This is a genomic window from Psychrobacter sp. 2Y5, assembly GCF_051847375.1.
In the GTDB taxonomy this organism is placed as follows: Bacteria; Pseudomonadota; Gammaproteobacteria; order Pseudomonadales; family Moraxellaceae; genus Psychrobacter.
Genome location: NZ_JBPYDA010000004.1, coordinates 1 through 230,686, shown reverse-complemented (window position 1 = coordinate 230,686; position 230,686 = coordinate 1). Strand labels below are relative to the sequence as shown.

189 protein-coding genes, 3 tRNA genes, 1 pseudogene and 1 riboswitch (1 of these 194 cut by a window edge) are annotated in these 230,686 nt (G+C 44.5%); of the genes and pseudogenes, 98 read left to right on the top strand and 95 right to left on the bottom strand.

Annotation, left to right across the window (positions count from 1 at the left end; translation table 11 throughout):
* The 12 genes from ACS8E3_RS06100 to sdhC all read right to left on the bottom strand — a co-directional run.
* Window positions 1–3,180 carry the 5' portion of a glycosyltransferase family protein gene (locus ACS8E3_RS06100; RefSeq protein ID WP_439242288.1) on the bottom strand. It extends 594 nt beyond the left edge of the window, so the window shows 3,180 of its 3,774 coding nt (coding positions 1–3,180); it begins with the start codon at window positions 3,178–3,180; its stop codon lies beyond the left edge, outside the window.
* Between the two features lie 106 nt (window positions 3,181–3,286).
* Entirely contained in the window at window positions 3,287–4,528 is a 1,242-nt protein-coding gene (gene wecC / locus ACS8E3_RS06095) for a UDP-N-acetyl-D-mannosamine dehydrogenase (RefSeq protein ID WP_439242286.1), read from the bottom strand.
* A 30-nt stretch (window positions 4,529–4,558) separates the two neighbouring features.
* Window positions 4,559–5,710 carry a non-hydrolyzing UDP-N-acetylglucosamine 2-epimerase gene (gene wecB / locus ACS8E3_RS06090; protein WP_439242284.1) on the bottom strand — a complete coding sequence of 384 codons (1,152 nt, stop codon included), beginning with the start codon at window positions 5,708–5,710 and terminating at the stop codon, window positions 4,559–4,561.
* Window positions 5,711–6,070: 360 nt separating this feature from the next.
* The gene (gene sucD, locus ACS8E3_RS06085; protein WP_439242282.1) at window positions 6,071–6,946 is read right to left on the bottom strand and encodes a succinate--CoA ligase subunit alpha; all 876 of its coding nucleotides are present in this window, start codon (window positions 6,944–6,946) and stop codon (window positions 6,071–6,073) included.
* Between the two features lie 148 nt (window positions 6,947–7,094).
* Window positions 7,095–8,261: an ADP-forming succinate--CoA ligase subunit beta gene (sucC, locus tag ACS8E3_RS06080; RefSeq protein ID WP_439242280.1), complete on the bottom strand. Its 1,167-nt coding sequence runs from the start codon at window positions 8,259–8,261 to the stop codon at window positions 7,095–7,097.
* Window positions 8,262–8,512: 251 nt separating this feature from the next.
* Window positions 8,513–9,964, bottom strand: a complete 1,452-nt coding sequence (lpdA, locus tag ACS8E3_RS06075) for a dihydrolipoyl dehydrogenase (RefSeq protein ID WP_439242278.1) — start codon at window positions 9,962–9,964, stop codon at window positions 8,513–8,515.
* A 273-nt stretch (window positions 9,965–10,237) separates the two neighbouring features.
* On the bottom strand, window positions 10,238–11,509 hold the full coding sequence (odhB, locus tag ACS8E3_RS06070; RefSeq protein WP_439242276.1) for a 2-oxoglutarate dehydrogenase complex dihydrolipoyllysine-residue succinyltransferase: 1,272 nt from the start codon (window positions 11,507–11,509) through the stop codon (window positions 10,238–10,240).
* Between the two features lie 179 nt (window positions 11,510–11,688).
* Window positions 11,689–14,574, bottom strand: a complete 2,886-nt coding sequence (locus ACS8E3_RS06065; RefSeq protein ID WP_439242274.1) for a 2-oxoglutarate dehydrogenase E1 component — start codon at window positions 14,572–14,574, stop codon at window positions 11,689–11,691.
* A 674-nt stretch (window positions 14,575–15,248) separates the two neighbouring features.
* On the bottom strand, window positions 15,249–15,959 hold the full coding sequence (locus ACS8E3_RS06060) for a succinate dehydrogenase iron-sulfur subunit (RefSeq protein WP_439242272.1): 711 nt from the start codon (window positions 15,957–15,959) through the stop codon (window positions 15,249–15,251).
* 176 nt (window positions 15,960–16,135) lie between these two features.
* Entirely contained in the window at window positions 16,136–17,986 is a 1,851-nt protein-coding gene (gene sdhA, locus ACS8E3_RS06055) for a succinate dehydrogenase flavoprotein subunit (protein WP_439242270.1), read from the bottom strand.
* Between the two features lie 254 nt (window positions 17,987–18,240).
* Window positions 18,241–18,624, bottom strand: coding sequence for a succinate dehydrogenase, hydrophobic membrane anchor protein (gene sdhD, locus ACS8E3_RS06050; protein WP_439242414.1), 384 nt, complete (start codon window positions 18,622–18,624; stop codon window positions 18,241–18,243).
* Window positions 18,625–18,626: 2 nt separating this feature from the next.
* Entirely contained in the window at window positions 18,627–19,016 is a 390-nt protein-coding gene (gene sdhC / locus ACS8E3_RS06045; RefSeq protein WP_439242268.1) for a succinate dehydrogenase, cytochrome b556 subunit, read from the bottom strand.
* A 1,012-nt stretch (window positions 19,017–20,028) separates the two neighbouring features.
* Between sdhC and gltA the strand changes: the two genes are divergently transcribed.
* Complete coding sequence (gltA, locus tag ACS8E3_RS06040) at window positions 20,029–21,324, top strand: citrate synthase (protein WP_439242266.1); 1,296 nt, start codon at window positions 20,029–20,031, stop codon at window positions 21,322–21,324.
* Between the two features lie 115 nt (window positions 21,325–21,439).
* Here gltA and ACS8E3_RS06035 read toward each other — a convergent pair whose 3' ends face one another.
* Window positions 21,440–22,417 carry a hypothetical protein gene (locus tag ACS8E3_RS06035; protein ID WP_439242264.1) on the bottom strand — a complete coding sequence of 326 codons (978 nt, stop codon included), beginning with the start codon at window positions 22,415–22,417 and terminating at the stop codon, window positions 21,440–21,442.
* 153 nt (window positions 22,418–22,570) lie between these two features.
* Window positions 22,571–23,107 (bottom strand): type IV secretion protein Rhs, encoded by a 537-nt coding sequence (locus ACS8E3_RS06030; RefSeq protein ID WP_439242412.1) that lies wholly within the window; start codon window positions 23,105–23,107, stop codon window positions 22,571–22,573.
* 235 nt (window positions 23,108–23,342) lie between these two features.
* Here ACS8E3_RS06030 and ACS8E3_RS06025 point away from each other — a divergent pair, with 235 nt between their 5' ends.
* A complete protein-coding gene (locus tag ACS8E3_RS06025) occupies window positions 23,343–24,632 on the top strand; it encodes a replication-associated recombination protein A (protein WP_439242262.1) in 1,290 nt (429 codons plus the stop codon).
* Window positions 24,633–24,764: 132 nt separating this feature from the next.
* On the top strand, window positions 24,765–25,877 hold the full coding sequence (gene ribBA, locus ACS8E3_RS06020; protein WP_439242260.1) for a bifunctional 3,4-dihydroxy-2-butanone-4-phosphate synthase/GTP cyclohydrolase II: 1,113 nt from the start codon (window positions 24,765–24,767) through the stop codon (window positions 25,875–25,877).
* A 130-nt stretch (window positions 25,878–26,007) separates the two neighbouring features.
* Here ribBA and ACS8E3_RS06015 read toward each other — a convergent pair whose 3' ends face one another.
* The 6 genes from ACS8E3_RS06015 to ACS8E3_RS05990 all read right to left on the bottom strand — a co-directional run bounded on the left by ACS8E3_RS06015 (window position 26,008) and on the right by ACS8E3_RS05990 (window position 31,836).
* Window positions 26,008–26,514 (bottom strand): acyl-CoA thioesterase, encoded by a 507-nt coding sequence (locus ACS8E3_RS06015; RefSeq protein WP_439242258.1) that lies wholly within the window; start codon window positions 26,512–26,514, stop codon window positions 26,008–26,010.
* A 20-nt stretch (window positions 26,515–26,534) separates the two neighbouring features.
* Entirely contained in the window at window positions 26,535–27,521 is a 987-nt protein-coding gene (locus ACS8E3_RS06010) for a hypothetical protein (RefSeq protein WP_439242256.1), read from the bottom strand.
* Window positions 27,522–27,553: 32 nt separating this feature from the next.
* The gene (locus tag ACS8E3_RS06005; RefSeq protein WP_439242254.1) at window positions 27,554–28,414 is read right to left on the bottom strand and encodes a uroporphyrinogen-III synthase; all 861 of its coding nucleotides are present in this window, start codon (window positions 28,412–28,414) and stop codon (window positions 27,554–27,556) included.
* Window positions 28,415–28,565: 151 nt separating this feature from the next.
* The gene (gene hemC, locus ACS8E3_RS06000) at window positions 28,566–29,582 is read right to left on the bottom strand and encodes a hydroxymethylbilane synthase (protein WP_439242252.1); all 1,017 of its coding nucleotides are present in this window, start codon (window positions 29,580–29,582) and stop codon (window positions 28,566–28,568) included.
* A 119-nt stretch (window positions 29,583–29,701) separates the two neighbouring features.
* Window positions 29,702–30,439 carry a LytR/AlgR family response regulator transcription factor gene (locus tag ACS8E3_RS05995; RefSeq protein WP_439242250.1) on the bottom strand — a complete coding sequence of 246 codons (738 nt, stop codon included), beginning with the start codon at window positions 30,437–30,439 and terminating at the stop codon, window positions 29,702–29,704.
* 323 nt (window positions 30,440–30,762) lie between these two features.
* Window positions 30,763–31,836, bottom strand: a complete 1,074-nt coding sequence (locus ACS8E3_RS05990; protein WP_439242248.1) for a histidine kinase — start codon at window positions 31,834–31,836, stop codon at window positions 30,763–30,765.
* A gap of 176 nt (window positions 31,837–32,012) precedes the next feature.
* On the opposite strand from ACS8E3_RS05990, the gene argH reads away from it, so the two are divergent.
* The 3 genes from argH (at window position 32,013) to thiC (ending at window position 36,358) form a co-directional block, all read left to right on the top strand.
* On the top strand, window positions 32,013–33,386 hold the full coding sequence (gene argH / locus ACS8E3_RS05985) for an argininosuccinate lyase (protein WP_439242410.1): 1,374 nt from the start codon (window positions 32,013–32,015) through the stop codon (window positions 33,384–33,386).
* Between the two features lie 206 nt (window positions 33,387–33,592).
* Window positions 33,593–33,883 carry an oxidative damage protection protein gene (locus tag ACS8E3_RS05980; RefSeq protein WP_439242246.1) on the top strand — a complete coding sequence of 97 codons (291 nt, stop codon included), beginning with the start codon at window positions 33,593–33,595 and terminating at the stop codon, window positions 33,881–33,883.
* 110 nt (window positions 33,884–33,993) lie between these two features.
* Window positions 33,994–34,111: riboswitch (TPP riboswitch) on the top strand.
* A 252-nt stretch (window positions 34,112–34,363) separates the two neighbouring features.
* Window positions 34,364–36,358 (top strand): phosphomethylpyrimidine synthase ThiC, encoded by a 1,995-nt coding sequence (gene thiC / locus ACS8E3_RS05975; RefSeq protein ID WP_439242408.1) that lies wholly within the window; start codon window positions 34,364–34,366, stop codon window positions 36,356–36,358.
* A gap of 87 nt (window positions 36,359–36,445) precedes the next feature.
* Here thiC and ACS8E3_RS05970 read toward each other — a convergent pair whose 3' ends face one another.
* Together ACS8E3_RS05970 and ACS8E3_RS05965 are read right to left on the bottom strand one after the other, a co-directional pair.
* On the bottom strand, window positions 36,446–37,336 hold the full coding sequence (locus ACS8E3_RS05970) for a fructose bisphosphate aldolase (protein ID WP_439242244.1): 891 nt from the start codon (window positions 37,334–37,336) through the stop codon (window positions 36,446–36,448).
* Window positions 37,337–37,543: 207 nt separating this feature from the next.
* Entirely contained in the window at window positions 37,544–38,467 is a 924-nt protein-coding gene (locus ACS8E3_RS05965) for an EamA/RhaT family transporter (RefSeq protein WP_439242242.1), read from the bottom strand.
* A 283-nt stretch (window positions 38,468–38,750) separates the two neighbouring features.
* Here ACS8E3_RS05965 and ACS8E3_RS05960 point away from each other — a divergent pair, with 283 nt between their 5' ends.
* Genes ACS8E3_RS05960 through ACS8E3_RS05950 form a run of 3 tightly spaced genes read left to right on the top strand, consistent with a single transcriptional unit; the run spans window position 38,751 to window position 42,265 of the window.
* Window positions 38,751–40,667 carry an ABC transporter ATP-binding protein gene (locus tag ACS8E3_RS05960; protein WP_439242240.1) on the top strand — a complete coding sequence of 639 codons (1,917 nt, stop codon included), beginning with the start codon at window positions 38,751–38,753 and terminating at the stop codon, window positions 40,665–40,667.
* Window positions 40,668–40,723: 56 nt separating this feature from the next.
* Entirely contained in the window at window positions 40,724–41,611 is an 888-nt protein-coding gene (locus ACS8E3_RS05955) for an alpha/beta fold hydrolase (protein WP_439242238.1), read from the top strand.
* A 12-nt stretch (window positions 41,612–41,623) separates the two neighbouring features.
* Window positions 41,624–42,265, top strand: a complete 642-nt coding sequence (locus ACS8E3_RS05950; RefSeq protein WP_439242236.1) for an alpha-ketoglutarate-dependent dioxygenase AlkB family protein — start codon at window positions 41,624–41,626, stop codon at window positions 42,263–42,265.
* 57 nt (window positions 42,266–42,322) lie between these two features.
* On the opposite strand, the gene ACS8E3_RS05945 is transcribed toward ACS8E3_RS05950, so the two are convergent.
* The 4 genes from ACS8E3_RS05945 to ACS8E3_RS05930 form a co-directional block, all read right to left on the bottom strand.
* A complete protein-coding gene (locus tag ACS8E3_RS05945; protein ID WP_439242234.1) occupies window positions 42,323–43,180 on the bottom strand; it encodes an EcsC family protein in 858 nt (285 codons plus the stop codon).
* 218 nt (window positions 43,181–43,398) lie between these two features.
* Window positions 43,399–44,388 carry an NADP-dependent oxidoreductase gene (locus ACS8E3_RS05940; RefSeq protein WP_439242232.1) on the bottom strand — a complete coding sequence of 330 codons (990 nt, stop codon included), beginning with the start codon at window positions 44,386–44,388 and terminating at the stop codon, window positions 43,399–43,401.
* Window positions 44,389–44,462: 74 nt separating this feature from the next.
* Window positions 44,463–45,218, bottom strand: coding sequence for an endonuclease/exonuclease/phosphatase family protein (locus ACS8E3_RS05935; RefSeq protein WP_439242230.1), 756 nt, complete (start codon window positions 45,216–45,218; stop codon window positions 44,463–44,465).
* Between the two features lie 180 nt (window positions 45,219–45,398).
* Entirely contained in the window at window positions 45,399–46,511 is a 1,113-nt protein-coding gene (locus tag ACS8E3_RS05930) for an AOC03_06830 family ribosome hibernation factor (RefSeq protein WP_439242228.1), read from the bottom strand.
* A 425-nt stretch (window positions 46,512–46,936) separates the two neighbouring features.
* Here ACS8E3_RS05930 and ACS8E3_RS05925 point away from each other — a divergent pair, with 425 nt between their 5' ends.
* The 5 genes from ACS8E3_RS05925 to ACS8E3_RS05905 all read left to right on the top strand — a co-directional run bounded on the left by ACS8E3_RS05925 (window position 46,937) and on the right by ACS8E3_RS05905 (window position 51,857).
* Complete coding sequence (locus ACS8E3_RS05925) at window positions 46,937–49,117, top strand: M3 family metallopeptidase (protein WP_439242226.1); 2,181 nt, start codon at window positions 46,937–46,939, stop codon at window positions 49,115–49,117.
* Window positions 49,117–49,374 (top strand): YheV family putative metal-binding protein, encoded by a 258-nt coding sequence (locus ACS8E3_RS05920; RefSeq protein WP_439242224.1) that lies wholly within the window; start codon window positions 49,117–49,119, stop codon window positions 49,372–49,374. The genes ACS8E3_RS05925 and ACS8E3_RS05920 overlap by 1 nt, the downstream gene beginning before the upstream one ends.
* Window positions 49,375–49,507: 133 nt before the next feature.
* Window positions 49,508–50,074, top strand: coding sequence for a hypothetical protein (locus ACS8E3_RS05915; RefSeq protein WP_439242222.1), 567 nt, complete (start codon window positions 49,508–49,510; stop codon window positions 50,072–50,074).
* Window positions 50,075–50,129: 55 nt separating this feature from the next.
* Window positions 50,130–50,705: a macro domain-containing protein gene (locus tag ACS8E3_RS05910; protein ID WP_439242220.1), complete on the top strand. Its 576-nt coding sequence runs from the start codon at window positions 50,130–50,132 to the stop codon at window positions 50,703–50,705.
* Window positions 50,706–50,948: 243 nt separating this feature from the next.
* A complete protein-coding gene (locus ACS8E3_RS05905; protein ID WP_439242218.1) occupies window positions 50,949–51,857 on the top strand; it encodes a haloalkane dehalogenase in 909 nt (302 codons plus the stop codon).
* A gap of 61 nt (window positions 51,858–51,918) precedes the next feature.
* Here ACS8E3_RS05905 and ACS8E3_RS05900 read toward each other — a convergent pair whose 3' ends face one another.
* From ACS8E3_RS05900 to tpiA, 16 genes are all read right to left on the bottom strand, one after another.
* Complete coding sequence (locus ACS8E3_RS05900; RefSeq protein ID WP_439242216.1) at window positions 51,919–52,842, bottom strand: glutaminase; 924 nt, start codon at window positions 52,840–52,842, stop codon at window positions 51,919–51,921.
* A 243-nt stretch (window positions 52,843–53,085) separates the two neighbouring features.
* A complete protein-coding gene (locus ACS8E3_RS05895; RefSeq protein WP_439242214.1) occupies window positions 53,086–53,370 on the bottom strand; it encodes a type II toxin-antitoxin system RelB/DinJ family antitoxin in 285 nt (94 codons plus the stop codon).
* 225 nt (window positions 53,371–53,595) lie between these two features.
* Window positions 53,596–55,704, bottom strand: coding sequence for a polyribonucleotide nucleotidyltransferase (pnp, locus tag ACS8E3_RS05890; RefSeq protein ID WP_439242406.1), 2,109 nt, complete (start codon window positions 55,702–55,704; stop codon window positions 53,596–53,598).
* A gap of 534 nt (window positions 55,705–56,238) precedes the next feature.
* Window positions 56,239–56,505, bottom strand: a complete 267-nt coding sequence (gene rpsO / locus ACS8E3_RS05885; protein ID WP_439242212.1) for a 30S ribosomal protein S15 — start codon at window positions 56,503–56,505, stop codon at window positions 56,239–56,241.
* Between the two features lie 354 nt (window positions 56,506–56,859).
* Complete coding sequence (locus ACS8E3_RS05880) at window positions 56,860–57,036, bottom strand: hypothetical protein (protein WP_439242210.1); 177 nt, start codon at window positions 57,034–57,036, stop codon at window positions 56,860–56,862.
* 60 nt (window positions 57,037–57,096) lie between these two features.
* Window positions 57,097–57,258: a hypothetical protein gene (locus ACS8E3_RS05875; RefSeq protein ID WP_439242208.1), complete on the bottom strand. Its 162-nt coding sequence runs from the start codon at window positions 57,256–57,258 to the stop codon at window positions 57,097–57,099.
* Between the two features lie 95 nt (window positions 57,259–57,353).
* Window positions 57,354–57,881: a type 1 glutamine amidotransferase domain-containing protein gene (locus ACS8E3_RS05870; RefSeq protein ID WP_439242206.1), complete on the bottom strand. Its 528-nt coding sequence runs from the start codon at window positions 57,879–57,881 to the stop codon at window positions 57,354–57,356.
* A 414-nt stretch (window positions 57,882–58,295) separates the two neighbouring features.
* A complete protein-coding gene (gene truB / locus ACS8E3_RS05865) occupies window positions 58,296–59,327 on the bottom strand; it encodes a tRNA pseudouridine(55) synthase TruB (RefSeq protein WP_439242204.1) in 1,032 nt (343 codons plus the stop codon).
* Window positions 59,328–59,332: 5 nt separating this feature from the next.
* Window positions 59,333–59,743, bottom strand: a complete 411-nt coding sequence (locus tag ACS8E3_RS05860) for a ribosome-binding factor A (protein WP_439242202.1) — start codon at window positions 59,741–59,743, stop codon at window positions 59,333–59,335.
* Between the two features lie 189 nt (window positions 59,744–59,932).
* Window positions 59,933–62,653, bottom strand: a complete 2,721-nt coding sequence (gene infB / locus ACS8E3_RS05855) for a translation initiation factor IF-2 (RefSeq protein ID WP_439242200.1) — start codon at window positions 62,651–62,653, stop codon at window positions 59,933–59,935.
* Window positions 62,654–62,806: 153 nt separating this feature from the next.
* On the bottom strand, window positions 62,807–64,291 hold the full coding sequence (gene nusA, locus ACS8E3_RS05850; protein WP_439242198.1) for a transcription termination factor NusA: 1,485 nt from the start codon (window positions 64,289–64,291) through the stop codon (window positions 62,807–62,809).
* Between the two features lie 65 nt (window positions 64,292–64,356).
* Window positions 64,357–64,857 carry a ribosome maturation factor RimP gene (gene rimP, locus ACS8E3_RS05845; protein WP_439242196.1) on the bottom strand — a complete coding sequence of 167 codons (501 nt, stop codon included), beginning with the start codon at window positions 64,855–64,857 and terminating at the stop codon, window positions 64,357–64,359.
* 439 nt (window positions 64,858–65,296) lie between these two features.
* Window positions 65,297–65,373 (bottom strand) — tRNA-Met (locus tag ACS8E3_RS05840).
* A 129-nt stretch (window positions 65,374–65,502) separates the two neighbouring features.
* A tRNA-Leu gene (locus tag ACS8E3_RS05835) sits at window positions 65,503–65,587 on the bottom strand.
* Window positions 65,588–65,765: 178 nt separating this feature from the next.
* The gene (gene secG, locus ACS8E3_RS05830; RefSeq protein WP_025645453.1) at window positions 65,766–66,077 is read right to left on the bottom strand and encodes a preprotein translocase subunit SecG; all 312 of its coding nucleotides are present in this window, start codon (window positions 66,075–66,077) and stop codon (window positions 65,766–65,768) included.
* A gap of 220 nt (window positions 66,078–66,297) precedes the next feature.
* Complete coding sequence (gene tpiA / locus ACS8E3_RS05825; RefSeq protein ID WP_439242194.1) at window positions 66,298–67,095, bottom strand: triose-phosphate isomerase; 798 nt, start codon at window positions 67,093–67,095, stop codon at window positions 66,298–66,300.
* Window positions 67,096–67,498: 403 nt separating this feature from the next.
* Here tpiA and pilB point away from each other — a divergent pair, with 403 nt between their 5' ends.
* From pilB to coaE, 4 genes are all read left to right on the top strand, one after another.
* On the top strand, window positions 67,499–69,211 hold the full coding sequence (gene pilB, locus ACS8E3_RS05820) for a type IV-A pilus assembly ATPase PilB (protein ID WP_439242192.1): 1,713 nt from the start codon (window positions 67,499–67,501) through the stop codon (window positions 69,209–69,211).
* A 235-nt stretch (window positions 69,212–69,446) separates the two neighbouring features.
* On the top strand, window positions 69,447–70,670 hold the full coding sequence (locus ACS8E3_RS05815; RefSeq protein ID WP_439242190.1) for a type II secretion system F family protein: 1,224 nt from the start codon (window positions 69,447–69,449) through the stop codon (window positions 70,668–70,670).
* A 40-nt stretch (window positions 70,671–70,710) separates the two neighbouring features.
* Window positions 70,711–71,610 carry a prepilin peptidase gene (locus ACS8E3_RS05810; RefSeq protein ID WP_439242188.1) on the top strand — a complete coding sequence of 300 codons (900 nt, stop codon included), beginning with the start codon at window positions 70,711–70,713 and terminating at the stop codon, window positions 71,608–71,610.
* A gap of 153 nt (window positions 71,611–71,763) precedes the next feature.
* A complete protein-coding gene (coaE, locus tag ACS8E3_RS05805; protein ID WP_439242404.1) occupies window positions 71,764–72,456 on the top strand; it encodes a dephospho-CoA kinase in 693 nt (230 codons plus the stop codon).
* On the opposite strand, the gene rlmB is transcribed toward coaE, so the two are convergent.
* Both rlmB and ppnP read right to left on the bottom strand, forming a co-directional pair.
* Window positions 72,449–73,204 carry a 23S rRNA (guanosine(2251)-2'-O)-methyltransferase RlmB gene (gene rlmB / locus ACS8E3_RS05800; protein ID WP_439242186.1) on the bottom strand — a complete coding sequence of 252 codons (756 nt, stop codon included), beginning with the start codon at window positions 73,202–73,204 and terminating at the stop codon, window positions 72,449–72,451. The two genes, coaE and rlmB, sit on opposite strands and share 8 nt — an antisense overlap.
* A gap of 273 nt (window positions 73,205–73,477) precedes the next feature.
* Entirely contained in the window at window positions 73,478–73,813 is a 336-nt protein-coding gene (ppnP, locus tag ACS8E3_RS05795) for a pyrimidine/purine nucleoside phosphorylase (protein WP_025645440.1), read from the bottom strand.
* Between the two features lie 670 nt (window positions 73,814–74,483).
* On the opposite strand from ppnP, the gene recN reads away from it, so the two are divergent.
* The 10 genes from recN (at window position 74,484) to ACS8E3_RS05745 (ending at window position 82,643) form a co-directional block, all read left to right on the top strand.
* Window positions 74,484–76,163 (top strand): DNA repair protein RecN, encoded by a 1,680-nt coding sequence (gene recN / locus ACS8E3_RS05790; protein WP_439242183.1) that lies wholly within the window; start codon window positions 74,484–74,486, stop codon window positions 76,161–76,163.
* A 101-nt stretch (window positions 76,164–76,264) separates the two neighbouring features.
* Complete coding sequence (locus ACS8E3_RS05785; RefSeq protein WP_439242181.1) at window positions 76,265–76,828, top strand: YqgE/AlgH family protein; 564 nt, start codon at window positions 76,265–76,267, stop codon at window positions 76,826–76,828.
* 69 nt (window positions 76,829–76,897) lie between these two features.
* Complete coding sequence (ruvX, locus tag ACS8E3_RS05780; RefSeq protein WP_439242179.1) at window positions 76,898–77,458, top strand: Holliday junction resolvase RuvX; 561 nt, start codon at window positions 76,898–76,900, stop codon at window positions 77,456–77,458.
* A gap of 39 nt (window positions 77,459–77,497) precedes the next feature.
* Window positions 77,498–77,965, top strand: coding sequence for a hypothetical protein (locus tag ACS8E3_RS05775; protein ID WP_439242177.1), 468 nt, complete (start codon window positions 77,498–77,500; stop codon window positions 77,963–77,965).
* 84 nt (window positions 77,966–78,049) lie between these two features.
* On the top strand, window positions 78,050–78,382 hold the full coding sequence (gene tusA / locus ACS8E3_RS05770; protein WP_439242174.1) for a sulfurtransferase TusA: 333 nt from the start codon (window positions 78,050–78,052) through the stop codon (window positions 78,380–78,382).
* A 96-nt stretch (window positions 78,383–78,478) separates the two neighbouring features.
* A complete protein-coding gene (locus ACS8E3_RS05765; protein WP_439242172.1) occupies window positions 78,479–79,702 on the top strand; it encodes a methyltransferase in 1,224 nt (407 codons plus the stop codon).
* A gap of 24 nt (window positions 79,703–79,726) precedes the next feature.
* Window positions 79,727–80,665, top strand: coding sequence for a site-specific tyrosine recombinase XerD (xerD, locus tag ACS8E3_RS05760; RefSeq protein ID WP_439242170.1), 939 nt, complete (start codon window positions 79,727–79,729; stop codon window positions 80,663–80,665).
* Between the two features lie 175 nt (window positions 80,666–80,840).
* Complete coding sequence (locus tag ACS8E3_RS05755) at window positions 80,841–81,179, top strand: DUF3817 domain-containing protein (protein ID WP_439242168.1); 339 nt, start codon at window positions 80,841–80,843, stop codon at window positions 81,177–81,179.
* A 286-nt stretch (window positions 81,180–81,465) separates the two neighbouring features.
* Window positions 81,466–81,900: an MgtC/SapB family protein gene (locus tag ACS8E3_RS05750; protein ID WP_439242166.1), complete on the top strand. Its 435-nt coding sequence runs from the start codon at window positions 81,466–81,468 to the stop codon at window positions 81,898–81,900.
* Between the two features lie 134 nt (window positions 81,901–82,034).
* Window positions 82,035–82,643: a class I SAM-dependent methyltransferase gene (locus tag ACS8E3_RS05745; protein ID WP_439242164.1), complete on the top strand. Its 609-nt coding sequence runs from the start codon at window positions 82,035–82,037 to the stop codon at window positions 82,641–82,643.
* 93 nt (window positions 82,644–82,736) lie between these two features.
* Here ACS8E3_RS05745 and lptG read toward each other — a convergent pair whose 3' ends face one another.
* Both lptG and ACS8E3_RS05735 read right to left on the bottom strand, forming a co-directional pair.
* On the bottom strand, window positions 82,737–83,960 hold the full coding sequence (gene lptG, locus ACS8E3_RS05740; RefSeq protein WP_439242162.1) for an LPS export ABC transporter permease LptG: 1,224 nt from the start codon (window positions 83,958–83,960) through the stop codon (window positions 82,737–82,739).
* Window positions 83,960–85,243 carry an LPS export ABC transporter permease LptF gene (locus tag ACS8E3_RS05735; RefSeq protein ID WP_439242160.1) on the bottom strand — a complete coding sequence of 428 codons (1,284 nt, stop codon included), beginning with the start codon at window positions 85,241–85,243 and terminating at the stop codon, window positions 83,960–83,962. Before ACS8E3_RS05735 ends, lptG begins: the two co-directional genes overlap by 1 nt.
* A 546-nt stretch (window positions 85,244–85,789) precedes the next feature.
* Between ACS8E3_RS05735 and ACS8E3_RS05730 the strand changes: the two genes are divergently transcribed.
* From ACS8E3_RS05730 to sstT, 4 genes are all read left to right on the top strand, one after another.
* Window positions 85,790–86,401, top strand: coding sequence for a cysteine hydrolase family protein (locus ACS8E3_RS05730; protein ID WP_439242158.1), 612 nt, complete (start codon window positions 85,790–85,792; stop codon window positions 86,399–86,401).
* A 220-nt stretch (window positions 86,402–86,621) separates the two neighbouring features.
* Complete coding sequence (locus tag ACS8E3_RS05725) at window positions 86,622–88,250, top strand: leucyl aminopeptidase (protein WP_439242156.1); 1,629 nt, start codon at window positions 86,622–86,624, stop codon at window positions 88,248–88,250.
* Window positions 88,251–88,295: 45 nt separating this feature from the next.
* The gene (locus tag ACS8E3_RS05720; protein ID WP_439242154.1) at window positions 88,296–88,772 is read left to right on the top strand and encodes a DNA polymerase III subunit chi; all 477 of its coding nucleotides are present in this window, start codon (window positions 88,296–88,298) and stop codon (window positions 88,770–88,772) included.
* A gap of 235 nt (window positions 88,773–89,007) precedes the next feature.
* A complete protein-coding gene (sstT, locus tag ACS8E3_RS05715; RefSeq protein ID WP_439242152.1) occupies window positions 89,008–90,210 on the top strand; it encodes a serine/threonine transporter SstT in 1,203 nt (400 codons plus the stop codon).
* Window positions 90,211–90,324: 114 nt separating this feature from the next.
* On the opposite strand, the gene ACS8E3_RS05710 is transcribed toward sstT, so the two are convergent.
* Both ACS8E3_RS05710 and ACS8E3_RS05705 read right to left on the bottom strand, forming a co-directional pair.
* Window positions 90,325–90,648, bottom strand: a complete 324-nt coding sequence (locus ACS8E3_RS05710) for a chaperone modulator CbpM (RefSeq protein WP_439242150.1) — start codon at window positions 90,646–90,648, stop codon at window positions 90,325–90,327.
* A 73-nt stretch (window positions 90,649–90,721) separates the two neighbouring features.
* Window positions 90,722–91,741, bottom strand: a complete 1,020-nt coding sequence (locus ACS8E3_RS05705; RefSeq protein ID WP_439242148.1) for a DnaJ C-terminal domain-containing protein — start codon at window positions 91,739–91,741, stop codon at window positions 90,722–90,724.
* A 394-nt stretch (window positions 91,742–92,135) separates the two neighbouring features.
* Between ACS8E3_RS05705 and ACS8E3_RS05700 the strand changes: the two genes are divergently transcribed.
* Window positions 92,136–92,498 (top strand): septal ring lytic transglycosylase RlpA family protein, encoded by a 363-nt coding sequence (locus ACS8E3_RS05700; protein ID WP_439242146.1) that lies wholly within the window; start codon window positions 92,136–92,138, stop codon window positions 92,496–92,498.
* Between the two features lie 104 nt (window positions 92,499–92,602).
* On the opposite strand, the gene ACS8E3_RS05695 is transcribed toward ACS8E3_RS05700, so the two are convergent.
* On the bottom strand, window positions 92,603–94,666 hold the full coding sequence (locus ACS8E3_RS05695; protein WP_439242144.1) for an ATP-binding cassette domain-containing protein: 2,064 nt from the start codon (window positions 94,664–94,666) through the stop codon (window positions 92,603–92,605).
* Between the two features lie 376 nt (window positions 94,667–95,042).
* Between ACS8E3_RS05695 and erpA the strand changes: the two genes are divergently transcribed.
* The 8 genes from erpA (at window position 95,043) to ACS8E3_RS05655 (ending at window position 103,244) form a co-directional block, all read left to right on the top strand.
* Window positions 95,043–95,423 (top strand): iron-sulfur cluster insertion protein ErpA, encoded by a 381-nt coding sequence (gene erpA / locus ACS8E3_RS05690; RefSeq protein WP_439242142.1) that lies wholly within the window; start codon window positions 95,043–95,045, stop codon window positions 95,421–95,423.
* Window positions 95,424–95,716: 293 nt separating this feature from the next.
* Entirely contained in the window at window positions 95,717–97,291 is a 1,575-nt protein-coding gene (gene gshA / locus ACS8E3_RS05685; protein ID WP_439242140.1) for a glutamate--cysteine ligase, read from the top strand.
* A gap of 84 nt (window positions 97,292–97,375) precedes the next feature.
* Window positions 97,376–97,903 (top strand): disulfide bond formation protein B, encoded by a 528-nt coding sequence (locus ACS8E3_RS05680; RefSeq protein WP_439242138.1) that lies wholly within the window; start codon window positions 97,376–97,378, stop codon window positions 97,901–97,903.
* Between the two features lie 529 nt (window positions 97,904–98,432).
* Window positions 98,433–99,059, top strand: coding sequence for a copper resistance protein NlpE N-terminal domain-containing protein (locus ACS8E3_RS05675; RefSeq protein WP_439242136.1), 627 nt, complete (start codon window positions 98,433–98,435; stop codon window positions 99,057–99,059).
* 162 nt (window positions 99,060–99,221) lie between these two features.
* Complete coding sequence (mpl, locus tag ACS8E3_RS05670) at window positions 99,222–100,730, top strand: UDP-N-acetylmuramate:L-alanyl-gamma-D-glutamyl-meso-diaminopimelate ligase (RefSeq protein WP_439242134.1); 1,509 nt, start codon at window positions 99,222–99,224, stop codon at window positions 100,728–100,730.
* 215 nt (window positions 100,731–100,945) lie between these two features.
* Complete coding sequence (locus ACS8E3_RS05665; RefSeq protein ID WP_025645387.1) at window positions 100,946–101,200, top strand: GlsB/YeaQ/YmgE family stress response membrane protein; 255 nt, start codon at window positions 100,946–100,948, stop codon at window positions 101,198–101,200.
* A gap of 195 nt (window positions 101,201–101,395) precedes the next feature.
* Window positions 101,396–101,947, top strand: a complete 552-nt coding sequence (def, locus tag ACS8E3_RS05660) for a peptide deformylase (RefSeq protein WP_439242132.1) — start codon at window positions 101,396–101,398, stop codon at window positions 101,945–101,947.
* Window positions 101,948–102,068: 121 nt separating this feature from the next.
* The gene (locus ACS8E3_RS05655; protein WP_439242402.1) at window positions 102,069–103,244 is read left to right on the top strand and encodes a type III PLP-dependent enzyme; all 1,176 of its coding nucleotides are present in this window, start codon (window positions 102,069–102,071) and stop codon (window positions 103,242–103,244) included.
* Window positions 103,245–103,379: 135 nt separating this feature from the next.
* Here ACS8E3_RS05655 and ACS8E3_RS05650 read toward each other — a convergent pair whose 3' ends face one another.
* The 3 genes from ACS8E3_RS05650 to dnaJ all read right to left on the bottom strand — a co-directional run bounded on the left by ACS8E3_RS05650 (window position 103,380) and on the right by dnaJ (window position 106,427).
* Complete coding sequence (locus ACS8E3_RS05650) at window positions 103,380–104,252, bottom strand: hypothetical protein (protein WP_439242130.1); 873 nt, start codon at window positions 104,250–104,252, stop codon at window positions 103,380–103,382.
* 36 nt (window positions 104,253–104,288) lie between these two features.
* On the bottom strand, window positions 104,289–105,131 hold the full coding sequence (gene dapB / locus ACS8E3_RS05645) for a 4-hydroxy-tetrahydrodipicolinate reductase (RefSeq protein WP_439242128.1): 843 nt from the start codon (window positions 105,129–105,131) through the stop codon (window positions 104,289–104,291).
* Window positions 105,132–105,299: 168 nt separating this feature from the next.
* Window positions 105,300–106,427 carry a molecular chaperone DnaJ gene (dnaJ, locus tag ACS8E3_RS05640; RefSeq protein WP_439242126.1) on the bottom strand — a complete coding sequence of 376 codons (1,128 nt, stop codon included), beginning with the start codon at window positions 106,425–106,427 and terminating at the stop codon, window positions 105,300–105,302.
* A gap of 393 nt (window positions 106,428–106,820) precedes the next feature.
* Here dnaJ and ACS8E3_RS05635 point away from each other — a divergent pair, with 393 nt between their 5' ends.
* Entirely contained in the window at window positions 106,821–107,480 is a 660-nt protein-coding gene (locus ACS8E3_RS05635) for a DUF2939 domain-containing protein (RefSeq protein ID WP_439242124.1), read from the top strand.
* A 144-nt stretch (window positions 107,481–107,624) separates the two neighbouring features.
* Here ACS8E3_RS05635 and ACS8E3_RS05630 read toward each other — a convergent pair whose 3' ends face one another.
* Complete coding sequence (locus tag ACS8E3_RS05630; protein ID WP_439242122.1) at window positions 107,625–108,677, bottom strand: thioredoxin fold domain-containing protein; 1,053 nt, start codon at window positions 108,675–108,677, stop codon at window positions 107,625–107,627.
* Between the two features lie 288 nt (window positions 108,678–108,965).
* Window positions 108,966–109,670, bottom strand: a complete 705-nt coding sequence (locus ACS8E3_RS05625; protein WP_439242120.1) for a pseudouridine synthase — start codon at window positions 109,668–109,670, stop codon at window positions 108,966–108,968.
* 91 nt (window positions 109,671–109,761) lie between these two features.
* Between ACS8E3_RS05625 and ACS8E3_RS05620 the strand changes: the two genes are divergently transcribed.
* The 5 genes from ACS8E3_RS05620 (at window position 109,762) to ACS8E3_RS05600 (ending at window position 114,257) form a co-directional block, all read left to right on the top strand.
* Window positions 109,762–110,361, top strand: coding sequence for a YigZ family protein (locus ACS8E3_RS05620; protein WP_439242400.1), 600 nt, complete (start codon window positions 109,762–109,764; stop codon window positions 110,359–110,361).
* Window positions 110,362–110,745: 384 nt separating this feature from the next.
* Window positions 110,746–111,783, top strand: coding sequence for a YheT family hydrolase (locus tag ACS8E3_RS05615; protein WP_439242118.1), 1,038 nt, complete (start codon window positions 110,746–110,748; stop codon window positions 111,781–111,783).
* A 40-nt stretch (window positions 111,784–111,823) separates the two neighbouring features.
* Window positions 111,824–112,366, top strand: a complete 543-nt coding sequence (locus ACS8E3_RS05610; protein WP_439242116.1) for an acyl-CoA thioesterase — start codon at window positions 111,824–111,826, stop codon at window positions 112,364–112,366.
* Window positions 112,367–112,590: 224 nt separating this feature from the next.
* The gene (locus ACS8E3_RS05605) at window positions 112,591–112,980 is read left to right on the top strand and encodes a DsrE family protein (protein ID WP_439242114.1); all 390 of its coding nucleotides are present in this window, start codon (window positions 112,591–112,593) and stop codon (window positions 112,978–112,980) included.
* Window positions 112,981–113,213: 233 nt separating this feature from the next.
* The gene (locus ACS8E3_RS05600) at window positions 113,214–114,257 is read left to right on the top strand and encodes an NAD(P)H-dependent flavin oxidoreductase (RefSeq protein WP_439242112.1); all 1,044 of its coding nucleotides are present in this window, start codon (window positions 113,214–113,216) and stop codon (window positions 114,255–114,257) included.
* 88 nt (window positions 114,258–114,345) lie between these two features.
* Here the strand turns inward: ACS8E3_RS05600 and ACS8E3_RS05595 are convergent, their stop codons facing one another.
* Window positions 114,346–115,293, bottom strand: a complete 948-nt coding sequence (locus tag ACS8E3_RS05595; protein WP_439242109.1) for an alpha/beta hydrolase — start codon at window positions 115,291–115,293, stop codon at window positions 114,346–114,348.
* 239 nt (window positions 115,294–115,532) lie between these two features.
* On the opposite strand from ACS8E3_RS05595, the gene ACS8E3_RS05590 reads away from it, so the two are divergent.
* Window positions 115,533–117,065: an MATE family efflux transporter gene (locus ACS8E3_RS05590; protein ID WP_439242107.1), complete on the top strand. Its 1,533-nt coding sequence runs from the start codon at window positions 115,533–115,535 to the stop codon at window positions 117,063–117,065.
* A gap of 53 nt (window positions 117,066–117,118) precedes the next feature.
* On the opposite strand, the gene ACS8E3_RS05585 is transcribed toward ACS8E3_RS05590, so the two are convergent.
* Window positions 117,119–117,874 (bottom strand): aspartate/glutamate racemase family protein, encoded by a 756-nt coding sequence (locus ACS8E3_RS05585; RefSeq protein WP_439242105.1) that lies wholly within the window; start codon window positions 117,872–117,874, stop codon window positions 117,119–117,121.
* Window positions 117,875–118,064: 190 nt separating this feature from the next.
* On the opposite strand from ACS8E3_RS05585, the gene ACS8E3_RS05580 reads away from it, so the two are divergent.
* The 7 genes from ACS8E3_RS05580 to ACS8E3_RS05550 all read left to right on the top strand — a co-directional run bounded on the left by ACS8E3_RS05580 (window position 118,065) and on the right by ACS8E3_RS05550 (window position 124,193).
* Complete coding sequence (locus tag ACS8E3_RS05580) at window positions 118,065–118,319, top strand: DUF2798 domain-containing protein (protein WP_439242103.1); 255 nt, start codon at window positions 118,065–118,067, stop codon at window positions 118,317–118,319.
* A 119-nt stretch (window positions 118,320–118,438) separates the two neighbouring features.
* Window positions 118,439–119,380 carry an NADP-dependent oxidoreductase gene (locus ACS8E3_RS05575; protein WP_439242101.1) on the top strand — a complete coding sequence of 314 codons (942 nt, stop codon included), beginning with the start codon at window positions 118,439–118,441 and terminating at the stop codon, window positions 119,378–119,380.
* 160 nt (window positions 119,381–119,540) lie between these two features.
* Window positions 119,541–120,518, top strand: coding sequence for a zinc-binding dehydrogenase (locus ACS8E3_RS05570; RefSeq protein ID WP_439242099.1), 978 nt, complete (start codon window positions 119,541–119,543; stop codon window positions 120,516–120,518).
* A gap of 316 nt (window positions 120,519–120,834) precedes the next feature.
* Window positions 120,835–121,815: a zinc-binding dehydrogenase gene (locus tag ACS8E3_RS05565; RefSeq protein ID WP_439242097.1), complete on the top strand. Its 981-nt coding sequence runs from the start codon at window positions 120,835–120,837 to the stop codon at window positions 121,813–121,815.
* 48 nt (window positions 121,816–121,863) lie between these two features.
* Entirely contained in the window at window positions 121,864–122,865 is a 1,002-nt protein-coding gene (locus ACS8E3_RS05560; protein ID WP_439242095.1) for a YhdH/YhfP family quinone oxidoreductase, read from the top strand.
* Window positions 122,866–123,000: 135 nt separating this feature from the next.
* Complete coding sequence (locus ACS8E3_RS05555) at window positions 123,001–123,948, top strand: DUF5996 family protein (RefSeq protein ID WP_439242093.1); 948 nt, start codon at window positions 123,001–123,003, stop codon at window positions 123,946–123,948.
* Window positions 123,949–124,070: 122 nt separating this feature from the next.
* Complete coding sequence (locus ACS8E3_RS05550) at window positions 124,071–124,193, top strand: hypothetical protein (protein ID WP_439242091.1); 123 nt, start codon at window positions 124,071–124,073, stop codon at window positions 124,191–124,193.
* 69 nt (window positions 124,194–124,262) lie between these two features.
* On the opposite strand, the gene ACS8E3_RS05545 is transcribed toward ACS8E3_RS05550, so the two are convergent.
* Window positions 124,263–126,236: a DUF2075 domain-containing protein gene (locus ACS8E3_RS05545; protein WP_439242089.1), complete on the bottom strand. Its 1,974-nt coding sequence runs from the start codon at window positions 126,234–126,236 to the stop codon at window positions 124,263–124,265.
* A 108-nt stretch (window positions 126,237–126,344) separates the two neighbouring features.
* Complete coding sequence (gene guaA / locus ACS8E3_RS05540) at window positions 126,345–127,937, bottom strand: glutamine-hydrolyzing GMP synthase (protein ID WP_439242398.1); 1,593 nt, start codon at window positions 127,935–127,937, stop codon at window positions 126,345–126,347.
* Window positions 127,938–128,220: 283 nt separating this feature from the next.
* Here guaA and ACS8E3_RS05535 point away from each other — a divergent pair, with 283 nt between their 5' ends.
* From ACS8E3_RS05535 to ACS8E3_RS05520, 4 genes are all read left to right on the top strand, one after another.
* On the top strand, window positions 128,221–130,068 hold the full coding sequence (locus ACS8E3_RS05535) for a BCCT family transporter (RefSeq protein ID WP_439242087.1): 1,848 nt from the start codon (window positions 128,221–128,223) through the stop codon (window positions 130,066–130,068).
* A 239-nt stretch (window positions 130,069–130,307) separates the two neighbouring features.
* Window positions 130,308–132,056 (top strand): FAD-binding oxidoreductase, encoded by a 1,749-nt coding sequence (locus tag ACS8E3_RS05530; protein ID WP_439242085.1) that lies wholly within the window; start codon window positions 130,308–130,310, stop codon window positions 132,054–132,056.
* Between the two features lie 232 nt (window positions 132,057–132,288).
* Window positions 132,289–133,947, top strand: coding sequence for a glycerol-3-phosphate dehydrogenase/oxidase (locus tag ACS8E3_RS05525; RefSeq protein WP_439242083.1), 1,659 nt, complete (start codon window positions 132,289–132,291; stop codon window positions 133,945–133,947).
* Window positions 133,948–134,121: 174 nt separating this feature from the next.
* On the top strand, window positions 134,122–135,690 hold the full coding sequence (locus ACS8E3_RS05520; RefSeq protein WP_439242081.1) for an FGGY-family carbohydrate kinase: 1,569 nt from the start codon (window positions 134,122–134,124) through the stop codon (window positions 135,688–135,690).
* 242 nt (window positions 135,691–135,932) lie between these two features.
* Here ACS8E3_RS05520 and ACS8E3_RS05515 read toward each other — a convergent pair whose 3' ends face one another.
* From ACS8E3_RS05515 to ACS8E3_RS05500, 4 genes are all read right to left on the bottom strand, one after another.
* Window positions 135,933–137,006 carry a serine/threonine-protein kinase gene (locus ACS8E3_RS05515; protein ID WP_439242079.1) on the bottom strand — a complete coding sequence of 358 codons (1,074 nt, stop codon included), beginning with the start codon at window positions 137,004–137,006 and terminating at the stop codon, window positions 135,933–135,935.
* Window positions 137,003–138,082 carry a serine/threonine-protein kinase gene (locus ACS8E3_RS05510; RefSeq protein WP_439242077.1) on the bottom strand — a complete coding sequence of 360 codons (1,080 nt, stop codon included), beginning with the start codon at window positions 138,080–138,082 and terminating at the stop codon, window positions 137,003–137,005. Before ACS8E3_RS05510 ends, ACS8E3_RS05515 begins: the two co-directional genes overlap by 4 nt.
* Window positions 138,075–139,151, bottom strand: a complete 1,077-nt coding sequence (locus tag ACS8E3_RS05505; RefSeq protein ID WP_439242075.1) for a PP2C family protein-serine/threonine phosphatase — start codon at window positions 139,149–139,151, stop codon at window positions 138,075–138,077. The genes ACS8E3_RS05510 and ACS8E3_RS05505 overlap by 8 nt, the downstream gene beginning before the upstream one ends.
* 110 nt (window positions 139,152–139,261) lie before the next feature.
* The gene (locus ACS8E3_RS05500; RefSeq protein WP_439242072.1) at window positions 139,262–140,425 is read right to left on the bottom strand and encodes a MalY/PatB family protein; all 1,164 of its coding nucleotides are present in this window, start codon (window positions 140,423–140,425) and stop codon (window positions 139,262–139,264) included.
* Between the two features lie 264 nt (window positions 140,426–140,689).
* Between ACS8E3_RS05500 and ACS8E3_RS05495 the strand changes: the two genes are divergently transcribed.
* Together ACS8E3_RS05495 and ACS8E3_RS05490 are read left to right on the top strand one after the other, a co-directional pair.
* On the top strand, window positions 140,690–141,514 hold the full coding sequence (locus ACS8E3_RS05495) for a hypothetical protein (RefSeq protein ID WP_439242070.1): 825 nt from the start codon (window positions 140,690–140,692) through the stop codon (window positions 141,512–141,514).
* 721 nt (window positions 141,515–142,235) lie between these two features.
* Window positions 142,236–144,635, top strand: coding sequence for a hypothetical protein (locus tag ACS8E3_RS05490; RefSeq protein WP_439242068.1), 2,400 nt, complete (start codon window positions 142,236–142,238; stop codon window positions 144,633–144,635).
* A gap of 328 nt (window positions 144,636–144,963) precedes the next feature.
* Here the strand turns inward: ACS8E3_RS05490 and ACS8E3_RS05485 are convergent, their stop codons facing one another.
* Window positions 144,964–145,770: a crotonase/enoyl-CoA hydratase family protein gene (locus ACS8E3_RS05485; RefSeq protein WP_439242066.1), complete on the bottom strand. Its 807-nt coding sequence runs from the start codon at window positions 145,768–145,770 to the stop codon at window positions 144,964–144,966.
* Between the two features lie 196 nt (window positions 145,771–145,966).
* Here ACS8E3_RS05485 and ACS8E3_RS05480 point away from each other — a divergent pair, with 196 nt between their 5' ends.
* Both ACS8E3_RS05480 and rlmF read left to right on the top strand, forming a co-directional pair.
* Complete coding sequence (locus tag ACS8E3_RS05480; RefSeq protein WP_439242064.1) at window positions 145,967–146,632, top strand: LysE family translocator; 666 nt, start codon at window positions 145,967–145,969, stop codon at window positions 146,630–146,632.
* Window positions 146,633–146,694: 62 nt separating this feature from the next.
* Window positions 146,695–147,729, top strand: coding sequence for a 23S rRNA (adenine(1618)-N(6))-methyltransferase RlmF (gene rlmF / locus ACS8E3_RS05475; protein WP_439242062.1), 1,035 nt, complete (start codon window positions 146,695–146,697; stop codon window positions 147,727–147,729).
* A gap of 152 nt (window positions 147,730–147,881) precedes the next feature.
* Here the strand turns inward: rlmF and ACS8E3_RS05470 are convergent, their stop codons facing one another.
* The 5 genes from ACS8E3_RS05470 to dnaA form a co-directional block, all read right to left on the bottom strand.
* Window positions 147,882–148,499 (bottom strand): manganese efflux pump MntP, encoded by a 618-nt coding sequence (locus ACS8E3_RS05470; RefSeq protein WP_439242060.1) that lies wholly within the window; start codon window positions 148,497–148,499, stop codon window positions 147,882–147,884.
* A 107-nt stretch (window positions 148,500–148,606) separates the two neighbouring features.
* Entirely contained in the window at window positions 148,607–151,252 is a 2,646-nt protein-coding gene (gene gyrB / locus ACS8E3_RS05465) for a DNA topoisomerase (ATP-hydrolyzing) subunit B (protein ID WP_439242058.1), read from the bottom strand.
* 445 nt (window positions 151,253–151,697) lie between these two features.
* A complete protein-coding gene (recF, locus tag ACS8E3_RS05460) occupies window positions 151,698–152,945 on the bottom strand; it encodes a DNA replication/repair protein RecF (protein ID WP_439242056.1) in 1,248 nt (415 codons plus the stop codon).
* A 25-nt stretch (window positions 152,946–152,970) separates the two neighbouring features.
* On the bottom strand, window positions 152,971–154,146 hold the full coding sequence (gene dnaN / locus ACS8E3_RS05455) for a DNA polymerase III subunit beta (protein ID WP_439242054.1): 1,176 nt from the start codon (window positions 154,144–154,146) through the stop codon (window positions 152,971–152,973).
* Window positions 154,147–154,326: 180 nt separating this feature from the next.
* Window positions 154,327–155,826, bottom strand: coding sequence for a chromosomal replication initiator protein DnaA (gene dnaA, locus ACS8E3_RS05450; protein WP_439242052.1), 1,500 nt, complete (start codon window positions 155,824–155,826; stop codon window positions 154,327–154,329).
* 685 nt (window positions 155,827–156,511) lie between these two features.
* Between dnaA and rpmH the strand changes: the two genes are divergently transcribed.
* The 8 genes from rpmH (at window position 156,512) to ACS8E3_RS05410 (ending at window position 163,950) form a co-directional block, all read left to right on the top strand.
* A complete protein-coding gene (gene rpmH, locus ACS8E3_RS05445; protein ID WP_007394757.1) occupies window positions 156,512–156,646 on the top strand; it encodes a 50S ribosomal protein L34 in 135 nt (44 codons plus the stop codon).
* A gap of 162 nt (window positions 156,647–156,808) precedes the next feature.
* Window positions 156,809–157,195 (top strand): ribonuclease P protein component, encoded by a 387-nt coding sequence (rnpA, locus tag ACS8E3_RS05440; protein ID WP_439242049.1) that lies wholly within the window; start codon window positions 156,809–156,811, stop codon window positions 157,193–157,195.
* Window positions 157,182–157,580 carry a membrane protein insertion efficiency factor YidD gene (yidD, locus tag ACS8E3_RS05435; protein WP_439242047.1) on the top strand — a complete coding sequence of 133 codons (399 nt, stop codon included), beginning with the start codon at window positions 157,182–157,184 and terminating at the stop codon, window positions 157,578–157,580. The genes rnpA and yidD overlap by 14 nt, the downstream gene beginning before the upstream one ends.
* 234 nt (window positions 157,581–157,814) lie before the next feature.
* Window positions 157,815–159,497: a membrane protein insertase YidC gene (gene yidC, locus ACS8E3_RS05430; protein ID WP_439242045.1), complete on the top strand. Its 1,683-nt coding sequence runs from the start codon at window positions 157,815–157,817 to the stop codon at window positions 159,495–159,497.
* A 189-nt stretch (window positions 159,498–159,686) separates the two neighbouring features.
* Window positions 159,687–161,108 (top strand): tRNA uridine-5-carboxymethylaminomethyl(34) synthesis GTPase MnmE, encoded by a 1,422-nt coding sequence (gene mnmE / locus ACS8E3_RS05425; RefSeq protein ID WP_439242396.1) that lies wholly within the window; start codon window positions 159,687–159,689, stop codon window positions 161,106–161,108.
* A gap of 116 nt (window positions 161,109–161,224) precedes the next feature.
* The gene (nrdR, locus tag ACS8E3_RS05420; RefSeq protein WP_439242043.1) at window positions 161,225–161,689 is read left to right on the top strand and encodes a transcriptional regulator NrdR; all 465 of its coding nucleotides are present in this window, start codon (window positions 161,225–161,227) and stop codon (window positions 161,687–161,689) included.
* Window positions 161,690–161,851: 162 nt separating this feature from the next.
* Window positions 161,852–162,907: a bifunctional diaminohydroxyphosphoribosylaminopyrimidine deaminase/5-amino-6-(5-phosphoribosylamino)uracil reductase RibD gene (gene ribD / locus ACS8E3_RS05415; protein WP_439242041.1), complete on the top strand. Its 1,056-nt coding sequence runs from the start codon at window positions 161,852–161,854 to the stop codon at window positions 162,905–162,907.
* Window positions 162,908–163,275: 368 nt separating this feature from the next.
* The gene (locus tag ACS8E3_RS05410; RefSeq protein ID WP_439242039.1) at window positions 163,276–163,950 is read left to right on the top strand and encodes a riboflavin synthase; all 675 of its coding nucleotides are present in this window, start codon (window positions 163,276–163,278) and stop codon (window positions 163,948–163,950) included.
* On the opposite strand, the gene ACS8E3_RS05405 is transcribed toward ACS8E3_RS05410, so the two are convergent.
* Window positions 163,940–166,885: a response regulator gene (locus ACS8E3_RS05405; RefSeq protein ID WP_439242037.1), complete on the bottom strand. Its 2,946-nt coding sequence runs from the start codon at window positions 166,883–166,885 to the stop codon at window positions 163,940–163,942. The genes ACS8E3_RS05410 and ACS8E3_RS05405 overlap by 11 nt on opposite strands.
* A gap of 340 nt (window positions 166,886–167,225) precedes the next feature.
* Here ACS8E3_RS05405 and fmt point away from each other — a divergent pair, with 340 nt between their 5' ends.
* The 10 genes from fmt to ACS8E3_RS05355 all read left to right on the top strand — a co-directional run bounded on the left by fmt (window position 167,226) and on the right by ACS8E3_RS05355 (window position 178,936).
* Window positions 167,226–168,293, top strand: a complete 1,068-nt coding sequence (fmt, locus tag ACS8E3_RS05400; protein ID WP_439242035.1) for a methionyl-tRNA formyltransferase — start codon at window positions 167,226–167,228, stop codon at window positions 168,291–168,293.
* Between the two features lie 60 nt (window positions 168,294–168,353).
* The gene (locus tag ACS8E3_RS05395; protein WP_439242033.1) at window positions 168,354–169,928 is read left to right on the top strand and encodes a transcription antitermination factor NusB; all 1,575 of its coding nucleotides are present in this window, start codon (window positions 168,354–168,356) and stop codon (window positions 169,926–169,928) included.
* A 162-nt stretch (window positions 169,929–170,090) separates the two neighbouring features.
* Window positions 170,091–171,509, top strand: coding sequence for a threonine synthase (gene thrC, locus ACS8E3_RS05390; RefSeq protein ID WP_439242031.1), 1,419 nt, complete (start codon window positions 170,091–170,093; stop codon window positions 171,507–171,509).
* A gap of 214 nt (window positions 171,510–171,723) precedes the next feature.
* Entirely contained in the window at window positions 171,724–172,818 is a 1,095-nt protein-coding gene (locus ACS8E3_RS05385) for a LysM peptidoglycan-binding domain-containing protein (RefSeq protein ID WP_439242029.1), read from the top strand.
* A 93-nt stretch (window positions 172,819–172,911) separates the two neighbouring features.
* A complete protein-coding gene (gene dprA, locus ACS8E3_RS05380) occupies window positions 172,912–174,135 on the top strand; it encodes a DNA-processing protein DprA (RefSeq protein WP_439242027.1) in 1,224 nt (407 codons plus the stop codon).
* Between the two features lie 150 nt (window positions 174,136–174,285).
* Window positions 174,286–174,945, top strand: a complete 660-nt coding sequence (locus tag ACS8E3_RS05375) for an L-threonylcarbamoyladenylate synthase (protein WP_439242025.1) — start codon at window positions 174,286–174,288, stop codon at window positions 174,943–174,945.
* Window positions 174,946–175,160: 215 nt separating this feature from the next.
* On the top strand, window positions 175,161–175,679 hold the full coding sequence (locus ACS8E3_RS05370) for a GbsR/MarR family transcriptional regulator (protein ID WP_439242023.1): 519 nt from the start codon (window positions 175,161–175,163) through the stop codon (window positions 175,677–175,679).
* A gap of 49 nt (window positions 175,680–175,728) precedes the next feature.
* Entirely contained in the window at window positions 175,729–176,694 is a 966-nt protein-coding gene (locus tag ACS8E3_RS05365; RefSeq protein WP_439242021.1) for a TIGR01777 family oxidoreductase, read from the top strand.
* Between the two features lie 458 nt (window positions 176,695–177,152).
* The gene (locus ACS8E3_RS05360) at window positions 177,153–177,629 is read left to right on the top strand and encodes a thiol-disulfide oxidoreductase DCC family protein (protein WP_439242019.1); all 477 of its coding nucleotides are present in this window, start codon (window positions 177,153–177,155) and stop codon (window positions 177,627–177,629) included.
* A gap of 134 nt (window positions 177,630–177,763) precedes the next feature.
* Window positions 177,764–178,936 (top strand): metallophosphoesterase, encoded by a 1,173-nt coding sequence (locus ACS8E3_RS05355; RefSeq protein ID WP_439242017.1) that lies wholly within the window; start codon window positions 177,764–177,766, stop codon window positions 178,934–178,936.
* Here ACS8E3_RS05355 and ACS8E3_RS05350 read toward each other — a convergent pair.
* The gene (locus tag ACS8E3_RS05350; protein WP_439242015.1) at window positions 178,908–180,326 is read right to left on the bottom strand and encodes an alpha/beta hydrolase; all 1,419 of its coding nucleotides are present in this window, start codon (window positions 180,324–180,326) and stop codon (window positions 178,908–178,910) included. The genes ACS8E3_RS05355 and ACS8E3_RS05350 overlap by 29 nt on opposite strands.
* Window positions 180,327–180,740: 414 nt before the next feature.
* Between ACS8E3_RS05350 and grpE the strand changes: the two genes are divergently transcribed.
* The 5 genes and pseudogenes from grpE (at window position 180,741) to ACS8E3_RS05325 (ending at window position 186,356) form a co-directional block, all read left to right on the top strand.
* Window positions 180,741–181,346 carry a nucleotide exchange factor GrpE gene (gene grpE / locus ACS8E3_RS05345; RefSeq protein WP_439242013.1) on the top strand — a complete coding sequence of 202 codons (606 nt, stop codon included), beginning with the start codon at window positions 180,741–180,743 and terminating at the stop codon, window positions 181,344–181,346.
* Window positions 181,347–181,632: 286 nt separating this feature from the next.
* On the top strand, window positions 181,633–183,573 hold the full coding sequence (dnaK, locus tag ACS8E3_RS05340; protein WP_439242011.1) for a molecular chaperone DnaK: 1,941 nt from the start codon (window positions 181,633–181,635) through the stop codon (window positions 183,571–183,573).
* 367 nt (window positions 183,574–183,940) lie between these two features.
* Entirely contained in the window at window positions 183,941–184,486 is a 546-nt protein-coding gene (locus ACS8E3_RS05335; protein WP_439242009.1) for a porin family protein, read from the top strand.
* A 241-nt stretch (window positions 184,487–184,727) separates the two neighbouring features.
* Window positions 184,728–185,183 (top strand): annotated as a pseudogene (locus ACS8E3_RS05330) (NfeD family protein); the annotation flags it as partial.
* Window positions 185,184–185,474: 291 nt separating this feature from the next.
* Complete coding sequence (locus ACS8E3_RS05325; protein WP_439242007.1) at window positions 185,475–186,356, top strand: SPFH domain-containing protein; 882 nt, start codon at window positions 185,475–185,477, stop codon at window positions 186,354–186,356.
* An 87-nt stretch (window positions 186,357–186,443) separates the two neighbouring features.
* Here the strand turns inward: ACS8E3_RS05325 and hemN are convergent, their stop codons facing one another.
* Both hemN and ACS8E3_RS05315 read right to left on the bottom strand, forming a co-directional pair.
* Window positions 186,444–187,994 (bottom strand): oxygen-independent coproporphyrinogen III oxidase, encoded by a 1,551-nt coding sequence (gene hemN, locus ACS8E3_RS05320; protein ID WP_439242005.1) that lies wholly within the window; start codon window positions 187,992–187,994, stop codon window positions 186,444–186,446.
* Between the two features lie 294 nt (window positions 187,995–188,288).
* Window positions 188,289–190,820 carry a penicillin acylase family protein gene (locus ACS8E3_RS05315; protein ID WP_439242003.1) on the bottom strand — a complete coding sequence of 844 codons (2,532 nt, stop codon included), beginning with the start codon at window positions 190,818–190,820 and terminating at the stop codon, window positions 188,289–188,291.
* Between the two features lie 284 nt (window positions 190,821–191,104).
* On the opposite strand from ACS8E3_RS05315, the gene ACS8E3_RS05310 reads away from it, so the two are divergent.
* Window positions 191,105–192,676: a YifB family Mg chelatase-like AAA ATPase gene (locus ACS8E3_RS05310; protein WP_439242001.1), complete on the top strand. Its 1,572-nt coding sequence runs from the start codon at window positions 191,105–191,107 to the stop codon at window positions 192,674–192,676.
* A 158-nt stretch (window positions 192,677–192,834) separates the two neighbouring features.
* Here ACS8E3_RS05310 and ACS8E3_RS05305 read toward each other — a convergent pair whose 3' ends face one another.
* The 3 genes from ACS8E3_RS05305 to ACS8E3_RS05295 all read right to left on the bottom strand — a co-directional run bounded on the left by ACS8E3_RS05305 (window position 192,835) and on the right by ACS8E3_RS05295 (window position 195,851).
* Window positions 192,835–194,544 (bottom strand): formate--tetrahydrofolate ligase, encoded by a 1,710-nt coding sequence (locus ACS8E3_RS05305; RefSeq protein ID WP_439241999.1) that lies wholly within the window; start codon window positions 194,542–194,544, stop codon window positions 192,835–192,837.
* A 1-nt stretch (window position 194,545) separates the two neighbouring features.
* On the bottom strand, window positions 194,546–195,235 hold the full coding sequence (locus ACS8E3_RS05300; RefSeq protein ID WP_439241997.1) for a phosphoglycolate phosphatase: 690 nt from the start codon (window positions 195,233–195,235) through the stop codon (window positions 194,546–194,548).
* Between the two features lie 115 nt (window positions 195,236–195,350).
* Window positions 195,351–195,851: a DUF4385 domain-containing protein gene (locus ACS8E3_RS05295; protein ID WP_439241995.1), complete on the bottom strand. Its 501-nt coding sequence runs from the start codon at window positions 195,849–195,851 to the stop codon at window positions 195,351–195,353.
* A gap of 176 nt (window positions 195,852–196,027) precedes the next feature.
* On the opposite strand from ACS8E3_RS05295, the gene ACS8E3_RS05290 reads away from it, so the two are divergent.
* Window positions 196,028–196,360 (top strand): hypothetical protein, encoded by a 333-nt coding sequence (locus tag ACS8E3_RS05290; protein ID WP_439241993.1) that lies wholly within the window; start codon window positions 196,028–196,030, stop codon window positions 196,358–196,360.
* Window positions 196,361–196,485: 125 nt separating this feature from the next.
* Here the strand turns inward: ACS8E3_RS05290 and ACS8E3_RS05285 are convergent.
* Window positions 196,486–196,561, bottom strand: a tRNA-Phe gene (locus ACS8E3_RS05285).
* Window positions 196,562–196,655: 94 nt separating this feature from the next.
* Window positions 196,656–197,078, bottom strand: coding sequence for a hypothetical protein (locus ACS8E3_RS05280; RefSeq protein WP_439241991.1), 423 nt, complete (start codon window positions 197,076–197,078; stop codon window positions 196,656–196,658).
* Between the two features lie 226 nt (window positions 197,079–197,304).
* Here ACS8E3_RS05280 and hisB point away from each other — a divergent pair, with 226 nt between their 5' ends.
* From hisB to ACS8E3_RS05255, 5 genes are all read left to right on the top strand, one after another.
* The gene (gene hisB / locus ACS8E3_RS05275; protein ID WP_439241989.1) at window positions 197,305–197,943 is read left to right on the top strand and encodes an imidazoleglycerol-phosphate dehydratase HisB; all 639 of its coding nucleotides are present in this window, start codon (window positions 197,305–197,307) and stop codon (window positions 197,941–197,943) included.
* Window positions 197,943–198,578, top strand: coding sequence for an imidazole glycerol phosphate synthase subunit HisH (gene hisH, locus ACS8E3_RS05270; RefSeq protein WP_439241987.1), 636 nt, complete (start codon window positions 197,943–197,945; stop codon window positions 198,576–198,578). The genes hisB and hisH overlap by 1 nt, the downstream gene beginning before the upstream one ends.
* 115 nt (window positions 198,579–198,693) lie before the next feature.
* Window positions 198,694–199,077 (top strand): hypothetical protein, encoded by a 384-nt coding sequence (locus tag ACS8E3_RS05265; protein WP_439241985.1) that lies wholly within the window; start codon window positions 198,694–198,696, stop codon window positions 199,075–199,077.
* A 67-nt stretch (window positions 199,078–199,144) separates the two neighbouring features.
* Entirely contained in the window at window positions 199,145–199,987 is an 843-nt protein-coding gene (locus ACS8E3_RS05260) for a hypothetical protein (protein WP_439241983.1), read from the top strand.
* A 207-nt stretch (window positions 199,988–200,194) separates the two neighbouring features.
* Entirely contained in the window at window positions 200,195–201,106 is a 912-nt protein-coding gene (locus tag ACS8E3_RS05255) for a DJ-1/PfpI family protein (RefSeq protein WP_439241981.1), read from the top strand.
* A gap of 232 nt (window positions 201,107–201,338) precedes the next feature.
* Here the strand turns inward: ACS8E3_RS05255 and ACS8E3_RS05250 are convergent, their stop codons facing one another.
* On the bottom strand, window positions 201,339–202,670 hold the full coding sequence (locus tag ACS8E3_RS05250) for a valine--pyruvate transaminase (RefSeq protein WP_439241979.1): 1,332 nt from the start codon (window positions 202,668–202,670) through the stop codon (window positions 201,339–201,341).
* A gap of 539 nt (window positions 202,671–203,209) precedes the next feature.
* On the opposite strand from ACS8E3_RS05250, the gene ACS8E3_RS05245 reads away from it, so the two are divergent.
* Window positions 203,210–204,040, top strand: a complete 831-nt coding sequence (locus ACS8E3_RS05245; protein ID WP_439241977.1) for a DUF4062 domain-containing protein — start codon at window positions 203,210–203,212, stop codon at window positions 204,038–204,040.
* A gap of 108 nt (window positions 204,041–204,148) precedes the next feature.
* Window positions 204,149–204,937 (top strand): hypothetical protein, encoded by a 789-nt coding sequence (locus tag ACS8E3_RS05240; RefSeq protein ID WP_439241975.1) that lies wholly within the window; start codon window positions 204,149–204,151, stop codon window positions 204,935–204,937.
* Window positions 204,938–205,267: 330 nt separating this feature from the next.
* Here ACS8E3_RS05240 and ACS8E3_RS05235 read toward each other — a convergent pair whose 3' ends face one another.
* The 13 genes from ACS8E3_RS05235 to ACS8E3_RS05175 all read right to left on the bottom strand — a co-directional run bounded on the left by ACS8E3_RS05235 (window position 205,268) and on the right by ACS8E3_RS05175 (window position 219,888).
* Window positions 205,268–207,907, bottom strand: a complete 2,640-nt coding sequence (locus ACS8E3_RS05235) for an ABC transporter permease (RefSeq protein WP_439241973.1) — start codon at window positions 207,905–207,907, stop codon at window positions 205,268–205,270.
* On the bottom strand, window positions 207,900–208,622 hold the full coding sequence (locus ACS8E3_RS05230) for an ABC transporter ATP-binding protein (protein WP_439241971.1): 723 nt from the start codon (window positions 208,620–208,622) through the stop codon (window positions 207,900–207,902). Before ACS8E3_RS05230 ends, ACS8E3_RS05235 begins: the two co-directional genes overlap by 8 nt.
* The gene (locus tag ACS8E3_RS05225; protein WP_439241969.1) at window positions 208,619–209,443 is read right to left on the bottom strand and encodes an arylesterase; all 825 of its coding nucleotides are present in this window, start codon (window positions 209,441–209,443) and stop codon (window positions 208,619–208,621) included. The genes ACS8E3_RS05230 and ACS8E3_RS05225 overlap by 4 nt, the downstream gene beginning before the upstream one ends.
* 94 nt (window positions 209,444–209,537) lie before the next feature.
* Window positions 209,538–210,788: an MFS transporter gene (locus tag ACS8E3_RS05220; protein WP_439241967.1), complete on the bottom strand. Its 1,251-nt coding sequence runs from the start codon at window positions 210,786–210,788 to the stop codon at window positions 209,538–209,540.
* 343 nt (window positions 210,789–211,131) lie between these two features.
* Window positions 211,132–211,377: a (Na+)-NQR maturation NqrM gene (gene nqrM, locus ACS8E3_RS05215; protein ID WP_439241965.1), complete on the bottom strand. Its 246-nt coding sequence runs from the start codon at window positions 211,375–211,377 to the stop codon at window positions 211,132–211,134.
* 113 nt (window positions 211,378–211,490) lie between these two features.
* Complete coding sequence (locus ACS8E3_RS05210; protein WP_439242394.1) at window positions 211,491–212,591, bottom strand: FAD:protein FMN transferase; 1,101 nt, start codon at window positions 212,589–212,591, stop codon at window positions 211,491–211,493.
* Window positions 212,592–212,756: 165 nt separating this feature from the next.
* Window positions 212,757–213,557, bottom strand: a complete 801-nt coding sequence (locus ACS8E3_RS05205) for an SDR family NAD(P)-dependent oxidoreductase (protein ID WP_439241963.1) — start codon at window positions 213,555–213,557, stop codon at window positions 212,757–212,759.
* Between the two features lie 194 nt (window positions 213,558–213,751).
* Window positions 213,752–214,987 (bottom strand): NADH:ubiquinone reductase (Na(+)-transporting) subunit F, encoded by a 1,236-nt coding sequence (gene nqrF / locus ACS8E3_RS05200; RefSeq protein WP_439241961.1) that lies wholly within the window; start codon window positions 214,985–214,987, stop codon window positions 213,752–213,754.
* Window positions 214,988–215,130: 143 nt separating this feature from the next.
* Window positions 215,131–215,739, bottom strand: a complete 609-nt coding sequence (gene nqrE, locus ACS8E3_RS05195; protein ID WP_025645220.1) for an NADH:ubiquinone reductase (Na(+)-transporting) subunit E — start codon at window positions 215,737–215,739, stop codon at window positions 215,131–215,133.
* Window positions 215,739–216,410, bottom strand: a complete 672-nt coding sequence (locus ACS8E3_RS05190) for an NADH:ubiquinone reductase (Na(+)-transporting) subunit D (protein ID WP_439241959.1) — start codon at window positions 216,408–216,410, stop codon at window positions 215,739–215,741. The genes nqrE and ACS8E3_RS05190 overlap by 1 nt, the downstream gene beginning before the upstream one ends.
* A gap of 1 nt (window position 216,411) precedes the next feature.
* The gene (locus ACS8E3_RS05185) at window positions 216,412–217,317 is read right to left on the bottom strand and encodes a Na(+)-translocating NADH-quinone reductase subunit C (RefSeq protein WP_439241957.1); all 906 of its coding nucleotides are present in this window, start codon (window positions 217,315–217,317) and stop codon (window positions 216,412–216,414) included.
* A complete protein-coding gene (locus ACS8E3_RS05180) occupies window positions 217,298–218,533 on the bottom strand; it encodes an NADH:ubiquinone reductase (Na(+)-transporting) subunit B (RefSeq protein ID WP_439241955.1) in 1,236 nt (411 codons plus the stop codon). The genes ACS8E3_RS05185 and ACS8E3_RS05180 overlap by 20 nt, the downstream gene beginning before the upstream one ends.
* Window positions 218,534–218,538: 5 nt before the next feature.
* Window positions 218,539–219,888: a Na(+)-translocating NADH-quinone reductase subunit A gene (locus ACS8E3_RS05175; RefSeq protein WP_439241953.1), complete on the bottom strand. Its 1,350-nt coding sequence runs from the start codon at window positions 219,886–219,888 to the stop codon at window positions 218,539–218,541.
* Window positions 219,889–220,609: 721 nt separating this feature from the next.
* Between ACS8E3_RS05175 and hisA the strand changes: the two genes are divergently transcribed.
* From hisA to ACS8E3_RS05160, 3 genes are all read left to right on the top strand, one after another.
* On the top strand, window positions 220,610–221,347 hold the full coding sequence (hisA, locus tag ACS8E3_RS05170; protein ID WP_439241951.1) for a 1-(5-phosphoribosyl)-5-[(5-phosphoribosylamino)methylideneamino]imidazole-4-carboxamide isomerase: 738 nt from the start codon (window positions 220,610–220,612) through the stop codon (window positions 221,345–221,347).
* A gap of 52 nt (window positions 221,348–221,399) precedes the next feature.
* Window positions 221,400–223,022, top strand: coding sequence for a mechanosensitive ion channel domain-containing protein (locus ACS8E3_RS05165; RefSeq protein WP_439241949.1), 1,623 nt, complete (start codon window positions 221,400–221,402; stop codon window positions 223,020–223,022).
* A 72-nt stretch (window positions 223,023–223,094) separates the two neighbouring features.
* Window positions 223,095–223,418: a hypothetical protein gene (locus ACS8E3_RS05160; protein WP_439241948.1), complete on the top strand. Its 324-nt coding sequence runs from the start codon at window positions 223,095–223,097 to the stop codon at window positions 223,416–223,418.
* Between the two features lie 125 nt (window positions 223,419–223,543).
* Here ACS8E3_RS05160 and rnr read toward each other — a convergent pair whose 3' ends face one another.
* The 4 genes from rnr to thrS all read right to left on the bottom strand — a co-directional run bounded on the left by rnr (window position 223,544) and on the right by thrS (window position 229,926).
* Window positions 223,544–225,820 carry a ribonuclease R gene (gene rnr, locus ACS8E3_RS05155; RefSeq protein WP_439241946.1) on the bottom strand — a complete coding sequence of 759 codons (2,277 nt, stop codon included), beginning with the start codon at window positions 225,818–225,820 and terminating at the stop codon, window positions 223,544–223,546.
* Between the two features lie 179 nt (window positions 225,821–225,999).
* A complete protein-coding gene (locus ACS8E3_RS05150; protein ID WP_439241944.1) occupies window positions 226,000–227,235 on the bottom strand; it encodes a toxic anion resistance protein in 1,236 nt (411 codons plus the stop codon).
* Between the two features lie 229 nt (window positions 227,236–227,464).
* Entirely contained in the window at window positions 227,465–227,986 is a 522-nt protein-coding gene (gene infC, locus ACS8E3_RS05145) for a translation initiation factor IF-3 (RefSeq protein WP_439242392.1), read from the bottom strand.
* A 5-nt stretch (window positions 227,987–227,991) separates the two neighbouring features.
* Entirely contained in the window at window positions 227,992–229,926 is a 1,935-nt protein-coding gene (gene thrS, locus ACS8E3_RS05140; RefSeq protein ID WP_439241942.1) for a threonine--tRNA ligase, read from the bottom strand.
* Window positions 229,927–230,686: the final 760 nt, after the last annotated feature.

Genomic DNA, 230,686 nt, shown 5'->3' with positions numbered 1-230,686 from the left:
ATTATGTATTACCAATTTATTGTCACTAGGTATAGTCAGTTCTAAGTCTTCTTCCACTTCGCGAAGAAAAGTATTAGAAACAAAAACTAAAGTGATATTACTATTTAGCTCTTCGTTAATCAGCTTTTTCCAGAACTTTAATCTATTGTCAGATAGCTTTTCTTTTCGTTCTATCTCGGATGTTCTCAGACCTACAAGATCAAACTCTCGGCGCTTCCAGCTTTGAACTTCAGCTCCATGCAACCATATGGTAATTTTTATTTTATCTCGATAGTCTTTAACTATATCCCACATCTTATTGTCCATAAGATGTATAAATATGTGCTTAATCTGACCTGATTCAAGAACATTTTTTAGACTATGATTGTGTCCACTAAACACATCAATAGACTCAAACTCTCTAAAACCTATATCAGTATTGCTGTCAGTAATTTTAAACACATCTACTATACGATCGTGTTTCTTATATGCTCTTACTCGGCTATGTAAGAAGCCATACTTATACAGATCATCATATGAAGGGTACTGCTTGGCTAGCACTAAAGTATCACTTTTGGCAATCAGGTCGTTCACTACTTCTCTCTTCTCACCAATTTTTATAGACTTTATCAGAGACTGACCGCTACCAGTAAGTTTAAAACCAACTTGTATATATTCGCAATCTACAGGTATAGGCATAGTATGATTGTGAGCAACTGGTGCAATATGATGTGAAATTTTATTCTTGTTCTCATCCAAGAATATGAATACTGAACGTATATCCATATTTGTAGTTGCATTAGCTATAAACTGACTATTCAGCTTCAAGTTAACATCAGTCCTACTATATATAGTCTTGAAGTAGACATAAGCGAACTTATCATCAGGAAGTGTCGATGTGATCTCCACACTTTCACCTTCTCTTTTGATAATTATCTGTTTACTTTGTGGTCTAATGAGCTGTGTGTCGATGTCATTGGCTGAAAAGATGAAAGTATCTACATCTTCATATATTGCCAAATCATCTACTTCGTCGTAATTAACACTAATTGCTTCTGAGACTGGTAATAATCTGTTTTCAAAATCGACTCCCTCATCCAAAATCAGTTGATTATGTGCTTCATAAGTCTCTTCTACATCTAGGCTAGCTCCATTTGCAATATAACTAAAGCAATCAATAGCAAAAGACTTGGCTTCCACCTCCAGATTGTTTATCATTGCAAAGCGATCATTGTCTAAAACTTCTTTTATAAACGTATCTACGGTTACTATACTTCTAGAGAATTTAAATTTGCTTACTTGTTGATACTCACTGTTTTGTACTAGCGAAGTTTTTCCATTTACATTTTCAAAATAACTATCTTTGGTAATCGCTACTATAGGCTGGGCAGCGTCTTGTTCAAGGTAGACTTGACTCTGTACTAAATCCGTCAAATAGTAACTTCCGTAACTATCGATAGAGTTAAATACCGCTACATAAGTATTTTTTTCGAGCTGTTTAAGAGTTTGAGCCAATACTGATGTATCCGTACAGATAGTGATGTTATCGTCAGCAAAGTCACTCAAACCCTCTATAGCGCTATGTACTAATAGTTCTTTCTCTGCGTACTCTTGATTATTAAAAGACTCTATTACTCTTTTTAACTCGTCTTGATCATGAATACTAGCCACAATCACAACATGACCATTCGTCATGTTTAAAGTCGTCTCAAAAGCTTTTTCTAAAACGTATTTTAAACGATTTTGATAAGTATGGTGTTTTAGGACCTTTCTCAAACCTTGAAGTCTATATTTTTTCTGCGTTATAACGTTTTCAGTAAATTTTTCTAATTGTCTAGTAAGCTCCGCCGCTTCATCTGAACATATGACTAGATCACCGAATAGTAATCTGACTCCGCGCGAATAGTTACTAATGACTATGGTATTCGAAGCCAACATCTCAAATACACGTCTAGCGAACATAGTTTGTGACTGTTTTATAGTGTTTATGTTGATACCGTAAATATAGCCTTTATAGGCTTTATCAATTTCTGAAGGGCTTAGAGTACCTAGTATCATCGGCTGATAGCTTTCAGGAAACTCATAATGAGGATGAGGTTTATTGAAATTGCGATCATATATGTCCAGTCCCCTGTAATTCTGAGCCACTTCGGCTAACACAGAGAAGTCTTTTTGTCTTTTGGGATATTTCAAATAGTAAGATCCAGCGAAACTAAATCTCTCTTGTCTATCATAAACCTCTATAGGGTTATGTATTTTTGGCTGGGCAGCAAAGTATAACAAATAGACTCTGTCATGACCGAGAAGCTCTTTATACTTTTGAATACAGTCAATGTCTGTAGTAAATACAACATCGACTAACTCTGCTACTCCCAAAAAGGTTCCAAAGTGTACAGGATCCTCTTTACTCCAAAAGATGGTTCTAATATTTTTATCTTCACAAAATTTTATTACATCTACTAATTCTACTGCTTGCTGGCTAACTTTCGTATTCCATAGACCATTTTTGCCTTGCCATGCTGATTCGATAAATAGTATATCCGGCTCAAACTCTAATATTTCATCCCGCCAATTCGATGGTGTAATATGGTATATATCTGCCTCAGGTTCGAAACATAATGAGGTAAACTCATCCATAATGGCAGCAATTTTTATACCTTTATCCAAAAATGAATTCTGTAAGACAGCCTTATCTACAGAAGTATTATCTAAATATTTCTTCCTTGGCGTGACTATAGCTCTTTTCTTCTTAACTACTTTAGGTTCGGACAAAGCTTTACTAGCCACTAATTTGCTTGGCTCGATATTTTTAATTGCTTTTAATTCGTTGATCTCATTCTTATTCTGTTCATGGAGCAGGATTATTATTTTATGTAATAATTTGGTATTTCTTAAGTCACTGTTCTTTCTACTTAGCGCATCTCCATAAATAGCAAATAGCTCTTTACTAAAAACTTTTATAGTAGTTTTTCTTTTAGCAGCATCAATTAATGATTTACCCAGTTGATAAGATATAGTATTTTTTTCTACAGCTTTGTTAATGCGGTTTCTTTCATTCTCTAATTCAATAGCACGAATATACTGTTTTAGCTCATCTATAGAACCACCGTATTGCTCAACCAATTGGTTAAGTGATTTTAGTTCATCTGAACTGAGCTCGTTATTATGTTTAGATAAAATTTTACGTATTTTGTTTTTCATAGATCCTCATAATAACTAAAGTGGATATCGTAAGATGGAGAGTAGGCACTAAACAATCTGACAAAAAGCTATTTAATGCCTTTTTAGCTATGTAGTAATAGTAAATTTAACTATTGGATACAAAGTTCATTACACTCTTATTAGTAGCGTTTAACTGATCAAAATCATCATGACCAACTAAAACCGCAATGACATCTGCTTGCTCTAAAGCTGAATCCAACTCAACTAAGTTTCCGACTGTCAAACTCTTAGGCAATTCAGTAATATTCGGCTCCACCAGTAGAACTTCTGCTGAATCAATATCTAACATTTCTCTGGCAATATGTACGGCTGGACTCTCACGTAAATCATCGATATTAGGTTTAAAAGCCAAACCTAGTAACGCAACTGTAGGCTTCTCAACACCTTGCTCTTTTAACTTATCAACCTCAGCATTGATTTTTTCAATCACCCATTTTGGCTTATTGTCATTGATCTCACGGGCCGCACGGATGATCTTTGCCTCATCTGGGTTCTGATTCACGATAAACCAAGGATCGACAGCGATGCAGTGCCCACCGACACCAGCACCAGGCTGCAAGATATTGACGCGCGGATGGTGATTGGCCAGCTCAATCAGCTCCCAGACATTGATATCGAGCTTATCAGAAATGACAGACAACTCATTGGCAAAGGCAATACTCACATCACGAGAGGCGTTTTCAGTCAGTTTTGCCATCTCAGCCGTACGCGAGTTGGTTGCTAGTAGCTCCCCTTCGACAAAGACACGATAGACTTCTTGTGCTTTTTTGGTCGATTCTTTGGTCATACCACCAATGATACGGTCATTGGAGATAAGCTCTTCGACTACCTTGCCCGGTAACACGCGCTCGGGGCAATAAGCGACATAGATATCGGCTTCATTATCTGGCTCATGATACTTAGGAAAAGTTAAATCAGGGCGCGCAGCGGAAAGCCAAGCCACCATTTTTTCGGTAGCCCCTACTGGCGAGGTTGATTCTAGGATCACTACATCACCTTTTTCTAACAGCGGTGCTAAAGCTTCACTAACGGCCTGAATATAAGATAAGTCAGGCGTATGGTCATCACCTTTAAATGGGGTTGGTACCGCAATGAGATAAGCGTCCGAATGCTCAGGAGTGAGACTAGCTTTCAGTTTGCCGTTATCTACTGCTTGTTTGACGATCGCTTCAAGGCCAGGCTCAACGATATGAATTTTGCCTTGATTGATGGTATCAACCGCGTGCTGATTGACATCGACGCCAACGACGTTAGCACCATGATGGGCAAACATCGCTGCTGTTGGTAAACCAATATAACCTAGGCCGAACACACAAATATTTTTCATTTTTATCTCAATTACTCTATATATAGTTGGTTAAATTGTCTCTGAAGCTTTTTTCTGTTCGAAAAAATTAACAATAGTCTCTGTTATGCGTTGTGAAGCTTGACCATCACCGTATGGGTTATGTGCCTCACTCATTTTTGCATAAATAGCTTCATTTTCAATTAGATTACTAACTTCAGCCACGATAGTAGCGTGATGTGTGCCCACTAGTTTGACAGTCCCTGCTTCAACAGCTTCTTGACGCTCAGTCGTACTACGCATAACAAGTACAGGAATACCGAGCGATGGTGCTTCTTCTTGGATACCGCCTGAGTCAGTTAGAATAATATGACTGGTACTCATTAAATAAACAAAGGGTAAGTAATCCTGTGGTTCGATAAGCTTGACGTTATCCAAACCGTGTAATAAACGTTCTACCGGTTCTTTGACATTAGGGTTGAGGTGTACAGGATAAACAAACTCATAATCAGGGTATTTTTTTGCAAGATCTTGAATGGCTTGGCAAATCGACTCAAAGCCATTACCAAAGTTTTCTCGGCGATGACCTGTAATGAGTACACGACGCTTAGTAAAGTCTAATTCAGAAAACTGCTGCTGCAGCTCACTTCGTAATTGCTCGTTATTTTCTAGCTTATTTTTCACATTTAACAGTGCATCGACAACGGTGTTGCCAGTGACATAGATAAATTCAGGATTGTTATGCTCATCATATAAGTTCTGAGCCGCTCTTTTAGTCGGTGAAAAGTGCAGCTTAGTGATAATACTGGTTAGCTGTCTATTAGCCTCTTCTGGCCAAGGAGAGTAGATATCATAAGTACGGAGTCCTGACTCTACATGGCCAATAGGAATCTGCTGATAAAATGCCGCTTGCGCTCCGCAGAGCGTGGTCGAAGTATCGCCATGTACTAGCACTAAATCTGGCTGAGATTCTGCAAGAATAGGCTCAAGAGCCATTAGCATTCTTGAGCTGGCTTGAGTCAAACTCTGACCTGATTTCATAATATCTAAATCATAATCAGGGTTAATCTCGAACAGGGATAGTACTTGATCAAGCATTTCACGGTGCTGGGCGGTGGCGCAAACTAATGACTTAATATTAGGATTAGCTTCTAACGCTTTGACGACTGGCGCCATTTTGATGGCTTCTGGACGAGTGCCAAATATACTTAGTACTTTTATCATAGAGATCTCTTGTTGATGTAAACCTTGTTCTTTAAAAGTGAATTATAGTGCGACTTGATAACCCTAAAGATTACTGCTTTGCCAATCATAAATATTCTGGCATATATTAGTTTTAAGAATATTCCCGTGTTATACGATTATCAGCGAAAATGACTTATCAAAAAATTGATGCTTTAGAAGCTTTTTAGTACTGCAAATTGAAAAGCCTTATACGTATCTCAACCAATGACCAGCACCTCGTTTCTCATAGCAATTTTTTAACATAAAAAAACACCCCATTATAGGGGTGTCTCTCTAATTTCTCAACATGTCTTTAGTAGTTGATTCTTAAACCTTTATTTACTTTTGGGAATACCTCGACTACCAACCCGTCACTTCCTTCAGCTTATCGCCGATTTTTGACGGATCGCGAGTATAGGCGATGCCCGCATCTTCAAAGGCTTTGAACTTCTCCTCAGCCGTACCTTGACCACCTGAGATGATCGCACCCGCGTGACCCATACGCTTACCGGCAGGAGCGGTGACACCAGCGATATAACCAACGACAGGTTTGGTGACATTGTCTTTAATATAAGCGGCTGCTTCTTCCTCAGCGGTACCACCGATCTCACCGATCAAGACAATCGCTTCGGTTTGTGGATCGTCTTGGAATAGTTTTAGCGCATCGATCTGATTCATCCCTGGAATTGGATCGCCGCCGATACCGATACACGTTGACTGACCGAAGCCAAGCTTCGTCGTTTGCGCGACCGCTTCATAGGTGAGCGTACCAGAGCGCGAGATGATGCCCACTTTGCCTGGTAGATGGATGTGACCTGGCATGATACCGATCTTGCACTCGCCTGGGGTGATGACCCCTGGGCAGTTCGGACCGACCATACGTACATCGCCGGCTTCTTCGATATAGCGCTTGGCTTTTAGCATATCGATAGTCGGTACGCCTTCAGTGATAACGATGATCAGCTTGACGCCTGCATCGACTGCCTCGACGATAGAATCTAGTACGAATGGCGCAGGTACATAGATGACCGAAGCATCAGCTTGCGTAGCTTCCATCGCCTCTGCCATAGTGTTAAACACTGGCAAGCCTAAATGCGTTTGTCCGCCTTTACCTGGCGTCACACCGCCGACGACTTTGGTGCCGTATTCGATCGCTTGCTCAGAGTGGAAGGTACCGTTTTTTCCGGTGAAACCCTGTACCAATACTTTGGTATCTTTATCAATTAATACACTCATTATTTTATCCTTGTATTCGGTTGTCTAATAGCGGGTTGTAATAGCGGCGGGCTGACTTAAATAAGTAAGCTAGCGGCAGCTATTACGGGTGAACGCTACTGTATATAGCCTGTAATTAACGCCTAATGATTTAATCTTAGCTTAAGGTTTAGGCTTTGACCGCATCGACGATTTTTTGCGCAGCGCCTGCAAGGCCTTGAGCGGAGATGATTTTGACATCAGATTGCTCTAGAAGCTCGATACCTTTCTCAGCGTTGTTACCCTCTAGGCGTACGACAACAGGTACTTGTACATCGACTTCTTTGACCGCGGCGATAATTGCTTCGGCGATCATGTCACAGCGCACGATACCGCCGAAGATATTGATTAGTACACCCTCAACGCTGCTGTCTTCTAGAATGATTTTGAACGCTTCAACCACGCGATCTTTGGTCGCGCCGCCGCCCACGTCTAAGAAGTTAGCAGGCTTGCCGCCATAGAGCTTGATGATATCCATCGTCGCCATCGCAAGACCGGCACCGTTGACCATACAACCGATGTTACCTTCTAGGGCGACATAGTTGAGATCGAACTCAGCGGCTTTTAGCTCACGCTCGTTCTCTTGCGTTTTGTCTTGTAGTGCGGCGATCTTTGGCAGGCGGAACAGCGCGTTTGAATCAATACCGATTTTGCCATCGACGCAGACGATCTCGCCGTTTTCGCGAACCGCTAATGGGTTCACTTCTAATAGCGCAAAGTCATTATCAACAAAAGCATGATAAGCGCCAGTCATAATCTTCACAAACTGATTGATCTGTTTGCCTTCTAGACCTAGCTGAAACGCTACTTCACGCGCTTGATACGGCATTAAACCAACTAACGGATCAACAGTGACTTTGAATATTTTCTCAGGAGTCTCATTAGCCACTTCTTCGATATCCACGCCGCCTTCGGTTGAAGCCATAAAGGTCACGCGGCGAGTAGAGCGATCGACGACTGCGCCTAGATAGAGCTCCGTTTGTACCGGGTACATGTCTTCGGCGACTAGTACGAAGTTGACCGGTTGGCCATCGGCGTCAGTCTGAAACGTCACTAAGTTGGTGCCGATAAGCTCTTCAGCCACTTGCTTGGCTTCTTCACGTGTCTTAACGAGTTTTACCCCGCCAGCTTTACCACGGCCGCCGGCATGAACCTGCGCTTTGATAACCGCAATATCGGTTGGGGTTTTATCAAAGGCCGCCGCGGCTTCGTCACCGCTATGAGCGACGATACCTTCTTGGATCGGTAGGCCGTAACTTTTTAGAAGTTCTTTGGCTTGATACTCATGTAAATTCATTGATTGTATCCTTTATTTTTTTCAATTGAAAAAGTGATAATAAATAGTCAAACAAACGCGCTAAATGTAGCTAGGACGTTTAACATTAGCGATAGTGATAGATACCACTATCGCCAAAAATAGTGAATTATACGCTTAGGATTGTCCGCGTAACAGCGCATTAGCCTGACAGTTTGGCAGCTATTGGCGCTTTAGTTGCCATCTTCTCTAGCATTAAGTGATGACCAACTAAAGACAAAGCTGCACTGACACTATTTACGTTTTTTGCGCTGAATGGCGTGAATAGCACGGCCGTCAGCAGATAAGGCAGCTTCATGTACCGCTTCTGAGATAGTCGGATGCGCAAAGGTCATCAGCTGCAAGTCCTCGATACTAGAGACAAACTCCATCGCGATCATGCCTTGATGGACGATGTCGCCAGCGCCAGCAGAGATAGCATGCATACCGAGTAAACGGTCAGTCTTGGCATCGGCAACCACTTTGATCGAGCCTTGCGCTTCGCTTTGCGCAAGAGCACGGCCGTTAGCGGCTAGATTGAATGAGCCAGTTTTGACCTCGTAGCCTGCCTCAGTAGCTTCTTGTTCAGTCATACCGACCCAAGCAATTTCTGGATGGGTATAGATGACATTGATGATAGTGTCATAATTGACTTGCGCTTTTTCGCCATGGATACGCTCAACCGCCATCATGCCCTCTTCCATCGCCTTATGCGCCAGCATAGGGCCACGGACTAGATCGCCGATAGCGTAGACGCCATCGAGATTGGTTTTGCACTGATCATCGACATCGATAAGACCGCGCTCGGTCAATTGCACACCGCTGTCATCGCCAAGTAGCTTCTCAGCATAAGCGCGGCGACCAACACACACGATTAATTTATCGAAGCTTTCATCTGAGGCTTCGCCTTTGTTTTCGCTAGTGACGACGACTTGACCATCTTTGACTTCAGCATTAGTGACTTTAGTATCGACGCGGATATCTAAGCCTTGTTTTTTAAACATCTTACGCGCTTCTTTGGCGATATCTTTATCAGCAGCCGCCAAAAATTCAGGCAGCGCTTCATAGACCACAACTTCTGCGCCAAGACGACGCCATACTGAACCCAGCTCAAGACCGATAACGCCTGCGCCAATGACACCCAAACGCTTCGGCGTTTCAGTGAAATCAAGTGCGCCAGTCGAGTCAACGATATGCTCATGATCTACTTTAGCAACAGGGATATCGATAGGGACAGAACCTGAGGCCAAGATGACGTTCTTCGCGGTAATGGTGCTTTCCGCTTCATCTTCTAAGGCAACGAATTTAACTTGCTTGTCAGCGCCTTTACCGTCGACTAGCGTGCCCCAGCCTTGTAGCCAGTCGACACCATTGCCTTTGAGTAGTGCTGCAACACCGCCGGTTAATTGCTTGACGATACCTTCTTTACGCTCAATCATCTTCTCGACATTGATGCCGATATCGCCGGTGCTGATACCATGCTCGTCAAGGTCATGCTTAGTGGCTTCATAACGGTGTGAGGTATCGAGCAGAGCTTTTGAAGGGATACAGCCGACGTTTAAGCAAGTACCGCCGAGCGCCGGCTCGCCTTTATAGACGCGCTTTTCGATACAAGCCACGCTCATACCCAATTGTCCGGCACGAATAGCCGCTTCGTAACCACCAGGTCCGCCGCCGATAACGACTAGATCATAATTATCTTTCATAGTAGTTTCCTAATATTCTTATCATAAAATTTAGTTTGGCTCTATGCTGTTGACGCTATTCTCGCTTGCAGCGCTACTTATTTTAATGGATTCATAATGCATCAAACTCAAGATATATCGTTAATACACTATCTTGGCAGGATGGTTCATCTAAAATGAATAGCGAGAGTTTTAAGGTGAAGTTTATTGTTTTAAACAGTAGACAAGACAGAACGCTTATTGGCATAAAGGTAAAAAGCTTGTATTAGCGATTGCCAATACAAGCTTAGAAGCTTATAGGTCTAATAACAGCATGGTTGGGTCTTCGACGAGATCCTTGAGCGTAACCAAGAACTGTACCGCTTCTTTACCATCGATCATGCGGTGATCATAAGATAGCGCTAAGTACATCATCGGTAAAATCTCAACTTTACCATCAACAGCCATAGGGCGATCGTTGATCGCATGCATTCCTAAGATAGCGGTTTGTGGTGGGTTCAAAATAGGCGTTGACATCAGCGAGCCAAAGACACCACCGTTAGAGATAGTGAAAGTACCGCCTGTCATTTCATCAAGACCGAGTTTACCGTCTTGCGCTTTACCGCCGAGCTCACGGATTTTACTCTCGACATCCGCCATGCTCATCTGATCGGTATCACGTAGTACTGGTACCACTAAGCCGCGATCTGACGATACGGCAACACCGATATCATAAAAACCATGATAAACGATATCATCGCCATCAAGTGAGGCGTTAACCGCTGGAAAGCGTTTCAATGCTTCAGTCGCTGCTTTAACGAATAACGACATAAAGCCTAGACGCACACCATGACGCTTCTCAAATTGATCTTTGTACTTTGTACGCATATCCATCAGCGGCTTCATGTTGACTTCGTTAAACGTGGTCAGCATTGCTGTTTCTTGCGTTGCAGAGAGTAGACGTTCAGCGACACGCTTACGCAGACGCGTCATCGGCACGCGTTTTTCGCTACGCTCACCAGTAGATTCAGCGACTGGCGTGCCTTTATCGTTTTTGATGCTGCTGTCGGCTTTGAGTTTAGGACTAGCCATATCAGATTTGGTAACGCGACCATCACGACCACTGCCTTCAACATTCTTCGGATCAACGCCAGACTCTTTAGCCGCTTTACGCACCGCTGGGCTTTGATCTTTATGATCGTCTTCTTTCTTATCCGTCGCTTGTACTGGCTCACCGCCATCGGCTGCTTGTTTTTTCTGTACGGGGGCAGCAGGTTGGTTTGGATCGACGGCTGGAGCTTCCGCATCCTGATTGCCGCTATCATCACTACCACTATCGGTACTGCCGCTAGCGCCAGCTTCAAACTCAGCGATCAGATCGTCTGACTCAACCGTATCATCAACTTGCTTAATGATTTTGGTGACGACGCCATCATCAGGGGCAACCACTTCTAATACGACTTTGTCCGTTTCGATCTCCGCTAAAATATCATCACGGTTGACTTGTTGACCTTCAGTAACGTGCCACTCAACGATTGTGCCATCAGCTACCGATTCTGGAAACACAGGGGCTTTAATCTCAGCCATCGATATACTCCTTAGATTGGGATAAATACTATTTATTATGAAATTGCGGTAAGCAGCCAAGTGATTTGATTAGCATTATTTATTTAAGTACTTTGTTTCAATACTTCTCTTAAATTCATAATACACTGACTGCTACCACCTGCTTATTCGATCTTTTTCAAGCTAATGCTTTTACAAAACTATTTTGTAAGTTGTGAGACTTCTACACCTAAGCCACCTGCGATTAAGTCTTGCTGCTGGCTGGCATGCAATTTTGGCGATCCAGTAGCTGGTGCTGCACTTGGCGGACGCGCAACAGGCTCCATCACTTTCGCTTTGGTTGGATGCGGTACCACAATGCGGAACATATGCGGCGCTAGGTAATACCAAGCCCCTTGGTTCAAAGGCTCTTCTTGCGTCCAAACGATCTCTTTTAGATTGCTGTATTTCTCAAATTCAGCGATTAAGCGCTCTTCTGGTAGCGGGTACAGCTGCTCAATACGCACGATAGCCACATGATCTAAGCCCAGCTCGCGGCGCTGCTCAAGTAAGTCATAATAGACCTTACCGCCACAGAGTACTAAGCGAGTAATCTTATCCGCGTCTTGCTTATCGATCTCAGGGAGCACCGTCTCAAACTTATGACCACTAGATAGATCTTCTAGCTCTGAGGTAGCAAGCTTATGACGTAGTAAGCTCTTCGGCGACATAACGATCAAAGGCTTACGAATCGGACGTACCGCTTGACGACGTAACGCGTGGAATATCTGCGCTGGCGTGGTTGGAGTAATCACTTGCATATTATCTTCAGCGCAGAGCTGCAAGAAGCGCTCAAGACGGGCTGATGAATGCTCAGGACCCTGACCTTCATAGCCATGTGGTAACAACATGGTCAAGCCGCAAACGCGCTGCCACTTCGTCTCACCACTAGCGATAAACTGGTCGATGACCATTTGCGCGCCATTAACAAAGTCGCCAAACTGTGCTTCCCAAACCACCAATGCATTTGGCACGGTAGTCGCATAACCATATTCAAAGGCTAGCACCGCTTCTTCCGAGAGTAACGAGTTATAAGTCGCAAATCGCGCTTGATCTTTACTCATATGCGCTAGTGGCACGTACATACTGCCATCAGTCATATTGTATATCTCGCTATGACGATGCGAGAAAGTACCACGGCCGACATCTTCCCCAGTGATACGCACTAAGGTTTTATCGTGCTCAACTAAACTGGCATAAGCGAGTGTTTCAGCCGCGCCCCAGTTCAGTGGCTCTTCGCCAGTTTGCATCGCTAAGCGCTGCTCGACTACTTTTTGTACTTGACGCTGTAGCTTGTAGCCTTCAGGCATCACCGCCATGCGCTTACCATAGTCTTTTAGTAGCTCGATATCGACGCCAGTCTCCCAGTCATCCTCTAGCTCATGACCTAAGTACGGTGTCCAATCGACAAACAATGCTTCATCAGGCTCGCTCACTAGCGAGTTAGCCACATACTCGCCGCGATCTAGTGATTCGCGGTATTCATCTTCATATTTAGCCGCTTCGTCTTTACTAATGACACCCGCTTCAATAAGCTTATTGGTATAAATAGTACGTGTCGTAGGTAGTTTTTTGATCACTGAATACATCAGCGGCTGCGTAGCTGAAGGTTCATCCGCTTCGTTGTGACCATTACGGCGATAGCAGAAGAGATCGATAACGATGTCTTTATCAAACTCATGGCGATAATCTAGCGCCAATTGCGCGGCAAAAACTACCGATTCAGGATCGTCGCCATTGACATGGAGAATAGGCGCATGCACCATTTTTGCAATATCGGTACAGTACTCTGTCGAGCGTGCATCTTCTTGACGGCTAGTAGTAAAGCCAACTTGGTTATTAATAACGATATGTACAGTACCGCCAGTGGTATAAGCGCGGGTTTGTGACATCTGGAAGGTCTCTTGTACGACGCCCTGCGCAGCAAAAGCGGCATCGCCATGCACGACAATCGGTAATACCGAGTTGCCATCTTTACCATGGTCTTTTGGCTGGTCGTTACGGCGGACTTGCCGTGCGCGTACTGAGCCTTGTAGTACGGGCGCCACAATCTCAAGATGTGAGGGGTTAAAGGCTAAGGCCAAATGCGCCTCTCCACCAGGCGTCATCACGTTTGAGGAGTAGCCATTGTGATATTTAACGTCGCCTGAGCCTTTTTCTGGCTGCACTTTACCATCGAACTCATCGAATAAATCCGCTGGGTTTTTACCTAAGATATTGACCAGTAAGTTTAGACGTCCACGGTGAGCCATGCCGATAACCATCTCTTTGGTACCATAGCCACCAGCACGTTGGATAATTTCGTTAACGGCAGGAATAAAGCTCTCACCGCCTTCTAAGCCGAAGCGTTTTACCCCAGTATATTTACGCGCTAAGTATTTCTCCAACCCTTCGGCAGCGGTTAAGCGCTCAAGGATAGATAAGCGTTTTTCTTTATCGAATTCTATATGGCCAAGATTGCTTTCCATATACTGCTCCATCCAGCGTTTCTCAACGCTAGTGGTCACATGCATATATTCGATACCGATATAGCGGCAATAGACGCGCTCCATGATCTCAATAATCTCACGCAGCGACGCTTCAGGCTTGCCAATTTTTAGATCGTTGGTTGGAAAGATGGTATCTAAATCGGCTTCTGATAGATTGTGATAGGCCAGCGTCAAGTCTTCGACTTTATCGCGTGGGTGCAAATCTAAAGGATCCAGCTGCGCGCGGCGATGACCACGGCGACGATAAGCGGAGATGAGCTGCTGCACGCCCATTTGCTTAGGGTCAGCACAATGAGCGGTGCTGCTATCACTGCTAGCAGCCGAGGCTCCCGCTTTATTTGCCGTCTGATTGCGTGCCAGTAGCAAGAATTGGTCTTGAATGGCGTTATGCTTCGCATCATTTGGCGATTGATATTGTTTGAAGTACTGCTGCCAATCTTCATCGACGCTGTTAGGGTCGGTTAAGAACTGCTCATAAAGAGCTTCGATATAATGAGCATTATCAGCAGCAAGTTCTGTGTATCCTACATCGGCTTTTCTTTGAGTTGTACTATTCATAATAATCGTCTATTTCATAGATAAATGAATGGGAATTGCGGGTTGTACTTATAATTATTAGTAAATATTAGAGTATTTCGGGCTAAATCGACTATTTGTGAACGCTCAGTCTTATTATCTTAGTCGTTTGATAATAATAATTTATATATACTAGCTCTAGCCATAACTATGCCTATAGCTCAATTTTTGCTTTAAGAGACTCACTATGACCGTCATAAATCAGTAATAGGCTCATTACCCTATTATTCAAGAGTAATTGTGGATAATTTAATAATAGCGACTTATTATTAATAACCATTTTGTTAATAATAACTATTTATAGAGTCTACTAATTATTAGTATCCTTTCGCTTTCGCTATACAATGCTCCCTAGGGTAGCACGACCTACCAACTAACCATAGTTTGTTTGTTCAATACTAGGTATTTAAGTAATGAATATTCACTATCATAGCAGACGCTAACAATAGCTATCTTACTATCGAGAAACATAAGATTTAGCTGAGAATCAATAAAATTCGTCAATTAAGCTAATGCTGCTAATGATAACATTTTCGCTCGTAAGTTTTTATGGCTAGTTTGTGATTATCGTTGCACTTAACACAAAACATTAACAAAAGAAAAACACCGCCTTAGGACGGTGTTTTTTTGTACCTGATAAACAGTGTGTCGTTATATTAACCGGCTTGATCGATCAGCAAATTACGCAGATGACCAATAGCTTTGGTTGGGTTCAGGCCTTTTGGACAGACTGAAACGCAGTTCATAATACCGCGGCAACGGAACAAACTGAACGGATCATCTAAGCGCGCTAGGCGAGCTTGCGCATCGCTATCACGACTATCGGCTACGAAGCGATAAGCATGTAGTAATGCTGATGGTCCCAAGAACTTATCCGGATTCCACCAAAATGAAGGGCAAGCGGTTGAGCAGCAAGCACAAAGAATACACTCATAAAGACCATTCAACTGTTCACGCTGCTCAGGAGACTGCAAACGTTCCGTCGGCGGTGCTGGCTGATCGTTGATCAAGTAAGGATGCACTTTTTCATACTGCTCGTAGAACTGGTTCATATCTACGACTAAGTCACGAACGACTGGCAGTCCAGGTAGTGGTCTAATAGTAATTTTTTCAGGTAGCGTATTCATGTTAATGAGACATGCTAAGCCATTTTTACCATTGATGTTCATACCGTCAGAACCACAAATACCTTCACGGCACGAGCGGCGGAAAGTGATGGTTTCATCTTCTTTCTTTAGGCGTAATAATAAATCAAGCAACATACGATCTGACTCTAATAACTCAATCGTATAGGTTTGCATGCGCGGCGCTGCGTCCACATCAGGATCGTAGCGATAAATTTCGATGGTGCGAGTACCTCGGCTCATATTGCTAAACTCCACACTTAGTAATGGCTGGCATACAAGGGTTCTATTCTCTTAGCGTAAGTGCTGTTGAGTAACTTGTAGCTGGCAGTAAGCTGCATAAAATAAAATATCTTAATATGTTATTGGTACTAGCGCATCAGTATGCGCTAGCTCCGAACAATCCAAATAACGATTAATTAATAAACGCGAACTTTTGGTTCAATATAATCGACTGTTAATGGAATCTTGCGCACAGGCTTATAAATGATACGGTTATCATCAGAGTACCAGATAGTGTGCTTCATCCAGTCGTGATCGTTACGACCATTTGGCGCGTAATCATCATCTTCAGGACGGTCATAATCAGCGACACTGTGTGCGCCGCGGCTCTCATGACGGCTAGCCGCTGAGATCATCGTCGCTTTGGCTACTTCGTATAAGTTAATCACTTCGAAAGCTTCGATACGAGCGGTGTTAAATACTTGTGACTTATCCGCTAAGTGAATATGATCGATCTTTTCTCCTAGAGCCAACAGCTTCTCTACGCCTTCATCCATTAGCGCTTGAGTACGGAATACACTAGCATGCTTTTGCATAATAGCGCGAATCTCATCGGCGACATCTTGTGCATTGTAGCCTTCGGTTGACTGCTGTAGCTTATTTAAGCGGCCTACAGTGAAGTCTAACACATGAGTATCAAGTGGCTTGTAGTTATGATCATTGTGATGATATTCATCAACGATATGCTTGCCCGCTGCACGACCAAAGACGACTAAATCAAGCAGTGAGTTGGTGCCTAAACGGTTAGCGCCGTGGACACTGACGCAGGCGCATTCGCCAATAGCGTATAGACCTTTGACAATCGTGCCTTCGGTATATAGACCTTCATCATCGGTGCCGGCTTCTAGATTCGGAGTGATCACCTGACCATGAATAGTGGTTGGAATACCACCCATCATATAATGGATCGTTGGAATCACTGGAATAGGCTCTTTGGTGATATCGACGTTAGCAAAGTTTTTACCAATCTCAAACACCGATGGCAAGCGCTTCATAATGGTATCAACACCTAAATGGGTCATATCCATCACGATATAATCAGCATTCGGTCCACAGCCGCGGCCTTCTTTGATTTCTTGGTCCATAGAGCGCGATACAAGATCGCGCGGTGCTAAATCTTTAACCGTTGGCGCGTAACGCTCCATAAAGGCTTCGCCATCTTTGTTACGTAAGATAGCACCTTCACCGCGGCACCCTTCTGTCAATAGCACACCGGCTCCAGCCACACCCGTTGGGTGAAACTGCCAAAACTCCATGTCTTGTAGAGGCACACCAGCGCGAACCGCCATGCCGATACCGTCGCCGGTATTAATATAAGCGTTAGTAGAGGCGGCAAAAATACGACCGGCACCACCTGTCGCTAAGACGGTAATTGGCGATTGGAATACTGCCACTGTGCCCGTCTCTTGTTCCAGAGCGATGACACCGTTGATGTTGCCGTCTTCGTCCTTGATCAAATCAAGGGCAATCCACTCGATAAAAAACTGCGTGCCTTGTTCAAGATTTTTCTGATACAAGGTATGCAAGAGCGCGTGACCGGTTCTATCAGCTGCCGCGCAAGCACGTTGTACCGCTTTTTCGCCGTAGTTTGAGGTATGACCACCAAACGGACGCTGATAAATCGTACCATCTTCGTTGCGGTCAAAAGGCATACCCATGTGCTCAAGCTCGTAAACCACTTTCGGGGCTTCGCGGCACATATATTCGATAGCGTCTTGATCGCCTAACCAATCTGAGCCTTTGACGGTGTCATAAAAGTGAAAATGCCAGTTGTCATTGCTCATATTACCAAGGCTTGCACCGATACCACCTTGAGCGGCTACGGTGTGTGAACGCGTTGGAAATACTTTAGTAATGACCGCGACATTCATACCCGATTCGGCCAATTGCAGCGAGGCACGCATACCTGAGCCACCACCGCCGACGATGACTGCATCGTAATTAAGGGTTTTAATGTTGCTAATAGTATTATCTTGTCTTGTTGCCATTGTGATTTTCCTAATGCCTGTTTGTGCTGGCACCTATTTTATTGATACAGGGTGCTAGCGAAGTAACTACAAGGGCTATCTACTATCTAGATCTGTGCTTTACGCTTATAAAGGGTGAGTGTTTGGCTGGTTATAACCATTACTATCGTTATTCAGTGATATAGCGACTAATCGGCAAGCTTTAAAACGCTCATTGCGATTCAAAGGTTTTAACCCAATTACCTAATCCTCTATCAAAGCGCTGCGCTCAAAAGTTATACAGCGATAACGCCAAAGCCATTGCCCCAAAAGATCATGATGCCCCAAAATACGTAAACCAAAATAGCGGCAACCATCAAAGCTTGTAACAGTAAACGCAGACCGCTCGATTTAACATAATCGGTCAACACCGTCCAAATCCCAACCCAAGCATGTCCTGCTAGCGCGATGATAGCGACTAAACTAAATAAACGCATAGGCAAGCTAGTAATAAAGGCGCTCCACTCAACGAAGCCTACACCGCTATGCGTTAAAAAGTAACCTAATAAGACAAGGCTATATATTGCTAGCACTAGCGCACCGAAGCGCTGCACTACCCAATCGCGTGAGCCTGAACCGGTAAGACCAGTGGCACTTTTGACACCTGAATTATTTTTTATCATTAGAACATCACCCATACAAATGACGCGACAATCAATATCGCTGCAATCACAAAGCTAACCACTGCCGCAGTGCGACCTGATTTTAGCTCTTCGTTCATCCCTATATCAGCAAGTAGATGCTTGACGCCCATCACAAAATGGTATGAGATAGCCGCGACAAATATCCAAGCGACAAAACGCACTAGCACATTGTCGAACACAGTCGCAAAGCTCTCAGGCGAAGCCAAAGAAGTTTGTAGTAACCACAACATGACAGGAATAAGTAAAAATAGAATAATGCCAGAGATACGATGCATGATCGAGGCAATCGCAATCGGTGATTTGGCGTTTATGGTAATCACTTGGCTTAAGGGCAGATCAATAGGTCGGTTGCTTTTCACAGCGGGCATCCTTTTAGCGGTTATACTCGAGTTCTACTTATGGTCTGGCAATCATCTACCAAACGCACTGAGCAACATACGAGATGAATAAAATAAGGAAGAGCTAGCTGACTTTGCTAAATGCACGTTACGCCATCATGGTGATATGACATATTTACTGAGCGATGACTGAATTATTCCCACTAGTGTCTGTTAACCACCATAAACACAAAAAAAAGATAACGCCATCGGCTCATCTTTATTAAGAATAACTACATGATCATCATTCTAAAAATAGAATAAATAACAATAACATTCAAGTCTTAAACGCTTTTTAATCCCTAGAATACCCTATCAATCGTAACAAGATATTAGAAAAAACCTTATTAGCCGTTAACTTTTGATAGGTTTGCATCAAATTGACAAAGCGTATGCCAGTTAAATTAACGCAATTATAAAATGACTGGCGCCTAATTACAAATTTATCCCTGAAATAGTCACTTTTGTCGTTATTTTTACAAAAACTTAAGTTTCGGTAATGGTTGGTTCAACTTTTTGAATGTGACTCTACTTATCAGCTCATATCCTTTATAAATGCATATCACAGCTGCATCTTTTCTTACATTGAGTGGTCTGTCAGCATAGTTTTGCTACTTTGTACCTTTTGTTCACGGCTTTAGCATTTATATAGGCCTAAAATATATCACTCTCAGCTTATCTTTATCAGTAGCGTTTAACTTATAAAAGTGTTAAAAACAGACGAAATTAACGCTAAATTACAGATTAGACATATTTTGATACAACTTATCACCCTTTTAGCTGCCTTTAAAGCCTATGAATCTGGTGTTTGCTAAGAAAAGTCTTTTCACCTCTTCCTGAATTACTGCTAATATAGCTTGCATATGAAGTGAGCGGCGTGCAAAGTGACCGCTCCTCAGTAATGACTTAACCAGTAACGAGACCAACCGTTACGATTACACAGTATGACGCACTAGCAAGCGTCGCTTTTACATTCATACGCTAAAACAATGGAGAGGAAATTATGGCTGACAACATTAAGTCAAATAATGAAGCCAAACTAACCGCAGAGGGTAAGGAATACCAACTTCCTATTATTCAAGGTACTTTAGGTCGTCCGGTTATCGATATCGCTGCCTTGCAAGATTCAGGCTTTTGGTCTTATGATCCTGGCTTTAAAGTGACAGCTCCTGTTGAATCAAAGATTACTTTTATTGATGGCGGTAAAGGTGAGCTGTTATACCGCGGCTACCCTATCGATCAGTTAGCAAACCACGCTGAATACTTAGAAGTTGCTTATGCTTTAATTCATGGCGATCTACCAAACGCAGAACAAAAAGACGACTTCTTTGAGAAGATTCGTCAGCATACCGGCGTCCATGATCAGTTGCGTAAGTTCTTTGAAGGCTTCCGCCGTGACGCGCATCCTATGGCGATTATGGTCGGTGTTGTTGGTGCTTTATCGGCGTTTTATCACGATAAGCTAGATATCAGCGACGAAGATCATCGCGAAATCACCGCCATCCGTCTGATCGCAAAAATGCCGACCCTAGCGGCTATGAGCTATAAATACTCGCAGGGCGAGCCGTTCATGTATCCGCGTAATGACTTTAGCTACGCAGAGAACTTCTTGTACATGATGTTTGCAACTCCTGCTGATGTTAACTATAAAGTCAATCCTATCCTCGTCGATGCTATGGATAAAATCTTTACCTTGCATGCCGATCATGAGCAAAACGCTTCGACGTCTACCGTACGCCTAGCCGGCTCTACGGGCGCGAACCCTTATGCTTGTATCGCTGCGGGCATCGCCGCTTTATGGGGTCCATCACATGGCGGCGCTAACGAAGCTGTCCTTGAGATGTTAGATGAGATCGGTAGCGTTGAAAACGTGCCAGAATTCATGGAAAAAGTGAAGAGCCGTGAAGTGAAACTGATGGGCTTTGGTCACCGTGTCTACAAAAACTTCGACCCACGCGCGCAAGTACTCAAAAAAGCTTGTGATGAAGTATTAGAAGCTCTAGGTATCGATGATCCTAAGCTCGAGCTGGCTATGGAACTAGAAAAAATCGCTTTAGAAGATCCGTTCTTCATTGAGCGTAATCTGTATCCAAACGTTGACTTCTATTCTGGTATTATTCTAAAAGCTATCGGTATCCCAACGTCTATGTTTACGGTTATTTTCTCATTAGCGCGTACCTCAGGTTGGATCAGTCATTGGATTGAGATGCATAGCGCACCGTTCAAAATTGGTCGTCCGCGTCAGCTCTATACCGGTCAGACGCATCGTGATCTTGTCAAGGTTGAAGACCGCAAATAAGGGTTAACGATTTGTTGTATTAACATATCTACCAACATAAAAAATCCCGCCGATGAGCGGGATTTTTTATGGTTAATTTTTTATGCTCAGTTTTATAATCAATTTTTATAAGCAGTTACTGAAACTCTTTTAAGGTCTGCTCATATTTTGCAATTTGTTCATCATAGTCTTTGATGGTCTCATTAAATTTGGTCATCAGCGCTTCAAACTCTTGCTGCTGAGCGACTTTCATCTCTTGCATATAGCTGGCTTGCCGAGCTTCTATCTGCTCCCAAATCTGATGCTGGACAATGAGGCGCGCTAATGCTGGACTTTTGGCATTGAGCCTGTCGGCAAGCTCAGTATGCTCAAACAGCTGCGGTATTAGGGCGGCAATATTGATTAAGGTATTTACCTCGGCGCTACTCAGAGGCTGTGATATCGGCTGATAAAGCGCATCGATGGTTTGCTGATAGCTGTCGATGATTTGTTTTTCAGTCAATATTGTCGTTTCTCGCGGCTCAGCGCTAATACGTCTTAATACGGTTAGATCGCGCTCACCGACCTCAGTGCTGCTGTTTGGTTCCAGATCAGTGCTGATATCAGTATTGGTATCGGTCTCAGTCACGGCGTCAGAGTCACCCGCTGCGAGTTCGGCATCAGTAGTGCTATTGTTGTTTGCTGCAGCCGAGTTTGACCCAGCAGCGGTATCCACCGTCGCTTCATTGTCATCATTAGTCGCATTATTTAGTAATAGATCATCGTCACTGGTAGTCATATCCGCCGCCTGCAAAGACTCATACTCTGCTTGCAACCGGCGTTGTAAGCTTTGCATTTGCGCAACATATACTGGCTGCAACTGCTTAATATAAGCGGCGGCTGAATCACTTTGGGGTACAGGTTTCATCTGGTCAGCAGCAGTTTGCTCTCCAGTATTAACCGTGCTGTCATCGACCGTTGACTGCGGCTGACATCCCGCTAATAGCGATGCTGCTAATACCATAGTCATAAGCATCCGAGGCGACTGACGGCAAGCAGACTCAGCAAATCGTTTATGACGATTTTGTTGGTCGCCAGCATCAGTATCAGGTCTAAAAAGCGGAAAATTACGCATCAGAAAACATATCCTTTGTTAAGAGCGCCGCTATAAAAGCTAGATTAAAGTATAAGTTGCTACCTTCTGCTCACTTGCTCCTAGGGCGGGGTTATTTTTTATAAAAAAAGCGAGTAACTTCAATCATAGCGATTATGGCTGACAATCTGAAGGTTAAATAGTGAACGAGCTGTCGCTATCAGTATTCCTGCTAGATTTTGTTTGCTCAGTCGACACTGTCAAAAAAGGGATACACTCCTCTAAGTCTCTGCAGTCTTGCTTAAGCTGTTGACGGATAAAATAGTCTTGCACCATGCGCGCTTGCTGCTCAATACCATATCTAAAAAACGATTTGCCAGCTTTTAGCTCATAAGCATAACGTCGATTGATCAGTGCGCCGCGTACTACTTTTAGGCCTTGTTGCCATTGCCAAACGTGAGTGAGCTCATGAATCAGCCAACTTTGTTTACTAAGCGAAGCCTTGCTAAAGTCAGCTAGCCAATTGTCGGGATGAAAGTAGATATGGCCATTAGGACTGACCGCATAATTTCTTAGCACCCACCAAGCGGTCTGCAGTCGGACGCCCTGCAACTCAATGCTAGCACCAAACACCGAACGCGCTAGCTCTTTTTCACCCGCCGTTAAGGCTCGCGACTGCTGCTCAAAAAGTGGTAAAGAGCGCTTTAATTTGGATAACGACTTAGATATCATTTTTTGAGGATAGCGAGACATGAGTATAAAAAGGCCTTAATCAAGTTTAGAGATGTTGGCTTGCTGAGTTATATTAACTACTTTACTAGCTTAGCTTTCATATTAGGACAGAAAAATTAAAATCAATCCACTTGTGAATGGTTAATATGCCCTAATATCTAATACAACAACCACTATTTGACTCATCATTTCTGATTTTTATGATTCAATACCATAAGTAAGCGTTAGGAGTTTTATGCCCTCTGCTTTTCACGCTGATACACCTTTAGCCCAGCGTATGCGCCCTACCACTCTAGGTGATATCATTGGCCAAGAGCATCTATTAGCCGATGATGCGCCACTGCGGCGTTTGGTCGAACAAAACCATCTGTCCTCTATGATTTTGCATGGGGAGGCAGGCATTGGTAAAACCACTATCGCGATGCTATTAGCAGAAGCAGTAGGTCGACCGTTTCATGCCTTATCGGCTTTAAATACTGGCGTTAAGCAACTGCGTGAAGTGTTAGATAACAAGGATTCACTGAGCTTTGAGTCGCCGGTGGTGTTTATCGATGAGATTCATCGTTTTAATAAAGCGCAGCAAGATGCCTTACTTGGCGCAGTAGAAGCGGGCGATATTACCTTGATCGGCGCGACCACCGAAAATCCTTCTTTTAGTGTCAATAATGCTTTGTTGTCTCGTTGCCAAGTCTACCGCTTAGAGCCGCTCGATAGCGAGCAAATCGCTGCCGTATTGCAACGAGCCATCAGTCAAGACCAAATACTGAAAACGCTGGATATCGAGCTACAAGCACAAGGCTTTATTAGTGAGCTGGCACATGGTGATGCTAGAAAGGCGCTGAATTTACTAGAGCTTGCGGTACAGACTGCTAATCCTAAGCACTCCCCTATTATCGTCGATGATGAGATCGTCGGGCGCGTGGCACAGACAGCATTGGTGCGTTATGACAGAGATGGCGAACAGCATTACGATATCGTCTCAGCGCTGATCAAATCGGTACGCGGCTCGGATCCAGATGCGGCGCTGTATTGGATGGCCAGAATGCTAGTCGGCGGTGAGCCTGCTGATTTTATCGCGCGGCGTTTGGTCATTTTGGCGAGTGAAGATATCGGTAATGCCAATCCAAATGCGCTACTGCTCGCGGATGCAGCCTTGCGTAGCGTCCAGTCTATCGGTATGCCCGAAGCGCGAATTATCTTAGGACAAGTGGTTGTCTATTTAGCCACTAGCGCGAAGAGTAACAGCACTTATAAAGCGATCAATGCGGCAATGAGCTTAGCACAAAAGGATGCCTCCCCTGTACCGCTGCACCTGCGTAATGGTGTGACTAAGCTGATGCGAAATGAAGGCTACGGCGTCGGCTATACTTATCCGCATAATTATCCCAACCATTACTACGCGCAAAGCTACTTGCCTGATACTCTAATCGGCACGAGCTTCTATGAATATGCCGATAACCAGCGCGAGCAGCATAGTAAGCAGTTTATGGATTGGCTAAAGAGCCAAGCTGCTAGTAATGATTAAACCTTGATCTTTAAAGATTATTCTAAATTATCAATTCTGCTTACTAGTCAGTACAGACCCTTTTGCTATCTACTGTTACAATGACGCACAGTATTTTTGATCCCTAATCCAATAAAAAATATAGAGAGTCTTATGAGTTTAAATACCGTTCCTGAAATAATTGAAGATATTCGCGCCGGTAAAATGGTCATCTTGATGGATGATGAAGATCGCGAAAATGAAGGCGATATCATTATGGCCGCTACCCATGTGCGCCCTGAAGATATCAACTTTATGATCACTCATGCTCGCGGCCTAGTCTGTCTTACCCTATCACAAGCGCGCTGCCAACAGTTGGCACTACCATTGATGTCAGATCGTAATGAGGCTAAGTTCAGTACTAACTTTACCGTCTCTATCGAAGCGGCTGAAGGAGTAACTACAGGTATTTCTGCAGCTGACCGGGCGCGTACGATTCAAGCTGCTGTATCTTCGGCAGCCAAACCAGAAGATATCGTCCAACCTGGGCACATCTTCCCCATCATGGCGCAAAATGGCGGGGTGCTCCATCGCGCCGGCCATACCGAAGCGGGTTGTGACTTAGCACGCCTAGCAGGGCTTGAACCTGCTGCCGTGATTGTCGAGATTATCAATGCTGATGGGACAATGGCACGCCGTGATGATTTAGAAATATTTGCCAAAGAGCATGGCATCAAGATGGGAACGATAGCTGATCTTATTAACTATCGTATCGCTAATGAGCAAACGGTAGAAGAAATAGAGTCGCATCCATTTGAGACGGAGCACGGTAGCTTTACCTTGCACCGCTTTCGCGAGTTTGGCGCTGACGAGACGCATTTAGCTTTAGTCAAAGGCGATGTCAGTGCCGGCGTCAGTACCGTACGAGTGCACGGCTTTCATCCGCTGCGAGATTTATTCGCCGCCAAAAACGATACTACGGGCCGGAGCGGCTGGAGCATACAATCGGCATTAGAGGAAATCAGCGCCTCAGAGCGCGGGGTTATGGTCTGGATTGGTAGTCACCAGCCTATCGATCTTGGCGATGCGTTGGATAAAGCGGCAAGTAATGAGTCCTTGTCAACGATCACTCAGCAGCCGTATCGTAGCATCGGCGTTGGCGCTCAAATCTTGCGCCATCTTGGCGTACGTGATATGCGTTTGTTATCATCGCCGATGAAGTTCTACGCACTATCAGGCTTTGATCTAAATGTAGTTGATTTTGTTCATGCGCCAAGCAAAGACTAAAAGCGCTATGCGCAAATGATTTTACCTTTCATACTTTAAGCAAAAACAAGGCACGCTAATTAAATTAGCGTGCCTTGTTTTTAAGGATAAAAGAATAAGGACACAGCAGCATTAATAGTCTTTAGGACCTTTAATGCTTTGGAATATGATCAAATTGCGCTTCTAAAGCCAATAGACGTGCGCGTTCTTCCGCTGTCCAAGGGAGTTTTTGCTCACTATGACTATCCAAACGCACGATGACCGCTTCTGCCTCTGCGACAATCCGTTGCTGCTGCTGGCTATAATAGCGATATTCTATAATCAGGCTGGTATTACCTAAATGCTGACAACGTAGACCTATGAGCAGCGTATCAGGATAAGTCACTGGCCGCAGATACTGACAGCTAGAATGGGCTAGCAAGATAGCACTGCCCTCAAACAAATCTAAAGCCTGCAAATAATGAATGCGTGCCGACTCAGCATAACGATAATACACGACATTATTGAGATGATTTAACGCATCCATCTCGCCCCATTGCACTACCTGAGAATAAATGACAGGATAATGCTGTAAAGCAGTGGGCGTTTCATAGTGTCTGTTGCTATGCAGCTGATTCGGCTGATTGATTTTAGTATGCTCTGGACTAATAGGGCTCATAGAGTATCCATTGTTCTGTGTTATTTATTATTTTTAGGTTGATTTAGCACTTGGGTTGTCAACAGTGGCAGAGACTCGGGAGTGTCGGCTATTAGTTCATCCAACCAGGCAATCACCTCGCTGATATTATTAGGAGCTTTACTAGAGCCAGCACCGCTTAGATTGGCCGTTTTACTTTCTATTGATGACTCACTCTTTGAGACGCTATTGTCTTTAGTAGACTGAGTTGAAGCGACTAAGGGCTGTAGCTGCGTGCGCGCTTGGCTCAAGTAGCGGGTTAATTGGTCAGGCTCACGCATATTACTCGCTTGTATGGCTAAATTAAGCGTCATAAGTACTTCGTGAATAGTCAGCTGGCGTCTAGTAAGAGTGGTGGTTTTGTGCGCTAGAGTGTTATTTATATTAGTAGGCTGCTCACCGCTTCTCGTTACCGAGCTGCCATCAACCAACCTCTCATAGCGATGCAAAAAGGTTTGGATATCTTGGATAGCTATGTTCTGCAACTGCCACTGACTGGGCTGGGCACTGCGCGCTTGCAAGCGCTCGATGTCGTCACTGAGGCTTTGCTTAATGACGATATTTAGCGCCGGAGCGATCTCATTATTTGCTTGTGAGAGTTGCCACTGTAATCCAGTCAATAAGTCAATCGCCGCGCTATAGTTATTATCTGCTAGCAACCTGTCCGCCGCTTGCATCTGAATGCGTAACAAGTCTAACTGATTCTGCGCTTGACTGGTGAGCGGAGCTCTAGGAGTTGGCGCCGTCTGCTGACTAATGGCGAACAGACGATCGTCCATTTCATTAAGGCGAGTCACGACTTGTTCGTTATTATGAAGGCGCTCTTTAATTTGGCTCTCAAAACGCTGCTGACTGACGTAAAGCCAAACGAGCGCTAGTGCTAAAAGTACGATAAACAACCACTGCAAGCGCAGTAATAACATATTCGCTTGCCGGCGCTGCTGAACGACTAAAGGCGACTCAGATGACGGCTTGGGTTCAGTTGACATAACAAGCACCATTCTTCAAAAGGGAATAATTATTAGGGCGTATTGATTGCCGTCGAAATCGTTTCAGGAGATAAATCTTCTACCTGAATATGCGCTAGCTGCTGTGCGGCTACCATCTCCGCCAAACGCACGCCGAGCACCACATAGCAAAAGTCGTCTAACCTAAGAGCGCCTTTATTACCCGCTTGCTGCACGACGCTGACCCAATGCTCAAACGCGGTGCCACTGCTGATTATCACAATCGGCTTAGGTTGCGATGTGCTAGCCTGCTCTTGTTGGTTAAGATAGCTTGCTAACCATGCTGCATAATCACTAGCTGCGGAGTCTGGCATCATACGCTCATACCAAGCAATGCTCTCGATCTCAACGCCGCGCGCCTGTAACGTGTCGACTAAAAGTCTGCGTCCACCAAGCCCCCGCCATACCAGCAGCTTATCACCCGCTTGCAACCGCGCAATCTCTGCCATCGCTAGCATGCCTTCATTATTAGCAATTAACGGTTGTAATACGGGTTTAGTAGCCGCTTGCAAGACGTCAGCAGTCGCGTCGCCAACGGCAATGATAGAGCTTGGAGGATCATAATGGACGCTTTTTACTTCCATTTGCTCTGTTGACTGAGCTTGCTCCTGCGCTACTAAGGCTTGCCAGATGGCTAGTCCGGACTGCGCGGCGGTAGGACTGACCACTACTAACGCTTGATATTGACCTGCGAGCCAGCGCCGCATGATATCAATATCAGCATCTACTACCGCTCGCGTCTGCAACGTTAGCATAGGCATATCGACCACTGCAAAGCCGATATCTTGCAAATGCTCTGTCAAAGGAGCGGCGCGTTCTATGGGACGGGTATTAATCACTACTGGTGAGAGGTTACGAGACATTGAGGTGGGCACCGAGTTAAACCTTGAATGATATATTAAGTGACACAGACAAATGCTGCGATGGTCAATCGCCAATATAATAGCGGCATCATTGTTAAAGCACGAGTGTTATGATGCGCAGTTGGCATTGCCTATACTTATCATTGCGACTTAAATTATATGCTTAAGGGTTATAAATAGCGTCTAAAATAGCGCCAGCACCTTTTGCTAGTAGTTGCTCAGCAACGTCAATACCTAGCTGATTGGCTTGCTGCTCTTTTTGCGCTTGCGTGCCACTTAGCGTTATGCGCTTTTCCGCTTTTAACAGTTTACTACCGTCTTCCTCACCGACACGCCCGCGCAGCCATAAGGTGTCGCCATTGTCATCATTAAGATTACTACTGATATCGGCAGCATCTGCCATGTGTAATATCGCATAGGCGGCAATCGGTACCTGACAACCGCCTTGCAGGTGGCGATTCAGCGCCCGCTCAGCGATTAAGCGGATACGAGCCATATCATCATTGAGTGGTGCTAGCAGTGCCATTACCTCTTGATCATCTTCACGGCATTCGATCGCTAAGGCGCCTTGACCCACTGCAGGCAAGCAAGTATCGATATCCAGCTCGCTGCGGATACGCTCGTCCAATTCAATACGCTGCAGACCACTAGTGGCAAGGATAATCGCATCATAGTCCCCGGCGTCGAGCTTACCCAACCGCGTTCCTACATTGCCGCGCAAAGTTTTGATCTGTAAGTCTGGACGGTAAGCTTTAATTTGGCACTGGCGGCGTAGACTTGCCGTGCCCACCACAGCACCTTGTGGTAGCTCATCGATAGTATTATAAGTATTAGACACAAAGGCATCGGTCGGTGAGGCGCGCTTACAATATACCCCAAGCGTTAGACCTTCAGGGAGCTGCATCGGTACGTCTTTGAGCGAATGTACGGCAATATCTGCCTGCTTCTCATAAAGCGCCTGCTCAAGCTCTTTGACAAATAAGCCTTTACCGCCGATTTTTGCTAAAGGGGTGTCCAAAATTTTGTCACCCTTAGTGACAATTTTGAGCAGGTTGATGGTCAAATCAGGATATAGGGCCGATAACCGATCGCGAATATGCTCAGCTTGCCATAAGGCCAAAGGGCTTTGACGAGTTGCGATGTTCAAAGTAGACAAAGGAGATGACTGAGTATTGCTCATAGATAGCCTCGGAATGATAAATATAAAGAGATATATCAGGATAAAGTGACTTTAGCGCAAAAAAATACCCCTATTTAAGCATAAATAGAGGTTTGATGATATGGTCGGTTTATTAGTGACTACATACTCTGGATTTTTTCACGTAACGCGGGCAGATGACGGCGACTCACGGCTAGAGTTTCATCCGTTCCTTTAAAGCGCACCTGATAACGACCGCTATCTACCGTTTCTAAGAAGTCTAAAAAATCTAAATTGATAATGGCATTACGATGCACGCGAAATAAGCGCTCGTCGAACTCTTCTTCTAGCTCTTTTAAAGTTTCATCAATCAGTACTATCCCATCAATGTGACGAACTTTGACATACTTTTGATCTGCCGTAAAATAGTAGATATCACTAATCTTAATCAGCTCAACTCCTCGGTGGGTGCGAGCCGCGATGTGCTCACGTACCGGACGCGACATCGGGTCTTCAAGCTTACGAATCCCATCAAGCTGCGCGGCGTTTAAATTGCTGGCCTTACCTAATGCGTCAATCAGCTCATCTTTATTGGCAGGTTTTAATAAGTAGCCAATAGCATTGGCCTTAAAAGCAGCAATAGCATAATGATCGTAAGCGGTGACAAAGATAATCGCTGGCGGATGCTCAAGCTCATCGAGTATTTGCGCGCAGCGCACGCCATCCATCTCAGGCATACGTATATCGAGTAGTATAAGCTCAGGCTGATGGACTTTTACGGCATCAACCGCTTCAGCTCCAGTGCCCACTTGCGCCACGACTTCATGGCCTGATTCTTTAACAATTCTCACCAAACGCTCGCGTGCGAGTGGCTCATCGTCACAAACTACTATCCGCATAAAATACCTCTTCTGCTCTTTACTCAGTCGGTTGGTTCAAAATCGTCATTTTGGCTATCGCCTGCTGTTTTTTGTACTATAAGCGCTATTTTATACTTTTTATGTCTATAGCTGCTCATTCCACAGAGGTTGCTTATACAATCATTCTAAAACAGTCGCTACATCGATAGTTTAGGCCTATGACAATTTTTTCCTTATGTTATATCTCTCTCTTCTGCAATAAACATTATGCAATAAATATGCCATGTCACAGATATTGCTTGTATTTTTGTGAAAGTTAGGGATAAGTAAGACAGTAAAGGAAAGGGATAAACAATTTTGCGTTACATGCCTGCATCTTGCAAAGGGTAATCAATAATCGTCATAATCTGGGTATTAGTGACCGTACTGTTAATGGTTGAGCTAGGACCAAAATAGATCTGCAAGCGCTCAGCCTGCACATGAAAATCAACATGCTGACGTAAATCATGCACGATCATCAAGGTTTTACTCGGGAGCTGTACGCTAACAGTAATAGTGACGCGGTGATCTTGCCAGACGACAGCTATGTCTATGTAGATCGTTTCCGTGGTCATCTCAACCACATTGATGAGCATTTTTTCGATAATGCTTTGCAACGTGAGCGCGGTGATAACCATATCGCCCATAACCTCATCATCAGGCAGCTGCCAATTGACGACTAGCTTATCTGCAAGGCGATAAGATTCAATCGCTACGTAGTGCTCACAAAGTGCTACTTCCTCTTCAAAGCTAATCTCACGCGCGCCGTTGAAGCTAGCCCGAAATAGAGCTGAGACATGCTCAAGTAGCCTAGCCGCATGTGGCGGGTTAGACTCTATAAGCGACAGCAAACTATTAATCGTATTAAAAAAGAAATGCGGAGCCAAACGAGCCTTTATTAAGTCGTTTTGGGCGCTAAGCTTGTGCTCAAAGGACTGTTTCAGCGCTATCAGCTCACGATGACGACGCATGAAATAAAGCAAGAAAACTAAGGTAAAGCCACCGGCAAACACCATGTTGAACAGTAGCTCTAGCGCCAGCCCCTGACGATCGTATGCTAGCCAGCCGGCATTAATTAATACTAGAACGACTAACAGCATAGATAAAGTAGAAGCAAGCATGAACATCAGAACGATATAGAGGCTCACTCTAATAGGATTGCTCCGTTTGAACATAGGGCGCAAATAATCTACTAGATATAAAGTTGGTATAATAGCTAAAATATAATGAATACATTTAGTCAGATAAGCCACTAAAAACTCCGTCCCTGTCGTCAGCTCATACCGACCAACGATAGTAACGAACAACGCCCAGACCAAGATATACTGTAGCCATTGCCAAAGCGTCATCATCTCCATAACTTTAGGCACGAAAAACTCTAAGCGCTCAGCTAGCAAGGCGACCTCATCCTTTGCTATACTTGAGCCCTTATTCTTATGAGTTGTCTTATACCGATATGAACGCCAATTCTTCAAACCCTAGTAATCCTATGCAAAGCAACACTACTCCTGCCTCCGATTTTAGCACAAATGCACCCGATCAGAGTGCTCCTTCAAAAGCACAAGCTCAGCAGATGTGGGGTGGGCGCTTTAGTGAAGCGACAGACAGCTTCGTCGCTGCTTTTACCGCTTCTGTCGGCTTTGATCAACGTTTCGCTCGGCATGATATCGAAGGTTCTATCGCTCATGCCACTATGCTAGGTCAGTGCAACATTTTGACTGATGAAGAAGTGGCAACTATCATTGAAGGCCTCCAGCAAGTCTTACGCGAGATTGAAGCGGGAGACTTCAACTGGTCGATTGCGCTTGAAGATGTGCATATGAACGTCGAATCGCGCCTGACCGATGTCATCGGTGCGGTGGGTAAAAAGCTGCATACGGGGCGTAGCCGTAACGATCAGGTCGCCACTGACATTCGCCTGTGGTTACGAGAAGAAACCGATAATATTATTGAGCTGTTAGTACGCCTACAAAGCGGCTTACTGAACTTAGCTGAGCAGCATACCGATACTATTATGCCAGGCTTTACTCATTTGCAGACCGCTCAGCCGGTAAGCTTCGGTCACCATGTGATGGCTTGGTTTGAGATGCTCTATCGCGATACTGAGCGCCTAGTCGATGCGCGCCGCCGTATCAATCAGCTGCCTCTTGGTAGCGCCGCGCTTGCTGGCACCACCTTCCCTATTGATCGTACAATTACTGCCGAGCTGCTTGGCTTTGAAGGTATTTGCCAAAACTCACTCGATGCGGTCTCTGATCGAGACTTTGCTATTGAGTTTACCTCAGCCGCTTCTATTTTGATGATGCATATGTCACGCATGAGCGAAGAGATTATCTTATGGATGTCAGCGCAGTTTAACTTTGTGCAGATACCCGATCGCTTCTGTACCGGCTCCTCCATCATGCCACAGAAGAAAAACCCTGACGTGCCAGAGCTGGTGCGCGGTAAAGCGGCGCGGGTCTTTGGTCAGTTGATGACGCTACTAAGCTTAATGAAAAGTCAGCCCCTAGCGTACAATAAAGACAACCAAGAAGACAAAGAGCCTTTGTTTGACTGCGTCGATACTTTAACCGGCTCCCTACTCGCCTTTGCCGATATGCTGCCCAATATCACTCCTAATATTGAAGCTATGCGTGAAGCAACAATGAAAGGCTATGCTACTGCTACGGACTTAGCGGATTATCTAGTGCGTAATGGTGTGGCGTTCCGTGATGCTCATGAGGTAGTCGGCAATGCCGTCGCGCTAGGCATCAAAGAAGGCGTTGATTTGAGCGATTTATCTTTAGCGCAATTGCAGCAATTTAGTGACGCTATCGGTACAGACGTCTTTGATTATCTAACGCTTGAGGGCTCACTGGCTGCCCGTGATCATTTAGGAGGTACCGCACCGAATCAGGTCAAGCAAGCAGTGATCAACGGTCGCGCGCGTCTAAAGGCCTTTGCGTAATTATTAGCTTTTAATTTTACGCCTCACACCTATTTATCTGAGAACACCCGCCATTGTTGCGGGTGTTTTTTTTGATCTGATGGATTCACCTTATTGTTACCTTCCATACACCTGATACCCTTGGCTAAAGCGTCTAAGACCGTTATCATAGGTTAATATTATTATTCCATTCACTAACTCAATAAACCAATAATAAGGATAACAAGATGACTGAGACTTTTAATCCGCAAGCCAATACGGTATTTTGCCGTAAGTACCAGCAAGATCTGCCAAAAATGCCACATCCGCCTTTTCCTAACAAAAAAGGCCAAGAGCTACAAGACACGGTCTCTGAGAAAGCTTGGCAGGAGTGGCTTGAGCAGCAAACGATGCTGATTAACGAAAATCATCTGAGTATGATGGACCCTGAAGCGAAGAAATTCTTAACTGAACAGCGTGAGAAGTTCTTAGATAACGAAGATTACGAGCGCGCGCAAGGCTGGACGCCTGAGAAATAAACGTAAACCTTTACTGTAAGCAAATTAAGTAAATGGCTATTTATCATAAGCCAAATTTGTTAACATAAAAACTGCTAGTATAAAGCTTACTAGTATAAAAAATGACAACACTGACAGACTCGGGGTGCGTTGTACAATGAGCTAAACAGCTTTTGTGCATTCGCTGAGAGATCACCCGCCGAACCTGATGCGGTTAGTACCGACGCAGGGAAGTCTTCAGCATTTTATTATTTATGGCAAAGGACGGGCAGAAATGCCTTTTTTATCCCTATTACTTTTAGCCTTAATGTATGCACGGCTAAGTAATAAAGATGGATATCAAGTATCGTCCGCCGCTTGATGACAATTATCCGCGATTATATGACTTGATTATTTAGTCGTTGGCTACTGCTCATAAGCTAAACTTGCTAGATGATAAATGCTACCCCCGCAGCGACTGGCGGTGTTGATTTTATTCAAAACAACACGCTAGGACAGCATATGACGACTTCAACCGTAACACCAAAAACCCAGCAGAACGCCTCTGTCAAAAAAGCGGACGCGCTAAAAACCCCTGCGCATCGTAGTGCCAAGGACACCCGCTTTGAAGAAGATGCGCGCGACCTGCACCGTATCTTACCCGCCTCCCGTAAAGTCTATATCCAAGGCTCTAGAGCAGACATACAAGTGCCCATGCGCGAGATCACCCTTGATCCTACCCCTATCCAAGGCGTTGATGAGTCCGACTGGGAGCAAAACCCACCCTTTTATGTTTATGACACCTCAGGCGTCTATACCGATCCCGATGCCCATATTGATTTGACCCGAGGCCTACCAAAGCTGCGCGAGGGCTGGATAGCGGAGCGAGGTGATACCGAACAGCTAAGCGGTCTATCTAGCTCATACGGACAAGCGCGAGCGCGCGACATCACTACTGCTAATCTAAGATTTGCCCATATCGATAAACCACGCCGCGCCAAAACAATTAATGGTCAAGCGGGCCATGTGGGAAATGTCACCCAAATGTACTACGCGCGCCGCGGTATCATCACCCCTGAGATGGAATACATCGCCATTCGCGAGACGCAAAAGCAGCATGAGCTCACCGACATGCGTCAGCACGATGGCGAGAGCTTTGGTGCCAATACTCCTAAGACTATCACCCCTGAGTTTGTGCGTTCTGAGGTCGCCGCGGGTCGCGCTATTATCCCCAATAATATTAACCATCCTGAATCTGAGCCGATGATCATCGGACGCAACTTTTTGGTCAAAATTAACGCCAATATCGGCAACTCAGCACTCGGCTCCTCCATCGATGAAGAAGTGTCGAAGATGACATGGGCGACACGTTGGGGCGCCGATACCATTATGGATCTGTCAACGGGCAACCATATCCATGAGACGCGTGAATGGCTGATTCGTAACTCGCCTGTCCCTATCGGTACCGTGCCCATTTACCAAGCGCTAGAGAAAGTCGATGGCGTCGCTGAAGACCTCACTTGGGAGATATTCCGTGATACGCTGATTGAGCAAGCCGAACAAGGCGTCGATTACTTCACTATACATGCCGGCGTGCTCCTGCGTTATGTGCCACTGACTGCTAAGCGCTTAACGGGTATCGTCTCACGCGGTGGTTCGATCATGGCGCAGTGGTGCCTTGCCCATCATAAAGAGAGCTTCTTATACACGCATTTTGAAGAGATTTGCGAGATTATGAAACAGTACGATGTGGCGTTTAGCTTAGGCGATGGTCTGCGCCCCGGCTGCTTACAAGATGCCAATGACGAAGCGCAGTTTGGCGAGCTGCGTACCCTAGGCGAGCTCACCCAAGTCGCTTGGCAGCATGATGTACAGGTGATGATCGAAGGTCCTGGGCACGTGGCGATGAACCGTATTAAAGAAAATATGGACTTACAGCTTGAGCTGTGCGCGGATGCGCCTTTCTATACTTTAGGACCGCTGACCACTGATATCGCACCCGGTTATGATCATATTACTAGCGCCATTGGTGCGGCAATGATCGGCTGGTTTGGTACGGCGATGCTCTGTTACGTAACACCAAAAGAGCATTTAGGACTGCCGAATAAAAAGGACGTCAAAGACGGTATCATCACTTATAAAATCGCCGCGCATGCCGCTGATCTGGCCAAAGGTCATCCGGGCGCGCAAGCCCGTGACAATGCTTTGTCCAAAGCCCGTTTTGAGTTCCGCTGGGACGATCAGTTCAACCTAGCTCTCGATCCTGATACCGCGCGTGAATATCATGATGAAACACTGCCCAAAGACGCGCACAAATCAGCGCATTTTTGCTCGATGTGTGGCCCGAAGTTTTGCTCTATGAAAATTACCCAAAATGTCCGCGAGTACGCCAAAGGCTTGGACGCTAAGGAAAATCTAGCCGCAGACGCTATGAGCGCAGCTGAAATTGAACAAGGTATGGCGGAGATGACTGAAAAATATCATAGCGAGGGTCGTCAGCTTTATAAAGAGGTGTGATAGCCAGAATTAACTTTTGTCCCATAAAAAAGCGCTACTAATCAGTAGCGCTTTTTTTGATGTTTAATTTCTTATCATAAGACTCGATTACACCTGCGACGCCTCATAAATCTCTTCAATCGAGGTATTAATCGTATCAGCAAACTCTTTATCGCTCTGCTGCTTACTAAGCCCTTCAGTGAAGGCGCGCGAGAAGCTAGCAATCATGCCCGGGTTTTGCTTAAGTTTATCGCAAGCAGCGCTACGACTATAGCCGCCAGATAATGCCACGACTTTAAGCACTTTGGGATGATCGATCAGCTCTTGATAAAACCCGCCTTCTTCTGGCAGGGTCAGCTTAAGCATTACTTGATGATCGTCATTTAGACGATCAAGGTTACGCAAGATGTCCGCTTTTAATAACAATTCGCACTCATGCTTTTCAGCGCTATCGATGTTGACTTCCGGTTCAACGATAGGCATCAAACCTTTAGAGATAATTTGCTTAGCGACATCAAACTGCTGCTGCACTACTTTTTCGATACCATCGACGTTGGGCTCATAGATGACCGAACGCATCTTGGTACCGAAGATCGGATATTTTTTTGCTTTATCAAGCAGCAAATCTAAGTTTGGCATTGGGCGCATGACCTGTACGCCGCTCATCTGCTCCGCTAAACCCTTATCTACTTTTAAAAACGGCACGATATTTTTATCTTCCCACAGATAGTTTGCCGTTGGTTTGCCATTGACCTCACGCTCCATAGTGTCCTCGAACAAGATCGCGCCTAATACGCGCTTATCATCGAAGCAGTCACAAGTCATAATCCGTGCGCGCATCTCGTGTACGAGATCGAACATGGCTTCATCATTGCTATAATCAGCGCTTGTAACGCCATAGTTTTCTAGCGCTTTTGGCGTACTACCGCCGCTTTGATCAAGAGCGGCAATAAAGCCTGTGCCGTTTTTTATTTTTTCTAGTTGTTTTTGATAGTCCATTGCAAATGTATCCTATGGTTGTGAATAAAGATCAAAAAAGATAAAGGTTAAGCAATCGTACATGCCACTATAAACGGCTATAAGTATCAGATAATAAGCCAAATAGTCTACAAATAACCTTACCATAGCACAAGCGACGTGCCTATTATTGCAATGTAAAACGAGCGCAAGAAAACATCAGAATATTTGGACTATGTTCAAAATATTTTATGCCAAAAATAATACCGCCACACAGCTGATTGCTAATACGATACCTAGCATATTAATACGATTCAGCTGCTCTTTAAACACGCTGACCCCTATCAAGGTGGCGACGGTGATGACCCCGACATTCATCCCAGTAAAGACAATACTAGGCGACTCAGACAGTACCTGATGGGCACGCACATAAGCATAGATATTACCCATATTCAATGCGCCAAGCAGCAGCCCTGCTAGCAAAGCACTACCCTGCCAGCGCACGCGAGTGATCAGTAAATAAATAAACAACAATAACCCTGCCAAGCCAAAGCTAACAAATAATGTCAATGGAAAAGCCGCTCCTTGCTTCGCCACTTGTTTAAATAAGATATCAATAACACCGTAACCCGCCCAGACGCCAAATAACCATAAAGGGGTTTTGGATAAAGTATTCTGACGATTATTATTCGCAGCTAGAGTGGCAGTAGAGTCATGCTCAGTTTTCATAGTGGTGCTTATATCAGTGTTCACACTAGACTTTTGCGGCGGGCGATAAACCAACGCGCCTAAGGCCAAAAACCCAAGCGCTAAGCCAAAAATACGTGTATTCGTCAACACCTCACCAAATAATAAAAAGGCGGCGATAATAGGAATAATCAAAGACAAACGCTGAGCGGCATCGGTTGCTACCATACCGATAGCCGCGATAGCACGGCCTAATATGACAAACACCAAGGGTAATAATATGCCTAGTGCGATGATAATACCCCAAGCCGACCCTAAGGTTTCGATAGCACTAAGCTCAGGTTTTAGCAGGACTAACGTCAATAAAAAAGCCACAGGGTAACCGGCGACGATAGTCTGGCGGATATCGATATCTTTTTGACGAAGTACTTTTAGCAGTACAGAAACAGCGACGCTACACAGCACCGCTACCATTAAATAGATCATTAATCTTACCCTTTAGTTTTTGTTATTCAGCGATAGAATTATGCAGTCTTTTATGACAAAGGGTTAAATGTAACTATATATTTCTAAACTAGCAATGGCTAATTTTGACTCCATCTATTTCTTGGCCGTATCGCCAACAACTATCAGGGTCAAATTACAATTAGGCAGCAGGAGGGAGTGCTAAGTTTTGTTAAAATAGAGGCCAATTTAGTCATCCCATCTACCGTGTAAATTTAGGCTTCCCTTTCCTTTACTACACTGCTCTTATGTATTGTTATTACTTATGAACGCACTATTTCGCTTTTTTGAAAACCGGCTATCCGCCTTTCCTGATACCCCTATGCCGCTGCCCTCACCTCGTGATGGGCTGTTAAAGTTTTTGTGGGCGTGTAGTAAGGGTCTGCGCGGCTGGCTATTGCTGTTTATGTTTTTGTCAGCGGGTATCGGCGTTTATGAGGCGATGCTGTTTGCTTGGATTGGTAATATCGTTGATTGGCTCGGTATCTACACCCCGCAAACATTATGGAGCGAAAAAGGCGATGTGCTGCTACTGATGCTGGTGGTGCTAATTATTAGCCCCTTCTGGATTGCATTATCCTCATTTATCCACTTTCAAACGCTGCAAGGGGTGTTTCCGATGCAGATGCGCTGGCGTTTTCATCAGCGGATGCTGGGTCAGTCCATGCAGTTTTATCAAGATGAATTCTCAGGACGTGTCTCTGCCAAGGTGATGCAAACTGCGCTGGCGGTACGCGATACTATCTTGACCGTCACTGATATGTTCACTTATGTGGCAGTGTATTTTTTGACCACCGGTATTATTTTATTTAATTTAGATAGCTTGCTGCTGATTCCTTTTGCTATTTGGTTAGTGCTAGTGGCTGTGACTATTCGCTATTTTATTCCGCGGCTCAAACGTACCGCTGTCGTGCAAGCCGACGCTCGCGCTTTGATGGTTGGGCGTATCACTGATGCCTATGCCAATATTATGACCGTCAAATTATTTAGCCACTCTCGCCGCGAGCTAGGCTACGCCAAAAACGCTATGGGGCAATTTTTGGGAACCGTGCATGCGCAGATGCGCTGGGTCAGCTATCTTGAAGTTTCTACTCATTTAATCAGTGTGATTTTAGTCAGCAGTACCGCAGGTATTGGCTTGTATCTCTGGCAGCAAGGCGCGGTTGGGGTTGGCGCTATTGCCGCTGCGACTGCTATGGCGCTGCGTCTAAATGGTCTGACGCGCTGGATTATGTGGCAAACGGCTAGTCTGTTCGAGAGTATCGGCACGGTACAAGACGGCATGCGCACCTTATCAGCGCCGCAAACTATCGTTGATGTGCCAAACGCCCCGGAACTAAAGGTCACTGACGGCCATATCGTTTTTGATCATGTCGACTTTAGCTATGAAGGTGAAGAGGAAGAAGATATCGAAGGCGAGCGCATTGATGAGGTCAACACGGCAGCCACGGCTTTGACTAAGACTGAGATAAAACTGCTAGATAATTTTTATCTAGATATAAAAGCTGGCGAAAAGATCGGTTTAGTCGGCCGCTCAGGCGCAGGCAAATCGACGCTAGTTAATTTACTCCTACGCTTTTTTGATGTCGATAAAGGTCAAATCTGTATCGATGGGCAAGCGATTGATCAAGTCACGCAAGAATCCTTGCGTCAGCAGATCGGCATGGTCACCCAAGATACTTCACTGCTTCATCGTACGGTACGCGAAAATATCGCTTATGGTCGCCCTGACGCTTCTGACGAAGAGATTATTTTTGCTACCAAACAAGCTCAAGCTTGGGAATTTATCAAAGATCTATATGATGATAAAGGCAATACTGGCCTCGACACCCAAGTCGGTGAGCGCGGAGTTAAGCTATCTGGCGGGCAACGTCAACGTATCGCTATCTCGCGCGTCATGCTCAAAAATGCGCCTATACTCTTGTTAGATGAAGCCACTAGTGCGCTCGACTCTGAGATTGAATTTGCCATTACCGAGAGTCTCAACGACATCATGACAGGTAAAACCGTTATCGCCATTGCCCATCGCCTCTCAACCATCGCTGCGCTAGATAGGCTGGTAGTGATGGATCAAGGCCATATCATCGAACAAGGCAGTCATGAGGAGCTACTAGAATTAGAAGGCGTGTATGCAGGTCTCTGGCAGCGTCAAAGCGGCGGCTTTTTGGGTGAAGAGAGTTAAAGCCAAATCTTACAGTCAGTTTAAAACAATTAAAAGTATAAGGAAGTCTGATCGTCATGGAAGAATTTGCCAAAAGTATTACCCTTGATAATAAGCAAGCGCGCTATTATGACTTGAGCAAGCTTAACGAGTCTGCTGATAATCAAGCTAAGCCCCCAGCCCATTTTTATGGCGGTAACGGCTTTACGGTAGGAAATTACAAGCCATTATTAACTGAGCTTGCTGCAAGTTTTGATCTCAGCTCGCTCGCCATGCGCGGCTATTGGTATGATAAGCCAAAAGCAAAAGTGTTAACCCGTGAGCAAGATGCTGAATTATTAATAAAATTTTTGGAGCAAACTCAAGACGGTCCCGTTATCGGTATTGGGCACTCACAGGGCGCTACCGCTACGGCTATGGCTGCAGCTAAACGTCCTGATTTGTTCTCTGAGCTGTACCTTATAGAGCCTGTCACTTTTACCAAATCGCAAGCGTTGCTTTATAAGCTGATACCTCGCAGGGTCAAGCTAAAGCGTCAGCCCTTTACAAGTGCGTTAACCAAAAAGGCAACTTGGGCAAGTATCGACGAGTACTATGATAATCTGCGTGAGAAAAATGCTTATCGACGTATCTCTGATGAGCACCTTTATTTATTTGCCAAAGAGAGCTTAATTCAGCAAGAGGATAGTCGTTATACTTTTATCTTCAGTCCCAAACAAGAAATAGCCAACTATTTCGGCATTCCTTATATTGATAGTGCGCTTAAGAAACTCGCAAAAAAAGAAGTCTACTACCAGCTTATTATCGGCAAACCGACTATCTTTATCAATGATAAAGTCCGCAGCACTTGGAGAAATTTCGTTCCTGCTAATCAGCTCCATATCATGCCCGAGAACGGGCATCTATTACCTATAGAAGCTCCGAAGCAATGTGCCAAGGTCATTGTGCAACAGTTTAATCGTTAAAATTTTTAGCTTATGACTGATCTCTTCGCGCCCAACCCTACTGATAATTTATTGCCTTACGAGGGTAAGGTTAATGACTTAGGTATGGCGGTCAAAGATAGCGATAAGCTATATCAGACCTTGTTGCACCAACTGCCTTGGCAAGCCGATATCGTCACTTTATTTGGTAAGACGCATATCACCAAGCGGCAAATCGTTTGGATGGGTGATGTGGGCTTGAGCTATCAATATTCTGGGCATACGCGGCAAGCTTTGCCTTGGACAGAGTCTGTGTTTCACGTGAAACAGCTTGTTGAACAACAGCTGGCTGGTATTGGTATTGAAGTAGATTTTAACTCTTGCTTGCTAAATTACTATCCAACAGGTAGCGAGGGCATGGGCTACCACGCCGATGATGAAAAAGAGTTAGGTCAGCAGCCTATCATCGCGGCATTATCGCTTGGTGCTACCCGTAAGTTTGTCTTTAAACATAAAACCATCAAACACAAAGACAAGCCCGTAAAAGTCGAGCTTTATCTGGAGTCCGGGCAGCTTATCGTTATGCATGGTGAGACGCAAAGCCACTGGAAGCATACTATCACTAAGACGAAAACAGTAAGTGAGGGTCGAATCAGTCTGACTTTCCGGCGTATGATCCTTAACAATAAAAGCTAACAGACTAAAACAGCTATTATTCATTAGTTAAAAACATGACTTTCGATAGCGACAATCTTAACCCTGTTGACGATCTAAAAAACGCTGACGATAGCACTGATAAGCGGCCTCACATATGCTTGAAGTATAATTAGCATTGACGCCGCCAGCGACCACTGCTCCTACTGCAGGGATAATTTGCGCCGCTTTGGTTTTGACCAAATTACTAGCAACTTTAGTAGCAGTCTGCCTTAACACGCGCGACATCAGCTCTTCATTCACTTGATTAAAAGCCATCGTTTCAGGATCTTTAACCAGCGCAAACGTCTCTGCTACTGCCGATTGACGCTCATTGCTTGAGGTAGAGGTGGCAATACCTAGCAGCGACATTGCAAATAGCTGCTCGCCCTTATCATTCATATCAAAACCATAATAACTGCCGTACTCGCTAATAGCGCGTAGATTCGCAGTGAGTAGCCCGACAATATCAGCGGGAATACCTGCCCAGCCTGCTAGACCTGTGGCAACCCCTTGAGCGCTCGTCAAGGCGATATATTTGCTTTTGAATAATTTGACTTGCTTATCAACGGCCGCGAGCGGCAGCTCTTTGATATCCTCAAGTTTCTTCACCGATGCTTCTACTTCGTTTGCATCATTTCGATAGGCTTCGATAACGTCTTGAGTATCTAAGCTCCAGTTAGCGGCATCGCTCAAAGTGGTTAGCGTTTTTTCAGTCGCTTGCTTTAGAGTATCACCGAATTGCGGCGCATTCATCAAGGCATCACCTGCTCTATCGATTGGTACTGTAAGCGTCGCTAATGTCTTATTCAATAAATTACTATCCGGATTTTTCCAGTCTTCAATTTCTTTACGCGCTTGAGCTGCATAAGTCGCATCGTCTACTGAGTTCTCGTCAGTGTTGTTATTAATATCCATATTTATCTCTCCTGTAGCCCATGAGCAAAATAGTCGCTGCTATATTTGGGACGATTATCACTATAGCAGCTTGTGAAAAAGCTCTTTGTAAGTAAATTCGATAGTAGGTAGGGCTTTAGTAAGGATATGACAGAAGCCAACCAAAAAAGGCTAGATAAAGGCTCCCTCTATCTAGCTTTTTGATACTTATACAGACTACTGTAGTGATTGATTTAATCTTAGACTTTTAAGACAATTTTGCCAAAAGTATCGCCTTTTTGGAGCTCAGTATGAGCCGCTACCACCTCTGACAAAGGATAGCTCTGTTGAATGTTTAGCTTCAATGCGCCTTCAGCAACTTGCTGCAAAACTTGCGCCATATCTTCACCATTAGGTTTGACAGCATAACCTTCAATAGTGAGTGCCTGACTGCCAGCGGCTTTGAGTTTATCGACCCAGATAGTCGGCAGGACAAACACGCGAGCATCAGATTTTAGGGTGCTCAGAGCTTTTATCCCAGCTTCATCGCCGACTAAATCGAGTAATACATCAGCTTGTAGCTCAGGAAACGCTTCTTGGTTGGTGTAGTCAATCCAGCCGGCTAGCTTGCTTTTATCAATCAAACTACCGAGTTTGTCATACTTATCAGGCGAGCAAATCACAGTGAGCTTGATATTATCTTGCGCCACTTTTTTCATTAGTAGCTGAACGACTAGCTGACCAACACCGCCGGCTGGCGCATTCATAACCACTTGCTCACCCGCCTTTATATCAGCAAACTGCACAAACTGTAGTGCGGTTTGACCGACACAAGGCAGAGCGCCTGCTTGCTCCAAGCTGATATTGCCTGGCACTTTAGCTAGTAGCTTGGCATCGACGGCTACGTACTCAGCATAACAGCTGCCATCGAAGCTCAGCGCCGCAACTTTATCGCCTACGGCAAATTCAGCGCTATTACTTTTGATCACCTCTCCTGCCACATCAAACCCTAAAATAGCGGGCTGGTTATGATCGAATTTATTTTTTTGGATTTTATCAGCACCCCAACCTTTGCCTTGGCGGGTTTTATAATCTACTGGATTGATACCGGCATAAGCCACTTTGACAAGCACTTGTTCAGCGCTTGGCTCAGGCACTTCTACTCCGCTCTGGTATTTCATGACCTCAGGTTCGCCGAATTCATGGATGACAGCAGCGTGTTGGCTAGTGGGTAAAGATTGTTCGGACATTTTTATACTCCCTGTATTTTTTTAGTTAGAGCTTGTCCTCAATTAAATCATAAGAACATTCCCTAGGACGAGCGCTACAATTCCGTAAACTCAGCGCTAATCGGTAGGTGGTCAGATAAGGTAGACCAAGGCTTGCCAGTATGCACCCAAGCGTCTTTGACTTTTAGGTTACGTACATAGATCCGGTCCAGACTCAGTACTGGCAGTTTGGCAGGAAAAGTCGGTGATAGCTTACCATGACAGCGTCTAAACGCTTCTACCATACCTAAATCAGAAGCCAATCTATCGCAAGACATCCGCTTCCAATCATTGAAGTCGCCCGCCAAAATAAGCGGCTGATCATCCGCAATCTCGTTACGCATATATTGACTAATAGCTTCGTATTGCTTGACTCTATCACGCTCAAACAGATTCAAATGCGCACACAAGATAACTACCGGCTTATCCCATCCTAAGGGCTGTACCTCGCAATGCAAAACCCCGCGTTGCTCTAGTTTATTCACCGTGATATTGACATTGTGCTTAGGGTCTAATGGAAACCGGCTTAATACTGCATTACCGTGATGACCGTTTTCGTACTCTGAGTTTTTGCCATAGCTGTTTTGTAGTTGCAGATATTCGCCAAACCACTCATGCTGCGACTGATCAGGATACTCATTGTACTGCATATTGCGTTTGAGATTCTGCCCTTGGACTTCTTGCAAGCACAAGACATCAGAGCCGATGGACTCTAGTGCTTGGGCAATACCTTGCATTTTGACCTGCCGATTCAGTGGCGACATGCCTTTATGAATGTTATAACTGGTTAAAATAAAAGATTGTGTAGTCATAGAGTTGATATTCTTGATCTAAGAAAAAGTTTTAGTTTCGTAAAGTGATAGTAAAATCATCATTTAACCATACAGTTAAGATAAAAAAGCATTGATCCGTAGCGAACCAATGCCCTGTTAAGATCTCTTTATGCTTTACAGTCATAATCTAATAACAAATCGTGACTTAATAACCGCTCATTAGTAGCGAGTAACCAGAGCAATCGGCTGATCTTCACCCATAATCTCTTCCGGTAAAAAGATAACATCGCCGCCATTATGCATAACGTGTTCGATAATAACGCCAATTGCATCATCTGTAACACCTTCTGCAGAAGCGTCTTCAGCGATGGTTAAAGATTGCGCTTTTTCGTCAATCTTAGCCGGTTGAATATACCAACGACGCACATATAATGTCTCGCCAGCTCCTTGGAATGCGCCGCGATACACTTCTTGTAAGTCGGTGCGTAACATCTCTGCGCCGCGCGCTTTGTCAATCTCGCCCATAGCTTCTTGATGTAAAGAGCTACGATATTCTTCAACCGCTTCTTGGACGCTATCGACAATGTGCTGAGCGCTACCATCATCTAGATGCGTCACATTAGACACTGTGGCGATGATATTGTCAGGACGATCACAGACTTCTTTATAATATCCAATGTTTTTTGCATCGCCGACGATCACTAGCGGCATTTTATGCTCGCCCCATAGCTCTTGTACGCTTTTATCAACTTGATTAAAAAACTCTTTGAGATAGCTACTCTCGTTATTTGATGAGCGATCAGAACCGCCATCACCAGTGGTATACAGGCCATTATTCTCTATTGGAAAAGGAATGTTTTCCATGTTATTTTGCTTATCATCATCGGGATGAAATTCTGCTACTACTCGATCATTAGACGCTTCAATCAAACGCGCCATATCACGAGTAATAACCACTGTATAGAAATGTACCGCGCTTGCCATATCACGGACTAAATCGCGCGTGGCAAAGCTATCGGAGATGACCACACGCTCTGTCGTGTCAAGAGGCATACGCATAACCTGCACATCATCAGTACTTGCAAAAATAGCTAAAGTATCTAGATTATAGTTATGGTTTAGCTCATTGGTTTTGGCATAAATACCTTCTAAAATCGTTGTCGCAGTCTGTTTATCATATTCTTTATTGAGACGATCTTCGGCGACTTTTAGCTGATTTTTTAGGGCAATAGGATCTTGTTCATTTGCAGGATGCTCACGGTGCGTTTTGACAAAAATGCTTACCGCTGGGTTAGCTTTGGTTTCGCGTAAACTCTTAAGCGTCGCTTTCATAAATCATGCTCCTTATTTTATTATCGTTGGTCTTTTAATAGTTCTATTTTCTAGTAATTGTGGTGGTAACATTGAAAACTCATAACTCGTTAATCCTCCTAATTATTCCATTTATTGCTACTAGTCATTACAAGATAGTTACTTATAAAGTGACTGGTATTAGGAATTCTCATTAGGAATACTATGATGCTAGCAATTTCACTCTATAAGCTATATGGTTGCTTTGCAAGCAAATGATAAGGCTTTGTAATCAAGCGATGGCCAATGCGAACCCTAAGCTCTCTGTCATCACTGCAATAGTGCAATAAGTAAAAAAAGACTAGCTCTCATTTCTCATAGCTATAAAAGATTGCGGCTTGCATTCTAAGTCAAACATACCCATCTTTTATCTTATACATTCTTTAATCTTTACTTTGGATATTCCTATGACTGCCCTAGCTCCTCATTTGCGCCTTGTTGATTTTCCTTCGGCGACGCCTAATCACTTGCAACAAAAAGTCACAGCAGCTATCGATGCAGCCAATGCGTTTTTGGATCAGCTTAGCGCCTTTCAAGATAAGGATTTTACGCCGATAAGTGCTGAACAGGCGCTTAGCGACGTCATGCAGTTCGATCACATTAACCTAGCATTAGATCGTAGTTGGGGTGTGTTGTCGCATCTAAATAGCGTGATGAGTGATGACGACATTCGCCATGTGCATCATGGGTTGCTACCGCTGCTATCGGCTTATGGTACTCGTGTCGGACAACACAAGCCGCTTTTTGAACGCTACCAAGCTATCATTAATGATGCAGAGCTCTACTCTCAGCTTGAGCCTGCTCGCACGCGGGCGATTGCTTTGGCGCTACAAAGATTTGAGCTTTCAGGAGTGGCGCTGCCTAAAGCGCAGCAGGAGCAGTTTGCCGCTATTCAAAGCAAGCTATCGACTTTGTCCGCGACTTTCTCCGATCACATTTTGGATGCGACCCAAGCTTACGCTTTGCCTTTGCAATCTGAGCAATTGGCGGGCTTGACGGATAGCGGCCTAGATCTACTAGCTGATGCAGGCGAGCAGTATAAAGCTCGCGAACTGGCCAGCGATAAGCTGACGCAAGCTGAGATCGATGCTTTGCCAACGCCTTATTATGTGGCGACGCTCAATATTCCTGTCTATTTAGCCGTGATGACACACGCTGATGATCGTCAGCTACGCGAGACGCTTTATCACGCTTACGTCACGCGCGCCTCAGAGTTTGATACTCATACCAATGCGAAAGGCGAGTCGCTAAACAACGCCGATATCATGAGCGAGATCCTACAGCTGCGGGAACAAAAAGCGGCTCTGCTTGGCTTTGATAACTATGCCGAAGTGTCCTTATCTACTAAGATGGCGGATAACGTACTCGAGGTCGAGACGTTTTTACGAAACTTAGCCGCTAAGGCTACGCCGGTTGCACAGCAAGATTTAGCACAGTTACAAGCATGCGCTAAAGATTATGGTATTACGGACTTGCAGCCCTGGGATAACGCCTATATCGCCGAAAAAGTAAGGCAAAATAAATTTAATCTATCGCAAGAAGCCATACGCCCTTATTTTCCTTTACCAAGAGTCATTGAGGGATTATTTGCGATAGTTAAGCGGCTTTATGGCATCAGGGTTATTGAGCAAAATCAGGCCAATAATAAAACTACTGAGTCCGCTTCGCTTTGGCACAATGACGTGCGCTTCTATCAGCTGTTCGATAGCGATGACAGCTTGATTGGTGGGTTTTACTTTGATTTATTTGCGCGTAGTGGTAAGCGCGGCGGCGCTTGGATGAGCGGTTTCCAAGCGCGCTATCGCTATAATGATGAGAGTTATGAGCAGCTTCCCGTTTGCTTTATGGTCGGTAACTTTACTCCAGCTCTCGCCGGCAAACCTAGCTTACTCACTCATGACGAAGTATTGACTCTGTTTCATGAGTTCGGTCATGGTCTGCACCATCTACTGACACAAGTGAGCGTCGGCGATGTGGCCGGCGTCAACGGCGTGGAATGGGACGCCGTCGAGCTACCGAGCCAGTTTATGGAGAACTGGGCTTGGGATTCTGAGGGTATAGCACTTATCAGCAGTCACGTCGAGACTGGCGAGCCTTTACCGCAAGATAAACTCGATGCCCTACTCGCAGCCAAAAACTTCCAAAGCGGTATGCAAACGTTGCGTCAAGTCGAGTTTGCCTTGTTTGACTTGCTCATTCACGCGCAGACGCCTGCTCCCGATTATGAAGGTATTTTAGCCACGTTAAATGCGGTACGCGCCGATATCGCTATTATGGATACGCCTGATTATAACCGTTTTGCCAATGGCTTTAGCCATATCTTCGCAGGCGGCTATGCGGCGGGTTATTATTCCTATAAATGGGCCGAGCTCTTATCCGCCGATGCCTTTAGTAAATTTGAAGAAGAAGGCATTTTCAACCCCAATACTGGCAAGGCGTTTCGCGATACCGTACTATCAGTAGGAGGAAGCTTGCCTGCTAAGACCAATTTTGAGAACTTCCGTGGTCGCAGCGCTAGTATCGATGCCCTACTGCGCCATAGCGGTTTTGACAATATGGATACGCCGATCACAAACGAGGCCAGCTAATGCGTTATCAGTCTGAACGCCCTAAACGTCGATTTTTAGCAGGTGTGCGCTGTCCTAAATGCCAGGCATTAGATGCTATCGTACAAGTCAACATCTTCGTACCTGAGGCGGATGAATATATTGAGTGTACCCAGTGCGATCATAGCGAGCGTCGCCCTGATTCTGATGAAATAAGTGCCAAAAATCATCTTGAAGATCAGCTAGCACGCGATGCTATGCCGACAGGGACTAGCGGTACGGTCAAGTTTAAACCTTGAGCAAAGAGACAAGTGTTTTTATAGTTCTGTCTTTACTCTTAAAGCCTATCAATAGATAGGCTTTTTACTTTCAGTTTGCTATATTTTTGTTATAGTATAGCCAACTGACTTATTAGTAGCCACCGACAAGCGTATGACCTCCAAAAAACCGCGTTCTACCTTTAGCAAGGTTAAAAAATCCCAGTCTGCAAAACCGCGTCATAAAAAATGGCTAGTGGCAATATTACTTTTGCCTATACTCATAATTGGCTATCTATTTTGGTCACAACCTTCTTCTGATACTACCGTCACTCCTATGGTAGCGCCGCCTACAGTAGCCCAGCAAAAAGATGCTGCTCGGTCTGCTGAGCCTAGTACAGAAGATACTATTATCGAGTCGGATACTAGCGGTGATAATGCTATTGAGGGCTCTATTGATGGAAATTTGAGCGCTGATAGAGCTTCTACCACTGATAAGAAATCAAAGGTAGCAATACCGAGTTCGAAAGCTATTATTAATGCGCCTATACCAAAGACTGATACGCTAGCGAAAGAAGAGATTGATCGCTTAGCGGATGAGCGTCAGCGCCTAAAAGAGCAAGAAGATATAGACACTGAGCAAGTAGAAATGACTAAAAGTTTAACGCAGATGAAAGCGCAGCAAATCGAATTACTCGAACAACAAATCGCTGAGTTAGAAGCCGAGCAAGCGGCTCAGTAATGATCTAGTCAGTGAGCGTTTACTTGCCAAAGCTATTAGGAATAAGAAGATCGTCATGGCTACTATCGAGCAAACCCATACGCCTATTCTGAACGGTAACGCGCAAGTCCTTATTTTGCCAGTCAACAGCGCTGGCATTCTTTTAGATCCCATCTTAACGCGCTGCAAAACCCTTTATCCTGATAACTATCAGCGCTATCATCGTGCGTGCCGTGATGGCAGCCTAATGGTTGGCAGCTGCTTACTGCACAAACGCCAACGTGAGCTCGCCGGTCTTAGCGCCTCGCACAATAGTAATCAGCCGAGTTACATTGTCAATTTAGTCATCTCTAATCACCCTTATCATCCTGCTCGCACCCGCTGGCTCACGTCAGCCCTTATAGACCTGCAACAGCAGCTAAGGCCACTGATTCGCTATCAAGGCGTGCGTAAAGCGGCTTTATTGGCACGTCCTTTCTTCTCTCATAATTCTGCTAATATGAATGAAAACAATAGTGCTAGCTTGTCAACAGAAAAGACACTGATTCCTTTGGACTGGCACTCAGTGGTCCTGCCCTTAATTACTCAGCACCTAGAGCCGCTCCCTAAGTTACGTATTGCAGTGCATGTTCCAAAGAGTGTTGCGCTGTAATACATGCTTTTCATAAAACAGCTTCTTTTGCAGCGTCATCTAATCACTTGCGTTTATAGCGTATTTTGTAAAATACCTTGTAAAGAAAAATCAAAATGTGCTAAAAAATAGTGTTTACTGCTTAAGGACTAAAGCGACGAGCGAGACTTTTGCTAAGCTGCGACGAGTGTCACGACTTAAAGCATCTTGATTTAAAGCGTCGTAATTTACAGTATTGTGATTCAACTGACAAAAGGACTGTCTATGAAAACCCTCAGAACGCCCGATTCACATTTTGATAATTTACCCGACTTTGACTTTGCGCAAAATTATCTGATGGTTGATGATGGCGACAGAGGCGAGCTGCGCGTGCATTATTTAGATGAAGGCAATAAAGACGCTGACCCTATATTACTGTTGCATGGTGAGCCATCATGGTGCTATCTGTATCGTAAGATGATACCGACTCTGACCGCAGCCGGGCACCGTGTTATCGCGCCAGACTTGCCGGGGTTTGGGCGCTCAGACAAGCCTGCCTCACGTACAGACTACACTTATCAGCGCCATGTCGGCTGGATGCAATCGCTACTGGATCAGCTAGAGTTGCAGAATATAACTCTGTTTTGTCAAGATTGGGGCGGTCTAATCGGACTACGTTTGGTCGCAGATAACCCTGAGCGCTTTGCCCGGGTTGCGGCTGGCAATACCATGCTCCCTACCGGCGATCATGACCCTGGTGAGAGCTTTCGTCAGTGGCAGCAGTTCTCGCAAGACACACCTGAGTTTCATATCGGCGGTATCATCAAAAGCGGTACAACTACTGAGCTACCCCAGTCGGTCATTGAGGCCTACAATGCGCCCTTCCCTGATGAGACCTATAAAGAAGGCGCTCGGCAGTTCCCTGTACTAGTGCCAACCACACCTGATGATCCTGCTGCTGAGGATAACCGCGCAGCTTGGACGACACTGAGCCAATGGACTAAACCTTTTATTACCCTATTCAGCGACTCTGACCCCATTACCGCAGGCGGCGATCGAGTGATGCAAAAACTTATCCCGGGTACTAAAGATCAAAATCACACCACAATTGCTAATGCCGGTCATTTTTTACAAGAGGATCAAGGTGAGAGTATAGCTGAGCTAATAGTCAAATTTATCGCTGATAATCCTTAAGAGTTTATAGCCTGATTACATTCACTTAAAAACTCACTTAAAAATCGTTAAGCCATTACTGCTATTTTGAAAAAACAGACCAGCCGGTCTTCTCTACCAGTAGCTCTAATGCTTTTGTCCCAAGTTTCGAGTTACCTACCGGATTTAGACCGGGCGACCATACTGCGATTGCGCCTTTACCCGGCGCTATCGTTAAAATACCACCGCCGACGCCGCTTTTGCCTGGCAGACCCACCTGATAGGCAAACTCTCCAGAGCCATCATAGTGACCACACATCATCATTAGTGAATTGATCCGCTTGGATTGCTGCGGACTAATCACCTTTGCCCCTGTGGGTTGATTAATACCATTAGATACCAAAAACAGACCAGCACGGGCTAATTGCTCACAGCTCATGGCAATCGAGCATTGATGAAAGTAAGTATTGAGAATTTTATCGACATCGTGCTGTAAGTGACCAAAAGATTTCATAAAATGCGCTAATGCGGCATTTCTATCTTCGTGGTCGATCTCAGACGTCGCTACTTTATAATCAAAATAGATCGATTCATCGCCTGCTATAAAATGTACAAACTGCAGTATCTCATCTAAGATCTCCTCGGGCTCGCGTCCCATCGTTATAGCATCCACCACGGCAATGGCGCCTGCATTAATAAAAGGATTGCGTGGCCGACCCGATTCATATTCGAGTATGGTAATAGAATTAAAAGGGTCACCAGAAGGCTCACGACCCACGTGATTCCAAAGCGCACTCCCCAACTTGCTAAGGGCTAAGGTCAAAGTAAAGACTTTAGAGATACTTTGAATCGAAAATAGCGTATCAGCATCTCCTGCAGAATAGATTTGCCCATCAGGCGTCGCGACAGCAATACCAAACTGATTGGGATCGACATACGCGAGCTGCGGAATATAATCTGCCACTTTTCCGCGCTCAGTTTCTAACGCCATTTGGGCGGCAATGTCATCTAAAATCTGTTGCATCATAAAAGGGTAGCCGTATTTTTATTGGGTTATTAAGTGGGGGAGAGTTTAACTAAATAGAGGATAAGAAGTCGGAGAAATCATGATTTAATTCGGGCATGCAAAATTGAACAGCGAACAACAGCCGATCTCAAAAAATTTTAGGACATTATGACAATATATTAACGATAACAAGTAAATCGTAAATACTATTAAAAAAGACAGTGAGTCATTTTTTTGATGTGCTTCGATTTTCTGTTCATTCAGTTATATATGCTTTTGCGCCATTCTTATAGCCAGCTTCAATAAATCGTCGGATGTCATATCCTTTAGAGGCTCTATTTTTTCTATCTCCTCTTTTTTCATAATCTGTTGCATCGTGTTTTGCTCGCTTGCCAAGTTCAGTCTTTTAGGATTGTCAATATACTCCTGCATCAGCTCGCGTAAAACTAACGATTTTGTGTAGCCATTCTGTTCAACGGCTTGCTTAAACTCGTTTGCTAGTTTTTCATCACAACGAATATGAATAGATGCCTGCTGATCTTTACTCATTGATATCTAAACTCCTGTGTGCAGAATGAAAGACTTTGTCAACGTTATTCATGTCAAGAATACAACTCTCTAGACCTACTGTAGCATTTGTAGCCCATTTTGCAACACACAGCTGATTTGATTATTTTATGTCGTAAATAAGCAGCATAAAAAAAACCGCCTTAAGTGCTATTAACAACTCAAAGCGGCTCTTATATTGGTACTCAGTTAAATCACTAAAATGACTTATTCAGCAGCAGCATCCTGCTCAACGCCTTTCATAGTCAACTTGATGCGACCACGGTTATCGACGTCTTGCACTAGCACTTTAACCGTTTGACCCTCGGATAGATAATCAGAGACATTCTCAACGCGCTCTTCTGCGATTTGTGAGATATGTACTAGGCCATCGGTGTTTGGCAGAACGTTTACAAAGGCACCGAAGTCTACGATACGAGCAACCGTACCTTCATAAGTTTTACCGACTTCAACTTCAGCCGTTAGCGCTTCGATTTTACTGATAGCGGCTTTAGTCGCCGCTTTGTTCTCACCAAAGATACGAATTGTACCCGCATCATCGATATCGATGACTGCACCTGTCTCTTCAGTAAGCTGACGAATCATCGCGCCACCTTTACCGATGACATCACGGATTTTGTCAGGATTGATCTCGATGACCGCATAGTTAGGCGCATGAGCATTGATTTCAGTACGGCTCTCTGGCAATACTTTATTCATCGCGTCTAAGATATGGATACGACCAGCATGAGCTTGTTTTAGCGCTTGCTCCATGATGTCCGGGGTAATCCCTTCGATTTTGATATCCATCTGTAGCGCAGTGATACCGTCTTTTGAGCCTGCGACTTTAAAGTCCATATCGCCAAGATGATCTTCATCACCTAAGATGTCAGATAAGACGGCAAAGCGCTCGCCTTCTTTGACCAGACCCATAGCGATACCAGCAACCGGTGCTTTGATCGGTACGCCGGCATCCATTAACGCTAAGCTTGCACCGCAAACAGAAGCCATAGAAGAAGAGCCGTTCGATTCAGTAATCTCTGATACCACGCGGATGACGTACGGGAAGCGTTCACTGTCCGGTAGCATCGCTTGTACACCGCGGCGCGCTAGGCGACCATGGCCGATCTCACGGCGTTTTGGAATACCTTCGCGGCCCGTCTCACCCACTGAAAAATGCGGGAAGTTATAATGCAGCATGAAATGGTCACGGATCGTACCGGCTAATGAGTCAATCATGTTGACATCACGGCTGTTACCCAAAGTTGTGGTAACCAAAGCTTGCGTCTCGCCGCGAGTAAATAGCGCTGAACCATGTGTATAAGGAAGCACACCAACTTGCACATCTAGGGCACGAACTGTCTCAAGATCACGACCATCGATACGCGGCTTACCGGATAAGATATTATCGCGAACAGTGCGATATTTAAGGTCGTTATAGATGTCTTTTAGCTCAGCAACTTTACTACTGTAGTCTTCAGCTTCGGTGTCACCGGCCAGCACTTCGATGGCAGCGTCTTTGATTTCGTCAAGTTTGGTGTAGCGATCTTGTTTATCTTTGATGCTGTAAGCGTCCGCTACTTGCGCGCCAAACTGCTCTTTCATACCTTTTTCTAAGGCTTCGTCATGTTTTGGCGCTTCATACTGCTGCTTGGCTGTACCGACTTCTTCAGCTAGCGAGATGATGTTATCGATAACAATTTGCTGCTGTTCATGACCGTAGAGTACTGCACCTAACATCTGATCTTCTGATAGCTCAGCGGCCTCAGACTCAACCATCAATACCGCAGACTTAGTACCAGCAACGACTAGATCAAGATCACTTTCTTTGAGCTGCTCAAGCGTTGGGTTTAGGACATATTCGCCATTCATAAAGCCAACACGCGCCGCTGCAACTGGGCCATTAAATGGCGCATCAGAGATAGCTAACGCCGCTGAAGCGCCAATAAGGGCAGCGATATCGGCAGACTGAGTCTTGTCTGACGAAACTACAGTCGCTGTGATTTGGATTTCATTGACATAGCCTTCAGGGAATAGCGGACGAATCGGACGGTCAATAAGACGTGAGGTTAAGGTTTCATTTTCGCTTGCACGACCTTCGCGCTTGCCATAAGCGCCCGGAATTTTACCTGCCGCGTACATTTTTTCTTGATAGTTTACGGTTAGTGGAAAGAAGTTTTGTCCTTCTTTAGCTTCAGACTTCACTACCGCTGCGACCAACACTGTCACGCCGCCCATATGTACCATGATGGAGTTGGCCTGACGGGCAACGCGGCCGGTCTCAATAACGACTTGCTGATCACCGTACTGAAATTCACGGGTAATAGTATTAAACATTGACTGATTTGACATATAAGTTTTTTCCTAATGTTAAATGACGAAAAGGATAGTCGCCTGTATAGACAGTGCGCTTATCGCTCGTTAAAACTTTTAAATAAATGCTTTGGCGTCTAGTGATTATCGATAAGCTAAACAAGCTCCACCGCGCCTATAGTGATTACTGTGCAAGTACTGGCACTGAATAAAAATCCATATATTATATTTTACTTCTTTATAAACTTGATAACGCTAACTTGATAACATTAATAGTATCAATAGTTCTAGTAGCACTTTTATACCATCGCCTATTTTACAGAGATTTGTGGCCCTTGACCAATTAATTGCAAAGCTAAGCACTCTTTATGTTAGTGACTTGTTATCTCTTATCTTTCACAGTATCTCTGTTGCCACCTTTACTGAACCGCAAAATAACGATAACTAGATAACTATAGGTGCAGCCATAAAAAAAGCGGTGTGAAACTATTCCACACCGCTTTATACTGCTCAAGTCTTACTTTATTAACCTCACATACCTTATAGGTAGAGGTTAAATTAACGACGCAGACCTAATTGGCTGATCAAAGTAGAATAACGACCTAGATCTTTACCTTTTAGGTAATCAAGTAGTTTACGGCGAGTGTTAACCATACGGATAAGACCACGGCGGCTGTGATGATCGCCTTTATGCTCTTTGAAATGGTCTTGCAGATCGTTGATACGGGCACTCAATAGAGCAACTTGTACTTCTGGGGAGCCAGTATCGTTTTCGCCGCGTTGGTATTGGGCGATAATTTGTTCGCGATCGGTATTTGTTAGCATAGTATTCTCCAGCAATGCTAAAAGCTAAATAACTTGTTCAACGAATTTGAACCGTTATCAAACTATAAGGTAAATAAAATAGCTTACTTATCATTCAGGATAACCCTGCATTACTAGAGTTACCCTACTGAAAAGCATGCTTAGTGTTTGAGCTTCAAATAAGGAGTAATCAATACCAAGGTCATAAACTATAACAGTGATAAACTTAAAATATTAATAAGTCTGTAGTTCTGAAGACTACAATTCAACCCTTACTAAAACTAGGCGCTAGTATAACAAAAAACGGCTCAACTAGCAGCAATTATTCGCAGTAGTTTGAACCGTTTATAGCGTGATGACACGGCATCAGATAATTTACTTTTTGTTTAAATCATCTTCTTTAGCCGTACCGCCTAAAGCATCGTTATCTAAAGGAGCAGTTGTCGCTTCAGCTAAGCTATCAGGACTTTTGTCTTCTTTCGGATTGATATCATTGGCTAACTCTTCAATTCTTTTTTCTTCTTTGTCCATATTTTTCTCTGACTGATCCATGCTATCTCCCTAATCACAGTTATCGTGTTGGTATTTAAACTATTAACACTAAAGTTTTAGCTATTTGTCTTTCTTAGCTTCTTCTAAGTTATCAGCGATACGATCTGCAGCTGCTTCGCTATCTGTAGTATGGTTATCTTCAGTTTGGCTTTTCAGTGCGGCTTCTGCTGACTCTGAACGCTGTTGCTCAAGCTTAGTATCATTTGGGTTAGGCTGTGTCATGGTCGTATCCTCTTTAAGTTAAGTTATCGTTATAGAATGATTTTTTATTGAATTATGTAGCCACTAGAATATAGTGATACTAGTTAGAAATTCGCTTATTTAGAAAGCGCCTTGTCAATAGCTTCAACAAAGTTATCAATGTCGTCCGGGTTACGCGAGGTGATTAAGTTGCCATCGACTTGTACGGTCTTATCAACGAAAGTCGCTCCAGCGTTCTCTAAATCTGTTTGTAATGAGTGATAAGCGGTTAAAGTTTTACCTTTAGCGATACCGGTATTAATAAGTACCCAAGGCGCATGACAGATGACAGCTAAGGTTTTATCGCTATTACTGATTGCTTTTATGATGCTATGAGCTTGCTCGTTACCTCGAATGGTATCAGCGTTAACAGTACCGCCTGGCAATACTAAAGCATCATACTCATCGGTATTCGCCTCTTTAGCAAAGATATCGGCAGTAAAAGTATCGCCTTTATTAACATCTTGATTCATAGCTTGGACTGTCTTATCGTCGTTGGTCGTGATAAGTATTGTCTTGTAGCCTTTGTCTTTGAGCTTATTGTTGACCTCTTCGTACTCAGCTTGTTCAAAGTTATTATGTAATAAAAACGCAATAGTCTTCATGGAGCACCCCTTTTTTCGTAATATTCGTTTATCTTATTAATATTATAATTATTGTTAATAGACTTATTATTTTAATTATTGTGGATTAGAGTCATCTTATTAAAAAGTTATTATAATTTTATGACTTAAGCTCTCCTTACCGTTTTTGGTTGCAATAGTAGTCTGTGACAAACCCATCCTTAATTTGAGTTATAGTCATTATTTAACTTCTTTTTATTATCTACCTTGTTCTTATCTTCTTAGGTCATTGTTCTTTTATTATTTTGACCTTTTATTATTATTTATCTTTTACGCCAAGCTTTCCCTAGCTGACTTAACTACTGTATAAAAAAAGCAGGTTTCGTTATACACGAAACCTGCAATGAAATGTATGAGTATGTGATTAATGTAATTCACTAGTAACTGATATCGTCATCAAAGATGAATTATTTTTTTGGGTTGTAGCCGTCCATTAAGGCTAATAGTGCCCAGTCCAATAAAGCGCCTTTGTTCATCCATCAGCTTAATATCAACAGGGAGCTCATACTCAGGAGTTTGCTCATTATTATGACTAGCAGGCTCATCTTTTGACTTTCCCTGACTGTCTTTAGATAACTTTTGTAAGATATAACCTCTTAACGTCTCGTCAATTTGTTCTATGACATTTAGACGCTGACCTAAACGTAGACGCTGACATTGCTCATCATCTAACGATATCTTAGCAGCGATATCGACGCAAGCATCTACTGGCAAGAGCCGCCCGAAGCGATTAGATAGGGGTAGAGCTTCTAAACTTGGGATATCAATAGCCTGCCCACTATCGAACTTACCTACTTGTAAACGGCGTAATGCTGTCAGGTGACCTAACGTGCCTAGTGCTTTGGCGATATCTTCCCCTAAGACTCTGACATAGGTGCCTTTACTACAAGTCGCTACCAGATCGATTTTCTCAGCATCAATTTGAGTCAAAGTCAGCGCTTTTATGACAATATCGCGCGCAGGACGGTCAATCTCTATACCAGCACGGGCATACTCGTACAATTTTTTGCCGTCTTTTTTGAGCGCTGAATACATCGGCGGTATTTGCTGCTGCGCGCCTAGAAATTGCTGAGCCAGCCTGTTTAGTAACTCTGCATTCAGCTCTGGAATCTCTGCCTGCGCAATGACTTGACCATCAGCATCGCCAGTATCGGTTTGACTACCAAGCAGTATCGTGGCTTGATACGATTTATCAGCATCGAGCTGATAATGGCTAAACTTCGTGGCCTCTCCGAGGCAAATGGGTAGCAGACCGGTCGCCATTGGATCGAGCGTACCGGTATGACCCGCCTTTTTACTATTGTGCTCAGGCGACTGAAATAAATACTTCACCTTTGACACTACTTGCTGTGAGGTCATGCCCTGCGGCTTATCGATTAAGATAACACCGGAGACTTTTTGTTTAGCTATCGTTTTTTGACTAGTCATGATTATTAATCTTCGTTATCAATGCTATCGGTGTTTTCTTCATTTTGCTCAGTTTTAGTTACTGCTTGATTGATGAGATCCATCATGTAGTTACCACGAGCAGTCACTTCATCATAATGGAAACGCAGGCGCGGTGTGGTACGCGTTTTGAGAGTATGACTAAGCTCAGTACGTAAAAATCCGGCAGCTTTATTAAGCACTTTGACACTCTCTTCATGATTGGTCTTAGTCATCGTGTCATTGAGCTCAGGCTCCATAATAGTGACATAGACATCTGCATAGCCAAGATCAGAGCTGACTTTGACGCTAGAGATGGTGACAAAACCGGTCAAGCGAGGGTCATTGACTTCATCACGAATGAGCACCGCAAGCTCGCGCTGAATTTGATCTGATAAACGCTGTAAACGTTGATTCATATTATTATCCTAATTTGCTGTTCTAATAGTAGTATAAGGTGATTATATAATTACTCATTCTAGTTTGGTGTTTTATCATAGGGTAATATAAGCATGACCCTATGATAAAAAAGGCCTAGCAGGGTGAACCTGTTAGGCCTATAGCATACTTAGCTACTTTTGCTTAACGACTATATGTTAGCTAAAAGCTTAGATAGTACGTTCGAACTCTTGAATCTCAAAGACTTCAATCTTATCGCCCGCTTCTACATCGTAGCCACGAACGGCTAGGCCGCATTCCATACCAGTACGCACTTCGTTGACATCTTCTTTGTAGCGACGCAATGACTGCAGCTGACCGGTAAAGATAACTTGATCATCACGTAGGACGCGAATAGGCTTGTTACGATAGATCGTACCTTCGACCACCATACAACCTGCTGCCGCACCGAACTTACTAGAGCGGAAGACTTCACGCACCTCAGCGATACCTAAGATTTTCTCACGATGCTCAGGAGCAAGCAGGCCACTCATAGCAGCTTTGACGTCATCGATCAAGCCGTAGATAACGCTATAATAACGAATATCCATATTAGCTGTATCTGCTTTACGGCGAGCGGTGCTATCGGCACGAACGTTGAAACCTAGTAGTACCGCTTCGCTTGATTCAGCAAGGGTCACATCCGACTCTGAGATAGGACCAACGCCTGAGCTAATCACCCGGACTTTGACTTCATCAGTCGATAGCTCGTTCAATGCCGCTAGTAGTGCTTCAAGCGAACCGCGAACATCGGTTTTGAGAACGATATTTAAGAACGATACATCGCCTTGTTCCATCTGCTCAAACATGCTTTCAAGACGCATTTTGTTCTGACGCTCAAGCTGCTGTTCACGCTCACGATTGCTTCTAAAGTCAGCGACTTCGCGCGCTTTTTTCTCATCGGAAACGACTAAGAACTCACTACCCGCCGCTGGCGTATCTGGCAAGCCCAAGATCTCGACTGGTATAGAAGGACCGGCTGACTTGATACGCTGACCATTTTCATCAGTGATAGCGCGGACTTTACCGTAGTATTCACCGGCTAGTACTAGATCGCCCTGTTTGAGCGTGCCTTTCTTGACTAGGACACTGACTACTGGGCCACGGCCTTTTTCAAGCTTCGACTCAATAACCACACCTTGAGCGGCACCATCAGTTGGCGCTTCTAATTCCATAAGCTCGGCCTGTAAGCTAATAAACTCTAGTAGCTCATCTATACCTTCGCCCGTTTTGGCTGAGATACGTGCCATAGGCGTATCACCGCCCCACTCTTCTGAAACCACTTCTTTGGTCGTCAGCTCGTTTAGGACACGATCTGGATCAGCGCTTGGCTTATCCATTTTGTTAATAGCAACAATCAAAGGCGTACCTGCAGCGCGAGCATGATCAATCGCTTCTGCGGTTTGTGGCATCATACCATCATCAGCGGCAACCACTAATACCACAATATCCGTTGCTTGCGCACCGCGTGAACGCATAGCGCTAAAGGCAGCATGGCCTGGAGTATCTAGGAAGGTAATCACGCCGCGATCAGTCTCTACGTGGTAGGCACCGATATGCTGAGTAATACCACCAGCTTCGCCAGTAGCGACTTTGGTTTCGCGTATTTTATCAAGTAGTGAGGTTTTACCATGGTCAACATGACCCATAATAGTCACGACCGGCGGACGCGTCTGCACGTTACTACTGCGCTCATCGACTGCTTCATGTAGATCGTCTTCGACTTTAGTATCGCTGACCGGAACTGGGTTATGACCCATCTCCTCAACGATAAGACTGGCTGTTGCTTGATCGATAGTGTCTGACTCAGTGGCCATCTCGCCCATTTTCATCAGCAACTTGGTCACTTCACGAGCTTTAACTGCCATGCGCTGAGCAAGATCTGCAACGGTAATTTGCTCACTAATCTCGACATCGTACACGATCTTTTCAACAGGTTTCTCAAACTTGTGTTGACCTGATTGTGAAGAGCTCAAACCGTTTTTGCGGTTTTTGATTTCGCGCTCTTCTTGGTTTTTGCGGCGACGACCGCGAGCTCCAGTACTGTTAGCACCGCGTTTGATCTCGCGACGTTCTTTTTCGAACGACTCTTCTAGTGCATCACCCACTAAGCCTTTAGCCAATGGCTCGTCCTTACGGACTTCCGCTACTGGCTCACGGTCGGTATATTTTCCGGCCATTTTACGCATTTGTTCGAGAGTACGCTTTTGCGCCTCTTCTGCCTGTGCTTGGCGAGTTTCTGCTTCAATTTTGCGTAGGCGGGCTTCTTCTTTTTCACGAGTTTCGCGCTCTTTACGCTCTGCTGCCGTCTCAACTTTTGGCTTAGTAGCAGCAACTTTTTTCTTTTCTTTCGCTTTTATATCGTTAGCGGCTTTGCCACCTTTTTTGACCACAACAGAAGCGGCGACATCATCGCTCTTATCTTCTGAGCTTTTACTCGAGCCGAGGCTTGCACGCATTGCAGCTAAAGTTGCCGCTTGACGCTCTTCTGCTTTTTTCTTAGCAGCGCTACGCTCTTCTGCTTCTTTTTCAGCGCGCTGTTTTGCTTCAGCCATTGCCTTTTCGCGCGCCGCTAATTCTTCAGCCATTTTTTCTGGATTGGGCTTATCGAAGACTTTCTTTTTACGCACCTCTACGTTGACGCTCTTAGATTTACCTGAAGAGCCAGTCACGCGAGCGGTACTAGTCGTTTTAGATTTGAGACTAATGCGACGCTTTTCTTGTTGGCCATGACTTTGTTTTAAATGTGCCACCAACTTCTCTTGCTCAAGTTCGGTGACTGAGTCATCCTCCCCGCGAGCAGGTAGCCCAGCATCCTGCAATTGCTGCTGTACAGCACTAGCGGTTTTGCCTACCATGTCTGCCAGTTCTTTGACGGTCTTATCTGCCATTGATTATCACCTACTGTCTATTATTTGCTATATATTCAATTCAGTTGTTGGCTACAAATGATTGCGCTTAGGTTGGTTTTGATTGTTATATCGCAAGCCAGCCTTTAGTTATCGATAGCATACCACCAAAAGACAGCGATATGCTCCTAATACCTATTCATTGAACCAAGATTCCCGAGCTTTCATGATAAGCTTACCTGCGGTCTCGGAGTCTAAGCCTTCGATATCTTCGATATCAAATACTGCCTGCTCTGCCAAATCATCGACGGTGATGATGTCTTTTTGTGCCATTTTATAGGCCCAGCTGACGGTCATCCCTTCTAGATCTTGCAGCTCTTGGCTAGGCTCTTTCATATTTTGTTGTTTGACCAGCTCTTCTGCGATGACGACTTCTTTAGCGCGCTCTTGAATCATGTCAATCGCTTCGTCATCTAGCCCTTCGATATCGTAGAAAGTCTCCACCGGCACGTAAGCCACTTCTTCGATACTAGTAAAGCCAATATCAACAAGGGCTTGCGCTAGATCCTGGTCAACCTCTAAACGATCATAGAAGAGATCAATAAAGGCTTTGGTCTCATCTTGTTGACGCTGCTGATACTCTTCTTCTAGCATCATATTGAGCTTATAGCCCGTTAATTCAGAAGCCAGGCGCACGTTTTGACCTTGTGAGCCAATAGCGCGGGCCAGCTGATCATTAGTGCTAAAGATGATATCAGCGGTCTTAGTATCTTCATCAAGGATAATACTACTCACATCCGCAGGCTCTAAGGCACTGATGATGAATTGTGCCGGATCATCTGACCAGACCACTACATCAATACGCTCGCCGTCGAGCTCTTGCTGCACCGCTTGGATACGAGTACCACGCATACCGATACAAGCGCCGACCGGATCGATACGATTATCATTGGTCTTCACGGCTATTTTAGCACGAGTACCCGGCAGACGAGCGACATTACGAATCTCGATGATCTCTTCTGCAATCTCAGGCACTTCTTTTTGCATCAAGGCTGAGAGCATCTCAGGATGGGTGCGCGACAACAATAACTGCGCGCCGCGATTATCACGGTTGACATGATAAAGAATGGCATTGATACGCGACTTGACGCGCAGCTGCTCACGGGGCAACATCTGATCGCGTGATAAATAACCTTCAGCGTTATCGCCTAAATCAACGATATAGCCATCACGAGTCTGTTTTTTGACTTCGCCATACATCATCTCGCCAATACGCGGCTCAAAAGCATCCGCTACTAGTGCACGTTCCGCTTCACGAATTTTTTGAATGATGACTTGCTTAGCTTGCGTGGCTGCAATACGACCAAACTCAATCGACTCTATCTGCTCTTCTTTCACATCGCCAATTGACCATTCGTCTTGATCAAGATCGGTAATAGCAAGTTGACAAGCTGGCATCTCATGGTCTTCATCAGCCACCACTGTCCAATAGCGATAGGTATCATAATCACCAGTATCACGATCGATGGCTACGCGAACCGCTACTTCAGGCTGCTCGGTATAGACCTTTTTTTTGGTTGAGACCACTAAAGCATCTTCAATAGCTTCAAAGATATCTTCAGGATTTAAGCCCTTTTCATTACTGACGGTTTCTACTACCGTTAAAATTTCACGACTCATGCTATACCTGTCCTATCATCTTATAATTGGCTTAAATGTTATTGTCTGTTTGCTAATGTTAAGCATTAATCATCTTCATAAATTAAGTTGGCTTTGTCAATATTACTCAGTGCGATCTCAAATTGCTCACCATCGCTCGTGGTCAGCTGCAAAGTAGTCTCGCTCATACTATCGAGTTTACCGGTGGCTTTGCGGCGCTTTTTATCACCTTGCCCGATCGCAGAGATCAAACGCAAACTGACCGTTTGGCCTATGTAATCACGCATCTGCTCATCTGAAAAAAAGGCGCGATCAAAGCCTGGAGACGAAACTTCTAAAACAAACTCACCAGCGATAGGATCATGCACTTCCAGCACACCGCTCACCTGATGATTGACCGCTGCGCAGTCCTCAATAGTGACGTGTTTATCCTGCGCTTGCTCTTCAGGCAAGGCTTCAATATAAATGCGCAATAAGGAGCGATTACCTTGTGGCGTAAATTCAATACCCCAGAGCGCGACATCACAAGCCGCTACAGCAGGCGCAATAATCGTAGTCAATTCTGCAACTTTGGTCGAAAGCTTCATAATTTATTTATATTTTCCTGTTCACTTATCGATGGTTTGTAGTAGCGACACGCTGATCACCATAGAGGCTGATTATAATACTCAATGCCGCTAGTACCTAGTGAACCATATTAGGGATTAAATTGTTATCTTCAAGGACAACGTAGTAAAGAATAGAGCAAAAGATAGTATTGCTTACGAGTCTCGTAACATAGCAATCAGCAGGGATCGGTAGCAAATGATGGCAAATATTTTATGCTGTCATGTAGGATTAAAGTATCGCGTTAACCCTATTCTTCTTAGCTAAAACGTATAGTAGATACTGATATTATACTGATAGTACCGAGCTAATAATGCTGAGCCTCAGATACAAAAAAACCCACAAACATAATGGTGGGCTAATCGACACTGATATCTCAATACAACAGAATATTAGTGTATAAACATCAGTATTAAAAAGTGGTAGCGGGGGCTGGATTTGAACCAACGACCTTCGGGTTATGAGCCCGACGAGCTACCAGACTGCTCCACCCCGCAACAATTTAGAATGCATATTATAGGGAGGTTTTATCACCTTGTCAATCTTTATCTAAAATAAACTTTAAATTAAAAATTGCTATAACGACACTGCTATAACTAAATTAAACTACAAACTGCTCATTCAATTGGTGCGATTGGGGGGACTTGAACCCCCACAGCTTGCGCCACCACCCCCTCAAGATGGCGTGTCTACCAATTCCACCACAATCGCTTATCGCCAACCGTCTACTGGTATTATCAACGGTTATCGTTTACTGCTTTAACCTTACGGCTTATTTTATAATAAGCGCCATGCTTGAGGTCAGCACCACTAAGATAAAACATCATAAAAACAGGCAAGCATTGTAAAACTAACCCTTACAAATAGCAAGGGGTGCTCGTAAAAATAACTACTGCTGAGGATTTTGCGTTAACGGACGCGGGGTTTGTGGCGCTGAAACTGGCGCATCTAAACGAAACTGATCTTCCGCTTGTTCGCGCGCATGGACAGCTAGTACCATACTTGTAATAAAAAATATTACCGTCAGCACCGCCGTAGCACGGGTCAAAAAGTTAGCCGTTCCTGCTGCGCCAAAAACCGTTCCAGAAGAGCCGGCACCGAAAGAAGCTCCAGCATCAGCCCCTTTGCCATGCTGTATCAAGATCAAGCCAATCATGGCGATAGCCACGATAATATGCAGGGCTAGTATAAAAGTAAACATGGTGTCCTCTTCTGCCGCATAATGACGACTGATAAAATTACAAAGGCTATAAAACAAAGACTTTAAATAAGGCGCATTGTACACGATTACAAGGGCGGTGTTAAACCCACTTTCAACAACTGGCAAGGCTTTTTGATATAAGTCAAGCTACGCCCGCTAGTATATCGCCGATTTCTGGTACTGTTTTTTTAGTATTATTTTAACTTTCAGCTTTTAGCCTCTAACCTTTAGCGTGAGTAAAAGCGTCGGCAATCGCCAAAAAGCTATCGGCCTTTAATGAGGCGCCGCCTACTAACGCGCCGTCTATCATAGCGCTTGCGGCAAAACTATCAGCGTTATCAGCATTGACACTACCGCCATATAGCACAGTAATCTTTGGTAGTTCTGGCGCGAAACTAGCGATTTGTTGTTTGATATGCTGATGAGTAGCGCTGACTTCGCTCACCGTAGGCACTTTGCCAGTGCCAATCGCCCAAACGGGTTCATAAGCGATAATCAAACGCTTGGCTAATTCTTGCGGCTGGACAGAGTCCGTTTGTAGCAAGCTTTTGAGAACCATTAACTGCTCATCGAGTACCTTAGTGGTTTGCTTAGCGTCATACTCTTCTTGAGTTTCACCGATGCAGAGCACCACCCCAAGGCCTTGAGCAAAAGCGCAGTTCAGTTTGGCTAGTAAGCTATCATTAGACTCATGATGATACTGACGACGCTCAGAATGCCCCAACAGCGTCCAGTTAGCACCAGCATCCGCGACCTGCTGCGCCGAGCAATCACCCGTATAAGCACCAGTACTGCTACTATGAGCACTGACGTCTTGAGCGCTCACTTGGATGGAGGCGTTTTGCAAGCGCGCGCTGACTGCAGCAAGGTGGACGCAGCTTGGCGCCACCATTAGCTGACAGGACTGATGATCGGTATTGTTGTCTTGAGACGCCGATAATAAATTATCTAGTAACGTATTGACGTCCTTGATTGTTGCCGGATTTTGTTTCCAATTGCCAATTACCCAAGCTTGCATAACTTGTCCACCTTGTGTCATCTGTCATTGCCAATATGGCTATTATGGGCGCCAGTATAACAAATATTTGGCAAGTGCTATAGTAGCAGCCAACTTCGAGTACAAGGCTCTTGTCAGCTATTCTACTAGAGTCCATTTGCCGCTATATCGCTGGTATAAGGATTTGACTCTATAAAGAGCTACAATATACTTCATATTCTTTAGCGTCTTAAACAGTTCTGTTTTTTATAGTATTTTTGCATATAATTAGGACAAGTTAATGAGTGCTCATGCATCAAAATTTTCAGCAGAGTCTCAAAATTTCAAAAATGCGTGCTATTAAATAAATACCATCAAAGAATCAATAGCCGAAATCGTTTATATTGGTTGTCATTTTTGGCAGCTGCCACATCAAGGAGGGGTTATGTCTACCGCTGTCAGTAAGTTTGGTAGTCTTGCGCAACAACTAATCAGTGAAGGCGTGGTTAGCGAAGCGAATATGCAAACGGCGCAAACCGAAGCGCAGCAACAGCAAGTGGGGCTTGTGCCTTATTTAGTAGAGCATAAAATGGCTAATGCTTATGAGCTTGCCAAGCTACTGTCAGAGTCATTTGCTGATCCTTTATTTGATTTAAACACTCTAGATGAAGACATCGTGCCAAAAGATTTGGTTGATGAGAACATCGTGCGTAAGTTCAACGCCTTACCTATCTTCAAACGTGGACAGCAGCTATTTGTCGCGCTAAGCGATCCGACCCGCATCGACGCTATTGACGCTATTGCTTTCAACTCTCGCCTGTCAGTCGCCACCGTGATTGTAGAAGAGGATAAACTCAAGCAGCGTATCGACAGAACCTACGCCGATACTATGCAGAGCTTTAGCGGTTTTGCAGATAGCGATCTCAACGTTGATTTTGAAGATAGCGGCGAGGAAGAGGATGGTGAGACTCAGCTCAATACTAGTGTCGATGAAGCGCCAGTGGTCAAATTCATCAATAAGATGCTCGTCGATGCCATCCGTATGGGCGCATCCGATCTGCATTTTGAGCCTTATGAGAAGAGCTATAGAGTGCGCTTTCGGGTCGACGGGGTCATGCAGAAAATGGCCAATCCGCCGGTACAGCTTGCCAGTAAAATCGCTGCGCGCCTAAAGGTTATGTCACAAATGGACATTTCTGAGCGCCGTGTGCCACAAGATGGTCGTATCAAGCTGAAAATCTCCAAAAATAAAGCCATCGATTTTCGGGTAAACTCACTGCCGACACTGTTTGGCGAGAAGATTGTGCTACGTATTTTAGACCCTTCCTCAGCGATGATGGGTATCGAGGCGCTAGGTTATGAGCCAGATCAGAAGGAGATGTTTTTAGAAGCGCTAAATAAACCGCAAGGCATGATACTGATTACCGGTCCGACGGGGTCAGGTAAAACGGTATCGCTATATACAGGTATTAATATCCTTAATACCGGTGAGACCAACATTTCAACCGCTGAAGATCCAGTCGAGATTAACCTTGAAGGTATCAATCAGGTCAACGTCAATCAAAAGGTCGGTCTTACTTTTGCCAACGCCCTGAAGTCATTTTTGCGTCAAGATCCTGACATCGTTATGGTTGGTGAGATTCGAGACTTAGAAACGGCTGAAATCGCCATCAAAGCGGCGCAAACAGGTCACTTAGTACTCTCCACCTTGCATACCAACTCCGCCCCTGAGACTTTAACGCGCCTAAAAAACATGGGCGTAGCTTCATTCAACATCGCCACTTCGGTCAACTTAGTCATCGCGCAGCGATTAGCGCGGCGCTTATGTCAAAGCTGCAAAAAGCCTATCGAAATTCCGCGTCAGAGTCTGCTGGAGATTGGCTTTACCGATAATGATTTGGACAATCCAAATCATATTATTTATGAGGCAGTCGGCTGTAATGAGTGCCGCGAGGGCTACAGGGGTCGCGTCGGTATTTATGAGGTTATGAAAGTGAATCAAGAGATCTCGCGCATTATTATGGAGGATGGCAACGCTATCGATATTAAGGATGCCGCGCTTAGAAGTGGCTTTCGTGACTTGCGGCGCTCCGGTATTATGAAAGTACTACAGGGCACAACCACCATTCAAGAAATGCTGCGTGTTACTTCTGAATAAAAACGCACCTGTTAGTCAAAGACTAAGCCGATCTTGTAGGTCGATAGCAAAATAAAATGAGTACTCACTATGATGGTCATTTTATTATAAAATAGGACTTGGTCTTGCTAACTTTATGCCTTTAAACGATAGTGATAGCTTGCAAAAATTGCTAGCTATTCAAGCGAATAGATTGTCGATAGTCAACTTGCATGACTTAGACTGCCCCAGTCGGATGGATTTTTAGGAGAGACAGATGGCAAAAGCTAAAACGGATATGCTGTTAGATTTCGTCTATGACGGGGTTAATCGCCGTGGACAAAAAGTTAAAGGCGAGACTACCAGTCGTAGCTTGGAGCTAGCAAAAGCGACTTTACGCAAGCAAGGCATTGTGGTCAAAGGCATTAAGAAGAAGCCAAAAGCTTTATTCACTTTTAAAAAAGCCATCAAGCCTATCGATATTGCTATCTTTTCGCGGCAGCTAGCGACGATGATTAAGGCCGGTATCCCTTTAACGCAGTCATTTGAGATTGTCGCCGATTCGCTAGATAACCCGAGTATGAAAGACTTGGTGTTATCGATTAAAGCCGATATCGAAGCAGGTGGCACTTTTGCTGCTGCCTTGCGTAAACATCCCCGCTACTTTGATGATCTGTTTTGCTCGCTCGTAGAATCTGGCGAGCAATCAGGGGCGCTTGAGACTATGCTTGAGCGCGTCGCTACCTATAAAGAAAAAAGCGAAATACTCAAATCAAAAATCAAAAAAGCGATGAAATATCCGATAGCGGTTATTGTAGTGGCCGTGATTGTGACGATGATTTTGCTGATCAAAGTGGTGCCGGTATTCTCAGATCTGTTTAGCTCTTTTGGCGCAGAACTTCCTGCATTTACACAAATGGTAGTCAGCATGTCCGAATGGATGCAGTCTTGGTGGTTTATATTAATTGTCATCATTGGTGCCGCTATCGTTGGATTTTCTGAAGCGAAGAAAAGATCGAAAAAATTCCGCGACTTTTTAGATCGTTTGACCTTAAAACTGCCTATCTTTGGTAACATTGCCTATCAAGCGATTATCGCCCGTTTCTCTCGTACCCTATCGACGACTTTCGCCGCCGGTGTGCCGCTAATCGATGCTTTAGACTCAACCGCTGGTGCGACTAATAACGTGGTGTACTATAATGCCACTCAGCAAATCAAAAACGACGTGTCAACCGGTCAGCAGCTGCAGTTTTCGATGCGCTCAACCAACTTATTCCCTAGTATGGCGATTCAGATGGTCGGTATTGGTGAGGAATCTGGAAGCTTGGAGGAGATGCTCGATAAAGTGGCCAGTCATTACGAGAGTGAGGTGGATAATGCCGTCGATGGCCTCACAAGTCTGATGGAGCCGCTAATTATGGCTGTGCTCGGTGTATTAGTGGGTGGCCTCGTCATTGCTATGTATTTACCGATTTTCCAGATGGGTTCTGTGGTAGGTTAAAAACCGTCACGCAACAGCAATCCCTTAAAGGCCAGTGTTAATGCAATTGCTAGAGTTATTACAAAATAATATGAGCGTCGCGCTCATAGTGTTTGGGCTATTAGGCCTATGTATGGGCAGTTTTTTGAATGTCGTTATACACCGTATGCCGCTGATGATGTTTTATTCTTGGCGACAAGAGTGCAGTGAGTTTATGTCGCAGCAATCAGATATCACGCCTGAGCATTCGACGGTTTTGGCCCAAACAGTGGCAAACGATACACCTATCACCCTAAGTCATCCCGCGTCGCGTTGTCCGCACTGCGCTCATAAAATCAGGTGGTATGAGAACATACCTTTAATCAGCTGGCTGGCGCTGCGCGGTCGCTGCTCTGCGTGCAAAGCGAATATTGGCGTGCGTTATCCCTTAGTTGAGCTAGTCACTGCTCTGTTATCAGTGTTAGTAATTTATCATTTTGGGGTGACGGCTGTTGGTCTATCCGCGCTGATATTGGTTTGGACGCTGATTGCGCTGACAGGGATAGACTTCGATACGCAATTATTGCCCGATAGGCTAACCTTTCCCTTAGCAGGATTGGGACTAGCGGTAAACTCGCAAGGCTGGTTTGTAAGTCCTACGCAAGCGATTTGGGGCTTATTGCTTGGGTTTTTATCGCTGTGGATAGTGGTCAAAGTCTTTTACCTTATTACCAAAAAGCAGGGTATGGGTCAAGGCGACTTTAAGCTGCTCGCGGTACTTGGTGCTTGGCTTGGGCCAATGATGCTACCTTTGATTATTCTGTTGTCCTCCTTATTAGGTTCTATCGTTGGTATCATCTTGATGAAAAAACAGGGCGAAAGTAAGCCGTTTGCTTTTGGACCTTATATTGCTATTGCTGGCATTATTGCTTTGTTATACGGAGCAGACATCGTTAATTGGTATTTAGGCATGTACGCCTGATAGCGTGCGCTAGGCTTACAATACAGTAAAGCAATATCTACAACCTTATGCGTTATAACCGTTAAGATTATACTCTAATCGTACTATTGCTCGGATATCGTCCTCGATGATGTCCGCTCTTTTCTATTCGCTAAATAAGCTACTCTTATGACTATCACTGACCGCTCCTCCTCGCCATCTTATACTCATGATTCCGCTGCTGGTCCGCAGACTATGAAAAAGTATAAAAACAGTAAACTAGTCGTCGGTTTAACCGGTGGTATAGGCAGTGGTAAATCCGCGACTAGCGATTGGTTCGCAGCAAAAGGCATAGATATCATCGACGCCGATGTCATCGCTCACGAGGTCGTCGCTAAAGGGAGCGCTACTCTACGTAAGATTCAAAAGAAATTTGGTGATTGGGCCATTAACGGACAAGGTGAGATGGATCGCGCGGCTGTGCGAACGCATGTCTTTACTTATCCTGAAGCGCTCATGGAGCTTGAAGCGATTACCCATCCGGCAATCAGAGAGGCGGCAAAAGAGCAGCTGGCGGCTAGTACTTCTGAGTATATTATCCTATCAGCGCCGCTACTGATAGAAGCCGCTGAAGCAGGTCTGGCTAATCTATGCCAACGCATTTTAGTCGTTGATGCGAGCGAGAGTACGCAGCTTGAGCGGGCGAGCTTAAGAGACGCGCAAAGTGTGCCAAAAATTAAGGCGATTATGGCCAATCAGCTCAGCCGTGAAGAGCGCAATAGTCACGCTGATGACGTCATTGTTAATGATGGTGATATCGCTGCCCTACATTTGCAACTTGAGCCCCTGCACCAAACCTATCTCGCCCTTGCCCAGCAGTTTAAGTAGTGCGCTGCCGATTAATCTCGTATAGCGCCATACCAGTCGCCACGCTGACATTCAGGCTTTGCAAATTACCATGCGCATTGCCTGACATAGGGATATAGACCAGCTCGTCACAGCTCTCAAGCGTCAGCCTACGCATCCCTTCTCCTTCAGAGCCCATAATCAGCGCTGTCTTGCCGGTCATATCCGCTTCATGTATCGGTTTTGCAGTCTCATCTAGCGCTGTGCCAAAGACAAAAACGCCAGCACTCTTAATCTGAGCAAGCATACGCGCCAAATTAGTCACACTGATAATCGGCATCATCTCAGCGGCGCCAACGGAAACCTTAGCTACGGTTGGGGTTAAGCTTGCAGCATGATGCTTAGGACAAACCACCGCATCAACGCCCATCGCTACCGCAGTACGCAAACAAGCACCAAAGTTATGAGCGTCGGTGATTTGATCGAGCACCAATAACAAGCAGTCCTCCTGCGCTATTACTTTATCTAGCACAGCTTCATCAGCAAAAGCCAACGGCCTTGCATGCAGGACGACACCTTGATGCTGCGGGCTGCCACACAATTGCGTGAGCTTATCTTTTTGGGTCGGCTGAATACTGACGCCATTATCTTGAGCGCTTGTCATGATAGCGGCAACATGGCTGTCGCTTTCACGGCCCTGCTGCACGAATAGACTTAGCGCATCAAGCGGACGATGCTCGAGTAAAGCATCGATAGCATGAATGCCATAAAAATAGTTGGGTTTTGCCATAATTGAACCTATTGAATATTATCACTGATAAATGAGCTTGGCTCTCAAGCGCTTAGTCGCATTCTTCGCTAACCACCAAAATTAAAAAAAAGACAGATAAAACCTTACTGATTTTATATGTCTCTTTTTATATACTGGTTTTTTACGTACTCATTTTTATATACTGAAAGCTAGCCACTGAGCTGATCACTGAACTTGTTCACCGGACAAAGCTAATTGAACCTCATTCTACACCTTGTCCCCTTCAATGACTCTGAATACCTATAAAAGCCCTTATCCTTCTAAATGGCAAACATATTGCACGATCTCTTCAGTACGCAAATTAAAGCTACTATTGCCTTCTACCACAAAAGACTGACCGGCGCGGTAGTAACTAAAGTCTTCATCGCCATTGATTTTGACTTCACACTCGCCGCTGATGATTTCGATACGCTCAGAAGTATTAGTGCTAAAGTGGTACTGCTCGACGCTGCTGTCGCAGGGTAGGATAACCCCTAAGGTCTTATGTTGACCACTCTCGAACATGATAGTGTGACTAGAACAGCGCCCATCATAGGATATTGTGGCCTGAGCATTGACGGTTACATTGGTAAACTTTGCCGCTGACATAGGGGCTTCCTTATCAAATAATTATTGCTAAACTAAAAAATAAGTGCTTCATCAAAATATCAATAGACTGACGATGACTACTGCCTGCTTTCACTTAGTCGCTAAGGCAACGAGCAGAGCCTAACCATACTGCTAAAAGGCAATACCAAGCTAAATAGGGATAAAGTGACAGGGCTCAATAACAAGGCACCGAAGTGCTCAGTCTTGCCGTTCTTATAGCTTAATAACTGTGGTTCGGTATGACTATTAATAAAGTGTACGTTTGTATTTTGATGAGATTATGCTACCACATTATTTCTATAAAGTTTGTTAAAGCAGCAATGAAATCTTGTTAATTTATTCAAGCCCTTGTCCTTTGTAGAGTAACAGCTTGCGACTGCACAGACACCGTTCCAATATTATCCTTAGAAACAGAAAAGTCAGTCGTCATCGCTAGAGTATTGTAAAATAAGTAAAAATTATTATAGTGGCTTATTAGGCCGTGCAACTGGTTATAAATACCAGCTTACACAAAATTGTATCTATTTGCTGATATCGGCTTATATTCCCCTATAATAATGCTCTTTGTCATCAAAAATAAATACTGCGTTTTTATCCTTCTTAAGAGGCGCGATTTATGATAAAAGCCGCAATTTGCGATCTTTCCTATTGTCTACTATGAGAGGCTTTGATGCTGATATCATTAACCTTGTACCAGTTTGCGCTAATCGCTGAGCATGAGCTGAGCGTGGCCGAGGGCTTCAATGTCATCACTGGCGAAACTGGTGCTGGTAAATCCCTGCTGCTCGATGCGCTATCCTTATGTATAGGCGAGCGCGCTGATAGTGCTATGGTGCGTCATGGAGCCGCACATGCTGATATCTACGCGCAGTTCGATGTGACTCATAATAGCCTCGTTAGCGACTGGTTCGCGGATAACGAGCGTGAATTGGCTGAGCCTGAAGTGCTCATTCGTCGCCAGCTGAGTAATAGTGGTCGCTCAAAAGCTTGGCTCAATGGTGCGCCCGTGAGCTTAGCAGAACTCAAAAGCCTAGGCGTTTTATTGGTCAACATTCATAGCCAGCACGCCCAGCAAGCCCTATTAAAACCACAGTTCGTGGTGCAGTGGTTAGATGCAATGGCACAAACCATGTCACTCGCTGAACAAACCGCTACCAGCTATCAGCACTATCAGCAGCTCAAGCGCCGCGCTGATGAGATCGCTAGCCGCGCCGCCCAGCGTCAAGATCGCATCCAACTATTGCAAAGCCAGTTGGCGGATATCGCGCCCCTGCTAGCCATAGACTATAGCGAGATCGAAGCCGAGCACGAAGAGCTATCAAATATCGAAGCGCTGATGACAGAAGCCAGTCACGGTCTGCATTTGCTTGATAATGATAGCGATGAGCCCGATGTCATGACCTTGCTTGGTCAAGCGATTAAGCTGTGCGACAATCAGCTCGGCGTCAGTCAGACTTTTGAGCAAGCCTCTGAGCAGCTGCATCTAGCGCAGCAGCAAATTACGGAAGTGACCGCCCTGCTCTCAGACTATGCTGAGCAGCAATTGCCTGATCCTGAGCGCTTGCAAACTTTGGATAGTTTAATCAGCCTCGGTCATCGTCTGTCTCGTAAACACAGCTTGCCTGCCAGTGACTTAATCGATGAAGCTAATGACTGGCAACAGCAATTAGAGCAGTTAGAAAACGAGCCGACAAGCGACGCTTTAGCCGCGCAAATTGCAGAAGCTTGGCAAGAGTATCTCACTAGTGCTAAAAATCTACACAAAGCGCGTGCCAAAGCCGCACCTAATATCTGCGCGCAATTAGTGGCACAGCTGCAGCCTTTAGCGCTGCCTAATGCGCGCTGCGAATTTGTGTTTACTAAAAAGATAACTGAATCCGCTTACAACGCGCAGGGTTGCTACGATATTGAGCTACTCTTTAGCGCTAACGTCGGTATGCCGATGCAGCCACTACATAAGATTGCCTCTGGTGGCGAGCTGTCGCGGATGGCGCTAGTGATGCAAGTGCTGCAAGCGACCAGTAGTGATAATAATGCTGCCAAGCCGATGCTGGTTTTTGATGAGGTCGATGTCGGTATCAGCGGCGGTACCGCGCAAGTGGTCGGCGAGTTACTACGTAGCCTAGGGCAGACTCAGCAGCTACTTGCCATCACCCATCAAGCGCAAGTAGCGGCGCAAGCGCACCAGCATATCTTAGTACAAAAGCATCATCACGAGCAGACCCAAAGCGAGCTGGTGATCTTGACCGGTAGTGCGCAAGTCGATGAGCTGGCGAGAATGTCAGGCGGGGTGACGATTACTGAGGTCACGCGCGATCATGCGCGTAGCTTGTTGACTGACGTTAAGTAACCCCTTTGATTTGGTCTAGCGTTTGCCTCAAAACGCTTGTTGATTTTCGCGTTAACATCGCCATATAGTAGTGTCTACCCTTTTATGTTGTCCTTGTATCTATGTCTACTGCAAATTTGACTCATCACTTTTTGATTGCGGCACCTGAGCTGCCAGACCCGAGGTTTGAGCAGGCGCTGATCTATATCTGTCGCCATGATAAGCATGGGGCACTTGGGCTGATGGTCAATCGTCCGCTAGAAAAAGCCAATGTGGGCAAGCTTCTAGAAGACTTAAACATCGAAGTCACCGATCCACAAGTGATGGAAGACCTAGCGCTTGAGGGCGGACCTATGTATCCTGAGGTTGGCTTTGTGCTGCATACTGGTCAGCCGCAGTGGGCGTCCTCCTTCGCTATCTCTGAGAATGTCTGTATTACCACTAGCCAAGATGTGCTCAAGCGTATCGCTGTCGGTCAAGGCGTCGGTCATTATCAGCTGTGTTTAGGGCATGCCAGCTGGGGCAAAAAACAGTTAGAAGATGAGCTCAATAATGGCGACTGGCTCGTCTGCCCTGCCGATCTTACTATCTTATTTGATGCGCCATTCGATGCGCGTTGGCAGTTGGCGGCTGACAAACTCGGGGTAAACTTTGATTATTTGAGTAGTGATATTGGTCATGCTTGATAAGTTAAAAATGCTTGATAGTGATAATTAATGATAGAAAAACGCTCTTATTAGGGTAGATAGCTTATTATGGTAGATAGTATCTCAGTCACAAAAAACAAATCTTTGTGTATAGATGTGGCAAACACTGATGACAGCAATTCCCTTGCAGCTTTAGAGGTGCAACCAAAAGAACATCTGATTTTGAGCTTAGATTATGGTGTAAAAAAGATGGGCATGGCGCTAGGCAATAGCATTACTGAAACCGCGCGCGCCTTCGATATCTTAGCCATGAATAACGGTCAGCCGGATTGGGATAATCTCATAGGTATCATCAAGACTTGGGGCGTCACCCAAGTTATCGTTGGTCTGCCACTGAATATGGATGGTAGTCGCTCGATGCTCTCTCGCCGTGCGCATAAGTTCGCTCGCCGCTTGGCACACAGATTGATGGAACAACACATGCCCGTCGTGGTGAGTCTGTGCGATGAGCGCCTAACGTCGGTAGAAGCACGCGCTACAGCATGGGAGAACGGCTGGATCGACGACGAGCGCGACGCTATCGATGACATCTCGGCTTGTATTTTGCTCTCGACTTATTTTGCCGATCCTAGCAGTGCGATGGCTATCGATAGCATCAAACCCGATTAACAGACGCCCTTTTACCCTGATGGAAAACCAACTGATCTTATGAGCATTGAGTCAAATCAAACCAATACCTATGGCATACCGCCGCTAGCTATCGCCCGTATCAAAGGCGCGCAACAGGCCAATAAAATCGCCATTTATATGATTTACGCGGCGCTAGTCGCTTTTGTGGTCTTTGGTACTATTGCTAGTATCAAAGTTTTTCATGATAATCAGCTCTTGTATCGCTTGTTTTATAATTTGCCGTTTATTTTAGTGGCTTTGACGATTCCCATAACCCTTTATGATGCCTTTATCATCTATCGCTATCGCCTTAGTCAATCGTCAATGGTGATTATGACTATTGGTGTTTCAACGATTATCTTGCTAGGCGGCTTATTATTCGCTGATACCGCTTGGTTAGGACTGGCCTCTTGGCTTGGGGTGGCATTTTTATTTAGAGTGAGTTTTAAGCGTTTCTTTGATTTCCTGCAAGCTGAAAAAGAAACCGAAACGCTTGAGCAAAGCTAATTTTGACTTTAAAAACATCTCAAAACCTTCTATACAGTAGATAGCTAAAATCGCCTTTAAACTCTTCATTACTAAAAAATTACTATGACAACTTCTACTACGCCTACGCCCATCAATCATCACCTCGATACTCAAGGACTGATATGCCCTGAGCCGGTCATGATGCTGCACCGCATGATACGTAAAGCCGATAGCGGTGATGTCATCGAAATACTCGCCACTGATCCGGCTACGACGCGCGATATTCCTAATTTCTGTCGTCATCTTGGCCATGAGTTTTTGAGCCAAGAAACCTTAGCTGAAGACGTCAACTTAGAGGTAGATCCTGATGAAATCACTATCGATAGCGACAGCGACAGCGATGCACCAACTAACGCGACGCTATATCGCTACTTAGTAAAGAAAAAAAGTGCTTAGAGCGCTTAGTTAAGATAAGTCGAAGTCATAAACCCTATCAAATGCGCAAAACTGGGGTCGTTTAAAAATATCATTCACTAGCAAAAGGTAAATCATGTGTTGCTAACCGCAAAAGAACATATTGAGTGGTACGAGAACGACACCTTGCAGCAAGCTCTTTGGCTATCTGCTAGCGATCATGCTGCGCCTGCGCGGATAGTCATCGTCGATGACAAAACCACTGCCGATGACGCTTATCGATTAGCCTGCGCCGGTACTTCTATGCTCTATCGCGGCGACTTTTATAACGCGCGACAATTACTGCAAGCCATCACTCGTCGCATTGAGCGTACTGAGAAAAACTCTACTAAACGCAAGTCAAAAAAAGCTGCAAATCAGTCTACCAAGGATGCAGAGGGTGCGATTGAGTCCGCATCTAAACACCTACCTAACCTCTTTCATCAGCAGCGCCAAACCACCGCTCAGCGCTCACGTATCCTAAGTCGCTTACTACTAGAGCTAGATGCTGATTATGTCAGCTCACTACGCCGTGCTCCTGACATCAGTGCCGCTTGCTTAGCAGCTTTTGGGCCACTGGATAAACAGATAGATAAAAAGGATGAGTCGTGTGTACTGTCATTTCGTGACTTGCAAGGTGCATTAGGAGCAGCAGGCTGGCGCGAAAAAGGCGTACCGATTAAAGAGCTAGGCTTATCCATTTATCCGCACTACGCGGTGTTTGCGCCGACTCGTCATGAGTATGTGCAGCTATTGCTAGATGCGCCATTGCCTACCGTTCATGATATTGCTTATGACATCGGTACCGGCACAGGCTTATTGGCGATTGTCTTAGCAAAGCGCGGGATAAAACAGATCATCGCGACGGATTTAAATCCGCGCGCGCTAACGTGTGCTCAAGACAACTTTGAGCATCAAGGACTGGCTAACGTGCAGTTACAGCAAGCCGATCTGTTCCCTCTAGAGGTACCGCCTGCGAATATAATCGTCTGCAATCCACCTTGGCTGCCTGCCAAACCAACCTCAACGCTTGAATACGCAGTTTACGATGCCAATAGTGCGATGCTGCGTGGCGTTTTGCAGGGTGCAAAGCAACATTTGAGCGATCAAGGAGAGGTTTGGTTGATACTGTCGGACTTAGCTGAACACTTGCAACTGCGTAGTCGTGAAGAACTATTAGGGTGGATTGCCGATGCTGGACTAACGGTAAAATATCGCCTCGACACGCAGCCCAAGCACGGTCGTAGTCAAAATGAAGCCGATCCATTATATGTGGCAAGAAGTAGCGAGATTACTTCGCTATGGTGTTTGCAAAGTATTTAGTATTTTATCATTGAGTACCCGATTATGAGCCGCGACCGTGCCGTCCAACAGCGTCAGCCCAAAGCGCTCGCCGTCGATGACGAGCCGGCCTATTTGACTGAGTTTCGTCAAGCCATGCTCGCACGCGGCCTAGCAACGCGTACGCGCAACGCTTACGTGCGCGATTTGCGAAGCTGTGAGTTGACCCATCATAAAGCGCTGACGCAATGGCAAAGCGATGAGGTGCTGCACTGTTTATCACAACTCACTGCCGAGGGCAAAACCCCGCGCACGCAAGCACGTATGCTCTCAAGCTTACGCCAGTTCTACTTATGGATGATCGCCAGTAATCTGCGTGAAGATAATCCTTGCGAGCGGATCAAAAGTCCAAAGTTAGGTCGTCCTCTACCTAAAGACTTAGCGGAAGCCGATGTCGATAACCTGCTTGCCGCGCCCGACACCAGCACGGCACTCGGTCTGCGTGACAAGGCGATGCTCGAAGTGCTATATGCTTGCGGTCTGCGTGTCAGTGAGCTGATCAACCTAGCACTTGAGCAAGTCAATCTAAACGCCGGATGGCTACAAATCACCGGAAAAGGTAATAAAACGCGTCTCGTACCTTTAGGAGAATACGCGGCAGACGCCTTAGAGGATTATCTCAGTCATGGTCGCGGCGAGCTAGTTGCGCATCTGAAATCTGGCAATTGCCAAGCGGTGTTTTTGACGGCGCAAGGTGGCTATATGACGCGGCAAAACTTTTGGTACTTACTGAAAAAATACGCCAAAGTCGCCAGTATCGATAAACAACTCTCTCCGCATACCTTACGCCATGCCTTTGCCACTCATTTGCTCAATCATGGCGCGGACCTTCGTAGCGTGCAGTTGTTATTAGGGCATAGTGATTTGTCCACCACCCAGATTTATACCCATGTGGCAACGGCGAGATTGCAGAAACTGCATGCGGAGCATCATCCGCGTGGTTAAGAGCCGTTAAAACGAGGCACTGCTTCGTTAGACTCGCAAGAGAAAATCCCTTAAAGAGAATTTTTTGTATAGGATTTAGTCACCCACCTTTCTGATAAATCTATTCTTAAACTCGACAGATTACGCTGCCACTAATCTCCTTACGCGACTCAAATTATTTTAAAAGGAACATAAAGTGTTACAAGCGCAACCATCGACCCTACCTGTACTAACAGAGGGTCAAAACTCTGTCCTCAAAAAGCTAACCCTTATAGGTTACTTAGAAGGCACGTCTTTTTTATTGCTACTAGGCATCGCCATGCCGCTAAAATACATGCTTGGCATTCCTGAAGCGGTGAAATATATCGGAATGGCGCATGGCGTATTATTTATCGCTTATATCTTGATGCTGCTGTTTGCTGCTAGCAAAATAAGAATGCCGCTTTGGGCATTGCCTGTTGGTGTGCTCGGCTCGTTTTTACCTTTTGGTCCGTTTATATTTGATCATTTATTAAAAAAGCATTTGAGAGGATAAGAGGATAAATCGTAGGGTAGACTAGTTTTGTCAAGCTTTCAAAGAAAGTACAGTCAAGACGTGACCCGACTTTATGGATTATATTAACTCTAGATTCGGTGGGTTACGCTGTCGCTAACCTACACGATTAGCACTAGCTTATTGCAAATATAAGCAAAGGAAGCGTTCCCCTCCCTGCATGATTTCTAACTATCTCTAACCATCCATAACTGAAAACAGACACCGTTGCCGCTACACTTTATAATAAGATCTGGATAGTGTGACACTTCGGAATAGGGGGTAAGTTATGTTTGGCTTCGATATTGATATGGATTTGATGAAATATCACTTCTTTCAATTAGGCATCGCTTTTATTTTATCCTTACCCATCGCGCTCAATCGGGAGATGAAAGACAGCGGCGCAGGCCTGCGCACCTTTCCTTTAGTCACTGTAGCCTCTTGTGCCTTTATGCTCGTCGGCCGCGACATATACTCAGAAGGCGATGCCGAGGCACGTATCATGTATGGCATTATCACCGGTATGGGCTTTATCGGTGGTGGCGCTATTTTTAAAAGTAGCGGTAGCGTCAAGGGGACAGCAACGGCGGCAGGACTGTGGAACACAGGCGCTATCGGTATTTCGGTGGCGTATAGTCGTTATGAGATTGCCATTATTTTATCGGTCGTAAGCTTTTTAATCTTGCAGTTCTCTGAGCCGTTTAAGTCCAATAAGCAAAAATAAAGCACGCGCTGAGCAATCGGCGCTGAAATTTACCGTCGTTGCCGTTACAATACTCGTCATAATGCGTGCCTCAAATCGTGAGCCATATGCTCATATCGCACCGCCCTTTTTTATCACTCTAAATTGAGAATACTATGAACCATCAACCCCCTGCAGAGTTATTAGAAAAAGCCAAACACTGGCGCGAAGATATACATTTTACGGATGACGTGCTAGGACAGCCTTTTGATTTTGCCACAACTTGGGGCATATTTTCGCCGCAAAAGCTCGATGATGGCAGCTTGATGCTTCTCGATTATGTGGATTTTCAGGCCAATGATGATTCGATAGATTTAGGCTGCGGCTATGGCGTGCTCGGTATGACAGCAGCGCGAGAATGTCCGAATGGTCAGCATACGCTGATTGATAAGGACTTTATGGCGGTAGAATATGCGCGCCGTAATTGCCAAAAAAACGGTCTGAATAACGTCGATGTGCACTTGTCTAACGGCTTTAATCAAGTCGCCAAAGATAAAGATTTTAGCCTAGTGATGTCAAACTTGCCTGCCAAAGTTGGCAAAGAGCAGCATTATCTGTACTTCCTCGACGCTTATGCGCGCATGCGCCAGGGCGGACGTTTTTATGTAGTGACGATCAATGGCTTGCGCCAATTTATGAAGCGCTCGTTTACCGAGGTGTTCGGTAATAGCGATAAGGTCAAGCAAGGCAAGACTTATACTATTACTATGGCAGTTAAAGAATAGGGTCTGTTGAGAAAAACAAACAGCGCTCAGCAAAATCCCGCTAAAACGATTCAGTCTTAGCGGGATTTTTGTTTGGATCAATCACCTAGCCGGCTACATTTGTCGTTTTAGTAAATAGCCACCGAGCACTGCACTAGCAATAACCGGCAATAGCACCATTAAAAATGGCGAAAAGCCTGTGGCTAACGACACAAACCCAACTAAGTCTTGAATATAGCTAAACAGTAGCCCGAATAGTAAAGCCACGACAATACGCAGGCCTAAACTGTGCGTGCGTAGCGAGCCAAAAACAAAAGAGCACGCGACTATCACCAGCGATAATATCGACAGCGGTGATAGTAATTTTTGCCAAAACGCCAGCTCGTGAGTCAATGACCGCTTACCTTGCTGCTGCATAAACTGACGATGCTGATATAGCTGGGTCAATGACAAATCTTCGGGATCGCGGGTCAACAGGTACACCGATTCAGGCGCAAACGGTAGGCTTAAAGTATCCGTAGTAGCGAGCTGTTGACTGCTTTGAAAGCCTTGATTGATTGTTAGCCTCGTGATGTTATTGAGCTGCCAGTCATAGCGATACTGCTCGTCTTTATTATCGCTCGTACGCCCAATTAGCTGACGCCCCGTATACTGGCCACCCTCAGCACGGATAGCAGTTTGTAGGTTGCCATTCTCATCCAAATGCCAACGCTTGACCTCACCGATATTGCCTTGTACATCCGCATAATCAATATAGAGGATATCACTGCCATTTTTTTGTAGCGTTGTCTGATCGTCTGTGTCTTTTGCGCTGCTAAAGCTTGGCTGCATGGTCCAGTAGCCGCGCACTGAGGTAATCAGAGCGCTACTGTCGTCATCATTGATCTCATCAGCCAGTTGGTTACTAGTAGGTAATACAAACTGGTTAATAAACAGCGCTAAGATGACGAATAATAAAGCGGGCTGTAGCACCCAACCGACGATACGATAAACGCTGACGCCAGAGGCGCGCATGACTACCAGCTCGCTGTTATTAGCCAGTAGCCCGAGGCCAACCACAGCACCAAGTAGCGCTCCAGTAGGAACGAACTGCTCCAAGAAGTAAGGCGAGCGATAAAAGATATATTTGAGCGCCTCGCCCATCGTATAGCTATCACTGAGCGAATCAAGCTCAGACAAGTAAGAAAATAGTACCTGCAGGCCCCACAGTCCAAGTACCGCAGCGATAATCGCTAGCAAGGCGTTGAGCTTGACGTAACGGCTTAGCACTTTTAGCTGACTGGGCGGCTTTGCCAATGATAAACCTTTACTTTTAGCTGCAAACAGTGAGGAGCGCATTATAATGGTCCTGTATTTGAGTCATTTAAAGGGTCTAAATCGTTGTGCTTTTCTTCGCTCAACCGAAAGCGCAGTCGATGCTGAATGCGGTTACCCCAATTCATATAAAGCGCTAAAACCATAAACCCTACTATTAACCAAGCATAAGACCAGACGCTTACACTACCTTTAGCAACGGCGTTTTTCAGCGAGATGATACCGAGCGCACAACTAACAAATAATAAGATAGCCGGAAATAATCGTAGCCAGCGCCCTTGCCGTGGGCGCACTTGCGCTAGCGGTACGGCAAGCATAGGCGCGATAATCATCAGCCAAGGCAGTGCAAAGCGGTAGCCAAGCTCCCCTTGAGCCGCGAGCCTTGCCTCAGAGTTACGCATCGCCATACTCCCCGTTGCCGCTTGCCATAGCGGTACGATCGCTTGCGTTTCGATATTATCCTCGGTCACCACCTCTTCTTTGGACTCAGTCAAGGTAATGCGGTAGCGATCAAAGCCGATCTGATTATATTTTAGACTACCAGCACCGACTTCATAACGCCGCCCCTGAAATAGATCTAATTGGGTGACCCCGCCTGCACCGTTCTCTACTTGTTCAGCGCGCCGAGCCAAGGTAATAGTGTCTTTACTCGCAACTTGATTGGCACTCGCGATGAGCTCTTTTGGTAAATCTTCAACAGGCAAGCGCTCGACTAGCTCATTCTCGTCAGCTGTCTGATTCGGCATACTTTGAGCGACATTATTAGCGGGCTTGGTCGATCGTTTTTTCGGTTCCGTTTGGATCAGTACCACATCCTGCAGCTGAGTTTTATCATCGCTCAGACTCCCCACATACAGATGATAATTCCCGCTACTAATAAACTCCTTAGGGCGGATCAAATCAAAAGCACTAGTCAAAGCTTGCTGCTGCCAAATCGTCTCTGAAGAGCGTACTCCCCAAGGTTTACCGACTATAGACAGAGCAGCCTCTCCCACAAACAACGCTAAAATCAGCGGCGTTATCAGCCGAGCTAGCTTCCCGCGTGAGACGCCGCTAGCATTAATAACCGCCATTTCTTGATCCACATATAATCTGCCAAAAACGAGCATCAAGCCTATAAAGAACGCCAAAGGTAAAATAAGCTCTAAAAAATAAGGCAAGTTATAGCCAATAATGGTGAATAATAAGCTGATATCTAAGTTGCCTTCAGCGGCAATCCCGAAATAACGTATCAAACGACCACCGAGCATCATCACCACCAAAAACCCCAATACCAAAGCGGTCGTTGAGGCAACTTGACGGGTCATGTAGCGGCGTAATATCACAATAAGGACTCTTAGATAAGGGTTGTCGTTCGCTAGGGTATGTTTTTACATATCCCTATCGTGCAAACTCATAAGCGATTTTTGGTATTTGGATAAATGGGGCAAAGCGAGTATAAGCGTCAAACGTAACTGCTAATGCTAGCATGTTTTTATAAAAAATGACGGTGAAAAGTGTGTAAACCCCTTCTCGGTTTTATTGTTACTACACTTTAATAACCTTTCATAAAAGGTCTAATAGTTAATGCTTAACGAGTTAGCAACTCATTTATTAAAGCACTATCACTGCACTAACTTATCTGTCTTATTTTGTGTTTTATTTGCCATCGAGTGTTTGTCATTGGTATCACACCCTAAATAAGGCCGCAATTACTTGTTAGAATCTAAGCACTTGTTAGAATTTAAGCGCGTAAATTGGCTACTATTTACTATTACTTTATATTAAAGCAAAACAGTAGTAAGCAGCTATTTAAAAAACTCAAAATATAATTTCGAAATATAATTTCAAAAATTTCACTGATGGAGAATACGATGTCTACTCATAACTTAAGTCCTGCTACCTTGCTCGAGCTTGGCGGCGGTAAGTTTGGCACCCTTGACTGGTCTAACTGCGCTATCGTCTTTATCGATTTTCAGAATGAATATGTCAACGGCGCTATGCCTTTAGGTGAGCTAGGAGCCGCAGCGACCAACAAGGCGCGATTACTACTCGATAAAGCTCGCCAACAAAACATCCCGCTCTTTCATATCGCCCAGCATGGCGAAGATAACGGCCCCATCTTTGATCCACTATCTGCTAAGGTCGCTATCGTCGATGAGCTAAAACCGCTCGATAATGAAAAGCTTATTAGTAAAAAACATCCCAATGCTTTTTATGATACCAATTTAGGTGAGCTACTCAAAGCCACTAGCAAAAAACAGCTCGTTTTTGTGGGCTTTATGAGTCACATGTGCGTCAGCTCTAGCGTCAGAGCTGCTTTTGACTTAGGCTTTGAGAACTTCGTCTTTCATGATGCCTGTGCCACTCGCGACTTACCTGATGCCAATGGAGAGACGATCAAGGCAGCAGTGGTGCATAATAATGCTATGGCGGCTTTGCAAGACAGCTTCGCCACTTTACTATCGACTGATACTATCAATTAGTGATGATGCTATTGATTAGTGCTCTTAAATCGTTAACTGGCAAAGCCAAAGTAGATAGCTATAGACAGCGAACAACATTCCCTAACGCTTAAGGAACAGTTAGCGTCTCCTCTATATGCTAAACTATAATACAAGCTCAAGTAGGTCTTTGGGTTTCCTGATCGACTTGCCCTATTCACTCATAATTCCAATCCCATAACTCTAATAAGGACACGACTCTATGAATATTAAGTTAACCGCACAACTCCCAAAAACTCATACTCAAAAAATACTAAAAAAAGAAGCCAAAGATAAAGACTCGAGCTGCTTAGTCGTCTTAGTCGATAATAACAAAAACATCTTAGCAAGCGACTCATTAACAGCTTATCAAGAGCGTATCGAGCAGTTGATGGCAGTCTCGCATTTCAGTGGTAAGGCCTGTGAAACGGTTGCTGATTATGCCTTAGCTGGTGATAAAAAAACCACCAAAGCCAATCCACTACAGCTACTACTAGTAGGTGTCGGCAGCCTCGACAAACTCAGTCATAGCGTCCTACAAAAAATCGCTAAGACCATTTATCAATCGACGCAAAAACGCGTTTCTTCCTTGACCATTGCTCTCGGCGATACCTTACAAGAAAATGAATTTAGCCAATTTACCCTTAATCTGTTAGCGGCGACTTATCGTTTTGATAAATACAAATCAGAGAAAACAACTCCAGTATTAACCGATATCTATTTGCTTGCCGATGATAGCTTGCAGCCTGCTCTCGACTTCGCGCATTCGGTGTTTGTCGGTCAAAGCTTAACTCGCGATGTCGCAAACGAGCCTGGTAATATCTGCTTCCCGGCCTACATGGCAGAGCAAGCGCAGGAGCTTGGCAAAAAATACTCTGATATCCTAAAAGTCACTGTATTAGGTGAAGAAGAGATGTCAGCGCTCGGTATGGAGTGCTTCTTAGCGGTCTCTAGAGGCTCAGCTCGCGAGGGCAAGCTAGTCATTATGGAGTATCAAGGTAAGTCGAAATTTACCGCCAACCATAAAGCCACTTATAGCGATAACGCTAGCACCACTGCAAAGGCTGGTCTAAAAGCGATTGCAGATAAGCTACCTTTAAAAGCCAATACTAAAAAAAGCGCTAACAATGATGCGCCTATTGTCTTAGTCGGTAAAGGCGTCACCTTTGACTCAGGCGGTATCTCTATCAAGCCAGGCGCGGCGATGGATGAGATGAAATTCGATATGGGCGGCTCAGCTTCGGTCCTTGGTACTATCCAAGCGCTGTGCGAAGCGCGTCTACCTATCAACGTCGTCGGCGCTCTCGCTTGTGCAGAAAACATGCCATCAGGAGAAGCTACGCGTCCTGGTGATATCGTAAAAGCAATGAATGGTAAATCGGTTGAGATTCTCAATACTGACGCTGAAGGCCGCTTAGTGTTAGCCGATACTTTATGCTATATCCAGCGCTATAACCCAAAAGCGGTTATCGATGTGGCGACTTTGACCGGAGCTTGTGTCGTCGCTCTTGGTCATGTACGCTCAGCGGTGTTTAGTAATGATGAAGACGTACTGTTCGAGCTTGAGAACGCTAGCGCTCAATCTGGCGATCTTATCTGGCATATGCCGCTAGATGATGAGTATCAGTCATTGCTTGACTCGCCTATTGCCGACATGCAAAATATCGGTGGTAAAGGTGCCGGCGCGGTTACTGCTGCTTGCTTCTTATCACGCTTCGTGGAAGAAGGCCAAGCGTGGGCGCATTTAGATATTGCTGGTACAGCATGGAACTCTGGTAAAGAAAAAGCCGCTACCGGCCGTCCAGTACCTCTGTTTATGCAGTATCTCAAGAACAGCGTCGATATGGCATAAACAGTGCTGTATCATCGGACATTTAATAAGGCTTAAGTACAAAAAATGTCAAAACTAACCGTTAGTTTTTATGTATTAAGCGAGAGTAAAGCCCAAGATTTCTTGGGCTTTATTTGTCAGCTGACCCAAACCGCTTTAAATAAGAGTACGCAGTCGCTTGTTATCCTTGCTGATAACGAGCTTTTGCTCAGCGAGCTTGATGAAGCGTTATGGGCCAATGATGCGGCTAGTTTTATTCCGCATCAACGACTAAGCGCTGCTGATAGTGAGACAACGGCTAGTACTGCTGTTAATTCTACAGCGCCTGTTCTATTAGCATCACAGCTGCCGCCAGACTTTAGCGGTATCGTTATCAATACGACTCCCCGCCCTCTAACTGATTATATCCCGTCAACGAGCAACGCTCTGCCTAATCGACTGCTAGAGATTATCTTACCCGATGACGATAGCGTCGCCCAAGGTCGCCATAAGTATAAACATTACCAACAGCTCGATTATGAGTTGACGCATTTTAAAGTTTGATATATCGATTGTTTGTTAATGATTCATTTTAAATAACTCTCTATAACTCGTTACACTAACGCTAACTTTCCTCATATCCTCTTATATAATCTATCTAAACCTCCAAAGTGTATCTTACTTCTCTTTATAATCTTCTAGCAGAGCATTAGGCGAATATTACAAAAAATGCTAATATCACCCAATTATTTTAGCGTTCTGTGGTTTTTTTACTAATGTTTTTATTAGAGGTATAAAGATGCGCTCATTGATAGCGATGTATCAACGAATAGGCTTAGTGCCGCTGATTATTATCGGCTTAGTCATAGGAGTGTTGATTGGCTGGCTGGCGCCTAGCGCTGGTATAGCTTTAGGGATATTAGGAACTTTATTTGTCGGTGCTCTTAAAGCAGTAGCACCCATACTAGTGTTTGTACTGGTGTTAGCCGCTATTAGTAAACAGCGCAGTGGTGATGAGGTCTACGTAAAGCCCGTCCTTATCATGTATATTTTTGGCACTTTTTTGGCAGCATTGACCGCCGTAGGTGCAAGTTTCTTGTTCCCAATCGAGATGGTCTTAGTCAATGCCGATATCGAGCAAGTACCGCCTGCCAATTTAAAAGAAGTGCTAACCAACCTACTAATGAGCCTAGTCGCCAATCCTGTCAATGCCGTGGCCAATGCCAACTATATCGGTATCTTGGCATGGGCGATTATTATCGGTTTTGCGCTGCGTCAAGCTGGTGACACTACTCGCGCTATGGTCAGCGACTTTGCTGATGCGATCTCACAAGTGGTCAAATGGGTCATTGCCCTCGCGCCATTTGGTATCTTAGGTCTTGTCGCCAATACTGTCGCTGAAACAGGCTTTGAGGCCCTAAAAGGCTATGCCAATATCTTGATGGTATTGGTTGGCTGTATGCTGTTTATTGCTCTAGTCGCTAATCCTTTAATCGTGTTAGTCAAAACGGGTAAAAACCCTTATCCGCTTGTCTTTACTTGCTTGCGCGAGTCTGGTATTACTGCCTTTTTTACCCGTTCATCAGCGGCTAATATCCCGGTTAATATGAATCTTGCTCACAAACTTGGTCTGCACGAAGATACTTATTCGGTCACTATTCCGCTTGGTGCTACCATCAATATGGCCGGCGCGGCGATTACCATTAACGTGTTAACCTTAGCTGCTGCGCATACTCTAGGTATTGAGGTCAGCTTTGCATCCGCTTTACTGCTAAGCTTAGTGGCGACAGTAAGTGCTGGCGGGGCGTCGGGTGTGCCTGGCGGCTCATTACTACTCATTCCATTAGCGGCCAGTCTATTTAGTATCCCCAACGACATTGCTATGCAAGTGGTGGCCGTTGGCTTTATTATTGGCGTTATTCAAGACTCTGCGGAGACGGCTCTTAACTCTTCAACCGATATACTATTCACCGCTGCCGCCGATCCAAAATACGCCCGTTAGCGAATTGAGCCTTAACGACGTTTTAATCACAACTCAAAGATAAAAAAAGGGCACTCAGGTGCCCTTTTTATACTTTAAAACTTGTATGCAAGTCAGGTTTAAGCTCTCAATAGCTTACTTTAAGCTATCTACCTCGACCTCGATAACAGGCGTCTGCATCTCCAACTGACGCTTAAACTGGCGTAGTTGCTCCACTTCATCTAACAGCTCAAGTATCAAGCCAATAGCCGGTACGCTCGCTTCAAAATCACGGCTGAGGCGTGAGGCGCGGCGAACGGTCGTTAGCTGATAACCGGTAAACTGCTGGCTTTCCGGCACATCATACTCAATGATATTCTCTTCTATCAAAGCGATAACCCACTGCGGCTCTTGACCACAAGCAGATACTAGCTCATCAAAGCTCATAATTAAATCGGTTAATTCAGGCGAGTGTTTCATCATTATTATCCTCGTTTATACTATATCTCTAATCATCTGTCTAACTTTAGCTCACTTGTAACAATCCTTCTAATTAACGATTGATACTAGTATTAGCAAAAGCTTGTTTTAGCTGCTCATAAGCTTGCTTAGCTTCGTCAGTGGTGACCTCTGGATTGACGATATTTAAGGTTAAGTACAAGTCGCCAGCTTGCTTGGCTGGAATCCCTTTGCCCTTCAGACGCAAATTACTTCCTGATTTGCTGTTACTTGGAATAGTGACGCCTAAAGTACCTGCAGGAGTGGCGACATTGATTTTTTCGCCTAGCGCTGCTTCCCACGGGGTGATATTGACTGTTTGATACACGTTAGCGCCCTCTAAGCGAATATTACCTGCAGCAGTGATGGTTACTTTGAGAAATAAATCTCCATTTTTGCCACCTCCGATACCGGCAGCGCCTTGCCCTGCTAGGCGGATTTGCTTGCCGTCCGTGATGCCTTTAGGAATTTTAATCTTCAGGGTTTTATTCTCATAACCCACACTACCATTAGGCTGACGAACAGGCACATTTAACTTAATACTATAGTCGTCGCCGCTATAGACCGAAGCGAGATCGACACTGATCTCCGCATGCTGATCTTGGCCTTTGCTATCTTGGCCAAAACCGCCACCGAATTGATCAAAGCCGCTTGGTCCGCCAGCCGATTGACCCGCTGAGCCGCGGGCACCGCGCCCAAAAGCCGAGAAAATATCATCGAAGCGAAAACCGCCACCACCAAAGGCTTCACCTTCACCGAACTGATCTTTAATGTCTTCCCAGCGAAAGCCGCCTTGCGCGCCACCAGCTGACTGACCTCCAAATCCGCCAAAGCCACCAGCGCCGCCTTGACCGGCAAAAGGATTGTCTAGCATAGCGTCGTACTCAGCGCGTTTGTCTTTATCTCTGATGGTCTCGTAAGCGTTATTGATTTCGGCAATTTTACTATCCGCGTCTGGATCATCGCTAACATCGGGATGATATTGACGAACTAGTTTGCGATATTTCTTTTTAATATCAGCATCTGAAGCGTCTTTTTTTACCCCTAAAATGTCATAGTAGTTTTTTTCAGCCATTGTTTTTCCTTATAATTTTATTCAAAGAATTTTTATTGAAATCTATATAGTTAGAATCGTCTGTTCCTATAATAAGACTTTTTTCTGTGATTTCAATTTTAGTCTGTGGCTACCACCTCTTTGCTAGAGGTATTAGCAAAAAATATAGCATGGATTTATACTGCGGATTTAAGTTTAGCAATTACATTGTATAGAAAACTTTAAGATAACAACTTTTCTTATTAATCAATAATTTACAATGTAACTGCAATTTGACTTGGCTTATTTTTTACACATCTGTAAAGATATAGCAAGCTTTATCTTGTAGAATACCTGCAATGTTTACACTCATAGGGAGTGAAAATAATATAGGCAAGAAAACCTGTCTATTTTATAAATTACATATAGGTGTTGAATGTCTTATTTAATCAAGTCTTTAGTTATTATGTTGTCATTGGCATTAAGTACTACCGTTTTTGCTGGTAATACTAGCTATTATGGTAGTAAATTTCACGGTAAACGTACCGCTAGTGGTAGTATTTTCAATATGAATGCTATGACCGCTGCCCATAAAACGTTACCGTTCGGCACTAAAGTTGAAGTGACTAACAAAAAGACAAGACAGAGCGTGATTGTTAAAATCACTGATAGAGGTCCTTTTACACCGGGCCGTATCTTAGATTTGTCTAAAGGCGCTGCTGGTAAGATAAACTGCCAACTTTGTACAACGACTATGAAAGTACTATCTTACGGTGATGGCAAGTATCGTAGACAGTAAAACGTCGCGCTAAGGTTTCAGCTTTTAAGAGCCTAATAATGTAAAAAAAGGAGAGCTTTAGCTCTCCTTTTTTATGTTTGCTTATAATCTACTCAGCAAATATCTTAATCAAACTGCGCTTCCATATCCTCAAGACTGGTCATCGCTATCAACAAACCCTCCTCTTTCTCGCTATGTTGCTGCTGTAGCGAGGCTTGCTCATCGAGTAGCGCTATCAGATCCGCTTTACGATGCGCTTCATAGAGCTCGGAATCGGCAAGCTCAGTCTCTAAACTTGCTAGCTTCTCATCCAGCTTTGCCAAGGCCTTTTCAGTGTTTTCGATCTCTCGGCGTATAGGCGCGGTGAGTTTGCGCTGCTCAGCCGCCAACTTGCGCTGCTCTTCTTTACTCAAAGTACTAGCGGGCTTTTTTGTCGTTTGGATAACTGTCTTAGATGTCGCTGCCGCAGTTTGTGTTGATTCGGCGTGCTTAGCATCTGCTCCTTTTATAGCACTATCTGTTTCACGTGAAACAAAGGCCTTTTGTACCTTTTTATTTTTGGCTTGTTTATTACTGTTTTTGTCTTGTGCGTTCTCTTGTTTGCGCTTCTCCGCTAGCCACTTACCGTAATCACTGATATCGCCTGCGAACTCGTCGATCCGTCCGTCATGGACAAGATAAAGCTCATCACAAACGTTAGCAATCAGCTCACGATCATGAGAAACTAGCACGACCGCCCCTTGAAACCCTTGCAGGGCTAGAGTCAAAGCTTGACGCATTTGCAAGTCCAAATGGTTAGTCGGCTCATCGAGTACTAGTACGTTAGGACGCTGCCAGACGATCAATGCAAGGGTCAAACGCGCGCGCTCACCCCCAGAGAAGAGCTCGCTTGGCGTATCGATACGCTCACCGCGAAAGTCAAAACTGCCCAAAAACGAGCGTAAGGTCGCATCAGAGGTCTTGCCCGCGAGGCGTCTTAGCATCTGCATCGGTGTCGCAGCAGCATCTAAGGCATCCATTTGATGCTGATTAAAGTAGCCAAGCTTGAGGGTATCAGAGACCTGGTAAGTGCCTGAGAGTACTTCAAGCTCACCAACCAACGCTTTAATCAAAGTCGACTTGCCCGCGCCATTCATCCCGAGTAGACCCAAACGCGTATCTGGGGTCACTTGCACATTGGCATTATGCAGTAGCGGCGTTTCACTATAGCCGATATCGGCTTTGGTCATCTCAATCAGCGGCGCACTCATGTGTGCCGGCTCATAAAACTTAAATGAGAAGGGGTTATCCGCCATCATCGGTGACAGCTCGGCCATGCGCTCGAGCTGCTTGATACGGCTTTGCGCTTGCTTAGCCTTGCTGGCTTTGGCACGGAAACGACGGATAAAGTCATCCAAGTGTGCACGGGTGGCTTGCTGCTTTTCATAAGCCTGCTGCTGCTGCGCCATGCGCTCATGACGGGTGCGAATAAACTGCTGATAGTTGCCCGTGTACATAGTGATTCTTTGTTGCTCGACATGCAGGATATGATCTACTGTCGCATCCAAGAATGTCTGATCATGCGAGATGACAATGACAAGGCCCATGAACTGATTGATCCAAGTCTCAAGCCACAAAATAGCATCTAAGTCCAAGTGGTTAGTCGGCTCATCGAGTAGCATCAAATCAGCACGGCTCATCAAAGTTTTGGCGAGGTTTAGACGCATGCGCCACCCACCTGAGAAGCCTTCTACTGGCTGCTCATGTTGGCTGGCTTTAAAACCAAGACCTGCCATAATTTGCGCCGCTTTAGTAGGCGTACGATAGCCATCTATCTCGTCGAACTGCTGGTGCAAGACGCCAATCTGCTCATCGCTGACATGACTCAAATCACTCAACGCTTCGTTAAGCTGATACCACTGCTCATCGCCGCTCAGTACATAATCAATGGCCGTTTGACTACTCGCCCCAACTTCCTGCGCCATGTGCGCGACCTGCCAGCTATCAGGAATGCTCACTTCGCCTTTATCAAGCGTCACCTCAGTATCGCCAGTGCCCATTTGCGTCAACAGCAAGGCAAATAGCGTTGATTTGCCGGTGCCATTATTGCCCGTCAAACCAATTTTGTGATTGGGGTGCAATTGGAAACTAGTGTCCGAGAAGAGCACACGACCATCACGGCGAACACTAACGTCTTTAAATTCGATCATAAGGGGTTTTATCTCAAAGGGGTTATAGCGACCACTACACTTATTAAATCTATAACTTATTAAGTCAGTAGCTAGCAGCTCAATAGCAATCAGGAGTAATGATGAAAATTTACAGAAAAACAGGCCAAACTCAGCCATAATTGGCGGCTATTATTTCAAACGACTGGCTGATAGGCAAACGATTAAACAACTATTTATAAATAACTGTTTCATTTTTAAGTGATTTACTGAGGATAATAAGGCTTATTTCAATACCGTTTATCTATTTTACTAAACGCGCTTATCAGTCTTGATAAGTTAAGCCTAGCCCCAATTATGGTATACTGCCAAAACACTACTGACATCAAGCAGTTAAGCATTCGCTAATGAGGTAATTATGACCCAAACCACTACCCAATATGATCCAAGCGCTAGTCAGCCGGTCGATCCTACTGTCCTAAGCCTGACCGATAGCGCGGCCCAAAAAGTACGCCGTCTACGCGAAGAAGAAGGCGATAAGGAGCTTATGCTGCGTGTTTATGTGACTGGCGGCGGTTGCTCTGGTTTCTCTTACGGCTTTAGATTCGACAGCGATATGAATGAAGACGATGCCAATTTTGACAATGGCGATGTCACTTTGGTGATTGACTCACTCAGTTATCAGTACTTACAAGGCTCTACCGTTGACTATACCGAAGGGCTAGAAGGCGCGCGCTTTGTAGTAGATAACCCTAACGCGACCACTTCTTGTGGCTGCGGCTCTTCGTTTTCTATCTAAATAGTGCTTGTTTTATCAGCGCACTCTTATCAAAGCATCTATTTTTATAGGTGCTTTTTTGGCTTAGCCAAATGATTTTTTTAACCTATGAAGGTTACTGAAATTGTAATTGTGCGTGGTTTTTGCACTATCTTTGGGCTAAACTGACTTTGAGCTAAACTGACCGCTCTATTTATAGCGCCGAAGATGCCAAACTGGCGTAGGTTTGAGCAGGTTTTATGTTAGCAAACCCTATTTGAGCAAATCTTGATGGATGGTTGCTCTACCATAATGAATAACAATAGATGACTATTATGAGTAATTTTGCAAGTAGCTTTGTGGATTTTGAAATACCAAGTTGGTTTGATAGCCAATTATTGATGGGTATGCTGCGCGGTATCGAAAAAGAAGGCCTGCGCGTTAGAGCGGATGGGTTTTTGGCGCAAACACCGCACCCATTGAAGCTAGGTTCAAAATTGACCCATCCCTTCATCACTACGGACTACTCTGAGAGCCTACTTGAGCTTATCACTGACCCAAGAGCGACGCCAAAAGATACCTTGGCTATGCTACGTCAGCTGCATGTTTTAGTTTATCAGGCCTTGCCAGAGGGTGAGCTGATGTGGCCGTTGTCTATGCCTTGTATGCTCTCAGCGGATGATGCCGATATTCCGCTGGCTGATTATGGTAGCTCCAATACCGGTAAGCTTAAAACGCTTTATCGTAGCGGGCTTGGTATTCGTTATGGTCGCCGTATGCAAACGATTGCTGGGCTACATTATAACCTATCCTTTGGTGATGGTTTATTTATACAGTGGCAAAAGCAGCTCGCAGACGCACAGACGCAAACGCTTACCGAGTTCAAAAATGAGAAGTATTTAGGTCTGATTCGTAACTTTAAGCGCTTAACGAGCCTAGTTCTATATTTACTAGGCGCTAGTCCTAGCGTTTGTCCTTGCTTTATTTCAGGCCGCGAGCATGACTTGGAGCTGATGAACGAGTCGACTTATTATAGACCGACCGCCACTAGCCTACGTATGGGTAAGCTTGGCTATACCAACAGCGTCCAAGAGCATCTAGATATCCGCTATAATAATCTGCCTGAATATGTCGCAGGCCTACGCCGCGCGATTCAGACGCCACATGATAGCTTTAAGGCGCTTGGCTTAAATGATGAAGACGGCAATCCTATTCAGATCAATGACCATATTCTACAAATAGAAAACGAATACTACAGCCCTATTCGCCCCAAACAAATTGCAGCGCGCGGTGAAACACCGACAGAAGCGCTGGAGCGTCGTGGTATCGCTTATGTGGAGTTCCGTGCCATCGACTTAGATCCTTATAGCGACGTGGGTATTCGTCTGTCAAGTGCTTGCTTCTTAGAAGTTATGGCGCTGTACTGCTTACTCAATGAGTCGCCAGATTTGATGCCGGCAGAAGAAGAGGAGCTGGCCGTTAATCTGGAACGAGTGGTCAATGAAGGCCGCTCGGATAATCTACATATTCTAAATAATGGCGAAGAGCAATCGCTGCAGAGCTGGATGCTGGCGCATTTATCTAGTATGCAGCCGCTAGCCGCGCTACTAGATGCCCATCACGGCGGTAACGACTACCGCGTGGCTGTGGCCTTAATGCAAGGTAAAGCGAGCAATTCAGAATCAACCATCTCCGCGCAAGTCAATGCTGATAGTATGCGCTTAGGCAGTATGTGGAAGTTAGGCTTTACGTTGGCTCAGCAGCATCGCGATGCCATTCTACAGCATACCTTAAGCCCTAATATTCAGGCTAAATATGAAGTATTGGCTGAAAAGTCACTATTGCAACAAAGCGATATCGAAGCTAGTGAGACCGAAGACTTTATGGACTTTATTGAGCAGTATCGCTAAGCTTATACCGCTTTATTGAACGAGTCATTATCCATAACTACCCAAAATTAGCTATTTAGCCCCTATTTTAAGAGTACCTATTTGATGCAAAGCCTACCCTCTTATCGCAGTATGCAAGTGTTTTTGGTAGTGATGAGCGCTATCGGTATGGGCTATGCCTTGTTTTTTTTACAGCAGTATATGGGGCTCTCCCCATGTCCCTTATGTATCTTTCAGCGTATCGGTCTGATGGTGATGGGCGGCTTTGCTCTTATAGCGGCTATTTTTAACCCAAAATCAAAACTTATCAAGCTAGGACTATGGTTAGGTAGCTTAGTCGGTATTGGCTGGGCAACGGGCGTTGCTGCTCGTCATGTTTGGCTGCAGCATCTGCCCGCCGATCAGGTACCCTCTTGTGGCCCTGGCCTAGATTATTGGTTAGATACACTACCGATGCAGCAAGTACTAAACGAAGTGTTTGCTGGTTCTGGTGAATGTGCCACAGTCGATTGGACTTTTTTAGGACTTAGTATCCCTGAGCAGTCCTTACTATTTTTTAGTCTATTGATTGTCATTCATGTATTAATACTGATTAATATCTTGCGCTCTAGAATTCCGCGCGCAAGAACATAGCTGCTATTAGTACCGCTGCAATATCACAATCCAATTTTTTTGTGTTATCGATTCACTCTAAAAACGATATAGCGCTGCTGGGATGCTTGTTTTAAATATAAGTTATACAGCATCGAGCGATAACAGCACGCAAGTAAAATTTATAGCAGTAGCGCGTTTAAATTTATAATCAGTTAACTCTGGACTGACTATATATTGATAACCTCTATATCAATATCCTCCATCCGAGACGCAAATATTAGAACACAAATCTCCTCCTTTTATAACAAAAACCACACATTTACGTTATGCCAGTTTGTTATCTTGTGATAATATTTTTCCGTTGATTGTGAATAAGTGACCGCCTGTCTCTAAAGAAAGGGTATTGCAATAAGATCCTGCGAATACGCCTGCGATTATGTTAGAAGGCTGCAATGATATTTGGTCACTTTCATCGTCTTAGACGACATTAATACTAGCTTTTGTGAGTAGAGCTGATCTCAGTTATCAGCTTTCACTTAACCCTTATCTGTTTGCTGTTGGTATGCTCATGATTTATTCTCCCTCTAGAATTTTCACAACGACTGCTCATTGTGGTCCTCGCTCGACTTTGAAAATATTACTCCCTTTGTCTTTTTGTGCTTTACTTATGGGCTGTGACAGCCACTCTTCTACTCCTAGCACCGATAAAAAAATGATGATCGCCAGTGCGCAGAGTGATTCTATTGCTGTAGAGCAGAAAACCACAGACCATACTTCAGATAGCGATACAGATAATAGAGAAGCCGGTGCGTCACTCATTAACTCGGCAAAGCCGGATAGAAAACCATCTGAAAACCGCTCGTCTTTGGATACTCGGTCAGCGAGCAGCAGTCAGATGCAGGCTATTCTTATCGGTGATTATAAAGGCGTTTTCCCTTGTTCTTTTTGTAACAGTACAGAGGTTTTGCTGAACTTATTTGCAGATAGCTCCGTAGTGAAAACTAGCATTTATGATAGTCCAGAAGAGCCGACCGCCTCTTTAATCGAAAACGGTATTTATCGTCAAGATGGTGACAAGATTACGATCGTTTACGATGATCAGCGAATTGAGAGCTACCTTATTCAAAACAATCATTTGTTATTATTAGATGACAATCAAATCGCTGACGATGACTACACATTATCGCGCCAATAAAATAAGTTTATTTTTTGATTCATAATGATAATCGGTAAACTTTAGATAATATTCACGCCTACAGACTAGGCGTTTTTTTGGGCGTTTTATTGGTTATCCCTTAGGCTTTACTTTACAATAATGCCCTTCTTTCCTTTTCATATCATTCGGTGCGAAACGTCTATGCATATTCATATTCTTGGTATTTGTGGCACTTTTATGGGTTCATTAGCCTTATTGGCCCGCGAGCTTGGGCATGAAGTGACTGGCTCAGATGCCAATGTTTATCCGCCGATGTCCACCCAGCTACAAGAGGCTGGCGTGACGATTATGGAAGGTTATCATATCGAGCACCTGCAGCCTGCGCCTGACTTAGTAGTGGTTGGTAATGCGATGAAGCGCGGTATGGAAGTCGTTGAATATATGCTCAATCAAAGGCTACGCTATACCTCAGGGCCGCAGTTTTTGTCAGAGCAAGTACTACAATCGCGTCATGTGATAGCGGTGGCGGGCACTCATGGTAAGACGACCACGACGACTATGCTCGCTTGGATATTGCAATATGTGGGGATTGACAGCGGGTTTTTGATTGGCGGCGTGCCGTTAGTCGATACCACCGATAAGCGTCTACAACAAGTATTCGCTCATAGTAGCTACTTAGGCGCTGACTCTACAAGCACATCGAATTTAGGTTACTTTGTCATTGAAGCGGACGAATATGATTCCGCCTTTTTTGATAAGCGCTCAAAGTTTGTACATTATCGCCCGCGTACCGCTATTTTGAATAATTTGGAGTTCGATCATGCAGATATTTTTGCTGATTTAAGCGCGATTCAGACGCAGTTTCATCATATGCTGCGGATGATTCCGAGCAGCGGGCAAATTATCATGCCTGCTAATACGCTAAGCTTAGAAGACACTTTAGCCAAAGGCGTTTGGACACCCGTTTGGCGCACCTCTATTGTCGATAATACGGGTAAAGATAAGACGCAAGCTCAAAACAAAGCGGCTGATAGCGAGTGGCAAGCCCGACTTATTAGCGCCGATGGCAGCCAGTTTGAGGTGAGCTTCAATGGTGATAAGAATGTTAAAAATATAACCGATAATGCTGAGACTGCCACAGTCGATTGGGCGATGAATGGCATGCATAATGTCAATAATGCGCTAGTAGCTATCGCAGCGGCTTATGATGTCGGCGTCGATGTCGCTAGCGCTTGCGCCGCGTTATCTGAGTTTGCCGGTATCAAACGGCGCATGGAGCTGATCGGTAAAGTAGGCGATATCTTAGTCTTTGATGATTTCGCTCATCATCCGACCGCGATTACCACCACTTTGGATGGTGCCAAAAAGAAAATGGCAGGTCAAAAGGTTTGGGCGGTTATTGAGCCGCGTAGCAACACCATGAAGATGGGAGTTCATCAAGACAGTTTAGCGTCTTCAGCTGAGCTTGCAGATCAGACGCTTTGGTATGAGCCTACAGGCCTTGAATGGGGCCTGCAAGACGTTATAGAGCAGGCTCAGCAGCATAATGATAACTTGAGCAATCAGCAAGTGCTTGGCAGTACCGACGCTATCATTGAGCATCTCAGTACTCATGCCAAAGCTGGTGACGCCATAATTATTATGTCCAACGGCGGTTTTGAAGGTATTCATCAACGTTTATTGGTAGCGTTAGCAGCGACTAAGCGCTAACAAGTTTGGTCCTAGCTCATGTAATTAAAATAGCGCCCTCAATTTTTGAGTGGCGCTTTTTTTATGATTTTAACACGCCCTTTACTCATTCAATTCAAATGATAGCAAATCCCTGTTTTTTATCACATAGCCCCTACACTACTAACATTTAGTCCTTACTCTTCTGGCTAAGGAGTGATTACAATGTAACCATTCAATCAATTAGGAGAATAATAATGGGTTTTATATGGATGATCATCGTCGGTTTGGTAGCCGGTCTGTTAGCGCGAGCTATTAAGCCAGGTAACGATGCAATGGGCTGGATTATGACTATTGTACTCGGTATTGTTGGAGCGATGCTTGGTGGTTTTATTGCTGGTCTAATCGGTATCGATGCTGATGGTGGCTTTATTGGTCTGATATTCTCAGTTATTGGCGCTATTATCTTACTCTTCTTATATGAGATGATCGTCAATAAGCGCCGCGTATAATATGAGCACTCTTACATGCTAAGAGTTTAGCTATTATTTTGATTCAAAAAGACCTTATTCGTATAAGGTCTTTTTTTTATTGAAAGCTTTAGCTATCATGCAGAAATCGAGCTCAAGTTGTTGATAATCGTTACTTTTGCCCCCATTTACCTTATAATAACGCCAATTCTATTTGCATGACTGAGGTAAGCCACTATGGCAGTACTCCCTATTTTAAGCTACCCTGATCCGCGCCTGCGCACTATCGCCGCCCCTGTAAAAGAGGTCGATACCGAAATAAAAACGCTGATTAGTGACATGATTGAGACTATGTATGCCGCTGATGGTATCGGTCTGGCCGCTTCACAAGTGGATCGTCATATCCAACTGATTGTGATGGATTTATCTGAAAATAGAGATAAGCCAATGGTCTTTATCAATCCTAAAGTCACGCCACTAGTTGAAGAAAAGCAGCCCTATGAAGAAGGTTGTCTGTCGGTCCCTGATGTCTATGATAAAGTCGAGCGTCCCAATAAAGTACGCATCGAAGCTTTAGACGCTGAAGGAGAGGCTATTGATGAGGTAGCAGAAGGCTTACTCGCCGTCTGTATTCAGCACGAGATGGATCATCTCAATGGGGTAATCTTTGTCGACTACCTATCACGTCTAAAACAAACGCGTGCACGTGACAAAGTCAAAAAAGTGCTCAAGATACGCGAAAAGCAAAGCGAGAAAGCAGCAAAACAGCCTGAAGCTACGAATGTCTAAATAGTGAACCTTTAGGCGTAAACAAGATGTTATCTTGATTTACGCTTTTTTTAAACTCTCCACCTCTGATTTTTTCTTTTCTAATTCTTCTTCGTATTAATAAAGGTTTACTGTTATGACTATGATCAAAATTGACCAATATTTTGACCCTGCTGCTTGGGGCAAATTTACCAAAGCCGCTGAGGGTCGTGACACGCCTTTTTTGATCGTTGATCTGAATCGTATTAAGCTAAAATTCAATGAGATGATTGGCTTGTTCCCCGATGCAAAAATTCATTATGCAATGAAAGCCAGCCCTGCGGTGGAAGTGATTGAACTATTAGCAGACCTAGGTTCAAATTTCGACTGCGCTTCCATCTACGAGCTGGATCGAGTGCTCGACTGCGGCGTTGCGCCATCGCGTATCTCTTATGGCAATACCATCAAAAAAGCGCAGCATGTAAAATATGCTTTTGATAAAGGGATCGATCTGTATGCAACCGACTCAGAAGCAGATCTCAAAAACATCGCTGAGCAGGCTCCTGGCTCAAAGGTGTTTGTGCGTATTTTGGTAGAAGGTTCAGACACTGCCGAATGGCCCCTATCGCGCAAGTTCGGTTGCCATCCTGATATGGCAGTTGATTTACTCATTCAAGCCAAAAAGCTCGGCTTAGTGCCCTATGGGGTTTCGTTCCATGTGGGCAGTCAGCAAAAATCAGTGACTGTTTGGAATGATGCGCTGGTGATGGTCAAAGATATCTTTGAGCAGTTATCAACGCAACAAGATATCAAGCTACAAATGATCAATTTAGGTGGCGGCTTCCCTGCTAGGTATCTCAATCAAATCAATACCATACAAGACTACGCCGGATCGGTGAAACAGTACTTAATCGATAATTACGGGGTGGACGATATGCCAGAGATTATTTTGGAGCCCGGTCGGTCACTGGTGGCAAGCTCTGGGGTTTTGGTTAGTGATGTGGTGCTGATTTCCCGTAAGTCGCATGAGGAGACAACGCGCTGGGTTTATACCGATGTGGGACTATTTCAAGGGTTAATTGAGACCTTAGGGGAAGCGATTAAATATCCCGTTTATACCCCAAAAATGGCCACATCAACAACGTCAGGTAAGGTAGTATTGGCAGGACCGACTTGTGATTCTGCTGATATCATGTATGAAGAGACGGATTATCAGCTACCAGAAGAGCTAGAGATTGGTGATAAAATTTATTGGCTAGCGACGGGGGCTTATACTAACTCTTATTCGTCTGTCGAGTTCAATGGCTTTCCGCCATTAGAAGTCGTATATCTTGATTAAGAGCTCGTAGTATTTTGATCTCATAGTATTTTGATCTCATAGTATCTTAATTTTATAGTATTTTTGATTAAAAGCGCGGTGCTATATCAATAGCGCCGCGCTTTTTTGTGTCGTAGAATTTTAAATTGACTGAAACTACTGAACCAATAGCTGAATAGGCGCACTGGTGCTAGTCATGCTACGACGATTACCAGCAAAGCCTGAGCTTTGATCTTGATTCTCTTGCGTGACTTGTCCAATAGTCACCCATTGCCCGCGCGGTACGATAACGGTGCTATTTAACCTTTGCGAGGCGATAGCATTATTCTGATTATAGCGAGAATGGCTAGTGACTAATTTTTCTTCTGCTTGTGATAATTGCACTTCCACTTTTCCATTAGGCAGTAGTCTTGGGGTAACGGCAATGCCTTGCGTCGTCGGTAGCAAAATTTGCTGCCCAATAACAATCTGGGTTGAAGGCCTATTATAATAGGGATAGCGATTGTTTTGATAAACCCTCGCTTGATAGTTTTGCGTTAAGGAATACAGCGTATTGGTGCTAATACTAGCAGGGCTACCCGATAAAGTTTGCACCTGATACAAGCTATTGTTCTGCTGCTGATTATCGCTTCGGTTAATCATGCCTGCACCTTGAATACCGCGATTGCTAATAATCATTTGGCCTTGGCGAATATTACTTTGCGAATGACTAGTATTGCCTACTCTTACTGCAACTAGCACCGGCTGCGGCTGAGTGTCTATTTGTGCAAGTAGCTGTTGCACGGCTTGATAATTAGCAGCGCTCGTTTGCAGCACAAGCTTGCCCTGATAAGTACTTACCGTGCCGCCATCACGGCTATTGTTCAGCTGTTGGCGTATGCTTGGTAATAAGGCATCGCCACCATAAGTATCGATGACATAGGTCTGATAACTTTTTTGAATAGAGGCAGCTTGGGCTGGAGAGTATAAGGTAAGGATTGCGGCTAGCACTATTGATGAGACGGCAAAAAACCTTCTATTGGTAGTCATCTTTTTCTCCTTATTAGCTGCCTTAACGATTTAGCCCTACTCATTTAACCCAAGCACATCCTGCATATTATACTGGCCAGCTTTTTGCTTAATTACCCAAGTGGTAGCGCGTACCGCACCTGCGGCAAAAGTCATGCGTGCTCTCGCTCTGTGGGTAATCTCTACTACCTCACCATCAGCGATAAACATCACCGTATGATCGCCAATAATCTCGCCGCCACGTATCGCATGGATACCGATGGTCCCAGCTTCACGCACGCCTGTTTGCCCTTCACGGCCATATACCGCAACCTCTTTTAGATCTTGCCCGCGAGCTTCAGCAACGGCTTCTGCCATCATATAAGCAGTACCTGATGGAGCGTCTATTTTATGCTTATGATGGGCCTCAATCACTTCCACATCAGCCTCATTACCAAAGGCTTTGGCTGCCATACTCAGTAGCTTGAGCGATAGGTTTACCCCAGTAGAATAGTTACCCGCATAAACGATAGGAATGTGCTTACTGGCCTCGGTCAGTACTTGCTCTTGCTGCTCATTGAATCCAGTAGTGCCGATAACCATGGCAACTTTATGCTCCGCGCAAGTCTGCATGTTTTGTTCAGTGGCATCGGGCAAGCTAAAGTCAATGAGTACGTCGATATCGTCAATCACCGCGACTAAATCATCGACGATTTTGATATTTAAGCGCTCGATAGCCGCGACTTCACCGGCATCAGCACCAACGAGGCTTGAGCCCTCACGTTCGATAGCGGCACTGAGAGTCGTTTGTGGGTTATCTTGCACCGCTTCAATCAGCATACGGCCCATACGTCCGCCGGCTCCGATAACACCGACATTTATAGGGTCATTAGCTGTTTTTTTATTAGATTTTTTATTCATTTCTTTATCCTAAATGTTTATTTCCAAGGGTGCAAAAGTTGCTTAGATGATGAATATCATAGCATGAATTGATTTTGCTACGGCTAACTAGTAAACATAAAAAAGGCCTAATAGTTTCACGTGAAACTATTAGGCCTAATAGTAGCTAGCTGCTCAAAAACTTATCATTTAATCGAACAACTCGCCAATCTTTTTAAAGAAAGATTTTTTGTGCGGTGACTGTTGATGTTTGCTATCGCCATCTAGCGTATCCTGGAACTCACGTAACAGATCTTTTTGTTCGCGGGTGAGATTGACTGGCGTCTCGATAATGACGCGGCAAATCAGATCGCCTTTCATTGTCGTGCGTACTGGGGTGACGCCTTTACCGCGAACTCGTAAGAGCTTACCGCTTTGCGTACCTTCCGCGACCTTGATTTTGACTTTGCCATCTAAAGTGGGGATTTCGACTTCTTTACCCAAAGCCGCATCAGTGATACTGACCGGCACATCCATATACAGATCCGCGCCTTGACGAGTAAAGACTTCATGAGGCTTCACGCGTACTTCAACGTAGAGATCACCGTTTTGCACGCCAGCTCCGCCCGCTTCGCCTTCACCTGCTAGACGTACGCGATCGCCATCATCGACGCCTGCCGGTATAGAGACCTCAAGAGTACGAGACTTTTCTTGCACGCCATTACCGTGACAGTCAGGGCATGGGTTTTTGATTTGTTTACCGCTACCGCCGCACTGTGGACAAGCTTGCTGCACGGCAAAGAAGCCTTGCTGCATACGCACTTGGCCTTGACCATGACAAGTCTGGCAAGTAACGATATCGGAGGCGTCTTTGGCCCCTTTACCATCACAAGTATCACAGGGCGCAGGCGCGGTGAAGCTGATCTCTTTTTGACAGCCGCGTACCGCTTCTTCTAAAGTCAGCTCGATGACATAACGAAGATCAGAGCCGCGACGTGTACGACTACCGCCGCCACGTGCTTGCCCAAAGATATCTCCGAAGTTACCAAAGATATCGCCAAAGATGTCTTGGAAGTTACCGCCGCCGAAGCCGCCACCGCCGCCCATACCGTTTTCAAAGGCAGCATGGCCCATACGGTCGTAGGCTGAGCGCTTATCTTCATCGCTAAGCACCTCATAAGCCATCGACGCTTCTTTGAACTTTTCTTCCGCATCAGGGTCATCAGAGTTACGATCAGGATGGTATTTCATCGCCAGCTTACGGTAGGCTCTTTTTACCTCTTTACTATCAGCCGTTTTACTGACCCCTAATACTTCATAAAAATCGCGCTTACTCATGAGCTCTCCTATTGTCATCACAGTCATGTCTGCTAATAATCATACGCTGACTACTCATTAGTGCCAAAAAGTGTTTCATGTGAAACACTAAATCAACATCGTATCGTATCAGCAAAATTAGCAACGCACTGTCATAACCAAATCAATTAATAAATAAAGGTATAAAGATATAAAAGTTTGGCCTGTTAATGGAGATGACTCGCTGATTTATCAAGCTTAACGATTATGAAATTATTACCTATGCAGTTTTATGGTTCAGATAATCACACCTATATCCTCTTAGCCTAATTATTCTCTAGTTTTTCATAACATGAGGCGCTAAAGTCATGCTAGTATTTAGCGCCTTATAAGCGGGCGTTACTACTTGAAATTCGGTATAAGAGAGCATTATTTATGAAAAAACTAACGGCTTTTATTTTATTAATCGTAGTTATGGCAGTCGTGGTCTATGCCGGCTCGCCCTATTACAGCGCTTATCAATTAAAAAACGCTTATGAGGACAAAGATGGCGCGACTATCGCCGCCGCTATCGATTACGAGCAAGTACGCCCTAGTGTCTATACGCAGCTGGCTGATAAATTTGCTTTGACGATGACCAAATATCCGCTGGTCGCTGAGCTTGGCGGTGCGCCCTTAGAGCAAGCAGCTGATAATTTTATCAGTCAAGCGGTGAAAGGGGCAATCACCCCTGACAATGTCGAAACCCTCATTAATACTCAAGGTCAAGCCAATAACGCCACCAAAGAGCTAGCTGCCGCTTGGGCTATTGCCAATAACCAGGTCGATCTCAAAAACCTTATTCAAGACTTAATCATTCAACGCGGTGATATCAATGCGGTGGTCAAAAACCAAATACAGTTGGTCATGCAAAAACAAGCCAGCGAGCTTGAGCAACAAGCGACGCAAGGTACTGACAGCGACAAGCCCAGCTTAAGTTACTGCGGTATCAACTGCTTTACTATTAGCGGTCAAGTCAAAGGCTATCCACTGACTATCGAGATGCAGCGTCAAGGCTTAATTGACTGGCAAATCGTCGATGTGGTGTTGCCTTAAATCAAGATTCTCTATGAACTTTAAAGGCATACGAGCTATTTAAGTTTTAAAACCACTTCGCATAAAAAGCGCGCTATAAATTGATAGTTTATAGCGCGCTTTTTATGGGGTCTTAAATTTTGGAAATAACTGTAAACGAGCTAACTACTGCACTCCCAAAAACTCTAAGAATTCAGGACTCTCAAAGCTCGCCTGATACAGGACGCCATCGTCACGATAAATCGCTGGCGTTGCTATTACCGCAAGACCCGCCGCCTTGTCACGATTGGGGGTAACATAATCACTCGTACAGCTGGCAGGGGCTGGGGTCATTTGACCTTCTAACATAGCTTTGTCTAAAGCGTTACGGCGACTGCTGTCATCAGCTTGACACCAAATCCCGCGCATCTGCGCAGGTGACTGCTCATAGATAGGATAACCGATAGTCTTAACGGTGACGCCTTTGGCATTGAGACCTTCCATCTGCTTATGTAGCTGACGGCAATAAGGGCAATTAACATCGGTAGCCACATAGATCACCGCGCGCTCAGTAGTCGTGGCAGGATAAGTAATCAGCTGTGACTCATCTAAAGTGGCAAAGACAGACTTGTTTTTATTCGCCTCAAAAGTCTCATCAAGCCCCGTGAACTGACCATTCTCGATAACGGATATCTCGCCATCAGTAATGTACTGAGCATCATCTGATAATAAGAACGGTACACCCTCTAAAGTCGCGCCCCAAATCACGCCCGGTACTGCGGTATAAAAGAATGGCGTTTTGGTACTCATGTTTTTCAGCGCTGACATATTGTCTAGTAGTGATGATTTAACGGCTGCACTGACATACTCGCCTGCTTGCGCGCTAGTGGCTCGCGCCGGTGTTTGCTTACTAGCTTGCGGACTTGGGTTTTTTTGTAGCTCGCCTTGGATGACATATTTGCCATCAGCGGTGATATGTAGAGGCGGCTGTCCAACTAGATTAACCTGATACATATTAGGTAAATTGGAGGTCTCGATAGACAATATTTGCGCTTTGATCCCGACCTCGGTCAATGCTTGCCGTAGTTGACTATCAATGGCAACACTAACTTTATCCACCGCTGCACTCTGAGTAATGTTGATTTTTTTATCGGTTGAAGTCGTAGGTTGCGCACAAGCCGTCGCCGTTAATAGTAAAGCACTAATAAAACTGATAGGTTTCAATAAAAGTAGTTTCACAGCATTATCCTAGCAAATAGGGTTTATCAACCAATGATAAGGTAATCATCATTTAGTTCAAAAACATTATTTAAAAAAGTAGAGTAAAAAGATATCAGGACTTTAGCATATCAGCTAAATTTGGGGAGGGTTTGCTAGTTACTTTTGCAAAAGCGCTACTTGAGCTTAAGAGAGGTGCAATAGAGGCCAAAAAGGCCGATGAAACGCGTTAAATAACTCAACCTAAATTTCAGGTGCGCTGGGCGCACCCTACGGCAGCTTTAATCCTACATTTATGAATATTTTAGACTAAAATTTCTCGACTTCCTCAGCCGTTAAAAAGCGACTATCGCCCTTCTCTAACCCGTCTAAGGTAATATGACCGATGCTAGCGCGATGCAGCTCGACCACTTTATTACCGAAGTAACCCATCATACGTTTGACCTGATGATATTTGCCTTGCTCTAGCGTTAGCCGCGCATGGGTCTCATCGATAAACTCGAGGGTTGCAGGTTTAGTCGGCTCATAATCACCGTCTAACAAGATACCTTCGCCCACCTTTTTGATCGCTTTGGTCTGTTCTTCTTCATCCATAGCATCAGCCAAAGTCAGCTCATAAACTTTGGCATGCTCGTGTTTTGGACTAGTGACGCGGTGCAGCCAGCCGCCGTCATCGCTAATGAGTAACGCCCCTGTGGTATCGACATCCAAGCGTCCCGCGATGCGCAAACTACCCAGCTCTGGTACTGCAATCAGCTCAGTCACGATAGGATATTCTTTGGCCTTTAGCGTGCATTCAAAGCCCTCAGGCTTATGCAATAAGATATAGCGGCTACCGGTAGCGACCGATAGAGGCTCACCTGCCCACAGCACTTCGTCATTAATAATATCGACGTGTAGCCCCGGGTCTTTAACGACTTCGTCATTGACGGTAACTTCGCTCGCGTGAAGAATTTTTTTGGACTCTTTACGCGACAGCTCAGTGGCTTTACTGATAAATTTATCGAGACGCATACTTTTTACTACCTTTGCTGATATAGGGTTTTGTTATAGTGGTGTCAGTTTAACATATCCCATCCAAACCTAAATGTACCATCAACATAATATGAGCTATCTAACCCTAAAAAAACCCGTCACCGCTCGACTTGAGATTAAGAAGTCTGAGTTTATTGCTTATGCTTATCCGGTAAACTCGCGTGAGCAAGCGATGTTTCATGTGGAACATCTGCGCGATAAATACCCTGATGCGCGGCACTGGTGCTGGGCTTATATCATAGGTGATCCTGAGAATACCACTAGCGCCGGTTTTGATGATGATGGCGAGCCTAGTGGCACCGCAGGACGACCGATACTAGGCGTCCTGCAGCATAAATCTATTGGCAACATTATCATTATCGTGGTGCGCTACTTTGGCGGTATCAAGCTTGGCGCAGGCGGTCTCACTCGTGCCTACGCAGGCTCTGCGCAAGCAGCTGTCGATCAGATGATATTGCTGCCCTTTGTGCCGATGACGCAAGTGCAAATACTGGCTGACTTTGCTACCGAAGCTCAGTGTCGCTATGTGGTTGAAAGTATGGCTGGGACTATCAAGGATGTCGCTTATAGTAAGCAAGTAACTTTGACCGTTACTATCGCTGAGGCAGATATTGATACCCTAAAAACTGAGCTAGCAATGGCAGGTAGAGTTGTAGAACCTTCAGATTAGTAAATTTTCGAGCAACAAACTTAGCTCGATTGTACAATTAATAGTAATCATCTGTTCACTCAACCGTTCACTAAAAGCTATTGGAACCTTGATGCGAGCTTAGTATGATGACAAATTAGATGAATTGATAGTTTATGACTTAAGCTCTGTAAGCTTGCTAGGTTTCACGTGAAACTAGCTATTTAAATCATACTTATACTCCCTATATTTAATCCCAAATAAAAGGAGTACAGTCATTACAGCGTGCTACTGGTATAAATTTTCCTTGCGTGCTGCGTTCCTTCGATGCTGCGCAAAATTCATCCCAGTAGCACTGTATTTACTTTATAGTGGATCGACTGTATTTATACTTCTCTTTTATTTTACAACTGTAGAAACCCTCCTATGACAACTTTTACTTATAACGAATTTAAGCCACCATTTTGGCTGAATAATCCGCACTTACAAAGTATCTTACCGAAGTTTTTTGCACCCAAAGCGCCTGAGTATAGACGAGTGGTACGCAAAGACTCGTTGGGCGAGAGCGATATTGCCTACGATTTTTATGATGCTCATCCTATAGTAGAAAACGCTGATGGCCTATTGGAAGAAACGCCATTAATCGTCTTGTTTCATGGTATGGAAGGCAGCAGTGATAGCCATTATGCGCGCGCTTTGGCTTATCAGATGCACGCGCAGGGCTGGCACTTCGTGGTTGCGCACTTTCGTAGCTGCGGCGGTATTCCTGCTAGTGGACGGGTGTTCTATAACGCGGGCGATACCGGCGAAGTCCACTATATGCTCCAGAACTTAAGTGAAAAATACGCCAATATGTACGCGGTTGGCGTCTCACTGGGTGGTAATGCCTTGGCCAAATACATGGGCGAATACGGCGATAAAGCGCTCTGTAAAGCTGCCGCTGTCATCTCTGCCCCTGTCGATATGTCGTCAGCCGCGCTTAGTATGCATGGCTTTTTGAGTCATCGCATCTATACGCCCTATCTGCTCAATCCGATTATCAAAAAAGCGCTTGCCAATGACATCAGCAAAGAGGAGATCGACTCTATCAAAGCGGTCAACCGTATCAGCGACTTTGACGATATCTTTACCGCACCAAGGCATGGCTATCGCTCTAATAATGACTACTATCATAGCGCCTCAGCACTGCCCTACTTGCGTGATGTTACAAAGCCCTTATTACTGATTAGCGCTGAAGACGATCCTTTTTTGGGCTTTACCGCGACCCCTAACGATGTCTCTGATTGCGTCACTATCATCGATACCAAGCACGGCGGGCATGTCGGCTACATTCGCTATCGCTCGGATAGCAAACAAGCTCAGGGCCGTGATCAAAAATCCAGATTTGATATCAATTGGCTACCCGAAACCGTCAGCGCGTACTTTCACTCCATCGGTGTGGACGCTACCATCAAGTCTAAATAACTGCACAACTGACCTGTCCTTAAACTTTTGAGACTCTATTATGTATCCTTACTTGCGTTACACTAAGTCGATCGTTGATGCGTTTATCACTAATAAAAAAGCTCAACCTCTAGCGTTTGATCAAGTCAGCGAAGTCACGGTGCGCTGTAGCATCACCGATATCGATCCAATGTTTGAGATGAATAATGGCCGCGTATTGACGGTCTATGATATTGGCCGTACAGATTTTATCATTCGTACCGGTCTTGCCAAGCAGCTGCTCAAGCGGCGTTGGGGTATGGTGGTGGCAGGCAGCACGATTCAGTATCGTAAGCGTATTCGCCTGTTTGATAAAGTGACGATAAAGACGCAACTGGTCGGTATCGACGCGCGCTGGCTCTATCTTGAGCATTCGATGTGGGTGAAAGGCAAGCCTTGCTCCTCGGTGCTATTACGTACAGGTGTCACCAAAGGCGGCAAAGTGATTGAAACCGCCAAAGTATTAGAAGCACTAGGTGAAAAAGCTTGGGATACCCCCACTGAGCCGTGGATTCAAGATTGGATAGACAGTGATAAGACTCATCGTTGGCCGCCGATGGGTTGATTTTATTCTGCTTAATAGAAATCAAGCTTACTTATCACTCTTATATTTGAACAAGCTAGTTTGCTGTAGGCTTCGGCTTTAGCCCAGCATTGCTATATTATAAAACCATTGAATAACCTTGTAGCTACTCTTCTATAACAATACATTATATAAATTAATATAATAAATGTTAGGATAGTAATGAGTGTCATACTCAACTCAATACAGTCTATAAGGAGAATAATATGGCTAATAATACAGATTACCGCACTGATTATGTTGGTACGCTATTCGATAATGCTGAATCAAACCCAAGCAAGATCACCCTAGCGTTCACTATGGCAGGCAAAGCGCTTGAACAAGGTTACTCTGCCTCCGTCATTCTAATGGTCGATGCGGTACATTTAGGCGTACCCAAGGCTTTGGATGATGTCGATATTGGCGCACCGTTTAAACCTGCTAAAGAGTTGCTAGAAGCCTTTGTAGATAAAGGCGGCAACGTTCTCGTCTGCGGCGCGTGTATGGAACACAACGGTATCGAAGACTCTGCTATCGATAAACGCTTCACAAAGATTAGTGGCGATGATGTGGTTGAGCTATTGATGAATGCTAAGGGATCTTTGCAGTTGAATTAAAACTGAACAAATAAAGTTATAAAAATGGGTTCGTTTTCTTAGCTGTCTTTTTGATAGTTTTGGGAACTGGCTCATTTTTAATTATTGGCTACTAATCTTAGAAAAATTGCTGCTATAGTCAAAACCTACTTCTTATATCGAATAACGAAATAAACATTATCTAACACGCACAGTGTTCAGCTTTGATACAGTAAGTCATGCAAACCTTCTCACCGAATAAAAAGGACGCTCTCATGACCTTATTGAATACCTTTGATTTGACACACCCTATTGTGCAAGCACCTATGGCGGGAGCGACCACGCCTGAACTGGCGGCGACAGTGAGTAACTTTGGTGGCTTGGGGTCATTAGGAGGAGGGACAACAGCGCCAGATATTTTAAATGAGCACATTAATACTCTTAAATCGCTCACCGACCGTCCTTTTATGATCAATCTGATGGTGTTATCTGAGCATGACTCTACTACTTTGGATAGCGAAACCCCTGCTTGGTTAAGCGAGTATTATCAACAGCATAATATTGAAATAGCGTTACCGAAACGTCCAGCGCACAACTTTCGCGAGCAGCTACAAGTCCTCTATGACAATCCCGTTCCTGTCGCTAGTTTTACCTTTGGCATTATCAGTGCTGAGCATGTACAGCGTTTGCAGAGTTTAGGCACGAATGTCATCGGTACGGCCAATCATCCACTGGAAGCAAAAGCATGGGCAGAGATTGGCGCGGACGCGGTATGTGTGCAAGGGGTAGAAGCAGGCGGGCATCGTGGTGGTTGGTTGCCACAAAGTACCAACGATCCATTGGGATTGTTGACGCTGATTAGCCAAACACGCGCTTGTACCGATATTCCGTTAATCGCGGCTGGCGGTATTATGACGGGGCAAGCTATTAAGACGATTCAAACAGCAGGTGCTGAGCTGGCGCAAATCGGGACGGCATTTTTGACCACAGACACATGCGCTATCAATGATAGTTATAAGCAAGCCTTGCTAGATGCCAGTCAAGATAAGCGTAGCAGTGAGACGCGTCTAACTCGGCTGTTTTCAGGTAAGCAGGCACGCGGTTTGTTAAATGATTATTTGCGTAATTTTGCACAATTTGAAAACGCTCAGCAGCTACCTCCTTATCCTCAATTAAATGCTATGACTAAGTCTTTGCGTAGTCAAGCCAAAAATAGCCTTGACGTAGAGCATCAATCTTTGTGGGCAGGACAAGGAGTCGCTTTGGTTAGAAAAGAGAAAACGATTGAGTTGTTAGAGCGACTAGTGAAAGAGTTATAGTTTGATCGAGGTAAATACAATCCTGTAGTAAAAAAAGAAACACCAGACAATCTGATGTTTCTGTTTTATTCAAAATAAACCTTAAAAACTACTTCGTAAGTCCTTCACGAAAGCGTTTATAATCCTCCGCCGTTTCATCGAGCGCCTCAATCATCGGTACATGACCGACGTCTTTCATCATAATTACTTCTGATTGCGGGATGATCTTTTTTATCACATTCACTGTTTCAGGCTTGATCACTTGATCTTTATCGCCCCATACTACTAGCGTTGGAATTTTATACTCGGCGATGATTTTTGCACGCTCCTCCACATTATCAGTGACGATTTGCTCTAGGATTTTGGCATCTAACGCTTTATTATTGATGCGCTCTTGCGCAAATACCGCTTTGACCGACTTGGGCAGATAAGGCGGCTTATACATGACGAAATCATACATCTTATAGAAGTCTTCCTTGCTCTTAATCAGTAGTGGATTGTTATCTAAAGTCGCGCCCTCAAGCGATTTGGGAATACCCGCTGACCAAAATCCTGCGCTATCGACAAGCCATAGACTCTTCACGTTTTTAGGATACTTCGCCGCATACGCCACACTGATTGCGCCGCCCATCGAATTACCACCGACATGAATATTGTTTGCCAGTCCCTTAGCTTGCAACAGCTCATGCAAACGTGTGGCTTGCGCCTCCGAGCGATAGTCTGCGTCCATCGGCTTGCTCGACTCGCCAAACCCCAGCAGATCTGGAATAATCACATGATAGGCTTCTAGCTCATCGGCGATACGAGTAAAGTTATCTTTATTACCCCCAAAGCCATGAATGAGTAATAACGGCTCGCCTGTCAGATTGGCGTTTTCGGCATAAACTATCTTATCGCCAGAAGCTAGCGTTAGCGATTTGACCGCTAAATCAGACTTATTACGCTCATATTGAATGATTTTTTGGGTGGTATTGACCGCGAGAGTGTTGGGCGCGGTGGTACAGCCCACCACTGAGAAACTGAATAGCGCGGCGAGGCCTAAGCGTTTTAAGAGCATTGAGTCATCCTTGTGAAGAGGTAAGGTAAAAGTAAATTTTGACTATGAGTTTAACGGTAAACTTGTGCTGATGTTTTTTAATTCATAACTTTGTAGTCAGAGGTCTCCTTATACGTTTGATAAAAAAGACAAATGCCGAGCGATTACCTTTCTATTCGAGATATCATGAGCGATGTCATTTATACTAAGCGTTTTTATCATAAACCGAAGCCAACCGAAGTGGCACAAAAGGATGCACCTTGAGCGACACTAATACTCCCACCAGTAAATCGCGTGACCTCACCAAAGGCTCTATCGCCAAAACTATGCTGCTGTTTGCCTTGCCAACGTTTGGCTCCTCAGCGCTACAGTCGCTCAATGGCTCGATCAATGCCGTTTGGGTCGGCAGGTTTTTGGGCGAAGAAGCGCTCGCAGCGACAGCGAACGGCAATATCTTGATGTTTATTATGATCTCCTTCGTGTTCGGCTTCGGTATGGCGGCGACTATTTTTATCGGTCAGGCGATGGGCGAACGCGACAACGTCAAGGTCAAGCAAACTATGGGAACGGCGCTAGGCAGTATTGTGCCGATCAGCATCTTACTGTCAGCAATAGGTTGGATATTTGCGCCGACTTTGCTTGATTTGCTCGGGACGCCGCCCACTGCTTTTGAGCTTGCTTTGACTTATCTGCGCATGATTTTTGTAGCGATGCCGGTCACCCTAACCTTTACGTTGATGATGATGGCGCTGCGCGGAACCGGCGATTCCACCACGCCGCTTTGGTTTATCGCCATGTCGGTGGTGATTGATCTTATTTTGACCCCAACCCTTATTTTGGGTCTCGGGCCATTCCCTGAATGGGGTATCTTTGGCTCAGCTTTCGCCACTGCCGTTGCCAACACTTTAGCGCTCATCGGCATGGTGACGACTATGTACTGGCGCAGCTCAGTGCTAACCCTTAGTATGCCAGAGCTGAGATTTTTGAAGGCTAAACTAAGCATTTTGAAGTCGATGTTTTCCAAGGGCTTACCGATGGGACTGCAGATGATCGTCATCTCGACCGCCGCGCTGACTATGCTATCTTTGATTAACCGCGAGGGTGTACAGACCACCGCGGCTTATAGCGCTACCCAGCAGCTTTGGACTTACGTGCAGATGCCAGCGATGGCACTAAGTGCTGCGGCTAGCGCGATGGTGGCGCAGAATATCGGCGCCAATCAATGGAGCCGGGTGGCAGGAATTACCCGTTGGGGGCTTATCTTCAACGTGGTATTGACCGGCACGATGATCGGGGTGCTGACTGTATTTGATAAAACGATTTTGAGCTTTTTCTTAGGCAGTGACAGCCCCGCAGTACCGATCGGGCGCCATATTCAAATCATGGCGACTTGGGGCTTTATGTTCTTCGGTATAGCGCAAGTTTTCTTTGGTACTATGCGCGCCAACGGCTATGTGATTTGGCCGCTAGTCGTCATGGCGATTTCGATGTATCCGGTGCGCCTTGGCTTTGCCTTTGGGATGTATCCGATACTTGGCTCTGATGCGCTTTGGCTATCGTTTCCAGCAGGCATGGTCGCTACCGCTGTCATGGGAGGAGGGTTATATCTATACGGCGGCTGGCGCAAAGGTAAAAACTTGTCCGGAGAGGAAGCCGCGCAAACAGCTGAGGGCTATCGCGCGCATGTCGGCACCTGTGCGACGTGTCGTGATGCCTTGCCAACGACGTCATGGAAGCGCTTACCGCTGCGCCGTATTATCAGAGTGCATGAAAAAGTTCATGGTAGCCATTAAACAAATTAGGATAAGGGCTAATAGTTCATCTTAGCCTTATTCAAGTAAGAGCGTTATTCATGTAAAACATGGTCCAATAAAAAATGGACCGCCGCTGCCGCATGAATAGCGGTGGTATCAAAGACAGGAATGGGGCTGTCGGCTTGTGTAATCAGCAAGCCAATCTCAGTACAGCCCAAAACCACCCCCTCGCAGCCTATATCGACTAACTGCTCAATGACCCTTTTATAATACTCTCTTGAGCTATCCAATAACTGCCCTTGGCATAGCTCCTCATAGATGATGCGGTGCACTTCTGCTCTTGCGTCCTCTTCGGGTATCATCACTTGCAAGCCGCTATCTGTCAGGCGCTGCTTATAAAAATCCTGCGTCATTGTAAACTGCGTACCGAGCAAGCCTATCTTAGTCAGTCCTTGCGCGTTAATCGCTGTAGCGGTTGCATCGGCAATATGGATAATCGGTAAGCCCGTTGCCGCTTGCACTTCATCGGCGACTTTATGCATGGTATTGGTGGCGATTAGTAGCCCTTGCGCGCCAGCCGCTTGCAGACGTTTGCCGCTATTAGCTAATATCGCGCCCATTTGTGCCCACTCGCCTTTTGCTTGCAGCTCACCAATCGGGGCAAAGTCTAAGCTATTAATGAGCAAATCCGCTGAATGTAGATTGCCAAGCTCAGCTTTGACACCTTCATTAATCAGCCGATAATAGCTTTCGGTGCTCTCCCAGCTCATACCGCCGATGATGCCTAAAGTTTTTTGATGAAGTGTTTTTTGCAATAGCATTCTTTGCTGAGGAGGTTTCTTATTCATTATATAACCCTGTTATTATTTTTTGCCTTTTATGCTTGTTAAGGGTTTTCATGGTTGCGATTGTCAAAACATAATGATTAATAATAACCAATTTACCTTGATATATATAGGTTATATGATAGCCAGCATAACTCTATCTCCTTCTATTTTTTAATAACTGTCTCTCAACAGAGTATCTAAGTAGCAAATTATGGCAAACTTCCCTACTATCAGAATCCGTACTCGTCGCAAGTATTATCGACTGATCTTCACTTGCTTAATGGCCTTGATGATGTCACTCATTATCTCAGCGGCACTGATACTAGTCAAAGCCGGCTATAGCGATCATTTTTTCGCTGATTTATTGAGTTCGTGGAGTCTAGCATTTGTGTTCGCTTGGCCGAGTGCTTATGTCTGCGCTTATTTAGTGCAAGAGCATATCCTTAGCCGTATTGAGTTTTATTGAGCGCTGATGCTGGTACGGGTTTGTGACAACACGAGGTAACGAAAGTTGCCTTGTTAGTAATCAAAATCTCTTGTTAAGGTTATTCCTAATTATTTTATAAAATAATTAAGGAGAGCACTATGCAAGCCTATTTATTGCACGAAGCGGGCGGTATCGAAAAACTTATCGTAAGCGAGATCGATAAACCAACGCCCAAAGCAAATGAAGTACTGATCGACATTAAAGCCATTAGCATCAACCCTGTTGATGTCAAAATACGCGAGATGCCCAAACTGCTTGATCAAGTCTACGGCACCGATAGACCACTAATTCTTGGTTGGGATATCGCAGGCGTAGTCACTGCTATAGGTGACGATGTTACCGATTTTGAAGCGGGCGATAGGGTGTTTGGTCTAGTCAACTTCCCCGGTCACGGTAATGCCTATGCAGAATTTGTCGCCGCGCCTGCCGAGCAGCTTGCCAAGATACCTGAGGGTACCTCATTTGCAGAAGCGGCGGCGGCCACGCTTGCCGCCTTAACCGCGCTACAAGTATTGGAGCCTAGAATTAAAGCGGGTGATAAAGTGCTTATTCACGCAGGCTCTGGCGGCGTCGGTCATTTCGCGGTACAGATTGCCAAAGATATCGGCGCTTATGTCATCTCCACTTCCTCCGCTGATAACCGGGACTTTGTGCTATCACTAGGCGCGGATGAGCATATCGATTATAAAACCCAAGACTTTGAAAAAATCGTCTCAGATTTAGATTTTGTTTTGGATGCAATCGGTGGTGAGGTGTTAGAAAAGTCATTGCGAGTCACTAAAGATGGCAAATCTATCATTTCTCTGCCTACCCCGGAGTTCTCTGATAAGACCAAAGCGTATGCCAAGCAGCACGATATTGACGTCTCTTATTTCAATGTGACCTCAAACGGCGATGATATGCAAACCTTAAAGACCATGATCGAGAAGGGCACGCTAAAACCGCATGTGTTTAAGACTTTTGCCTTTACAGCGTTACACGACGCACATCGTCAAGTGGAGACCAATCACACGGTCGGTAAAGTGGTGGTTGAAGCTTAAAACTTCTAATATGAAAGGTTAAGCCCAAAAACCTAGACTGATCAAAATCGCTCAGTTAACTAAACTTGCACTGAGTTAATTAAGTCTAATTGGTTACTGTAACCTTGTTAACTCTCTCTGTTTTAAAAGCACTGAAAATACTTACTAAAAAGGATTTATTATGCGTAGCGCAACTTATGATCATTTTGGCAAACCCACCGAAGTCCTCAGCTTAGGCGATAGCCCTGTCCCAGAGCCTAAAGCCAATGAGGTACGCGTCAAAACCGTACTCGCTTCTATCCACAACCATGACCTATTGACCATTCGTGGTAAATACGGCTTTAAGCCTGAGATGCCCGCTATTGCTGGTAGTGAGGCGGTAGGCGTCGTCGATGCCGTTGGTAGTGACGTGAAGGATTTAAAAGTCGGGCAACGAGTAGCCGCTGCTAGCGTGCAAGCCACTTGGGCGGAGTACTTCGTCGCCTCGGAAGACATGGTATTTGCGATACCTGAGAGCTTGGACGATGAGATGGCAGCGCAATTGATCGCCATGCCGCTTAGTGCCTTGATGCTATTAGAGTTCTTAGAAGTCGAGAGTGGTCAATGGATTATCCACAACGCTGCTAATGGCGCGGTCGGTAAATCGCTTGCCATGCTAGCGGCAGCGCGCGGCGTCAAAACCGTCAACGTGGTACGTAGTACGGATGCCATAAAGGAGCTAGAAGAGATCGGCGCAGAAAACAACGTCAACACTGATGATGAGGACTGGAAAGAGCAAGTCAAAGCTATTCTTGGCGAGGAAAAAATCAGTGCGGCGGTAGATTCAGTCGGTGGTGAAAATAGCGGCGATCTATTATCGCTACTCGGTCATGGTGGCACCTTTGCGGTATTTGGTGCGATGTCAGGCAAACCGATGGTGCTCAATCCGACGCATGTGATCTTTAAACAAGCCATTCTAAAAGGATTTTGGGGCAGTAAGCTCAGTCAAGAGATGAGCGTGGAGAATAAACAACGCCTAGTTGATGAATTAGTCGAGCGCGCCGTAGATGGTAAATTACAGCTTCCTGTCGAAGCTATTTTTGATTTAGCAGATATTACTAAAGCGGTCGATGGTAAATTGCAATCGGGCAAAAATGGTAAGGTACTATTAAAGCCATAATAATAGCTTATTAGTTTCAAAACTTATTATTTGCCCTATTAGCTAAAGCAGCGCTTCTATTATATGAAGCGCTGCTTTTTTTATGCACAATCCTGAACCAATAGCGCAAAAGTAGTACTCGTTAATAAAGCATTAGGCTAAGCCCCACTTATTTTACAATTCTAAGGAACACACAACCTAAGGTAACTAAAGTCAGGTTGAGAGAGCTAAGCTCAAATTGATAAGGTAGATACTGAACTTTTAGCTTTAATATTGATAAATACTGATAATTTTTTTGAACGATAAATCTCATTTAATAATAAAAAAGGAAACTCCTATGCGTACTGCAACTTATAACGAATTTGGCAAGCCTTCAGAAGTCCTAAGTGTCAACGATAGCCCTACTCCTGAGCCTAAGGACAACGAAGTCCGTATCAAAACTATCCTCTCCTCCATTCATAATCATGACATCGTGACTATCAAAGGCGAATACGGCAATAAACCCGAACTGCCTGCTACTGGTGGCTCTGAAGCGGTAGGTACGATTGACGCTTTAGGTAGTAAGGTGAATGGCTTTGAAAAAGGTCAACGCGTCGTGGTCTCAGGCGTACAAGGCACATGGGCTGAGTATTTTATCGCCCCTGCAAAAAGTCTAATCCCGATACCAGAGGCTATCGACGATGAAATGGCGGCGCAATTAATCGCCATGCCGATGAGTGCTTTATTGCTTATTGAATTTTTAAACATAGAGCCAGGTCAATGGATTATCCAAAACGCGGCTAATGGCGCGGTCGGTGAATCGATGGCGATGCTCGCGCCCCAGCGCAATATCCATACTATTAATTTAGTGCGTAGTAAAGAGTCGGAACAAGAGCTTATCGATTTAGGTATCACTGAAAACAACGTCGTCACTGATAATGAGGACTGGAAGCAGCACGTCAAAAGTATCGTTGGTGACGCAAAAATAAGCGGCGCAGTCGATGCCGTCGGTGGTAAATCTGGTGGCGAGCTAATATCGCTACTCGGTAAGCATGGCGCGATGGCCTCACTAGGTTCCGTATCAGGCGAACCGTTGATGCTTAATCCTAGCAACCTCATCTTTAACTTAACCCAAGTAAAAGGCTTTTGGGCCAGCGATCTTATGCAAGAGATCAGTAGTGACAATAAACGGCGCTTGATCAAAGAGCTGATTGACAATGCCGCTAGCGGTAATTTTAAACTGCCAACGGGCGGTATTTACAGCTTAGATGACATCCAAACGGCAGTGTCTGAAAAAGTGCAGTCAGAGAAAAAAGGTAAAATATTACTAAAACCTTAAGACATTGATGCAAAATCCACTTAATAATATTTAATAAGGAATAAGACAATGTCTAATCAAACCTTTAAAGCGCTAGTGGTCGAAGAAACTAGCGACGGCGAGTTTAAGAAAAGTATTCAGGAGCGCAGTGTCAGCGACTTACCTGATAATGACTTGCTGATTGAAGTGCATTACTCGTCACTGAACTACAAAGACGCGATGTCAGCCTCAGGCAATAAAAGAATTACCAAAAATTACCCACATACTCCCGGTATTGATGCTGCAGGCGTGGTAGTCAGCGACAAATCTGGTACCTTTGAAAAAGGCCAAGAAGTGGTAATCTTTGGCTATGATTTGGGCATGGATACCGACGGCGGCTTAGGTCAGATGATCTCCATCCCTGCCGATTGGGCAGTAGCCTGTCCAGAGGCTTTGAGCCTAAAAGAGGCGATGATCTACGGTACAGGCGGTCTAACCGCAGCGTTAAGTATCCAAAAGCTACAAAAAATGGGCGCAAAACCTGAAGATGGCCCAGTTGCCGTGACAGGTGCATCGGGCGGTGTGGGTAGTATCAGCATCGCAATTTTAAGTCATTTGGGTTTTGAGGTTATCGCCTTCTCAAGCAAAAGCGAGCAAGCCGATCATCTAAAGGAGCTTGGCGCAAATGAAGTACGTAACCCTGATACCATCAATGAAGTCGGCGAGAGACCCGTCGGTCGCGAGCTGTGGGCTAACGCTATTGATACGATCGGCGGCGACTATTTGGCTAACTTGCTCAAACAAACTAAAGCGGGCGGCGCAGTCACCTCTTGTGGTTTGGCGGCGTCCCCTGAGCTTTCTATGACCGTGATACCATTTATCACCCGCGCGGTGTCGCTGCTGGGTATCGATTCGGTCTATATTCCGCTGGAAGATAAAAAAGCCATTTGGGAGCGCGTCTCGACGGATATGAAACTGCCCAATCTTGAGCAGTACTGCGAAGAGATCATCCTTGGGCAAACGCCTGAATACCTAGATCGCTTCATGGCGAAGAAGACTACAGGGCGTTATGTGGTGAATGTAAAGGGTTAGATTTTTTGGTTTAGCAGTTAGGTAATAATTAATTAGCTAAATTTAATCCTCATTTGGAATAAAGCGAATTAACGATCATTTTACGGTATAAATTAAGCTTAATGTTACGTTCTATAGTAAACAATGGAGCACTGTATGAAACCGACAGTTGATAGTTGGCCTGATATTCCTTATCAAGATTGGAAAGAGACCTGTACGCTATTGCATCTATGCTGCCAGATCGTTGGCAAATACCGATTATCGCATACCCCGTGGATTAATCATTCATGGCATACGACCTTGTATGTCACGCCACAAGGTTTATCGACAGGATCTGTTCCAGATAGTGATCGCTATGTCACTTTGACACTTGATTTTTGTGATCATACATTACGTGCGTTGTCTGACGATGGACGCTCAGAGGAATTTGCTTTCAAAGACATGAGCGTTGCCGACTTCTATGCCCAAACTAAAGTGATTGTTGAAGGGGTAGGCGGGACTTTTGATATTCATGAACAGCCGAACGAGTTAGAAGACTCAATTCCTTTTGCTCAAGATACGAAAACTCGACCTTATAACTCTAATGCTGTTGCCAACTTTCACACAGCGCTAATCCAGATTGATCGAGTGTTTACTCAGTTTCGCTCTGGATTTATCGGTAAGGTGTCACCATCGCATCTGTTCTGGGGATCGTTCGATCTGGCGGTCACACGGTTTTCGGGTCGTCTTGCACCTCTGCACCCGGCAGGTATTCCGAACTTGCCAGACAAAGTTGCGCAAGAGGCTTATAGCCATGAGGTATCGTCTGCAGGATTTTGGCCAGGTGGAAGCGGTGTGGATGAGCCGATGTTCTATTCCTACACCTATCCAGGACTAGACGGCTTTGCTGAGCAAAAAGTAGAACCAGTAGAGGCAAGGTTTGATAAAGACCTTGGAGAGTTTTTGCTACCTTATGATGCTGTGCGAACGAGCGACGATCCAGATGCCACGCTTATGGCGTTTTTGCAATCCACTTATGAGGCTGCTGCCAATCTCGGTGATTGGGATCGGGAGGCGCTGGAATGTGCTCTAGGCAAACCTAACGTTCCTCGCAACGTTCATTAAGTTTGCGATTTGTCCAATAGAATGCATTTAATTGGGGGATTACCTTACCTCTACTGGGTATCAATTCGCTCTATATTCCATTAGAGGATAAAAAGGCGATCTGGCAACGTATCGCTACGGATATGAAATTGCCTAATCTTGAGAGTTATGGCGAAGAGATTACCCTTGAGCAAACCCCTGAGTACTTAGATCGTTTTTTATCCAATAAGACGACGGGGCGTTATGTGGTGAATGTGAAGGGCTAGGGTTTTTTGGTCTATTTTTAGAAGTAAACACCTACTCAAGTAGTAGGTTTTTTATTGTTAGTATATGAACTACCTTAACTCTTGAATCCCAACTGACTTCAGATAGTTCCAAGTGCCATCGTAATATTCTTTTGGTCTGGTATGATCAAGAGTACTTCCTTCAGGCACAAAAATAACCATACCTTGTCTAGACCTAGTTAGTAGAACACGATAAGTATTTTTTAAATACTCTTTAGTTATATCTTGACCAATCACTTGCCACTTAGTACCTTTAAAATTTAGATATTGCCAACTATCATTTCTTAAGTGAAAGTTACCACCCCAAGCCACGCATGCCCAGTCAATTTCCAAACCCTGAATTTCAAACTCAGTCGCTACTTCTTCCAAAAAGTAAGAGGAGCGAATATCATTTTTATCATTCAAAAACCAACTAGGTGCTGAAATTTCATTTTTAACATCTATACCTAACGGTCTTAATCTTTTGGCGCCGGAAGAGCTAATTAACCCGATTCTCTCGCTTCCTTTTGCTTGATTTCGTAGCCAGTTTTTAGCAGTGTCGATATCTCTTGTGATAAAAATAGGATAATCCGTTTTGATCTGTGCATAAACACCTCTAGCAACATCTTTATTTAAATCTAAAAGCTCATGAATAAAATAAGCTAGCTTCTCTGATCGAAACGATCTAACTGATACAGCCAAATGTAACTCGGATTTACTATGGCCTTTCTCTATCAACCAATTTTTTACGCTTGTAGATTTAATATAGTTATTGCTATCAAGAATTTGTTCAGAATAGTGAATATCCCAATCTGAAAAATTATTTTTGAGTGAGTCTATCCATTCCTGTAATCCAGCTTCACCAGTATTAATTTCTTGACCGCCACCGATTAAACATACGATAGTACACCAATCATGATGTCTATTCATAACTTCAATCAAGAACTCAGGTTCCGACATATTAAAGTTTTCAATGCCTTTCTTTCTTTTCATGAAAGAGCTTGCTTGTGCTTTGGTCCAGGCCCTTTGTGCTTCGTCAAATACGACAACCTTTTCAGTTGGTGCTTTTGTAGATTTCAAATTATCATCTCTAAAATGATGAATGTTTTGTATAAATGCATTTGCCTTTATAGCAGCTTGTTTCTTGGGAAGTTTATCTCCTGACTGTTTAGATATATTTACAGAGTCTCTCGTTAAAGCCTCTCGCAATACATCGACTAAGGGACCATTGCCAGAGAGAAAAACCGCATGTTCCTCTTCATCAGCATTCATTCGCTGGACAGCAATATTCAAGCCAGCCAAGGTTTTACCAGCACCAGGTACACCTGTAATAAAACAAATGGATTTCTTTTTGTTATGCTTTGATGCTTCAATGATTCGATTGATTTGATCGGTCGTCTTTCCAAGATTGATAGCACCTGAGTCTGATCGTGTGATTTCTTTGACATTATGACCTTTGTATAGAGCCTGAGCAGCTTCAACAATCGTCGGAGTAGGCTTATAAATCGAATTCTGCCAACGTGCTACATTGACAGCTAGAATAGCTTCATTAATAAACTTGCTAAGTGTTTGAGCTAGATCAAATTGATTTGTTTTGGCAACATCTTGGTGATTAATAATAGTTGTATGATCACTTATCACGGGAGCGCTCTTAGCCTCTGTGACAACTAGAACAGGGACTAATTCAGTATGATGACTACCTTCATGGAAGTTCTTTAGATCAGTGGTGTAGTCGATAGTCTGTTCTACAGAATGTTTTGAATAACCCCCATCACCAACTTTGAACTCAACAATAAAGATGACATTATTTATAATAATTATATTGTCTACTCGTTTGCCCATTCTAGGTATGGTAAATTCAAAATAGATTTGTCCTTTGAATATAGAGAGCTGGTCTTTTAAGATTTTAATTTGTTTTCGCCACGCATTGATCTGTAATTCTTCAAGTGTTCTGTTGCTATGATTTGCTGTTAATCGACCTAGAATACCCTCTTCGGACTCCAATAAAAACTCTTGAATTGAGTTTGAGTAGTAGGCACGTTGCATAGAACTTCCTTATCTTAGTTACTTTCCAATTTTAATAATGTATATAAAAAAAGAACGCAACCATACAAGTTACGCTCTTTATTTTAGCTATTATCCGATTTAAAACCCCTACTCCCACTCAATCGTCGCAGGCGGCTTGCTCGACACATCATACGTCACGCGCGACACCTCAGCGATTTCATTCATGATGCGATTACTCACCGTCTCAATCAGCTCATACGGCAGATGGGCAAAGCGCGCGGTCATAAAGTCTACCGTCTCGACGGCACGTAGCGCAATCACCCACGCATAGCGGCGTCCGTCCCCGACCACCCCGACCGATTTGATCGGCTGGAATACCGCAAAGGCTTGCGCGGTCTTGTCATACCAACCTGAACGCTCAAGCTCTTGCATAAATATGGCATCGGCTTGACGGAGGATATCAGCGTATTCTTTTTTGACTTCACCTAGGATGCGCACGCCAAGACCTGGGCCTGGGAACGGATGACGATAGATCATTTTCTCAGGTAGACCGAGAGTAATACCAAGCTTACGCACTTCATCTTTGAATAGATCCCGTAATGGCTCGACAAGCTTAAAGGCCAAATCATCGGGTAGACCACCAACGTTATGATGGCTCTTGATCACGTGGGCTTTGCCTTGATGAGATTTGGCGGATTCGATGACGTCTGGATAAATCGTGCCTTGCGCCAAGAACTCAATCTCTTTGCCATCGCTTTGCTCGCTAACTTGGCGCGCGCTATCGGCAAAGACATCGATAAAGGTTTTACCGATGATTTTACGTTTGGCTTCGGGGTCAGACTCGCCCGCTAAGGCGTTTAAGAACAGATCTTCGGCATCAACACGGATGACTTTGACGCCCATGTTTTCGGCAAATACTTGCATCACTTGATCGCCTTCGTGCAGACGCAGCAGACCATTATCGACAAATACACAAGTGAGCTGATCGCCAATCGCTTTATGCAGTAATGCCGCGACCACCGAGCTATCAACCCCGCCTGAGAGCCCAAGCAGCACTTGTTTATCACCGATTTGCTCTTTGAGCTGCGCCACACGCATATCGACAATATTATCTGGCGTCCACTCCCCTGCACAGTCGCAGATTTGATGCACAAAACGACCGAGCAGCGCCTGACCTTGTAGGGTATGAGTGACTTCGGGATGAAACTGCAGACCATAATAGTGCTTATCATCATCGGCCATAATCGCAATCGGACAGCTTGGCGTACTAGCGATAATATCAAAGCCTTGCGGCGCTTCAATGACCTTATCGCCATGACTCATCCAGACATTTAGATTGGCCGTGCTGTTTTCCGTAGTGCTGTCTTCTATGCCATCAGTAAGCTTTGAATGACCATTGACGTCAATGGTCGCTGCGCCGAACTCGTGAATATCGCTGGCATGTACCTTACCGCCGAAACGATCTGCCATCGCCTGCATACCGTAGCAAATACCTAGGACGGGTACGCCCAAGTCAAATACCGCGTCATTAATACGCGGGCTATTGTCCGCATGCACGCTCTCAGGACCGCCCGATAAGATCACCCCTTTAGCCCCAAAATCTTTGATACGGTCGCTGTCGATATCATAAGGGAACATCTCACAGAATACGCCTGAATCACGTACCCGTCGGGCGATAAGCTGGCTGTACTGCGAGCCAAAATCTAGAATTAAGATGCGATCTTCTTTGATAGTCGGCATGGTAGTGAGAGTGTTAGACGGGGTAGCAGTGGTCATAAATTAATGTCCATCAATAGATAAAATTGGTGGCCTATTTTAACAAGTTTAGGCAGGCTATTGGTTATAAAAATCGCTTATTGTACATAATGATCTTTGTTTAAGGAGTTGTATAACGCAGGTTTGTTATACGGTATCGATAATGCCATTAAAATTTGCTATAAATGATGAAAGACTAGGAGCTGTTGCATGATATAACTGCTCTTTTTTGTCGTGTAAGTTGTAAATTTTAAAATAGGAGAATTAGATGAGTAATGGCTCCAAGCACAGCACTGACAAGCCTTATAAAGACAGGACTGGGATCTCCAAAGAGTATTTGCCCGATTATGTCAAAGCTCGATCCAAATATCATAAGCCGCCGCATTTAGGGACTTTTGATGTCGGTATGTCTATTCCGCAGTGGCGACCCGACCATGTCCCCGACACCCGTATCGACAAGTTTACTTTTGGCATGGTGCTAGTTATTTTACTTAGTATCGCTGTGCCTTTGATCTTGTTTCCTGAACAAGGCAAAAACTGGGTAGGTATAGCGCGCGCTTTTGTCAGCGATAACTTTGGTTTTGCTTACTTATTGTTCGGCGTGCTGGCGATGATGTTTGTGATTTATATCATCTTCTCTGATATCGGCAAAATAAAGTTAGGCCGACCAGAAGAAACGCCAGAATTCAAAGACAGCTCATGGGCGGCGATGCTGTTTTGTGGCGGTATTGGCGCTAGTATTCTGTATTGGGGACTCATCGAGTGGGCTTATTATTATCAAAGTCCGCCTTTTGGTATAGCAGGCGCAACGCCGGACGCTATTCGCTGGGCGACCACTTACGGTATGTTTCACTGGGGACCGGTTGCCTGGGCGATCTACTTAGTGCCTGCTATTCCTATTGCCTACTTCTATTACGTGCGGCAAACGCCAGTACTTAAAGTCAGCCAAACCTTGATGCCTTTATTAGGCGAAAAGGGGGCGGGTAGCAATTGGGCCAAAATGCTCGATGTGCTGTTTGTCTTTGGTATGGTAGGCGGCGGGGCAACCACTTTGGGGCTGGCCTCGCCACTTATTAATGAAGGCTTGTATAATTTATTTGGCCTGCCGCGCAACATCACCATGCAAATTGTGGTGCTACTCATCACCACCATGATCTTTGCTTATAGTGCTTATCAAGGACTTAAAGGCGGTATTCAAAAGCTCTCTAATATTAACTTTTATCTAGCGGTTGTATTTTTATTATTTGTGTTGGTAGTTGGACCGACGGTGTTTATTTTGAACACTGGTATGGAAGCTATTGGCCGTATGATTACGCAGATGCCGCGGATGATGACTTACATTGAGCCCTTTAAAGACTTTCAAGAGTTTGGTTTTAAGCCTATTACTTTTCCGCAAGATTGGACGGTGTTTTATTGGGCATGGTGGTTAGTATTTGCGCCAACTATCGGGCTATTTATCGCCAAAATATCTAGAGGGCGCACCATTCGTAATATGGTGGTCGGCTCGATGTTTTATGGCTCGCTTGGCTGCGCGATGTTTATGATTATCTTAGGGAACTATGGTTTATATTTGCAGATGACGGGGATAGTCGATGTGGTTGGCATCTTAAATAACGAATCGCCGACTGCCGCTATCTTCTCTATCTTAAATAGCTTGCCGATGTCTTATCTAGTGGTGGCGGTCTTTACCTTTTTGGCCACTATTTTTACTGCGACTACCTTTGATTCGATCTCCTATATTCTAGCTTCGGTGGTACAAAAAGAGGTCGATGATGAGCCGCATCGCTGGAACCGGCTATTTTGGGCCTTTACCTTATGTTTATTACCCGCTATTTTGATGTTTTTGGGTGATTTGCAAACCTTGCAGACCGCTTCTATTATCGCCGGGGCACCGCTTATTATCATTCTAACGATGATGATGGTTTCGGTCATTAAGGCGGCGCGTTACGACTTGGCTTATCAGCCTGATTATTATATAAAAACCATCCATATCGAAGAGCTCCCGGATAACTCGCCATGGGAAGAAGGGCTGACATCGGAGGCACCAGAGGGCTCGGTATTGGCTCAGCAGGATGAGTGGGAACAACTACGCGATGACGCTGAAAACGGTAGTTAAAACAAGCGTTTATTTTTAATTATTTGATAAAATCTGAGCTGCTATGGTAGCTCAGCTTTTTTGTATTTAACGGCTAATAAACCTTTCATTCTGCCCCTTTTTTAATGCTGCTATCGAGTCATAAAATATAAACAATAGTTATTTACATTGTGATAATCTAAAAGAATTAGTATTGAACCTTTAATTCAAAATAAAGCCAATTTAAAATCCAGTGATTATAATTCGACAGGTATGTCTCTATGAGCAAAATCAAATCCATTATTCGCAAAAACCCTAAAGCCGATAATTCTGTGCCTCTTGCAATCACCTCTGATAGCAAAAATACCGAAAATACCAGTCTAGATATGACTTCTAAGACCAACACCCCCATTGAGCAAACGCGCTGGAATGGTTGGGGTAATGTTAATATTAATAAAAAAGTCTCGCCGCATGGCGCAAAACTGATCAAAACGCACATTGGTAAGACTAAGAAACTCAAATCTGTCAGCTTACAGCAAGTGCTCAAAACCGTGCCTAAATCACGCTTGCCCGCTGAGCTTACTGATTTAGATATAGTGACGACCGATCAAGAGATCAGACTCAGACACGCACGCGGGCAAAGCTTCCCCGATTGGATCGCTATGCACAGTGGCGATTTTGAAGTGTTCCCTGATGGCGTGGCTTTCCCCGAATCGACCAATGATGTCGAGCAGTTATTAAAACTCGCCCAAGAACACGATCTGATCGTTATTCCTTTCGGTGGCGGTACTTCAGTAGTCGGTCATATAAATCCGCAACAGGGTTCTCGTCCGGTATTGACCGTAGCGATGAGTAAAATGGATCAGTTGATTGACTTAGATACCGAGAGTCAGATTGCTACTTTTGGTGCCGGTACGCAAGGACCAGCGGTCGAGGCGCAATTGGATGAGCATGGCTACCGCTTAGGGCATTATCCGCAGTCGTGGGAGCTATCGACACTTGGTGGTTGGATTGCCGCGCGCTCTAGTGGTCAGCAGTCCTTAGGCTACGGGCGCATCGAGCAGATGTTTGCAGGCGGTACTTTAGTCACCCCGCAAGGCGTGCTAGAGATTGCTGATATCCCTGCATCCTCAGCAGGACCCGATCTGCGTGAGATGATGATGGGGTCTGAGGGCCGCGCAGGTATCTTTACGACAGTTAAGATGCGCGTGCAGTCGCAACCTGAGGAAGAGCTATTTAAAGTGGCGTTTCTACCCAACTGGGAAGCAGGAAAAGCGGTACTCAAACAAGCGGTGCAACAAGATATTCGCTTGTCCATGCTACGCCTCAGTAATGCGGTCGAGACTGACGCGCACTTGCATTTAGGCACTAGTCCTAGCCAGTTTTTAGCGATTAGCACTTACCTAAAAGCGCGCGGGCTGAGCTCAGAAAAGGTAATGCTGACTTATGGATTCTCAGGCGATAAAGCACAGAATAAACTGGCTATTACTCAGTTCAATAAGCTATTAAAACAAAATGGTAGTGTCACGGGTAAAATCACTAATATCATGGGTAGTGTGTGGGCACACGGGCGTTTTAAATTCCCGTATTTGCGCGGTACTCTGTGGGATAAAGGTATTATGGTCGATACCTTTGAGACCGCGACCAACTGGAGCCGTATTGACGAGCAGATGGAGCAGATGCAAGACGCGGTCAGAACCTCGCTCGTTGATGAAGGCGAGGAAGTGATGGCCTTTACCCATATCTCGCACGTCTATAAGCAAGGCGCAAGTCTATACACGACTTATTTCTTCCGCGCTGTCAAAGATCACGCCACTACTCTACAGCGCTGGCAAAAAATCAAACATGCCGCTAGTACTAGTTTAGCCAATGGCAAGGCCACCATTTCGCATCAGCACGGCGTCGGTCGTGATCATGCCCCGTACCTCACTGCTGAAAAGGGCGAGCTAGGTCTGCAAGTGACTCGTGATATGCTCAAAAGCTTTGATCCTGAGCAACGTATGAATCCGGGTGTTTTACTTGAAGAGTAGTTCTAATTAATAATGGGTTTCAAGGTAAGATCTTATTCAAAGTCATAGTTTAAATAAGTTGAGTTCGACATTCGAGCTATACAGCGTGGCTGGTATATATTTTTTGCAGCCTCTGTCAGCGTAGACACAGCACGCCAGAAAAATTTATACCAGTCACGCGTCATAATATGAAAAATCTAGTTTATTTGATATCGATTATGCCAAATAAATTATTAATTAAGAAGAATGGTTTATGAACCAAAGCAAACAACGCCAGCAAGCACTCGCGCCCTTATCACGACGCTCCTCTCAAGTAGAACCTTGGGATATGCTCATCATCGGCGGCGGTATCACCGGTGCCGGTATTGCTCGCGAGGCGGCAAGACGTGGTCTGGCGGTATTACTTATCGAGCAAAAAGACTTTGCTTGGGGCACTTCTAGCCGCTCAAGTAAAATGGTGCATGGCGGTCTGCGTTACATTGCCTCAGGCGACTACAAAACCACTTTACTTAGCGTACGCGAACGTGAGCGTATGCTCACTGAAGCAGACGGTCTAGTTAACGAGATGCACTACGTCATGCCGCATTATAAAGGTAAGTTTCCGCCGCCTTGGATCTTTAATACCTTGCTAAGAGTCTATGACAGAATAGCGGGTAAGCGCTATTTTAAATACTTTAAAAAGGACGCTTTTTTACGTCTGAATCCTAATATCAAGCAAGATAAGTTTTTGGGTGCCAGCCAGTTTAGCGATGCCGTCACCGATGACTCGCGGCTGGTGATGCGGGTGTTAGACGAAGCCATCCATGACGGCGCGCACGCGATTAATTATCTCAAAGCCGAGTCGCTCATCACTAATGAGCAAGGCTTAGTGGTAGGCGCAAATCTTAAAGATACCGCTTCTAAAGATAGCGACAAGACCTTTGAGGTTTATGCCAAAGTCGTTGTCAGTGCGACAGGTGCTTGGGCCGATACCTTACGTATGCAAGCCAGTAATGAGACCGAGCAAAGCTTCAATAAGCAAATACGTCCCTCACGCGGTAGTCATTTAGTGGTCAGTCAAGAGCGCTTGCCTACCTCGCAAGCTTACACCTTCTTGCACCCTACTGATAAGCGAGCAGTGTTTGTCTTTCCATGGGAGAATCGTACCGTTCTTGGCACCACTGATTTGGATCATCCGCCACTCAATGATGAAGAAGTCGGTATCACTAGCGCAGAGGTCGATTATCTACTAGCCGCGACTAACTCATTATTTGATGATACCGATCTCAATCGAGAAGATGTTATCAGCTCATGGGCAGGCGTACGTCCGCTGATATCCGATAGCGGCGATGGCAAACGCGTCAGCCCTAGTAAAGAAAAGCGCGACCATAGCGTTTGGCTCGATAATAATTTAGTGACTGTCAGTGGTGGCAAGCTCACTACCTTTCGCCTTATTGCCCTTGATGTGCTTGCAAAGTGTCAACAAGTACTCGCGCTTGACGACAGCACTATTCAAAACCAAGCAGTAAGTGGCGACAAAGTATTTAGCAATCCTGCCCCTACCCATCCCAAATTCGCCACTTTACCAAAACCTTTACAACAGCGCTTGCAAGGGTTTTACGGTCTACAGCTCGATAACTTATTAGAGCTAGCGCATGAGGATGATCTAGCGTATGTCACCGATAGCAATACCATTTGGGCAGAGCTGCGTTTTGCTGCACGCTTTGAACAAGTCATACATTTAGATGATTTACTACTGCGGCGGACGCGCTTAGGTTTGATCCTGCCGCACGGTGCGATGACACCGCTTATTAGCGCCAGACTCAAGCAAATCTGCCAGCAGGAGCTGGGTTGGGATGAGCAAAAATGGCAGCAAGAAGTCGCTCGCTATACCGAATTATGGCAACGTTATTATCATTTGCCTGCGGCTTAGTGCTTTTTATACCTACATTTAAGATACTTTAGGAGTTATGCTGTGCGGCTGGTATAAATTTTCCTTGCTTGCTGTGCGACTTCGTCACTTCAGAGGCTGCGCAAAATTCATCCCAGCAGCACATAGCAAATGTGTATCAGTTTTAACTAGAACTGAGTATAGTTAAGGACAACTATGACCGATAATTCTGCAAACCCGATTTATTTCTTAGCTATCGACAACGGTACCCAAAGCGTCCGCGCGCTTATCTTTGATCAATTCGGCAGCGAGATTGCCAAAGCTCGCGTGCCTATCGAGCCGTATTTCTCCGAACAGCCTAATTATGCCGAGCAGCACGCCGACTACTATTGGCAAAAGCTGACGGAAGCCTGCCAGCAATTATGGCAAAGCTGCGAGATTAAACCTGAACAAATCGCCGGCGTCAGTCTCGCCACCCAGCGCTATACCATGATTTGCCTTGATAAAGACATGCAGCCGCTACGCCCCGCTATCGTTTGGATGGATTTGCGCCGCGCTGAGACTGGTGATATTGGTTTTCTTGGTCCGCTGACCAAAATCATCGGCATGGGCGAATTAGTAAAAGACGCCCAGCAAAAAGCGCGCTGTAATTGGCTCGCGCAAAACGAACCTGAGATGTGGGCCAAGACCGCGCATTACGTCAACCTCTCCGCCTACCTCACCTATCAGCTTACTGGTGAACTTATTGACTCCAACGGTCACGCGGTTGGCTATTTGCCTTATGACTACAAAGCGCAAAAGTGGCTAAAGCCCAAAGACCTTAAATGGCGACTATTTAGCTGTACCCCTGAGCAAATGCCCAAAATCGTCCCGCCAAGCCAAACCCTCGGTGAGATAAGCGCCAAAGCTGCTGAGGACACAGGTATCCTAGAGGGCACACCCATGATTGCCGCTGCCAGTGATAAGGCCTGCGAAGCGCTGGGTGCAGCAGGTCTCGCCGCCGATACCGCTTGCTTAAGCTTTGGTACCACCGCTACCATCAATACCATCTCTACAGATTATGTCGAAATCCTCAAGCACATGCCCGCCTACACCGCCGCCGCCCCGCACTACTACAACCACGAGTACATGATTTATCGCGGTTTTTGGATGGTCAGCTGGTTCAAAGAGCAATTCGCCCACTACGAGCAACAACTTGCCAAAACCCAAGGCATCGACACCGAAAAGCTCCTCGATGCCGCCGTCAAAGACATTCCAGCAGGCTGTATGGGACTCATCATGCAGCCCTATTGGTCACCCGGCGTCCGTCATCCGGGGCTTGAAGGCAAAGGCGCGCTCATCGGTTTTGGCGATGTACACACCCGCGCGCACGTATACCGCGCTATCTTAGAAGGACTGGCTTACGAGCTTAAACTCGGCTTTGACACTATCGAGAAACGCACGGGCAAATCCATCAAACACCTACGCGTCTCAGGCGGCGGCTCCCAAAGCGACGCTGCCATGCAGCTCACCGCCGACATCTTTGCCATGCCCGCCTACCGCCCGCACACCTATGAGGCCACTGGCCTCGGCGCTGCCATCAACTGCGCGGTGGGTCTCGGCGTCTATCCCGACCACGCCGTAGCCAGCGACGCCATGACCCATTTAGGCGACGAGTTCGTCCCCATCGAAGCCAACGTACAACTCTATAAGCGTCTGTATAACGAGGTCTATCTCAAGATGTACGAGCGTCTAAAACCCTTATACCAAAGCATTCAAGACATCACAGGATACCCCGCCAAGTAGTCTGAGCAGGTTTGAGGTGTCGGCGTATTGGGAATGGTTAGAAGGTGAGGGATTTTGGCTGATAATATTGGGGAGCTAATCGCGCCTTTTGCTTGTATCTGTACCCCTAAGCGTGGCGGGCACTAACGGCTGATGGCATTCCTGTATTCTCGATACTACCCTCAGCCAAGTGCCCGCAACTCGCTTAGTCGCACAGGATACCGCGTCAGTCACGGCTAAAACGCGCCCCAAGGCGACTATCATTACTGTTTCATACGAACTACTGGTAATGCTCTATCAGCACCTCTAGCAAAATATTTGGAAAACATTACTTGTTCTTGTGGCATGGGCTGTACTCCGTAAATGCAACTAGTATGATAAAAAACATTGTCTTTATTAAACTCGGAAATAAAACCATAAGTTCTACACTCCGGTGCTTTCATAATTCCAAAGTATCTCTCAGAGACTGGATAACAAAGTAAACCACAAGACTCAACTAATTCATCAACAGTAGGTCTTAATTTAGGATCTATTAATAAACATTTTTTAATAAGATCAATTAATTGATGAGATAAAGTACTGAATTGTGGATTAGAAGTTACAAAATCTGGAAAATCAGCATAGTCTGCATTAAGGATACGACTTACCGCTCGCAAACCTGATCCAAATGGTCTATTACCAGTTAATAACTCATACATCATAGCGCCAAGAGACCATACATCTGTTTTAACACATACGTTTCTTGGAGTTTCAATTGCTTCAGGAGACATATATGGTAGTGCTCCCACTGCTGTTGCAGAAGCACTAATTGAGTCACTACCCCCTTCGGCTGCTTCAACTAATTCTTCAGCCGCCATTTTGGCAATACCAAAATCTGTAATTTTGACCTCTAATAAATTAAAACCACCTACAATCATTATATTCGTGGGCTTTAAATCTCTATGTATTACTCCCGCATGATGAGAAGCTGCTAGTCCTTTGGAAAGATAATGAAATAATCTTGCAACAATAAATGGGTCAACGTAGTCTACTTTTCTAAAAATAGTTTTAAATAAGTCTCCCCCATTCACTAGTTCTTCAATTAGATAAGCTCTGTTATCTACCTCTATATAGTCCAATGTTTTAGCCACATTTGGATGGTTTACTCTAGCTGCCACTACTGCACTTCTATGAAACCTTTTTTCGGCTGACGAATTCTTAGGCGTTTTTAAAGCTACTTCTCGATCAAGAGTCATATCAACCGATAAATAAACGAATTGCATACCACCTTCACCTAAAAACTCTCTTATAAGGTATCGATTATTGATTATATCTCCTGCATTATGAGGACCTATCATAAAGTAACCTCCGGACTTGATACATCAAAAGTCATAAAACTTCTTTCTCTAAAAGGACGATTTGAATTACCCAAGCCTATTACGCAAGAGCCTCCAATTTCATTGTTATTCTCTGCTTCAATGTTATTAATGTAAACCTCGCCTATCACGTTCTTCAGTACGAATCGAAGTCCATCGTAAAAGACCTCGAAACTACCTACTGCTCCATAACTTATTTTTACACTTCTTTTCGATGCATTAAGGACATAAGGTGTCTTACCATCAGATACTAAAATAGCTTGATGTTTATCAATAACTAAATATTCACTAATTTTCTCCTTAACCTCTTTCATGGAAGGTCTTTTTTTTGGATCTATATTCAAACACTGCTCGAAAAGGATTTTTAGAGTTGGATAACTATTTAAATAATCGCAATCGAAACAATTTTTAGGTGCTTTATTTGGCGGTATTTGTAATAAAGGCTGAGGAATATTTTTTGTAGCTAAATATAAAACTGTGATTCCAAAAGAATATACATCTATCGCAGAGGTAAAGCTTACCTTATCATTAGTATATAATTCTGGGGCAGAAAACCCTTGCGTACCTACAAAACCCATTGTCATGGCATTGAGATTAGAATCTCTTGATAATCCGAAATCAAAAATTTTAACAATACCTTCCTCATCTAATTTCATATTGTTCGGTTTAATATCTCTATGAATTATCCCAACGTCATGGATATCAGATATACCAGACGCAATCTGCCAAAGAGTTTTCAATAGATGAATATTAGACGTTACTTGAAAATCAGGATAGATAAGCTCTATGCCATCTATGTATTCCATAATAATGGCTTTCGGGCTATCATCTCTGATTAAATCGAAAATTTGAACAACATGTTTTGATCTTACTTGTAGCAATCCTTTTATCTCATCTTCTATTCTTTTCAAATCTTCGATGTATCTAATAGTTTTAATAGCTACTTTTCGACTTAAGTGCATATCATTACAGTAGAAAACTTCGCTAAACCCCCCATTTCCAGAATCACCATCGGGTATATATCTTGAAGGCAAAATATTTAAAATACTATTATTCAAAATCAATCCTCAGATTCGGTTGTTCTTCAATCTCATTAGAGACCTTTCTTTTTAAATTTCTATTACTATTTTTGTTATTTTTATCTTTTATATTATCAGAAAGTTTAGATTTGTCTTTAGAAGATATAGGTACTACATCAGAAACACTACTTTGGGGATTCTCCATCAACTTATTGCGGTGAGAGTTAAAGTCTGATTTATGAACAAACTGAATTTCCCCAAATGAATCCCAAATTTCTATTAACCCAGCGGAAACTTGGCTTTTTGAAGGATTTAAAGAAACTAAGTCATTTATGTTTACTACAAGAGCACTAGCGTTATCATGCCCTCCACACCATTTAGCTATTTTGATAAGTCGTTTAGCTGTTTCTTTAGAAGAAATATTGGAGGTAACAATCTGCCTAAATGTTTCACGAGAAATGTAATGAGTTCCGTCACTAGTTATTACTATCTTAGACATATTTTTAAGGCTAGGTATGTCTATGCTGTGTGGTTCTAGTTCATCACCCATGCCAATATACTGAAGCAACTGATGACTAGCTTCATTAGTCTCGGTGCTGTTCTTTAACTGTCCTGCAATAGTATCGTCTGTTGTAAGTTGTTTTAATACTTCGTTCCAAGTTATATATATTCTGCTATCTCCAACATTAATAGCTTCTATATTGCCTGTATTATCAATTATAAAAGCTGATAAAGTTGTTCCACTAGCACCTTGGTATATATTAAAAATACTATCATTAGTAACGTGTGCTGCTTCAGTCAAAATTATTTTCAAATCTGAACAACTATTGTTAACACAACTTGCAATAAAAGTAGAAGTTACAAGCTCTGCGCATGTTTTACCATCTACCATTCCTCCCATACCGTCACATAAAACACCTATTAATATTGAATTATTACTATCACGTTGAAATCTAACTAACGCTACTCTATCCTGATTCTCAACTCTTACTGAGCCTACATCAGTTGCTAAAGCAATAGGTAAGCCAGCTATTCTACTTACGCAGCTCGAGGATGCTTTTCTAGCCACCCACCTTTCAATTTGTCTTTTCAACTCATCATTTTCCATGAAATACTCATTTTTATATGATTGAATACTCTTTAATGTATATTACTATAAATCACTTATGTAACGTGAATTGTTACCTATAAAACTTTGTTGAACGTTTGAGTATAAAACTAAACCCCACCCCTAAAAGCAGCATAAACCCGATTTAATCCCTCACGCAGCAGAGCCTCAGGACAAGCCACATTAATACGCATTTTTAGATGGCCCTCGCGACCGTATTTGATACCAGAATTAAGCTCAACTTTAGCGGCTCGCAGTTTGTCATAAAGCGCCTGATTGTCCTCACCGTATGCCGAGCAATCGAGCCAAATCAAATACGACGCCTCAGGGCGCATCACCTTGATATCAGGCAAATGCCCTTTTAAGAAATCTATCGTGATCTCGATATTTTTTTCGATATAAGCCAGTACCTGTTCAAGCCACTCTCCGCCCTCTTCATAAGCACTTTGCATCACGGTATAGGCAAATAAATTCAGCTCGTATTCATCATTTAAGTTCTGCTGTTGGCTGATTTTTTTCAGTAACGTCTTATCTTTGACAAAGATCATCGAGCCTTTGATACCGGCCACGTTAAAGGTTTTAGTCATGGAGGTCAGGCTGACCACTTTGTGCGCGTACCCTGCCGCTTCTGCGAGTTTTAAAAATGGCGTAAATTTATAACCGTTTAAGGTTAAATCTTGATGGATCTCATCACTAACGATTGCTACATTATACTTTTTACACAGCGCAAGTAGCGCTTTAAGCTCGTCGGTTGTCCAGACGCGCCCGCCCGGATTATGCGGATTGCATAGCAGATACAGCTTTACTTTATGCTCGATAATTTTAGCTTCGATATCTTTTAGATCGAGTTGATATTTTCCCTCTACCTCCTCTAGCGCAGACATCACTAGCATGCGATTATTTTGCTTCACCTTAGTCATAAACGGCGTATAAATGGGATCATTGACCAGTACCGCATCGCCTACTTCAGTAAAAATATGCATCATTAGCGCAAGGCTTGGCACAACACCCGGCGAGAACAAGATGTTTTCATTATTTAGCTGCAAATCATAGCGACTACCATGCCAGTTAATAATCGCTTTATACAGAGCTTCAGTCGGTTTGGTATAGCCCAAGATGCCGTGATTCACTATCCGCTGTAAGCTAGTCAGAATAGGCGGTGCCGCTTTAAAGTCCATATCTGCGACCCATAGCGCAATGGTATCGTCGCTATAGTGCCATTTAATTGACCCTGTATTGCTTCTATCGATTATCTCATCAAAATTATATGGCATTGGCATTCTCCTTTATATCAGTGAATAGCGAGTGTGTTTTTAGGCTATAACCGCTCATTCGTCAGCTTAAACAACCTTTGAGAGTTTAACACTATCATTACTTGCATGATGCGCAAGAATTAGTGTTACATTACTGTGGCGGACTCCACATCTCATCAGTTTATCGATGCCAGAGTACGCTGATAGTGTACTATTTATAAGATTTTGGCACTTGCCAAAACCACTACCTGAGCCAAGATGGCTTATTTAAAAGGACTTAAAATTATGAAAATGGACTTTTCACGACGCTCTGCACTCAAGATTAGCGTGCTGACTTTAGCAATCGCAGGCGTCGCTTCATGCTCCAATATGACCACCGCTGGCAAATCTCAAGCGATGACTGCCAGTACTACCAGCAGTACGGCCCTCATTTTGGGTAATAGCGCCATCTCTACTGGCACCAACGACACCGTTGCTATCGGTAATATGGCGAACGCTGGTCTTAATTCAGCGACAGCTGTCGGCGGTCAAGCCAACGCCGCAGGTCTCGGCTCAACCTCTGTCGGTTGGCAATCAAAAGCCACTGCCGAACGCGCACAAGCCTTTGGTCATCTCGCTAATGCAAGCGGCGTACGCGCAACCGCTGTCGGTGAAGCGGCTATGGCGGGCGGTACCAACGATACGGTCGCTGTCGGTAACAAAGCCAATGCAGGTCTAAACTCAGCAACGGCTGTCGGTGGTGAAGCCAATGCCGCAGGTCTCGGCTCAACCTCTATCGGCTGGCAGTCCAAAGCCACTGCCGAGCGCGCGCAAGCTTTTGGTCATATCGCCAATGCTAGTGGCGTTCGTTCAACCGCAGTCGGTGAGGCGGCCGCCGCACAAGGGGCAAACTCGGTAGCTGTAGGTAACAAATCTATGGCAGGCGGCATGAACAGCATCGCTATCGGCAACGGCGCGATGGCAGCAGGCAATAACCAAGTCGTCCTAGGCAGCGCCGGACAAGTACAATCGAGCACCGCATCACAGTCGGGTACGGTCAGAATCGTGACTATCGATGACAACGGCACTTTGGGCACGATGCTGGTTGACTACTACAAATCCGCTCGTTAAACCATCACTGGATAATATTGGCACAGCTGTAAATCAGATTAAATAAAATAATGAGACCTCGCTATGGCGGGGTTTTTTTGGCTTGCACGATTATATTTTCTATTGATAAAAGTACACGCCTTAAGAATATAAATAAAGGTCTATCAATAGGGCGTGTTGAACATTCAACCATGGCACTGCTGATCGCTAAAATGGTTCCAGACACGGCGCAAGTCGAAGATAATGTCTAGACCTTAGCTAGACTTGCAACACAGTATGGGGCAATTTTAGCATCAGCCTGAAAGGACAGGACTCTTTTTTGCCGCTCCTTTGATAAAAATAGACGCTTAGAATAACTAAACTTACTATTTTTATCTTTGAATCGACTAAAAAATAGTCTCTGTCAGTGCGTATTTGTGAATGTTCAACACGCCCTAATATTTATAGATAAATCAATAGCTTTTACTGCGTATCTTACTCAAAAGTAGTAGTAGCAAATTCGTTTTCTAGACGGTTTAGAGACATCTTTTGACCATCATTGTTTATTCGTCGGCTTAAATGACCTTTTATAACCTAATCTTATTATTAGTTAAATCATAGTTAAAAATTAGTGTTATCTTCGAGATGCAAACTCTATGCTTTATTTATGACAGAGGATGTTGATATTGCAAGGATTGTGACCTATTAGCATTGACCAAACTACCCACCAAGCCATAAGGCTTTTTTAAAAGGATTTAACACTATGAAAACGGACTTTCTTCCACACTCAGCGCTTAAAATTAGTGCTCTAACCTTAGCTATTGCCGCCGCTTCTTTAAGTGCTAACACTGTTATGGCAGCTGAATGTCAATTAGACAGCGGTGATGCAGGTGGCGCGACCAGCTTCGGCACAGACGCTCTAGCTTGTGGCCCTAACACTAGTGCCTTTGCTGACAATGCCACCGCCGTCGGTCAAAACTCATTCGCGTCAGATGAAAACGCTATAGCAATCGGTAACACTGCCTTTGCCTCGTTTGAAAACGCTATCTCAATTGGTGCCAACTCTCAAGCTGACGGTGTTGATGCCGTCGCGCTTGGCGGCGGTGTGTCTGAAGATGGCTCGCGCGCCGGCGCACAAGCCTTGGGCAACTCAACGACCGCCATTGGCGGTGAGAGCTTGGCAAACACTCCTGGTGCAACCGCCTTAGGCTGGCAGGCAGAAGCGTCTGGCGCTATGGCTACCGCAGTCGGACATCAAACGACCGCATCAGGCGCTCAAAGTTTTGCTGGCGCTGAAGATGCGGTGGCGTCTGGTACCAATGCGGTGGCTATAGGTAACACTGCCATCGCTTCAGGCGACGACGGCGTGGCAATCGGCGGTGATCGCTCAGGCGAGCGTGCGACGACGGCTTCAGGTACATCTTCTACTGCTATCGGCGGACAAGCGCAGGCCACCGCTGCAGGGACCACCTCTATCGGCTGGCAGTCAGAAGCTACAGCTGAGCGTGCACAGGCATTTGGTCATTTAGCATCAGCTCAAGGTGTCCGCTCACTTGCTATCGGTGAAAATGCCGATGCACAAACTGACCTGTCTACTGCTATCGGTAATGAGTCAATTGCCAATGGTACAGACGCTTTGGCAATTGGTGATACTGCTCGTGCAACTGGCAACTCAACCACTGCAGTCGGCGGTGAGTCATCTGCTAGTGGTCCTGGCGCTACTGCTATTGGTTGGCAAGCGGTTACTCAAGGCAATCGTTCAACAGCGCTTGGGCATCAGACTTCCGCAATTGGTGTGCAATCAGTCGCCGTTGGTGAAGATGCAACGGCTACAGGCAATGGTGCCATCGCTATTGGTGGCAACAACGACGCAAACAACGATGGAGATTTGGACGAAGACGGTGTTGGATCAAATGCCAATGGTAATGATGCTGTGGCTATTGGTGCTGGTGCTAGTGCTCAAGGTAACTCTACGACTGCTGTAGGCGGCGAATCAGTTGCTACGGGTGCTGGCGCAACCGCCATCGGTTGGCAGTCAGGAGCAAACGCTGAGAGAGCGCAAGCTTTTGGTCATTTGGCTCAAGCAAATGGGGTAAGGTCGCTAGCAGTAGGCGAAGCGGCTACCGCTGGCGGCGATAACGACACCGTCGCTATCGGTAATACCGCGAACGCTGGTAATAATTCAGCGACAGCAGTCGGTGGTCAGGCCAATGCAGCAGGTCTAGGTTCAACCTCTATCGGTTGGCAATCAAAAGCCACTGCTGAGCGCGCGCAGGCCTTTGGTCATCTCGCCAATGCGAGCGGTCTACGCTCTACTGCTGTTGGTGAGGCCGCTGCTGCTAGTTCAGACAATGCGGTCGCTATCGGTAACAACTCAGTCGCCTCAGGTCTCGATGGTGTGGCTATTGGTGGAGATAGAAGCGGGGTTCGTCAAACGACGGCTTCTGGTACGTCCTCAACCGCTATTGGCGCGCAAGCTCAAGCGACACAAGCAGGCGCAACCGCAGTCGGTTGGCAGTCGACTGCCAGCGCTGAACGCGCACAAGCCTTTGGTCACTTGGCGTCGGCAACTGGCGTACGCTCTACCGCAGTCGGTGAGGCGGCAGCAGCAGGTGGTTTAAACAGTATCGCTATCGGTAATCAAGCATCTGCCGCAAACGATAACCAGATTGCTCTTGGTGGAGCAGGTCAAATTCAAGCCAGTACCGCTTCACAGTCAGGGTCGACTAACATTGTTACTACCGACGCCAACGGTACTTTGGGCGCAAGCGTCGCTGTAGACTCACTGGCTACTGCCAATCAGCTGGCTAATACCAACTCCCAGCTTGCCAATACCAATACGCAAGTGGCTAATCTAGGAGTAGCATCTGCTAATAACTCCAGACAGATTAGTGATCTGCGTAGCGAGTACAATCGTCATGAAGACCGCTTGGATGAAGCCGAAGACGGCATCGCTATGGCCTTAGCGCTTGAGACCCCAGTCATCCCCTCAGGTAAACGCTATGCTATGACCTTTGGTACCGGTTATTATAATAATGGCTCAGCGCTAAGCACCTCTTTTGCTGGGCGCGTCAGTGATAGTATGACCATCTCAGCTGGTGCCGGCGTCGGGCTTGATACTGGCAAAGTGGGCGCACGTGGCGGCGTGACTTTTGCTTGGTAGACAAAGTTAATATCATTTAACCCGATAAAAAAAGCCCTGCAATTGCGGGGCTTTACGTTGATTAAAGGCGTTTAGTAAGTGCTTATTTCTATTTAGCAGTCACTTATAAAGCTCAGTTCTCCTCTTTTTAGTTACTGCTATCAAACCCTATATTCTAAAACCCAACTGTCATTTTCCAGTAGATAAGTACCGCGCTCATGCTAAAGAACGAGCCGATTGTCGAGACGATGACGATAAAAATAGGGGCAGTGATATTAATAATGTCTAACATGGTAATCATTGCCCTTGATGTCATAAAGCAATTTTAGAATAAATATAAGTCGAAGCTCTAGCGCCCTTTAAACTCTGCCTCGCGTCTCTCAACCATCGCCATCGCGCCCTCTTTGGCATCTTCTGAATGAAACAGGTGCGGTAGATAGCCATGAATATTCGCCAGTGCTACTTTTGCACCATTACGACTGGCATCTTGTGCTGAGGACAGTAGCCCTTGTACGCCGAGTGGTGCGGCGGTGCAGATCTCTTGCGCTATCGTTAGTGCGCGCTCATACTCTTCACCATTCGGCACCACTTCGCTGACCAAATTGAGTCTATCTGCGGTTTGCGCATCGAAGTTCTTGCCAGTCAGCAAATACGGCATGGCTTTTTGCCAGCCAGCCGCCGCGACAAATCTGACCGTCGCGCCGCCAAATGGCATGATACCGCGCTGGACTTCCATTTGTGCAAAGTTGCAGTTGCTACTAGCAATAACCACATCACTATTTAGCATCAGCTCAATGCCAGCGGTAAAGCAAGTGCCTTGGATGGCGACGACGACGGGTTTGCTGCGTAATTTACCACCGATGCCCCACGGGTCAATTTGCGTCTCATCAAATTCAAACGCGCCTTTGTCCCATTTATCTTGTAGCTCCATGAGATCAAGGCCTGCGGTAAAGTGCTCGCCATGAGCGAAAATGAACGCACAGCGTAGATTATCGTCGTTGTCATATTTAGTAAGTGCTCTAGAGAGCTGCTTAATCATATGGCTGTCAAAGGCATTGCGCTTATCGGCGCGATTAAGGCCAATAAGGCAGATAGTGCCGTCGGTCTCATAGGTAATGCGAGGGTTAATATTATTGATATCGTTTTGGGTAGTCATAGCCTGATCCTTTGTGTTAATGAGTATTGTGAGTGATAGCAGAGGGTAATATGATAAACAATGTGATAAGAAGTTACTTTCAATATAGCCACCCCCACTCTATAACACAAGCAGCAAAGCCATTATCAATATAAGTTGACCTGATTTATGATAGCTGCCACTATTATGCAACTTGTAACCCTTATTAGAGCGCGTTATGGAATTTTGGCACGGTTTTCTGCTTATCACTAGCGTACATTTGCTAGCGGCCGCCTCGCCTGGCCCTGATTTTGTTTTAGTTTCACGTGAAACGTTAACCAAAGGTCGGCGTACCGGGATAATTTGTAGTTTAGGAATTACCTTAGGCCTATCGATTCATATTATCTACTCAGTATTAGGACTGGCGACTGTGATTGCACATTCGCAGCCATTACTCACTGCTATTAAATGGTTGGGTGGGGCATATCTGATTTATCTCGGTTGGCAGGGGATTAGCGCTAAGCCAAAACATCCAACAGTGACAGTAGATACTCATTCAGCAGAGCAATCTACTGTATCACTAGCGCAGAACACAACTGCAGCCGAATCTACCTTTGCCACCCTACGCCGTGGTTTTTTCTGCAACGTCTTTAATCCAAAAGCGCCTGTGTATTTCGTGGCGATATTTACTCTCGTATTATCACCCGGTATCCCGCTTTGGCAACTGGCCATTTATGGCGTGTGGATGATGGTGTTACAGATGGCATGGTTTAGCACTGTGGTGATGCTACTCTCTATTCCAACAATTTTGCGCCGTTTTCAGCGTTTCGAGCACTGGATAGATCGTATATTAGGTAGCGCGATGATTGTATTAGGCTTAAACCTTATTTTCCGCAGCCGATAAGCGCTTTGCTATTGATGAAATCTGCTAAACTAATCGGTTATATTCACACATAGCCTACTATTATGACCAATTTCTCTTCTAGAAACAGCAGTCCAAAACATAGAAACAGATCCCCAGCAACCGCGAAAAAGCTGGGGCAATTACATCCGCGCAATCCGCATCAAGGTCGCTATGACTTTGCAGTATTGACGCGTGCCTTACCTGAGCTTGCCAAGTATACGATTACTAACCCTAAGGGCGAGCCGACGATTAATTTCTCTGATGCCAAGGCCGTACGTGTGCTCAATCAAGCACTGCTCGCGCATTATTATGGCGTCAAGTTTTGGGACATCCCTGAGGGCTATTTGTGCCCGCCTATTCCGGGACGTGCCGATTATATTCACTACATCGCCGACTTGCTCGCGCAAACGACCCATGTGAGTAGCGACAATAGCCCGCCGATGGGCAAAGATATTCATGCGCTCGATATCGGCACCGGTGCCAGTGCCATCTACCCTATTATCGGTAGCCAAAGCTACGGTTGGCGTTTTACTGCTAGCGACATTGATCCGGTATCAGTCAACACCGCTACGGTTATTAGCCAAGCTAATCCCAAGCTAAAAAGTGCGATTAAGGTCAAGCTACAACCTGAACCGAAGTATATCTTTAAAAATATAATCGGTCGCCAAGATTATTTTGATGTCGTGGTCTGTAACCCACCGTTTCATGCCTCATTAGAGGAGGCGATGGAGGCTAATAGCCGTAAGCAGCATAATTTGCAAAGACATCGCGGCAAGAATGAAAGCGTGCAAATCAGTCGTCACTCAACCAAATCTGGCAATGCAGCACAAAACCTAAACTTTGGCGGTCAACATAAAGAATTATGGAGTGAGGGCGGCGAGATTGCTTTTTTGACTAAGATGATTAAAGAGAGTAAAGATTTTGCTGAGCATGTCGGCTGGTTCACAAGCTTAGTGTCCAAGTCTGAAAACGTGAAACCTTTGCAGCAATTATTAAAGCAAGTAGATGTGGCACAGATGCGCATTATCGAGATGAGTCAAGGTCAGAAGAGTACGCGAGTATTGGCTTGGCGTTTTAATATAGATGAAGCTGAATAATGTCAGCATGAAACAGTTTTTAGTTTATGGCCCAATTATAGTTCCACATGAAACCATGTTGGTATCTTCCCTAAAAATTGTTTCACGTGAAACAAAAAATCCCATTCTAATAGTAGAATGGGATTTTTTATCCTACCATCAAAATGGATTGATTAGCTAAAAAACATCATTTTTAAACCAATAGCAATAAGCACCACCCCGCCTAATGCTTCCGCTTTATCCTCTAGCCAAACTCCTGATTTTTGACCTAAATATATCCCAAAAAAACTAAAGACAGCAGTTACTATGCCAATAATTAAACAAGCCAACCCAGCGTTTAAAAGCAACAAGTTAAGCGTAAATCCTGCCGCCATCGCATCAATACTAGTCGCAATTGCTAAAGTAAACATAGTGCGTTGACTAATAGTGTTTTTTCCATTATTTATGACAGTAACTGCATCATTAGCATCGACTTCTATATGGAGCGCCCTCTCTACGGTACCCTCCTCGCCGCCTACGAATACGTCGTAAAGCATTTTTCCGCCGAGTAGGATAAGAATAGTTCCACCAATCCAAGGCGCAGTAGCAGCGAGCCATCCTAACAGTGCCGCCCCTAACCAGTAACCGATAAGGGGCATGACGCCCTGTGCAATACCAAAATACAACGCGGCGTAAATAGCTAAGCGTAATAGATAATAGCGACTTTGCTGTTGATTTTTTGCGCCTAAACCAATGGCTACAGCAAATGCATCCATTGCTAAAGCTGTAGCTAGTAAGATAATTTCAATCATTTCACTCTTCGTTCATTAATAGGTACATCTCATATAGGTTTCACATGAAACGAAAAAGTCATCTTGCGAGCAAGATGACTTTTATTATAAATAAATATTAAACAAAGTTAGATATCTAAGTTAGAAACCGTCAACGCATTCTCTTCAATGAAGACACGACGTGGCTCGACATGATCACCCATTAGGCAAGTAAACATATGATCAGCAGCGATAGCATCCTCGATAGTCACGCGTAGCATCCGGCGATTCTCTGGGTCCATCGTGGTATCCCAAAGCTGATCGGCATTCATCTCGCCCAGACCTTTATAACGCTGAATAGCCAAACCGCGGCGCGCATCTAGCATCATCTGCTGCCATAGATAATCAAAGTCGCGTATCGGAATATCCTTAGTTGTGCCACTACCCGCTTCCCGGCGAATAAAGGCGCTATCTTCTAATAAGGTATTCCACTCCGCTGATAAACGCAGCAGCTTGCTATACTCACCTGAGTTGATAAAGCTAGCATCAAGCAGATAATGATGAGCGAGCTGATGCACATAAATAGTGACTCGCGGTAGCCACTGGGCTTTGTTCGATATCATCTCACTGTTAGGAGCGGATTGAGTCTCACCTTCCATCTCTAGCTGCGGCTCTGACTGCGCATTCATGCCTAATAGATCAGCAGTGACCGCATCCGTAGCGGCTGAAACTGGCGCATGAATATCGACCAATTCAATCTCTGGGCTCAACCCATCACCAAATTGGTTCAGCTGGGTTTGTAGCTGCGCCTGCCACTCCTCCATCGCTGACTTATCATAAGTCATATCGGTACTCAGCTTCGGTGTATGCGTTAGCGCATCTAACAACGTCGCTGGGAAACGAATTTGCAAGCGGGCTTTTATCAGCTGCGTTTGGTTATAATCATTGAGCAGCGTTTCTAATGCTTGTCCAGTGATTGCTGGCGCATCTTCACTGACGTGCAACTTAGTATTATCAATCGTCGAGGACAATAGATAAGCTTTTAGCGCTTCATCATCTTTAAGGTATAGCTCTTGACGACCTTTTTTGACTTTATAAAGTGGCGGCTGCGCGATATAAATATAACCGCGCTCAATGAGCTCAGGCGTTTGACGGAAGAAGAAGGTTAATAACAACGTCCGAATATGCGAACCATCAACGTCCGCATCAGTCATGATGATGATTTTGTGATAGCGAACTTTGTCCGGATTGTACTCATCAGGGCCGATACCACAGCCAAGCGCGGTAATTAAGTTACCTACTTCCGCAGAGGAAAGCATTTTATCAAAACGTGCGCGCTCAACGTTGAGGATTTTACCTTTAAGCGGCAAAATCGCTTGCGTCTTACGGCTACGACCTTGCTTAGCACTACCGCCAGCAGAGTCACCTTCCACTATGTACAGTTCTGACAATGCCGGATCTTTTTCTTGGCAATCAGCAAGTTTACCGGGCAGACCAGCGATATCGAGTGTCGTCTTACGACGGGTCATCTCACGCGCTTTACGCGCCGCATCACGGGCACGCGCAGCATCGATAATCTTACCGGCGATAGCTTTACCTGCACTTGGGTTCTCTAATAAGAAATCATTGAATTTGTCGTGCATCGCCGATTCAACTGCAGATTTTACTTCGCTTGAAACTAGCTTATCTTTAGTCTGACTAGAAAACTTTGGATCAGGAACTTTAACAGAGACAATAGCCGTTAGACCTTCACGCGCGTCATCACCTGTAGCGGTAACTTTCTCTTTTTTGAATAAGTTTTCGCGATCCATGTAGCTGTTGAGCACACGGGTCAAGGCTGAGCGGAAACCTGATAAATGGGTACCGCCATCGCGCTGCGGAATATTATTGGTGAAGCACAATACCTTTTCGTTATAAGTATCGGTCCATTGCAATGCCACTTCGACCGCGATACCGTCGTCTTGCTCGCTGGTGAAATGAAAGACGTCATTGATGCCGTCTTTGCCAGCATTGATGTAGCTGACAAACTCAGACAAACCGCCTTTGTGCTCAAACTCATGACGCTTATCGATGCGTTCATCAGTTAGGACAATGCGCACACCCGAATTTAGAAAAGAAAGCTCACGCAGACGCTTAGCTAAGATATCATATTCAAAGATAGTACCCGTAAACACATCACTACTTGGATAAAAGCGGATTTGGGTCCCTGTCTTATCCGTGGCTTCCATTTGCTGGATTTCACTATCAGGTACACCGTCAGTATAGGTTTGCTGATAATGATAGCCTTCACGCCAGATATTCATCTCCAGCTTTTTGGATAGTGCGTTGACTACGGACACCCCTACCCCATGTAGACCGCCTGAGACTTTATAGCTATTATCATCGAACTTACCGCCCGCATGTAGCACCGTCATAATGACCTGCGCCGCTGATACGCCTTCCTCAGGGTGAATATCGACAGGAACGCCGCGGCCATTATCGCTGACACTGACCGACTCATCTTCATGAATGACGATATCGATCTGGTCACAATGACCGGCGAGTGCCTCATCGATAGAGTTATCGACAACCTCAAACACCATATGATGCAGCCCAGTACCATCATCGGTATCGCCGATATACATCCCTGGACGCACGCGCACCGCCTCAAGTCCGCGCAAAACACGAATGTCCTTAGAGCTATAATCAGAAGGCAAGCCTTCAGGCGTTATAGTATCGAGTATATTGCTCTCAAGCGTACTGTCTAAACTAGCTGTGTCCAACTGCTCGTTATCGATAGGTAATGAGTCACTCATGTGCATTCCTTAATCAAGCCGTGATCAGCTAATAATCGTGAGCTAGCTTTATATAACTCGATACAAAACTAGCATATCTACTAAAACATCTTAGATTTCAATTTTTACTGTGGAACGTTACTCCCGCAGCAATATTATCAATAATTTAGTGCCTGATTGATAATAAAAAGTATGAAATAAAAGTTACAGAATAGTCGCTGAAAATAGGGCAAATATAAAGCCTTATTTTAACATTTTTTTGGCTGTAAGTCACTGTTTACTGGCTATTTATGGCTAAATCATGAGTGAAATTGAAGATAATTGCTCGATTGGAGTAAAAACAATTTAAAGCTACAAATCATAGAACAAAATACGCCAAATTATGTTATTAATAACAAGAATTTCGCTCTGTATCACCTAAAAAACGATTAGCTCATACGAGTTTAATTGACTTAATAAAAGTAACTTAATTAAAATGGCTTAGATATCCTTGTTTCATGTGAAACTTATTAGGAGATAACCAATACCGATTGACTATAGGTAACACATCCGCCGTCAAGCTGGTCATAAACACCTGACAAGGCAGCTTGGCTAAAGTAGAAAGCAGAATATCTATTGCTCTATCGTCTAACTCAGCGGTGATATCATCTAATAGTACGACTGGTGTCGTTGTAGTATAGCTATCGGTTTGCAAGTTTTGGCTGACCGATTCTTCAGTAGGGACATCGTTGAGCAATAGTGGTAATTGCGATAGACGTAATGCGGTGATAAGTAGCTTCTTTTCGCCGCGAGATAAGACGTTCGCGGCTTGCTCCTTTAACGTAGGTAGCTTTTGCTCTTTTGACGTGGACGGCTTAGTTGTATCTGTCTGGTACTCCGCTGCAGCTTTTGACTGTTCATCTCTTACACCCATGTCACTCTGGGAGCGCCAATGCACATGAATATCAGCACGGTGACTACCGATACGAGTATAGCCAAGCTGCAGATCTTGGGCTAGACGCTCTTCTAACTGTACATCTAGTGGTGTCGTGACATCGTAGCCGGCATGGTAGCTTAGACTGATTTGCTGAGCGTAGGACGGTAACAGCTGCGCTATACTTTTTTCAAAGTAAGGCTGCCAAGCTAGAAATACCTGCTCACGATAATGATGAATAAGCGCAGCATGATTAGCCAGTCCTTTATTCCAAGACTTCAGCTCTGCTAATTGCACTTGTGTTAGGCTCTTGCTTTGTTTAAGCAGACTGTTGCGCTGTTTTAGGAGGCGCTGATAGGCTACCCACTGCGGATGAAAACCTTGTTTCATGTGAAACACTAACCAATCGAGTAGCTGACGACGACTAGCACTCCCCTGCTCTAGCATATCCATTGATGAGGGATCTATCAATAACGTTGGCAGCTGTTCGGTGAGAATACTTTGGTTATAAACGGTACTCTGATTGAGACGTAAAATGGTAGTAGCATCAGTCTGCTTTTGGATCGCCAGGCTAGTATCATCGCTCAAAGTGGCATGTACCGTGGCTGATGGTCTATGGTGCTGAACATAGCGCTTAGGCTGACTGTGACGAAAGCTTTTACCACGTGATAATAAGAATATCGCCTCTAACAGTGAGGTTTTGCCACTACCATTTTCTCCAATGATGACATTACATGCTGCTGCTTGCAGTTTGACTTGCTGAAGATTGCGTAAGTCTGTCGCTTGTAAACGTTCAATCATAATGATTACGAAAGCCTTATCGAGCTTAGATACGCATCGGCATAATGACATATTGATGAAACTCGTCGCCCAGTTGGTTGACTAGCACCGAGGCGTTAGACTGACTCATATGCATTTGTACATCGCCTTGAACTACGCCCAAGACATCTTGTAAATAAGCGGCGTTAAAAGACAGCTCCATAGGCTCACCTTGATACTTCGCCTGTATCATCTCCACCGCTTCATCTTGCTCGGCATTATTAGCCCTTATCTCAACCATACCGTCGCTAGCGAAATTAAATACTACTCCGCGTGATTTCTCATTACTCAAAATTGCCACCCGGCGCAGTACATCAGTCATTTTTTCTTGACTAAACAAGGCTAACTTATCGGTATTACTAGGCATAACTCGGCGATAGTCGGGAAACTTACCATCAATTAGACGCGCAGTAAAAGTTACCATCAAGTCCGTGCTCACTTGCCCGGCGCTATCAACCTCACCAAACGGTAGACTAACTTGCAAAAACTCACGACCGAAACTTAAAGTGACGGCGTTATCTCTATCCCCTAGCATCTTACCAAGCTCAGTGGCCAAACGCTCTAGCTCAATCACCGCCTTGCGTGGCAGTATCGCTTGCATACTTAAGTCGCTATCAATATCGATCACACTACGCGCTAGCGCTAATCGGTGACCGTCAGTCGCTACTGTGGTTAGCTGCTGCTGTGACACATCAAAAAGCATACCGGTCAAATAATAGCGTACATCTTGGATTGCCATCGCAAACTGGGTTTTATGAATAAGATCTATCAGACGGCTACGGCTAATCGTCAAGGCGGTGATATTTTCAGGGTTACCTAAGCTTGGATAGTCTTCGCTTGGTAGAGTCCCTAAAGTAAAGCGGCTTTTGCCACTTGTCAGTAAGCAGCGCTCGTTCTCTTGCGTAGTCAGATTGATCTGCGCTTGAGCCGGTAACGATTTGCAAATATCTTTTAGCTTCATCGCTGGCAAAGTCGTTGTGCCCGCTTCGATACAAGCGCCAGCAGGCAACTTAAGCGTAGATGTCAGCTCAACCTCTAGATCCGAAGCGGTGAGTACCAGCTCAGAGTCAGAGAGTTGTAGTTTTATATTACCCAAAATCACCATATTATGACGCTTATCGGCGGCCTTAGCGATTAAGTTAATAGCTTTTAATAACGACTCACGATTAATCGATAATTGCATGCTAGGTACTCTTATTTTTTAGGAAATCTGTTTTTTAGGAGTTTAGGCTTAAAGTGACGTCATTAAGACATCTATCCTTAGAATAGCCTTAAGTTTGAGCGATTAAATAGTACTTATTATAAACTATATTTAGCTACTAAAATACCGCGCTACTATTTGGTCTTATTCGGCTTGTTGGTCTTATCCAGCTTGCAGCATCATTGCTAGCGCTTTGTAGTCTTTATCTACCGTAGGATCTTCAGCACGTAATTGCGCCACTTTTTCACAGCCATGCATGACCGTTGTATGATCGCGACCACCAAAAGACTGACCTATATCTGGGTAACTATCGCCTGTTAGCTCACGAGATAACGCCATCGCTATTTGCCGCGGCCTGGCGATACTACGAGTGCGTTTGCGGCCCATCAGATCCTTCACACTGATATCGTAGTACTCGGCCACAACTTTGCGAATATTATCCATATTAACCGCTTGTACCCGCATAGCGACGATATCTTTGAGTGCATACTGTACCATCTCAAGCGTCACTGGGGCACCAGTCAAGTTGGAGTTGGCAAATACCTGATTTAGCGCACCTTCCAACCTTCTCACGTTAGAGACCACATTTTGTGCGATAAATAAGGCGCATTCTTTCGGTAATGTCATACCAAAAGAAGCCGCCTTTCTTTGTAAGATCTGTACGCGAGTATCAATCTCAGGTGGCTCCACAGCGACTGTCAGACCCCAAGAGAACCTTGAGCGAAAGCGTTCATCAAATTCAGTCATTTGTGAGGGATGTCGATCTGAGGCCAGAATGAGCTGTTTATCGCCACTAGTAAAATCAGCAAATAATGTCAAAAACTCATTACTGCTTTTCGTCTTTCCAGCCAACACATGAATATCATCAACAATTAATAAATCAACTTTTTTAATTTTCTTTTTAAAATCTTCTATTTTATTATTTCTTAAAGAATAAACTAATTGATTAATAAATTTCTCAGAAGTGAAATAATAAAAACTTCTATTATTTTTTACGTAGCGCTGAGCAACAGAGTGCATTAAATGCGTTTTTCCTAAACCTGAAGGTCCATATATAAATAAAGGATTATGTCTATTTTTTGATTGACGCTTACTCAGCTCATAACAAGCCTTATAGGCGAGGTTGTTTGACTTGCCAGTGACAAAGGTTTCGAAAGTGAAATCAGGATTTAAATAGCTAAGAGACTTTGCATCAGCAGAGTCATTTGACGCTGCATATCGTTGGTTATTTCCAGCATCTACTTTAGGGTCAGAACTAAAGTTACTGGTATTATTTTTTGGTGACGCTGGGGTAGGGGAGGAGAGATTATGCTCATTAGTAAACAAAGAATCTACTGTTTTAGTATGATTGCCGTTATTGCTATCCGCAGCACCTTGTATGTGGCTTTGATCCTCATTTTGATTTCTCTGATTAGCATTGTCGACACGGACCACCACGTCCAGAATATTGCCTTGACTGTGCTTAGCTACCAATTGACGAATGTCTTCTAAATGGTTCTTTTTGATATAAGAAACAAAATAATCGTTGGGCGCTCTGATGACTAGTGTTTGTGCTTCTTCATGAGCGGATAAAGGTCTTAACCACATCGTAAAGACATTATCTTTAACATGATAACGCAGGTCATCCAAGCATTTATCCCAAAGTGTCGCCGTGTCTATCATAAAAAACTAACCTCATTAGCTAGTACTAGGTAAGTATCATAGCGCTTGTATTTATAATAATAGCAGTCTTTATAGCCCAAAAATTTAGCGACTACTGCCCAATAAGGACCGATATCTACAGCCTGCATAGTAAGAATTTAAAGTGAGATTTTGCTATAAATCTTAGTAAAGTAAGACCGCTAATCTATCATAAATAGCCTGTGGATAACATCCTGTTTTTTGGGGATAAGCCTGTGGATAGTTTTGGGGATAACTTCATAAGCTAAGTTACCCACATTTCATCCCCAAGTTGTCCACAGGGTTACCCATAGTCTAATGGGTTGATAATTAAGCATTATATCGACTTATCCGCAGAAATTTGGGGTCCCAATAACAACAATACTTATATATATTAATAGTTAATTATTATAGAGAACGATAAAGTCTGTGGATAACTTTTCTAAAACTCAACAAGAAGTGATAACAACAAAAGCAACTAAAAAACAAATGAGTTGCTTGTTAAGGGGTTAATTTACAACCTGTTCTAATTAAACTAGAAAAGTAAATTTAGCATTCTTTGTCATTAGCGATTGGCTATAATTGACCCTGCTAGTAAAACAGTTCATTAGTTCGTTGACCTAAATATGCGAGAATGGTATAATCCTGCATTATTTTGAATTTAGTCCATTATTTTGATAGGTGAGTTATGAAACGTACATTCCAACCCAGCGTGATCAAGCGTAAACGTACTCACGGTTTCCGTGCACGTATGGCAACGAAAAAAGGCCGTCAAGTATTGGCACGTCGCCGCGCTAAAGGACGTCATCGTCTTACTGTGTAATTGGCAACTAACCTCAGCTATTGATTATAACTGAGAGATAGCCATCTATTAAAAGCGCCCATATAGGCGCTTTTTTTGTCTCTATATTTTGTACTTTATGATTCTTAACTTCTTTTTGTAGCTCCTTTTATGTGACTACTAGCTCTTATTACAGGCTCTACTATGTCCAATACACTTTTAGCTACCAACAGCTATCATTTTACCAAAGAGCAGCGTCTACTCACTCCAGCGGCTTTTCGTGAGGTATTTGATGCTCCTGAGCGTAAATTGCATCAAAGTCATCTCATGGCTTTTGTACGTAGCAATACTTTACAGCAGCCACGGGTTGGGATGGCGATCACCAAGCGCAAGGTACCCACTGCGGTGAGCCGTAATCTAGTCAAACGTTTAATCCGAGAAAGTTTTCGTAATCAAGCAGCTAATCTAGAAAATAAAGATATTGTTTTTATAGTTAAAAAATCTATAAAAGAAATGGAAAGTAAAGAGATAAAAAAAGAAATAAATAGTATTTTAAAAAAAATAGAAAAAAATAAAAATGAATTTATATAAAATAATAATTAATAAAACTATGTATTTTTTTTTATTTAATATTATTAATCTATATCAAAAGATAATAAGCCCAATATTACCAGCACGCTGCCGCTATTACCCCACTTGTTCAAATTATGGCAAGCAGGCGTTAGCTTGGCATGGTGTTTGGAGTGGGGGTTGGCTGTTGATAAAGCGTCTTGGTCGCTGTCAGCCTTGGGGTGGACATGGCGTTGATTTTGTTCCTGTTCCATTAGCTAGCTATCATTACAAACCCTTTTACCCATCTCTAGCAGAATCGTTCGTGAAAGAGGAGTTAAATGACGCTACCAGTAGTCATTTGATCAGCAGCGTCTATCGTGACACAAGTAGCTATGTCGCACGGCTAAACTATCTTATGCGTTAAGATAAGGTTGATGTGGATAATCAAAGGCAGTTATCCACAATTAATTCCTACTCAAGCTAAGTTATCCACAGCCTATCCACACTCTTGGTATCATTTAGGCTTGTTTTTTAGTAAAATAATGCACATTTTATGTTAATGATTGCTAATACTGCTATTAGTAGCAAAACGATTTATTAAGCAATCGTGATGCATGCTCTAATTTTAGTTCCCTAATATTTAATCTAGGACAGGTTTATGCAAAAGATATTACGGGTAATGATCATCATTGCGATGCTAATTACCGCTTATCTGCTGATTTTGGCATGGCGAGATGATTATGCTGATGCGCCAGCTGTAGAAACTACGCCGAATGCGGCAACTACAGTAGGAGGTGATATTCCCTCTACCACTGGTGCAGCGGGTGACATTCCGGCACAGACGATACCGGTCAATGAGGGCCTTGCGTCCACCGCTCCGGTTAAAGATACCAATCTTATCTCTGTCACTACCGATCGTTATGACGTCAAAATCAACCCTGAAGGTGGCGACATTGTTTATGCTGCGCTAAAGCAATACGACGCAACGCTCGATAGCGATGAACCTTTTGTATTGCTTGAGAACAATAGTAATCGTGTCTATGTCGCTCAGTCAGGCTTGATCGGTCAGAACGGTATCGACACTGCAGATGGCCGTGCCAGTTATCGCTCTGCAACTGATAGCTATATGATGGAAGAGGGGCAACAAACCTTATCAGTACCGCTAACCTATCAACAAGATGGCGTCACGGTAACTAAGACTTATACCTTCACCCATGGTAAATACCCTATCGATGTCAGTTATCAGATACAAAATAGGTCAGCGCAGCCGTGGCAAGGACAGATGTTTGCCCAGCTCAAGCGTGATGATAGTAAAGACCCTGGGATGTCTGATAAAGGCGCGCTGAGTATGGCGACTTATCTAGGCGGCGCTTGGGGAACACCTGATGATCCGTACAATAAGCTTAAGTTCGGAAAGTTTAGTAATGATGAGCTCAGTGTCACTAGCGATGAAGGCTGGGTTGGTATCGTACAGCATTACTTTGTATCTGCTTGGACACCAGAGAACTTCACTGGCCAATTCTTCAGTCGTGAGACAGGCAACGATTATTTTATTGGCTTTAACAGTCAGCCTGTTAATATTGCCGCAAATAAGCAGCTGACTTTAGATGCTACTTTGTACGCTGGTCCTAAAGTACAGTCTGAGCTCAAAGAGGTAGCTGTCGGTCTGAATCAAACCGTTGATTACGGTTTATTATGGCCAATATCGAAGATACTTTTTGCTATTCTTGATGGTATCCATAAGGTATTAGGTAACTGGGGTTGGTCTATTATTGTCCTGACTATCTTAGTGAAGATTGCTCTGATGTGGTTCTCTAACAAGAGCTACTATTCAATGGCGAAGATGCGCTCTTTAGCTCCGCGATTAGCAGCACTAAAAGAAGAGCATGGCGATGATCGCATGAAGATGTCGCAAGAGATGATGGCTATCTATAAAGAAGAGAAGGTCAATCCGATGGCGGGTTGTTTGCCGATTTTGATGCAGATGCCTATTTTCTTAGCTTTATATTGGGTATTAGTTGAGAGTGTTGAGCTTCGTCACGCGCCTTGGATTTTATGGATTCAAGACCTATCCGCAATGGATCCTTGGTTCATTCTACCGCTACTGATGGGCGTCTCTATGTTCATCCAGCAGCAGTTAAATCCGCAGCCTGCCGATCCTATGCAAGCTAAGGTTATGAAGTTTTTGCCGATTATCTTTACCGCCTTTATGTTGTTCTTCCCAGCCGGTCTAGTACTATACTGGACAGTGAACAACTTATTTAGTATGACGCAGCAATACATCGTCAATAAGAAGGTCGAAGAAGAGCAGAAACGTCGTACCGTTAAGGTGTTAAGCTAATTAAGTTTTGATTAGTTTAGTCATTTAAAACCATCGCTTAGGCGGTGGTTTTTTTATAGTTATGCTTGCTAAACTTATTTTTTAGTCAAGATGAAAGTGCTGAAGCACCCTATTTCAACTTTACTTTGTCAGTATCAGCATAGCCGTCTATAATAGAGGTTTTGGTTGTTGAGAGTGCTTGTGAATGCTATGCAAATGCCAGTAAAAGCTCAATCAGGGTTGACTACGATTGCGGCTATTGCCACGCCATTAGGGCGCGGCGGTGTCGGTATTATTCGTCTCTCTGGAGCAAAAGCTTATGATATCGCTTGTCAATTAACCGGTAAGACGGCTTTTACACCGCGCTTAGCCAGTTTTTGCCGTTTTTATCAGGCTGACGGTACCATTATCGATGAAGGCTTAGTGCTCTATTTCAAAGCGCCACATTCTTTTACTGGTGAGGACGTTATTGAGCTACAAGGCCATGGCGGGGTGATATTACAGAACTTGCTATTAGCGCGAGTGTTTGAGCTAGGCGCTAAGCAAGCAACGGCAGGAGAGTTCTCTTACCGCGCTTTTGATAATGATAAGCTAGATCTAGTGCAAGCCGAAGCCATCGCTGACGCCATCGATGCGACTAGCGCAGCGGCCGCCAGTAGTGCTATTCGCTCATTAAGTGGTGAGTTTTCAGAAAAGATTAATCAGTTGCTAGAGCAGCTTATTCACTTGCGCCTGCATGTCGAGGCGGCGATAGATTTTCCCGATGAAGAGGACGTTGACTTCTTATCGGATGGCATTATTCAAGATAATCTAGAACAAACGCAAGCTCAAATACAGCAAGTATTAGCAACCGCCAAGCAAGGCCAAATGCTGCGTGATGGCATCCATGTAGTATTAGCGGGTAGGCCCAATGCAGGCAAATCAAGCTTGCTCAATCGCCTTGCTGGACAAGAGCGCGCTATCGTCACAGAAGTCGCAGGCACCACGCGTGATACGCTAAGTGAGACGGTGGTACTTAAGGGTTTAACCCTGCATCTGACTGATACCGCTGGTCTGCGTGACACCGAAGATACGGTCGAACGTATCGGTATTGAGCGGGCTCGTACTGCTATCGCCCAAGCCGATATCTTACTGTTAGTCTATGACGTTACTCGTGATATTGAAGGTGAGAGTACACCGCTACAGCTAGCGGAGCAACTGTTCGGCGAGCTACCAGAAGCCAAGCGTTTATTGATTATCGCTAATAAGAGCGACTTGTTAAATGACGATAGCCGCAAAGACGACTTCCATTCTATGACACAGATTGAGATGACAGAAAAAGGCTATCAACAAGTCAATGTTTCATGTGAAACAGGTGCTGGCATCGAAGACTTAGTAGAAGCTTTATGTGCTAAAGTGGGCTTTCATCCCCCTGAGAATAGCCTCATCGCACGTACTCGGCATTTAGATGCTTTGAGACGTACTGCTGGTTATTTATCAGAAGCTCATGAGCAGCTAGTGGTATTTAAGGCGGGAGAGTTAGTGGCTGAGAGCCTACGACAAGCGCAAAGTAGCTTAGGTGAAATCACCGGTGAATTTAGCGCGGACGATCTCTTGGGTAAGATATTCGGTAGTTTTTGTATTGGTAAATAAGTCAGCATTGAGAGATAAACCAATGTGAAAAAACTACACCAGTAGCGCTTTAAAATAGTAGTTTAATAAAATTGCTTTTAAGCAAGTATAGTCGCTAGGATAAGAAAGGAAAAATTATGCATTGTCCCTACTGTAATGCTTCAGAGACTAAGGTTATTGACTCGCGCTTAGCAGCAGAAGGGGCGCAAGTACGTCGTCGTAGGCTCTGTAGTAGCTGTCAAGAACGTTTTACCACCTTTGAGATGGTAGAGGTGGTGATGCCGCGCATTATCAAATCTAGTGGCAAAATCGAGCCTTACGACAACGAAAAACTACGACGCTCCATTCTATTACCGCTACAAAAGCGTCCTATTACTATTGATGAACAAGAAGCGATGATTAGCCGTATTGAAAAGCGGGTCAGACAGATGGGCGAGCGTGAAATCAGTAGCAAAGTCTTAGGTGAGATTATCATGAGTGAACTAAAAGTTCTGGATGACGTCGCTTATGTACGTTTTGCCAGTGTCTATCGTGACTTTCAAGATATTGATGCCTTTCAGCAAGAGCTGGCTAATATACGCCCTTCTGATAAAAACAATTAGTTAGCCGGCATTTTGTGACTAGTTTTACCAGTAGTTTTATGGCTATATTTATATACCTTATCCACGTGAAACGTTTTAATAAAGCCGATAGCACTATTATTTATCAACAAATATATCTACAAACTTATCAACACTCTTATCCAACCTTACTAAGCTTTTATTATGTCCGTATCAAATCATGCGCAACACGCCCAAGATAATTACTTTATGATGTTGGCTATCGAGCAGGCTAAACAGGGCTTGTATACCACTAGACCTAATCCAGCGGTAGGCTGCGTCATAGTGCAGTCAGGGGAGATTGTCGGGCAGGGCTTTCATCCAAAAGCTGGTCAGCCACACGCTGAAGTTTTTGCTCTTAAACAAGCAGGCACACGCGCAAAAGAGGCAACGGCTTACGTTACCTTGGAGCCTTGTAGTCATACGGGTCGAACTCCGCCTTGCGCGCTTGCTTTGATAGATGCTGGAGTCCAGCGTGTAGTCGTTGCCGGCCTCGACCCCAATCCACAAGTGGCGGGCCGCGGGGTCGCACTGTTAGAGCAAGCTGGCATAGAGGTAACCATAGGCGTATTAGAAGAGCAAGCCGCCAGTTTAAACAAAGGTTTCTTAAAAGCGATGCGGACGCAATTGCCTTATGTACGGCTAAAAATAGCGACTAGCTTAGATGGCCGTACTGCGATGGCAAGTGGCGAATCTAAATGGATAACTGGCGCTGCTGCCCGCGCCGATGTGCAAGAGCTACGAGCGCGAAGTGGCGCTATTATCACGGGTAGTGAAACCCTCATTGCGGATAATCCAAAGCTAAATGTGCGCTCATCGCATTTAGGGGTGGATATTGAGCAAGTGCCTCAGCCATTGGTCGTCGTGCTCGATAGGCGTCAGCGCTTATCATACGATGCTCAGTCCGCTTATCAGTTATGTCAGCAGCAACAAACGCTATATTGGCGTGAAGATGACTTACTTAGTCTACTTAAGCGTTTAGTCAGCGAGCAGCAATGCTATGAGGTACTAGTAGAGGCGGGGGCTAGTGTGGCAGGGAGTTTTTTGAGTCAGCAGCTTGTCGATGAGCTGATTGTTTATCAGGCTCCTTGTGTTTTAGGCTCGCAAGCACAAGCTATGGTTGAGGTTAATCCATTATCTTTAGCGCAGCAGCTACGGTTTCAATATACTGAGTATAAATTAATCGGTAGTGATTTAAAGATTACTTTGAAACCTTTATAAAATAGGGATAAATACTATAGAGCGCAGTGTTTCACATGAAACTGATTAAAGTTGTGGATAACTCTCGATTGATTGGTTTCACATGAAACCCGACATCACTGTTTTGAGGAGGTTATTGTAAATAATATTATTTAAATCAATACCTTATGTTAAATATAAAGTAAAGAGGTGTTTTTTAAAAAATAAATACTTTATTGTGGATAACTTTTTAAAAGTTATCAGTTTCACGTGAAAAAACCCTAATAGCATTGAGTTATCCACAGCTTGTCCTTTTTATCCACACTATTGAAAATAATACTGTTTGCTCAATTAACAATAGCTAAATCAATTTTAATTAGTGTCATAAATTTATAGAAAAAGAGGGTTATATGTTTACAGGGATTATTGAAAGTGTTGGTCATGTCAAATCTATACAGCCTACAGGTGGTGACATTCGCTTGACTATTGAGTCTGATGAATTGGACTTTAGTGACGTAAAATTAGGAGATTCTATAGCTTCAAACGGTATTTGTTTGACAGTAGTCGTGATAGGTAGTAATTATTACGCCGTAGATGTTTCACGTGAAACTATCGCTCGTACGGCATTAGAATCACTAAAACCCGGTCATATCGTCAATCTAGAAAAGGCTATGCTACCGACGACGCGGTTCGGTGGTCACATTGTCGCAGGACACGTGGATGGCGTTGGCATCATTAGTAAGCTAAAAAAGGACGCGCGCTCTATTTATATTGAGATTGAGATTCCAAAGGAGCTGGCGCATTATACGGCAACCAAAGGCTCTATTACAGTGGATGGTATCAGTCTGACGACTAATTTAGTCCGAGACAATATTGTCAGCTTAAACATCATTCCGCATACTGCACAAGTGACTAATATTGCCAAACATTGGTTGCTAGGGGATAAAGTAAACATTGAGGTAGATATCGTGTCGCGCTATCTAGAGCGTCTAATAAGTAAAGATAAGAGCTCAGCGGATACGGAGTCTAATCCACAAAAGGATATCACTGAGGCTTTTTTAGCAGATAATGGTTTTATGAAATAAATCGATGTAGTACGTTTTGTAATTTATCTTTTTGCACCGGTTTGGTCAAAAACTCATTCATGCCTACTTGTTGGCAACTAATCCGATCCTCAGTACTATCATTAGCGGTTAGGGCGATAATAGTAATATCATCGCCTGCGTTTCTGATAGTTTGAGTGGCCTCTAAGCCATCCATCACCGGCATACGGCAATCCATCAAAATAAGCGCAATCTCTTGACGCTGCTTTTTTAATACAGCGAGCGCTTGCTTCCCGTTTTCTGCAACGATACTGCGATAATTTAGCTTAGCCAAAAGCTTACAAGTGATTTTTTGATTGATGGGATTGTCTTCTACAACCAGTATCAGCGGGGCTGTAGTATTTATTTTAGCGAGTGTTTGCTTAACTGTTTTTGAGTTATCTCGATTGTCTTTATTCACTAGCTTTTCGGTGGCTGGATTTGTTTTATCTGTTTTTAAGCTTGCAAGTGCGAGCTCTGATCTCTGTGTCGTTGCTGCTGATTGCGACTGAGCCAAACGTATCAGCTCAGAGAGCATTAACGTAATATTAATAGGTTTGTTTAAGAAGCCATCAAACTTTTCAAGAAAAGCTGCAGGAATACCACGCTCGGGCTTCCTACTTAGCAGTATCTTTGACGAAGTGCTTTTATTAATCATCGTTTTTAGGGCGCTATTAGGATCAGACAACGAATCAGCAGGTTGATTGTTTGAGCGATTTTCACTGGTTTTACTCTTTCCTTCTACTGTCTTAGCGGAAGAGAGTAGCGTAGCATTATAATCTTCATAGAACTCATAATCTAACAACAGTATAGGTGTCAAACTTGGCTCACTGGATGCAAGCTGGTGCTCTAGCTGCGCTATCGTTGCCGAGTTTAATTCGCTATAAACGCTGACAGTCATAGACAAATAATCCCCTATACGCTGCAAGTAACTCTCGCGTAGCGCTTGATCGACAACCGCGATTAGGTGGATGCGTAACAGACTATGATGAAAATGATAGACTGGCTGATAAATAGGCGCGTAGCAGGGGAGATAGAGATCAAAAGAGCTACCGTGAGCCGCTGCACTCTCGACACGAATAAAACCACCAAGCAGCTGCGCAAAGCTTTTTGAGATAGCCAAACCCAACCCGGTACCGCCAAACTTTTGAGTGATTTGGGGGTTGGCTTGATTAAAATACGAGAATAACTGCTGCTGCTCAGCCGTCGTCATGCCGATGCCAGTATCTTTAACCCTAAAACGAACCCAACCACCCTCAGGGCTATCTTGAGTGCTAGCAGGAGTATGGTTAAGGGAGCTAGACGCAGACGCCTTGGGAGTGGAGTCTGGCGCGCCGATAACAGCTTTAGTGGTGCTAATCTTATTGAACGAGTCTTGATCAAGCGCAGAAATATCTCGCGGCGTCACCTCTTCTACAATGAGAGCCACATAGCCGTTTTCAGTAAACTTAACGGCATTGTCCATAAGGTTTGTCAGTATCTGACATAGGCGCTGACCATCGGTAGTGATGTAGCGAGGACAACAGGGCGAAAAATAGTACAATAGATCGATATCTCGACGACGAGTACTGCCTATCATCAGATCGCTAACATGCTGTCCAAGCTTGAATATATCAGTGGACTCATTAATGATATCCACTCTTCCGGCCTCTATCTTGGCCATATCGAGCATATCGTTCAATATAGCCAGCATAGAATGACTAGACTGAGTGAGAATCGCCAGAGTCTCGTGTTGCGCTGTGGTCAAGTTGTCTTTATCTACCATATCTAGCGTACTGATAATGGCATTTAGCGGTGTGCGTAGCTCATGACCAATGACCGATCTTAGCTCCGTGATTGATTTGGCTTGGCTCTCAAGAGTGTGGTTTTTTAGGCGCAAATCTTCGCATTGTTTGACGAAAGAATTAACGTTATTCAATAAAGCCGTAAACCCGCGAACTTGACCATGCGCGCCAAACCAAGGTGAGATATGCAACTGATAAGGCTGATTATTCTCTAGGCCACAAACCAGTAACGTGCGTGTTACGCGCTGAGCGCTTAGATCTAATAATAGCTGCTGAGTAGTTTTATCACTACCTGTCAAAAAATCGCTTAAGCTATAAGTCACCTCACTTTGAAAGGCCGTAGCAAAAACTTGCTCGAAACGAGGGTTAAAAAAACTGATTTGACCTTGCCGTGTGATCGTCAGCATAGGTAGAGGCGCGCCATCGACCAAACGCTCCAAGCGATGTTTTAGGGTTTTGATATGCCGATGGTCATGATGCAGCTGATACTTGATACGACTAAGAGCATGCCCTAGTCGCAAAAATTCAGAGGTGGTCTTTTCTAAAGGAAAGGGTATTGAGGTATACGCCTCTTTGGCATCCTCACTTAAAGTGTCCGCATAAAGTAGCAGCTGCTGCCAGTTAGCTTGGCGGCGAAGTGTATAAAGTAGCGCTATCATAAAAAGTATAATAGCTGCCATCAACGGTAGCCAGTAGCGATATGATGTCCAAGTTATATCCGCTATTTGATGACGCAGAACCAGATAGAGCTGATACCCTCCTTCAAGACTGATATCCGCTCTGAGAGTTTGGTGATCTAGTTGATACGATCTTTTGGCATTTAAGGTAGTCGTTGGAAAACTAACTGCGGTAAGCGCAGTCTCATTTGGACGAGTGTGGTTATAAATATACGTCTGACCTGAAGGCAGCATAAAAATCAGCTGATAACTGATGTTTTGGATATAAGGTTTTTTTAGTATGTTTTCGATATCGTCATTGGTTACCGCCCCATATTCAGTAACGTCATACTGCAAATTATTTAAAATATCCAGACTACGTTTCTCACTATGATGCCTAAGCTCCATATAGAGCGCTGCATAATACAAAGACAATAGAATTACTAGTGTCAAAGTATAAAAGAGCAATAGGCGTTTTAGAGACTGAAAACGTTGCATGAGATTATAATCCTATGCTTGCAAAAAAAGGCAAGCGGATACGATGATCACTAAGAGAGGATAGTTAGAGCGGGCTCCAAATTTTGAAGCAGATTCCTAATACTAAAACTTTAGGGTTATTATTTGCTACAGCGAAACAACTATTATAATAACAAGAATTTTATAAATATCGTTATCTTAATAATCAACATGACGCTTAAGGTATTCAGTCGCCTGCTAACAGTCATGGCACAAGCCCTTAAACTCACTTATAATGTGACAAACTATAATATCATGTTTACCAGTACCTGCTAGTTAGGGCTTAATACTGGTAAAGGTTATAAGCGTTATAAGGAAAAAAATGACTGCTGCTGACGATATGTTAACAAATAATGCTAACACTGATTTATTAATCTCTACTGCTAAAAGACGTGTGGTGTTCGCTGGTACGCCTGAATTTGCGGCGACTAGCCTACAAGCGTTAATCGCGCAGCAAGAAGCGCTCAATATAGAGATTGTAGCCGTTTATACTCAGCCGGATCGCAAGGCTGGACGCGGTCAAAAGCTCAGTGCCTCGGCAGTCAAGCAAGTCGCTATAGATAATGACATCGTCGTTGAGCAGCCTGCTACTTTCAAAAAATCTAGTATTGAGGGTATGGCAGCCCGGCAAACGCTGCGCACCTACCAACCTGATGTCATGGTTGTGGCGGCTTATGGACTTATTTTGCCGATTGGCGTGTTGAAGACCCCAACTTTGGGCTGTCTTAATATCCATGCTTCACTACTACCGCGCTTTCGCGGAGCAGCTCCTATTCATCGTGCACTGTTAGCGGGTGAAAAAGAGACTGGCATTACTATCATGCAAATGGATCGCGGGCTTGATACCGGTAATATGCTCTATAAAACTAGCACTAACATTACTAATGATGATAGCGCCGCAAGTTTGCATGATAAGCTTGCAGAGTTAGGGGCTCAGGCTATTATCACTGTCATGCAAGATCTAGAGAGCTATCAAGCCAAAGCTATCGAACAAAACGATACTGAGGCCAATTATGCCGAAAAACTAGTCAAGTCGGAAGGCGAGATCGATTGGACACAATCGGCGGCTACTATCGAGCGACAAATACGCGGGTTGAACCCTTGGCCGGGTACTTATACCTTTCTACAAGGCCAGCGGGTAAAGGTTTTAGCCAGTTTGCCTGTTAATGAGACGCAGCCCACGACTGAAGCCTCAGGCACTATCATTAGTGTTGGCCGCAAAGCTATCTTAGTCGCTTGTGGTAAAGAGAGTGATCAAGTACAGGCAGGAACTTTAGCGATTACTCAGCTACAGTTTGCCGGTAGTAAGCCTGTTAGCGCTGAGCAAGTCTGTCATGGCAATCAATTAGATGATGGTGACCGATTCACCTCCAATCCCGATCAGCAGTAACACCAGCTAAACTCTATCAAATAAGACGCTACTAATCATACGTCAAGGAAATAAAACTTAATGAGACAACCGTCAACAGCGTCTAACCCTAATAGCAAAACTCCCAAACCCTCCAGTAATCTAAAAATGACGGGTAGTGTACGTGTACGCGTCATACGCTGTCTGCTTGCTATCCAAAATGGTCAGTCGTTATCTAGCGTACTCGATCCTTTACTGAACAGCTTGCACGAAGGCGATAAAGGCTTTGCTCATGCGCTATTGCTGACTACTCTGCGTCAATGGTTTGCCCTCGAGCGTCTACTCGATAGTTTAGCGAATAATCCTATCGACGAGATTGAAGTCCGTACCACTATTCTGGTGGGGTTGACGCAGCTGCTGTACTTAGAAGTCGCCGATCATGCCGCTATCCATGAAACGGTCGAATCGGTAAAAGAAATCGAGTTTGCGCATGCCAGCGGCCTTACCAATGCTATCTTGCGTAAGGTAGCCAAAAACCCGAGTAAGTTCCGTAAGAAATGCGATAAAAAGCACAGTCTACCGAACTGGCTCGCCTATCAGCTTAAGCAAGACTGGAGCGAGTATTATGATGATTTGACGCAAGGTTTACGTCTGCCTGCACCGATGTTTTTGCGGGTAAATACGGTTGATGCATTAGTAAGCGACTACCAAAAAACTCTACAGCAAGCCGATATCAGCGCTGAATTAGTTGAAGTTAAAACAGGTCTGTCACTATTACAGTCTACTGATGATAACGGTACAGCAACTATGGTTATTAACCATCAAGCGCTGCGCCTTGAGCAGAGCATGGCAGTAAGCGGCTTACCTAGTTTTGCAGAAGGCGGCCTAAGTATTCAGGATATATACGCTCAGCTCGCTGCGCCTATTATTCAGCAAGCGCTTGTGCATAAAGTAGCTACTGATAAAGCTAATATTAGTGCAGACAAAGGTAATGATATCTCTGAAATTAAATTATTAGATGCTTGCGCTGCCCCTGGCGGTAAGCTGGCACATTGGTTAGAGCTATTAAATAATGAAGATCAGTCGGTATTGTTTCATGTGAAACCAGACAAAGCAGACATTACAAATATTAAGCTGGTCGCCATCGATAATGAAGCGCCACGTATTGAGCGTATTCATGATAATTTACAGCGCTTAAATTTAGAAAAATCTGACAAAAATATTGGATTAGATATCGTCTGTGCCGATGCCACTCGTTGGCAATTGGTTAAGCCAACTAAGCAAGACTCTGAGGCATTAGCCGTATTCGATGCTATTCTTTTGGACGCACCTTGTACCGCGACCGGGGTTATTCGTCGTCATCCTGATATCAGCATTTTGCGTACTGAAGAAGATATCGAGCAAACCGCTAACTTACAAGCAGATATCTTGCATAATCTTTGGCCACAACTCAAAGTTGGTGGCTATCTGCTGTATGTGACTTGCTCTATCCTTAAGCAAGAAAACGTTGAACAGATGCAAGCTTTTTTAAGAAAAAATAACGACGCCACTGCGATTGAGTTTACCGATGACAGTAATTGGGGTATTGCCCAAGAGGTAGGTCGTCAGTGTTTACCGATAGACAGCAGTAGTGGCGATGGTTTTTATTATGCTTTATTGCAGAAGACGGCTCAATAAGTGTATTTTAAACCTTACTCCTAATGATTAAGGTAGGTTGGTGCTTTAGCCTAGCTTTTATATTTTGTAAAAATACCATGCTAGGCTAAAGCGCTAGCCTACAACCGCATATACCTAGTTGAAATTTATATTTGAACAAAATAATTATTTACAGGAAAAACAATGAAATATATCAGTACCCGTGGTCAGACTGAGCCGATGGATTTTAGTGATGTGCTACTCATGGGGCTTGCTCCTGATGGCGGTCTTATGTTACCTGAGCACTATCCAACAGTTGATAATGAGGTGTTAGAAGAATGGCGTACGCTCAGCTACCCGCAGCTAGCGCTAGCGATTATGCAGCGTTTTGCCACTGATATCCCACACGCCGATCTCAAAGACATTATTGATCGCACTTATACTAGCGAGGTGTTCGGTAGTAGCGAGATCGTGCCAGTACGTAAGCTCGAGGAAGATTTGTATATTTTAGGTCTCTCAAACGGGCCGACGCTCGCCTTCAAAGATGTTGCCATGCAGTTTTTGGGTAATGCTTTTGAGTATGTACTAAAACAAAAAGGCGCGCGTATCACTATTATCGGCGCAACTAGTGGTGATACCGGTAGTGCGGCTGAATATGCACTACGCGGTAAAGAGAATATCGAAGTATTTATGCTATCACCGCATGGCAAAATGAGTGAGTTTCAGCGCGCGCAGATGTATAGTTTAACGGATGATAATATCCATAATATCGCCATCAAAGGTATGTTTGATGACTGTCAAGATATTGTTAAAGCGCTGCAGCAAGATGCCGAGTTTAAGGCGAAATATAACCTAGGAACGGTCAATTCTATTAATTGGGGTCGCATCTTAGCGCAAATTGTTTATTACTTTAAAGCTTACTTTGCAGTAACCTCAAACAATGATGAGCAAGTTAGCTTCAGTGTACCATCTGGTAATTTTGGTAATATCTGCGCCGGTCACATTGCCAGAGAGATGGGTTTGCCCATTGACCGTCTTATGGTCGCAACCAATGAAAATGACGTGCTCAATGATTTCTTCAATCAAGGCACTTATCAGCCGCGTGCCACTGACAAGACTTATGTAACATCCAGCCCTTCAATGGATATCTCTAAAGCATCGAACTTCGAGCGCTTTGTTTATTTGTTATTAGATAAAGACAGTGCGCGCGTACATGAGCTGTTTGAAGGGGTGAAATCAGGGCAGGGCTTTGATTTGTCAGATGTGATGGAGACGGTGAATAATCGTTATGGCTTTGCGGCGGGTAAGTCTACCCATGCTGACCGTTTGCAAACAATCAAGACTTTATATGAGCAATATAACGAGCTGGTGGATCCGCACACCGCTGATGGTATCAAAGTCGCTAAAGAGTTGCAGCGAGACGGTGAAATCATTGTCTGCGCTGAAACAGCCTTGCCTGTTAAGTTCGCGGAAACGATTATTGAAGCTATTGGACCAATAGAGATTGAGCGTCCAGCTCATACCGAAGGTCTAGAGGACTTAGAGCAGCATGTTGTGGTTTTGGATAATCAAGCTGAGCTAGTGGCAGAGCAAATTCGTCAGCAAGTCAATGCAAATAGTTAATTCGTTAGTTTCACGTGAAACTATGTAAGAAAATCATTAGCTATAAAAGTTATATATTTGTAAGTTTGTGTCGCGTATTGTGCTATGGTGCATATCATTGTAAACTGAATAACGCTAAAAATCGGCAATTAGCCTCTAAGATATCTTTAAGAAGGCTTGTCTACAATTAACCAAAATTATGCCTGTGATCTAATTATACCTTGTGGATATCGCCATGAATACCAGTCTAAAAACGATAACAAAGACGCTCGTTGCTACTATGTTTGGTAGCGCCTTATTAATGTCTACGGCTTTTGCCAACAACCCTGCGCCTTCCATTAAGGCAGATGCTCCCAACCGTTATATTGTCAAAAAAGGCGATACGTTATGGGACATCTCCGGACGCTACTTGGAGAGTCCATGGCGTTGGAAAGAGATTTGGGCAACCAATAAGCAAATTAAGAATCCTGATCTTATCTACCCCGATGACATCCTTATCTTATGTATCATTCAAGGTAAGACTCTAGTCGGTATCGATACTGGCGAGGGCTGCGCTGGTATCGAAAAGCAGTTAATGGGAACGGTAGAGCGTGAAGTTACTGTTACCTCAGTCGCTAATAGTATTCCCGCAATTCCTTTAAGCTCTATTCAGCACTGGTTAGATCGCTATACCATCGTGCGGCCAGAGGACTTCAACAGTACCCCTTATATTTTAGCTTCCAAAAATCGTAACTTAATTACCGCGAGCGGCGACAAAGTCTATGCCAAAGGTGTACCGCTTATCGTCGGTCAGCGCTATGGTATCTACCGTGAAGGCGAGCGCTATGTCGAACCTAAAACTCAAAAGGTCATCGGTTTAGAGGCCATGCAAGTCGCAAGCGGCATAGTCACTAGTGTCGCTGAAAATGGGGTTAGCAGTCTACAGCTGTCCGAATCTTATGGTAAGGAAGTGCGCGAAGGCGATAGAGTGTTCGTTGAGCTAAGTAACTCTATTCCGCCAGTGTTTTATCCGGCGCCAGCTCAGGTGAGTCGCGGTGGCATGATCGTAAGAGTGATGGACTCTATTAGCTCAGCGGCGCGCGGTAGTGTCGTCGCTATTAACTTAGGCACGACTCAAGGCGCAAAGCCTGGCGATGTATTGACAGTCTATCAAAAAGGTCCACTGGTGCGAGATACCATAGATAATGACAATTCGGTACCCCTGCCTAGCGAAGAGAGTGGCATGGTGATGGTCTTCAATAGCTTTGATGATATAAGCTATGCTTATGTACTGAGCTCAGAGCTGCCACTCAGCGTCGGTGATCAATTACTACCACCGCCTTATTTATAACAGGCAATCTAGCTAGCTTATAAGCCAGAAGTTTTATTGATAAACTAAGTTACTTATTTGGATAAGCATACCTCTTATATGAGCTAGACGACTATGACGCCACAATCCTCACCTCATTTAGATCCTAATCAGCGTGCAATATTGGCGCTGTGGTATGAAGTGAATGGCTCCTTATCCGCTTATTATAAGTTAATGAGTGCCTTTGATAGTGCACAGAAAGCTTGGGCAGCTAGCATAAGTACTTGGCAAGCATTAGGGATACATACTGCTCATTTACAGCGTCATGAGCAGCAACAGCAGACACTAGCTAGCATTGATAAGATTGAACAAGCACTCGTAGCTGAAAGATATCAGCTGCTTTTTGCCGATGAGCCTGAGTTTCCAGCCCAGTTATTGCAGATTTATGATCCGCCGCCTTTGTTGTTTTGCCAGGGTAATATCGCGCGCTTGCAGCAAGCACAAATCGCTATGGTAGGGAGCCGAAAGCCTAGCGCTCACGCCCAAAAATCTACTTTCGATATTGCTCAGTACTTGGCGCAAACAGGCTATGTCATTACGAGCGGTTTGGCTATGGGAGTAGATAAATGCGCGCACTTAGGAGCATTGGCTCAAGTGGATAGCGAGTATCAAGGCCGCACGGTAGGGGTTATGGGTACAGGAATTGAGGTCTTTTATCCAAATCATCATGACAAGCTGTTTAGCCAAATTATCGAGCAAGGCGGCTGTATTATTAGCGAACTATTACCGCATACGCAGCCGCATAAGCACACTTTTCCACGTCGCAATCGGCTAGTTGCTGGCCTAAGTTTAGCGACAATAGTGACAGAAGCCACTATCAAAAGTGGTTCGCTCATTACTGCCAGACTCACCTCTGAGCAAGGCAAGCAAGTCTTTGCGCTGCCAAGCCACATCGACAATAAGAACGCTGAGGGCTGTCATCATCTAATTCGTGAAGGCGCGACGCTGATTTATCATCCCGATCAGGTGCTGAGCGACGTAAACGTTCAACTGAGCTTTTCTCCGAGCCTGCCATCGATAAATCAGCCACTTAAGCCATCGACACCGCGTAATTCACCACAACGATCAACAACTGATAGAGCATTATTAGCCCATAGCATGCCAACTCGTACATCCTCACCAATAAAGATACCTGAGCATCTGTCTTTTATTTATGAGCTGCTCGACTGGCATGGGCAAGATTTAGATGCCTTGTTGATATCTTCGAAGCTGACAGCACCGCAGCTGATCGGTCAGCTAATGGAGCTAGAGCTACTCGGCGCTATCGATGTACAAGGTGGCCGCTATTTACGTTTATGATATAGTAAACTTACTTTAGAGCTGCACGTTAAGATTAGCGTATTGATTTTATTTCGAACTGGCTATAGTTGTTTTTAGCTATCAGCAATGCCTTTTTTTGATTGTCCGACACACCCTAATACGTTTACTCCATTCTAGAGCTTTCAGCTTATGTCTTTTTCTGCGCCCTTCATTACCGATTCAGTCGTACAAGCTGCTCACTGGCTAAACCAAGGACAGCTATTATCCTACCCAACCGAAAGCGTATGGGGGATTGGCTGCGATCCTTTTGACGAAAGCGCTGTGCAGCAGCTGCTGACCATTAAGCAGCGGCCACAAGACAAAGGCATGATCGTCGTTACCGATAGCATCGAGCGCATTGCGCCGCTACTTGCACCTCTGAGCTGTGAGCAGCGACACACAGTGCTGGCCAGTTGGCAGCCTAGTACTGATTTCCTTGTACAACAAGCACATACTTGGTTACTGCCACTGCCAAAGTCACTCACCCCTCCCATACCGACTTGGATAACGGGCGCACATGATAGCGTCGCTGTACGCGTCATCGCGCATCCATTAGTACAACAGCTATGTGCGCAGCTGGTATCAATACAGAACCCTTATGGCTTTCTTGTCTCCACAAGCTGTAACCCTTCAGGCCAGCCACCTGCGTTAACATTGGCAGAAGCGAAAAGTTATTTTTTAGAGGGTAGCGTCAGTATAAATAATAATAGTCAGCCAACACAGAAGGTTGGTTATCTGCGCGGGGAGACTTTGGGCTATCAATTACCAAGTCAAATCGGTGATGCGCTTAGCGGGCGCATTATCCGTTAAAGTTTTCCCTTCATTAGTATGCAATGAGTCTTAGTTGATAATTATGTCCTACAAAAAGAACGTTTTATCTGCTTATTTCAGTCTTGACAGAAATAAGAGAATAGCGCAGTATGGTTTATAAGTTATTTACTTTCTAAATGATGAACGTTATTAGTTGTTAGTTTTAAATCATTATAAGTATCAAGAAAAAGCAATATAAATAAGTGTGAGGCAATATGAGACTCAATCCCGTCACCGAAAAATTCGTCTTACACTGGGGGGAAATGGGCCCTAAGTGGGGCGTCAATCGGACGATGTCGCAGATACATGCGCTGCTATATATCATCGGTAAGCCATTAAATGCTGAAGAGATTACTGAGACGCTAGGCGTGGCGCGCTCTAATGTCTCAAATAGTCTTAAAGAGTTACAAAACTGGGGTCTGATCCAAAAAGTTTCTATTTTAGGCGATCGCCGGGATCACTTCACTACCAATACTGATGTCTGGGAGCTGGCGCGTATCATCGTCGTTGAGCGTCAAAAGCGTGAGCTTGAACCTACCGTACAGTTTTTACAAGATCTGATGGATAGCCCGGAGTTTGAATATGAAAACAGCGAAGTTAGAGCCCGGATAAGTGACACTCAAGACTTCGTAAATACTTTAACCACTTGGTCTTCCGAGATGCTTAAGCTCCCTACTAGTATGCTAAAAAAGGTGCTAAAACTAGGGGCAAGTATTAAGAAGTTTTTGAGTTAATGATGACTCAGAACGGTATGAGCAATAAGCACACAACAAGGATAAGCAGATGAATATTTTAATCAGCGGTGGTTCAGGATTTTTGGGAAGCACGTTTAGTGAAGAGTTGTCTAAGCGCTATCAGCAGGCAGATAAAGAATTACATATCACTTGGCTTACGCGTGATACCAACCAAGCGCATCCTAACGACATAAATATGATGACCTATGAGGAGCTTGCAACTATTGATAAAAGCTTCGATGTGATTATAAATTTAGCAGGGGCGGGGATTGCCGATTCGCGCTGGAGTGATGAGCGTAAAGAGCAACTGATGGCGAGCCGAGTAAAACCCACAGAGTCGCTACTCGAATTCATTGCTCGCAGTCATGTGAAACCTAAGCTGATGCTAAGTGGTTCAGCTATCGGTTGGTATGGCACTCAAGGCGATAAGCCTTTAACCGAAAGTAGTGCTTATCAGACAGATTTTTCGCACAAATTATGTGACGATTGGGAACAGCTAGCGCTCAAAGCAACTGATTATGGTGTACCAGTCGCTATCGTTCGTACTGGGGTGGTGATTCATCCTGAGGGTGGAATGATCGCCAAGTTATTATTACCGTTTAAGATGGGCGTAGGTGGTCAGTTAGGCGATGGTGAGCAAATTATGAGTTGGATTAGCCGTGAGGATTGGGTAGGGGCGGCGATTTTTATTATTGAAAAGCATCTGACTGAGACAAGCGGTAAACAAGTCACGCCTAATAACGAGCTGAAGACTCATAATGATACGCCAGCGCTAGTGTATAACTTGACAGCGCCAAACCCAGTAACCAACCATACTTTTACTAAAGCTATGGGCGCTTGGCTACATCGTCCCACTATCTTTACTTTGCCAGAGTTCTTACTCAAATTGATGTTCGGTGAGATGTCGACTTTGCTTATCGATGGGCAAAAGGTGCTACCACAAGCTTTGTTAGAAGCAGGCTATGACTTTAAGCATACTGATATTCAACAAGCACTAGAAGAGCAGAGTAAGTGATTCTACAACTAATGTTTCATGTGAAACAAAACGTATTATAGAAGCGATAAGTGGCTTTTAATTCCAGACTAAATATAGTCAGTTCAAAATAAAGTTGTTATAAATTTGAACGCGCTATTGGTATTAACTTTACTTGCGTGCTGTTACCACAGAGGCTGCGTAAAATTTATCCCAGCAGCGCTATGACACTTTTAAAGTAATTCGACTATATTAACTAAGAAAAATTTAAATGATCATAAAGATGATTTATTATTCAAAATAATAACCCATTATTTTGGGCGTGAATTTCAGTTTTGACAGAAAATATATAAATAATATGAGTTTTCCAAAAATAGCGATAATTAGCAGTATACCTGCCTTATTAGTCGTTCTATAAAAGAGTCATATCGGCATCAGCTCAAAATAGGTTATTTGTTAATACTAATTTGCTAACAATAAATCGCCCTAGGAGTTATAAAATGACAATATCGCGTCAGACTAATCAAGATAAAAATCAAAAAGACCAAAGTCAAAACCATGCTGCTATCACTATGTATTATGACGATAGCTGCATATTGTGTAGTACAGAAGCCTATAACTTACGCGCGCGTAACCCTAAAGCTATCACTTTGATTCCAGTAGATGAAGGCTTAGAGGCCTTGCAAGCAGCAGGGTTTAGCCGTAGCGATGCCATGACTTATCTATGTGTACAAGACTGGTATGGTGGCTGGCATACGCATATGGACGCGGTACGATTACTGTATAGAACCAGTGGTATGAAAGGCTCCATGCTGCTGTATCTACCGATTGTCAGGCAGCTTGGCGATTTTGCTTATCCTTATGTGGCACGTAACCGCTACCGGATTCCAAATTGGCTGACTAGACTGGTTTATGGCAAGGCAGTGACGCAGGCCTGCGCAAGCGGCGTCTGTAAAATGCCGCCAAATAAGCGTTAATTAAATCTAAAGGCATACTATTTTATAAAAAGTGACAACCCTTCTCGTTGTTGTAGCTGTGTTATCTACTATGCCGCTTAACCTTCTCAAGTCATCCACTTATTTTAATACTAAAACCCGCTTTAGGATCCTAGATGCGTTATGTCTTTTTTATTATCATTATTGCTTTGTTAGAGCTTTTTAGCCTTGGAGCGGCGCTATCTCTACAGTGGTTGCTACAGCCTTGGCTGACATCAAGCATGACTACAGCTGTTTGGGTCTTAATATTTGTTATTACTAATAGTCTGTTAGCTGTGACTTTTAGCAAGCGCTTTGACAATAGCTATCGCTGGATGAGTGGCTGGCTGCTGGTTATGCATTTTATGCTGCTGACCGCATTAATAGTGAGTCTTTTATACGGAAGTTATGGATTTATTCACTCGTTTGCGGATGTCGCTATCTTGAATACCGTTTCAGTAAGTGCGGCGCTGCGAATACTGGCATTAGTTATTTTTGTCGGACTTTTTATTTATAGTTTGTATTGCGCTTATGTTCCGGTCGTGCGCCGGTTATCTATTACGATCAATAAACCTTTAGCAAGCTCATTGCGTATTGCTATGGCAAGTGACTTGCATTTAGGTCAGCTGTTTGGCAATAAAGCAATAGATAAGCTACATCAGCTTATTGTTGAGAATAAAGCGGATATACTGCTGATGCCAGGCGATATTATGGATGACAATATAAAAGCTTATACCGCTCATAATATGGCCGCCAAATTGACTGAACTTTGTAGCAGCTTACCTTACGGTGTCTATGCCACTTTAGGCAATCATGACTTATATGGCCATGAGCAGCCGATCAGCAAGGCTTTGCAAGAGGCTGGCGTGCAACTATTAAATGATGAAGTATTCAAGCTAGAGTATGCAGGCGAGACAATTTGGCTGATAGGTCGTTTTGATAATCATAAACGCGAGCGCGTAGCAACTACCGATTTGTTGCAGCAAGTTGACGCCAGTAAGTCAGTCATATTACTCGATCACAGACCTAGCGATATTGAGCAGCACAGCGAATTACCGATAGACTTGCAAGTTTCTGGCCATACCCATGACGGACAAATATTCCCCGCTAATTTTATCGTCAGAGCGATTAATCGTTTGGGTTACGGCTATAAAGCCATAGGCAGAGGACACTTTGTCGTCTCCTCCGGCTATGGCTTTTGGGGTATTCCTTTTCGTTTAGGTTCGCGCTCTGAGATTTGGCTTATTGAGATGACGGGCCAACCAGTAGTTCAAGCTCTCACTAAGCGACCAATAACGATTCAGCGTTGATGATCTCACCGACGAAACGCGCAAAGTCATTGATAATATACTGGGTTTCTTGCTCTAAGCCGCTATGGACGCTCATCAGATGCATAAAGCCATGAGGGGCACCGAGTACCGTATAAGTCTCAACTGCTATCTCAGCAGCCTTTAATTGACCGGCATAAGCAAACGCCTCATCACGTAGCACGTCAAGCTCAGAGACAACGATATAAGTCGGACACACTTTACTATTATCACCAATCATAGGCGAGATAAGCACATGCTCACGTGGCAGCGGGCTGTTTTGCATAAACGCGGCGTCAAAAACGGCCACATCAGCATGATCTAATAGCAAACCTTCGCCATATAGCTCCCAGCTTGGATAGTCAGTTTCGATATCAGTGACCGGATACAGCGGCATCTGCGCAAGCGGACGAGGTAGTGTTTTAAGTAGTTTATACATATGCTGACCGGCAATCCCTAGATCTGACCAAGCCTCTTCGGTTGGGTGAGTCAGCTGCTGCGCTAGTAACGTCGATAGACCGCCACCAGCGCTATCTCCAGCTAGGACAATACGCGACGGTGAAGCACCAAGGCTATGACTGTTATTGGCTAACCAAGCATAAGCTTTGATCGCATCTTCTAAGGCTGCTGGCGCTGCATGCTCAGGCGCTAAGCGATAGTCCACACTGACCACCGACCAACCTGTCTGCGCGCAGACGCGATGACAAAATTCGTGATGAGTATCGACATCACCAATACAAAAGCCGCCACCATGAAAGAACAACATCACTGTCTCATCAGGGTTATGGTTGATTTTTGAATGGACACCCGCTTGATAGCAGCGAATAATCATATCGTCATCATCAGCGTTGGCTATAGCTTTATCTTGCCAATTAACAGCCGCATCACTACTTTTATTAATAAGCTTTAGGGTGGCAAGCTTATTACTCGTCGCTTGCTGCCAGACTTTAGGGTCTTGCATAGCGACCGCGTCGGCTGCAAATCTCTCACGTAGCTCTTGCATTTTAGAGAGGTGTAAAGGGGTTTTTAGTCGGCCATTAACCGCAATGATCAATCGCAAATGCGCATTAGCGTTTGGGTATTGTTTGGCTGTTGGACCATCTAGATAGCTTACTAATGCTTCTAACATAGCATCAGGTAAATATCCCAGCCCCTTTAGTACGTAATGTAGAGCATGCTGCTGATAGTCTGTCGCGGGCAGGAAGCTTGCAAGCTTTTCACCGAGTAATCTATATCTATTATCGCTTTCGCTAAGCTGCGCAGTCTCAGCTTGATTTTCATGCGCTTGATAGTATTTTACGCCCTCTAAGGGAGCTAGTTTCGACTTAGTGTTTAAGCTCGCCGCCGCTTTATTTATCAAAGCATTAAGCGAGGTTATAGAAGAGCTTGACATGGCATTCCTCATAAATTAGGTATCGGTCTTTATGACTTTTTATAGCTTTTTATGACCTTGATACTTTTTTATAATTCAGTTTATAGTTCAATATTTTTTATAAATAATAGTTGGTAAGTAGTAAGTGAGGTCATCATAAAACAATCAAAAGTGAAGTTAAGTATCGTTTAGTAATCATTTACGAGCTAAAAGTAAACTATAAAGAATGATTCAGCTTTAAGTGCTGTTTTGGCTGCCATTGTCTGGTTTATAGAAATTAAATCTCAAAATTAAAAAAATCCTCGGCTTTAGGCTTGAAATATGCCCTCACTACCTTTATCAATCAGCTATTGAATATGGTTTGCAGCAAAAGTATTAATGAAGTGCTAAATTCTAGGTATATTACAAAATTATCATAAATAATAAGGAGTTATCATGAGCGAACAAAATCCAAATCAACAAGCTGATGAAAATAGCGCAAAAGCGGCTCACAGTAATCTTGAGCGCAGTGAAAGCGTCCTGCAAGAAACGATGGATGAGTTTGACCCGCAAAACGATTCAGCCGATGAAGCCACTATCGATAACGAAATCGATATCAATGTTTATGAAGCGCGCATCAAAGAGCTTGAAGGCGAAGTCAAACAAGCAAAAGAGACGACTGCCCGTGCTAATGCTGAAACTTATAACGCGCAAAAGCGTATGGAACAAGAAGCCGATAAAAGTAAGAGATTCGCCCTGCAGAAGTTTGCCAAAGAGCTATTAGAAGTGGTTGATAACTTAGAGCGCGCTATCGAAAGTACCACCTCAGACGACCCTGTCACCGAAGGGGTGCGCTTGACGCACAAAGCTTTGCTAGATGTCTTGAATAAAAACGGCGTAGAGGTTGTCGAACCACAAGGCGAGACGTTTAACGCAGACTTGCACGAAGCGGTCGGTATCGATGCTGATGCTGAGCCTGATACGGTCGGTACGGTACTGCAAAAAGGCTATAGCCTAAACGGTCGTCTGCTGCGTCCTGCTATGGTTCGCGTCGGTCAATAAGTTAAACCAGTAAGCTTGGCTAATAAGTGAGATTAGCAAAAAAAACAAGCTAATAATCCTTATTAAAGGTAAGGATATTCACAAAAATTCACACAAAAGCGAATTATTGCGCTGTTATTGACTTGAAAAAATACCAGCGCAAACCGATATAAAGCAACAAGTGACCACATATGGTCTGATAGTTTGATTTTAGCTTGAGTTTTTGGCAGCTCTTTTTTGATAGTTTGGATGCACAAAAACTGCAAGCAACCCAATAGAAATTTAACAACATTTGGAGCAATTAATTATGGGTAAAGTAATAGGTATTGACTTAGGAACCACCAACTCATGTGTAGCGGTAATGGAAGGCGATAGCGTCAAAATTATCGAAAACGCTGAAGGTACGCGTACTACCCCTTCAATCGTCGCTTATAAAGATGATGAAATTTTGGTTGGTCAATCTGCCAAGCGTCAAGCAGTCACCAACCCGAATAAGACCCTGTTCGCTATCAAGCGTCTGATCGGTCGTCGTTTCGATGACAAAGTCGTGCAAAAAGATATCGGCATGGTACCGTACAAAATCGCTAAAGCCGATAACGGTGATGCTTGGGTTGAGATCAACGGTAAAAAACTTGCGCCACCACAGGTCTCTGCTGAAATATTGAAAAAAATGAAAAAGACAGCCGAAGACTATCTTGGTGAGAGCGTTTCTGAAGCCGTTATTACCGTTCCTGCTTACTTTAATGACTCACAGCGTCAAGCAACCAAAGACGCGGGTAAAATCGCCGGTCTTGATGTAAAGCGTATCATCAACGAACCAACCGCAGCAGCACTCGCTTATGGTATGGACAAAAAACAAGGTGATAGCACAGTAGCAGTCTATGACTTAGGTGGTGGTACGTTTGACGTCTCAATCATTGAGATCGCTGATGTCGATGGCGAGCAGCAGTTTGAAGTATTAGCGACTAACGGCGATACTTTCTTAGGCGGAGAAGACTTTGACTCAGCGCTTATCGACTACCTCGTTGATGAGTTCAAAAAAGAGCAAGACTTCAACCTAAAAGGCGACTCTCTTGCAATGCAGCGTCTAAAAGAGGCGGCAGAAAAAGCGAAGATTGAGCTATCAAGTGCTCAAAGCACTGAAGTGAACTTGCCTTATATCACTGCCGATAGCAGTGGTCCTAAACATTTAGTCATTACTATTAGCCGCTCAAAACTTGAGAGCCTAACTGAAGATCTAGTCAAACGTACGATGGGTCCTTGTAAGATTGCTCTTGAAGATGCTGGCCTAAAAGTTGGCGATATCGATGACGTTATCTTAGTCGGTGGTCAGACTCGTATGCCACTAGTACAAAAGCAAGTAGAAGACTTCTTCGGTCAAGAGCCACGTAAAGACGTGAACCCTGATGAAGCAGTAGCGGCCGGTGCAGCGATCCAAGGCGCGGTACTCTCTGGCGACAAAACTGACGTACTATTGCTTGACGTGACGCCATTGACGCTAGGTATCGAAACCATGGGCGGTGTGATGACGCCAGTTATCGAGAAAAACACCATGATTCCTACTAAGAAATCACAAGTGTTCTCAACGGCAGAAGACAACCAGCCTGCAGTTACCATTCAGGTGTATCAAGGTGAGCGTAAAATAGCTAACCAAAATAAACTCTTGGGCCGTTTTGACTTGACCGATATACCACCAGCGCCGCGCGGTCTGCCGCAAATTGAAGTGACTTTCGACATCAACGCTGATGGTATCATGAACATCTCAGCCACTGATAAAGGCACGGGTAAAGCACAAAGTATCCAGATCAAAGCAGACTCTGGTTTGTCGGATGAAGAAGTCGAGCAAATGGTACAAGACGCAGAAGCTAACGCTGCTGAAGATGAGAAGTTTGCAAACTTAGCGCAAGTGCGTAACGAAGCTGATGGTCGTATTCATGCAGTACAAAAGGCCTTAAAAGAGTCAGAAGATAAAGTCACTGAAGAAGAAAAATCATCAGTAGAGACGGCTATCTCTGAGCTTGAAACGGCTACTAAAGAAGACGATCATGACGACATCAAAGCTAAACTTGAAGCGCTAGATAATGCTTTCTTACCGGTTAGCCAAAAGATCTATGTTGATAATAGCGCAGGCGGCGAAGGTATGGATCCAGGTCAGTTCCAGCAAAGCACAGAGTCAGCAGATGCAGCGCAGGATGATGATGTAGTAGATGCAGAGTTCACCGAAGTGGACGAAGACAAAAAGTCATAATTGATACTACTGGCAATACCTTAAAGCTAGTTTTATATAAGTATTAGAAAAACGCACCTGTCGAGGTGCGTTTTTTTATTGGTTAGTCGTTATCACTAATTGAGTCATTATGAGTGCGGATGGACATAAATTTTATAAAAAATCTAGTTATGTAACAAAAGATTTCATATCTCAGTCTTTGTAACTTAGTTACTGATATTTACTTGCAAATCTTAACCCGTATGCCCTCAAACGTAGACACAGCGTATGACATGTTTTGTTACTATATATTCATCGTTAGCAAACAGGGCGATAAGGCTGAAAAAAGCCTTAATAACTAACTTAAGTACTAACTTGTTTGTCAAAATATGAAACTCAGGAGATAAAGATGAAAACTTTACAGAAAACTCTATTAGCACTAGCCGCTGGTTCTTTAGTAAGTGTAGGCGCACAAGCTGCCGTAACTTATGGTAGTGGCTATGCCGGTCAGCCATATGTTGGTGTTAAAGTCGGTCAATTCGACTTAGACGTTGATAACGCTGATGATCCAACTGCATATGGTATCTACGGTGGTTATAACTTTGACCCTAATTTCGGTCTAGAAGCTGAATACGTAGGATCAGATGATGCTGACTATAGAAACGGTGATTTAGATGCTAAGACTTACGGTGCTTATGGTACTTACCGTTATTCTTTCCCAAATACAGGCTTATATGCTAAAGGTAAGCTTGGGGTAGCAAAAACTAAAGTAGAAGGTGACTATACCGTTGGTCCAGTTAAGGTCTCAAACTCTAGCAGTGATACTGGTATCGCCGGTGGTGTTGGTCTAGGTTATTCAGTTAATCCTGACTTTGGTGTAGAAGCTGAATATTCTATGATGGATAGCGATGTCGATGCCAAGCTTATCACTGTTGGTGCTCATCTAAAATTCTAGTCTGAATTTATAAGCTAAGATTTACTTTTTAGCTCAGCTAGCACGATAAAACGATCACTTCGGTGGTCGTTTTTTTTGTATAATTTTAGGTCAAAGTCCTTTTAATCTTATGCAGAATCATAACTTTTATATGGTGAATGCTCTTAAGTTATAAATAACAGTATGATATTGATTTTTAAGATAATATTAATAACCGAGATGTGCTACATTAAAAGCTAGAACAATAAAGGGAGTCGCCGCAATGATTGAGACTATTTGGATGCTGGAACCTTGGCATTGGCTAGTACTAGGTTTCTTATTGATGATTGCTGAGATTTTTATTCCCACCTTTGCTAGCCTTTGGTTCGGTGCTGCTGCTGTGATTGTTGCAGCGTTGTCTTGGTTATTGCCTATTCCTGTTGTAGCACAGGTGCTCATATGGCTTGCACTATCTGTGCTATTTATGTTCGCTTGGATCAAGTATATTAAGCCCCTATCGGTAAACCGTACCAAAGCAGGACTAGGTGGCAGCGTGATCGTTGGTGAGACTGGTATGATAGTGCTCAAGCCGCAAGCTGATAAATCTGGCATGGTACGTTTCAATGTTCCAATAGTTGGCGCGGATGAATGGCCTTGCCGTACCGAAGGCAAGGTAGTAGAGGTTGGCGATAGGGTAGTAGTGACAGGTATCATAGGTAATGAGCTCATGGTCGCTCCGACTCAGCGCATCACGGCGGCCACAACTGAAGTACAGCCTAATATTACGCCTAAAGTAGAGACTCAAGCTCTTAAAGGAAAAACCAAAAGTAGCCGCTTAAACCTAAATAAACCTAACCTAGATAGGGTACGTCTAAAAAATAAATTTACGGATAAGTAGTCCGTATATGCCAATAATATTTTCAAATTAGAGCATGAAGTAGCAAGATAGAAGAGATAAAAGAAATTAGGAAGCTGAAATAAATATGACCTATTGCTGCGTCATTTATGGCAGAGGTTCAAGGAGAGCGTTATGAACAGTATTTTAGGTATCTTAGGTGGTGGCGGTATCGTCATGGTGGTACTAATTGCCTTGATTATCTTTACCGTTTTTAAAGGGGTAAGGATTGTTCCTCAAGGTTACAAGTGGGTGGTTCAGCGCTTGGGTAAATTTAATCAGACGCTTGAGCCTGGTCTGACGCTGATCATTCCTTTTATCGATAGAGTAGCCTATAAAGTCACTACCAAAGATATCGTTTTAGATATTCCCTCACAAGAGGTTATCACTCGCGATAACGTGGTAATCATCGCCAACGCTGTGGCTTATATCAATATCGTACGCCCAGACAAAGCCGTTTATGGTATTGAAGATTATGAATACGGTATTCGTAATTTGGTACAGACTTCCTTGCGCTCAATCATCGGTGAGATGGATTTAGATAACGCTTTGTCTAGTCGTGATGAGATCAAAGCGCTACTCAAAAATGCTATCTCAGAAGATATTGCTGATTGGGGAATTACGCTTAAGACGGTTGAGATTCAAGATATTAATCCCTCACAAACCATGCAAGCGTCGATGGAAGAACAGGCCGCTGCTGAGCGTCTACGCCGTGCTACCGTTACTCGCGCCGATGGGCAAAAGCAAGCGGCTATCTTAGAGGCGGACGGCCGCTTAGAAGCTTCACGCCGTGATGCAGAAGCGCAAGTGGTCCTAGCCAAAGGTTCTGAGGAATCCATTCGCTTGATTACTGCGGCGATGGGCGATGAAGAGATGCCTATTGTGTACCTGTTAGGTGAGCAGTACATTAAGTCGATTCGACAATTGGCTGAATCTGATAACTCAAAAATGGTGGTATTGCCGGCTGATATCTTAAGTACGGTCAAAGGTATGGTTGGCGACAAGCTCAAGGTTTAAACAACGACTTGCTCAAATTTTATTTTTAGCTCTAAAAAGACCTCAATTGAGGTCTTTTCGTTCTCTACTATCTGTTTTTAAAGCTTATTAAATCACTTTAGAAAAGCGATTCTTGTGCTTTTTGTTTAGATACTCATCGAATACCATCGCTACGTTACGTCCTAAAAAACGGCCTTTGGGCATAATACGGATACCCGCCGCGTCCATATCGATAAGCTTATCTTCTTGCATAGCGCCAAGCTGCTCAATCTCATCAATGAAGTAAGTAATTGCATCGATACCGAACTTTTGATTCACATCTTTGAAGTCGATATAGTCATGACAGAGTAGATTCATAATCACATACTCTCGCAGACGATCTTTGATAGAGGTTTTAATGACTTTCGCCGCGGGCATAACGTTAGGGTTGCTGCGTGCTGCGTTAATAGTCTCTTGATAAACCTGCAGGTCAGTATGGTTTTGCATAATATAACGGTTGCTGCTATTGGCAATCTGGCTAATAGCGGAGACCCCAAAGCCTAACAAATCGCAATCACCCATGATGGTATAGCCCTGAAAATTACGGTGCAGTTTGCCCGCACGCTGTGCTATCGCTAACTCATCATCGGGTTTAGCAAAATGGTCAATACCTATGTACTGATAGCCGGCCTCGGTCAGTGTATTTACCGTATCAGCAAGCATCGTTAGCTTGTCGCTTGGACTTGGCAAGTCCTCATCTTTGATCTGCCGCTGTGCTTTAAAGCGTTCTGGCAGATGCGCGTAATTAAATACCGATAACCGATCCGGTGCCATCTCAATAATGCGTTGTACCGTTTTGTGCAAAGTCTCAGGCGTTTGATGCGGCAGACCATAAATTAGATCGAGATTGATCGAATGAAAGCCAAGCGCTCTTGCCTCAGTCAAAATATTAGCAATAAGCTCTGCTGAGTGCACGCGATTTACCGCAATTTGCACCGCTTCTTCTAGATCCTGTACCCCTAAGCTAATTCGGTTAAAGCCAAGATTGCGTAGTGTCTGTAAAGTGTTATCACCCAGTTCACGTGGATCAATCTCAATAGAATAATCGCCTTCATCTTCAGGCAAAAATTCAAACTGAGTTTGCAAAAACTCCCACAACCGTACTAACTCTTCATCACGCAAGAATGTTGGCGTACCCCCGCCTAAGTGCAGCTGCTTAACCAGTGGTTTTTTGCCTTCTTCAACTGCCAATAAACGGCGTTTGTGTTTAATCTCGCTAAATAAGTATTCTAGATAATCGCCTGAGTCGCTGTTCTTTTTAGTAATGATTTTATTACAAGCGCAGTAGTAGCACAGATGACGACAAAAGGGGATATGAAAATATAACGATAATGGCGCGCGTGTTTCACGGCTCTGGAGGATTTTGGTCTCTAAACCATCAGCTATCTCTGAGAACTCTAAAGCGGTCGGGTAAGAGGTGTAGCGTGGTCCTGAGCGATTGTATTTATTAATAAGTGCCTGATCAAAGCTAGGCAACTGTTTATTGCCACTATCGCCGCGTAGGCTAGCGTAAGGGTTTGCAACTTCAACGACAGGACGAGCAGTAGTAGGCTGCTCACCTGCATGATTATAAGGCTGTTGAGAGTGATTTGGATTAGAAGGGGTTGAATACTCTGTCATGCGGCGCTCCTTTCACGTTAGCGGCAATGATAGTCAGCTGAAGATTCAGCTAAAAACAGATAGGCTGTTTAGGACTGTTTTATCAAAAAAATGGCTGAATCAATAGGTTGTATTGTAGCAAATCCTTAGCTCTATTAGGGTAATTTAGTGGTTTTATATGTCTGCTATTTATTTGATTGCCGTTAATGGTTTGCAGATGGATAAAGGTAGACTTAATCAAAAAGGCCTCAGAATTATCTGAGGCCTCTTATACAAAGTGCTTTATAAAAAGTGCTTAAGTTCTACTTACGTTAATTATTTGTCTTCTCTGATTTTTAGCACTCCACCGACTGCTTTTTCAGCGATTTCACTGCGACTAAAAGGTACTTTAATCCAGTCTTTGGCTGAGTAGCGACGCGTCTGATCACGATGATAATGGCGCGTGCTATCCGCTGATTGCGAGTAAGCTAGTAGCGCTTCTACGACAGGGCCGTTATTATCAAAAGTGACCGACTGCATATAAGTGGGGCCATTATTGATGATGTAGTTACCGGCATCATTAGGTCCAGGTCCTCTTGCGACGTTGAACAGGCCTTCACCGGTACCTAGACCGCCATGCATAGGGATTTTTTCGTTATTATTACCAGCGTCAAAGACATACTGCACGCTACCTAAAGTAGCATCAAGGGCAATGCCTTTATCTTGGAAATACTGAATAGAATCTGCTAGCGCGGTACGAGTCTTAGAGCTAATAATAATATCGCGCGGCGTATTGACCGGATCGTTGACATCGAAGCGTACACTAAATAGATCTTCATTTTCAGTGGTTTCTTCAAAGCCAACGTTTCTCCAGAACTCTCTAAAGACGTGCGCGCCTTCGCTATCGATGTCGTTACGGCGGTCCCAATTACTTAGGACATTACAAGCTTGCGTAGCGTCAATGGTCTCGCCATTAGTCAATGGCATAATAGGATTGGCGCTGCAGTCGGCCAACACGTCATCTAGCACCAGTTCAGCGGCATAACTGCGATTACTGTAGACCACTTCTTGCATATTGTCTAAGTTAAAGGTAGTACCGCCAAGACCATCATTATTATTCAGACGATCCTGTATCTGTACCAGTCCCATACGTGAGCGCATAAGTAACGGCACACCATCGACAGGGGTAGCACCTAAGAAGGGAGTGAGTTGACGACGGAGCAAGGGCGAGAAATCAGTTAAAGGTTCTTGAGGGTTACTTAACCAATAGCTGTCGTTAGAATTGGCGACATAATCATCACGAATCAAGAACGGCAAGTTTGAGCGTCCAAAGATACCTGCTTGCGGTGAGTCATCATCATTGCCCCATTCACAGGCTGCTGTATCCCCTCGCAGTGCTGGCAAGCCAAAGTTAACAATGGCTTTTAGGAAGAGATTGCCATCAGTACAGCTCTCAAGCTTCTCTTTGGTTACATGCGGTACGGTGGAGATATCAGCGTAGAGCGCTTTGCCATAGCGGTCAGTGGCGATAGTGTTGACGAAGCCTAGACCGACCATATCTTGCATTCTGTCGACGAGATCCTCGACGCCAGTAGCTTTGTTCATGCTACGCCATTGATTCAATGAGCGCGCATTTTCTGCAGCGGCATCACGAATGGTAAAGGCGCTGTTATTCTGGCCCCACGCTGGCAGTGCGCCGTTGACGAGATTAACAGCTAACATCGGACCAAAGTGTGAGGAATAAACAGGCTGAGTCAACGTTTCGTTGTTGGGTAATTGAATGGTCACTTCATCCATGCGGATATCGCGCTGCTCGACGACGCCATCCTCATTGGTATAGTTATACTTCATAGGATCGCCATTGACCAGATCAAGCTGATATAGGGTGAAGCGCTTGGCAGTAGAGACGGTATGACTCCAAGCGACATCTTTATTGAAGCCAATATTGATAAACGGCTGACCTTGCTGGGCTGAACCCATGACATCAATCTCACCGGGTATAGTCAGATGAAACTCATAAAAACGCTGTACACCATTCCACGGCTCATGGGGGTTGCCATACATAACCCCTTCGTCTTTACCGGTGACCTCACTACCAAATGCGTAAGCATTACTACCGCCATCCATCGCGTTAATGGTCGACATATCGAAATCGAACCCTGCCGCTAAATCTGCAGCAGATGTCGACGAAACTGAGTTTAAGCTCATCTCTGTAGCGGAGTCTGATTCAATAGAGCGCATCCTGCTGCTACCCATAACGACATTATCTGCTGGCGGAGCGGCAGCTACAATGGGACTGACAAAGTTAGAGAGCCCGCCGCGCAAATTGGCTTTGCCGTAAAGGGCTAGCAGATCATCAGTACTGATCTCGCGTACCCACTCAGCGCCGGCACAATCAGGATCGATGTTTTCTACGCCTGTATCACGCAGATAGCGACTAACCCCAGCGGCATAACCAGCTACCGCATCGAGCACTTCAGGCTCTTGTGCATTCAAAAACTGAGCACGTTTGGCTGGTGAGTTATACCAAGTATAGAATACATCGCTAGCCACACTACCTTCGTCACCTAGATATAGCATACTCTTTCCACTAGAAACCACAATCTCGCGGGCAAGCGAACAAATATTATCTTCCGCAAAAGCGTAGCCGACGCCATAGCCTAAACCGCTATAGTCGTTAGCAGTGATATGCGGAATTCCAAACTCAGTGCGTCGAATATCAGCAGCATATGCAGAGGAGGTAGGAGGTGTGACGACTTGATCGTTGAAGCTACTATCGCTATCCGAACAACTGACCAATCCAAACGAGACGGCCACTGTTAATAGCGCTAATTTCGGCGCGCGCCGATCGCGTATTATGATTTTCATAAGCTTTACTGTCCTTAGTTAATAATGGCTTAAAGGCATATAAAATAACTACTACAACTACCATCTTCAGCCTTCAATAAATTCCTTTTATTGCTAGTAGTGTACAACTGCACACTTATGATATAACAATACTTAAGAGCTTTTCTAGTTAAATGATAGATTCGTTTAAATAAACAAAGCTTTTGGGTAGCTAATAATTAGCTGACTCAGCTTACAGAAGACGACATTTGCGCACTAATTGATAATACTCTATTATAAAACCTCCCTTCTGTTAGGAAACGCTCATGTCGTTTGCGCAAGTCTATACCCGTTCGGTCGTCGGTCTACATGCGCCAAAAGTGATCATAGAAGTACATTTATCACAAGGCTTGCCTGCGCTTACTATCGTTGGCTTACCAGAAGCGGCGGTACGTGAGAGTAAGGATCGGGTACGCTCCGCTATTCTGAATTCCGGCTTTCAGTTTCCTAATCGGCGCTTAACGATCAATCTTGCACCTGCTGACTTGCCAAAAGATGGCGCGCGTCTTGATCTGCCGATTGCTATCGGTATCTTGGCAGCTAGTGGTCAGCTTGAGCCGGAAGTGTTATCAGGGTTTGAGTTTATCGGCGAGCTGGCGCTCAATGGTGAATTACGGCAAGTAACGGGCAGTTTAGCAGTGGCTCGAGCGATAAGAGCAGAAGCTTTAGCAGCAAAGACTGCAAAAGTCGCGCAAACGCAAATGTCAGCAGACAAGATAGCCGCAAATCCGTCCACGCAATTAGTCGTGCCTATTGATAATGGCATGGAAGCTAGCCGCGTTGAAGGGGTCGAGGTGCTAGGCGCTACAAGCCTAAAGGCGGTATGTAAACACTTACAGTCGTTAGCAGATCCAAACGCAAGCGCTGAGCGTTTAGAGGTCGTCATTCCTAGCATTACGCAAAAGCGAGCAGGTTATAAAGTCGATCTGGCCGATGTCAAAGGCCAACATCATGCTAGGCGAGCGCTTGAGATAGCGGCGGCTGGCGGGCATTCGCTACTATTCACTGGGCCGCCAGGCTCTGGCAAGACTTTGATGGCGTCGCGTCTACCGACTATCCTGCCAGACTTAAGCGCTGAAGATGCGCTAGAAGTGGCTAGTACTTATTCAGTCGCCGATAGCGATTATGATTATGGCACACGCCCCTTTAGGCAAGTGCATCACACCATATCAGCAGTAGCACTCGTTGGCGGCGGTTCTCGTCCAAAACCTGGCGAGATAACATTAGCCAACAAAGGTGTACTTTTTTTGGATGAGTTGCCTGAGTTTGAGCGCAGCGTGCTCGAGGTATTGCGTCAGCCATTAGAAGCTAAGCAAATTACTATCAGCCGTGCTAATTCGCAGATGACCTTTCCGGCCAATTTTCAGCTAGTGGCGGCGATGAATCCATGTCCGTGCGGCTACGATGGTGACGCCTCTAATCGCTGCCGCTGTCGTCCTGAGCAGATTAAGCGCTATCAAGATAAGCTCTCAGGGCCGCTGCTAGACCGTATAGATCTGCATATCACTGTACCGGCGCTCCCTATAGCTGACTTGCAGAATAGGAGTCGAGGGGAGAGCTCAGAAGCAGTTAGGGAGCGGGTCACGGCTGCCAATGAACGGCAAATCACCAGACAGAATAAAGCGAACAATGAGCTAAGTCCTAGTGAGCTCGATGAATACGTGGATCTAGGCGAGAGTGAGCAGCAGCTGTTACAAATGGCGCAGCAGCGCTTGAACCTATCGGCGCGTGGTTATCATCGGGTATTACGAGTGGCGCGTACTATAGCTGATCTGGCAGACAGTCACGATATTACTAGCGCCCACGTATCTGAAGCGCTCAGTTATCGAAGCAAATAAATTATTAAAAAAACCTAGTTGACGTAGGCTGCGGCTTTAGCCTAGCTTAAAATCCTGCAAAAGTACGGGGCTGGGCTAAAAGCGCCAGCCTACAGAGTCCAAATAAATTTAACATTTTGCTAATCAGTATTTATCAATGGCTATACAGCCTCTAGTATTTAAAACAATCCGGTAATATTACCTGTATCATCAACATCGATACGTTCAGCCGAAGGGTGTTTAGGCAAGCCAGGCATCTTCATAATAGGGCCACAAATCACTACGATAAAGCCGGCGCCGTTAGAGATACTAATATCACGCACCTGAATCCTAAAGCCAGTTGGCCTGCCAAGTAGCTTGGCATCGTCACTAAGCGAGTACTGAGTTTTAGCGATACAAATCGGCATTTTATCTACATTCAATTGTTCTAACTGGCGTATCTTGGACTGCGCAAGGGAGCTGATATCGATATCGGTAGCGCCATAAATACGCTGAGCCACCGTGCGAATTTTATCCACAATACTATTATCGCTATCGTGCAAAAACCGAAACTGGCTGGGTTGCTGTTTTGGAGTCTCGAGCACTTCTAGTAAAGCCTTCGCTAGCACTTCACCGCCAGCGCCGCCTTTTTCCCAGACTTGAGTTGAGGCAACTTTGACGCCTTTTGCTTGGCAAGCTCGTTTGACTAATTCCACCTCAGCATCAGTGTCGCTGACAAAGTGATTGATGGCGACAATGACTGGTAGACCATAGACATTTTGCATATTATCGATATGCTTAAATAAATTAGGCAAGCCTTGCTCAAGTGCTGATAAATTCTCTTGGGTGAGCGCATCTTTTTTGATGCCGCCGTTGTATTTTAGCGCGCGGATAGTGGCGACGATAATCGCCGCATCGGGCGTTAGGCCTGATAGGCGACACTTTATATCGCAGAATTTCTGCGCACCTAAATCGGCACCAAAGCCAGCTTCGGTAAGCGTATAATCCGCTAGATGCTGCGCCACGCGGGTAGCGATAACTGAGTTGCAGCCATGAGCGATATTGGCAAACGGGCCGCCATGTACAAGGGCTGGCGTGCCTTCTATAGTCTGTACTAAATTAGGCTTGATCGCTTCTTTTAACAACGCTGCCATGGCACCTTGCGCGCCCAAGTCTCGAGCATAGATAGGCTGCTTATCTGTATCAAAAGCGATTAAAATATTGCCTAAACGCTGTTTTAAATCATTCAAATTCGTCGCCAAACAAAAAATAGCCATCACCTCAGAGGCTACAGTAATATCAAAGCCATCTTCCCGGGCAACGCCGTCAGTGCGTTTGCCTAAGCCACCGATAATATTACGTAGTTGCCTGTCGTTCATATCTATGGCACGGCGCCAGAACACCTGCTTAGGATCAATGTCGAGCGCATTGCCTTGATAGATATGATTGTCAATCAGTGCCGCTAATAAGTTATTGGCCGCGCCGATAGCATGAAAGTCGCCAGTAAAGTGCAAGTTAATATCTTCCATCGGTAGCACTTGCGCGTAACCGCCGCCAGCCGCACCTCCTTTCATCCCAAATACTGGCCCTAGCGAGGGTTCGCGTAAGGCTACGGTCGTTAATTTGCCATCGTCTTTTTGTCTGTGTAAACGATTAAGCGCGTCGGCTAAGCCAATAGTCACAGTAGTTTTGCCCTCGCCTGCGGGCGTCGGATTGATCGCTGTGACTAGTATTAGTTTGCTGCTTTTAGCTTTAGCTGGGGTGCTCAGTACCTCACCTGCATTTATTTTCGCTTTATAATGACCATAAGGCTCGATGTTATCTATCGATAGGTTTAGCTTTTTGGCGATATCTTTTATAGGATATAAGGTTGCATTTTGGGCGATAGTAATATCACTAGGTACAGTCATATCAAAGCTCTTTTTTGTCTAAAAGGTAGCGAGTCAAAGTCGCAAAGTCATCAAAGGCTTGCGTCGGCTGGAAGTCGCGAATATCTTGACCGTAGTTATAACCATAAGAGAGACCAAGGGTATCTATGCCAGCATTTTGTCCGGCTAAGATATCGTTTTTTGAGTCGCCTATCATAACCGCTTTATCAAGCATAACTCCTAACTTGTCACAAACATGAAATAGTGGCGCCGGATCAGGTTTTTTGGTAGACAAACTATCACCGCCTAATACCTCTACAAACCACTCCTGCCAACCAAATGACTGCAAAATTTTGGGTACAAAACGAATGGGCTTATTAGTCACTAATGCTAAGGTAAACCCTGCATCATGTAGCGCTCTTAGTCCACGATCGACATTCGGGTAAGCAACTGTTCTGCTAACCTTAAGACTACTATAAGCTTCTAAAAACAGCTGCTCAGCATGATCGGCCTCTGCTGCAGTAAGCTCACCCTCCGCAATGTCTGTCTTGCCAACCAATGCTCGCTCTACTAGTAGCCGTGAGCCATTACCGACCCAACCTTTTATAGTTTCAAGTGAGTAGGTGGGCAAGCCTAGCTGCTCAAGCATAATGTTAATCGCTGTCGCCAAATCAGGAACGCTATCGATCAAAGTGCCATCAAAATCAAAAATCAAAAGCTGCTTATTCTGCATAAATTTTTACTCATTATTAGGGCGTATTGTTCATTCAAAGAAGCTAAAAACGGCTTTTAGTGGTGCCACTTTAGCATAACAAAAGTTGAAAAATACTCAGTTAGATATACTTAAGTTACTCAACGTCTTTATAACGCGCGCGGTGTTCCTTTTTCATTCTGAGATACTCTTTATTCTCGCGGCACTCGTCCCATTTAGCTTTAAATATCCGCGCCGATTTTGCCTTAACGGGATCTTCCTCTTGACGTGGGAGCTCTTCGCGACCATGAGCGCCGCTTTGGCCTTTTTTGTCATCGGGCACGGGGCCTTTGTATTTTTTACCGCCTTTATGATTGGCGTAGCGTCTGGCACGAGTGTAGCCCATTTGAATAAATTTACGCGCCATATCAGCGCCAACAAAATCATCGTCCGCTAAGTAGTCTAAAAACATCTGAAAAATAGTCTCGCTACTCTCATGAGCGATATCAGGGGTAGCAAAGCGCCAGTGCGGTAAAATCTCTGATTTGTACGGTTCAACCAATAGTACGCCTTGCTCGCCGCGACCCACGCGGTAGAGCTCGGGGTTTTTTCGTAAATCTAAATTTGCATAATCCAAATCGTAATCAAACTCTCTCATCAGCCTTCCTCTTAGCAACTAGTCAAAGCTAGTATACTAACCACGCCGAGCCAATAAACAGCACAGAAATGTTATGCAAGCGTGATAATAAAGCGTTAACATTAGTCCCAAAGCAAAGATATTTAATTTAACAGTACTCAAAAACCGTATTATTTAACCTAACAGGATGAGCTGTTATGCAAAAACCAACCATTAGCCATCAAGCTTCGCCGCTGTTTTTGACATCATTTTTAGTGATATTACTTAGCACGCTGAGCTTCACGAGTGCTCATGGCGCTTGGTTTGAGCGGTTGATACCTGAAGGCGAAGCTTATACCGTTACCGAGGTAGATCGCGATTTAGCCTTTGTGATCGATGGATTCATCTATGATGCGCGTAAGTTTTGTTATATGGCTGTAGGGGATAATGTGGTGTTTTTTGACGGGCGTCACGGTATCGACTATCGCGCTACCGTTTATAACCTAGACTCTAACGAGCGCTGTGAAGTGTTGCTGCGAGGCAGGCTTTAGATCGCTCAAAATAGCCAAAATATTTTAAGATAAGATAGCATCATATAAACAGCCATAAAAAAACCTCAAACGCGAACGTCTGAGGTTTTAGTTGCTTACTTAAAAGCTAGATTTGGTCAACGAAATGGTGGCTCGAGGCAGGATCGAACTGCCGACACACGGATTTTCAATCCGTTGCTCTACCGACTGAGCTATCGAGCCGTCTTCGCTGAGGACGCTATTAAACTAAATATACGCCTTGCTGTCAAGACATTTTTATCTTTTGTGCGCTAAATAATCAAATTCAATTCAAAAGTTAGTCTTTGACCCTGATTAATTCGTACTCGCTCATAATCTGATGGATATCGCTATCAACGGGTACAAACTGGCGCACGCCTTTTTTGACCTCCGCATCATAGACCATCTTAATAAACTTAGCATCGATTGCGCGTCCTTTATTTTGTTGATGCACAGTTAAATATTGCAAGCGCCGGCTATCTGTCTGCCCATCATCGAAACAGCCAACCGCCGCGATAGGTTTGTCATTAAACATGCCGACATATAGATATTGCCCACGTTTAAAGCCATTCTCGATGATATTTAATACCTCCCCGCCGCTAGGCTGGTTATCATCAGCGTCATACATGGCTTGCAAACGCTCTGCTAATTCATTGTCGCGAGCAGGCTTTTTTATCAAAGGTGCATTTAAATCATTAATCGCGATGGCTTCTAAAGGCATGATATGTCCTATTTTCTGATGAGTGCTAACAGTATTAAGTTCAAATAAAACCAATTAAAAAAGCGTCATTAATAAAACTTAAGGCAGTATTTTAACAGATTAGGGCAAATAGCGCCTCGCTTTACCCTGCTACCATAGCCGTCATGAGAGCATTTTGCTATGATAAGCCTATATATATTTCCTCAGTATCTATTTACTCCCCATCCCTTATTTATAGAGAGTAGCTATGTCTGCCGATAATAATCAAGCGCAAAATTCCAATCTACACGGCCGCCCAGCGCGCACCGCCACTGTTGAGCGTAACACCGCTGAGACGCAAATCACTTGTACGGTCAACCTTGATGGCACTGGTCAAGGAACCGTCGATACTGGCGTGCCGTTTTTAGATCATATGATCGATCAGATTAAGCGTCACGGTTTGTTTGACTTGGATATCAAATGTGTGGGCGATACCTTTATCGACGATCACCACAGCGTCGAGGATACTGGTATTACGCTTGGGCAAGCGTTTAATAAAGCGCTCGGTGATAAAAAAGGCATTCGTCGTTATGGGCATTTTTATGCGCCACTCGATGAGTCTCTAACCCGCGCGGTAGTTGACTTATCAGGGCGTCCGGGGCTACATATGGATATCCCTTTTACCCGCTCGCACGTCGGTAAATTCGATGTCGATCTATTTAGCGAATTCTTCTACGGTTTCGTTAACCACTCGTGGATGACGGTGCATTTGGATAACCTTAAAGGCAAAAACAGTCATCACCAGATCGAGTCGACCTTTAAAGCCTTTGCTCGTGCCTTACGTATGGCGTGCGAGTATGATGAGCGGGCGCTGAATACGCTGCCATCGACCAAAGAGGCGTTCTAATGACCAAAATTGCACTATTAGATTATGGCATGGGTAACTTGCATTCAGTGAGTAAGGCGCTTGCCAATGTCGGCAGCGATGTATCTATCACAAGCGACCCTAAAGTCGTCGCTAGCGCTGATAAAATCGTCTTCCCTGGTGTCGGTGCGATGCGCGATTGTATGATTGGTATGCATGAGGCAGGTATTGATGAAGTAGTGCGCGAAGCTATCTTTAACAAGCCCGTCATGGCGATTTGTGTGGGTATGCAAGCGCTATTTGAGCGCTCCGCTGAGAATAGTGGCACCGATTGTTTGGGGATTTTAGACGGCACGGTAGAAGCCTTTGATCCTACGTGGACGGACGAGCAGGGCGCAACCATTAAAGTGCCGCATATGGGCTGGAACACCATTACCGATATGGATTTAGCGCATCCCTTATGGAAGGGCATAGAGAACAATCAGCACTTTTACTTTGTGCACAGCTATTATTGTGATCCTGCTGATGAATCGCAAATCGCCGCCATTTGCGATTACGGACAGCCGTTTTGTGCCAGTATTATCAAAGACAATCTGTTCGCCACTCAGTTTCATCCAGAAAAAAGCCATACCGCAGGTTTGCAACTGCTCAAGAATTTTGTCGAGTGGGATGTATAGCTAGACAAAACAGTGTATAAGTTTGCAAGGTGAGTTGAAGTCAGCGTAGCTCACCTTTTAATTATTGTTTATTATTGGCCTCAGCTATTGCTAGCTATCATACGCGGAAACCTCAGTGGACTTTACGACCTTTAAACTAAACATCATTGAGACAACCGGTCTCGCTAAAGATGCTTTGCACATCTACGTCGGCGTTGGCGTCTATCTGCTGAGCTTGCTTATATTACGCCCTATCATTAAAAGTCAGAATATCAGAGCCTTTTTAGCGTTACTGGTAGTGATTAGCGTGGCATTGCTAGGCGAGTATTTTGACAACCGTCATATTATCGTGCCAAGGGGTATCTCAGAGTTAAGAAGTATAGACATAAAGGCCAGTATTCATGATTTGATAAATACTTGTTTGCTACCTTTCGTGCTATTTGCGTTAAATAAGTGGACAACGATTTTTCATCCCACCGCACCTGCGCCAACCGTTAGATTATTAAAAAAACGATCTTAACTTATCACCATAGAAATAAGGTAAAGTAATGGGGTTGTTTCTCAAACCTAAAAGAGGAGCCTTTGCCATGTTTATCTACAAAAAGTATATGCGCTTTGCCACTAGAGTGCTTTTGATATTAAGCGCTTCACTACTTTGCCTCGGTAGCTATCAGCCAGCAATGGCTGTTCAGAATGTCATTAAATCGACAAACCCCTCCATTAAAAAACCATCAGCCCGCGCAACACCTGTACCTGTCAAATTACTTGATACTAATGAGTTAAATCGAATAACGCATTTGTCAGTAGGCAAAAAAGATCAATTTTTTCCAGCTGGCAAAATACTCAATGACTATCTTAAAATTGAATTAATAGATAAAGCCTTTTTTGAGAAAAAACGTCCGCTCGCTGTCGATTATTTATCACATAAAAACGCCATTAAAAAACAAGATAGCGTCATATCCATTCAACTGGTTAAGGACTCTTTGAAACTAGTAGATATCGATAGTGACGATGATGGCGAAACGTATAGATATATCGGCCAAATAGATGCCTTAGATCAGCATCTGGTTGAAGTACTGCGTTGGGAGAGTCAGAACTATCAAATGTTTGATCAAGTTGAAGGGTTCTTAACTCAAGAGTTTTCAGCTTATCCTTATCTCTCACCAAATAAACGGTATATCATCTCAGCTTATGCCAACCCATACGAGGGTCATACCGATCTCGGACTCTATAAAGTTAAAGGCAGAGAGATCATCCCTGTTATGAGTGCAGGCTTTAAAAATTGGATGCCTATCACTGATCCTGCTGATATATTTTGGGCGAGAGATGGCTATCTGTATTTAGCGGTGACTCATAGCGCTAGTGCCATGCAGATCGGCGGTCGCGTCAATGCACAGACGCAGTATATTAGGATAAAAGTTGATTTATAGAGTGGTTAGTTGTTACATAGATAATTCTTGCAACTTAACAACCGACCCCTTACAAAGCTTACTAAACATAAAAACTCTCTTCTACTTAACGCCTCCTTAGTTTGTTATTTTACCCTTAGACAATAACCAAATTGATATATCTATCAAGTTTATTAATTTGGCTATCCATAACTATCAATAATAAAAACCTATTAAAAAGGAGTCGCTATGAATATCCAAGACCTACTAGACAAAGCCAAAGATACTTTAGGTTTAGAGCCGCAAGAGACCGAATCAGGCGCTTATACGCCTTCCAAATCCTCGCTAAAGATAGCTGCGCCCAATAAAACCAACTACGATAATACCGAGTATGATAATCCGTACACGGGCAATAAAAAAATCATGATGATCTGTACCGAAGAGCAATACATGACCATGGAGAACGGCAATAAGTTTGATACCGGTAATCATCCCGTTGAGATGATGGTGCCGTTACTGCATTTTAAAAAAGCAGGCTTTGATGTCGATGTATTTACTCCAACAGGCGAGTCTGTCAAAGTCGAGCAGTGGGCAATGCCTGAGGACGATGAAGACGTCAAACAAATCTATGGCGAGTATAAGTCCAAGTTTGAGAGCCCAAACAGCATCGCTGACTTTGTCAAAAACGATATGGCAGACAGCACTGATTACGCCGCTATTTTTATCCCCGGTGGTCATGGCGCGATGCTGGGCTTGCCTGAAGATAAAAACCTTGGCGAATTGTTACGCTGGGGTTATGACAAGGATTTATTCACCTTAGCCATTTGTCACGGACCTGCGGCGTTATTAGCGGCTGATTTAGAGAGTCCTGACAGCTCTGATAAGACAGATAAAGCTGAGCGCGACTTTATCTTTAAAGGCTACAAGATGGTTGCCTTTCCGACCGCAATGGATAAGCAGATGCCTAAGATCGGTTATTTGCCCGGAACACTGCCGTGGTACTTTGCCGATAAGTTAGAAGATTTAGGCGTTACTATTGATAATAAACTCGCTTCAGGACAAACGCATCAATATAGAAAGCTTATCTCAGGCGATGGGCCTCTAGCGGCAAATGATTTTGGGAAGATGAGTGCTAAGGCTTTATTGAAAGAGCTTAATTAAAAACGTTTTGATATAACCATTTCTAAGTAGGATGAGCACAAGCTATCTACACTAATTACGTACTGCTGGGATGAATTTTGCGCTGCCTCTGGAGTGATGAAGTCGCACAGCAAGCAAGGAAAATTTATACCAGCAGTAATTCAACAATTTTAGATTGAGTCAGCTGTATGTTTACTCCATAAAAAAACGGACTATTCATTAGTCCGTTTTTTACGTTTAAAACTAAAAGTCTTTACTTAGCCTCATCATAAAGTCCCCTTACCACCTCACCAATTACCGCAATCCCTTTGGTTAACGTGTCTTTATCAGCGGCAATACTCATACGGATACACTCATGCGCATGTTTATAGTTATCCACATCAACCCCGGGGAAGAAATACTGGCTTGGCACAATGAGCGTGCCTTTTTCTTTCAAACGCTCATACAATTCAAGGGTAGTAATTGGTAAATCCTTAAACCATAACCATAAAAATATCGCGCCCTCAGGCTTATGAATCGATAGCGGATAATCGCCTAATTCTTGCTTAAGTAGGGCAACTGCGGTTTTGGCTTGCTGCTGGTAAAACGGCTTAATATCGTTATCAGATAAGTCTTTGATAGCGTCGTTTTCAACTAAAGGCGTGGCAATAGAAGCGCCAAAACGTGTCGGCGAGAGATTGACCACCGCATTCATCGCGCTTACCGCTTCAATCACCTCAGGCGCAGCAACGATAATACCGGTACGCACTCCCGGCAAGCCGATTTTCGACAGGCTAAAACAAAGAATCGTATTGTCATCCCAGCTTAGCTTTACGTCAGAATAAATAATATTAGGGAAGGGCATGCCATAAGCGTTATCGATAATCAGCGGCACATCGTAACGCCCCGCAATCTCCGCCAAGTGCGCCATTTCCTCATCGGTCAATACATTACCCGTCGGATTGGTCGGACGCGAACAACAAATCGCCCCAATACGTCCCTCTTTAAGCTCTGGCAAGTTCTCTAACGCCTCAAAGTCCACCCGATACTTAAAAAACCCTGCCTCGCCATCATGGGCGACCTCATCGATATGCGGCAACACCGCCATAAAATGCTGACCTTCGACATGAACATCGCTATAGCCGATATACTCAGGCGCAAGCGGTAGCAAAATGGACTTATCGATGGTTTGTTCTTCCGAGTCTTTTTCCTCAACGAACGCGCCGCCAAATAAGTTAAATAAATAGAAAAACGCATTTTGCGAGCCGTTGGTCAACGCGATATTTTCACTCGTCAAATTCCAGTCATAATGACGATTAAAAAACCCCACCAAAGCATCAATAAAAGCAGCATCGCCCTGCGGATTAGAGTAATTCGCCATGCTACTCGTCGCTGTACTATTAATCTCATCATTGAAGCTACCATCATTACCCAGCGCTTGATAGGTCTCCAAAAATAACTCATTCACCGCGTCAATCCGCGCCGGATTACCGCCGCCCAGCATATTGACTGGCTCATCGCTTTTGAGCGCATCGCCCAAATCATCCATCAATTGCGAGATGCCCGTAGGCTGAATAAACTTTTGACCAAACTTAGAGAATTTCATAGGATTACCGTGCGCTTGTCAGTATCTGACTGTTTGATTAGGTGAGTGTGCGGGTTCGCGTGGCGCTAGTATAGCAAATGCCAGCTTTGATGTGCGCGGTGTCAAGCGCTGATCGCCGTTTATCTTTCGTATATTTAACCTGCGTATAAACCAAAAAACGCCCTCTATATCCATAGCGAGCGTTTCGGTTTGTGGTTTTGGGGGCTTGGGGTTTTGGAGCTAATCCTGCTTTACGCTTGTAGTTGGTAGTTAATCAAGGACGATAGCGACGGCTTGCGGTTTTGAAACTCTTCTCACATGCTAGAATAACATTTACATGAGAGCTAAACACTTCAAGAACTAAGTCAAGAGTGCAAATTTTAACGTTTGTAATACTAACAATTAATTAACTATCAGCAAATTGGTATATTTAGTGCATAATTATGCGTATTTAAATTCTTTTGAGGAAGATCATATTTTTCGGAAAAAACTAGTAAAATGTAAGTTAAGTCATATTAGTTATTTCTACAACAGTCGGTATGCCAATATAAGGTTTTCCCATGAGTTACAATGCAAAAGTGTTCAATGTAATGATCGCCTCTCCAAGCGATGTTGAAGAAGAGCGCGCAATAGTAAGAAAGGTTATACACGAATGGAATGCTATTAACTCTGAGCATCGCAATATAGTTTTACTACCCATAGGATGGGATACACATGCTTCCTCGGAAGTAGGCTCCCATCCCCAAGAAATTATCAATAAACAAGTACTAGCTAAGAGTGATTTACTAGTGGGAATTTTTTGGACGAGGCTCGGCTCTAAAACTCCAAGCTATGATAGTGGCACTGTTGAAGAAATAGAAAGGCATGTTAAGAATGGTAAGCCTGCTATGCTTTATTTTTCTGAAAAACCAGTTGCTCCTAATCTTTTAGATACAGAGCAATACAAGAAGCTAGAGTCTTTTAAAAAATCGTACTATGATAGATCCTTTTTTCATACTTATAGTGATACTAATAACTTTAAAGAGAATTTCACATCTAGCTTACAGTTAAAAATCAATAATGATCCTTTTTTTTTTGAAAAAGAAGATGCGGAAGATACTAATTTCTTAAGTATATATCAAGCTGCTAAGCTAAGTATTGAAGCCAAAGAATTGTTAAAGGAAGCTAGTTTGGATGAAAGCGGGTATATATTAGTTTTTGAGACATTGGACGGAAAAGAAATAACTACAAATAGTAGAGATTTTCTTGTGTCTAACTCACCAAGAGAGAAAGCAAAGTGGGAAGGTGCAGTAAGAGAACTAGTTGAAGAAGGTTACATTATTAAGCCTACAAGCAATAGTGATTGGTATGAAGTCACTCAGTCTGGTTATAAGTTAACTGATAGCTATTAGAAAACAACATCTGTAGGTAGCGTAGTAAATTGGATATAATGGTATTTATAGTTTCGACTATAGAGTACAGGAGTTTTGTCGTTATTTAAAATTAACTATAGGAATATCGTGAAACCAGAATTCTCAGAATCTTCTTATGCATTTTCTCTAGTTAACGAAATGGCCAAAAAACATCCGTTCAATGTAGCTCCTATTTTTCCTTCTTTGTATGAAGAAGGGAGGACAGGTGGTTATGATACTGAAGTAAATATACAGGGAACACCATTCTTCTTTCAATTTAAAGTATCAGACTACTTATCTAGGTCTAATGCAACTCATTACCGTACGTTCAATGACTCTTACTATCAATTTCATTTACATGCACGTAAAAAATCTAAACAACATGACCTATTACTTCATCTTGAGAACAGTGGTAATCCAGTGTTTTACGTTGCGCCTAGGTTTTATAAGCACAATGACTTAAATATGAATTTTAGAAATAGTAATATGGTCTCAGAATCTATTTGGATTACAGCAAAAGAAATAGGTGCTTTACCTGATGACGACCTTCATTCGGTTTGTTTCAATAAAAATAATACATTGGTTTATTTGTTTTCTGAACCTAGGCAGATAAATAGTAAGTTTAGCAGCCTTAATAATATTTCAGATGATTTGAATGGTTTTAACGTTTATTTTGACTATTTTAGAATGTCATCTAGTTATGAAAAGTATCACAAAGACACTTGGGAAGGTTTGTTTAATCAGATGGTCTATATCATTAATAAGCATTCAGGTAATAATTCATTAGGTAAGGAGAATATTAAAAAATACATTAATGATATTAATAGCATTAAAAGTAAATGTGCATTTTTATCAAGACTATTTTTTGGTGCTGAGATGCTAATTTTAAATACTTAGTTTAAATCAGAGGCACGTTTCAGCCCTGATAGTAACGATTATCCTGACGGGCTAAGCGAGTTGCGGACGTATCGTTTTGAGATGATCTCGAGGTAACAGGAACGGCTCAAACGATAACGACAGAAAATCATAGATTTTCTCTTGCGTCAGGGCGAAGCAGTGCTTCACTTAATCCTTCCTCACGCCTAGACTGGCAGATAATAGCGGATAGCAGGATTAGCTACAAATAACCCGCCATCAATTCTTACTAAACTTTCAACAATCAAAAAATCCCTTTTAAGGGATTTTTACTTGCGAAGCTAAAATTGCAATGCAATTTTTTAACGCTTCTCAAACCATCGCCCTCACTCTTGCCATAATCCCCCGCCCAATTACCAATCTCACATAAATAATCGCAATACCCAGCAGTAAGGCAAGCAGCAATCCACCACCAATAGCCAGATTCGCCCACGGTACACTAAAGCGCAAATCAAACCACTGGGTAATCGCAAACCACGAGCCAGCGCTGGCAATCGTCATCGCAAACACCGCGGCGCTAACCCCAAGTACGCCAATCTCCAAAATATTAAGCAAGTATAAATCACGTTTTTGCATGCCGAGTAGGCGAAACGAGGCGCTCTCTTGCATGCGGTCTTGTGAAGTGGAGAGTAGCGAGCTAATCAGCACCATAATACCCGTGAGTAGTGCCAGCAAGGTAAAGACATAGACCAAGCGGCTCATCTGCTGCACCAGTCCTTGGATTTGCTCAGCGATAGCGGTGCCATCAACTGTAGTGACGGCAGGGAATTCGCGTACCAGCTGTCCTTGCACCTCGGCGATGCTGTCCTCAGGGATATGCGCGGTGGCAAATTGGATTTGCGGGGCGGCGGCTAATAGCTCAGGATCAAATAAAAAGTAAAAGAACGGACTGGGGCCACGTTCAAAGCGTGAGCGGATACTGGTAATCTCTCCAGTTATCTCAATACCTTGGATATTAAACACCACTTCATCGCCCATACCGACATTTAACATCTCAGCCGCACCATCTAAAATAGATAACGGCTGTACTTGTTGTAATGGCGATTTGTCAAGGTCTTGACCATCGATAGGGCTATACAGCTCGTCATTGGTGACCGCATCGACGATGTATTCGGTGTCCATAATCGTGTCGGCGTAGCTTAAGTTAAACACCCGCGTCGGTTCATCGAAGTCGTCATCGGCGTCGATATCTTCTGCCGCCACGCCGCCAGCGGTAACGATACGTGCACGAATAACGGGATAGTAGCTGACCGGTGCGCCAATGATATTATTAATCTCTTCGTGTTGCTCGCTTTGCACATCAAGCAAGAATATATTGGGCGCATCTTCAGGGTAAGCGTTGACGAACTGGGCATTGATACTGTGATTTAAAGTAGTAATCAGGGTCAATACCGCCACTGAGAGCGATAGCGTGACGAAGAATAGCGCGGATTGATTACCTTTACGCGCCAGATTATGAATAGCAATGCGCTGCATCCAGCTGACGTTTTTATTTTTTGCCAAGCGTGATAATAACCACAGCCAACCGCGTGCCAGCGCCCAAAATATAGCGACAAAGCCAATCAAACCGATAAGCAATTGCGCGGAGAGTACCCAAGAGCCGACTTCATAAGTGAAGAATAAATACAGACCGATAAACATCAGCCCGTACCAGAGTAGGGGTAAGCGTTTGTACCCTTTATACCAAGGGGGCAGTTTACCTGATTGCTGGCTAGCGCCTTGGTTGAGCAGGGTGGCAGGGGTAGTGGTGCCAAGCGGATTGAGACCACGTTGGGTAATGACCAAGGTCAATATAATAGCGATAATCAGCGTTTTAATGATACTAAGCGGACTAATCGCTAAGCCAAGGTCTTCAGGCAAAATAGCGGTGAGATAAGGCTGGCCTATTTTTAATAATCCGAGGCTAAGCACGACAGCGGCAACACTGGCAATGATGGAGGTGTCCAATAACAGCCGATAGTAGCTGGCTTTGATTTGACGGGCCGGTTCGCCCATCGCCATACGGATGGCGTTGTTGGCTTGCTGTTTGGTGACAAAGGCGGTAATAACCCCATACATAGCGACTGCCGATAATAGCAATACCGCGATGACCAGTAATTTTAAAAACATGAGCACATTATCAGAGATGCGCGAGACTTGCGTGTCCTCGCTATCGATATCGGAGAGCCTGATGTTAGGATAGCTGGTTAAGGTTTGCTCTAATTGCTCATTTAACGCGGCTATGGTTTCCTCGTCGCCTGCTATCTCAATACGATAACGTACACGGCTACGCTGACCGAGTAGATTGGTCGCCGCCAGCGCGTCCTCTTGCATCAATACATGCCCGCCAAAATCAAAAGCGCTCAAGGGGCGGTCTGGCTCTTTGGTCAGCACATCGCTGATAGTAAATTGCCCATCGCCAATGGTAACCGTATCGCCAACATCGGCATTTAACCCTTGTAACACCTCTGGCGCGATGACGATAGTGTCTGGCCTTAGCTGTTGCCATAAGGGTTTACCGGAGGCGGTTTGTGCCTCGCCATATAAAGGATAGGCAGGAGTGACGCCTTTGATGCGCACTAGCAAAGTTTGCTCTTCGGTCACCGCCATAGAGCTAAACTGATGGTCATAAACGACTTGATTATCAGGCAAGCTGCGTACTTGCTCTAATACTTGCGCCGGCCATTCTTGATTGCTCTCAAGTACCAAATCACCACCGACTAGCGCGCGCTGATTATCCGTGATATAGGTATTGACCGCTTGCTGAATCGAATCCAAAGTCAGGTAAGTGGCAAGCGATAGGGTTAGAGTGATTAAGAATAAAACGGGATACACCCAGCGCCGCCACCAGCTACGAGTGAGGGCTTTAGTGCCTAGTGTGGAAGCGAAAAGCTGGCTTATTATGCTATTAGCGCCGTTTGTGTCATCGCTGACACGATGACGAGTTTGATTGTTTTTTGCGACCTTATCCATTGGCGTAAGTTCCGTCTATCACCCCATCATGCATAGTAATCACTCTATCCGCCATCTCAGCAAGCGCTGGGTCATGCGTCACCACCACCAGCGCTGAACCGGTTTGTTGCCGCAAATCTAGCAATAATTGCATAACTTGGTCGGCATTTTGCTCGTCCAAATTACCGGTAGGCTCATCAGCAAAGACGATTTTGGGACGCGACACCAAAGCGCGGGCGACCGCGGTACGCTGCTGTTCACCGCCAGATAATTGATTGGGTAAACTATCACGCCGATGCCCAAGTCCGACCGCATCGATGAGTTCATCGACCCGCGCATTATCGGGACGCCGCGCAATATCGAGCGGAAAAGCAATATTTTCTGCCACGGTCAATGTCGGCAATAAATGAAAAGACTGAAACACAAAGCCCATATCACGCTGACGAATAGCGGCAAGCTTATCTTCATTAAGCCTACTTAAGGTTTGCTCGCCTAATTTAACCGAGCCGCTATCCGGATAATCTAATGCTGCTAGCAAACCAAGCAAGGTAGATTTACCCGAGCCAGACTTACCCATAATCACTACAAACTCGCCGGCATCGACATGGATACTGACGTCTTTGATAATCGCTAGCGATTGCTCGCCTACTGAGACCGTTTTGGTTAAGCCAGTGGCGCGTAGTAGCACCTCTTGGTCAGAGGCAGGATTCACATTATTAGCTTTTGTTAGGCTCATTGCGCAGTCTCAGTGGTAGACGTTTCTACAGGAGTAAGCGAGTTTGCTTGCATAGATTGCAGCATTCTATCGACTTCAGGCTTAAGCACAGGCAAGATATTATTATCAACAATGATGGTATAACCCTCTTTAGTTGGATGAATAGCATCCGCTTGATTTAACTCGCTAACACCGCCCACGCCCTCTAAGAAAAACGGAATCATCGGCACATTCATATCTTCAGCGATACGCGGATAAATATCTGAAAACGACTGTACGTATGCGTTGCCCAAGTTATCATAAATTTGCATACCGCCTAAGATCACTTCGCTACCATTATCTTGTAGATGTTTAACTGCCGTGCGAATGTTATCTTCAATCGTTGCTACATCGAGTCCGCGTATCGCATCATTAGCACCAATAGTGAGTATGGTGATGTCAGGCTCGGTTTGGGTCACCCAGTCCAAGCGATTCACCAATCCGGTGCTGGTTTCGCCGCTTAAGCCTGAGTTGACCACATCGACGTTAACGTAGCCCATTTCTTTTAATTTGGCTTCTAACTGCGCGGGGTAATTACCATCACGCTCGACGCCTAAGCCTTCGGTTAGTGAATCACCTAGCGCTAGGATAGTGATGGGTTGTGATATCACTTGTTGCTCAGCAGTACTGATACTGCTCGTACCTTCAGCTTGTACAGGTGCATTCGTTGTTGTTTTAGTCGCTTGGGGTTCGTTAGTTTCTGGTTTGTCTTGGCAGCCACTTATCAGCAGGCCTGCGCTGACCATAGTGATAATCAAGCTATAAGTAGATATGTTAACTAAGCTGAGCGTTTTGCTTTTCATAACAGTATTATCCTTGAATCAATCAAACCAGTTTAGCAGTACCAACGAGTAATCAATATAAGGGTAAAGTTACGGCAAGCAAGCTAATTCTATCTTAAGCCTTCTTGCCATCGACCATAACCGGACGACTGACCAACCATGCAAGCCCGACGTTGATAACCATTAATATCAGTATCAATAATAATGGCAAATCCCAACTGTCTGTTGCTTCATGGAGCCAACCGGTACCTAAAGGCCCAAAAAACGCCAGTAGATAACCGACAAACTGCGCCATACCCGACAGCTCGCTCGATTGGTTAGTAGTATAAGTGCGCATGGAAAAAAGCATCATACTCAAAGTGAAAATAGCAGAACAGCCGGCACCCATGAGACCTGACCACAGCCATGCCAAATCTGGCGTCAAATAACTGACTCCTAAGACGCCGATGACATTGAGAACCGATGCAGATATCGCTAGCGCTTGAATCGGACGTCCACGATTGACTAGCCACGTTAAGCTTAAAATAGCGAAAGGTGCCATAAATTGAAACACCGAGCCCATCTGCCCAGCCGCGACCGGACTCAATCCTTTACTGACCCAAATAGAAGGCAAAAAACTGGCCACGGTATAAAATAGTAGCGATTGCAGCCCCATAAATACCGCAATTTGCCAAGCGAACGGCGCGCGCCACATGGAGACCTCTGAAGATCCCGGAGAGGGTAAAATAGCAGCTTGATGGTTAGAAGAGCCCAAACGTAGACGCAAAAACACCCAAGCCACTAAGGCAAACAAGCCCAATAATGACCAACCACCAAGCGACCATTGCCAACCGATACTCTCAGATAAAGGTAAAACCACACCTGCGACAATACCAGCAGAGACGGTCATTGTCAGACTGAATAACCCCGTAATCAGCGGAATATGCTTAGGTGTGCGCTGTTTGATGACTGGAGCTGCTAAGGTATTGGCAAAACCGATCGCTAGAGTCAGCAGTAAAGTCCCGCTCAAAAAGCCAAGCCAAGTGGGCACCACAGAACGAAGCACCATCCCAAAAGTGAGCAGTGCCACCATAGCAATCAGCGTATTTTCAAGGCCAAAACGTTTGCCGATAGCAGGTGCAATCAAAGCCCCAATCGCAAAAGTCAGCATCGGCACCGCGCCAAGCCAACCGATCTCGGTCTCAGAGATACCCAGCGCTTCTTGCACCACCGGCGCGATAGAACCAAGCGCCACAATAGGCGCGCGCATATTGGTCGCCAGTAGTATCATAGCAATCAGTACCAACCAAAAAGTAAACTTGGCTGAGGGTAGGTGATTGGGTTTTAGAGTATCTGAGCGAGAATTAGTGTTAGCAGGAGTAGACATAGCGGCACGACTATAAAATTGGAAAAAAGGAAAGGTTATGGCTTAAAGGCTGACAAAAGAGCACTTTTAGAATAACCCAAAAAAAATTCCACCAAGACGGTGGTTAAGATAAAGCGTCAAAAACCAATACAGTAAACAGTAAAGTTCGATATAAAACTTAGACTAATCGGAATAGGCAAACCGTACACAATAAAAAAGTGTTAAGCATCTTAAAAATACTTAACACTAGTATAAGAGTGGAGAGGACGAAGTACTACCAGCGTATGGTAACCAAAGCCTAGCTAAGACAAGACTGCAATCTCACAAATAGCTTAAAACCAGACATAACTAAAACTAAAAGAGCTTAAACCGATTTACCCAATTGAGCGGCTTTTAAAGCAGTGTCTTGCTGCTTTGCTACGACTGAATCACACTTATTGGGATCATCACCACAAAACGAGCATCTCTCATCACCCATCAAGTTCGCAACACCGCCACACGAGCCTTTGAGTGGCTGCTTTTTGAACATATAACCAATACCCATGAGTAAAAAGAACAGTACAAAGACGGTAAAAGTAATGGCAAGCATTGGCAGGAGTTGGCTAAGCATAGCGTGACCTCACATTTATATTTTATTAGTTAATATTATAGCAGGTTTTGGTCTTGCTCGCTGGCACAAGTGTTTTATTATCAATACTTTACTACCATAGCAGATAAGGCCGATTAAGAGGGTTTATCCGCTCTTAACGCTTGCATAGCAGAGGTTTCTACGATCTGCCAGTCCTCTAAACGATCGGCGTCAATATCAGTATTATCGACTAATATCACGAACAGCGCTGCTATATTATGCTGTTCGGCACTCGCCAGTGCTTGCTCATACGGCATAGCGGTGAGCGCGGTTGCCCAAGCATCGGCAAGTCCCACCGAGTCAGCTGCCACCGTCACAGAAGGGGCGCCGCCTATGATAGGCTCACCAGTAGTCGGATCGATAGTATGGCTATAGCGTTTATCGTCAAAAATTATCGAATTTCGATAGTTACCAGAAGTTGCCAGATACATCTTATTGCCCAAAGATTTGGGTTGGCGAATAGCGGCAATAGTTTGACGCTCGGTGACCGTACTGCCTTCAATGGGCGCGTCAATAGCGATTTGCCAAGGCTGGGTTTGTGAGTTCACTCCAGAGGAAGCCACCTCTCCGCCAATCTCGACCATATAATTGCGAATCTGATAGTCTTGTCTTAGCACCTCAGCGATGGCATCGACGCCGTAGCCTTTTGCCACAGCTGAGAAGTCTAAACCTACGCCATCTTTAGTTTTATAAAGACTATCGCCCTCTTGTACTATACTGTCAAAGTCGACTAAGGCTTTGGCCTCAGCAATTTCAACCTGACTTGGCGGGCTTTGTAAGCGCTCGACCGTCATAGTACTACCAAAGCCCCAAGTCTCGATCAATGGCATCACCGTCGGATCAAAAGCGCCATCTGACTGCTCATAAACTTGTCTTGAAACGTCTAACACATGGCTAAAGTCCGCATCGATAGTGATAGGCGTATTAGCGGCTAAGCGGTTGAATTTAGAAATAGTCGAGTCGTCTATATAGGTCGACATGCTGTCATTAATGTGCTGCAGCCTTTCGTCGATGGAAGCCTGAATAGCTGTTTCATCAGTACCGTCTGGGAGCTGATAGCTGATATGGTAGCTAGTGCCCATAGTCTCACCGCTCAAGGTATTAAAGTCTGCGGTAGGTTGCTGGCAAGCACTCAGGCTTAATAGGGTAGCCGTACTGATAGTAAGACGCATAGTAGCAAGACAGATTTTATTCATGGTTTTAGAAGTGTTTTGTGGCAATAAATTTATCATAGGGATGGTTTTAATAAGTATAAAAATTAGGGGTATAAATAGGTTTTGCCTATTGTACACCTCTAACTTTTTTTAATCACAGCAATAAGCCGAAATCTGGCTAATCTTATAAAAGCGTTCTAGATAAAGCTATCTGACTTGTGACTTACGGATCAGCTTATAGAGCTTAGGCGGCGATAAGCGATTGACTCTAGTGGCCATTCTCTCTTGGCGGCCGCCAACGATGATATATTCTTCATCTTTGCTGAGTGCCTTGACCACTTGCTTAGCAAATTCGGACGCAGTGAGTCCTTTACTCGTCGCATCATCCATCGTACCTTGGGCGCTACCATCTCCTGTCAAAGCATTAATCGAGACATTGGTTTGGATAAAGCCTGGGAATATCGTAGCCACCTCAATACCTTGATCGTAGAGCTCAGCGCGCAGGCTATTGGCCCATAGATGAATAGCGGCTTTGGCGGCACTATAAGCGCCGCGATACTGCGTACCTATAAGTCCTGCGATACTAGATATCATCACAATCTTACCGCCGCCTTGCGCGAGCATGGCTGGCAGTACCAGACGCGTCAGACGCGTTTGCGCAAAGTAATCGAGCTCCATAATTTGGCGCTCAACGTCCTCAGAGGTTTCCATGATCAATGAGCGCTGAGAGACGCCCGCATTATTAATGAGCCAGTCAATTTTGCCGGCTTTATTTATAGCGGTCTCATAAGCGGCTTTGGTCTGCTCGCTATCGCTGATATCAAAAGAGACGATATGATGGTTTTTGGACTTTTTGCACTGTTTTTTGACTTGTTCTAGTTTGTCCTCATTACGGCCGCTTAATATAATAGTCGCGCCTTTTTTGGCAAAGGCAATCGACAACGCTTCACCTAAGCCGCTTGACGCCCCAGTTATCCAAATCGTTAGGTCTTTAAATTTCGTTTTCATAAGCCTCCTTACTCAGTAAAAATCTATCAATGTAAAAAACATCAATAGTGGTTACCAATACTATAAAAAAGTAACCCTTAGATTGCTACTCGAATTTGTAAAATGAAAAAGAGAGTGTCTTCAAGTTTTAGCCAAAAAAAAGAGCCTCGATTGAGACTCTTTTTTATTCATATTTCTAAGCTTACTTTGTTTACTTAACCACCAAAGTCATCAAGCATGATATTTTCATCTTCTACGCCGAGGCTATGCAGCATATCGATGACAGCAGCGTTCATCATCGGTGGCCCGCACATATAGTATTCGCAGTCTTCAGGGTTTGGATGGTCTTTGAGGTATTCTTCTAGCAATACATTGTGAATGAAGCCAGTATAGCCATCCCAGTTATCTTCTGGTAATGGATCAGACAGCGCCACATGCCACTCAAAGTTAGCGAACTCTTCTTCGAGCTGATCATAATCCTCAACATAGAACATCTCACGGATCGAGCGCGCGCCGTACCAAAAGCTAATCTTGCGATCAGAATTGAGACGCTTGAGCTGATCAAAGATGTGCGAGCGCATCGGCGCCATACCCGCACCACCACCGACGAAGATCATCTCAGCTTCAGTATCTTTGGCAAAGAATTCACCATAAGGGCCTGATACGGTGACCTTATCGCCAGGTTTTAGGCTGAATGTCCAAGAGGACATCTGACCGGGTGGAATACCGGCAGGACCACGCGGCGGCGGACTGGCGATACGGATGTTAAATTTGATGATGCCTTTTTCTTCAGGGTAATTGGCCATCGAATAAGCACGAATTACTGGCTCATCAACTTTTGAGACATAATCAAAGATGCCGAACTTTTCCCAATCTTCTCTATACTCTTCAGCGATATCGAAGTCTTTATAGTGTACTTCGTGCGGCGGCGCTTCTAACTGCACATAACCACCGGCGCGGAAGTTCACCGCTTCGCCTTCTGGAATCTTTAGCACCAGCTCTTTAATAAAGGTAGCAACGTTGTCATTAGAGATAACTTCACATTCCCACTTTTGCACATCAAAGAATTCGGGATCAATCTCGATTTCCATATCTTGCTTGACGGCGACCTGACAGGCTAAGCGCATATGGTTGCGAATCTCACCTTGAGTGAAGTACCCCTCTTCGGTCGGCAGAATAGAGCCGCCGCCTTCAATCACACGGCAGCGACACTGAGCGCAAGTACCACCACCGCCGCAAGCTGATGATAAAAATATACCTTCGCTGGCAAGCGTTTGTAGCAGTTTGCCACCGGCAGGGGTGACAACATCATTATCAGGATTTTCATTAATGCGAATGGTAACGTCCCCTGAGCTGACCAGTCGTGAACGCGCCGCTAAAATAATAGCGACAAGGCTCATGATGATCACAGTGAACATAGCAACGCCACCAATCGCCGTAGCATAATCCATGGTAGGTATCCTTAATTTATGGGGTAGGGGTCAAGAGCTGACTGTAGTAACTCTCGAACCCCTTCCAAATAAATGAGTTAAATGGTTCAATAAGCTAATAGTTCATTAAGCTAATTATTCATTAAGCTAATAATACTCAGTGCCTAAATTGACATACCGCCGAACGACATAAAGCCAAGTGACATCAAACCTACGGTAATAAAGGTGATGCCCAAGCCTTGTAGCGGTCCTGGAATGTCTGAATATTTGAGCTTTTCACGGATACCCGCCAAAGCAACAATAGCGACTGCCCAACCAAAACCAGCACCAACGCCGTACACGACAGATTCGCTAAAATTATAATCACGCTCAACCATGAATAGTACGCCGCCGAGGATAGCGCAGTTAACGGTAATCAGCGGTAAGAATACCCCTAGAGCGTTATAAAGCGCAGGCACGAACTTATCCAAGAACATCTCTAGAATCTGAACCGTTGCTGCGATTAAGCCGATATAACTGAGCAGACCTAAGAAGCTTAAATTGATATCAGGAAAGCCCGCCCAAGCCAAAGCGCCACTTTTTAGGATGAACTGAAAGAGCAAATTATTAAGCGGTACGGTAATCGCCATAACGACGATAACGGCAACCCCAAGGCCGATAGCGGTTGAGACCTTCTTTGATACTGCTAAGAAAGTACACATGCCTAAGAAGTAGGCTAGCGCCATATTCTCAATAAAGACTGAGGTTATAAATAAGCTAACATAATGTCCCATTAGTGACCGCCTCCATGTGCCATGCCTTTAGACTGCGGCTTCATTACAAAGTCAGCTTCTTCGATTTGTTCTGGCTTCCAAAGACGCACAATGGCGATAAATAAGCCGATAATAAAGAAGGCTGATGGGGGTAGTAATAATAGACCGTTAGGTAAGTACCAACCGCCGTCAGTCACTGGCTGTAATATAGTGATACCGAACCAAGTACCTGAGCCTAATAGCTCACGGATTGTAGCGACGAACAGGAGTACTGCTGAGTAGCCAAGACCATTACCGATACCATCCAAAAAGCTAGGAATCGGCGGGTTGCTCATGGCAAACGCTTCGGCGCGGCCCATGACGATACAGTTGGTGATAATCAAACCAACGAATACCGATAAGCCTTTACTGACGTCATAAGCGACTGCTTTTAGTACCTGATCGACTAAAATAACCAAGGAGGCGATAATAGTCATCTGCACGATGATACGAATACTAGACGGAATTTTTTTGCGAATAATCGAGATGAAAAAGCTCGAAAATGCAGTCACTAAAGTCAGCGCTACACACATGACCATCGCATTGGACATGCTAGTCGTCACAGCTAGTGCCGAACAGATACCTAATATTTGCAAACCGATAGGGTTATTGTCAAAAATAGGCGTAGTTAAGATGCTTTTGGTATCAGCCATGTTATGCCTCCTTGCCGTTTGCTAGTGGTAGAGCTGCTGCCAGTTCAATGGTCTGTTTGGCTTGCTCAAGGTCTGCTTGGCTAGCTTGTGCTTCAGCATTATCGATTGTAGCACCGCTCTCTTTACGCAGTGCGTCTAGATAAGGCTTATAGCCTTGCTCGCCAAGCCAAAACTGAATCATGTTACTAACGCCGCGACCCGTTAATGTCGCACCACTAATACCGTCTACCCAGTTTTCTTTTGGGTTACCTGCTTTGGTGACACCAGTCGCGACTTCGCCGTTTTCATCATAAGAGTGAATACCACTCCATTTCGCGCGCCACTCAGGCTCTTCGATACGAGCGCCGAGTCCCGGAGTTTCTTTATGCTCATAAAAGCTGATACCTTTGATGGTATTCATATCGCTCTCAAGCGTTAAGAAGCCATAAATTGTGCCCCATAGACCGTAGCCTTGGATCGGCAGTACCACCATTTCAGGATTACCGGCGTCGTCATTTTTGACGTAGACTTTGGCGTACTTAGGTACCCGGCCGATACCGGCAGGATCATTAGCGCCTAAATCATTACTTAATGCTTGATTTTTGGTCGCTTGGCTAGCGTCATAGTCGTTACGGTCAGGGATACCGACATCGACGAGCTGATCGTCATCTAGATAGTTACCAGCTTGCAGATCAACGATTGCGACATCGAAGTCTTTAAAGCGATTAGCGACATCATCAGCGGTATCTTGCTCAGCGTCATACATGCCCGCCGCGACTAAGATGTTTTTATTACGATCTAGGCGCGCATTTTCGATTTGAGCAGGTTTGAGCCCGACCGCTACTGCTGACACTAAGACTGAGCAGACTAAGCATAGCGTTAACGCGACGCTAACGGTTTTTGCATTATTACTTTTGGGCTTGGACATAACGAACCCTCCGTGCTGTTTGGCGCTTGATGTTGGCTTGCGTGACAAAGTAGTCAAACAGAGGCGCAAATAAGTTAGCAAATAAGATGGCAAGCATGATGCCTTCTGGGAAGGCTGGGTTGATGACACGAATCAAGATGGTCATAAAGCCAATCAAAATACCATAAGCCCAGCGGCCTTTGTTGGTATGTGCTGCTGAGACCGGATCGGTTGCCATAAACACCGCACCGAAAGCGAAGCCACCAATGACCAGATGCCAATAAAAAGGCATGTTCATCATTAGGTTGTCTTCAGAGCCAATCAGATTAAAGACTAAGGAGGTGGCGATAAGACCAACCACACAGCCCGCCATAATACGCCATGAGGCGATACGCGCCCACAGTAGCACCACGGCACCTAGCAAAATAGCTAAGGTTGAGACTTCACCGACACTACCTTGGATATTACCAAAGAACGCATCGCTCCAAGTAATGGCGCGGCCATAGACATCAACGAACTGATCGGGCGTGACACCAAGAGCAGCTAAGCCTAGCGGCGTTGCGCCAGAGAAACCGTCAACTGCTGTCCATACCGAATCGCCTGACATATAAGCGGGATAAGCAAAGTATAAGAAAGCACGGCCTGATAACGCTGGGTTTAAGAAGTTCTTACCAGTACCACCGAAGACTTCTTTCGCCACGACGACACCGAAGATAATACCTAAGGCCACTTGCCATAAAGGAATATCGGGCGGCATGATGAGCGCGTACAGTACTGAGGTGACAAAGAAGCCTTCGTTGACCTCGTGTCCACGGATTACCGCAAATAGTATTTCGCAAGCAATACCAACCGCGAAGGTGACGATATAAATGGGCAAGAACTGCATAGCCCCGTACACGAAGCTGGCCCAAATACTATTGGGATCATAGCCTGCCATATTGGTAATAATAGTACGCCAGCCATCAGGCTCAAGTCCGAGCTGTGCGATAGCAGTGAGCGCTTGGTGGCCAACGTTATACATTCCAAAGAACATCGCTGGGAAGGTACATAGCCAAACAGTAATCATAATACGCTTTAGATCGATACCATCACGCACGTGCGAGGAGGTAAAGGTCGTTGTGCCAGGCTGACGCAAAAACGTATCGAACATCTCAAAGATGGCGTAATATTTCTCGTGTTTACCACCCTTAGTGAAGGACGGCTCCATACGATCGAACATATTGTGTAAAAATTTCATCGTGGTTAGCCCTCCAGCTCAATGCGAGTCAAATTATCACGCAAGATATCGCTGTATTCATATTTACCAGGAGAGACGAAGGTGCATAGTGCCACATCCTCTTCGTCCAGTTCGAGTACACCCAAATCAACTGCAGTGATAATGTCTTCGATAATCAAAGCGCGCAGTAATTGCGTAGGCAGATAGTCTTGGGGCATGACCTCTTCATAGATACCGATCGGCACCATCGCTCGCGGTGAGCCATTCGTAGAAGTGGTAAAGTTAAACTTCTTCTTAAAGAACTGCGAGATATAAATCGGCAGCTTTGAGAAGCGGTTTGCACCTGGGCTAAAGAAGTGAAAAGCAGGACGCTCATAGCCTTCAGGCAAAGAGCTGACTTGATCGTGGAAGCGGCCAAGATAAGCAACATTCGCAAATAACTTGCGGCCAGAGAGCACTGAACCTGAGATAATACGGTTATCCCCTGCAGTCAGTTGCCCTTTAGTCAACGCCATCAGATCTGCGCCGCGTTCGGTTGCGACAAGATGTGGATTGGTTACTGCTGGACCTGCCAAACTCACTATACGGCGCGTATATAAGCGACCTGTGGTAAATAACTTACCAAGCGCTATGACGTCTTGATAACCGATGGTCCAGACGCTAACACCGCGCATGATAGGATGCAAAAAGTGAATATGCGTGCCAGCCAAACCTGCCGGATGCTTACCTGCAAAGCTATGATACTCAGTGACGTTATCATTAGCGGTTTTAGCAACTTTGGGTAAGTTTGCCTCGGCATGATGACAAACAAAGGTCTTAGGACTCAAAGTCGACAGTACCGCTAAGCCATCGTTGAAGGCTTGCAGCTCCTCGTTGATCAACAGCATAGGATCAAAAGCTAAAGGATTGGTGTCCATTGCAGTGACAAAAATGGCATGCGGACGCGCGCCAAGCTCAGGCGCACGGCTATAAGGGCGAGTACGAAAAGCAGTCCATTCACCAGAAGCAAATAGCTGCTTTTCAACGATTTCGGAGTCAAGATCGGCCAGTTGTTGAGAGTCGTAACGGTCAAACTCTACTTCCTCACCATTAGGGTCAACGGCAATCACCAGACTTTCAAACACCCGGCGTTCACCGCGGTTAACGGCGATAACTTTACCAGCAGCAGGAGCAGTATAAATGACGCCAACGCGTTTTTTGTCTTCAAAAACGGGCTGACCTTTAGCGACAATGTCACCTTCTTTGACGTTCATAGTAGGCTTCATGCCCACATAATCGTAGCCAATCAGTGCCACATGTGCAGGTCTGTGCTCAGTTATCTCGCGAGAGGGTTCGCCGGTGATGGGCAAATCCAAACCTTTTTTGATGGTAATCATAAGCGAAAACTTAGTCCATAGTCTAAAACGATACCAGACGTCCTGTATGGTATAACGGTAGTATAAACAAGCGTCACTCACCAAAGCGTCCCTTTACCAACGTTATGGCAAAAACGGATAAATGCTTTGTGAGTTATGCTCGGTTATCCCTACTATCAAGAGTATCAACGCTGACCTTAGACTCCTTAACAACACGTCAATATCTTATTCGACTTACCAAAATGGCGACTGGCTACCAAGATGCATGCTAAGAGTATTCGGTTCAATCAGCCTGTATAAAACAGGGATTGAAAAAATAGTCTTCTCATACCTTTTATTAAAATCTTAAAACGAGTAAAGCCCGTATTATGTTATTCAATAACTGCCTAATATAACTTACCAATCAAATAATCGACTTAGTAAACGCCTTGTTGACTAAGTTTGCAAAATTATAGGTAGGGGATATACATAGGACGATTTTGAATAGAAACAAATACAAATATACCTAGGATTATACGCTAAATTGACCTAAAATTGCCAGTTAGTAATTGAATTTACTTAATATTGTGAGTGCTTTGAGACTAGGAAACTTCTAGTTATCAGTTACTTACTTTATAGTCAGTTTTACTACCCTAAGAGTAGTTGAGCCCTTCTTTAAGCCTTTATACTTTTGGTTAGATAAAAGCGACCTTTGTAAGCTAGACTTTGTAGCCTTGTTTAATTTTTATATTAGGAGTGTTTTATGTGTGCTGCGCCAGTAATTATTCCCGCTATTGATCTCAAAGATGGCAAATGTGTACGCCTAAAACAGGGCCGTATGGAAGACGATACGGTTTTTTCTGACGATCCTGTTGCTATGGCCACACGCTGGGTAGAAGAAGGCGCTCGCCGCTTACACTTAGTCGATTTAAATGGTGCTTTCGATGGCGTTCCTGTGCACAAGCGCGTGGTTGAAGATATCGCTAAAGCCTATCCACAGCTGCCGATACAGTTAGGCGGCGGTGTACGTACCCTAAATACGATTGAGCAATATATCAGCGCCGGTCTGACTTATATTATTATCGGTACTAAGGCAGTCGAAGATCCAAGCTTTGTCACTGAGGCTTGCCGCGAGTTTCCTGGTCATATCATCGTTGGCATCGATGCCAAAGACGGCATGGTTGCTACTCATGGCTGGGCGAATGTCACTGATACCAAGGCCACTGAGCTTGCCAAGCGCTTCGCTGACGTCGGTGTCTCCTCGATTGTCTATACCGATATTGCCCGTGATGGCATGATGCAAGGCGTCAATGTCGAGCAGACGGTCAATCTAGCTCGTGAAGGTGGTATTCCTGTTATTGCTTCTGGCGGCGTCACCGATATGAAAGATATCGAGCTACTCAAGCCCTATGGCGATTGCTTAGAAGGTATCATTACCGGACGCGCGATTTATGAAGGCTCGCTAGATTTTGGCGAAGCTCAGCGTTATTTGGACCAGTAAGGATGCATTAGAGCTTAAAGCTAATAAAACTTAAAATTTCTTAAGGATAGTTATGATCATAGATGATAAGCATTTATTAGCAGATAAGCTCAAAGGTGGCTTACAACTATTACTATTAGTATGCGTTATGGCATTTGGTGTCTCAGCCTATGCAGCTGAAGCTGAGCTTGCTGAGGTGGCGACAGCCTTAGGGGGTAGTAGCGAGGCCGAAGCGAGTGAATCTAGCGATGGTAGCACTACGGATACCCAGAGTAAGCCGCCTGTTATCATGGGCGAGAGTGCCAATAACGCTGAGATTGAGACTAAGCCTACTCCCAAAAAAGACAACGACATTCGTCAACGCATTCAAGGTATTTTTTCTGAGATTGATGGTCTGCAAGCGGTCAGTATCAGCGTTACTCAAGGAGTGGTAACGCTCACAGGTGAAACGGCCAACGAAAAAAAAGCCCAACAAGCGATTAATCTGACCAATCGTATTACTGATGTCGTCACTGTTGAAGATAAGATAGAGCGTACGCTTGATGTGCAGGATAATGTCAGTACGGTCTATCAAGGTCTTAAAAATCAGCTCAGAAATCTAGTCAAAGCCTTACCGCTACTTTTAGTGGGTATTGTTATTTTTGCCATCGTCGCTTGGTTCGGCAGTTGGCTATCTAACCGCACAAATATGTGGCAGCGAGTCACCCCTAATCCCTTCGTAGCAGAGTTACTATCGCAGACCATAAAAGTGATATTTATTATTTTTGGTCTGATATTGGCACTGAGTTTAATCGGCGCTGAGACTATCCTAGGCACGCTACTTGGTGGGGCAGGGGTCATTGGTATTGCGGTAGGTTTTGCGGTCAAAGATACCATCGAGAATTATATTGCCTCCTTGATGCTTAGTGTTCGCCAACCTTTTCGCGCGCGCGATCAGGTGGTGATTAATGACTTAGAAGGTATCGTCGTGCGCTTGACCTCACGGGCGACGATTTTGATGACTCTGGATGGCAATCAGCTACGTATCCCAAACGCGGAAGTGTTTAAGGGAGTGATTCTCAATTACACCAAAAACCCCGAGCGGCGTTTTACCTTTGAGCTGGGCGTGGATGCCAATGATGATCCACTAGCAGCAATAAAGGTCGGTTTAGATGCTATCAGTAAGCTGACGTTTGTACTAGATGAACCAAAAGCTATTGCGGTTATCAATAATGTTGGCGATTCTAATATCATTCTTGAATTTCAGGTTTGGGTCAATCAATCCGAGACAGATTTCGCCAAAGCTCGCAGTATTGCCATTCGCGAAACGAAGCATGCGCTTGAAAACGAAGGCTTTAGTTTACCTGAGCCTATCTATCGTCTACGCTTCAATGACAAGCTAGAGCAGGCGCTTGAATATATACCAAAAACCAAAAGCACAAAAGAGCAAGAGGGCGCTACTGATCTGACGATAACTCCAACTACTGCTGAAGAGCCTACAAAACAGATCGATGCCGACAGCAAGGAAGCAAGATCCCTCGACGACGAAGAGAAAAAACGTGCAAAAGCGCGGGCTAAATATATCCTACAAGGCCGTAATGCGGATGAGGTGCTCGACGCAAGACCCGATGCCAAACTAATGGAAAAGGTCGAGCAAGAAATCGCTGAAAATGCTGATGAAACTGATCTATTAAATAGTAACAGTCCGCAAGAGTAGGGCGTAAGTACAGTTTTATGACAGAGTTTCTTATATTTTTTATTATGACCTAAAATACACGAGACATTAGTTATGCAAGCCAAACATTTGATTATCTTTGCATTAGTAGGCATCGCCGCATTAATCGGTTTTAATATTGTTAATAGCAGCAATCATCAGCCAGGCTTAGCGGAGACCGACGTTGCCAACACAACAAATGAGCCTGTAATAGCCGCAAGCTATGGCGAGAATACTGTGAACACGAGTACTGCCGAGACTGATAAGCCAGTAGATATTGCTAACCAACCTTTAGGTCAACAGCCAAAAGCCATCATCGATAAAGTGACAACTGATATCGAACAAGCGCAGCAGATAGACAAAGAACGGCTTGAGTCAAACTTAGAACGCGCACAATAATACCATTAGCGTTAATAAAAGTAGCGCGCCCTAGACTTATTTTGCGACATGGTACGACATAAAAAAAGGCTAACTCCGAGTTAGCCTTTTTACTTGTATCTAAGTTTATCAATTCTAAAAGCAGATTAGCTTTTTTTGCTATTACCTTTGCTCTTACTGTTGCTACGGCCATTAGTCTTTTTAGCAGAGCTCTTTTTAGTAGCGTCTTTCTTAGTTTGGTTCATCTGACTCGATTTTAATTTTTCTATCAGGTCAAAATCAATCTGTAATAAGTCCATGTTGACACCAGCGACTTTTATTTTCACAGAGTCGCCCAGACCAAATACCGTACCTTTGTCCTTACCGATAAGCTGTTGTTGCTGCTCGTCGTAGACAAAGAAGTCATCGCCAACATTAGAGATATGCACTAAACCATCAATATACAAATCAGACAAAGTCACAAACAGACCAAAGTTTGTGACACTAGTCACCACACCATCGAAATCTTCACCGACATGATCTTTCATATAATGACACTTGAGCCATGACTCGACATAACGCGAAGCCTTTTCAGCACGGCGTTCGGTATCTGAGGTTTGCGTGCCTGCTCCATCTAAAGAAAAGTCCATGACCGGCTGCTGAGTCTTAGTTACTTTGGCTTTGATTGCGCGATGTAGCATTAGATCAGGATAGCGACGAATCGGCGAAGTAAAGTGGCTGTATTCATCATACGCCAGTCCAAAGTGACCAATGTTATCAGGCGCGTAATTGGCCTGCATCATTGAGCGCAGTAACATGCTATGAATGCTAACCGCGTCAGGACGATCTTTGGTCGCTTCAATCAGGCGCTGATAATCAGCTTGCGTTGGGCTCTCTTCTGGAAAGGAGAGGCCAAAATTTTTGGCGTATTCGTGGATACGCATGGATTTTTCTTGATCCGGCTTATCATGATTACGGTACAGTACCGGTAGCTCATGCTTTAAGGCGAAGTTTGCCGCGCAGGTATTTGCCAGTAGCATACACTCTTCGATCAATTTGTGTGCATCGCCGCGCGTACGCGGTACGATAGCTTTAATACCGCCTTTCTCATTGAACTTAATATAAGTCTCAACGGTCTCAAACTCCATGGCATGACGCTCTTCACGCTTTTTCAGCAGTAAGTCATAGAGCTGATGCAAAGTATCGACGGATTTTTTAACCGCTTTATTACCCGTTAGTGTCTTAGGAACACTGTCATCTTTAGGGTTAGCGAAATAATCGTTGACTTGGTTATAGGTCAGACGTGCTTGCGAATTCATCACCGCTGGATAAAACTCATAACCCGTCACGTTACCGGCACGCGAGACCTTGATATCTGCGACCATGCATAAGCGGTCAACATTAGGGTTCAATGAACATAGACCGTTTGAGAGTACCTCAGGTAGCATCGGAATCACGCGATGCGGGAAGTACACGGAGGTTCCGCGCTCATAAGCCTCGAGGTCTAATGGTGAGTTTGGTGTCACATAATGGCTGACATCAGCAATAGCGACCAGCACCCGATAGTTGCCGCCAGGGCGCTTTTCAGCGAATACTGCATCATCAAAGTCGCGAGCATCTTCACCATCAATAGTCACTAAGGGCAAATCACGTAAGTCAGTCCGACCTTTAGTATCTTTTTCAGTCGGCTCTTTATAGTCGTTTGCTTGCTGAAGAGTGGCTTCGCTAAACTCATGAGGAATATCATAATTGAGTAAAGTGGTTTCAATAATAAGCTCACGATCGTTGTCATCATTGAGCACTTCAGTGATTTTGCCCGTAGCAAATTCATGCTGGTTTGGCCAATCAATGATATCGACTTTGACCGGATCGCCTTGCTTAACATCCAAAGCATCAACGTGGTCATCTGCTAAAGTAATAGGTTGATGATTGTTCGGACTACCTAATTCTACGCAGTAGCCGTCTTCATCTTTTGCAAGCGTTCCGATGAATTGATTTTGTTGACGCTCTACGACATCAACAATACGCCCTTCGGTACGACCGCGATTATCAGTAGAAGTACCTACCGCCTCGACAGTATCGCCATTAAAGACCCAGCGCATCTGCTTTTCATGCAAGAAAAGATCTGGCATGTCGTCGAGCACCACAAAACCAAATCCTTTAGCGTGTGCTGAGACCGTACCGGTGACAATATCATGCTGAGTCACGGGACGATAACGATAAGGACGACCTTCGCGATTCACTTGTCCATCACGTGCCATCGCTTTGAGACGATTACCTAGGGCATCGAACTGGTCAGGATCTTCGATACCGAAGATTTTAGCTAATGCTTTGTGCGTAATATCGCTATTATCACTAATCGTGCTGAGAATCAGCTCGCGACTGGGAATAGGGTTGTCATAGCGTTGTGCCTCACTTGAGGCGTTTGGATCATTCCAACTCATAAATTACCGTATCTATTTTTAAAATTATTAATAGGGGCTATCTTAACACGAACCAGCAGACAATATCTTACGTCAATTGTTTGTGTTAAGTGTGATAGCTATAGGGATACGCTCAATTAATAAGCGTATCAAGAGTTTTCGACAGTAAAGATTTGAGCAGTGACTGAGATTATGCATTTTTAGATATCGATACCAGATTCATCGGTTATCTTTTTACTATCCAGCTCTTTTGATACTTCTAATACTGTCGTTTGATTCGATTTGTCGAGATATTTTTGCGCTTTATCGACTTCACTGGTTAAAGTATTGACCGTTTGCTTCATATTCTCAAGCGCCTCAACCTTATAATTACTAATCATATCCATCGTATCATAGACATTATTGAAGGCGTTTTGTAATTTATCAAGCTCAATAGTGCTACTAGTTGCCTGCTCATGAATCTCACCAGATTGACGCTTGAGCATCTCTGAGGTCGATTCGATAAGACTACTAGTGGTTTTATTGAGCGCGGTGATTTGATCGAGTACCAGTTTTTGATTAGTCATCGCTTGCGCCACCACGACTGCGGTACGTAGTGCTGACACTGTCGTCGTCGTTGCACGATCGACGCCTTTGATTAGCTCCAAGTTATTCTTACGAATGGTATCGAGCGCTAGATACCCTTGTACGTTGACCGCTAACTGGGTCAAAAAATCAGTATTTTTTTGACGCACATAGAACAGCATCTCTTCTTTAATGATACGTGCCTTTTCAGGGTCAGTCGCTTCTATCGCATGAATTTTTTGTTCTAGCTGCTCATCGATTTTTTTGCCGACATAGATATACTGACGTATCGACTGCATCAGCTCCCACATATTGACTTTTTCTTGCTCAATCGTGGCGTTGTCTTTGAGCAGCTCATCTTTACCATTATAAAGGCTTGTGACGACGGCGTTAATATGCGACTGCGCGGACTCATATTGGCGAAAATAGTCTTGCACTTTATTACCGAATGGAATGATACCAAATAGCTTACGCGAGCTGGTCAATTGTTTTTTGCTCGGGTCTAAGTCCTCCACAATTCCGCGTAGTTCAGTGAGTGATTTGGCAATAGGGGAGTTATCAAATAAGCCATCATTGAGACTCTTAGCCGGCAAGTCGAGCATACGATTGGAGACTTGCGCGGACTCACGAATCTCTTTGGATCCTAGATTATGAATAGATTGTACGTTTTGCTGAAACTCAGGACTATTAGCAGAGTTAGTGAGCACATGATCAACAAAAGCATCGACTTTAGCGTCAAGCTCTGGGATTTGACTCTCGTCAAGGGTGACCATTTGGTCCGCTTCACTTTTTTGCACTTCTCTGACGGGCTCAGGCGGCGTCAAAGAGATACTTGGCGTATTGGTGTTTTCAGGTGGGGTAAGTGGTTGCATAAAATATCCTATAATGTCTAAAGCGAATATCGATTTTAATTTTATTCTAAATTTGTTTTAGTGATTATTTATCTTACACTTAAGGTCTCAGGTTTGCTTATTATTTCGGTTATAGTTTAATAAAAACTATTACTAAGATAAGCCCTTAAAGCAAAAAACCACCAATACACGTACGCATATTGATGGTCAAAAAATACAAAAACGTTATAAAATGAGGGGCGCTATCGGCTTATTTTTTTCTAGTAGGCCCTAGTAGCATACCCATCTGACGACCTTCCATTTTTGGATGCTGCTCGACATTAGAGATCTCAGCAGTGTCTTCAATGATACGCTCAAGCTGTGCACGTCCAAGCTCTTGGTGTGCCATTTCACGACCACGGAAGCGGATACTGACTTTAACTTTATCCTGATCTTCTAAGAAGCTAACGATTTTACGCAGTTTGACCTGATAATCGGCTTCATCAGTACTCGGACGCAGTTTCATCTCTTTCAATTGAGTCTGCTTTTGGTTCTTCTTTGCCTCTTTTGCCTTTTGTTTTTGATCATAGAGGTAGTGCTTATAATCCATAATCTTACATACGGGCGGCTTGGCATCTGGGACCAATTCGACTAAGTCTAAATTATCTTCACGCGCCGCATTTAGCGCAGTTTCGATATCAACAACGCCCATCTGCTCGCCATCTTCTTTCACGAGACGGACTTCTTTGACGTTAATATCTTCGTTAATATTTAAACGGTTGGACTGTTTAATAGGTATTACTCCTCATCTGTTTTTGGGGTCTGTCTGCCTTTTTTGCTGACAGCGGTCTGTACTAATGCTATAAAATCATCAACACTCATCACGCCAAGATTCTCACCTTCACGTGTTCGGACATTGACACTGCCCGATTCAACTTCTTTATCCCCTAATACTAGCATATAGGGAATACGTTCTAATGTTTTCTCTCGTATCTTAAAACCAATCTTTTCGTTACGCAAGTCACTAACAGCACGAATACCTGCGTTTTTAAGTGCTTTTACCACATTTTCGCAAGCATTGGCTTGTTTATCGGTGATGTTCATCACTGCTACTTGCTGAGGGGCGAGCCATACCGGCATCCAACCCGCGTAGTTTTCGATCAAAATACCGATAAAGCGCTCAAACGAGCCAAGAATGGCACGGTGCAGCATAATAGGGGTTTCGCGCTCGTTTTGCTCATTGACAAATTCGGCATCTAAGCGCTCAGGCATATTCGGATCGACCTGAATGGTACCGCATTGCCAAACTCGGCCAAGTGAGTCTTTTAGACTGAACTCAATTTTCGGACCATAAAAAGCACCTTCGCCCGGCAGATATTCCCAGTCGAGACCTGAACTATCAAGCGCATCGGACAGCGCTTTTTCAGCAAAGTCCCAAGATTCATCATTACCAACACGTTTCTCAGGACGAGTCGAGAGCTTCATAATAATATTATCGAAACCAAAGTCTTCATAGACGGCAAGAGTGAGCTTGATAAAATCAGCAACTTCCTGTTGAATCTGCGCCTGCGTACAGAAAATATGCGCGTCATCTTGGGTAAAGCCGCGTACGCGCATCAAGCCATGTAGTGACCCCGACGGCTCATTACGGTGACAGGAGCCAAACTCCGCCATACGTAGTGGTAAGTCACGATAAGACTTTAACCCTTGATTGAATACTTGTACGTGGCACGGGCAGTTCATCGGTTTCACCGCATAATCACGGTTCTCACTCGCAGTGGTAAACATATTGGTCGCGTAATTACCCCAGTGTCCAGAGCGCTCCCACAAGCTACGATCAACGATTTGCGGCGTTTTGATCTCTTCATAACCATTATCGTATTGTACTTTACGCATGTACTGCTCAAGTACTTGGTAAATCGTCCAGCCATTGGCATGCCAAAAGACCATGCCCGGCGCTTGCTCTTGCATATGGAACAAATCAAGTGCTTTACCTATCTTACGATGGTCACGTTTTTCTGCTTCTTCAATACGCTGAATATAAGCCTTTAAATCTTTTTTATCTGCCCACGCCGTGCCATAAATACGCTGCAGTTGTTCATTCTTAGCATCACCGCGCCAATAGGCGCCAGACATTTTGGTTAATTTAAATACCTTTAAGAAACGCGTGTTCGGCACGTGCGGACCACGGCACATATCGACGTATTCTTGATGATGATACAGACCAAAAGCTTCTTCGCCTGGCATATCATTAATTAGTTTAAGCTTATAGTCCTCACCACGCTCTTCAAATATTTTGATCACTTCATCGCGCGGGGTTATCTTCTTTATGACGTCATAGTCTTGTTTTATCAACTGCATCATGCGCTTTTCTATCGCCTCCATGTGCTCAGGCGTGAAAGGCGTCTCACTATAAATGTCATAATAAAAGCCATCTTCGATCACAGGGCCAATGACCATCTTCACATCAGGATAAAGCTGCTTGACTGCATGACCTAATAGATGCGCGGCCGAGTGACGAATAATATCGACACCATCAGCGTCTCTTGGCGTCACAATCTCGACTTTGGCGTCATGGGTGATAGGATCGGATGCGTCTACCAAATGACCATCTACTCGTCCAGCAACGGTGGCTTTGGCAAGACCGGCGCCAATACTTTGCGCCACTTCCATAACCGTGGTGTTGCCTTCAAACTCTTTTACGCTACCATCGGGTAAAGTAATCGCTACCATAATCTATTCACCTTTTTAAGTCCTTTAGCAGTGATGATTGCAACCATCAATCATATGACCGTCAGACCGCATCAATTGTACTCACATGTTGTGAGCTATCGTTGTTGTTTATTGGTTAGGCATCACTTAATACGCTTATTGATTTAGCTTCTTATATAGGTATAGCTATTATAAGGTCAATGACAAGGGGTCATTTCTCAGTAAACGTCGCAAACTAGCCTTTAAATACGGTTAAAGACTAAAGCAAGCATGCCATGCTATAAAAGCGCTTACTATAGCAAAAACTAGCTATAAACACTAGATAGTAAGGGATAGCGTGCTAAGTTATGCTTTATAGACTATATATCAATATCAGCTAACTATATAAAAACGACATAATAAAAGCGACATAACAACGACTTCATAACCATAACCTCCATCAATAAGCAGGTAGCAACAACGAAAGCTAATGATGCAAATTGCGGTGCTAATAAGGAGCATCAGAGATATAAAATAAGAAGTTCCACCCCAACCCATTGAAAGTTATACAAAAGCTTATACCTTAGCAAACTAAATCAAAATATATCTAAAACAAAGCTTGACCCCGAATCGAAAGCGCGTATAATGCCACCCAGTCGAGAGGGAAGGCGGATGAAACAAGTAGCTTACTACTTTGATCCAAACCATCCCACTAAATTAATTTAAAAATAAACTAATTTAGTTCTTGACAAGTTATTTAAAGCGTCTATAATACGCACCTCATTAAGGGACAGAACGAGAC

Excerpts from the sequence above, each read along its gene's own strand:
- hemN (WP_439242005.1), bottom strand. The coding sequence starts at position 187,994 with ATGACAGAGTATTCAACCCCTTCTAATCCAAATCACTCTCAACAGCCT.
- ACS8E3_RS05995 (WP_439242250.1), bottom strand. The coding sequence starts at position 30,439 with ATGCGGATAGTAGTTTGTGACGATGAGCCACTCGCACGCGAGCGTTTG.
- ACS8E3_RS05410 (WP_439242039.1), top strand. The coding sequence starts at position 163,276 with ATGTTTACAGGGATTATTGAAAGTGTTGGTCATGTCAAATCTATACAG.
- ACS8E3_RS05710 (WP_439242150.1), bottom strand. The coding sequence starts at position 90,648 with ATGAAACACTCGCCTGAATTAACCGATTTAATTATGAGCTTTGATGAG.
- ACS8E3_RS05655 (WP_439242402.1), top strand. The coding sequence starts at position 102,069 with ATGATCAAAATTGACCAATATTTTGACCCTGCTGCTTGGGGCAAATTT.
- ACS8E3_RS05325 (WP_439242007.1), top strand. The coding sequence starts at position 185,475 with ATGAACAGTATTTTAGGTATCTTAGGTGGTGGCGGTATCGTCATGGTG.
- ACS8E3_RS05490 (WP_439242068.1), top strand. The coding sequence starts at position 142,236 with ATGAAAACGGACTTTCTTCCACACTCAGCGCTTAAAATTAGTGCTCTA.
- ACS8E3_RS05815 (WP_439242190.1), top strand. The coding sequence starts at position 69,447 with ATGGCAAAAGCTAAAACGGATATGCTGTTAGATTTCGTCTATGACGGG.
- ACS8E3_RS05935 (WP_439242230.1), bottom strand. The coding sequence starts at position 45,218 with ATGACTACACAATCTTTTATTTTAACCAGTTATAACATTCATAAAGGC.
- ACS8E3_RS05255 (WP_439241981.1), top strand. The coding sequence starts at position 200,195 with ATGAATATCCAAGACCTACTAGACAAAGCCAAAGATACTTTAGGTTTA.
- ACS8E3_RS05395 (WP_439242033.1), top strand. The coding sequence starts at position 168,354 with ATGAGACAACCGTCAACAGCGTCTAACCCTAATAGCAAAACTCCCAAA.
- fmt (WP_439242035.1), top strand. The coding sequence starts at position 167,226 with ATGACTGCTGCTGACGATATGTTAACAAATAATGCTAACACTGATTTA.
- ACS8E3_RS05615 (WP_439242118.1), top strand. The coding sequence starts at position 110,746 with ATGACAACTTTTACTTATAACGAATTTAAGCCACCATTTTGGCTGAAT.
- ACS8E3_RS05305 (WP_439241999.1), bottom strand. The coding sequence starts at position 194,544 with ATGACTGTACCTAGTGATATTACTATCGCCCAAAATGCAACCTTATAT.
- recF (WP_439242056.1), bottom strand. The coding sequence starts at position 152,945 with ATGATTGAACGTTTACAAGCGACAGACTTACGCAATCTTCAGCAAGTC.
- nusA (WP_439242198.1), bottom strand. The coding sequence starts at position 64,291 with ATGAGTCGTGAAATTTTAACGGTAGTAGAAACCGTCAGTAATGAAAAG.
- ACS8E3_RS05570 (WP_439242099.1), top strand. The coding sequence starts at position 119,541 with ATGCGTAGCGCAACTTATGATCATTTTGGCAAACCCACCGAAGTCCTC.
- rnr (WP_439241946.1), bottom strand. The coding sequence starts at position 225,820 with ATGAGTTGGAATGATCCAAACGCCTCAAGTGAGGCACAACGCTATGAC.
- ACS8E3_RS05295 (WP_439241995.1), bottom strand. The coding sequence starts at position 195,851 with ATGAGAGAGTTTGATTACGATTTGGATTATGCAAATTTAGATTTACGA.
- ACS8E3_RS05515 (WP_439242079.1), bottom strand. The coding sequence starts at position 137,006 with ATGATAGGTCCTCATAATGCAGGAGATATAATCAATAATCGATACCTT.
- ACS8E3_RS05385 (WP_439242029.1), top strand. The coding sequence starts at position 171,724 with ATGAATACCAGTCTAAAAACGATAACAAAGACGCTCGTTGCTACTATG.
- ACS8E3_RS05980 (WP_439242246.1), top strand. The coding sequence starts at position 33,593 with ATGACTGAGACTTTTAATCCGCAAGCCAATACGGTATTTTGCCGTAAG.
- hemC (WP_439242252.1), bottom strand. The coding sequence starts at position 29,582 with ATGAGCAATACTCAGTCATCTCCTTTGTCTACTTTGAACATCGCAACT.
- ACS8E3_RS05225 (WP_439241969.1), bottom strand. The coding sequence starts at position 209,443 with ATGAAAAGCAAAACGCTCAGCTTAGTTAACATATCTACTTATAGCTTG.
- ACS8E3_RS05745 (WP_439242164.1), top strand. The coding sequence starts at position 82,035 with ATGAACCATCAACCCCCTGCAGAGTTATTAGAAAAAGCCAAACACTGG.
- ACS8E3_RS05600 (WP_439242112.1), top strand. The coding sequence starts at position 113,214 with ATGACCTTATTGAATACCTTTGATTTGACACACCCTATTGTGCAAGCA.
- ACS8E3_RS05785 (WP_439242181.1), top strand. The coding sequence starts at position 76,265 with ATGTCTACTGCAAATTTGACTCATCACTTTTTGATTGCGGCACCTGAG.
- yidC (WP_439242045.1), top strand. The coding sequence starts at position 157,815 with ATGCAAAAGATATTACGGGTAATGATCATCATTGCGATGCTAATTACC.
- ACS8E3_RS05165 (WP_439241949.1), top strand. The coding sequence starts at position 221,400 with ATGATCATAGATGATAAGCATTTATTAGCAGATAAGCTCAAAGGTGGC.
- ACS8E3_RS05910 (WP_439242220.1), top strand. The coding sequence starts at position 50,130 with ATGGCTACTATCGAGCAAACCCATACGCCTATTCTGAACGGTAACGCG.
- hisB (WP_439241989.1), top strand. The coding sequence starts at position 197,305 with ATGTCTGCCGATAATAATCAAGCGCAAAATTCCAATCTACACGGCCGC.
- dnaN (WP_439242054.1), bottom strand. The coding sequence starts at position 154,146 with ATGCAATTATCGATTAATCGTGAGTCGTTATTAAAAGCTATTAACTTA.
- ACS8E3_RS05915 (WP_439242222.1), top strand. The coding sequence starts at position 49,508 with ATGACCTCCAAAAAACCGCGTTCTACCTTTAGCAAGGTTAAAAAATCC.
- rlmF (WP_439242062.1), top strand. The coding sequence starts at position 146,695 with ATGACCAATTTCTCTTCTAGAAACAGCAGTCCAAAACATAGAAACAGA.
- ACS8E3_RS05595 (WP_439242109.1), bottom strand. The coding sequence starts at position 115,293 with ATGCTCTTAAAACGCTTAGGCCTCGCCGCGCTATTCAGTTTCTCAGTG.
- ppnP (WP_025645440.1), bottom strand. The coding sequence starts at position 73,813 with ATGTCAGCGGCAAAGTTTACCAATGTAACCGTCAATGCTCAGGCCACA.
- ACS8E3_RS06015 (WP_439242258.1), bottom strand. The coding sequence starts at position 26,514 with ATGAGCCCTATTAGTCCAGAGCATACTAAAATCAATCAGCCGAATCAG.
- ACS8E3_RS05610 (WP_439242116.1), top strand. The coding sequence starts at position 111,824 with ATGTATCCTTACTTGCGTTACACTAAGTCGATCGTTGATGCGTTTATC.
- ACS8E3_RS05575 (WP_439242101.1), top strand. The coding sequence starts at position 118,439 with ATGCAAGCCTATTTATTGCACGAAGCGGGCGGTATCGAAAAACTTATC.
- grpE (WP_439242013.1), top strand. The coding sequence starts at position 180,741 with ATGAGCGAACAAAATCCAAATCAACAAGCTGATGAAAATAGCGCAAAA.
- ACS8E3_RS05535 (WP_439242087.1), top strand. The coding sequence starts at position 128,221 with ATGAGTAATGGCTCCAAGCACAGCACTGACAAGCCTTATAAAGACAGG.
- dapB (WP_439242128.1), bottom strand. The coding sequence starts at position 105,131 with ATGAATAAAAAATCTAATAAAAAAACAGCTAATGACCCTATAAATGTC.
- ACS8E3_RS05260 (WP_439241983.1), top strand. The coding sequence starts at position 199,145 with ATGTTTATCTACAAAAAGTATATGCGCTTTGCCACTAGAGTGCTTTTG.
- ACS8E3_RS05895 (WP_439242214.1), bottom strand. The coding sequence starts at position 53,370 with ATGAGTAAAGATCAGCAGGCATCTATTCATATTCGTTGTGATGAAAAA.
- rnpA (WP_439242049.1), top strand. The coding sequence starts at position 156,809 with ATGTCCAATACACTTTTAGCTACCAACAGCTATCATTTTACCAAAGAG.
- ACS8E3_RS05280 (WP_439241991.1), bottom strand. The coding sequence starts at position 197,078 with ATGCCTTTAGAAGCCATCGCGATTAATGATTTAAATGCACCTTTGATA.
- ACS8E3_RS05900 (WP_439242216.1), bottom strand. The coding sequence starts at position 52,842 with ATGATGCAACAGATTTTAGATGACATTGCCGCCCAAATGGCGTTAGAA.
- wecB (WP_439242284.1), bottom strand. The coding sequence starts at position 5,710 with ATGATAAAAGTACTAAGTATATTTGGCACTCGTCCAGAAGCCATCAAA.
- sstT (WP_439242152.1), top strand. The coding sequence starts at position 89,008 with ATGCGCTCATTGATAGCGATGTATCAACGAATAGGCTTAGTGCCGCTG.
- infB (WP_439242200.1), bottom strand. The coding sequence starts at position 62,653 with ATGGCAGATAAGACCGTCAAAGAACTGGCAGACATGGTAGGCAAAACC.
- erpA (WP_439242142.1), top strand. The coding sequence starts at position 95,043 with ATGACCCAAACCACTACCCAATATGATCCAAGCGCTAGTCAGCCGGTC.
- nqrM (WP_439241965.1), bottom strand. The coding sequence starts at position 211,377 with ATGCTTAGCCAACTCCTGCCAATGCTTGCCATTACTTTTACCGTCTTT.
- guaA (WP_439242398.1), bottom strand. The coding sequence starts at position 127,937 with ATGCCGACTATCAAAGAAGATCGCATCTTAATTCTAGATTTTGGCTCG.
- yidD (WP_439242047.1), top strand. The coding sequence starts at position 157,182 with ATGAATTTATATAAAATAATAATTAATAAAACTATGTATTTTTTTTTA.
- sdhA (WP_439242270.1), bottom strand. The coding sequence starts at position 17,986 with ATGGCAACAAGACAAGATAATACTATTAGCAACATTAAAACCCTTAAT.
- ACS8E3_RS05210 (WP_439242394.1), bottom strand. The coding sequence starts at position 212,591 with ATGAATAAAATCTGTCTTGCTACTATGCGTCTTACTATCAGTACGGCT.
- ACS8E3_RS05960 (WP_439242240.1), top strand. The coding sequence starts at position 38,751 with ATGAACGCACTATTTCGCTTTTTTGAAAACCGGCTATCCGCCTTTCCT.
- argH (WP_439242410.1), top strand. The coding sequence starts at position 32,013 with ATGTGGGGTGGGCGCTTTAGTGAAGCGACAGACAGCTTCGTCGCTGCT.
- sucD (WP_439242282.1), bottom strand. The coding sequence starts at position 6,946 with ATGAGTGTATTAATTGATAAAGATACCAAAGTATTGGTACAGGGTTTC.
- ACS8E3_RS05525 (WP_439242083.1), top strand. The coding sequence starts at position 132,289 with ATGAACCAAAGCAAACAACGCCAGCAAGCACTCGCGCCCTTATCACGA.
- mpl (WP_439242134.1), top strand. The coding sequence starts at position 99,222 with ATGCATATTCATATTCTTGGTATTTGTGGCACTTTTATGGGTTCATTA.
- ACS8E3_RS05725 (WP_439242156.1), top strand. The coding sequence starts at position 86,622 with ATGAATATTAAGTTAACCGCACAACTCCCAAAAACTCATACTCAAAAA.
- ACS8E3_RS05205 (WP_439241963.1), bottom strand. The coding sequence starts at position 213,557 with ATGAAAACGAAATTTAAAGACCTAACGATTTGGATAACTGGGGCGTCA.
- ACS8E3_RS05555 (WP_439242093.1), top strand. The coding sequence starts at position 123,001 with ATGAAACCGACAGTTGATAGTTGGCCTGATATTCCTTATCAAGATTGG.
- truB (WP_439242204.1), bottom strand. The coding sequence starts at position 59,327 with ATGACTAGTCAAAAAACGATAGCTAAACAAAAAGTCTCCGGTGTTATC.
- ACS8E3_RS05810 (WP_439242188.1), top strand. The coding sequence starts at position 70,711 with ATGCAATTGCTAGAGTTATTACAAAATAATATGAGCGTCGCGCTCATA.
- sdhC (WP_439242268.1), bottom strand. The coding sequence starts at position 19,016 with ATGCCCGCTGTGAAAAGCAACCGACCTATTGATCTGCCCTTAAGCCAA.
- ACS8E3_RS05485 (WP_439242066.1), bottom strand. The coding sequence starts at position 145,770 with ATGACTACCCAAAACGATATCAATAATATTAACCCTCGCATTACCTAT.
- ACS8E3_RS05580 (WP_439242103.1), top strand. The coding sequence starts at position 118,065 with ATGGCAAACTTCCCTACTATCAGAATCCGTACTCGTCGCAAGTATTAT.
- dnaA (WP_439242052.1), bottom strand. The coding sequence starts at position 155,826 with ATGATAGACACGGCGACACTTTGGGATAAATGCTTGGATGACCTGCGT.
- ACS8E3_RS05620 (WP_439242400.1), top strand. The coding sequence starts at position 109,762 with ATGAGCTATCTAACCCTAAAAAAACCCGTCACCGCTCGACTTGAGATT.
- ACS8E3_RS05705 (WP_439242148.1), bottom strand. The coding sequence starts at position 91,741 with ATGGCTGAAAAAAACTACTATGACATTTTAGGGGTAAAAAAAGACGCT.
- ACS8E3_RS05695 (WP_439242144.1), bottom strand. The coding sequence starts at position 94,666 with ATGATCGAATTTAAAGACGTTAGTGTTCGCCGTGATGGTCGTGTGCTC.
- ACS8E3_RS05635 (WP_439242124.1), top strand. The coding sequence starts at position 106,821 with ATGAAAAAACTAACGGCTTTTATTTTATTAATCGTAGTTATGGCAGTC.
- ACS8E3_RS05560 (WP_439242095.1), top strand. The coding sequence starts at position 121,864 with ATGTCTAATCAAACCTTTAAAGCGCTAGTGGTCGAAGAAACTAGCGAC.
- ACS8E3_RS05860 (WP_439242202.1), bottom strand. The coding sequence starts at position 59,743 with ATGAATCAACGTTTACAGCGTTTATCAGATCAAATTCAGCGCGAGCTT.
- ACS8E3_RS05970 (WP_439242244.1), bottom strand. The coding sequence starts at position 37,336 with ATGGACTATCAAAAACAACTAGAAAAAATAAAAAACGGCACAGGCTTT.
- wecC (WP_439242286.1), bottom strand. The coding sequence starts at position 4,528 with ATGAAAAATATTTGTGTGTTCGGCCTAGGTTATATTGGTTTACCAACA.
- ACS8E3_RS05730 (WP_439242158.1), top strand. The coding sequence starts at position 85,790 with ATGTCTACTCATAACTTAAGTCCTGCTACCTTGCTCGAGCTTGGCGGC.
- gltA (WP_439242266.1), top strand. The coding sequence starts at position 20,029 with ATGGCTGACAACATTAAGTCAAATAATGAAGCCAAACTAACCGCAGAG.
- ACS8E3_RS05360 (WP_439242019.1), top strand. The coding sequence starts at position 177,153 with ATGACAATATCGCGTCAGACTAATCAAGATAAAAATCAAAAAGACCAA.
- nrdR (WP_439242043.1), top strand. The coding sequence starts at position 161,225 with ATGCATTGTCCCTACTGTAATGCTTCAGAGACTAAGGTTATTGACTCG.
- thrS (WP_439241942.1), bottom strand. The coding sequence starts at position 229,926 with ATGGTAGCGATTACTTTACCCGATGGTAGCGTAAAAGAGTTTGAAGGC.
- ACS8E3_RS05750 (WP_439242166.1), top strand. The coding sequence starts at position 81,466 with ATGTTTGGCTTCGATATTGATATGGATTTGATGAAATATCACTTCTTT.
- ACS8E3_RS05920 (WP_439242224.1), top strand. The coding sequence starts at position 49,117 with ATGCGTTATCAGTCTGAACGCCCTAAACGTCGATTTTTAGCAGGTGTG.
- ACS8E3_RS05235 (WP_439241973.1), bottom strand. The coding sequence starts at position 207,907 with ATGGATAAGGTCGCAAAAAACAATCAAACTCGTCATCGTGTCAGCGAT.
- rlmB (WP_439242186.1), bottom strand. The coding sequence starts at position 73,204 with ATGGCAAAACCCAACTATTTTTATGGCATTCATGCTATCGATGCTTTA.
- ACS8E3_RS05220 (WP_439241967.1), bottom strand. The coding sequence starts at position 210,788 with ATGTCTACTCCTGCTAACACTAATTCTCGCTCAGATACTCTAAAACCC.
- ACS8E3_RS05875 (WP_439242208.1), bottom strand. The coding sequence starts at position 57,258 with ATGACACAGCCTAACCCAAATGATACTAAGCTTGAGCAACAGCGTTCA.
- ACS8E3_RS05720 (WP_439242154.1), top strand. The coding sequence starts at position 88,296 with ATGTCAAAACTAACCGTTAGTTTTTATGTATTAAGCGAGAGTAAAGCC.
- ACS8E3_RS05470 (WP_439242060.1), bottom strand. The coding sequence starts at position 148,499 with ATGATTGAAATTATCTTACTAGCTACAGCTTTAGCAATGGATGCATTT.
- ACS8E3_RS05375 (WP_439242025.1), top strand. The coding sequence starts at position 174,286 with ATGTCTTTTTCTGCGCCCTTCATTACCGATTCAGTCGTACAAGCTGCT.
- ACS8E3_RS05520 (WP_439242081.1), top strand. The coding sequence starts at position 134,122 with ATGACCGATAATTCTGCAAACCCGATTTATTTCTTAGCTATCGACAAC.
- ACS8E3_RS06060 (WP_439242272.1), bottom strand. The coding sequence starts at position 15,959 with ATGAGCCGAGGTACTCGCACCATCGAAATTTATCGCTACGATCCTGAT.
- thrC (WP_439242031.1), top strand. The coding sequence starts at position 170,091 with ATGAAATATATCAGTACCCGTGGTCAGACTGAGCCGATGGATTTTAGT.
- ACS8E3_RS05775 (WP_439242177.1), top strand. The coding sequence starts at position 77,498 with ATGAGCATTGAGTCAAATCAAACCAATACCTATGGCATACCGCCGCTA.
- pnp (WP_439242406.1), bottom strand. The coding sequence starts at position 55,704 with ATGTTTAATACTATTACCCGTGAATTTCAGTACGGTGATCAGCAAGTC.
- ACS8E3_RS05675 (WP_439242136.1), top strand. The coding sequence starts at position 98,433 with ATGATTTATTCTCCCTCTAGAATTTTCACAACGACTGCTCATTGTGGT.
- ACS8E3_RS05945 (WP_439242234.1), bottom strand. The coding sequence starts at position 43,180 with ATGGATATTAATAACAACACTGACGAGAACTCAGTAGACGATGCGACT.
- ACS8E3_RS05245 (WP_439241977.1), top strand. The coding sequence starts at position 203,210 with ATGAGTTACAATGCAAAAGTGTTCAATGTAATGATCGCCTCTCCAAGC.
- def (WP_439242132.1), top strand. The coding sequence starts at position 101,396 with ATGGCAGTACTCCCTATTTTAAGCTACCCTGATCCGCGCCTGCGCACT.
- hisA (WP_439241951.1), top strand. The coding sequence starts at position 220,610 with ATGTGTGCTGCGCCAGTAATTATTCCCGCTATTGATCTCAAAGATGGC.
- ACS8E3_RS05585 (WP_439242105.1), bottom strand. The coding sequence starts at position 117,874 with ATGAATAAGAAACCTCCTCAGCAAAGAATGCTATTGCAAAAAACACTT.
- ACS8E3_RS05735 (WP_439242160.1), bottom strand. The coding sequence starts at position 85,243 with ATGACCCGTCAAGTTGCCTCAACGACCGCTTTGGTATTGGGGTTTTTG.
- pilB (WP_439242192.1), top strand. The coding sequence starts at position 67,499 with ATGTCTACCGCTGTCAGTAAGTTTGGTAGTCTTGCGCAACAACTAATC.
- ACS8E3_RS05870 (WP_439242206.1), bottom strand. The coding sequence starts at position 57,881 with ATGAAGACTATTGCGTTTTTATTACATAATAACTTTGAACAAGCTGAG.
- ACS8E3_RS05650 (WP_439242130.1), bottom strand. The coding sequence starts at position 104,252 with ATGACTACCAATAGAAGGTTTTTTGCCGTCTCATCAATAGTGCTAGCC.
- ACS8E3_RS05625 (WP_439242120.1), bottom strand. The coding sequence starts at position 109,670 with ATGCGTCTCGATAAATTTATCAGTAAAGCCACTGAGCTGTCGCGTAAA.
- ACS8E3_RS06010 (WP_439242256.1), bottom strand. The coding sequence starts at position 27,521 with ATGTCAACTGAACCCAAGCCGTCATCTGAGTCGCCTTTAGTCGTTCAG.
- ACS8E3_RS05680 (WP_439242138.1), top strand. The coding sequence starts at position 97,376 with ATGCAAAGCCTACCCTCTTATCGCAGTATGCAAGTGTTTTTGGTAGTG.
- ACS8E3_RS05185 (WP_439241957.1), bottom strand. The coding sequence starts at position 217,317 with ATGTCCAAGCCCAAAAGTAATAATGCAAAAACCGTTAGCGTCGCGTTA.
- ACS8E3_RS05405 (WP_439242037.1), bottom strand. The coding sequence starts at position 166,885 with ATGCAACGTTTTCAGTCTCTAAAACGCCTATTGCTCTTTTATACTTTG.
- ACS8E3_RS05500 (WP_439242072.1), bottom strand. The coding sequence starts at position 140,425 with ATGCCATATAATTTTGATGAGATAATCGATAGAAGCAATACAGGGTCA.
- ACS8E3_RS05190 (WP_439241959.1), bottom strand. The coding sequence starts at position 216,410 with ATGGCTGATACCAAAAGCATCTTAACTACGCCTATTTTTGACAATAAC.
- ACS8E3_RS06030 (WP_439242412.1), bottom strand. The coding sequence starts at position 23,107 with ATGATATCTAAGTCGTTATCCAAATTAAAGCGCTCTTTACCACTTTTT.
- tusA (WP_439242174.1), top strand. The coding sequence starts at position 78,050 with ATGACAACTTCTACTACGCCTACGCCCATCAATCATCACCTCGATACT.
- ACS8E3_RS05565 (WP_439242097.1), top strand. The coding sequence starts at position 120,835 with ATGCGTACTGCAACTTATAACGAATTTGGCAAGCCTTCAGAAGTCCTA.
- ACS8E3_RS05505 (WP_439242075.1), bottom strand. The coding sequence starts at position 139,151 with ATGGAAAATGATGAGTTGAAAAGACAAATTGAAAGGTGGGTGGCTAGA.
- ACS8E3_RS05480 (WP_439242064.1), top strand. The coding sequence starts at position 145,967 with ATGGAATTTTGGCACGGTTTTCTGCTTATCACTAGCGTACATTTGCTA.
- gshA (WP_439242140.1), top strand. The coding sequence starts at position 95,717 with ATGAGTAATTTTGCAAGTAGCTTTGTGGATTTTGAAATACCAAGTTGG.
- ACS8E3_RS05335 (WP_439242009.1), top strand. The coding sequence starts at position 183,941 with ATGAAAACTTTACAGAAAACTCTATTAGCACTAGCCGCTGGTTCTTTA.
- ACS8E3_RS05290 (WP_439241993.1), top strand. The coding sequence starts at position 196,028 with ATGCAAAAACCAACCATTAGCCATCAAGCTTCGCCGCTGTTTTTGACA.
- recN (WP_439242183.1), top strand. The coding sequence starts at position 74,484 with ATGCTGATATCATTAACCTTGTACCAGTTTGCGCTAATCGCTGAGCAT.
- ACS8E3_RS05300 (WP_439241997.1), bottom strand. The coding sequence starts at position 195,235 with ATGCAGAATAAGCAGCTTTTGATTTTTGATTTTGATGGCACTTTGATC.
- ACS8E3_RS05160 (WP_439241948.1), top strand. The coding sequence starts at position 223,095 with ATGCAAGCCAAACATTTGATTATCTTTGCATTAGTAGGCATCGCCGCA.
- gyrB (WP_439242058.1), bottom strand. The coding sequence starts at position 151,252 with ATGAGTGACTCATTACCTATCGATAACGAGCAGTTGGACACAGCTAGT.
- ACS8E3_RS05365 (WP_439242021.1), top strand. The coding sequence starts at position 175,729 with ATGAATATTTTAATCAGCGGTGGTTCAGGATTTTTGGGAAGCACGTTT.
- ACS8E3_RS05175 (WP_439241953.1), bottom strand. The coding sequence starts at position 219,888 with ATGATTACCATCAAAAAAGGTTTGGATTTGCCCATCACCGGCGAACCC.
- ACS8E3_RS05250 (WP_439241979.1), bottom strand. The coding sequence starts at position 202,670 with ATGAAATTCTCTAAGTTTGGTCAAAAGTTTATTCAGCCTACGGGCATC.
- ACS8E3_RS05665 (WP_025645387.1), top strand. The coding sequence starts at position 100,946 with ATGGGTTTTATATGGATGATCATCGTCGGTTTGGTAGCCGGTCTGTTA.
- lpdA (WP_439242278.1), bottom strand. The coding sequence starts at position 9,964 with ATGAAAGATAATTATGATCTAGTCGTTATCGGCGGCGGACCTGGTGGT.
- ACS8E3_RS05940 (WP_439242232.1), bottom strand. The coding sequence starts at position 44,388 with ATGTCCGAACAATCTTTACCCACTAGCCAACACGCTGCTGTCATCCAT.
- rpsO (WP_439242212.1), bottom strand. The coding sequence starts at position 56,505 with ATGCTAACAAATACCGATCGCGAACAAATTATCGCCCAATACCAACGC.
- thiC (WP_439242408.1), top strand. The coding sequence starts at position 34,364 with ATGACGACTTCAACCGTAACACCAAAAACCCAGCAGAACGCCTCTGTC.
- ACS8E3_RS06035 (WP_439242264.1), bottom strand. The coding sequence starts at position 22,417 with ATGCGTAATTTTCCGCTTTTTAGACCTGATACTGATGCTGGCGACCAA.
- ACS8E3_RS05545 (WP_439242089.1), bottom strand. The coding sequence starts at position 126,236 with ATGCAACGTGCCTACTACTCAAACTCAATTCAAGAGTTTTTATTGGAG.
- sucC (WP_439242280.1), bottom strand. The coding sequence starts at position 8,261 with ATGAATTTACATGAGTATCAAGCCAAAGAACTTCTAAAAAGTTACGGC.
- rimP (WP_439242196.1), bottom strand. The coding sequence starts at position 64,857 with ATGAAGCTTTCGACCAAAGTTGCAGAATTGACTACGATTATTGCGCCT.
- ACS8E3_RS05495 (WP_439242070.1), top strand. The coding sequence starts at position 140,690 with ATGAAAATGGACTTTTCACGACGCTCTGCACTCAAGATTAGCGTGCTG.
- ACS8E3_RS05605 (WP_439242114.1), top strand. The coding sequence starts at position 112,591 with ATGGCTAATAATACAGATTACCGCACTGATTATGTTGGTACGCTATTC.
- ACS8E3_RS06025 (WP_439242262.1), top strand. The coding sequence starts at position 23,343 with ATGCCCTCTGCTTTTCACGCTGATACACCTTTAGCCCAGCGTATGCGC.
- ACS8E3_RS05965 (WP_439242242.1), bottom strand. The coding sequence starts at position 38,467 with ATGATCTATTTAATGGTAGCGGTGCTGTGTAGCGTCGCTGTTTCTGTA.
- lptG (WP_439242162.1), bottom strand. The coding sequence starts at position 83,960 with ATGCGCTCCTCACTGTTTGCAGCTAAAAGTAAAGGTTTATCATTGGCA.
- ACS8E3_RS05310 (WP_439242001.1), top strand. The coding sequence starts at position 191,105 with ATGTCGTTTGCGCAAGTCTATACCCGTTCGGTCGTCGGTCTACATGCG.
- ACS8E3_RS05355 (WP_439242017.1), top strand. The coding sequence starts at position 177,764 with ATGCGTTATGTCTTTTTTATTATCATTATTGCTTTGTTAGAGCTTTTT.
- hisH (WP_439241987.1), top strand. The coding sequence starts at position 197,943 with ATGACCAAAATTGCACTATTAGATTATGGCATGGGTAACTTGCATTCA.
- ACS8E3_RS05150 (WP_439241944.1), bottom strand. The coding sequence starts at position 227,235 with ATGCAACCACTTACCCCACCTGAAAACACCAATACGCCAAGTATCTCT.
- ACS8E3_RS05930 (WP_439242228.1), bottom strand. The coding sequence starts at position 46,511 with ATGAAAGCGACGCTTAAGAGTTTACGCGAAACCAAAGCTAACCCAGCG.
- ACS8E3_RS06065 (WP_439242274.1), bottom strand. The coding sequence starts at position 14,574 with ATGAATAGTACAACTCAAAGAAAAGCCGATGTAGGATACACAGAACTT.
- ACS8E3_RS05955 (WP_439242238.1), top strand. The coding sequence starts at position 40,724 with ATGGAAGAATTTGCCAAAAGTATTACCCTTGATAATAAGCAAGCGCGC.
- ACS8E3_RS05950 (WP_439242236.1), top strand. The coding sequence starts at position 41,624 with ATGACTGATCTCTTCGCGCCCAACCCTACTGATAATTTATTGCCTTAC.
- dnaK (WP_439242011.1), top strand. The coding sequence starts at position 181,633 with ATGGGTAAAGTAATAGGTATTGACTTAGGAACCACCAACTCATGTGTA.
- dnaJ (WP_439242126.1), bottom strand. The coding sequence starts at position 106,427 with ATGAGTAAGCGCGATTTTTATGAAGTATTAGGGGTCAGTAAAACGGCT.
- mnmE (WP_439242396.1), top strand. The coding sequence starts at position 159,687 with ATGCAAATGCCAGTAAAAGCTCAATCAGGGTTGACTACGATTGCGGCT.
- tpiA (WP_439242194.1), bottom strand. The coding sequence starts at position 67,095 with ATGCAAGCTTGGGTAATTGGCAATTGGAAACAAAATCCGGCAACAATC.
- nqrE (WP_025645220.1), bottom strand. The coding sequence starts at position 215,739 with ATGGGACATTATGTTAGCTTATTTATAACCTCAGTCTTTATTGAGAAT.
- nqrF (WP_439241961.1), bottom strand. The coding sequence starts at position 214,987 with ATGGATTATGCTACGGCGATTGGTGGCGTTGCTATGTTCACTGTGATC.
- ACS8E3_RS05180 (WP_439241955.1), bottom strand. The coding sequence starts at position 218,533 with ATGAAATTTTTACACAATATGTTCGATCGTATGGAGCCGTCCTTCACT.
- secG (WP_025645453.1), bottom strand. The coding sequence starts at position 66,077 with ATGTTTACTTTTATACTAGCCCTGCATATTATCGTGGCTATCGCCATG.
- odhB (WP_439242276.1), bottom strand. The coding sequence starts at position 11,509 with ATGGCTGAGATTAAAGCCCCTGTGTTTCCAGAATCGGTAGCTGATGGC.
- ACS8E3_RS05230 (WP_439241971.1), bottom strand. The coding sequence starts at position 208,622 with ATGAGCCTAACAAAAGCTAATAATGTGAATCCTGCCTCTGACCAAGAG.
- ACS8E3_RS05370 (WP_439242023.1), top strand. The coding sequence starts at position 175,161 with ATGAGACTCAATCCCGTCACCGAAAAATTCGTCTTACACTGGGGGGAA.
- ACS8E3_RS05905 (WP_439242218.1), top strand. The coding sequence starts at position 50,949 with ATGAAAACCCTCAGAACGCCCGATTCACATTTTGATAATTTACCCGAC.
- ACS8E3_RS05880 (WP_439242210.1), bottom strand. The coding sequence starts at position 57,036 with ATGGATCAGTCAGAGAAAAATATGGACAAAGAAGAAAAAAGAATTGAA.
- ACS8E3_RS05550 (WP_439242091.1), top strand. The coding sequence starts at position 124,071 with ATGAAATTGCCTAATCTTGAGAGTTATGGCGAAGAGATTACCCTTGAG.
- ruvX (WP_439242179.1), top strand. The coding sequence starts at position 76,898 with ATGGTAGATAGTATCTCAGTCACAAAAAACAAATCTTTGTGTATAGAT.
- rpmH (WP_007394757.1), top strand. The coding sequence starts at position 156,512 with ATGAAACGTACATTCCAACCCAGCGTGATCAAGCGTAAACGTACTCAC.
- xerD (WP_439242170.1), top strand. The coding sequence starts at position 79,727 with ATGAGCCGCGACCGTGCCGTCCAACAGCGTCAGCCCAAAGCGCTCGCC.
- ACS8E3_RS05530 (WP_439242085.1), top strand. The coding sequence starts at position 130,308 with ATGAGCAAAATCAAATCCATTATTCGCAAAAACCCTAAAGCCGATAAT.
- ACS8E3_RS05315 (WP_439242003.1), bottom strand. The coding sequence starts at position 190,820 with ATGAAAATCATAATACGCGATCGGCGCGCGCCGAAATTAGCGCTATTA.
- ribBA (WP_439242260.1), top strand. The coding sequence starts at position 24,765 with ATGAGTTTAAATACCGTTCCTGAAATAATTGAAGATATTCGCGCCGGT.
- dprA (WP_439242027.1), top strand. The coding sequence starts at position 172,912 with ATGACGCCACAATCCTCACCTCATTTAGATCCTAATCAGCGTGCAATA.
- ACS8E3_RS05350 (WP_439242015.1), bottom strand. The coding sequence starts at position 180,326 with ATGTCAAGCTCTTCTATAACCTCGCTTAATGCTTTGATAAATAAAGCG.
- ACS8E3_RS05925 (WP_439242226.1), top strand. The coding sequence starts at position 46,937 with ATGACTGCCCTAGCTCCTCATTTGCGCCTTGTTGATTTTCCTTCGGCG.
- ACS8E3_RS05700 (WP_439242146.1), top strand. The coding sequence starts at position 92,136 with ATGTCTTATTTAATCAAGTCTTTAGTTATTATGTTGTCATTGGCATTA.
- ribD (WP_439242041.1), top strand. The coding sequence starts at position 161,852 with ATGTCCGTATCAAATCATGCGCAACACGCCCAAGATAATTACTTTATG.